We start from the raw sequence: 230,686 nt of genomic DNA, 5'->3' as shown, positions 1-230,686 counted from the left end.
GTGAACGAGGCGGCTCTGAATCGGACGCCAGGAAGCTTCAGACCGTTTAATTTTTCAGCGAGCTCCGTACTTTTCATGTAGGGCGCACCAATTAATTCAAATGGCTTTGTCGTGCCCCTTCCTTCTGACATATTGGTTCCTTCAATTAAACCTGTGCCCGGGTAGACGATGCCCGTATCCGGCGTCGGCATGTTCGGGGACGGCAGGACGAAAGGAAGACCCGTGTCTTCAAAGAACATCTGCCGCTTCCAGCCTTTCATCTTAATGACGGTTAAATCGGCGCCGATGTTAAATTCATCATTAAACAGCTTTGCCAGTTCTCCTGCGGTCATTCCGTGCTTTAAAGGAATTGGATACATTCCGACAAATGAAGAATAATCCGGATCAAGGACAGGTCCTTCAACTTTTAAGCCGTTTTGCGGGTTTGGCCGGTCAAGAACAATGAATGGAATGCCGTTTTCTTTTGCCGCCTCCATCGCATATGCCATTGTGTACATGTAAGTGTAAAACCGCGTTCCGACATCCTGGATGTCAAATAGCAGGACGTCAACGTTTTTCAACATCTCCGGTGTCGGTTTTCTCGTATCTCCGTAAAGGCTGTAGACGGGGAGACCGGTTTTTTCATCAACATAAGAGTCAACCTTATCGCCGGCTTGAGCGTCTCCCCTTACACCGTGCTCTGGACCATAGAGAGCGGTCAGCTCAATACCGGGGGCTTGGTGAAGCAAATCGATGCTGCTTATTAATGCTGAATTGACACCGGTTGGATTTGTGATGAGACCGACCCTTTTTCCTTTTAATATGCTTTGCTTTTTCATGATCACTTCAATACCCGGTGAGACCTTAGCTTTCTTTTCTTTGTCCGGAAAGGCCGCTGCTGCGGTTAATGTACTGAAGACAAACATTCCCGCAAGCAGCCAGATCGCTTTTTTTCTCATCATGACCCTCCTTTGTGAAGCGGCTTGCCGTTTTTAATATTCAACCCGTAGCCGAACGGGTAAAGGGTTTCTCCGGGGCGTGTGACCGAAGGAATGTCTACGGGCAATGTTCCTTTAGGCTTTGCCTTTCCGAAGATAACTTCCACTCCGGCCGGGATATTCGGCTGCCTGAAGCGCCCGTTTACATAGCCTTTAAAGCCGTATACTGCGATCACGGCAGAAGCTTCTTCAAAATTTGCCGTGTCATAAGGGTTTCGCAAGCTCATTAAGACAAATTTTTTCCCGTTTGCCTGAGCGTATTTCATGGCGGCGCGCGGAAAAGCAGTTGCCCACTTGCTTGAGTCTTGAATGCTGTCATCAATGACACCGTCATTCACAACAGGATCGTTTTTGATGACGTATGATCCTGTGATGACATAATCGGCTTCGTCAATTTTCTTTTGAATCTCTTCATCAAACGTTTTTTCTGCAAATCGATATTCGACCACCTTAATGTTTTTCTTTATTTTGCTGATGGTTTTGGCGATTGCTGCTGTTTGCTCTTCGTATGGGGCGAGAATGAGGACGGTGTCTCCTTTTTTCGGTTTGAATGGCAAGGTGCTTTTGTCGTTTTTAAGGATGGTGACGCTTTCTCTTGCCATTTTCCTTTCGGATTTCATGTGTTTGTTGCTGCCGACCGTTTTCAAGGCGTATTTGATTTTTTTCTGAAGCGGTTCGGAGCCGGTGTGATCGATGATACCACGGTTTATTTTTAATTGAAGGATTCGCTCCACCGACTGATCGATCTGTTCGATAGGGATCTCACCTTTTTTAACGGCTGTCAGAAGAGCTTCGAACACACGCGCCAGATTTTTTTCGGTCTCAAGCGATGTGACTTGCGCGGGCATGAGGGCGATGTCGACTCCTGCTTTAACAGCCATGACGACGGCTTCTTCCTGTCCGAAATTATCAGAAATGGCTTTCATATTTAAAGCGTCTGTTACGACAACGCCCTTAAAGCCGAGGTCTTTGCGGAGAAGGTCTGTCATGACTTTTTTGGAAAGTGTTGCAGGCACCATGATGTCCTCGCCGTCTTTTTTGCTTTTATAGGTTGTATTGTCAAAGGCGGGGAACTGGACATGCGCTGTCATGATCATGTCAATCCCTGCATCGATCGCTTTTTGAAATGGCGCAAGTTCAACACTTCTCAGCCTTTTTTCATCATGCGGAACAAGCGGCAATCCGTAATGACTGTCAACCGCTGTATCGCCGTGTCCGGGAAAGTGCTTTGCTGTAGCGATCATTTGCTCGTCCTGCAGGCCCTTCATCATCTGGATGCCGAGCTTTGAAGTCAGCTCAGGCTTGGAACTGAAAGAACGAACGCCGATGACGGGGTTGCCGGGATTGTTGTTAACATCAAGTACAGGACTGAAATTCACATTGATGCCCAGTGATGATAATTCTTTTCCGATGATTTTTCCTGATCTAAAGGCGTTTTTGCTGCTTCTCGATGCACCGACTGCCATATTGCCGGGCAGGTTTGTACCTGATTCGAGTCTGGTGACAATCCCGCCTTCTTGATCGATCGTGATAAAGAGCGGAATGTCAGGACTCGCTTTTTGCAGGCCGTCCGTTAACCGTACAGTCTGCTCTGTGCCTGTGACGTTTTCAGCAAAAAGAATGACGCCGCCGAGCCGGTATTTTTCAATGATTCCCGCAACTTCGTCATTCATTTTCGTTAATCCTTTGGCGTTCGATTCCCCTTTTTTCTTCCAGTTTCTAAAGTCAGGCATCAGCATTTGTCCGATTTTCTCTTCAAGCGACATACTGCTGACCATTTGTTTGAGGTGTTGTTCAGGCTGCTGTTTCGCTTCTGCTTTGCGAGTGGCGGGCTGCAAAGCGAGAGACGATAACAGCAATGCAATCAACGCGCATTGAAGAAATCTTTTCATATAAGGTAGCCTCCTATTGGTGATGTAACGCCTCGTAAATAGCTGTAATGACGCTGCCGTACTTTCCGGTTGCAAATGCATCACCTTTGAATTGATTCGGGTTTTCTTTAGGATCGATGACAGGAGAGTGTTTTTTATTGGTTAACAACACAATGCCGATTTGATACACGGGATCGATGATAGTAACGGTTCCCGTCCAGCCGGTATGGCCGTATGCCTTGTTGCTGGCGTGCTTGCCGAACATCCACTCCATATCGGTATTGCCGTTAAGCCGCCATCCTAGTCCATATGTGGGATTTGTTTTTGACTGCTCAGTAAATTGTGAAATGACCGAACGGCTGAATAGATGCTGTTTCCCGTAACCGCCGCCGTTCAGCATGACTTGAAGGAGCACTGCTGTGTCGTCAGCGGTGGAAAACAGGCCGGCATGCCCGGAGATGCCTTCCATTGAATAGAACGCCTTTTCATCGTGGACTTCCCCTTGAAGCGTGTAAGTTCTGATATTTGGAAACGAGATGATGCCGTCTCTGGTGTTTCCCATTCGTTCCGTAGCTGCAAAATGCGATGGTTTAAAGCCCTTTTGGAGCGGATTAAACAAAGTATGCCGCAACCCGAGAGGCTGGTAAAATTGATTTTCAACAAAGGTATCTAAACGCTCGTTTGTGACTTTTTCTATGATCAGCCCGAGGAGCATATAGTCGATGTCGCTGTAAATTTGTTTTGTGCCGGGTTCATATGACAAGGGGGTTTTGACAAGATATTCAAGCGTTTTGCTCCGTGATTGAGAGTAGAGGTGTCCGGCTGCTTTCGGGTCGTAATAGTTCCAGCTTGCAGGGAAGCCTGCGTTATGGTGGAGCAAATCAATGACGCGGAGCCGGTTTTTTCCCTTTACATCGTCTTCAGGGTGATCTTTGAAATCAGGAAGATAATGTGAAATGTTTTTGTTCAAGTCAAGCTTTCCGGTGCTCACTAAATGCTGTAAGGCAAAATTGACGGCATACATTTTTGTATTGGAGGCGAGGTCGAACATCGTGTTTGTTTTCATTTTTTTTGGATGTTTGAGCGTCGAGAGGCCGTTGTATTTCTGCTTGTAGCCGTATGCTTCTTTTTTGACAATTTTTCCGTCTTTTATCAAAATCAGGGCAGCCCCGGGAAAGCCCGCTTTGACATCCTGTTCGATCAGACGGTCCACAGCTTTAAGCTTTTCCGAAGAAAAACCGGCTTCTTCAGGCGTTTTCGCCTTCGTTAATACGGGATATGTCAGCCGCCCTGTTGTCTCGTTCGCAATGGCAGTCTGTGCTGATGACGGAAGCGGAAAAAAGCATGTCAGCAACAATAGGGACGATGCGGCAGCGCTGATCATAAACTTTTTCAGATTGCTTCACTCCTTTCTGTAAAAAAATGCATAGTGGGAATTTTAAACAAACGTTTAATCAAATTCAACTGCCATATCGTCTTTAAAACCAAAGAGATATGTTAAGGCAAAGCCGGCAGCATAGGAAATAAACAAACCGAGAATATACAAAAGCACCTGGTGGGTATGGACCAAAAACGACAAAGGAAGACCTGATACGCCTATCGATACGGTCGCGATTTTGAAATACGCTTGAAAGGCTCCGCCTACTCCGGCGCCGAGGCACGCGGTTAAAAACGGACGTCCGAGTGGAAGGGTCACACCGAATATGAGCGGTTCACCGATTCCGAGCAGGCCTGACGGCAGTCCGCCGGCAATGGCTCTTTTGAGCTTTGCTTTTTTCGTTTTGAAATAAATCGCAAAAGCGGCGCCTACTTGACCTGCGCCCCCCATGGCCAAAATCGGCAGCAGCGGGTCATCGCCGATTGAATGGATTAATTCCATATGAACCGGTGTCAATCCTTGGTGCAGTCCGGTTACGACGAGCGGAAGGAAGGTGGCCCCCAGTACAAAGCCGGCGATTATGCCGCCGAGATCTAAGATGGCGAGAAGTCCTGACGTAATGGCGTCGGATATCAAGCCGCCGACAGGCATGAAGACAACGTAAGTGACGATTCCTGTGATGAGAAGGGAGATTGTAGGTGTGATGATGATGTCGAGTGAATGAGGTACAAGGCGCCTGATCCGTTTTTCGAGAAAAGCGATAAATGCGGCCGCGAATAAAATGCCAATTAAACCGCCGCGTCCCGGCAAAAGCGCTTCACCGAAAAGCGAAATATCACCAACGGCCGGGTTAATGATTAAAATACCGGCTAATCCGCCGAGTGCGGGGGAGCCGCCGAATTCTTTCGCCGTATTGATCCCGACCAGGATGCCCAAATACGTAAATAAACCTGAACCTATTACCGTTAAAATAATGGCGGTTTGTGATGTTTCAGCGAGCCAGCCGGCTTGGATAACGGCTTTGGTGATTCCGGTAATCAAGCCTGAGGCAACCAAAGCGGGGATCAGCGGTATAAAAATGCTTGCGATCCGCCGAAGAAACAACTTAAAAGGCGTCGCGTTTTTCTTGGAAACCTCCGCTTTATGTTTGGCTGCGGATTGTTTTAAGTCAACATGTTCCGCGGATTGAAGCAGCTTCCCGAACTCGTCTGATACGTGCTGTACGACGCCAGTGCCGAGGATAATCTGAAGCGTTTCCTCCTCAACGACGCCAATCACGCCTTCAAGCGCTTTGATTGAGCCAATGTCGGCTTTTTGACTGTTGACAGGCGTGATGCGCAGGCGCGTCATACAATGGGTATAATCCGCGACGTTAGACGGGCCGCCGATGTGTTGTAAAATCAATTTTGCCAGGCCGGCATATTTTTTCTCATCGCTCATTTTATATCCCCCTTATTTACAATTCGCTCATTCCCATCATGCGGATAGCCGCTTTTGTTTGATCAATATATTGAATGATGTCCTCGTAGCGCTCCGCGGCTATGCCTAAAAACAGAATGTCAATCATGTAAAGCTGAGTTAAACGAGAGGAGGTGGCGGCGCTGCGAAACGGCGCTTCATTTGAGCATGACGTATACAGGGCGATATCGCTTAATGAAGAGACAGCAGACTGTCCAAACCGCGTCAGTCCAATGGTTTTAATGCCATGTTTTTTGGCGAGTCTGACTGCATTGGCGATTTCAAGCGTTTCTCCTGAATGGGATATGGCAAACAGAACGTCATTCTCGCCGGCATTGGCGATTAATGTCGCGACAAGATGCATATCACTAAAAGCGGTGGCTTTTTTATTGATGCGCAAAAATTTCTGCTGGGCATCTTGTGCGACGATTCCTGAAGCCCCGATCCCGCAAAAATGAACCGTTTCTGCGTTAATCAGTATTTGAATCGCTTTTTGAAGATCTTCGTGGTCAATGTTTTCAAAGGTATCGCGAATCGCCTGAATCGAATTGCTGGTCGTTTTTTGAACGATTGAATGGAGCGGCTCTTGTGGTTCGATATCCCGGTATCCCTGATCAGACGGTTTCATTAAATCGCCGGCGACCCTCATTTTTAAATCTTGAAAGCCTTTCAGGCCCAGAGATTTGCAGAGCCGTATTGCCGCCGCCCCGCTTGTCTTTGCCGAAGAGCTCACCTCTTGAATGGTGCCGTTTACGACCTCGTGTGGGTTTTTCAAAATGTATTCGGCAAGTTTTCGTTCAGATTGCGGCAATTTGTGAAGCATATTCTGAATGATTTCCAATCCTCCTGCAGCCATTGTTTCTTCCTTTCTTATTTAAGATTGTTTTTCATAAATGGATAGCGCCTTTTCGATATCGCCTTCTGATTTCTCCAGCAGTTTTTCGGCAGCGGCCGCATCTTCGTTTGTTTTCACCATGAGGATGGCGGTTTTGACCTGGTTATGGGATTTTTCTAACGCTAGTGCTGCCGTTTCTTTTGGAACATCTGTGACCGTTTGGATGATGCGAATCGCCCGCTCCTTTAATTTGTCATTGCTTACTTTTACGTCTACCATGAGGTTTTCATAGACTTTTCCCATTTTGATCATAGCCGCCGTTGAGATCATGTTTAAAATCATTTTATGAGCGGTTGCGGCTTTCATTCTCGTCGACCCGGCAATAACTTCAGGGCCGACGACCACTTCTATGCTGTGTTCTGACGCCTGGCTGATCGCCGAGTTTTCGTTGCATGTCAGTGAGACGGTCTTGGCGCCTGTTTCCCTGGCATACTTTAAAGCGCCGAGAACGTACGGAGTCCGGCCGCTGGCGGCGATTCCGATGACGGTATCATTGTTTGAGAGGTTAACGGCTTCTAAATCCCGTCTGCCGAATGCCTCGTGATCTTCAGCGCCTTCGACAGCTTTGTACAAAGCTTTTTCTCCTCCTGCAATGATGCCAATGACCGACTCGGGAGATATGCTGAACGTCGGCGGGCATTCAGCTGCATCAAGTACGCCGAGCCTCCCGCTTGTACCGGCACCGATGTAGATGATCCGTCCCCCTTTCTTTAACGACCCGACGGCAAAGTCAACGGCGGTCTTAACTTCTGGTAAGACGTCTTGTACAGCTTCGGCCACCGTTTTGTCTTCATCATTGATGATTTTCAAAATATCAATCGTCTTTGCCTGGTGAATGCGACTGGATCTTTCATTCCGGCGTTCGGTCGTTAAGGAACCTAAATGGCTGTTTTCCATCGACAACTCCTCCTGAATATGAAGTGCATATATTTCTTAATTTTCAGTATATTAAGGGTGGAATATTATTTCAATAAAAAAAGATAAATATTAAAATTTTATTTCAATGAAGTTCTAAACATCGGATTGCCGAAATAAAATAAAGCGCAGATGAACTGCGCTTATGTTCAGGTATTACAGCTCGTCTATTTGATGTTCGGAAATCACGCGGAAGCCTTCTTTTTTCAGAAGCGCCGCCGTCACACCGTTGCCGGCTATTTTTTGGCTTGAGAAACTTCCATCATATATATGGCCGCTGCCGCAAGACGGGCTGTTTTCCTTCAGCACGATCGTATCAGCCTTGATTTGCCTTGCCATCTCCAATGTATGATAAGCCCCTTTTATATACAGATCTGTTACGTCTTTTCCCGATTGTGTCTTGATCACCGCCCTGCTGTCTAAAACGTCCTCTCCCGTCCCGCCTATAACTTCGGCCGGTTCCCTTGGCGTTTGAAATCCGCCGAGCAGCTCGGGACAAGCAATCACCGCTTTTTTTTCTTCAACAAGCTTATTGATTTTCCCGACATAGCTGTGCGATCCGTTATAGCGGCATTCCACCCCGGCCAGACATGAACTCACCAGTATCATTTTTCGTGTCCCCTCTCTTGCACATCAGATAGCTCTATTTTAAACAAAATTTCCGCGTTTTTCGCAATGTCTATGAATAAAAAATTTGAAAATAAAAATTTTAATTTACCCCTTTACAAATGGGGAGGAACCTGTATATAATAACTTTTGTCAGCTTTACGAGAGCTGCTTGAAACACGCTGATGGCCCGTTGGTCAAGTGGTTAAGACACCGCCCTTTCACGGCGGTAACACGGGTTCGAATCCCGTACGGGTCACCATTATTTTTTTGGACAGCACGCTAAAAAGCATCAGGTTTACATCGAAGCTTTTTAAAGGAAGTCATGCTAAAAGCGCAACGTCCTGTTGCAACGCATGCACTTGTACGTCCTGTACTGCGGAGGATTAGCTCAGCTGGGAGAGCATCTGCCTTACAAGCAGAGGGTCGGCGGTTCGATCCCGTCATCCTCCACCATTTTTTTCGGATCGGTTTTTGTCACAACCGTGCCGGTAATTGCATAAGATACCATATCATGCCGGTCTAGCTCAATTGGTAGAGCAACTGACTTGTAATCAGTAGGTTGGGGGTTCAAGTCCTCTGGCCGGCACTGTTTGTGGAGGGGTAGCGAAGTGGCTAAACGCGGCGGACTGTAAATCCGCTCCCTCAGGGTTCGGCGGTTCGAATCCGTCCCCCTCCACCATTTTTGGGCTATAGCCAAGCGGTAAGGCAACGGACTTTGACTCCGTCATGCGCTGGTTCGAATCCAGCTAGCCCAGTTTTTGGACATCCTGTTCGGATGTCCTTTTTATTTTGTCTTTTTTGTATAACTATTCAAAAAAATGTCTTGTTGAGTCAATTCTGAATTGGAAGGTACAATGAAGGTCTGAAAGGGGGATATCATATGTTGAAACAGCAGATTTCTATGATCGGCGTACCGATGGATCTCGGTCAGCTGAGGCGGGGAGTCGATATGGGACCGAGCGCGCTTCGCTGTGCCGGTGTTAATGAACGGTTAGAATGCCTTTGTCAGGATATTGAAGATCTCGGCGATATGACGATCGGGCAAAGAGAGGATGAGAAAGAAGGCGGGGAGCCAGCAGCTGAAGAGCTGAGAAACTTGAAAGCGATTACAAAGGCGAGTGCAAAACTTGCTGAGACCGTTGATAAGATCGTGGCTTCAGGTGCTTTTCCGCTCGTGCTGGGCGGTGACCACAGCATTGCGATCGGAACGCTGGCCGGCCTTGTGAAGCATTATCAAAACCTGGGTGTGATCTGGTATGATGCCCATGCTGATTTAAATACGAAAGAAACGTCTCCTTCAGGCAATATTCACGGCATGCCGCTCGCCATCAGCCTGGGGATCGGCCATGAAGGGCTGACGGGCATCTATGGAAAAGAAACGAAAATTAAAGCGCAGAACATCGTCATCATCGGTGCGAGGTCACTTGATGACGGGGAAAAAGAATTGATTCGCGACAAAGGGATCAAAGTGTATACAATGCATGAAATCGACCGCCTCGGCATGACGAGGGTGATGGAAGAAACGATAGACTATTTGCGCGGCAGAACGGACGGTGTCCATCTGTCACTCGATTTAGACGCGCTTGATCCGAACGATGCGCCGGGTGTCGGCACCCCGGTAGCTGGAGGCATCAGCTACAGGGAAAGCCACCTGGCGATGGAAATGCTGGAGGAATCAAAGTTGATTACGTCCGCTGAGTTTGTCGAAGTCAACCCGATATTGGATGAGAAAAACAGGACGGCGGAAGCGGCTGTCGCCTTAATGGGATCGCTGTTTGGCGAAAAGCTGCTTTAAATAAGGTTGAAGAGCGGCCTCTGGCTGCTTTTTTTTTGCGAAGAAGTCTCAACTTCATAATATTTAGGTTGTATAATAATTTTAAGCTAATATTAAGCGCATGATTCCTGTCAAAGCATCTACACCCTGCCAAAAATTTGATAAACTATTTTTATGAATTTAATGAAACCTTATAAAAATCAATTCGTATACATAAAGACCGGTGAAGGCAGAGGTTAGATAAATATGGAAACAATGATTAAAAAAAGAATCAAACAGGTGAAAAAAGGCGATCGTAACGCATTTGCAGACATCGTGGATATTTACAAAGACAAAATTTATCAGCTTTGCTACCGTATGCTCGGCAATGCGCATGAGGCGGAAGATATTGCGCAGGAAGCGTTTATCAGAGCATACGTGAATATCGACAGTTTTGATATCAACCGGAAATTTTCCACATGGCTTTATCGAATCGCAACCAATTTGACCATCGATCGTATCCGTAAAAAAAAGCCGGACTATTACTTGGATGCAGAGGTGGCGGGGACTGAAGGACTGACGATGTATTCCCAGGTTGCGGCGGATGTTGCGCTTCCAGAGGATGAAGTGGTTTCTTTGGAGCTGCACAGCACCATCCAGGAAAAAATCTTAAGGCTTCCCGATAAATACAGGACGGTCATCGTATTAAAGTACATTGATGAGCTCTCACTCATTGAGATCAGTGAAATTCTCAATATTCCCGTAGGTACGGTGAAAACGAGGATACACAGGGGCAGAGAGGCTCTCAGAAAACAATTAAGGGATCTTTAAGTGGGGTGATGAAATGAGCTGTCCGGAGCATATTGTTCAGCTTATGCATAAATACCTTGACGGAGACATACTACCGGAAGATGAATCGCAATTAAAAGAGCACCTCCAATCATGCGAAGGCTGCAAAAAGCACCTTCATGAAATGGAAAAATCCATCGCTCTTGTCCAGAGCACGTCGCATCTTACAGCTCCGGCGAACTTTACAGCCGATGTGCTGGCGAATCTGCCTAAGGAAAAGCGGACGGTATCGATCAACAGGTGGCTTAAAGCCCATCCGTTTTTAGTGGCGGCAGCTTTATTTGCAATTTTGATGGGCGGCAGCTTTTTCTCCAGCTGGAAAAACGATCAGGATTTCAGCGTATCCAGCCAGCCCAATCTCGTGGTGAAAAACAACACGGTCATCGTACCTGAAGGCGAAGTTGTCAAAGGCGATGTGACCGTGAAAAACGGAAAGCTGATTATAGAGGGCAAAGTCGACGGCGATGTCACGATTGTTAATGGCGAAAAATATACGGCTTCAGCAGGACAAGTCACCGGTCAGATCCATGAGATCAACGAGATGTTTGACTGGATGTGGTATAAGATCAAATCGACCGGAAAATCGGTTTTTGGCGTGAAGGAGTCTAAAGAGTAGAGCAAAGCGGGCGAATGAGCTTTGCTCTTTTTTTATGAGGGGCCGCCATTTCACTTGGAAAATCAATTTGTGCTATAATAGCCTCTGTATATGTAAAAATAATAGATCATACCATTTTGAAACATATTAACCTTACTAATGACTGAATTCTTGGAGGACGAGGAAATGGCTTTTGAGGATATCCCTTTCTTGCAGTACCTCGGCGATGCCGTTGATATTCTCCTTGTTTGGTACGTAATATATAAATTAATGATGGTCATCCGCGGAACAAAAGCGGTTCAGCTTTTAAAGGGAATCGTGGTCATTGTTCTCGTCAGGCTGGCCAGTCAATATTTAGGATTAAGCACCCTGCAGTGGCTGGTTGACCAGGCGATCACATGGGGGTTCCTGGCGATCATTATCATCTTCCAGCCTGAATTGAGGAGAGCGCTGGAACAGCTGGGGCGGGGGCGCTTTTTTTCGAGGAGCGGAACACCTGAGGAAGAGCAGCAGCAGAAAACGATTGATGCGATTACAAAAGCGATTAAATATATGGCGAAACGCCGGATTGGCGCGCTTCTGACGATTGAACGGGAGACGGGAATGGGCGATTACATAGAAACGGGGATCCCTTTAAATGCAAAGGTCAGCTCTGAGCTATTGATCAACATCTTTATTCCGAATACACCGCTTCATGACGGTGCCGTAATTATGAAAAATGATGAGGTTGCTGCAGCCGCCTGCTACCTTCCGCTTTCTGAAAGCCCTTTTATATCAAAAGAGCTTGGGACGAGGCACAGAGCAGCAGTGGGAATCAGTGAAGTGACCGACAGTCTGACAGTTGTCGTATCCGAAGAAACAGGCGGCATCAGCGTCGCCAAAAACGGAGACCTTCACCGTGATTTATCGGAAGAGGCATTGAAAAACATGCTTGAAGCGGAATTCAAGAAAAATTCGCGAGAAACTTCCTCAAATCGCTGGTATTGGAGGGCGAAGAAAAATGGATAAGTTCTTAAACAATCCCTGGGCTGTCAAAGTAGTCGCATTATTGTTCGCGTTTCTTCTTTACTTTGCGGTCCACAGCGCTCAAGCGCCGACTCCGAAGAAACCAGGTGAATCGTTTTTCCCGACATCGACGACAGACGAAGCGACGCTCACCGATATACCGGTCAAATCGTTTTATGATGATGAAAACTACGTCGTAACAGGCGTGCCGCAGACGGTGAATGTCACGATTAAAGGCCCGACAGGAACCGTCAAGAAGGTCAGACAAGTGAAGGATTTTGAGATTTATGCCGATATGCAGCATCTGAAAACAGGCAGGCACAAAGTCGAGCTGAAGGCCAGAAATGTTGCCGAAGGCCTCACTCTGACCATCAATCCATCGGTGACAACCGTGACCATCGAAGAAAAAACGACGAAGGAATTCCCGGTCGAGGTTGATTTTTATAATAAAAACAAAATGAAAGACGGCTACACGCCGGAGCTGCCGATTATCAACCCGAAAAACGTCAGCGTCACCGGCTCAAAAGCCGTGATCGACAGAATCCAAAACATTAAGGCGACGATCAATTTAGAGGGCGTCGACCAGACGGTTGAAAAAGAAGCCAAGCTAACAGTGTACGACAGGGACGGAAATGTTCTTCCGGTTGAAATCAGTCCATCCGTCGTTAAAATCACCGTTCCCGTGACAAGCCCCAGCAAAAAGATTCCCGTCAAAGTTGACCGGAAAGGGAGCCTTCCTGACGGTATCAGCATTTCCAGCCTTGATATCAGTCCGGGAGAGGTAACCGTCTACGGGCCGCAAAATGTTCTTGATTCGTTAGAATTTGTCGAGGCCGATGAGGTTGATTTAAGTAAAATGAAAGATGACACTGAGTTGGAAGCCAACATTAAAGTGCCGGACGGCGCTAAAAAAGTGTCACCCGAAAAAGTGAAAATCAAGGTGAAAGTTGACAAGGAAGAAGAGAAAAAACTGCAGAACGTTCCAATTAAAACCGCGGGGCTGAATGACAGCCGAGATCTTGAATTTCTCGATCCGAAGTCAGGCAAGCTGGATATCACGGCAAAGGGCTCGACAGCCGCGATCGAAAAACTCCAGCCTTCCGACGTCGAGCTCTATGTCAATGTGGCGGATCTCGATGACGGCGAGCATAACGTGAAGCTGGAAGTAAACGGACCGCAGAACATGACTTGGTCGCTGCCGCGGCAGAGCATTCGAGTGAAAATCTCATCTCAAACAACCCAAAACGAAAAAAATAATGGTCAGGATGAAGAAGAAGAGAATCATTCTGAAAAGGATTCACAACCTTCATGAATCAAAAAGGAGCGATATTAATGGGCAAGTATTTTGGTACAGACGGTGTAAGAGGCGTGGCAAACAGTGAACTTACACCCGAGCTGGCCTTTAAAGTCGGACGCTTTGGCGGATATGTCTTAACAAAAGATAAGGAGCGCCCCAAGGTGCTGATCGGCCGTGATACGCGTATTTCCGGCCATATGCTGGAAGGTGCCCTAGTTGCAGGCCTTCTTTCGATAGGAGCAGAAGTCATGCGTCTCGGCGTGATTTCGACGCCCGGCGTCGCATATTTGACGAAGGCTATGGACGCGGAAGCGGGTGTGATGATTTCAGCTTCCCACAACCCTGTAGAGGACAATGGAATTAAGTTTTTCGGCGGCGACGGATTTAAGCTTTCCGATGAGCAGGAGCTTGAAATCGAGCGTCTGATGGATCAGCCTGAAGATCACCTGCCAAGGCCTGTAGGCGCTGATCTGGGTATGGTGAACGACTACTTTGAAGGCGGACAGAAATATTTGCAGTTTCTTAAGCAATCTGCTGATGAAGACTTCACAGGCATTCATGTCGCGCTTGACTGTGCGCACGGAGCGACATCTTCGCTGGCGACCCACCTGTTTGCCGATCTTGACGCAGATGTATCGACGATGGGGACTTCTCCGAACGGATTAAACATCAATGACGGAGTCGGCTCGACTCACCCTGAAGCCCTGGCCGAATTTGTGAAAGAAAAGGGAGCTGACGTCGGCATGGCGTTTGACGGGGATGGCGACCGCTTGATCGCTGTCGACGAAAAGGGGAATATCGTAGACGGCGATCAAATCATGTACATATGCGCGAAGTACTTGAAGAGCGAGGGGCGCCTGGCGGACAATACAGTTGTGTCCACGGTGATGAGCAACCTCGGCTTTTACAAAGCGCTTGAAGCGGAAGGCATTAAAAGCGTTCAGACAGCGGTCGGCGACCGCTATGTAGTGGAAGCGATGAAAAAGGACGGGTTTACTTTCGGCGGAGAACAGTCGGGACACCTGATTTTCCTTGATTACAATACGACAGGCGACGGCCTGCTTTCTGCGATCATGCTGATGAACACGATCAAAATGACAGGCAAGTCTTTGTCAGAGCTTGCAGCGGAGATGCAGAAGTTTCCGCAGCTCCTCTTGAATGTGAAAGTAACCGATAAACATAAAGTGACGGAGAACGAAAAGGTAAAAGCGGTCATCGAAGAAGTTGAGAAGGAAATGAACGGTGACGGCCGCATCCTTGTGCGCCCGTCCGGCACCGAGCCGCTTGTGCGTGTCATGGCTGAGGCGAAAACGAAGGAGCTTTGCGAGAAATACGTAGGCCGCATTGCAGATGTTGTGAAAGCTGAAATGGGAGCGGAGTGATTTTCCGCAGAAGACTGACGAACGAGACATGCTGATTTGACATAAGATAAAGTGAACCGTTCAATCTTGGAAAAAATGTGAACCATTTTGAAAAATGTTTGACGGTTCCTTTAGCGTATAGTAAAATCAGCTTGTCTTGTTTTAATTTTAAAGGAAAGGCAGGGCAGAAACATTTTTTATAGTTATAGCGCCCGGACTAAGCGTACGGATGAAACAGCTTAGTTGACGAGGATGGAGGTTTATCGAATTTTCGGCGGATGCCTCCCGGCTGACCACAAGATCACAGCCGCAAGGATTTCCTCAAACCAAAGAGGCGACTCTTTGAACAAAGGGAAATCGCATGATCTTCCATAAAAAACATGTAGGAGGGGACGAAGAATGTCCCCGCCTGATAAGCAGACTTTCTTCGTCTCCTGCCTGCGACTTTAGGAGGAAGAAAATTATGTGTGGTATTGTAGGTTATATTGGCCAGCTTGATGCAAAGGAAATTTTACTTAAAGGCTTGGAAAAGCTGGAGTATCGCGGCTACGATTCAGCTGGAATCGCTGTAGCGAACGAAGACGGCGTACACGTGTTTAAAGAAAAAGGACGGATCGCCGATCTTCGCTTAGCCGTTGATGCAAACGTGAAGTCACAAGCGGGAATCGGACACACACGCTGGGCGACTCACGGGGAACCGAGCCGTCTAAACGCTCACCCGCATCAAAGCGCATCAGGCCGATTTACACTTGTTCATAACGGCGTCATCGAAAACTATGTTCAGCTGACGCGCGAATATTTACAAGATGTAACCCTTAAAAGCGATACGGATACAGAGGTTGTCGTTCAAGTGATCGAGCAATTTGTCAATAACGGCCTTGACACGGAAGAAGCGTTCCGCCAAACGCTCATGCTGCTCAAAGGCTCTTATGCGATTGCATTATTCGATCATGAAAACAAAGAAACAATCTATGTTGCGAAAAATAAAAGCCCGCTTCTTGTCGGCCTTGGAGACAATTTCAATGTGATCGCGTCTGACGCGATGGCGATGCTTCAAGTGACAAACGAATACGTGGAGCTTATGGATAAAGAAATGGTGATTGTCACAGACAAAAAAGTCGTGATCAAAAACCTTGACGGAGAATTGATGTCACGTGCCTCATATATTGCAGAGCTTGATGCGAGCGATATCGAAAAAGGCACATACCCTCACTACATGTTAAAAGAAATCGATGAACAGCCGCTTGTCATGCGGAAAATCATTCAGACGTACCAAGACGAAAACGGCAAGCTTTCCATTCCTGGAGATATTGCAAATGCTGTTGGAGAAGCGGATCGCGTCTATATCATTGCCTGCGGAACGAGCTATCATGCCGGTCTTGTCGGCAAGCAATTTATCGAAACATGGGCGAAAGTTCCGGCTGAAGTCCATGTCGCAAGCGAATTCTCTTATAATATGCCATTGCTTTCTGAAAAGCCGCTGTTTATCTTTATTTCTCAAAGCGGAGAAACGGCTGACAGCCGCGCGGTTCTCGTACAGGTGAAAAAGCTCGGACACAAAGCGCTGACATTGACCAACGTACCGGGATCCACGCTTTCCCGTGAAGCGGACTATACGCTTTTACTGAATGCCGGCCCGGAAATCGCGGTAGCGTCAACAAAAGCATATACGGCGCAAATCGCTGTTCTCGCTATTTTGGCAGCTGTGACTGCGGAAACCCGCGGAAAAGCACTCGGCTTTGATCTTGTTAAAGAGCTCGGCATCATCGGAAACGCGATGGAAGCCCTTTGCGACCAGAAAGACGAAATGGAAATGATCGCACGTGAATACTTGACCGTAACACGCAATGCTTTCTTCATCGGCCGCGGTCTCGACTATTTCGTCTGCCTCGAAGGATCCCTGAAGCTGAAAGAGATTTCTTACATTCAAGCTGAAGGCTTCGCCGGCGGCGAATTGAAGCACGGTACAATCGCATTGATCGAAGACGGCACACCGGTCATTGCCCTTGCGACACAAGAGCACGTCAACTTAAGCATCCGCGGAAACGTCAAGGAAGTGACAGCGCGCGGCGCCAACCCTTGCGTGATCTCCCTGAAAGGCCTGGAAGAAGCAGACGACCGCTTTGTCCTGCCTGAAGTGCATCCGGAGCTTGCACCGCTCGTCTCCGTCATCCCGCTGCAGCTGATCGCATACTACGCTGCGCTGCACCGCGGCTGTGATGTTGATAAGCCGAGGAACTTGGCGAAGAGTGTGACGGTGGAGTAGGAGTCGTTTGAAATAAAAATTTGTACCCCTCTTGGATTGGATGATCTGGAGGGGTATTTTTGTGTTTGAAAGAGAAATAAGTCTTATCAAAAATCGAACTCTGGTAGTCTGAAAGTGCGCTAGATTATAAGTGAAGCCTCGTATACATACTTATTTTTTAAAGGAAGTGTAACCATGAACAACGAGACGTACATTGAAGTGAGGAGAACATCGCAGTACGCCAATAAAATGAAAAATATTAATGTGCTGATTGATAGTGTTGAGGCTGGGAAAATCAAAGATGGCGGGAGGCTGCGAATTGATTTGGAGCCTGGCGAACATGAGATCCAAGTGAAAATTGATTGGTGTGTAAGCCAAGCTTTGAGGTTTACGTTAGATGAAGGAGAAGCTTTAAAGTTTAGATGCGAAAGTCCGGTTCGTGGATGGAAGATGTTCTTCGGACTTTTTTATGTATTGGCCGATCCAGAAAAGTATTCGTTTATTGAGCAGGAATAGGCGGTTGCAAGCAGCTTTGGTCTGCATCATCGCCATCATACGCTGCACCGTAACAACCTGACGAAAAGTGTGACGGTGCAGTTTTTTATCCCCAGGTGAATATGAAGCGGTGTCGATGAAAGAAAAAGCCTAAAACACCTTATTTCTATAAATCCGAATCGACAGAAGCCATGAACACCCGTATAGCGTAATAATTGATATGGCAACGATCAGATACAGATAAGTATTTTGTAAGGTTAGAAGCATGTGAATGAACTTTCTAATTTGATCGTTCAAATTTTGGACAACAAAATTAACCGTTAGCATATACAAGCCAAATGCAACAATAGAAGCAATCAACAAATAGTTACTTTTGAATTTATAACAGAATGGCAGCATGAATGAAGCAGCTGTCATCACAATGGCGACCATTAGCAAAATGTCTTTCCAGATCGTAAGTTCCTGGTGAATAATAAAGTTTGCGATAAATATGGCCGCAGCCACCATACATGTAAAGAGAACGACGACAATATATTTTGAACTGACAATCTCCTTCCGTGTATAAGGCAAAGAATTGAGAAGCATATGTATAGAGGACTTTTCATCTATTGAAATGGTATTCATAAAAATAGCAATACTAAATGCAATTCCAACCCAGATGGGGGAAGCATCTAATGTTAAATAAACACATAACCCCAAAAATAAAACTGCCAATGTTTTTTTCTGCAAGACAATGTCCTTACGTATTAAGTTGAACATGCTCTTTAGCTCCTTTCTTCGTATAAAACATAATATCTTCCAGAGTCGGTTTTTCAATTAACACCATATCCCCAAAAATGTTTTCTGTTCGTGATTTATTCGCAGTCAATGCTTCAAATCCATGAGTTGATTTTCGAACCGCTATAAACTCCTGTTCGGTTTCCCGGTCCAACAACTCCATGCCGCCTTTTACAATTGCATATTGTTCTTCAATCTCGTAAAAGTCCTTTGTAAAGATATGCTCTCCTTTATGAATGAACGTGATATAATCTGCAATCTTATCTAAATCAGTTGTTATATGAGTTGAAAAAAAGATCGTCTTATCCCCATCTTGCATGAGCTGATGCAAGATTTCCAACAGCTCACGGCGGAAAATCGGGTCCAGTCCGGCCGTCGGTTCATCCATAATAATTAGTTCCGCATGATGGGACAAAGCGACGGCTAATGATGCTTTCATCATCATCCCTTTTGAGAACGTCTTGATTTTTTTAGTGAGCGGCAAGTTAAATGTGTTCACATAATCATTGAATACTTGTTCATCCCAATTGACATAGGATCTTTTCACAATATCTTTCATTTCAGTCAATGTTAAATGTTCATAAAATATGTTCGAATCAAATACAAAGCCAATTCGTTGTTTGATTTCTTTCTCATGCTCCTTGTAATTCAAGCCAAATACCGTAATCGTTCCGCTGTCAGGCTGCAATAAGTTCATGATCAGTTTAATCGTTGTCGATTTCCCCACGCCATTTCCGCCGATAAATCCGGTGACAAAACCTTTTTTTACATTCATTGAAAAGTCCTTTAGTTGAAAACCATCGAACGATTTATGAACATGCCGGAGTTCAATTACATTGTCCATCATTCTTCCTCCTGATATAAAATGGTAAGCAAATCTTTTAATTCTGTAAGGGGAACGCCAATGTCTTTGCTGTTTTTTATCGCTGCTGTCAACTGCTCTTCAATTGCTTTCATTTTTCCTTCTTTCATCATTTCGTTATTCTGATCTGATACAAAAGAGCCTTTCCCGACTACGGAATAAATGAAGGCATTCTTCTCAAGTTCTTCATAGGCGCGCTTTGACGTAATAAGGCTGACATTTAGATCTTTTGCCAATTGGCGCATAGAAGGCAGCGGCTGTCCAGGCTTCAATTCATCGGCAAGAATATGATCCTTAATTTGGGTGTAAATTTGTTCATAAATGGGTTGCTTTGAACGATTCGAAATTATAATTTTCATTTCAAAACCTCTTTTATTTATACACAATATATACAATATGTACAATATACACAAAGATTACCTGAATGGCAACGATTTTTTGTACTGAAATTTTCTTGATACTCTACTCACGTCACCTTTTACACTTATATTGAAGAATAGATAGGAAAGGTGATGAAAATGGATGAAGAGCCATCAAAAAAAGCAATCTTTTCAGTACAATTAATGCTTGGAATTTCACTTATTCTTGGTGTTATACCTCCCCTTATTATGTTTTTAATTTCAAGAAAGAAAGACTTATATTACGGTGAATCAAGTCGCAAAGCACTTAACTTTCATTTGACGATTTTCCCATTGTTTGTAATTGGTAGTTTTCTGCCTTCATGGGTTAAGTACGTTATATTGGCTATAGAAACATTAATAATCATGTATGCTATTATTCGAATAGCTTTTCAAAAACCATATTATTATCCAGCCATTCCTTACATTAAAAGTAAAGATGAAAATATAGAAAAGAGGTATTCGCATGTCAAATAATATGTTGACAATCGGACAATTGGCTAAACGAACAGGAGTTTCTATAAGAACACTTAGGTATTACGATAAAATTGGTTTGCTAATACCAACCGACTACAAAGAAGGAGGACACCGACTTTATAGCCTTGATGAACTCTCACGTTTACAACAAATACAATCTCTTAAATTCATAGGCTTTTCACTTAAAGACATCGCAGATTTATTAAAATCGCAATTTATAGAAGAACAGCAACTTAGCTATTCAATTTCATTCAAAAAAAGAGAACTTATTGCAGAACAAGAAAGAATTCGTCAAACGATTGATCAGTTGGATCATATGAAAACTATTATCTCAGGGTATGAAAAGGTAGATATAAAATTATTCAGCTTTATTATTCACTCTATTCTTTTTGAAGAGGAAAATTTTAATGAATATAGTCAAGCTAAAGGTTCTATTCACAATTTTAGAAGCAGTGAAAGAGCTAATTTAGATAAAGAGTACTTTTCATTGTTTATGGATTTGAAGGAACTTATAGCAAACGAAACAAATCCTGAATCCGATGAGGCATTAAAATTTATCAAACAGCTGGTAGATATTTCTAACCGAACGTTATTAAAGATTGATACAGCAGAAATAGAATCAACGGTTCAATATAATGAACCCAATATACTCAATCCCTTCACGGAAGAAGAAAGAGCCTTTCTTAAAAATGCTTTTGCTTATATGTCAAAGTTACAAGAATGATTAATTGAAAAAGAGTACACCCAATGGCTAAAGAAAAAAATTGGCGCTCCCACTTTCTGTGTATAAAGCTTATTTACGGAGGTTTTAATTTTGGTTCAAGAAATTTTCCAAAGAGTTGAAGAAGTCAATGTTATTTATCAATTTGTAGCAGTATTTATAATTGGATTTGTACCTTTCCTTGAGGCTTTCGTAGCTGTACCAATCGGAATACTTTTAGGCCTACCATTTATTCTCGTCGTTTTAGTGGGGGCTATCGCTAACTGGCTGTCTGTTATGGCTGTAATAGTATTTTCTTCTTTTATGAGAACTTCATTTTCCAAAAAAGAAAAGAATAACACTGATCATTACATTAACAGACGTTTTCAAAAAGCAAAGTCATATTTCAATAAGTACGGAGTTCCCGGGATTTCCCTTTTGGGTCCTATAATAGGAACAAATCATATTGGCGCATTGGTGTGTATAATAGCGAAAGCAAATAAAAAAAGGATCATCCTTTGGCAAACTGTCAGTATAGTGATGTGGGCTGTGGGGACTGGCGTTCTGTTAATTTTCGGAGTTGATATCTACAATAATATAAAGAAATGAAAAGGATGTTCCTAATTTTATCATTCTCGATTTAGAAGAGAGTGTCGCTTTTTCGATATGCAAAGCGTGTCGGTATTTATGTCAAACGGCAACGGTAAAAATGTAGGGAATGAGTCGTTCAAGAAGTCTTCCTCTTTCCACGTATCAGATTACCCGAAGAGAGAATAAAAGGGCACCATACATATTGACAATTTGCGATATGAAGATATAATGATTGGTATGGAACCTATTGAAGTTTTCAAAGCTTTATCAAATGAATCAAGGCTGCAAATTTTGCAATGGCTGAAGGAGCCTGATCGTCATTTTGAACCCCATGAAGGGATTGATATGAACACAATCGGGGTATGTGTCAGCCAAATCACAGACAAATTGAAAATGACGCAATCAACGGCTTCTCAATATCTTGCCATTCTTTTAAGAGCCGGCTTGATTAAGGCGGAACGAATCGGAAAGTATACGTACTACAAAAGAGACGAAGAGGCCATCAGAAAGCTTGCTGACTTTCTTAAAACAGAGATATGAGCATTCAAAAAATAAACATCTCTAGATGATGTTTATTTTTACACCATACATATCGACATATTCCGATGTGTTTATTTTTTGATTTACATATCGTTATTTCGTGATATGTAAATGTATAAAACGAAGAAGGAGCGAACGATTATGTTTAGTGCTTGGAAAATTTATATTTTAGCGATCATCAGTTTTTTGGTAGGAACCTCAGAGTACATTATTTCCGGGATTTTGGATCAGATCGCCCAAACACTCGGAATAACTTTAGCTGCCGCGGGCCAGCTGATTACGATCTTTTCACTTGTGTATGCAGTTTTCACACCGGTTCTCATGGCGTTGACGGCAAGTATGGATAGGCGCAAGTTAATGATGTATGCTCTCGCTTTGTTTGTGATCGGAAATATTCTGGCCTTTACCCTGCCTGGCTATGGCTGGTTTGTTGCAGCGCGGGTCATTATGGCATTGGGGGCAGGCATGGTTGTGGTCACGGCATTAACGATTGCCGCCAAAATCGCTCCGGCGGGTAAGCAGGGCAGTGCAATTGCTACAGTGGTCATGGGGTTTACTGCTTCTCTGATCATAGGTGTTCCACTCGGAAGAATGACGGCAGAAGCATTAGGCTGGAAGTCTGTATTTGGAGGAATTGCTTTACTGGGATTCATCGCAATGATTGTTATATTCTTAATCTTGCCGCATACCGAAGGCGATAAGCCTGTTCCTTTGCTTCAACAGCTTTCTCTTTTAAAGAACCGGAAAGTAGCAATGGGGTTATCAATCACTTTTTTCTGGCTCGGAGGGTATTCCGTTGCATATACTTATCTGTCTCCTTACCTTCTGACCGTTTCAGGGATAAGCGGCAATTTGCTTAGCGGCTTTTTGCTTATATTTGGAATCGCCAGCTTGGTTGGATCGAAGTTTGGCGGATATAGCACCGATAAATGGGGCGTTCCCTTTACACTTATTGGCGGGATGACACTGCATATCATCGCATTGATTTTGCTGTCGCTTGTCACCCATTCTTATGTCGGAGTATTGTTGATTCTCATCTTATGGTCGTTTGCCGCATGGTCTACCGGCCCGACACAGCAATATCACTTAGCGACGCTCGAACCGGAATTGTCAGGTGTATTGCTCGGCATCAATCAATCGATGATGCAATTCGCCATGGCCGCAGGTGCAGGAATCGGAGGGATTTTTGTAGAAAAAATATCGCTGGCTTCTATTACATGGTTTGGAGCACTGGAGGTTACGCTTGCGATTGTTGTTGTTTTGGTGACTTTCAGTTCGCATTACAAACGGAAAGCAGGATCTGTAAGAGAAATCAGCTCATAATACGTTGCCTTGATTGGTGTTGAAAATTCAATGGTTTCATTCCTCATATCTTACTTGTTTTTTTCGAAGTCTGGCAGGTAGTGTTGAGCCGAAAAATCTAACACCCGCCCGTTGTAAAACGAGCGGGTGTTTTTTATTTAGTCCGCTAAAATCCGCAAATAAGCCCTCCAGGGGCCGACATCAGCCTGATACCGTTTCGCCAGCACTCTTGCAATTTGCGAGATGTGAGTAAGGTCGTGGGCAACCCATGTCGAGATCTGTTCTCTCAGTTTGACGATTCCAAACTCAGGGTGCATCCCCGTTTGTTCGAAGTCGGTTTCAGGATCAATGATCTGCTGTAATGTTTCCAGGTTCGCCCGTCTGATGTCTGCAAACTCGTTAAGCAACTGTTCCATCGTTTTTCCGTCGTTTTGATTCAACTGGCTGAAGCGGTCGAACGGCGGAAAAGGTTCCGTTGCTCCTTTTGTCACGATCATTTTGATTCGCGGCAACCAATTGTTTTTTTCTCCTTCAATGAGATGGCCGACGACATCAAAGGCGTTCCACGTGTCGGCGCCTTCATTGCAGCTGATCCAGGGACTTGATAATCCGGTCAGCAGCTGACTCAGCGTTTGTGGTGTGCGCTCCAGGATTTCGATTGCTTCCTCGAGTTGAAAGTTCATGTGAATGACCTCCTCTTTCATAAAAGTTCACGTCAACTGCCGCTCCGCAAACTCCCGATACAGCGCATGCGAAGCAATCAGCTCGTGGTGCCGCCCCCGCCCTGTGATCTCGCCTTTTTCGATAAATATAATTTGGTCCGCGTTCACGATTGTCGATAGCCGGTGGGCGATGACGAAGGTGGTGCGGCCTTCCATGAGGCGGGCAAGCGCCTGCTGGACGATGGCTTCTGATTGGCTGTCGAGGCTGGCTGTCGCTTCGTCCATCATTAAAATTTTCGGGTCGCGCAGGAAGGCGCGGGCGATGGCGATCCGCTGTCTCTGGCCGCCGGACAGCTTGACGCCGCGTTCGCCCACTTCCGTATCAAGCTGCTCTGGAAATTGTTTAATAAATGTGTCGGCATACGCCATTTCCGCGACTTTCCACAGTTTTTGATCGTCAATGCTGTCGGCGTGATCCAAGCCGTAGCACAAGTTCTCACGGATAGTGCCGGACATCATCGGGCTGTCTTGAGACACGTAGCCAATCTGGCTGCGCCACGACTTCATCGACAGCTTGTTGATCGGTGTTTCCCCGATGTTAATGGCCCCTGAGTCCGGTTCGTAAAATCGTTCCAAGAGGCCGAACATCGTCGTTTTTCCGCCGCCGCTCGGACCGACAAATGCAATCATCTGCCCGGGATCGACGTCGAAAGATACCTCGCGCAAGACAGGCTCGTCATCGCCGTAAGAGAAAGATACATTCTCGACACGTATCGGCAGATTGGAGATATCCATTTCAAGCCCTTCCTGGCCCTCTTCCTCTTCAGTATGCAAAATCTCGATGATCCGCTCTGTTGCCCCTTTTGCTTTTTGCAGCTGAGTGAAAAACATTGTGAACGATGTGATCGGGAAGATGATTTGAAACAGATAAAGCAAAAAGGCGATCAGCGAGCCTGCCGACATCGTCCCCTCAGAGACGCGGATGCCGCCGTAGCCGATGATGGCGACGATCACAATCATAATGACAAGGTGCATAAACGGGGAGACGAGCGCAAATATACGGGCTTCCTTGAGACCGTATTGAAAGAGCTTCGAAATGCCTGATAACCCTTTCGTTTTTTCTGTATGCTCGGCGTTTGATGCTTTCATCAATCTGATTTCGCTCAATGTTTGCTGGACATGTCCGGTGAAAGAAGCTGTTTCATCCTGCAGCGTTTTGGAGATGCGCTGCATTTTCATGCCGAGGGGGATCATGATGAAGGTCGTGATCGGAACGGAGATCAGCATGAGCAGTGTCATTTTCCAATCCATGATCAGCAAAATGATTACCGATCCGACAATGGTGATGATGCCGGAAACAAACTGCGGAAAATGGTCGGAAATCAAGCTTTCAACAATGCCGGTGTCATTAACAACACGGCTGACGGTTTCACCGCTCGTCTTTTCGTCAAAGTAGCGGACAGGAAGGCGCAGCAGCTTGAACCACATACGCTCGCGCAGGGAAGCGACCACTTTTTGTCCGGCATAGGAAAGAAAATAGGTCGAAAACCCGTCGCAGACCGCTTGAACGATAAAAACGAGAGCAAGGATTCCCGCTAAGGCCAGATTGATCGAATGGGCAGAAAAGCCGTCAACCATTTCTCTTGTCAACAGCGGAATGGACAGGCCGACCAATGTCGTGACGAGGCTTGCGGTCAAACCGACGGTTAAAGCCAGCCTGGGTACGCCGGATGTGAGAATCATGGAGAAAAACGGTTTCATGCTATTGTTGTTTTCTGTTTTCATTTGATAAACTCCTTATCGATATTTGTCAAAGAAGTGGATGGCGCAAGCTGTAACTCATCATATTACGATATAAACAGCAGAAAGTTCCCGATCATTGCGGATTTTAACTTCATGCTAAAAAGATTGACAGGAGAGATAATTGTAACTATTATTGTTACATATAGTTGATTGAATGAAAAGAAAGGAAGAAAAAACATGACGATAAATATTAAAGTATATTCCGATTATGTCTGTCCATTCTGTTTCCTCGGAAAAGACCAATTCGAAAAAGCGATCGAAGGCAAAGATGTGGAAGTCGAGTGGCTGCCATTCGAACTGAGGCCGCGTCCATCTGAGCAGCTTGATCCGTTAAACGACCCGTCCAAATTGGCAATGTGGGACGGCGCCATTAAGCCGCGAATCGAGGCTTGGGACGTCAACATGAAGCTGCCAAACGTCTCACCGCATCCTTATACAGATTTGGCTCATGAAGGCTATCACTTTGCAAAAGAACACGGTAAAGCGAAAGCGTACAATGACCGGGTTTATCAAGCGTTTTTCCAGGAAGATCAAAATATTGGCGACATCGACGTATTAACAGCGCTGGCTAAAGAAGCCGGACTAGATGAGCAGGCTTTTAAAGAAGCTTTAAGCTCCAGAACATATCAGGACGTGCAGCGGAAGGCGCTCCAACACGCTTACGAAGAAGCAGGCATTACGGCCGTTCCGACATTTATCATTGGCAATGAACGGATCGCCGGGGCCGCTGCGAGGGAAGTGTTTGAACAGGTAATTGAGAAGGAAAGCAAACAAAAGCCTGCAGCCGGCTTGCAGTGCGGCCTTGACGGAAATAACTGCTGAGCAGGAAAAATGAGCGATTTGCAGAACCCTTTAATTGGGTTCTTTTTTATACCGAAAAGAAGAGGGAAGACAGTTGACACTCCATCATTTTATTGCAGCCGATCAGGAGCTTCCGCTGGGGAGTTTCCTGGATCAAACAGAAGAAGGTTTGATTAGCATCGCTGAGCTTGATCAAGGGTAGGAAATGATCAAAACAAAATTCAGCAAGCCGTTTGTGTATGAGGCAACCGGCTGCTTGCATAGACACGGAAATGGCATAAGATCGCTATTCAGCTATATCAATTCAAATATTGCCGATGGCGAAGATATTGAAGTTTACTCTTGCTGGGACGGTGAGGAAGACAGAGAAAAAGACGACCGTTTGGACTTTTTCATTGATATAAAAGCTCTTCAGCTGGGCAAGCATGTCAAACTGGATAAAAAGAAATACATCGATGAAATTGCCGGCATGTTTTATTTTGAGGAGCGGCAGCTGGTCAAGATTCGTAAATAAAACATGGTGGCACAGGTTTTTCACACCTTTTTTCGGCCGCCGGTTCATTTAGATGTCCAATCAGTGCACGCGCATTGTCATAGCTCACAGGCTAAGTACGATTAAGGATGCAGATCTCATATTAGTGCTAAAAGACGGAGAGATTCAAGAGATGGGCAACCATTTACAATTGATTCGCAACCAAGGGTTTTACACCAAATTGTACAATTCAAACAATGACCAAGCGATTGTGGGAGGAGGCTAAAACAGTGAATGATTTATTTGATGAAATAAGAGATGAGTCGATTAATATTGGGGGGATTGATGGTTACAAATTCGGCTCCTTAAAAGAGATATTGCGAAATAAAAGATTTGTATTTCTTGGTGAAAGCAGCCATTGCGTCAAAGAATATATTGAGGCGAAGGCAAGCTTGATCAAATATCTGCATCAGGAATTAGGATTTCGTATTCTTGCTTTCGAAAGTGAATTGGGAGATTGCAGCATAGGAAATTATCTTTCAGAAGAACTTAGTGCCAAAGAAAATATGTCCGGTTCCATCGGGAAAGTTTGGCAAAATGAATTTATGCTTGATTTGTTTGAGTATATGAAGGAAACTCAACAGCGGCAGCCTTTGCATTTAACAGGCGTTGATGTTCAGCAGAGCATGGATAAGCACTTTTCCTCCTACATGCGTTCGCATTTGACAGGGGATCTCAGGAAAACGTTTGTAACATTTGATACGCGCACAAATGAGATGCTCGATAAAGATTATATGTTAAAGCGGCGTTTTAGGAAAACAGTAGAAGAAATTGAAAGAATAGGCCAAGGACTGATAAGGGAGCTTGAAAAACAGACTTTCCCCTCTGCTATGCTTCGTGATGTCGTGTTACAGACGATGAAAAACAGACTCAATTATTTTAAGGCGAATTTTACAAAAGGTTTTTCAAAATTGTTTGAATATCGTGATGAATTAATGGCGAAGAATCTTGAATTTTTATCTCAGCATGTTTATCCTGATGAGAAATTTATCATTTGGGCTCACAACCTTCACATCAAAAAACAAAGCAGCGTCAATCGGTTTTCACCATATCGATCATTTGTAGAAAACCTTCCGCAATTTATGAAAGAGGACAGTTTTGTTATTGGTCTTTACGCGGGAGAAGGAAGAATGGGTGACAACCAAGGAGGCGATCATCCTATCAAAAAAGTTAACAAAAAGCACATGGAGTGGCTTCTCAGCAATTCACCCCATCCCAATTTTTTTATACCATGTGCTTCAAAGTGGGGGGAAAAAAAGTGGAAGGCTTTTGAGGGAGGAGGCTTGCGTATTTCTTTCAAGCCGGTTCAACAGTATGACGGAGTTTTATTCTTTAAAAAAGTAACCCCAGCAGTTGTTAATGTTGAATAGGATGTTGACGGGTTAAGCATAACCTCTAAGGTGAAGATCTCTGCTTATAGGAATTTTTTGTTTGGAAAAGAACTTTTTCGTTATATTAAATTGCTGGTGGCGGCCAAAGGGAGGAAAACTGAAAGCTGTTTTTTTGGTTTTCAATGGTGAATGGGATTATTGCATGGAGTGCACAAGTCAGACCTAGGGTAATTTCATGGACGTATAACTTTTGGTAAAGGCGTTTATCAGGACATCCATGAAAAGATATGTTCGGCAGATGAGGAAGGGAATCCTGTTCCCGAGATGCCGGAGATGGTGGTTGAGGAGAAATATGAAGGAACTCCAAAGGTAAACTGGTAACGCGTTCACAGTTTCTTGAGAGGAAGATCTTCAACAAATCATGATAAAGGGATGGCCGAAGGCTTTTCTTCACAGCTTGATCGCCTTGAAGACGATCTGAAAGCCATTCGTTAAAAGAGGGAGGGTATATTGATGACGACGTTTCCTGAGCATTTCATATAACCACGTAATCGCGGACCTCCTCATCAAGTTTTTCTATAACCATTAAAAAGAGGAGGTTGATATACATGCGTACAGAGCAGGAAATCATCGATTTGGTGCTGAAGGTCGCACGGGAGGACGACCGCGTTAGAGCGGTCGGTATGAACGGTTCGCGGACGAATCCGAATGTTCCGAAAGACCCTTTTCGCGATTATGATATGGTCTATGTTGTAACAGATATGCAGTCTTTTCTTGATGAGCCGGGCTGGGTTGACGTTTTTGGGGAGCGGATCATCATGCAGACGCCGGAAGCGATGGAGCTGTTTCCGAATGAGCTTGGCAACCGCTTTTCTTATTTGATGTTATTTACTGACGGCAGCCGCATTGATTTGATTCTTGTGCCTCTTGAAGAAAAGCTGGAATACTGCCGGGAAGACGGATTAACCGTGATCCTGCTCGATAAGGATCAGGACCTGCCCGCTATCCCGCCGCCGACGGATCGGGAATATTGGGTGCAAAAACCGTCCCCGCAATGCTTCGCCGACTGCTGCAATGAATTTTGGTGGACATCGACATATGTGGCCAAAGGGTTGTGGCGGCAGGAAATTCTTTATGCACTCGATCATTTAAACCTCGTCAGGGCCATGCTGCTGAAAATGCTCGAATGGAAGGTCGGTTTTGAAACGGTCTTTTCGCTGAGCATAGGCAAGAATGCAAAGTTTCTTGATCGCTATGTTGATCGAAATACGTGGGAAAGGCTTTTGGAGACGTATCCGCCAGCTGATTATGAGTGTGTATGGCACAGTTTGTTTAAGATGTGGGATCTGTTTGAAGAGACAGCCGCAGCAGTCGCTCAACATCTTGATGAACTATACCTTTTCAGAGAAGCCGAGAAAGTCAAACAGTACGTGAGACGCGTTCAGCAGCTGAAACCTGATGCAAAGGAAATTGACTAATCAGATGATGGCCGCACTCCCGGCAAGTGAGCCGGGAGTGTGTTTTTTGCGGAGGTGAACGCAATACTTTGCAAAAGAACCCGGTAAAGCGGAAGCGTATAATGATCGGGTTTATCAAGCCTTTTCCAGGAGGATCAAAATATTGGCGACATCGACGTATTAACAGCGCTGGCTTCATTTGTTAGCATATTAATATTAAATATTATTAACATAGGATATTCAATTCTAAGTTGAAGAAGGTGTCTAAATGACTAACCTTTTTTATAAATATATGGTGAAGTAAAAAATAATTATTTTTTATAACAAGACATACAATAAATTTTTTTAGCCTTTTTTGCGAGCGCGACACTAAATAAACCGTACGGCATATTAATCGCTCTAGGAACTTTTATAAACGCTACTAAATCTTCTCCTCCTTTGATTTCTTGGCCACATTCTGAACATATTATCTCTCTTTTTTTAAACATAAGCTCCTCACTACTCCTTAACCTTTTTTAATAAAAAAAGTATAACAAAATCCAGGAAGTTCGATTTTCTTAAATATTTAGTAGATAATCTAGATTATTAGATTGTGGTGTGTGTTTCCTTATCACATCCTAAAACAGGTATTTCCAAAAAACAAGCCGGGTGGATATTATCAAGAAATCGATGGTGAAGCAGCTTTCTTTTTAAAAGTGTATGATAAAAAAGGGCATCGACAGGGAAATGGTTAATTCTGATCGATTGGGAGGGCTTGAAATTGGCCCCTGTTGAAGCGGATCTGATGTTTTTTGCCGATCAGCCGTATGTACAAGAGTTTTTGCGGGTTTACCGCGAGATTCATAAAGGGTTCGAAATTGATCAGAACGCTTTGCGGTTTTATCAGATCAGGCGAAGACTGGAGGACATATGGGAGTTTACAGAGCAGCTGGCGTTTGACATTCAGACAGAAAAAGAAAAGGAAGAGACGATGAGCTTGCTGAAAAAGGAGCTTAAGGCATTAAAAAGCTAAATGGAGGAACATCTGTGAAAAATTATCGTACTTTATTTTTTGATGTGGATGACACACTATTAGACTTCGGTGCGGCGGAAAAGTCAGCACTGCGGAAGCTTTTTGAGGAGCAGCAAATTTCTTTAACAGCTGAAATAGAAGCGAATTATAAACGTATCAATCAAGGTTTATGGAGGGCGTTTGAAAAAGGGGAGATAGACCGCGGCCAAGTGGTAAATACGCGTTTTTCCCTTTTATTCAAAGAATATGGTCTAGAGGCTGACGGCGTTTTGCTTGAGGAGAAGTATCGCAGCTTCCTTGAAGAAGGGCATCAGCTGATGGACGGCGCTTTTGAATTAATTGAAAGCCTGCAGGATCAATATGATTTATATATCGTGACGAACGGTATTTCAAAAACGCAGTATAAGCGCCTGCATGCTTCAGGATTATACCCGATGTTTAAAGGGATTTTTGTTTCAGAGGACACCGGTTTTCAAAAGCCGATGAAAGAATACTTTGATTACGTTTTTGAACGGATTCCTCATTTTTCTGCCGATCAAGGGCTGATCATCGGGGATTCATTGACAGCAGACATAGAAGGGGGACGGCTGGCCGGATTGGATACATGCTGGATGAATCCGGGCGTGTTAGCGAATGATACGGACATTGAGCCGACTTATCAAATTCAAAAGCTTAATGAACTGCAACACATTTTAAATCATGGAAGAATACCTTCGGCCTGAGATGCCGATTCGAGTAAATCGGTTTGCGATCATTGCATTTGTATGCAAACTGTAACTGGAAGGATGCAGAAGCCGCACTTCCGACGGGTGAGCCGCGGTGCGTTTTTCCGGAAGCTAAATTAAAACCAAGCAGAGGAAGACTGGTGCAACATGAAACGAAAAAAAGTTTTGAAAACTGCGGTTTTTTCGTTAATCGCAGTTTTTGTTCTGTTATTCAGCGCGTTTTTTGTGTGGAGCCGTTTCACATATGAACCATCAAACAAACTCAAAAAGATGATTAACCTTGATCAAGTCGAAAGTAAAAACGGTGTTTACACATTTCAAGCGGATGGGGCAAATACGGGGATCATTTTATATCCAGGGGCAAAAGTTGAACCGCTTGCTTATGCTTACATCGGTGAAAAGCTTAAACAAAATGGTTACAGTGTCTTTATCCCGCGCATGCCTTTTTCTTTGGCCATTTTCAATCCGGATCAAGCAGAAAGGATTATAAAAGAAAACAGCAGTATTGATCATTGGTATCTCGGCGGTCATTCTTTAGGAGGGACGGCAGCAGCCATGTACGATAAAAAGCATCCAGATAAGATTGACGGGCTTTATTTTCTCGCCTCCTATCCTTCTGATTCGCAATCGATAAAAAGTGCGCCGTACCGTGTTCTTTCTATATCTGGTGAACGCGATGGCCTTTCAACTCAAGAAAAAACAGCAGCCTCCAGAAAGAACCTACCTGATACAACAGTGTTTAAGGAAATCAAAGGGGGAAATCACGCGCAATTTGGTATGTATGGCGAACAAAGGGGGGATCGCCCCGCGCAGATCCCAGCTGTTAAACAGCAGGAGGAGATCGTGAATGCGATGCTTGATTGGCTCAAGTCATAAAGAAAGCTCTCGCTTTTCGTGAGAGCTTTTTTTGGTTTATGTTCCTCTCCTTTAAAGCGCTTTAACCCGTTTCTTCATTTGCCGGCTAAGACCTATACGGAGCCGTTTTGATCATTTGAATAAAGTTGCTGGCGGAAGGAGCAAGGTGATCTTCTCTTCTGATACATAATGAGATAGGATTTTTTAAGTCGACTTGTTCGACATGAACCTGCGCCATATCTCCCCGGTCAATATATTCGTTTACTTCAAGAGAGGATGTGAAAGCGACTCCATACCCTTCCATAACCGTTCTGATCGTTTCATTTAATCCGTTTATTTGTATACCTATTCTGGGTTTGTCGACATGATGCAATGTGCATAAAGAAATTAATTTCTCCCGGGAAAGACTTCCTTCTTCACGAAAGATAAACGGTTCTTTCACCACTTCTTCCAATGTCGTGTACTGTGCTGCAAGCTTATGATTTTTATTGACGACAAACAGCATGTCATCTTCTAAAAGCAGCGTCCCTTTTATGAAAGGACCGAATTCCGTTGTGCCGCCGATCAGGCCAATGTCCGCTTCATAGTTGATCAGCTGTTCACAAGCTTTTTGAAAGTTCGTTGTCGTGATCTCAACTTCCGTTTTGGGGAATTGCTGTTTATAGCGGCTGAGCCACCTTGGCAACAAATAATTGGCGGGGAGGAAGGTGGCGGCAATACGCAGTTTTCCAATTGACCCTTCCCTTAACTGTTCCACGTACAATTCAATTTCTTTTTCAAGTGAAAACAGCCGCTTTGCCTGTTTTGCAAGCTCTGCGCCGGACTGTGTCAGCAGGATCCCCCTGCCTTTAGGAACGAATAAGGTGCAATCGATCTCGCGTTCTAATTTCTTAATTTGCGAGGTGACGGCGGGCTGGCTGATGTTTAACTGTTTGGCGGCTTGGGTGACGCTGCCTGTTTCAGCGACCGAATAAAACAATCGCAGTGCATGAAGATTCATATTTCACACCTCTATTTATAAATAAAAGTTATCAATATCAAATAAAGATATATTAGAGTTATCTAAATACTTTTACTATTATAAAGTTGAACAACATGTTTTACAAGAAAGGAGAAACGGTTATGAGTACGCTTATCCTAAATAAAACAGCTTATTGCAAGTCTCCGTATGATGTATGGCTTGAGGGACTGGACGAACCGGTAGCAATGCTGACTTCAACCGATCGTGCAGATGAGTGCAGAAATTATGATGTAATCGAAGCATTTGACGATTATCCGGTTAATGGATGCATCGAAATGCGCGCTTTAGAGCTGAATGAAACGTATCACTTTAAAACGATTATTGCATCATCAGAATTTGATATGCTGAGGGCGGGGAAGCTGAGGTCGCTTTTGGGGATAAAAGGGCAGTCTTACGAAAGCGCTCAGTTGTTTCGCAACAAAATATTAATGAAAGAGCATGTCAGAAAAGCCGGTGTAAAGGTTCCAGACTTTAAGAAAATCGACTCGGCAGCCGACTTATATACGTTTGTTCAAACTTTCGGTTTTCCTGTGGTCGTTAAGCCTATTTATGGCTCCGGGTCAGTTGATACAACCGTTTTAAGGGATCGGCAGGACGTGTGGAATTTTCTTTCGAAAGGTCTTCCTGATCATCTGGAGGTTGAGTCGTTTATCGAAGGGGATATGTATCATATAGACGGCCTCATCCTTGATGGAGAGACTGTCCTCAGCTGGCCGTCGCGTTATATCAACGGATGTCTGGCGTTTCAAGATCAACAGTTCTTAGGCAGCCTCCAGCTTGAACGGGAAAATCCGCTCACCCTGCGGTTGACTGATTTTGTTCAAAAAGCGCTTGCTGCCCTTCCTGTTCCGGATATTACAACATTCCATGCTGAAGTGTTTCATACACGGGATGATGAATTGGTGTTTTGTGAAGTGGCCAGCAGAACCGGCGGCGCTATGGTACGCGAAGCTACTGCGCAGACTTTCGGCTTTGATATCAATGAAGCTTGTGTTAAAGCGCAATGCGGCCTGGATTTTCATATTCCGGAGGTGAACTACAATCCGCACCACCTAAGCGGATGGCTGTTGATTCCACCAAAAGACGGCGTGCTGAAAGAAATCATGCCGGCACCAGCCGCAGACTGGATAGCGAAACAAAAGATTTCCGCTCAAGCCGGAGACAGGTTCCACGGTTCGTCTTCCAGTGTAGACGCAATTGCAGGCTGTTTGATTACCGGGCGCACAGAAGCCGAATTAAGCGGCCGCATCAACCGGCTTGCAACGTGGTTTCATGATCATACCGAATGGGAAAAGACTTCGGATGTTTGCGCGATTTAAAGCATTCAGCCGCCTTCACCCGTTGATCCGATTTTTGCTGATAGGCACGCTTGTCACAAAGGCGGCTAAGTCGATGACAACCCCGTTTTTGGCACTCTATCTTCATATGAAAACGGGAGCCGATTTTGGAACCATCGGGCTTGTGATCGGTTTAGGCTATTTTTCAAGCACTGTAGGAGGGGTAGCCGGAGGAGCGCTTTCAGATAAAATCGGCAGAAAAAAGGTAATGCTTTCATCCATTTTCATCTGGAGCTTTGTATTCATTCTTTTCGGACTTGTTCATGATTTCATGTGGTTTTTATTATTAAACATTTTAAGCGGGCTTTGCCATTCGTGTTTTGAACCTGTGTCAAAGGCTTTGATGGCTGAGTTATCGGAACGGGAAATGAGATTCCGCATTTTCTCTTTGCGGTATTTGGCCATCAATGTTGGAGCTGCTGTCGGCCCTTTATTGGGCACTTATTTCGGTCTTGCCAAAACCGGAACGCCGTTTATCATTACAGGGCTTGTCTATTTTGGCTATGCCGCACTTTTAAGCTTGATGATGATTCGGCTGATCACGGTGAAAGAGACAAAAACCGCTCCTGAAAAAATTCAGGCAGGTTCCGTTTTGAAAACGTTAAGGCATGACAAGGCTCTTCGATTTTACATAGCCGGCGGTATCCTTTTTTTGTTCAGCTATTCGCAAATGGAAAGTACTTTGCTGCAGTATTTAAATAACGACTTTGCAAACGGAGTTAAAATATTTTCGACTTTAATTACGTTAAACGCAGTGACGGTCATCCTTTTACAAGTGCCGCTCACCCGTTTATTTGAGAAGTATAAATCCTTAACAACAATATCAATTGGAACCGTTTTCTGCATGTTGGGGAATATCGGTTTTTCTGTCGCAAATGGCTGGATTGTTTTTATGCTTTCGATGTTTATTCTGACAATCGGCGAAATCTTATGTTTTCCTTCAATGAATGTCCTTTTGGACGAACTAGCTCCCGATCATATGAAGGGCGCGTATTACGGTATGCAAAACTTATATAACATCGGTGAATTTTTAGGGCCTTGGCTGGGGGGAATGATGCTTGCCTTGTACGGGGGAAAAGCCGTCTTTCTCATTGCTGCGTGTTCAGTCTTCTTCGCTTTAGGTGCCTACCATCTGGGAAGGAGAAAGTTTTTATCTGCACAGCATCATGGTGTATCGCCTTTTTCTTATTGAAAATTTGGCCCGCTCATGCATGAATCATCAAGAATTCACCCAACCTATAAGGTAAAAAAGGAGATTGAATCATGGACACAACATTGGGCTACCTCCGTGAGTCACTGTCGAATCACCTTGAACACGGCATAGGACAAAACATTTACAGAAAAATCGTTTCCGGGCGATATGCCAATGAGGAAGAGTTTGTCGAGCACTTGGAGGAGCGGGAAATGGAATTTCTGAATCAAGTGCTTGAACATGAGATGAAATATGCGCTGAATGAACAGGATCATAAACGAACAAGAGAATTAAACGAAGTGTATGAACTGTTGTTTTGAAAGGCGGGCATGATCAATGGGTGCAATAGAGCGGAACGGATACACGTTTGAACCGGAATACAGCGTGACCAGACAAAACGGCGCCATCCATGTATACCGGCGCGGCCGGTTTGTCGAGGAGATTCCCTTTGAGTTTCACGGAGAGTTTCCAGAACATGATTTAATTGAAGAGCTTGTCAATCATTATTGTTATGAAAATAAAATATAAGGTTTGAAGAGGCTGCCGACCGGGCGGCTTTTATTTTTGGATTTTTATATTTATAATCCGCTTACAGTTTTTAGAACGGCAGCAGAAAAGCTGCCATTAAGTATGACAGCTCATGCATCGCTATTTTTTCTTTTCATCGTAGTATTGAACAGGGTACATGGATCCTTCCGATACCATTTTGTTATCTTCGATATCTTGCGGAGACGGATGGCCTGCTTTTTCAACCGGGAATGAATCTACGTTGTGTTTTTCCGAAAAGTAAGGGATCTTTTCTTTCACGTTTTGCAAGTACGATTTCAGTTTTTGTCTGTTTGTTTCGTCTTTGAGCATATATGCGGTGACTCCGGCGACAACGGCGAGACCTGAGATCAGATTCTTTTGCTTCATGGTCATAACCCCTTTCTGATTAGGTGTTTGCAGATGTTATTCCCATGATGGCATCCGTTTAAACCAACTGATCGAGCGCTTCGTCTATATTCGTCGTCGGCTGTCTGCAGGCGAAGTTTTCACAAATATAGACAGTCGTTTTGTTATCGGCTGCTTTGTATTCGGCCGCAAAGTCGGCAATCCCTTTGAAATCGTCAGGCGATTCTGCGGCGAGGACGGCATAGTTCGGCTGGAAGGCCTGCTGCAAAGCGCTTACGATCTTCTGTCTGTCCGGGTCATGGCGCTCTCCGAGCACAACGATTTCTTTTTGCGGCATGACATGGCTCAGCAGGCCTTGGAGAAAGTTTGTATGGCCGCTCGGATAAGCGGAGACGTCTCCATGGAATGCCGAAAACATTTTTGCCGCTTGATCATGGAGCGATAAATCGCCGGTCAGCCGACCCAGCCGGGACAGCTGCACGGCCAGGACGCCGTTTCCGGACGGGAGGGCGCCGTCGTATACTTCTTTATCCCGCACGATCAAAGCCTCGGCATCGCTTCCCGTAAAATAAAAACCGCCGTGCTCTTCATCCCAGAACAGCCCGGTCATGTCCGCGGCGAGCTTTTTGGCTTTTCGCAAATCGGTTAAATCAAGTGATGCTTCATACAATTCGATATAGGCCCACAGCAGGAAGGCGTAGTCATCGATAAACCCTTTATGTTTCACCTCGCCGTCACGGTAGCGGACCATGACGCGTCCGTCTTGAATCAATTTATTCTCGATAAACTCGACTGCCGCCCGTGCCATCTCCAAGTATTCGGGCGCATTGTAGACTTTCGCCGCTTTGGCAAGACCCGCGATCATCAGAGCGTTCCAAGATGTCAGCACTTTGTCGTCGACATGCGGATACGTTCTTTCCTGCCGTTTTTCAAAAAGTTTTATTCTCGCTTCTTCAAGCTTGTTCTGAAGCTCTTCATCTGTCAGCGCGAATTCATCTTTAATGTCTTCCAGCCTAGTGTAGATCAAGTTTGGAATATTGCGGCCTTCAAAATTCCCTTCTTGCGTGATGTTGTAGGCAGCGCAATACAATTCGCCGAGTTCATCCCCGAGCGTTTCGAGGACTTCGTCTTTTGACCACACATAATATTTGCCTTCCACGCCTTCCGTGTCGGCATCAAGCGCTGAATAAAAAGCGCCTTTATCATCGGTCATTTCGCGGCGGACAAATGTGATGATCTGCTCGGAAATCTGTTTATACCGGTCGTTTTTCGTGATTTGATAGGCTTCAGTATATGCGATCAGCAACAAAGCATTATCGTAAAGCATTTTTTCAAAGTGGGGAACGAGCCATTCGTCGTCTGTCGAATAGCGGGCGAACCCGTAGCCGACATGGTCGTAAATGCCGCCGTTCGCCATGCTGTCCAACGTTTTCGTCACGCTGTACAGCGCGTTTTCCTCGCCGCTGTATTGATGATAGCGAAGCAGAAATGCCAGCATATGGGGGATCGGAAATTTCGGTGCGCTTCCGAAACCGCCGTATGCCGCATCGAAGCTGTTGATCAGCTGTTGATACGTCCGCCTCAACATGTCTTCGCCGAGCGCAGCGCCGGCATCGCTTTTCGCTTTGATTCTCAGGTTGTTGGCGGCTTTTTCGGCAATATCCTCAACATGTTCCCGGTTTTTCGCGAAGGTATCGGAAAGCTGCTTCACCACCTCAACAAACCCCGGCCGGTTAAACCGGCTCGTCTTCGGAAAATATGTACCCGCATAAAACGGCTTCTGATCAGGCGTTAAAAACACATTCAGCGGCCAGCCGCCCTGCCCCGTCATCATCTGGCAGATCGTCATATAAATCGAATCCACATCAGGTCGCTCCTCGCGGTCCACTTTAATAGAGACGAATTTCTCATTCAGAAGCTTCGCGACTTCTTCATCTTCGAAGCTTTCATGAGCCATGACATGGCACCAATGGCAAGTCGAATAGCCGATGCTGACAAGTACCGGCTTGTTTTCGCGTTTTGCTTTTTCGAAGGCTTCTTCGCCCCAGGGATACCAGTCGACGGGGTTGTGGGCGTGTTGAAGTAAATAAGGAGACTTCTCAGCGATTAATCTATTGGGTTTACTTTTGTTTGGCATGGGATCACCTTCTTCCTATGATTAGTTTATATTTAACTTAACACATTTTCTCAAAAATAATCCCTGTTTCTTTATACAGCTGACTGTTCTTTAGTAGTGTACTTAGGAATACGTATTACCCCCGAAGCAGTTAAAACGCCCAATATAACTAACACAGCCCCAATAACTTGAAATACCTTTATCGGTGTTCCAACAGCAAATGAAATAATCATCGTTACAACGGGAACAAGGTTGAAAAATAAAGATGTTTTACTTGCCCCAATCTCCTTAATCCCCTGATTCCACCATAGGTAACCCAAAACACTTGTAAAGAAAGCCATAAAGGCAATTGCTCCCCAAACTCCAATCGGGATGTTCGGTAAAGAAACAGGATTGGATGTAAATAAGGAAACTACTATTAAACTAACAGCACCGATAACCATCGTATAAGTGGTTGTAGATAGCGGAGTTCCATCCTTTACAAACCGACGTCCAAGTACACCATAAAGTGCCCAACAAACGTTACCTGTAAAGATTATTAAGTCTCCGCCTGAAATTGATAAGGTTTTAATGGTTTCGATAGAACCTTGTGTAATAACTAACAATACACCGATGAAAGCAAAGAATATACCGAGCACTTGTTTTTTTGTAATTTTGTCTTTTAAGATCATTCGAGCGAGAATGGCTGTTAATAAAGGATTCAGACCCATTATTAATGCTCCGTTAACGGGAGATGTATATTTTAAACCAACAAAAAACAATGCATTAAATCCAAAGATTCCTATAATTCCAAGAACAATGTATGAAACGGCGTTTTTCCGTAATTGACTCTTCTTTATACCTTCAGTAAAAATCAAAATGATGAGCATCACCGCAGCAGCTAAACCGAAACGCCATGCCGCAGAAGACGATGGAGAAAAATATCCAACTGTATATTTTGCAAGATTAAAAGTAGCTCCTGTAAAAATAGAGAAGCCAAGTAACATCAGGTATATATTTAAATGTTTCATTTGTTTTCCACTTCCTCTTTCGAAATTGAATAATATGTATCCAGTTTTCCTTTTGTAGTAGAAATCACTTCTTCCAGCTCCTTTTTTTTAATTTCCATTTTCTCTAAGTGCTTGGTTAAAATCTCAATACGTTTATTTATAGATGGGGAGAGTTGAGACGATTTAACATTCGAATTGATTTTTTCCAAAATGCAGCCGTCTTTGACAAACTCATGAATATCCTCCAAAGACATACCTGTTTCCTTTAAACTTTTAAGGAATGTCATGAACTGAATATCAGTCTCTGTATAAAAACGCCTTCCACTGTTTTTTCGTTTTGGTGGTGGAAGTAACCCGATCTTTTCGTAATATCTTAATGTATACGAGCTAATACTAGTCTTCTCAGCAGCTTTACTAATGGAATACAACAAACATCATTCCTCTCTTTTGATTAAAGTTAGTTTACAACTTAGAGTTAACTCTAAGTCAAGCAAATAAAAAAACCTGCTACCGCATGGTTACGGATTACAGGTTTTAAAAAATGAATGACATAAAAGGTAAACTGTATTATTTGAATAAATGGTATTAGTTTAAAATGGCTTCTGTTATCTTTTAATGGAGTTCTACATGAGTGGATTATCCTAGGTTATTAAAGATATATGGGTATAGATGCTGATCTAGATATACCCAATAGATACGAGAACAGGCTTGTTCTCGCGAAGGCAAAGGTACCAGTCGACGGGGTTGAGGGCGTGTTTATGTATGTATGGTGACTTCCAAGAAAACTAATTGCAATCGTGCCAAGAAGCTTTGCAACAAGCTTAATTCCAAACTTCCTCATATTTTATATCCCGATCCAGTTTTAATGTATATAGGGTGTTTGGGGTCTTCTTCTATTTTTTCTCTAATTTTTGTAATGTGCACCATCACATTATTGTCCGATTTCAAAAAGTCTTCCTTCGGCCTGGCAAACAGCAATCTCTCTAAAGCGGGATTCGGCAGCCAGGTATCGGATATGACAGAACCGGCTCTGGAAAGCCTTGAAACATTAGCCGGCAATCAAAAGCGATTCGATTTTTTCTTTATCGATGCAGACAAAGGAAATTATGAACATTACCTGGCGTATTGCATCAAATTGGCGGAACCTGGCGCTATAATCGTTGCCGATAACGTACTTGCAGGGGGAAGTGTAGCAGACGATGATGCTGCACCGAAGCGTCATACCGAATCCATGAAGAAATTCAATCAAGCGGTCGCCGCCCATCCTCAATTAGAATCCCTGTTGATGCCGATCGGCGATGGGATGACCGTTTCAAGAGCGAAAAAAGAACCGATTTGCGACTGAGTTTGATTGCTGTAATCTTGTTAAAGAGCAAATAATGGTGCTGAAACTGTATTTTAAAGGAAGACCAAACTATCCAATCATATAGGAGGGGACTTCCAGTAAGAAAATTGGTAGGACGTATAGCAAATGCACAAAGCACAATCTTGTTTTTTCACTTCGCTTCTTCCCTTAAAGGGGACCGCCAAAAGATTGTGGGTGTGTTAAGTATATCTTCGATAGGGCGGCTGTTGTCGCTGTGTTATCGTTTTTGATCTGGAATTTAAAGGTCTTTTAAACACATATTATTGGGGGGATTTTGAAGGTGCACAGTTTATGTGAATAGAATAATTTCTATGTTAAGAAGACATGTTGAAAGGTAAGTTATGTTAAAATAGGAAATACAGGTTTGCTATTTTAATTGCAACCGCTATTTATTATTGTTTATTATTGGACACATCATAAAACTTGATTTTTGGAAAGACGAAATACAAAAAAGTGGGGGAAATATTATGAACTTACTTTTAAAACAAAATAATAAAGCATATTGCAGCAGTCGCTTCGAGAATCATCGTTTTGCACTTCTTAGTTTGAAAGATATTTATTCGATTGAGGAATTAATAAATACCATATAGGCTCCAATTTTAATATAGTAGCTAGTATACGAATAAAGATAACGTTAAATTTGTTTGCTGTGATTACTTAAAATGTACAGGATAGAGGTTTTTAATATGACGGCTTCTTTTAAAGGTTTTTTTAAGGACGTAAAACTACAATGTTCTCGATGTGGAAAAGAAATAAATGAAAATGATGAGATGACTGTAGCTATTAGAATGCCAAATAAAAGGCGGATGCCTGTCGGTCCTTTAGACAGAGTGTTATCTAAATTTGCTCACGAAATTTTATGTACCAAGTGTAAATAGGAAGATTTAATAGTTGTCGCAAGCCAAGAATTAACAGAACATCATCTGACTAGTTACTGATTCGGTGACTAGTTTTTTTAATACCTGAAACCGAAATGCCACCACAATCTAAAATCGGAATATGGATAGATTCAGTTCATAAAATGTTGAAGGGGACATGCTCTTAACAAATTTACAAAAGGTGCTTTTGTAAAAATTCAACTATTCATAAACGAAAAATTGTGATGGTTGCGATTATGACCATGACGCCCGTTCATATGCAGTGCCACGGACACAGCTTAGGAGATGTCGGGATCGTGATAGGTTTTCATATCGGTTCAATGTATCTTCCATCACTTGTCACAGGGGTTCTTGTTGACAAAATTGGCCGGACAGCCATGAGCATCGCCTCAGGAGTAACCTTACTGCTCGCTGGTGCAGTGGTGGCGCTGGATCCCTTTATTGATCGTTGCCTTCAACACGTGCAAAAGGGCAAGGAATGCTTGATGTTTTGATCGCATTGGCGGGAGGGCTGTTATCCCTGGCTCTGATTCCATCCGTCATTTGGTCGCGAAGAAAAACAGACACTCAAAAAGGATAGGAAAAGAATCCATCGATATGAGGCCTATCGGACATCGCCGCTGGGCTTTCTTAATTTAAAAACAATAAAATCAGGACATCTGAAATCTTCTTCAAATGACGGATATTTTTTCAGGATTTCTTCTGATGGCTTTGGTTCTACTATGCCTTCCAGCATGAAGCCCGTTTTCATCAAAGTGTTAATATAGCTCGTTAAGGTTCTATGGAAGAACAGCATATTCTCCCGATCGCCAAGCTTTTGTTCGTATGTACCTTCATAAAAATACCGGTCTACATTCCAATGCAGTTTTTTTCCGTCTTTTGTTTTCTCCCAGCCGCTTTCCGGCGTAATGAAGCAGGGATGCAAAATCGAGAAAATAAAAAATCCGCAATCTGTCAGCAGCCGATGCATTTCTTGAAACGCTTTTTCATAATCCGCAAGGTCTTGCATGACCATATTCGATATAATCAAATCAAAGCTTTTGTCTTCGAACATATTCAGGTCTTCACAGTTGCCGTGCCGATACTTAATCGGCAAATCATCCGGCGTTCTTTCCTTGGCAATGTCGATCATTCTCGGGGAGTAATCGACAGCCGTTACACTCGCTCCGGCCTTGGACAGCAGCCTGCTGAAATACCCTTCACCGCACCCGGCATCGAGCACACATTTATTCTTTACCGTATCAATGAGAGAAAAAATAGCAGGATTTAAAAACACTTCTTTGTGGATGTCTCCAAGTTCGGTATGATTGGCGGCATATGCATCGGCAAATCGGTTCCATCTTTGAATGGCATCTTCTGTGCCAACTTTCCTTGTCATATTTCTCCTCCTTTTCAAATTCTGTTTATTCATCTAACACGATATCTCCTGATCATAAAACTGATCAATTTTTTCAAAAACCCTTTGAATAAGGGTATTTAAGAGAAAAGGATTTAACAAAACGGCACGGACCCAGCGGTTTCCCCTATATGCAGGCAATGAAAAGAAGACGTTTTCTTCATTCAACAAAAACTGCTGCAATTCGAGATTCCAGTTATCCCATTGAGCTTCATCAAGGTTATGCGGGATGCCCTAATACTCTGACCACTTGGATCGATAAAAATGGTACTGGGCAAAAAGGATAGTTTCATAGTTCACACGCTGCTTTCTTTCACATTTTTTCTCAATTATAGCATTTTGATTTTGGCGTATCATGGTTGATTGCTGAATAATACAAGGTTCGAAGAAAAAATAATGTGGTGACAGAAGCTGCTATGACGCCGGTGACAAGGCATTTGTGCATGTTTATCGACAGAAGCCCGACACCATGCCGGCGGTCTCTCCAAAACTGATGATTGTAACGCGTTCTCTTTGATTCATGTGAGCGTCGCTAAACAATAGGTAGCTTACCGCCGATCATATAAATAAGGATATTTAGGCAAAAGGATAGATGAATGGAGTTTTTTGAGAATGGAATTTAACGAGCTTATCGAAACGCGTCACTCTGAAAATAATTTTCTGGAAGATGTTCAAATTACGGTGAAAGATTTGGAGCCTATCTTTGAGGATATCAAGCTTGCACCTTCGGCGTTCAATTTGCAGCACGCAGAGTATAAAGTGGTATTGGAGAAGGATTTAAAAGAAAAAATCAGGGAAGCTGCGAGCGGCCAATATAAAGTGCATTCAGCCTCTGCCGTGATTTTAGTGACGGGAGACCGCTACGCCTACCGGCAAACGGAAAAAATCAACGAAGGCATGAGGGATTTAGGAATTATTAAGGACTTTGAGCTGCAGGAAATGGTTGAAAACAATACCCAATTTTACGAGTCGCGCGGGGAGCCATTCATGAAGGAAGAGGCGATTCGCAATGCTTCTCTTTCTGCGATGATGTTTATGCTTGCCGCCAAGAATCGGGGGTGGGACACATGCCCGATGATCGGATTTGACAGCGATCAGGTCCGTGAGTTGCTAGAGATCCCGGATACACATGAAATCGTCCTCATGATTACGATCGGCAAAGAAAAAGAAAGCAGCCGACGCTTGAGAGGATATCGCAAGCCGGTTAATGAATTTGTTTCTTTTTATTAAAAATGGGGGGCAGCCGTTAGAAAGGCTGCCCTTTTTATTGATGAGACAGCACTTCGACTAAGTGGTCAAGATCAAGCTTAAGGTGGCGAATCATCGCTTTTGATGCCTGCTCGTCGTCTCTTTGTTTCATATAGCGGAAAATTTCCCGATGCTGATCCAAAATGGCTTCAGCCCGTTTTTCTCCTTCAAAATTCAAAATGCGGAAATAATAAATTAATCCTTCCAAATCGTTGAGCTGCTTTCGCAATAGACTGTTTCGTGTATATTGGATAATTAAGTCGTGAAATGTATCATTTAATTCGATAATTGTGTTTTGATCCTTGGATTGAAGGATGGCTTCCTCCGTTTTTTGCAAAACGTCTTCAATCGTTTTCAGTTCCTCTGCCGTTGCAATTCTTGCCGTCAATCCCGCAGCGAATGATTCAAGCGCCGTCCTGCAAAAATAGATTTCTTCAACATCCTTTATTGTCGGCTGATAGACCTTCACTCTTGAGTCGATGACGATGAGCCCCTCTTTTTCCAGAACTCTGATCGCTTCTCTCAAAGGGCTTTTGCTGACGCCGAGCTCCTTGGCTAACTTCGCTTCGGCGATTCGTTCACCGGGCTTTAATTTCCCTTCAAATATCATTCGCTTAATCGCATGGTAGGATTGTTCATAAAACGGTTTTGGTTTTTCAATCACGCTTCTCATCCTCGTATTCGTTCTCATTTCGTATTTTACCACAGGTTCCTTCGTGATCTCCCGCTATAACCACTCCAAGTTCATCAAAATGCCCGGCCGCAAACCGGGCATTGAATTAAAATAAGAGAATAAACCCTGAAACGGCGGGAGTTAAAAATAAACCCGATTTCAAGACGACTTTCGGCAGGACATTGGTGAATTTGGCCCCGACATATGCGCCGCACATCGTACCGATCAAGATTTTGACTAACAGAACATAATCGACGAATCCTTCTGAAACATAGCCCGCCCCACCGCCTAACGAGAGCGGAATAATGACGAGCATCGTCGTTCCTACGGAATGGCGAATTGACAGGTTCAGCATCATCATCAACCCGATTTGGATAAAAGGCGCCGAGCCGATTCCGAACGTTCCGGACAGGATGCCGGCCACGATTCCCAATAAACTGGCCTTGATCCAAAAGGCAAGGTTCGTTTCCTGGTCAGCTTCTTTTTCTTGCAAAAAGAATAATCTGATTAAAATCAGAATGGCTGATAAGAATAACATTCCTGCGGTCATATAGTGCAATGAACTTGAAGGTATCAGAGAAGTCAGCTTAGCTCCTGCAAAGGATCCTATTGCAGCAAAACAGCCGACGGTTAAGCCGATTTTCAGCTTGATATTTCCTTCGCGAAAGTGGCTGTACGTTCCTGATAAGCTCGTAAAAGCCATACCGGCCAGAGACGTTCCCAATGCTGTATGAATCGGAATGTGAAACATTATCGTTAACAGAGCGATGACGAATCCGGCTCCGCCGGCCCCGACAAAGCCAAGCACAAGACCTAATAAAAACATAACCAACACAATCAACATGTTGCTTCTTCTCCTTTATGAATAACTGATTTCGCATTATCTTAGGGTCGACGGTATCTGGTCGACCAAAATCAATGATAACATCTTACTCTATTATTTCCATATTGACAAGACGGCCAGGAGGGCGTATGTCGTCTACTTTTATTTTTTTAGTCAAGTGAAAGACATTCCTGTTGACAATCAGTTTATTTGTAATTATGATAGTTACATCAAGTGTAACGTTTTTTGTTACAGTTCGACATTAAAACATCAGGAGGAATTTGAGTATGAAAATGTTAGTAACAGGAGCAACTGGAAAATTAGGTTCGAAAGTTGTGAAAAAACTGCTGGAAACTGTACCGGCTGATCAGCTGGCGGTCAGCGTGCGCAATCCGGAAAAAGCGGAAGCGCTGCGGGCGCGCGGAGTCGATGTGCGTCAAGGGGATTTTGACCGCCCGGAAACATTGGAAACCGCATTTCAAGGCATTGACCGACTGCTGATCATCTCAGCCGATGGAGACAATGAGACGAGAATCCGTCAGCACGGCAATGCGGTAGCCGCCGCAGAACGCGCGGGAGTTCGGTTTATCGCTTATACGAGTATTGCGAATGCCCGCGAAAGCAAAAACTTCCTTGCGCCGACTCACAAAGCAACTGAAGAAGCGATTTTGAAAACGGGGATTCCATACGCCTTCTTGCGCAATAACTGGTACTTGGAAAATGAAATGTCGAGTATTCAAGGTGTTTTGGCGGGAGCCCCTTGGGTGACATCAGCAGAGAACGGCAAGGTGGGCTGGGCGCTGCAGCAGGATTACGCGGATGCAGCGGCAGCGGTTCTGTCCGGCGAAGGCCATGAAAACACCGTCTACGAACTTTCAGGCAAACTATTAACTCAGGAAGAAATCGCTTCAGCCCTTGGAGAAGTATTGGGCAAAGAAGTACCCGTCCAGCATGTTGACGATGCTGCCTATCGCGAGATCATGAAAAATGCGGGTGTGCCGGATTTTCTGATTCCGATGGTTGTCGATATCCAAAAAGGCATTCGTGAAGGCACACTTGAAGTCGAAAGCGATGATTTTGAAAAAGTGCTCGGCCGTCCGCTGACTCCGATTAAAGAAGGATTGGCTCAAATCGTTGCAAAAATCTCAGAAGCGAAATAATTAACGGCATTCGAAAGAGTGATGAACAAGATTACAGTGTTCATCACTCTTTTTTCACCACAATTATTGCGCATACTGTATAGCCCAAGTTCCTTTTATTAAATAAGTAAAATATCGACTGGATTCCAGAGCTAATGATGAAGGCATAAAAAAGTGTTCAAATGTAAAGTGAAATCCGCGAAATATAAATTGCATGAAAAGGGTGATACCGGTCAGGTAAAACCAGCCATAATTATCTAACATTTTTTTGAATTCGGATTTAGCTTCGTCAGTGGTAGAAACAGACTCAGTTGACAGCTCCATTTTTAACGATAAAAAACCGGCTACGAGAACTGAGATCCCTAAAATCAATAGAATAATTGCTTCGAACATCGAATACCTCCGTTCCGACTATCAATATCCGTCGGGGCCGGCCATTTTGAACCTTCACAAATATGCACCTGAGAGTTATTTGATCTTTTTTTGCTGTATTAAACTTATAACCACCAGCATGACGGTGCCGAGTAAGGCAACCGGAAGAAACCATCCGCCAAATCCGCTTCCCCAGTCTAAAGCGATTGACACAGATTCCATTAATATGAGAGAAAAAATGATGAGGCATGCATTTTTTAAGCGGTTGATCATTTTTCTGCTGAGCAGATAGAAGTGTTCAGCATTTGATTCATTCAGGCGCTTTGGATGGTTGTGAATCTCAGGGTGCTTTTCTAAGAATTGCATGAACAGAAGGATAAGTATTCCGATCCCCGGCAATATGAAAAGCTCCCATTTTGACCCCCAGCGATCGACTTCACCGAGTGCGTTGTAATGTGCAGGCACCTTTTCGGGGAGCGCTCCCCAGACAGCGATCAACAAGATGATCGACCCCAAGAAAAATAAATAGCCAAATGCGTTCCACACCCGTTCCCCTTTTGTCTTTTCAATTTTGATGTGAGAACCGTCAGCTCTGTTTGGCATATATGATCCCTCCTTTAGTTTTAAATACGGTTTGACCCATGAAAAAGTTCGGAATTTTTGCCTGTTGGAATGGGGTATATTTGCGATGAGTCCAGGCAATGTTAAGGGAATGTAAATCATCAGGGCGGCAATGTTAAGTTATTGTAAATTTTCGATTTGAATCGTTTACATAGGTTTTAATCTCCATCATAATCATAGTGTTTGGTTTGTAGATTTATGTCGAATTAGGGGGGCAAGACTTTGGAAATAGATGTGCAGCAATTGCTTTTTGAATTCATTGGAGGTCTCGGGATCTTTCTTCTCGGTATTAAGTTTATGGGAGAAGGACTCCAAAAATCAGCCGGAGATAAGCTGAGAGACATTTTAGATCGTTTTACAAGCAACCCTCTGATGGGTGTTTTGGCTGGTATCATTGTCACGGTTTTAATTCAAAGCAGTTCCGGCACGACCGTTATCACTGTCGGTCTCGTCAGCGCCGGCTTTATGACCCTCCGCCAGGCGATCGGCGTCATTATGGGTGCGAACATCGGAACGACGGTCACGGCATTTATTATCGGCTTTGACGTTGGTGCATATGCGCTTCCGATCATCGCCATTGGTTCATTTTTGCTGTTTTTCTTAAAAAGCAAAAAATTTCAGAACCTCGGACAAGTTCTGTTTGGATTTGGTGCGCTTTTCTATGGTTTGGAATTGATGAGCAGCGGAATGAAGCCGCTCCGAACGGTTGAGGCTTTTCATGATTTAACCGTCAGCATGAGTACGAACCCTGTTCTCGGTGTGCTTGTCGGCACGCTTTTCACCGTTCTCGTCCAAAGTTCAAGTGCAACCATCGGGATCCTGCAAGGGCTGTTTGCCGATTCATTAATAGATCTTAACGGCGCTCTTCCTGTATTATTCGGTGACAATATCGGTACGACGATTACCGCCGTACTGGCATCTCTTGGCGCCTCCGTTGCAGCGAGACGGGCTGCGGCCGTTCACGTATTGTTTAACCTGATTGGAACAGCGATCTTCCTGATCTTGCTGAAGCCGTTCACAGCTTTGATTTTAATGCTTCAATCCGCTATAGGGCTGGATCCTAAGATGGTGATTGCGTTTGCCCACGGTATCTTTAATACGTCGAATACGCTGATTCAGCTTCCGTTTGTCGGGATATTGGCTTTGATCGTTACGAAGCTGATTCCGGGCAAAGATTCGGTTGTGGACTATAAAGCAACACATCTGGACCCGCTGTTCATTCAGCAGTCGCCTTCAATTGCCCTGGGACAGGCCAAAGAAGAAGTACTACGGATGGGTGAATTTGCGGTAAAGGGACTTGAGGAAACAAAAGAGTTTTTTAATACAAAACAGGCAAAACATGCGCAAAGCGCTTTTCAAATAGAAGATGCGATCAACAATTTGGACAGGAAGATTACCGATTACTTAATCGAACTGTCAGCCACTACGCTTTCTGAACAAGAATCTGAAGAACATCATATGTTAATGGACACAGTCAGAGACATTGAAAGAATCGGCGATCACTTTGAAAACTTGGTTGAGCTTGGCGAGTACCAGCAATCCAACAGGGTGAAAATTTCCGAAGCGGCAATGGCTGATTTAACGGAAATGCTTGATCTGACTATTTCTACTGTTAAGGAGTCCATTACAGCTCTTGGGGAAAATAACGAAGATGCCGCAAGACGTGTAGTCGAAAAAGAAAATCAAATCGATAAAATGGAACGCAAGCTTCGCAAAAAGCATATTCTTCGCTTAAACGACGGATTATGCAGCGGACAAGCCGGCGTGATCTTCGTCGATATCACCAGCAATCTGGAAAGGATCGGCGACCATGCCGTCAATATTGCAGAAGCTGTTTTAGGCGAAGAAAAACATTAAAAATCGGGAGTCAATCCCGGTTTTTTTATTTTGTGGGCCTTTTTTATCACGGTGTGACATATTTACTAAATTGTGAGCAAAAAGGAAGAACATTCTTCTTCTAGAGACGCAAATCAAGTATAATAGTTTTATTCTTTAGGAGGTATTAAGATGCAGAAATACAGAAGAAGAAACACAACGGCCTTTACGGTTATGTCATATTTCACATTTTTTGCGGGAGTCTTTTTGTTCGGTATCGGCCTTTACAATGCCGACAACCTGCAGCTCAATGAAAAAGGCTATTACATAGCTGTGATGATTTTAGTGGCGGTCGGCGCGATTTTGACGCAGAAAGTGACGAGAGACAACGCCGAGGACAATGAAATCATTGCGGAGCAGGAGAGAAGACAGAATTTGTCGAGTGGTGAGTAAGCTAAAAAAAGCATCTTTAGGGATGCCTTTTTTAATTTGAAATATTTTTATATTTGTTTTCCAAAACGAAGTCAATCATTCCAATAATTTTTGAATGGTTCGATTTTTTTCTAAAGTGTAAGAAGTTTTGGTCTTTGTTTCTTTGCGATTTAGTGATCGTGCCGAACACCCAGATGGAGCTGGCTAAAAGTAATATTGTTAATATCAAAGGGAAAAAATTATGCTCGATGTCATATGAAATGGAAACGACTTGACCAGAAAATATAGCAGTTATAATGCTGGCGGTGAAGGAGCTGTAAAGCGAAGCTTTGATCACATGGCTGATTTTTAGCGTTGGACCCGAAAAATAAACTTTCAACCGGTTTAACGTGGATAAATCTTGTTTTTCGAGGTATGCCATCAGCTCTTCATCGTTTTCAGCTTTTGATAACAATAGAGTTTCAGCCGTTTGTTTTGTTTCTTCGAATAATTGTTTGTCTGTTTGCATGTCTTTTGCCCTTCTTTATTATGAGATTGATAGAGAATCAAAGCGGAGGTGAATGTCCCTCTGCTTTCTAATTGAGTTCTTTCTTAAAACGTTCATCTAAAATAAAATCAATCATACCCGTGATTCTGGAATACTCCGCTCTTTTTTGGAAATGCAGGATTGTTTGCATTGGTCCTTTTCGCGAGGAGATCAGCATCTTGACGATCCAAAGCAAAGAGAAGATCAGATAGAACATGAAGCAGAATGAAAAAAAACTTGAAAGACCATGGGTGAAGGTGGAGACTTGACCAGATAAAAAGGCTGCCATAATGACAGCAGTCATACTGCTAAAAAAAATGCCCTTAATAAAATACGTTAATGTAAAACTTGGATTTGAAAAATAGATTTTTAGCTGATTTAATGTAACAGAATCTTGATTTGCAAGGTATGTAAGCAGCTCTTCGTCACTTTTGTGAGACTCAAGGAGCTTGGCTGTTTGTTCAGCTTTTTGAAATAATTGTTTTTCTTTTATCATTGGATTGTCACTCCTACTTCATAAAAAACATGAGAATTTTATTGGTGCGGTATATTTTTCAATGCCTTTTTGTATTTTTGTTGTAAAACATTATCAATCATTTTTACGTTACGTGCAAACTCGGCTTTCTTGGAAAAGTGTGTAATAAATTGAATCGGCTTTTTTTTCAAAGTGACAAGCTGTTTAAGCACCCAAAAAATACACCCCGCAAATATGACAGCTAATATTAGAATGGAGATCCCGGAAACGAAAGGGAATATCGAAGCTGCTTGACCAGAAAGAATTGCAGTTATGAAGGTAGCCAATATTATACTGAAAAATGCTGCACTGATGAAATAATGAAGCGCAAATGAAGGATCTGAGTAATAGACTTTCAGTTGATTTAAGGTTAATGAATCTTGTTTAGCGAGAAAGGCTAATAACTCTTCGTCACTCTTATCGCGGTAAGTTTTAAGGGTTTTGGCTGTTTTTTGCGTTTCAATAAATACTTGTTTGTCTGTGTTCAATGTTGATACCTCCACGATACTTTAATTTTGAAAAACTGAATAAATACATTATATTATGTATTTATTCAGCTTTCATTAAATAAGGAAATTAATGAGATATTAGTTATCTAAATATCACAGCAGACACCGCCGCGCCAATAGCGATTTCAGATGCTGAGTTCCAGCTAATTACACCAGCTTCTGTTATGATATTTCCGCCAACTGCAATCCCAATTGTTCCTCTTTTTACTATTGACATAAAAAAATACGGAAATTAACTTCACTAAATGAAGTGAAGTTTTCCGTATCTCGTTTATCTCAACAGCCCCAAGCTTCCTGTCAGTCGCGCCACTTTTTTCTTGTCGCCGCAAACGCCGATTCCAAAATAGCGGTAATCGGAAGCTGCGGTGCTTTGAAATGTTTCAATATATGCTTCATATGTATGAATGCCTTGCGCGACATCGGTGAAATCGACCGTCAGAATATCGTTGAATTCGTCGGTCAACAACTTTTGTCTTAATTGATGAAGCAGCTCGGCGTTGCCTTTTAAAATGGGGATTGGAAGTTTGACGATACCCAAATGGTCGATTCCCGAGCCGTCCGTTACATTTTCTCCGAGCAGGCCGGGTTTGTTTTTGCCGAGTGCAGCCCCCAGGATTGCAGCTGTATTGGCAATTAACCCGAGCGGCAGGCTTTCATCGATGATCAGTGCGCATTTTGTTTCTTCTATCAAATTTGTTCCTCCTTCAGCTGCGGTTTTGGTTTTGTTTCAGAAATATAAAGACCGGCCAATGTGAGCGCTCCTCCGCAAAAAGCAACCCATGTCAGTTTTTCTTGCAGAATGACGACGGATGCGGCAATGGTGATGACGGGTACCATATAGATATAAGCGCTCGTTTTTACCGCCCCAAGCACACCGACCGACCAGTTCCATGTCACAAAGCAAAGCGCAGATGCGCCCGCACCTAAGAACAGGATATTCAGCCAATTGGCGGGGGAGGCGAAAGGGCTTGCGTCGAAGCGGAAATCAAACAGAAACAGAGCGGGAACCATGAATAGCAAGCCGTACAGAAAGATCCGCTGTGTGCATTGGATTGTATGATAACCGAATGTGCTGATTTTTTTCATCAAAATCGCATATGCCGCCCAGACGAATGCGGAGGCAGCAGCAAGAATGTCGCCGAGCGGATTCAGCTTGAGCATGATTTGTCCGTTAAAGAAAATGAGCGCAAGTCCTGTAAAAGCGGCGGCGAATCCAATGAAGAAGCGGGGCTCCAGCCTTTCGCCCGAAAGGAAAAAATGCGCCAATACCGCGGTGATCATCGGAATAACCGCGACGATCATGCCGGCGTTTGAGGCGTAGGTAAGGGTAAGCGCGATGTTTTCCAACAGAAAATAAAGCGTCACCCCGCATAAGCCTGCTCCCGCAAACAGCGCTTCCTGCCTCCAGCTCCGGAATGTCAGCACATGTGGATGCACCATGATCAGCACAATCAATCCGATGAGAAACCGGTAAAACAATATATCTACGGGCGGGAAATCCTCGAGCAGCACCTTTGTCGAGACAAAAGTGGTACCCCAGATGATGATCGTGATGACAGCTGCGAGGTGTCCGGCGGTTTCGCGTCTTGTCTTCATCCTTTGATCTCCTGCCTGTCATATTCAAAGATTTTCATATATTGTTTCGGCGTCAGCCCGACCTGCCGCTTGAAAAATTTCGTCATATGGCTCTGATCGCTGAAGCCTGTTTGGAAAGCGGCATCGATTGGTTTTACGCCTTCTTCCAACAGCTTTTTCGCATGATTGATACGGACGGTTTCCAAGTAGCTGTAGGGAGAAATTCCTTTCTGCTTCGTAAACGACCGCAGGAGGTGATACTTGCTCCAGCCTGTCAGCTTGCTTAAATGTTCAAGCGTAATGTTTTCCTGGTAATGGGATTCCAAATAACCGCACACCGCTTTGACTTCGTCGGACGGTTCAGGCGCATTTTCGAGAAACGCGACATCAGAATACGTTCGAATCAACTCCTCGAGAAGGTTGAGGAAAAGCTCCTCTTTTTTCAAGGCTTTTTCTTTCTGCAATATTTGAATGTGAAGCTCCTTCAAGCTGGCGTTCAGCTCATGACGGAACAAGACATTCTCCGTGAAATAGGGGAGGCTGTCGGTCCCGGTGATCTCCTTCACAAATCTTCTCATAACATCAGGCATCACATTTATGCAGCGATAATCGAGCGCCTTTCCGTCAATCTGCTCGCAACTGTGCGTGTCATAAGGATTGAAAAGCACGAGATCGCCCTGATTAATGATGTATTCTTCTCCCTTGCAAAGTAAATAGCGCTGCCCCTTCTCGATAAAACCAATCACAAAATACTCGTGAAAGTGATTCGGAAACTTCTGCATAATCCCTTTAAAGCGGTAGGCTTCAACATTCAGATCAGGGTCCAGAAAAAGCGTGCGGGTTTCATTTCGCATGTCGGGCCTCCTTGGTGTGATGATGTTTAAGTTTATCATGTTTATGGGAGATTTCTTGTATGATGTTGCTTAATGAAAAAAAGGATACAATGGAAGAAAAAAAGAGGTACCCAAAGTGAAAAAGAAATGGATTGCATCAATTGCCTTCACGATGATACTGGGCATCGGCATCACGATTTACTGTCTGTTTTTTGAACATAACAAGCTGAGTGGAGTGACTTCAAACGGGGAATGGGAACTCTCTTATTCTAAAGAAAGGGAAGAGCAATATTGGAATGGCTATGTTTCGAAGAAAACGAGTGAAGATGCGGAGTTAAAGAGAGTCGTATTTTTTGTGAATGGAAAAGAGATGGTTCATTACGAACAGGATGAACAAGAGGAAAGCGCAGCGCATTCTGATACAGTCAATGTTGTCTGGCTGGGTGATGCCCCTGAAAAGAATGAGCAATTTGAAGGTGTCGTGGAATGGAATCAGAATGGTGAAGATCATAAGGAGAGGGTTAAACTGACAGCAACTACAGGGTCATAAAAATTGATCCATTGTAACTTTTAGTGTAATATTACACTAAAAAGAACGTCGGAGGTTCCTCCATGGATAAAGAGTACATAACCGAACTTATTTCTTCTAAATTAAGATTAATCCGTGCGGAAAGCGGCTATACACAGGAGAAAATGGCGAACGTGCTCGGGATGTCGAAGAAAACGCTCGTGCAAATTGAAAAGGGCAGGTCGGCAGCGGGGTGGGCGCATGTTGTCGCGGTATGCGCGCTTTTTCGGAACAGTGAAGTGCTGCAGGCCGTGCTCGGGGATGAGCCCCTTGAGGTGGTGGAGACTGTCGCTCATCGAAGCATCGACAGACCAAAAGGGAAGACGCTTGGCGGAAAAGTGTGGTGGCGGGACATTGAGAAAAAAGGCGAGTTCCGCCTTCAGCAAAACTTGATTTCTCACCATTACCGCATTTTGGATTCGTATGACGACCTATGGTTCAGCACATTTGAAAAACAGGATGCTGTGGCGCGTTTGGACGAGCTGTTAAATGAACAGGACGGGGTGGAATGAAGAAAAAGTTAAGTCCTCTGAATTTGCTGGTTTTCATTCCTCTAAGACAGACATAGTGAAAAACACTGCGTGTCGTGTCTGCAATCGGACGTGAGAACAGTTTTCCCCCCGCCTTATTTTCACTCCAGTACATCATCAAGCAGCTTCCACATCAGCTCCCTCCGGTTTCCTGCGCCCGTCTTCAAAAAAATCGATTTCAAGTGGTCTTGAACGGTGTAAGCCGATATATGCAATTCGTTTCCGATGGCTTTTGTTGAAAGTCCGCGGATGACCCGGTAAACGATGTCTTTTTCCCGGTCCGACAGGCTGTAGGCTTCTGCTATCAGCGGTATGGTTTCTGCCGGTGAGGCAGGCTCGAATGAAACGGCGATCTGGCCTGACGGGCCAAAGCCGTCTAAACGGCTCGCTTTAATGGATAGGTAGGAATGGCCCGGAATCGAGATGACCGTTTTTGCCGGATCGGCAGTTTCGGCCGCTGCCCGCGTGCAGACGGCCCGGACAGGTCTCGGCACGGCATCGCTGCCGATGCTTTCCCAGCCGCGCAAGATGTTCAGCCAATGGAGGGCCGCTCGGTTGCATGACAAGGGCTGCAGGTCTTCCGACAAAATCAGAATGCCTCCGACATGTTTCATGTGAAACACGTCTTTTTTTGACAGGTGGTGTCTGAATAGCTGAAGGTGCCGGCCGATAAGCGGTGCGAGAGAAGCAAGCAAGCTCTTATCCTTTTCTGTAAACAGCGGCTGTCCTCTTTTCCTCAACAGGGTAAGGTATCCCCAGCACTCCCCCTTGCTGAGGAGAACGGCGCGCAATTCATCTTCATAGCCTGCCGGCCCAAGAATGTTGCTGTAGCGTTTGCTTTGCCGGAAGTCTCCTTTGACCGATTCACTTAATATAGCCGCTGTCTGCCGTGTCTGAATTAAGGCTGCGAATCGATTCACATCCTCCTCCGTGTACTCAAGCTCGAATAATTGCGGATGGATCGCTTCAATTTGATCGTCTGTGACGGCTCCGATGGACAGTAAGGTCTTGGGGTCTACAGCTGTGCAGCATGATGCGTCAAACGGAATCGCCTGTTTTAATGCAGACAGCATGGCTTCGATATATTGGGGCGAAGAACGGGATGTGCGCTGCAGGTCGTTCAGTATGTCTTTTAACGGCCGGTTCATGTCGGTCCTCCTCTTTAAAAATTCCCAGGTTTAAGGGATGGTGGTTTGCTGAAACTCCTTTATAATTGAGAACGATTCTTAATTAATTTTACTAAAAGGAGAACGGCTTGTCATGAACATGGACTGGAATCATCCTGATGTCTATCAATACGAAAAAAAAATCCCTTTAAAAATCCCGTGCTATGAAATGCTTTACGATATGATGGATCGCTTGTTGACGGTCCGGCTTTCTGAAGATGCGGCTAATGTGATGGTCGTCGGGGCCGGAGGCGGGCAGGAGCTCGTGACGCTTGCAAAAAGGCACCCGAATTGGTCATTTACAGGAGTCGATCCGTCTGCCAGCATGCTCGGTTTGGCGAGAAAAAGGCTGGAGCTTGCGGGAATTCAGCTTCAAGCCGATCTGATTGAAGGAGAAGTACATCAGCTTGAGTGCGGATTTCATTATGATGCTGCGACATGCATGCTTGTGCTTCACTTTGTCCGCCATAAGCTCGAATTTTTGCAGCAGATCGCTTCAAGATTGGCGATGGCGCTCCGTTTTTCATTGCGGCCATTCAAGGCGACATGACGTCAGAGACATTCAAGTGGCAGATGTGTGCCTGGAAGGAGCATATGCTGGCAGGCGGGATTTCTGAACAGGAATGGGAGAGCTTTTCCGCTTCAATCGGCAGCCGCTCTCATCCGGTGCCGGCTTCAGAGGTGGAGGATCTGCTCGGCAAAGCAGGCTTTACAAACGTAACGAGATTTTTCAGCGCTTATGTAATCGACGGCTGGTTTGCTGTGAAGGGAGGCGGCAAACAGTGAAGAAACATATTGTCGTGATCGGCGGGTACGGTCATGTCGGCGCCCAAATCTGCCGGAGGCTCGGGGAAAAATATCCGGGCCGTGTGTATGCTGCCGGAAGAAACCTGGATCGCGCCGAGCGTTTTAGTCAGGAAACGGGCGGCCAAGTGAAGCCGATGCGTTTCAACAGAGATGCACCGGCTGACTGGGATTGGCTCAAGACGACAAAGCTGGTGATCGTGTGCATCGATCAGGAAAACACTGAGTTGGCAGAGGCTTGTCTGGCGAACGGCGCGGATTATATCGACATTACGGCGAACGGTTCATTTTTGGCTCAGCTTGAACAGCTGAATGACGAAGCATGCCGCGGCACAGGATTATTAAGCGTCGGCCTGGCTCCGGGGCTTACCAATTTACTTGCGCAGAAAGCCGCCCAGGCTCTCGATGAAACGAGCCGGATTGATATTGCGATCATGCTCGGTTTAGGTGACAGCCATGGAAAAGCGGCGATCGAGTGGACAGTTGACCATCTGAATACGGTGTATGATGTGAAAGAAAATGGACGCTCGATGAAAGTCAGCAGTTTTACAGACGGCCGGCGGACAAACTTCGGCGGACGATTGGGGCGCCGGACAGCGTACCGGTTTCCTTTTTCAGATCAGGTGACATTGCCAGGCACATTAGCCGTCCCTTCTGTTTCCACCCGGCTTTGCTTTGATTCAAAGGCTGCAACTGCACTGATTGCCGCCATGCAAAAAATCGGCGCAGTCAAGCTCTTAAACAATAAGGGAATTCGAAATCTGGCGGTCCGTATGCTGGGGATGCTCAACATCGGATCGGCGCAATACGCGGTAAAGGTGGATGCTGAAGGGGTGAAAAACGGCCGAAGCGCCGGAACAGGCATCGCGCTGTTCGGCGAAAATGAATCATTCATTACCGCACAGACAGCCGCTGCAGCCGCGTCCGCTCTGTATACCGGAAGCTTTCCGCACGGAATATTTCATTTGGAACAGCTGTTTGAGCTTGAATGGGAAGGAAGAGAGTCTTGCTTAAAGGAGAAAGAAACCGGTGAGCGGTTTGTGATATCGTTTGACATCTTGTTAGAAAGTGAGATGATAAATATTAGAAAATAATAGAAGGAGTGGGGAAATATGCAGCCTGAAGATATTGTCAGAAGCGGTCCGAACCAATACGTTTGCAGAGAGGGGATCGCGAAAGAACTGCCGTCATTTGCGAGTACATTCGAACATCCCGTCATCATCACTGGAGTCAAATCGTTTAAAGCTTTTACGAGTTATACGACGCCTCCAAACAATTGGAAAGTCATTCAGCATACGGGCTGCAGTTCCCTAAATAAGATTAAAAAAGCAGCAGAAGAAGCAGAATCGGCAGATGTCATCATTGGGATAGGCGGGGGTACCGTCTTAGATACGGCGAAGGCAGCCGCCGATTTGTTGGACATTGAAGTCATGACGATTCCGACGATCCCGGGAACATGCGCGGCAAGCACGCCGTTAAGCGTCATCTATGATGATGACGGCAACTTTTCGGGCGTTCAATATCATAAGCGCTCCAGCTATTTGACGCTGGTCGATCCGCTGCTTCTCCTCTCTTCGCCGGTTGCTTATGTGAAAAGCGGAATCGGTGATACGCTTGCGAAATGGTATGAGGCTGAAGCGATCATCAGAAATACGGCCGATTCGCTTTCCATCATGGTTCAGACAGGGCTGAGGCAGTCTGTCTATATTCGGGATATTTTGTTGACAGAAAGCCTGAAAGCGATAGAAAGTCTTGAAAAAGGCGAATCCTCCTCATCTTTCGCAAATGTCCTCGAAGCGGTCATCGCGCTGGCTGGCACAGTAGGCGGATATGCGGGACGCTACGGCAGAATGGCCGGAGCCCATGCCATTCACAACGGCTTAACGTTCATCCCCGAAACCCATCGTGTGCTGCACGGCCAAAAGGTAGCCTACGGAATACTCGTGCAGCTTGCTTTAGAAGGGCGGACAGATGAAATCGCCGAACTCGTTCCCTTTTATGAAGGGCTCGGTTTTCCGAGAAGACTTAGCGATTTAGGCATTTTAGAAAACGTTGAAGAGGCAAAACGGACCATCGCCGCCCATGCCGTGCGTCCGGATGAATCTTTATGTTTGATGGGATCTTTTCATGAAGCTGATGTGATGGCGGCGATAGAGTCGCTCGAATAAACCCGGGTTTATACGCCTTTGAACTATTCAAAGGCGTATTTTATTTTTTGTAAACAGGGTCTTTATCACTATATTTTTGTAAAAAAATTTCATCCGCGGCCGATATAAATAAAAAATACTTTGCTTGAAAGAAGGGGGAGCAATGTGAAAAGCCCGAGATGGAATAATATCACAATCGGCGGCAAATACGGCATTATTTTCTGTGTGATGTTAACAGCGTTTTTAACATCCGTTTTGATTACATATGGTCTGTTACATGATACGAGCCAGACGGTTCAGGATACGAAATCGAAAAATGAAACGGCCGTTCAGTCGGCAAAGCTGATGTCCCTATATCAAAATAAATATTTGCACATTCCGGAGTACATCATAAATGCCCAGGATGAAAAATTGACCGATTATATGAAGTACAGCCAGGAATTTGCCGATACGGCCAAAAAGCTGAAAAAAGAGCTGCATTCAGATGAGCAGCTTGACATGTTTGATCAAATCATTGAAAACAATCATTCACTGGATGAGTACTTTTTCAGCGAAATTGTCCCAAATGTGCAGCAAATCAACACTGAGAAATTTTTAACCCTTCAGAAAAAAGCGAACAAGCTCAAAGAGGAGACGATGACGTTAGGCGAAAACCTGAAAGAAAACGCTGTCAAATCCAATGTTGAGTCGATTGGACAAGCCCAATCCAATATGACGAAAACCATTTATATTTTAGGCGTCTCAATCCTGATTTCGGCGATTGTGTCAGCAGGACTTCTGATCATTGTCAGCCGGCAGATCAAGAAAAATCTGAAGCGAGTTGTGGCAGCAAGCGAAGAAATTGCAAAGGGTCATTTGAATTTTGAAGCCCTTGATTACAAAGGAAAAGATGAAATCGGGCAGCTTTCGCAAGCGGTGAATCATATGGGCGGAAGCCTGCGTGAGATGATCGTCGAAGTATCCGGGATCGCAGCCGAAGTCGATAAGCAATGTCTCACGTTTACGAGCGTCTCGGCTGATGTTAAAGAAGGAAGCGAACAGGTCGCTGTCACTGTTGAAGAATTGGCAAACGGCGCCACGAATCAGGCAAATGAAGCGGCCAATATTTCGGAGCAGACACAGGAGCTCACCGGGCAGATTCAGCACGCCCATGAAAGCGGCGAAACGCTGGCCCGGTTTTCAAAAGAAGTGCTTCACGTGTCTGTCGACGGCGACAAACAGATGGCTCAGTCATTGCAGCAAATGAATGTCATCAATCATGTAATGGAGGCATCCGTAGAAAAAGTCAGTGTTCTGGAGGAACAGACACAGTCGATCCACAAGCTTGTCGAAATGATAACAGGTATGGCCGAACAAACGAATTTGCTCGCCTTAAACGCGTCCATAGAAGCGGCAAGGGCCGGCGACGCCGGAAAAGGGTTTGCCGTAGTAGCCGGCGAGGTGAAAAGACTGGCCGAAGAAGTGAAAAGCTCTGTCAGCAGCATCACCGAAATCGTCACGGCGATTCAAACCGAAACATCTTCCATGGCCGGTGATTTAAAAACCGGTTTTTCCGAAGTTCATAAAGGCAAAACCCAGATTGAGACTTCCGGCCGGTATTTTTCAGAGATTAAAGATAAAGTGACGGATATGACTGACCGTGTGTCGGACATTTCGGAGGCATTATCGCATTTCAGACGTTCAAGTGAGGAGATTAACGGCTCGGTCGAGCATATTGCGGCGATTTCCGAAGAAAGCGCGGCCGGTTCTGAAGAAATTTCAGCGTCCGTGCATGAGCAAAGCGGTTCGATTGAAAAGATGGACGAAAGCGCAAGGCTTCTGGGAGAGATGGTTGAACGGATGAATGTGATGATCAAGCGGTTTAAACTCTAAACAGAATGGGGGGTTTTAATGTTGTCGATATATGTGAAAAGAGGGTTGTTGGCACTTGCGCTGTTTAGTCTCCTCGCAGCTGTTGCCGGGTGTTCATTCAATTCTGCTGAAAAAAGCTCCAACCGTGAAGAAAAAGTAAAGCTGATTGCCGACTCCGACAAATTTTACGTCGGTTTTGCCATCGATACGCTGAAGGAAGAGCGCTGGTACAAAGATAAAGAGGCGTTAGAGAAAGAAGTCAAAAACCTCGGCGGAGAAGTCAAGACGCTTGCCGCTAACGGAAATAAAGAAGTTCAGATTCAGCAGGCCGAGCTCTTGATCAGCGAAGGGGTCGACGTGCTTGTCGTTGTACCGGCAGATGCGGATGCTGCGGCGGAAATCGTGAAAAAGGCGCACAGCGCCGGTGTAAAAGTGATTTCGTATGACCGGCTGATTCGAAACGCGGATGTTGATTATTACGTTTCATTTGATAACGAAAAGGTCGGGGAACTGCAGGCTGAAGCGATTGTAAAAAAAGCGAAGAAAGGGAACTTCGTATATATCGGCGGGTCGTCTCTTGACAACAATGCGGTCTTATTCCGAAACGGCGCCATGAAAGTGCTCGAACCGTTGAAGCAGCAGGGGAAAGTCAAGGTCGTGCTTGACGAATATACGAAAGACTGGCTTCCTGAAGAAGCGAAAAAGAACATGAAAAAAGCATTGAACAAGACGAAGGATATCGACGCCGTCATCGCCGCCAATGACGGTACGGCTGGCGGGGTGATCGAGGCGCTGCAGGAGGCGGGCCTGGCCGGAAAAATTCCGGTGTCCGGACAGGATGCGGAACTTCAAGGCGTCCAAAGAATTGTGAACGGTACCCAGACGATGACCGTTTATAAACCGATTCCCGCGCTCGCCAAAAAAGGCGCTGAAATGGCTGTTCAAGCGGCGAAAGGCGAAGCGATTCAAACCGATACAACCGTAGAAAACGGCAAAGCCAAAGTACCGGCGATTTTACTTGAGCCGTATGCCGTTACAAAAGGCAATATCAATGAGACCGTGATCAAAGACGGCCATCTGTCCAAAAAAGATATTGATAAATAAAACGAAGTCAGCCATCCGTTACAGGATGGCTGACTTTGTTAAATTTCTACTTTCACATCGGCGCTTTTCTTCAGTTTTTCAACCTGCTGTCCGAGTTTTTCCTGTCTTTTTTGCTGTTTGAGCATGTCTTGGATTTGCTTCTTGACGTCGTCAAACGCAGGTGTGTTTTTCTGTCCGCTGTCTTTTTGCTGTGCGGCAAATTGATCATAGTAATCTTTGATTTCTTTGTCTGTGACCTGATCTGCCGGCAGTTCTTTGTCAATATATTTTTCTGTTTTGATACTGTCGGCAATGTCGCTTTTCAGCGTGTTCATGTTTAAGCCGGCTTTTTTGACCGCTTCCTCAAAATCTTGATCGTTTTTATACTGCTTTTTGCTTTCGTCCAGCTGTTTTTCAATTTCTTTCTCAGATGCTTTGTAGCCTTTTTTGTCCGCTTCTTGGGTAATTAAAGCCTGTCCGACGAGGCTGTCGATGGCCTGCTTTTTGATTTGCTGTGCCGCATCTTTTGAAGTCGGATCCTGTCCTGTTTGCTGATACTGCATTTGTGCGGTTGATAATACGCTGTTATAGTCCTTGCCTGTGATCTTTTCATCGTTAACGACAGCCACTGTTTTTGTTTCATCGACCTTTTGCTGATCAAGTTTTTTCTGCATGGCTTTCATTTGCTTTTCTTGATCCTGCTGCCCGCTTTGGGCTGTTTTCGCTTGATCTTTTGTCTGGGATTGCTGATCATCATGATTTGAAGCGCAGGCGCCCAACACGACAGCCAATAATCCGATCATGAGAGATGATATGCCTTTTTTCATAATATATCTCCTTTCTTCAAACAGAAGTGATTCTTAAAATGACCTTTAGTGGGCATTCTAAACGATCGTCTCTGAAAAAGAAACCATTTGGAATCAATTTTCCAAAATGTAATCGAATTGAAAGGAGATCGTAATGTGATGGCCGAGTTCCGGTTTACTTGATATGCTTCGGATCAAAGCCGTAGACTTGGAAGTCCTTCGCAAAAATCTCCTGCACCAACTCTTTTGTTTCGTCATTGTAAAAGCTCTCAAAAGTCGGTAACACCCAGTCGAAGGTTGACATGGTGAAAACGGTGTCCGCGAACTTTCCTTTTTTAAGCATAGTATCGGAAAGATGGTGCGGTGATTTCGACAGCTGGGTTATCGGAGATTTCAATAATTTGTATTTGTTTTCAATCTCTCTGATTTGCGCGCTGAATTGCTCGAGGTAAATATAATTGGTGACAAACTCTTCTTCTTCTTCGAGATACTGAGGACCAAGGTGCCGGTCAATGGCGCTGATATCCGGCCCCAAATCTTTTAAATGATGCAAGAATTGGGTGAAAGACAGCCCTGTATTCATGTCACTGTTGAACAGACAGATAAAATGCGGGGAGCAAATCGCCGTCAGAAAGGAACTGACTGCTCTCCGGAAAGGGTTGCGCACAAGCTTGTAAGTGTCCTTTTTTCCCTCTTTTAATTCTGCCAGAAGATCCTTCACATAATCCGGCTGCTGCATATAGATCGTATTTCTGTAGTGATGAACCTCCCCCGCGCATCTTCGGCTAACATCTTCAAGCAGCCCGTTTTGGAAAAAGAACCAGCGATTCAGCGTCGTGCAGCCGCTTTTTGGAATCCAGAACAGAATAATAGGAAAATCTTTCGCAAAAAGAGGGGTATAAAGGTAAATCAAGCGATTCAGTCTCTCATCTTCAAACATGCAGAACACATCCACTTCTTTCTTGGTTTTGGTCCGCCCTGAGACAGCGGTTGCCTTTATACACCAAAGTATGCCGTCACAAATGAATTGATAGGGCGATAATATGAATATATTTCAAAATGATAAGATACGGCAGATGATTCCTTATTGAACCATATATAGAAAAATAAGTTTACGCTTTGAAACAATCTTATGATATTAGAGCATGCCTGTACAGTTTATATATAATGGAACTTTCTGTTTCACTGCATGCTCCGCCTGAGGTAACATGAAAATGAGAAATGCCTGGGATCGTTCTGAAAGATCAGATGCTCAAGGAAAATGGAATAAAGGGAGGGTCGCTCATGCAGATTCGCATGTCTGAATATCACGTTCCCGACCCCGAATCGGGTCCGTACGGGATCGCCGTATGTGCAAACGGGCGTATTTGGTTTACTGAACAAAAGGGAAACAGGATCGGTATGTTCACAGAATCCGGGGGTTTCACCGAATATACGATTCCGACGAAGAGCGCAGGCGCCTCGATTATCACTTCCGGGATTGGCGGTGAGCTATGGTTTACGGAGTATAAAGCGGGGAAAATCGGAAAAATCACGCCTCAAGGGGAAATAACCGAGTATGCCCTTCCTCCAGGTACTGCCCCGTTTGGGATCGCCGTAGGCTGTGACGATGCCATATGGTATACCGATATGGCCGGACATCAAATCGGCAGGCTGTCATCTTCAGGCGAAATAACGGAATATAAACTGCCCAAACCGGGAGCCTTCCCGTCACTTATTACAAGGGGAGCAGACGATGCCCTCTGGTTTACACAAAATCAAAGCAGCTCCATCGGACGAATAACAGCAGATGGAGACATTAGCGAGTATCCGCTTCCTGGAAAACAATCCGGACCGGTTGGAATCACTGCTGGCCCGGACGGAGCTTTGTGGTTTACAGAAATAAACGAAAATCAAATTGGGCGAATAACGGTCTCAGGTAAGATCAGCGAATACCCGCTTCCGACAGCCAATGCCCGCCCGCACGCGATTACCCCCCGGCTGTGACGGTGCCCTGTGGTTTACGGAATGGGGTGCGGGTCAAATCGGCCGCATTACAGTCAACGGAGATATTACGGAATATCCAATCCCGACGGCCGATTCTGAACCGCACGGGATAGCGGCCGGACCAGCCCAATCGATCTGGTTTGCAGAAGAGTGCGGCCGTATTGGGAAAATTTCTATTCTTGATTAAAAAACGTCCAGTTTGCTGGACGCTTTTTTTATATATTATTCCGTTCTCGTTTCCATTCTGCGGTTGGGCGAGCCAAGGCCTTTATTCATCAAGTAAAAATGGAAAATGTATTCTCCGATTGCCATAGCGACTGCTGCAAAAAACGCGGCCAATGCAGCGGTGCTTGCAGCCGTTCCCATCGCAAGAGCCATCAGCCAAACGACAAGAAAAGCGACGCCTAAATCGGCTAAAGTGGCCGTGATGTTATTGGTCTTCGGCAAAATAAACAAATCACCCAGCAAATAGGATACCGCGCCAAGAACAATCGTGATGAAGAGGGTGTTTTCAAAACTGAAATTAAACCCGAGCCCGAGAATAAGATACAGAATCACAATCGTCATGATGCCTTTGATGGCAAGGGCTTTCACATGTTCCATAACAATTCGCTCCTTTATACGAGATTTTAGTTTTTCTTTTCCTCGTATTCAGAAAACGAAACATGCAAACTTGCTTTTTTAACGGGCTTAGACGGATTTCCGCTATTCTTTCGGTTTCTTGCATAGTAGATGATATAGCATAGCGCCATAAATGGCACGCCGCAAAAAAGGGCGATTCTTTGGTTCGGATCAAAGGCAATGCCAATGCAGGATGCCAGACATAGTAGAAAAGCGGCAATCGGTACTGCCGGATAAAGCGGTGTCCGGTATTTTAAGCCGTCTGCGGTGTTTCCTTCAGCCAAAAAGCGTCTGCGGAACATGAACTGCGAGGCTGCAATGCTCATCCAGACGGCAACAACGGCAAAGCCTGAAATCGACACAAGAACGATATAGACGGAATCAGGCGCAAAAACGCTGGAGAGCAGCGACAGAATGCCGCCGATCATACTGAAAATCAGCGCGTTCAACGGGATTCCCCGTGAAGACAGCTTTTGAAAAACGGGGTGTAACGTTTTTTCTTTTGACAGTGACCAGAGCATCCGGGAGCAAGCATACAAGCCTGAATTGGCCGCGGAGAGCAGAGCCGTCAAAATCACAAAATTCATAATGTCGGCCGCGTATGGAACACCGATACGGTCAAAAACGACGACGAACGGGCTTTTGATCACACCGGCTTCGTTGACAGGAATGAGGCATGAGAGCACGAAAATCGTTCCGATGAAGAAAAGCACCAGTCTCCAGAGTGTTGTCTTGATCGCTTTTGGAATGTTCTTTTCCGGTTCGGCGCTTTCTCCGGCGGCAATCCCGATCAGCTCCGTACCCGAAAACGCAAAATTCACGGAGAGCATCGCCATAAAAATTGGAAGGAAACCGTTCGGAAAGAGCCCGCCTTCTCCTGCAAAATTTGAAAGAAGCGGTGCAGAGTCTGTATTTTGTATCGGGATAATGCCGAATATCGCCGCTCCCCCTAAAATAATAAACAATATAATGGCAAGCACTTTAATGCTCGAAAACCAAAATTCGGATTCGGCAAAAAATCTTACTGAGACAGCGTTGAACACGAAAATCAGTGCAGCGAAAACCGCGCTCCACATCCACACCGAAGTATCGGGGAACCAGCGCTGCATTAATAACCCGGCAGCGGTAAATTCCGAACCCAGTGCGACAGCCCAGGTCAGCCAGTAAAGCCAGGCGACGGTGAATCCGGTGCCCGGCCCGATGAATTTGGAGGCGTACATATGAAACGATCCGGTGACAGGCATGGCGACCGATAGTTCGCCGAGGCAGAGCATGACAAGGTAGACGATCAGAGCCCCGACTAAGTAGGCTAAAATCGTTCCGGCAGGACCCGCCTGTGAGATCGTATAACCGGAACTTAAGAAAAGGCCCGTGCCGATAACGCCTCCCAAGGAGAGCATGATCAGGTGTCTCGTTTGCATTTTTCTTTGAAAGTTCTGACGATTGCTGTTTGACTGTTCCATCATACCTCCAGTTTTCTCGCCCAGTCGGCGACGGCTTTTATGTCTTCAGGTGTTGTTCTGCAGCAGCCGCCGATCAGCTGTGCCCCCTGGTTATACCAGCTGCGGGCGCTTTCTCCGAAGGAAGCTTTGCATGCCGCACCATGCCATGTTTTTGTCTCCGGATCATACTGTTCACCAAAATTCGGATAGACGATAATCGGTTTAGCTGTATGCTTTTTGATAACGCCGATGAGCGAAGAGACATGCTCCAGCCGCGTACAGTTTACGCCTACTGCCGCAACCTGGTCATGCTGATCGAGCCATTTCGCGCATTCGCCGGCTTTCGTGCCGTCGCTGATATGACGTCCGTCTTTAGCGCTGAAACTGATCCACGCATGTATATCAGGGAATTCTTTCAATAAACGAACGATTGCTTTTGCTTCTGAAAGGCACGGTATTGTTTCACAGGCCAAAATATCGGCGCCTGCATCGATTAAAGCGCCCATTCGCCGCCTGTGAAAATCGGCCAATTCGTCTTCTGTGACGCCATAATCCCCACGATATTCGGAACCATCCGCTAAAAAAGCGCCGTAAGGGCCTACTGAAGCGGCTACAAACGGTTTGGGCCGGCCTTCGCGGTTTTCCGGCACCGCCCAAAATTCATCGCGTGCTTCTACAGCAAGACGTACAGACTCCCGGATGAGGTGGAGCGCTTCTTGTTCACTGAGGCCGCGTTTTGTGAAACCCTCAACCGTCGACTGATAGCTGGCTGTAATCGCGCAATCGGCGCCCGCACGGAAATAATCGAGATGCACTTGTTTGATAAGCTCTGGGTTTTCGATGAGCATTTTCGCAGACCACAGGCTGTCATTCAAATCACAGCCGTATCGTTCAAGCTCGGTGGCCATCGCGCCGTCAAGTGTGATGATAGGAAATTGTTCTAAAATCGATTGGATCGGATTTGTCATCTCATTGTTGAGGATCTGTCGTTCGAGACCCCGGCCTCCTTTTTTAGAGTTTTTAAAAATATATGAAAAATAGTTTAAAAGACTTCAGTAGCTTTTGTCAATCTACCAAAAATTAATTTTTACTAGTCACTTTTGTCGTTTTCTATTTAGGGTAAAACGGTCCGTCTTCGCATATTTTTTAAAAAAGACTGATAAGGGGTATTGGCTGGATGAAAAAACTGATTATCAATGCTGATGATTTTGGATATTCAAGAGGCGTGAACTACGGAATTATTGATGCTTATAAGCTCGGGATTTTAACATCAGCGACGTTCATGACAAATATGCCTGGCGCAGGTCATGCGGCCCGGCTGGCTCGCGAATCGCCCGGACTCGGAATCGGCGTACATTTGGTGCTGACCTGCGGCAGGCCGCTTTTGTCTGACCACCGGACGATCGTCGATGCAAAGGGGAATTTTCGCAATCTCGCATTTTATCAAGGTGCTTTTACGATTGATGCTGATGAAGTATACCGCGAGTGGAAATCGCAGATTGAAACGTGCATCAACATGGGCTTGGAACCCGATCATTTGGACAGCCACCATCACATCAACGCTTCCCCGGGCATCTCAGACGCATTTTTGACGCTCGCCCAAGAGTATCGTCTGCCCGTCAGGCGCAATATGGAGAGTGCCGTGATCACGGAAAAAGGAGTGAAGACAACAGACTCTTTTTCACCTGTCCTCGAAGCGGCTTTAAAGGACGAAGAAGCCGTCTCTGAACTGTTTGAAGAGCATGATACCGTGGAGGTCATGACCCACCCGGCATACCTCGATAAGGAGCTTTTGACGAACTCTTCTTATACTTATCCGAGAGTCGATGAACTTGAATTTTTAACCGATCCGGACGTTGTCATCCGTTTGAATAAGCTTGCCGATGTTCAGCTCGTATCATTTAGGAATTTGACATAAGGAGAATGCCGGAATGAAACATATTCTTCAGCTGCTGGGAAAGTCTTTGCTGATTCCGATTACCGTTCTTCCGATCGCCGGCCTCCTGCTGCGGCTTTCTGCGGAAGATATGCTGAATATACCGCTTTTTCAAGCGTCAGGCGTAATATTGAACAATATGGATGTCCTGATCGCGATCGGCATCGCCATGGGCTTTGCCCGTTCAAAAGATAAAGGGATTCCTGCGCTGACAGGATATTTGGCGATTACCGTATTAAAAGAGGGGCTCGGCATCTTGAATCCCGACCTTGATATGAGCGTCTTTGGCGGGGTGCTCGCCGGCCTGATGGCGGCTTTCATTTATAACCGGTTTCAACATACGAAACTGCCAAGCATGTTTTCATTTTTTGGCGGAGAGAAGTTTCCGATTACAATGATCGTATTGGTGACGATTCCGGTGGCCGGCTTTTTTTCGATCGTCTGGCCTTATGCAGAAGCGGCGATCGACACTTTTAGCCAGTCGCTTGTAGATCTTGGCGCTTTCGGGGTGTTTGTGTTCGGATTTCTGAATCGGTTTTTGCTGCCGTTCGGCCTTCACCATGTCATGAATACGTATATTTATTTTGGGCTTGGGCGCTATGAGACGGCATCCGGAGAAGCGGTGACAGGGGAAATTACGCGGTTTTTGAATGGAGACCCGACAGCCGGCTACTTTCTCGGCGGCTTTTTTATCACGATGATGTTCGGCATTCCGGCGATCGCTTTGGCAATCGCGCATGCGTCCAGAACGAGAAAAAAGGAAACGAAAGCGCTCATGTCTTCCGGAGCAGCCACATCGCTGATCACCGGGATTACGGAACCGGTTGAATTCACGTTTTTATTTACTTCGCCTTTATTGTACTTTCTTCACTCGGTCTATACGGGACTTGCCGGAGCGGTGCTCTGTTTGCTGGGGATTCGTCACGGCTTCTCATGGGGAGCGGGCGCCATCGATTATTTGCTGAACCTTAATTTATCAGACGGCGGATTATGGATCATACCGGTCGGCCTTGCCTTTTTTGCTCTCTATTATGTTACGTTTTACTTTGTGATTATAAAGCGAAACATTCCGGTGATCGGAAGGGAACAGGAAACGCCTGAAGGAAACCGGCTGCATCAGTCGATGGCCGCAGGCATTCTTAAGCATATCGGCGGCCGTGAGAATGTCGTGACTTGCGAAAACTGTATAACCCGTTTGCGACTGAAATTAAAAGACACGTCCTTGGCGGATGAAGCGCAATTAAAGCAATTAGGAGCGCACGGTGTGATCAAAATTGACCGGCATCATATCCAGATTGTGATCGGAACGGATGCTGGGAATGTGAAAAAAGACTTGCAGAACTTGATCGAGGAGACTCCGCCGGATTAAAAACTGGAGTTGATTGTTCCGTACCTTTTGGGGGAAATCTCGAATCTGCGAAAAATAAGCTTGCACCTCCAGCAGCGTGAGGCTTTATGATGGATATAAATCGTCAGTTGGAGGGGATTTCATGGAGAAAGATGGGTATTATTCAATCGGTGTTTTTTCAGAAATGACAGGGACATCCGTTCGGACGCTCCATTATTACGATGAAATCGGCCTGTTAAAGCCTGAAAAACAGCCGGGAACAGGCCGTCGTTTCTACACAGACAGAGATGCGAGAGATTTGCAGAAAATCACATGTTTTAAGTTTCTGGGGTACAGTCTTGAACAAATTCGCGCTTTCATGAAGGATGCATGCTTCGGTGCCGGTCTGATTGAGGCGCTGCAGAAGCAGAAAAAGGCGCTGGAGGAGAAAAAGGAGCATATTGAAACAGGGCTGAAAGCGATAAACAGGACAATCGGTCTTCTGGAGGAGGAAGAGGAAATCGACAGTTCTGTTTTCATGAGCCTGCTGAACAGCATTCAGACTGAGAAGGAGCAGCGCATATGGCTTGAACAGCAGGTGTCCAAACGTTTTGCCGATGATGTATTCGGCAAATCAGAAGATGAGATGGCCAAATTGGATCAAGAGTATATTCGTTTATCTAAAGAAGCCAAGCGGCTCATGGGAAAACCGGTTGATGACCCCGAGGTGCAGGAAATGGCGGACCGGTATATGAAGACGAGTTTGGAATTTATCGGGGAGGACGTTCTGTCGGCTTTAGGACAGATGGAGACAATCGAATCACAGCAGCTGACAGAGAAGTTTTCTTCACCTTTTACAAAAGAAGAGGAAGCGTGGCTGCAGCAGGTGTTCGAATATTACATGATTCACAACGATTTCTGTCCCGAAGACGGCCGATGAAAAAAATCAGCCGGAGCTTTTAATGCAAAAGCTCCGGCTCAATTTTCGTCGTTTCATTATCGAGCGAAACATGCAGTTCATGGTTTTGATTAACCGAAGCGAAAAAGATTTCATCCATTCGTTCAAGCCCTTTCTTTTTCAGCTGGTTTTTGAGCCAGCTTTCCGTTACATTCAATTGGTGAAGGACAGATGTGTACACTTTCCCGTCAACGATGACCGGATATGAAAATTCGCCGCTGCTTTTTTGAATTCCCATATCTTCAGCCGTGACTTCCATTTTATTTGGCTTTTTATATACCGTTAAATTTCCATTCGCCTCTACAAACGCCATTTCTACATCGCTGACATTGAAAACGTCTTTTTCCCGAAGCATTTGCAGAATATTATCCACCGAATATCTGATTCGTTTCAAATTTCCGACGATAAACGTTCCGTTTTTGATGACGATGGTCGGTTCAAATGTAATCAGACGTCCGAGTGTACTGTTTTTGATCATGATTTTTGAAGCGAGTCTTTGCAATAGGGCAATCGCAGCCACCGCAGCGGCGGTATGCAAATGTTCAATCCTCGGATCGGCTATGTCCGCTCCGACGACAGCCCCCAATGTAATAATGATTAAAAAATCAAACACAGGCATTTCCCCGATTGAGCGTTTTCCCATAAACAGTGTGACAATTAATAAAAGCGGGAGGATGGTGAAGATTCGCCCGTAGACAACCAAAATTTCTTTCACAGTTTCCATTTTCTTTCTTCCTTTTTATAGCCTTTTGCCAATTCAAGGTTGACGGCCGTCATTTTCGAGTTGAGATCATGATATGGATAAGAATCGGTTATTTCAGGAAGCCGGTTGGCATCCTCCTGGTTTGAAATCACACGACCCGCCGGAACAAACCGTTTTGGGGGAATTGTAACACCGATTACTTTTGCTCCCGGTTCGATCACCGTATTCTCTTGGATATAGGCATCAAAAACAAGGCTCTGCATTCCGACAAAAACATTGTTGTCAATTCGTACGGGGCCGTGAATTTGACATTGCGGGGCGAGTGATACTTTCTCGCCTATGTAAATGGAGTACGATTCACGATCTTTAAAAACGGAATGTTCAGTAACAGGGTTGTTGTATTCATAGTTTTTCATACCGTGCAAAACAACACCGTCCTGGATATTGCAATCATGACTGATGAAGATTTTTAATCCTGTGTCTCCTCTGATCGAAGAGAAAGGCCCGATGAAGACGTTGCGCCCGATGACCACACTGCCGATGACCGAGGCGAAATGATGGATGTATGAGGACGCATCAATATCCGGAATATCTGCTTCTTGATTAAATGACGCGGTAATATTGGGGCTGACATTGTCTTGGATCAGCAGCTTTTCAAGAAACTTCCCGGCCAGTGACGAAACCGTTAATCCAAGGATGAGTTTGTTGCTTAATTTCATATGACCTGCCTCCTTTATTCAGGTAGTCTGTCTAAAAAACGGGATAATATTTATGGACGGCGGTCTGAAACTAAAAAAGAGGATAAGGGGAGATAACGGCTAATAAAGCAATGGAATAGGTTTTAGGAAGCGTTCAAGACGATTCCCATTTTCAGCTGTGAAGAAACAGAGGAAATGATTCATTTAGAGGAGGAAATTCATGGTCAGGTTGCCTTGGCTAGCTCTATTTTAAGGGAGGTTGAAACTTTGAATCTATCTCTGGCAGTTGCATTAGTTATATCTGTGTTTTTAAATATATTTCAGCTGGCACAGCTCAAATCCAATAACCGTAAAAACGTAAAGTGGAATGAGAGTACAACAAGGCCGCTCAACCCCTTTACTGCCATCCTTTGGACTTATTTCGCCATTATCATTCTTTTGATGTTGGCTGCATTAGTAACCGTTATCATACAGCTTAACGAATAATATTAGCGGCGCATCTGAAATGCTTCTCTTTTGCTGCCGGTTTTTTATTATTGCCACAGTCATAACGAAAAATTGCGCAGAAATTGTAAGGAGAAAACCCGATGAAAACGGGATCGCTCGCTTTGACAAACACACGGAAATGATTGCCCCGAAGTGATCTATTTTAAATGAAGAGACGTTCGAATTTGAAACTCAAAAAAGATGGGCAAATCGTAAAGCATGCGGTAGAAAATCATAAGGAAGAGACAAATACCGCAGCTCCTCCTGCCAAAAAGGATAGAGACATTGGACATGTCAAAAAAAACAGGAGGCAACCCGCTGCCGAATACAGGAAATAACGGCCTGTACCGTGCTTTACTCATTGGACCCATCCTTCTTATTATCGGACTTGCTATGTTTGTTTTAAACCGCAAAAAGACTCAAAATCAAAGTGCGTAAATATTCCCCTAAGACAGCGTTACGGCTGTCTTATTCGTTTACGGAACAGCATTTCGCCCGCGGCGCCTGCGGAAATGCCGAGCACATAAGCCAATAAATCGCTCCACAAAAATCCGTAACCGAGAATGAGTCCGCCGAGCGGAACGGCTCTGATAGCATCAATCCAAGGAGCGTGATACAGCTGGCTGCATTCGATTAAAAAACAAAACGCGAGCGCAATCAGCGCCACTGAAGCTGTCTTCGCGTTTTTGAACAGAAAGCCTGCGCCGAAGAAAATCATCAGCGCCCACAGCGCATCCCCTAAATAGGCATTCACGATGTCCGGCAGCATATCGGCCGTCTTTCTTGAAGCAAGCCCCGCCGCCATCGCTGCGAACGTCAGCGCAAGCCGGCGGATACGGCTTCTTTTCATATTCATGTCTGAACCCCGTTTCTGCCAAAGCAGGTTAAGTAAATCTTCGGAGACATGACGGATACAAGAGGAAAAACGTTTTATAAAATGAACGAACAAGCCGCCGTACCCGGCGGCTTGTGTTATATCGCATTTTTGCTTTCGGCTTTTTGTTCGGTGCCGGAGCGTTCCCAGCATTCGACGCCTTCATGGTTTTCAAGAACATCTTTATAAAAGACCGGATCTTTGCCCGCTTTTCGCTGTTTCACATAGTCTTTCAAGGCGGCAAATGCCACTTTTGACAGCAGGAAAATCGCGATTAAGTTGACGATGACCATCAAGCCCATGAACAAATCGGCGAGGTCCCACACAAGCTGGACTTTTGATACCGATCCGAAGATAACCATCGCAAGCACACAGATTCTGTAAATGAGGAGCCATGCTTTGTTCGTGTGCAGAAATTCGATATTCGTCTCTCCATAGTAGTAGTTTCCGATCAAGGTGCTGAAAGAAAACAGGAACACCATAATGGCGAGAAAGCCTGAGGCCCATGCTCCGATGTGCGTGCTGAGCGATGCTTGCGTCAACTCGATTCCGCTCAGTCCCGGTTCTTGATACGCATCGGAAAACAAAATGATAAAAGCCGTGCTTGAACAAATCACGAGAGTGCTCGTAAAGACCCCTAAAGCCTGGACAAGGCCCTGTTTGACAGGGTGGCTCGTTGTCGCTGCGGCTGCGGCATTCGGCGCGCTGCCCATCCCGGCTTCATTCGAGAAGAGGCCGCGTTTGATTCCGTTCATCAGCGCCGCGCCGATGGCTCCGCCTGCCGCTTGTTCAAGGCCAAACGCATGACCGACAATCAAAGAGATGACGTCCGGCAGTTTCGTAATGTTCATCAGCATGACAAAAACGGCGACGCCGATATATAAGACGGCGAGAAATACGACAATATATTCGGACAGCTTGGCGATCCGTTTGATACCGCCGAAGGTAATGATACCGAAAGCAATCGTAATGATAATTCCCAGTGTAAGACGGTCTGTGCCGAATGAGTTTTCAAAAGCGACCGTTATCGTATTGGACTGGACCGCGTTAAACACGATTCCGAAGGACAATGTGATCAAGACGGCAAACAGCGCACCCATCCAGCGTTTTTTCAAACCTTTTTCCATATAGTAAGCAGGGCCGCCGCGGAAGCCGTCTTTATCCTTTATTTTATAAATTTGCGCCAGCGTGCTTTCGACAAAGCTTGACGCCGAACCGATAATGGCGATGATCCACATCCAAAAGATAGCGCCGGGTCCGCCCAAGGCAATGGCGATCGCAATCCCCGTAATATTTCCTGTGCCTACTCTCGCGGCCATGCTGATGCAAAAAGCCTGAAAAGGCGAGATTCCGTTTTTGTCGGGCGCTCCTTCCTTTAAAACCCGGAACATGTCTTTCAGCAAGCGAACTTGAAAGAACTTCGATTTAAAAGTAAAAAACAGTCCCGAAGCCAGAAGCATAATAATCAATAGTTTTGACCAAAGAAAGTCATTTGTGACAACAATGACTTCTTGAAGGAATTGCTGCATGCTTTCACCTCTTTTTTTGTGATTTTAAAAAATACTGAGATCCCATTCACGGGCTATATGTTTTAACAGCATTCCGCCCGTCATGCTGTTGCCGTAATCATCAATCGCAGGACCGTAGATGCCGATGCCGCATCCATGCCGAAAAGGCTGTTCTCTTTTCATGCTGGCGGGCACCGCGCACATGATTCCGCCGGAGACGCCGCTTTTTGCCGGAATGCCGACAAAGGCCGCGAATTTTCCTGAAGCATTGTACATTCCGCATGTCAGCATTAAAGCTTTTGTCAGCCTGGCGACATCCTTCGGGATCACTTGCTCTTGGCGGAGAGGGTGATATCCGTCATTTGCGAGAATCATGCCGATCAAGGCGATGTCTTCAGTGCTTCCTTCCATGGAGCATTGCTTCAAATAGACTTCAAGCGTTTCTTCGACGTCTGCTTCGAGGAAGCCGGTTTCCTTTAAATAATGGGCTAATGCTCTGTTCCGATGGGCGGTTTGCCACTCTGACCGAAATACTTCCTCATTGATTTCAAGCCGTTTTCCAATCATTTTTTCAATGACTTCATGAAGCGACGCCATTTTTTCCAGTGCCGATTCACCTGGAAGGATCGACGCAACGGTCAGCGCTCCGGCGTTGATCATCGGGTTAAACGGCTTTCCCGGCTTGTGCATTTCAAGGCGGATGATTGAATTGAACGCGTCTCCCGTCGGTTCTACATCAACACGGTCTAATACGTAAGAAATCCCTTTCGTCAAACACGCTGCGATAAAGCTGATCACCTTTGAGATGCTCTGGAGTGTGAATGATACGTCCCAATTTCCTGCTTTGATCACCGTTTGATCAGAACCGATCACACAGATGCCGAGCTGGTTAGAGTCGATTTTTCCTAAAGCGGGAATGTATTCGGCGTTGCGTCCGCTTGCGGAAAAAGGACGGTAATGTTCGACCAAATCTTCAAGGCGGGATTGCCAGAAGCGGGCGTCATTGCGTTCTTCCAATACTTCATTCATCGAAATTCCTCCAATCTGACCTGTTAAAGCTTGCAGGTTTGCTGAAAAAATACGAGGCTCTAAAAAGCGGTGAATTGGGCATGGCGGCAGAAGGCAAAGGGGTATAAGCCTGCGCCGCACAAGTTGTTTTAAAGCCTGTTCTTTCCTGGGAAAAAGGGGTTTGGGTTGCACAAGGGAGTAAGTTGCGGGAAAATATAAGCGTTTTCAAATAGAGAAAATATACATTCAATTTATAATGGAACCTACATAAACCTACAAAAAGCGACAAAAATATTTAAAAAATAAGCCAATTGATTTAAAAATCAAATCGACTGTGGGTAAAATGGGAGTTGCGGAAAACGTGCGATTAAAGTCAAAATAAAGCAACACGTTTGTAATGGAGGATCAGCATGATGGGTGGAAATTGGGGAAGCGTGATGAAAAAGGCAGCCCGGCTTGTAAAGAAAGACGGCTATATCTTAACAGTGATGATGTTAACGGTGCCGCTCGCAGGAGAGCTGAAGTTTTATCCGTTGAACGAGACCTTCCGGGTCAGCTTCGGCGTTCCGACTTTTTTCTTTCTTTTGCTGCTGCTGCGGAATGTCCCGGCTGTGCTGTCCGGCTTTTTAACGGGAGCGGCCGTCGTCGGATTTCGGGTGCTGCTTGATGCATTCGGCCCAGGGCAGATCGATTGGTTGTCATCCTTTTATCACCATTATCCGACTTTTTTCTTTTATTTCACATATGCGTTTCTATTCTACTTGGCAAAAGTGAAGCGATTTCAATTTCGCCCGCTCTACATCGGGTTTATCGGCTTCGGAATCGAACTGATTGCCGATGGAGCCGAACTGGCCGTTCAATATATGATGTTCGAATCTACCGTCACTCCGGGAAAGATTCGCGACATGATGGCGATTGCTTTTTCCCACAGCTTTATTGTGCTGAGCTTTTTTAATGTCATGAAGCTGTATGAAACGCAATCGCGGGAAAAGCAAATCCGCGAACAAAATGAGCACATGCTGATGATCGTTTCAAACTTATATGAAGAAACCGTTCATTTGAAAAAGACGTTGAAGAATACTGAAGAGATTACGAACGAATCCTATCAGCTGTACAGGCTCTTAAATAGACAGAGCGATAACAATTCCTCCGTCCGGCAGATCAGCCAGAAGGTGCTGCGCCTCGCCGGTGAAATCCACGAGGTCAAAAAAGACAACCAGCGCATTTTCGCCGGACTTTCAAAACTAATTTCGAAAGAAAGCTTCAGAGACTACATGGCGGCGGAAGATCTGGTCCGGCTTGTGACCGGCATTAATCGAAAGTATGCCGAATCGCTCGAAAAAGACATTGACTTTCACTATTCGATAGGCGGAGAACATCCGAAATACCACGTGTATACCGTATTATCCGTGATTAATAATATTATGGCGAATGCGGTGGAAGCGATTCAAAAACAGGGTTCCATCCGCCTCAGCCTCTATAGGCGCGCCGATGATATGCTGGAATGCCGCGTGGAAGATGACGGCCCGGGCATTCCTGAGAAAGTCGGGGATGTGGTGTTTGAGCCGGGATACACATCAAAATATGATGAATTCGGAACCCCTTCAACCGGAATCGGTTTGTCTTATGTGAAGGAAACTGTCGAGGAGCTAGGGGGGAGCATTCGATTTCGGAGTGATGCAAGCGGTGTTGTGTTTGCGATCAGACTTCCGGTCCAACAATTGATTCAGAAAGGGTGAAGGCCTGTGCGTTTTTTTATTGCAGATGATGACCGTGCTGTGCGATCGATTTTAAAACAAATCATTGAAGACGAAGATTTGGGAGAAGTGGCCGGAGAAGCGGAAGACGGCTGCGATTTGGAAGGCCACGTCCTGAATTTGCAGCAAATTGATATTTTATTTGTCGATCTTTTAATGCCGCTCCGCGACGGAATTGAGACAGTTCGTCATTTGCATGGCGCTTTCTCAGGAAAGATCATCATGATTTCCCAGGTGGAATCGAAGGAAATGATCGGTGAAGCCTATTCTTTGGGGATTGAATATTATATACATAAACCGATTAACCGAATTGAAATCTTGAACGTCATTCAAAAAGTCAAGGAGCGTATCGAGCTGGAAAAGTCGATCCATGACATACAATCTTCGCTGAACCGGCTTGTGAGTCTCGGCGGCGGACGAAAAAACGGCTTTAGGGAAAAAAGCATTCAGGAAACGGGCGAATTTCTCCTTTCTGAACTCGGAATTGTCGGGGAGAGCGGGTCCCAGGATTTACTCGCCATCCTTCAGTATTTGTTTGATGATGAACAGACCTCATTATATGAAAAGGACTTTCCGCCGCTCAAACAGATTTTTCATCAGGTTGCCGAGCAAAAGCTCGGGCCGGCTGCTTCGCCCGTAGAGATCAACAGGGAGATTAAAGCGTCCGAGCAGCGGATACGGCGGGCGGTCAGCCATTCGCTAAACCATTTTGCATCACTCGGTTTAACAGACTTTTCAAATCCGCGGTTTGAAAGCTATGCGTCCCGTTTTTTTGACTTTACCGTCATCAGCAAAAAAATGAAAGAGCTGCAGAAAGACTCTGCCGCCGCCTTGCCGTCCGCCCGCGTCAACACGAAGAAATTCATTCAGGTTTTCTTTTTGGAAGCCAAGCGGTTGAGCGAAAGTGCCGGAAAAAGGGGCTGAAAAGAGCTTCCTCACCTTAGAGGAAGCTCTTCTGCATGCCGGTTACCCAGCGTATTCTCTTTTCAGCAGCGAAAACATGTATACGTCAATCAGTCTTCCTTTCGCTTTCTCGTAATCTCTTAACAGTCCTTCCTTTTGAAAAGATAACGAGTTGAGGAGCTTGATTGAAGGCGTGTTTTCGGGCTCTACCTTCGCTTCGATCCGGTTGAGGTTCAAGCTTGTAAAGCCGTAATCGATCAGCTTTTGAACAGCTTCGGAAGCAAAGCCTTTTCCCCAATGATTTCTCCCTAAGTCATAGCCGATTTCAGCTCTGCCGTTTTCCTGGTCGATCATATTAAAGCCGCACGTCCCGATGACTTCATTCGATTCTTTCACAATGATCGAAAAGCGGTTTGCCTGCCCTTCAAGGCTTAAATCATTGATCATTTGGATCATGTCCCGCGCTTGTGAGACATCTGTAAAAGGTGTGATATTCATATATTTTGTGACTTCCGGATCTGACCAGTATTGACAGAGGACATCTGCATCCTCCAATTCCATTTTTCTCAAAGTCAATCTTTCTGTATAAAGGGTTTCCATGTTCTTGCCTCCAAGTTCCGTTTTATTTAGGAAGGTGAAAGGACCATTTATCGACCTGCGCATCATTTATGTTCATAGAATAAAATGTATACTGTTATCGGGAAACGGAGGGGTAAATTCCTTTTTGATCTAAAATGGAAAGTGCAATTTCGGCGGCAGAGCTTCCGGCAGCCTGTTTTTCACCTTGAATATGAACAGCAAAGAAAAAAGTATTATCGGCAGCTTCTACATACCCGATAAACCAACCGGCATGGAGTTCCCCGTTGATAACCGAGGTTCCGGTTTTACCGGATAAAACCCTGCCATTTGATTCTTCTAAACGTATCGAATCTTTCACAGTTTGTATATTAGACTGTTTAAAATCAAATTCGTTATCATAAAACTTTTTTAATATATTGACCTGTTCAAGTGGAGAAATTTGAAGAGAGCCATCCAGCCAATAATCAGCCGGGTCTGAAAAATCCTCATTTCCATAATGTACAGATTTGAGATAATGACGTAAATGATCCTCCCCAATTTGCCGGTCCAGTTTTTGAAAATACCATGTTGCGGAGCTGCTCATCGCAGAGAATAAATCCTGATCTTGATTCCATTCTTTATACGGATATTGAGTCCCGTCCCAAGTCATGTGAGAATTGTTCTTCGTGATGATTCCGGATTCCAGTGCGAGCAATGCGCTAAACACCTTGTAGGTGGAAGCAGGTGCGAATCTGGAGGTGCTTTCTTTCCTATTGTATATTGTATACTTTTTCCTATTAGAATCCAACAGGACAAAGCCCCCTGAGGCTGAAAATTTATCAAAAAAGGTGCTGTAATCTTCGTATTCTACATTGGTGCCGGGTAAAAAGCGCGTTTCTTTTTGCATGGCCAATATAGACACAGAAGGAGTACCGGCTAATATGGCTCCAAGAACAAGAGTGAACACTAAGGCGCTTTTCGCCTTTAGCAAAGGTGATGCCGTCTGGAAGTTGACAACTGTAACAATCCGTCTTTTGATATGTTTGTATGAGCTGCTGAATTCAGAAGCGGCTAACAAAGACGATGTTCTTTGCTTAAGTGAAGTAAATTTTAAAATCACCTCGCCATATTTGATGTGCAATTTTTTATCAAGCGTTTTTAATACGGCAAAGTCGCAAGAAATCTCCATCTCCGTTTTCGCTTCCTTTGATAAATACCACACAAGAGGATTAAACCAATAGACGATTTTCAACAGGCAAAGAAAATAGTTGATGAGCATATCTTTTCGTTTGCAATGGTACAGTTCATGAAGCAAAACACATTTCATTTCGTCGGCAGAAAACATTGAAATATCTTTTGGCAAGATAATATATGGACGAATGACCCCAAATGTAATGGGGGATTTTATCAATGGGGAACGAGCCAAAATGACTTTTTGGTGAAAGCGCATTTCCTTTTTACATGTGTGAAAAAGGGTTAATAGCTCTTTGCTGTTAACAATTTGCAGGCTCTTTTTTATTTTGCCGATTTTTAGATTGCTATAAAGAGTAGCTGTAAGCATAACAGCAATACCCAATATCCAAACCGCGAAAAAGGCTGAATCTATCATTTTGAAAGACGATTGTTCAATCGACATCGAAAAGTCCTGCACCCAGTTTACATGTTGGCCGATTGCTTCTGTCGTCTTATCTGTGGAGTGGGTTTGGGACAATGCCGATTGGGCTCCTCCTAAATTCAGAATCCAGGCAAAATGATGGCTTTTTAGAAAATGAAAGGGGATAAAAGGAGCGATCAATGCCAAAAGAGAAATCACGCTAATATAATAGTGGGTGCCTACAGTGATTTGAGCTGTGAGCAGTTTTTTAATGAGTATGATGATAGAAAAAAACAGAGACAATAGAATTTGACTAACCAAAAAGGGAATAAAGAAAGAACTGCTCATTTCATTCCTTCTTTCTGTTCTTATGTTCTTCTAATATTTGATACAACTCATTAATTTCTTCACCTGACAGCTGATCATTCTCCAAAAAGTTTAATACCATCGAATTGAGAGTGCCATTGTAAAACCGGTTTAAAAAACTGTGACTCTTAACCTCTATATAATCACTTTTGTCTATATTTGGTGTGTAAACGAAAACCCGTCCTTCTTTATGGTGGTTTAATGCTCCTTTTTTAATGAGGCGCAGCAGCATAGTTTGGATGGTTTTAGGGCTCCATTCACTGGTTTTGGATAACTCTTTAATCACCTCATTGGTATTGATCGAAGAATGCTTCCAGATGACTTTCATCACTTCTAATTCCGCATCAGAGATTTGAGGTATTTTTTTCATTTTAATCATCCTATACTTACAAATGTAATACTCTCATTATAGGTTTGCCATTTTAAGAAGTCAATTGAGCTGGAGTGAACATGCTGTTTCTGCATTTTTCATTTCATCACTTCCCGTCCGTTCATTTGTCACCGGTGGAAATGAAGTCATCATTCCGCGACCTTTTCGATTTTTATTCCTTCCGAAAAAACGGTTGCATTTAAATCTTACATGTGTAATACTTTCAAAGACTACATTTGTAAGATTTGATGTTTGAGTCGGCTGAAAGATCGTACGTACCAATGATTCTTTCGTGTTCATTCAAGCCATCACACAGCAGGCATGGCGGAAAGACTGCTTCATTTGTCTATGTTTTAGGTGTAATGGGCACCGCTGGTTACGATCAATCAAATATTCAATCGAAGGGAGACGATTTTGATGAAATTATCGTTCAGTACTTTAAAACTGAAAAAGGCTGCAGCAGTGTTGCTTTTCTCTTGCGTCGCGCTTGCAGGATGCGCTAACAATCAATCGAATGCCTCGCAATCTGCCGAGAAGAATGAAAAGACGGAGATGAAAGATGATTTTGCAAAACTTGAGGAACAATTTGATGCAAAACTCGGGATCTTTGCATTAGATACAGGTACCAACCGGACGGTAGCGTATCAGCCGGATGAGCGTTTTGCTTTTGCTTCGACGATTAAGGCTTTAACTGTAGGGGTGCTTTTACAACAGAAATCAATAGAAGATCTGAACCAGAGAATAACATATACACGTGATGATCTTGTAAACTACAACCCGATTACCGAAAAGCACGTTGATACGGGAATGACGCTTAAAGAGCTTGCGGATGCTTCGCTTCGATACAGTGACAATACCGCACAGAATCTGATTCTAAAACAAATTGGCGGACCTGAAAGTTTGAAAAAGGAACTGAGGAAGATTGGTGATGAGGTTACAAATCCCGAACGATTCGAACCAGCGTTAAATGAAGTGAATCCGGGTGAAACTCAGGATACCAGTACAGCAAGAGCACTTGCCATAAGCCTTCGAGCTTTTGCTCTTGAAGATAAACTTCCAAGTGAAAAACGCGAGCTTTTAATCGATTGGATGAAACGAAATACCACTGGAGATGCCTTAATCCGCGCCGGTGTGCCGGACGGTTGGGAAGTGGCTGATAAAACTGGAGCGGGATCATATGGAACCCGGAATGACATTGCCATCATTTGGCCGCCAAAAGGAGATCCTGTCGTTCTTGCGGTATTATCCAGCAGGGATAAAAAGGATGCCAAGTATGATGATAAGCTTATTGCAGAAGCAACAAAGGTGGTAATCAAAGCCTTAAACAAGAACGGCAAATAAAACATTGCGATGAATTCCGTCAAAACATCATCTTACATAAAGTCACTTGGTGAACAAGCCCATATCATTGTCCGGCAATGGTGTGGGCTTTTTTTGTTTTCTCTCTTTAAAGATCATGTGAAGAAAAACGGGAAAATCGGTCTGCGGGAAAGGACCGGGTTTTTGTCGAAATCATAGGCGAATGGGTTGGATTGTGACAAAATTCGACACATCTACTGGCGGTGCGACTTGATGGACCATCAACCGCGTCCCTCCTCCTGTTTACAATACTTTACAGTTCATTAATAAACTCTGCCTATAATAGAACCCGATCAATCATTTGTATAGAGAGGGGTAATACGAATGACACATGAAGGACCGCTGGAGGAATGGATGAAAAAGCTGAGCGAGGAAAGCCTCAAGGACAATACGTTTGACCGCCGCCGCTTTATTCAAGGGGCCGGCAAAATAGCCGGGCTTTCGCTCGGACTTGCAATCGCGCAATCGATGGGGGCAATGGAAGTCAATGCAGCACCGACATTCTCCGAATATCCGTTTACACTTGGCGTTGCATCGGGAGATCCGCTTTCTGACAGCGTCGTGTTGTGGACAAGGTTGGCGCCCGATCCGCTAAACGGGGGCGGGATGCCGAATGAAGCTGTATCCGTGAAATGGGAGGTCGCGGAAGACGAACGCTTCCGCCGTATCGTCAAACGGGGAACCGAAAAAGCGACACCGCATCTTGCACATTCAGTACATGCCGAGGTATCCGGACTGAAACCGAATCATGTGTACTATTACCGTTTTAAATGCGGCAACCAGCTGAGTCCTGTCGGCAAGACAAAGACGCTTCCGGCGGCAGGGGCAGATGTTGCTACATTCACATTTGCTTTTGCTTCATGCCAGCAGTACGAACACGGCTATTATACCGCCTATCAGCATATGGCGAAGGAAAAGCTCGATCTTGTGTTTCATCTCGGCGACTATATTTATGAGTACGGTCCGAATGAATATGTTTCAAAAACAGGCAATGTCAGAACACACAGCGGTCCTGAAATCATGTCGCTGCTTGATTACCGAAACCGCCATGCCCAATACCGTTCAGATGCAAACTTGAAAGCCGCGCATGCCGCCTTCCCGTGGGTTGTCACATGGGACGACCATGAAGTGGAGAACAACTACGCGAATGTCATCCCTGAAAAAGGCCAGTCAGTAGAAGCGTTTATTAAACGGCGCGCCGCCGCATACCAAGCTTATTACGAGCATATGCCGCTCCGCCGCAAATCCCTGCCGAACGGTCCTGATATGCAATTGTACCGGAATTTTTCCTACGGCAATCTGGCGGACATTAGCGTGCTTGATACCCGTCAGTATCGCGATGACCAAGCCAATGGAGATGGCAATAAGCCTCCTTCTGATGAATCGAATGATCCGAAGCGGACGCTGCTTGGAGCCGAACAGGAGGCTTGGCTGTTTGACAATCTTAGTCGTTCCGGGGCGCACTGGAACATCATCGCACAGCAGATTTTCTTTGCGCAATGGAACTTTGGGACAAGCGCGGCGCCGATTTACAGCATGGATTCGTGGGACGGATACCCCGCTCAGCGCAAGCGGGTGATCGACTTCATCAAATCTCAAAAACTGAACAACATCGTCGTCCTCACCGGTGATGTGCATGCCAGCTGGGCAAATAACCTGCTCGTTGACTTTGACAATCCAAAATCGGACATCTTCGGTGTGGAATTCGTCGGGACGTCGATTACATCTGGAGGAAACGGCGCTGATAAAAGAGCGGATACGGATAAGATTTTATCGAACAATCCTCATATCAAGTTTTTCAATGATTACCGCGGCTATGTGCGCTGTACGGTCACACCGGAAGAATGGCGGACAGATTACCGCGTGGTCCCATATGTGACAGAACCGGGTGCCGCGATTTCGACAAGAGCTTCCTATGTTTATCATAAAGACTACACAGGGCTGAAACGGACCGCTTCCAACATTGTGCCTGGAGGCGTGAAGAAATCAAACGAAGTCGAAGAAGACCGTTTCCTTGCACATACAAGAGCCCATCAGAAGCAAGAGAAGCAAAAGGGGAAAAAAGTAACCCAGTAATCAATGAAAGGATGACAGCAAAATGCTTTCAAATATCGGTATTCCGGGTCTCATCCTGGTTCTGGTGATTGCGCTGATCATTTTCGGGCCTTCAAAACTTCCGGAAATCGGCCGGGCTTTTGGAAAAACGCTGACCGAATTCAAAAGCGCGACAAAGTCTTTAGTATCTGCCGATGACAATGAGATCGGACAAGAGACTAATGTGAAAAAGCAAAGCGATCCATCGGCAAAATAGATGATCAATAGAGCGGGCGGGTGAACCCGTCTGTTCTTTTTTCTGTTTAGCATGTGAAGGGGAGGAAGGCGAAGGTGAAAAAAAGGGAAACACATTTGATTGCCCATCTTGAAGAGCTGCGCCAGCGAATCATTAAAACGCTTCTTACGTTTATTCTGTTTCTCATCACCGGCTTTTTGTTTGTTCAGGACATCTATGACTGGCTGATCAGAGACCTCGATGAAAAGCTTGCTGTACTGGGGCCGGGGGATATTCTTTGGGTTTATATGATGATTGCGGGGGTGCTGGCGGTCGCAGCCACCATACCGGTGGCCGCTTTTCAGACATGGCGGTTTGTGGCGCCTGCGCTGACCGACCGCGAACGGAGGACGGCATTATTTTATATTCCGGGGCTGTTCACTTTTTTTATTTTGGGGATTGTATTCGGTTATGTTGTGCTCTTTCCGCTCGTTCTTCAGTTTTTGATCGGATTATCCGCCGGCCATTTTCAAACGATGTTTACCGCGGAGCATTATTTTCGCTTTATGATAAACCTGACACTGCCATTCGGGTTTTTGTTTGAAATGCCCCTCATCGTAATGTTTTTAACGAGCCTCGGGATTTTAAATCCGGCCAAGCTCAGTAAAATGAGAAAAATTTCTTATTTTGCGCTGATCGTCGTATCAGTTGTGATCACGCCGCCCGATTTTATCTCGGATGTGTTGGTGATCGTCCCGCTGCTTGTATTATACGAATTAAGCATCTCTTTATCGGCATTTATTTACCGAAAAAAAACCGCTGCGCAACAAGGGGCTGAGGCCCAAGGCTGAAGACGGACCGTGTCTTCAGTCTCTTTTTTTTGCTTGAAATAAAAAAATCAGAAAATAATGATATTGACAATTTGTTTATTTGTCTTACAATTAAACAAAAAGATGAATGGAGGGATTTTCTAAAAAAAGAGACATCGCATTTCAGTCAAATGACAACGCTTTCTCAGGAAATGAACGACAGGGGGATGACGGAGATGAGTCAATTACGGAAGGCGCCGGAAGGCATATTAGGTTTTCCGGTGGCACCCTTCAACAGGGAAGGAAAACTGGAGGAAGAAGCACTTTACGAAAACATCCGCTTTTTATTGGATGAAGGGCTGGAGGCGGTTTTTATCGCTTGCGGCTCAGGAGAATTTCAGTCTCTCAGCGCAAAGGAATATGAACAAATGGTCGAAATTGCCGTCTCGGCGGCGGGCGGGAAGGTGCCTGTTTACACAGGAGTGGGCGGCAACTTGAGCACCGCTTTGGAATGGGCGCGGATTTCCGAGGAAAAAGGGGCCGACGGCTATCTGATTCTCCCGCCGTACTTGATACACGGAGAGCAGGAAGGCCTCTATCAGTATACGAAAACAATCATTGAAAGCACGGATTTAAACGCCATCATTTATCAGCGAGACAATGCGGTTTTGACGCTTGAACAGATTCAGCGGCTGACCGATCTCGAGCAGCTTGTCGGACTCAAAGACGGCATAGGGGATATGGCGTTGAATATCAGCTTGTCGTATACGATAGGAGACAGGCTGGGCTGGCTCAACGGAATGCCGATGGCTGAAGTCACGATGCCGGCCTATGCTCCGATTGGCTTTACATCGTATTCGTCGGCGATATCCAATTATATTCCCCATATTTCAAGGATGTTTTATGAGGCATTATTAAACGGCAACGACCAGCTTGTCAAAGAAATTTATGAGCATGTCATCATGCCGATTAACGAGATCCGCAAACTTCGGAAGGGCTATGCCGTGTCTTTGATCAAAGCCGGTATGGAAATCATGGGCCTTCATGTGAAAAACACGGCGAGACCGCCGATCGTTCCGGTTGAAAAAGAACATTGCCGGCAGCTCGAAAACATTCTGAAAAACGCGATGGCGCGTTATCCGAAAACGACCGCTGCCCTATAAACAAAAGGAGGAATTTGAAGATGTCTGTTGCAGCTGAAAATAAAACGTATTTTAACTTTATCAACGGCCGCTGGGTGAAGGCTGAATCGGGCGGGATGGAACAGAGCTTGAACCCGGCAGATACGCGGGATATCGTCGGGCTTGTGCAAAAATCTTCGATTGCGGATGTAGACCGGGCGGTTGAAGCGGCCATGCAGGCCAAAAAGGCGTGGAAAAAGCTGTCGGGAGCGGAGCGCGGTCAATTTCTTTACAAGGCTGCTGATATCATGGAACAGCGCCTCGATGAAATTGCCGAGTGTGCGACGCGCGAAATGGGGAAAACACTGCCTGAAGCAAAAGGAGAAACAGCGCGGGGAATCGCGATTCTCAGATACTATGCCGGAGAGGGGATGCGGAAAACGGGCGATGTGATTCCCTCGACCGACACATCCGCTTTCATGTACACCGACAGGGTGCCGCTCGGCGTCGTCGGCGTCATCTCGCCGTGGAATTTTCCCGTTGCCATCCCGATTTGGAAAATGGCGCCTGCCCTCATCTATGGAAACACGGTCGTCATCAAGCCGGCTACGGAAACCGCAGTCACCTGCCTTAAAATTATCTCGTGCTTTGAAGAAGCAGGGATTCCGTCAGGCGTGGTCAATGCGGTGACAGGACCGGGATCATCGGCCGGCCAAAGGCTTGCCGAACACCCGGATGTGAACGGAATTACATTTACAGGGTCGAACCAAACCGGAAAAATCATCGGCCGGACGGCGTTTGAAAGAGGGGCGAAGTACCAGCTTGAGATGGGAGGCAAAAACCCGGTGATCATTGCAGATGACGCCGACCTTGATAGTGCGGTTGAAGCGGTCATCAGCGGCGCGTTCCGGTCGACGGGTCAAAAGTGTACGGCGACAAGCCGCGTCATCGTCTTAACCGGTGTTTATAACCGGTTTAAAGAAAAGCTGCTTCAACAAACAAAAGAAATTACAATCGGCGACAGCTTAAAAGAAGATGTCTGGATGGGACCGATTGCGAACAAACAGCAGCTTGACAACTGCCTCTCCTATATTGAAAAAGGAAAGCAAGAAGGCGCGGACCTCATTTTCGGCGGCGAGAGGCTGGCAGATGGAAAATACGAAAACGGCTATTATATCAGGCCGGCCATTTTTGATAACGTCACTTCCGCCATGACGATTGCCCAAGAAGAAATTTTCGGACCGGTCATCGCTTTAATCAAGGCGGATACACTTGAGGAAGCTTTGGAGACGGCCAATGACGTTAAATTTGGCCTGAGCGCCTCGATTTTTACGCGAAACATCGGTCGAATGCTGTCATTCATAGATGAAATCGAAGCGGGGCTCATTCGAGTCAACGCCGAAAGCGCCGGTGTCGAACTGCAGGCGCCATTCGGAGGCGTTAAACAATCGAGCTCGCATTCACGGGAACAGGGGGAGGCAGCAAAAGAATTTTTTACAGCCGTGAAAACCGTATTTGTCAAACCGTAAATCAATCGTTTCGGTACAAATGAATAAAGGAGAAGATGCTATGAAAAAAAATCGTGCAGCCTCCCCTCATTCCGCGGGGAAAAGAAGTTCTGTCCGCTGGTTTGTCGTGTCTATGCTGTTTCTCGTCACATCCATTAATTATGCCGACCGTGCGACACTTTCGATCGTCGGCGATTCTGTGCAGCATGAGCTTGGGCTGAGTTCGGTGGCGATGGGGTATGTCTTTTCCGCATTTGGCTGGGCGTATGTTGTCGGCCAAATTCCCGGAGGCTGGCTGCTCGACCGCTTTGGGTCGAAAATTATCATCGCCGCCAGCATCTTCTTTTGGTCATTGTTTACCCTTTTGCAGGGTACGCTTGGCTTTTTCGCCGCGGGAACGGCCGTTATCCTTTTATTTGCGCTCCGGTTTCTCGTCGGTCTGTCAGAAGCGCCGTCCTTTCCGGGCAATGGCCGGGTGGTGGCTTCCTGGTTTCCAAGCTCTGAACGCGGAACAGCATCGGCAATCTTCAACTCAGCGCAGTACTTTGCACTTGTCATTTTTTCACCGCTGATGGGGTGGCTCGCCCACTCATTCAGCTGGCATACGGTTTTTGTCATTATGGGTGCTCTGGGGATCGCGATGTCGTTTATTTGGCTGAAAACGATTTACGAACCAAAAAAACACCCGAGAATCAATGCCGCCGAACTGGCGTACATCGAAGAAGGCGGCGCGCTTGTCTCGATTGATGAGGGAAAGAACGCGGAAAAGAAGGAAAAGGAGTCGCAATGGCCTTACATTAAGCAGCTTTTAAGAAGCCGGATGCTGCTCGGGGTGTATATCGCCCAATACTGCATCACAACGTTGACCTATTTCTTTCTGACCTGGTTTCCGGTCTATCTCGTTCAGGCACGCGGCATGTCGATCCTTGAAGCGGGTTTTGTCGCATCGCTTCCTGCAATCTGCGGATTTTTAGGAGGATTGCTGGGCGGGTTCGTGTCAGACTTCCTTTTGAAAAAGGGCTGCTCGATAACGGTTGCCAGAAAAACGCCGATCATCTTCGGCATGCTGATGTCCTGCTCGATGATCATATGCAACTATGCAGATTCCTCCTGGCTAGTCGTTTCCATCATGTCGCTTGCCTTTTTCGGAAAAGGATTCGGCGCGCTGGGCTGGGCGGTTGTGTCAGATACCTCGCCAAAGGAGTGTGCCGGCTTGAGCGGCGGCATCTTCAACACCTTTGGAAATATTGCGTCCATCACGACGCCGATTATCATCGGATATATTGTGAATGCGACAGGCTCATTTAACGGAGCGCTTGTGTTTGTCGGAGCCAACGCGATTGCCGCGGTATTAAGCTATCTGTTTCTCGTCGGGCCGATCAAGCGAATCGAACTGCAGAAAGAGGATGATCCTGCGGACACCACTTTATCCATATGAAATGTAAGCGCTTTAATAAAAGGGAGGAGGCTCAATCGATATGAATACAAACATCCATCAGCATGAAAAAGAGGAGAAAGCATCGCAAACGCCTTCCATTGCCGACATGCGGGTTATACCCGTGGCAGGGTGCGACAGCATGCTTTTGAATTTGAGCGGAGCTCACGGCCCCTTTTTCACACGGAATATCGTGATTTTAAAAGATTCATCAGGCGCTCTCGGTGTTGGCGAAGTCCCGGGCGGCGAACGGATCCGCCAGACGCTGGAGCAGGCGAAGCCGCTTGTCATCGGTCAGCCGCTTGGCGCTGTTCAATCGATTTTGCAGTCTGTAAGGCGTCGTTTTAAAGACCGGGATGCCGGAGGGCGCGGGGTGCAGACCTTTGACCAGCGGACGATGATACACGCAGTGACAGCATTGGAAGCGTCTTTGCTCGATTTGCTCGGAAAATTTCTCGGCGTCCCCGTGGCGGCGCTCTTGGGGGAAGGCCAGCAGCGGGAAAAAGTAAAGATGCTCGGCTATTTGTTTTACATCGGCGACCGAAAGCGCACAACGCTTCCCTATATGAGTGAGCAAGAGGCAAGTGACGACTGGTTCCGCCTCCGCCGCGAAGAAGCGTTGACACCCGGGGCGATCGTCCGTCTTGCTGAAGCAGCTCAAGAACGATACGGTTTTCACGATTTTAAATTAAAAGGCGGCGTCCTTTCGGGAGAAGAAGAAATCGAGGCGGCATCCGCTTTGGCAAAGCGGTTTCCCGAGGCGAGAATCACCCTTGACCCGAATGGCGCGTGGTCATTGGAAGAAGCGATTGCACTTTGTAAGGGAAAACGGGATGTGCTCGCCTACGCGGAAGACCCTTGCGGAGCGGAAGCCGGATACTCGGGTCGGGAAATCATGGCCGAATTCCGCCGTGCGACAGGTATTCCGACAGCGACGAATATGATTGCGGCAGACTGGCGGCAAATGGGGCACGCGATACAACTGCACGCAGTTGATATACCGCTGGCAGATCCGCATTTCTGGACGATGCAGGGATCTGTCCGCGTTGCTCAAATGTGCCATGAATGGGGGCTGACGTGGGGTTCTCACTCCAATAACCATTTTGACGTCTCACTGGCCATGTTCACCCACGTTGCCGCAGCAGCTCCCGGCGACATCACGGCGATTGATACGCATTGGATATGGCAGGATGGACAGCGCCTCACAAAACAGCCTTTTTCAATCGCTGACGGCTATGTCCAAGTTCCTGATCAGCCGGGGCTCGGCATTGAAATCGACATGGAACAGGTGGAAAAAGCAAATGAACTGTATGAGAAAATGACAGCAGGCGAGCGGAATGATGCCGTTGCCATGCAGTTTTTAATTGAAAATTGGCGTTTCGACCCTAAACGCCCTTGTCTTGTTCGATAATTGCGGAAACAGCGGTTTGAGAGGCCCCTAGCCGACATTGTCATACGCGTTATTTTGTCTTACAATATGAACAACTGAAAGGGGGCCCACAGTCGTGGAAGAAGATATGGAAACATTGCAGGTTGAATCAGTCAATCGCAAGACATTGGCAAAACAGGTTGTAGAACGAATCGTCCATTTATTATCAAGCGGCCAATTGAAACCGGGGGACAAACTGCCGACGGAGATCGAGCTCATGGAAAAGCTGAATGTCAGCAGACCCGTTCTCCGCGAAGCTTTAATATCACTCGAAACGCTCGGAATTATTAAAAGAAAAACCCGGGACGGCACGTATTTTAATGATAAAATCGGCATCCAGCCGTTTTCTGTCATGCTGGCTTTGGCGGTCGATAATTTGCCGGCCATTATTGAAGCGAGGATGGCGCTGGAACTCGGGCTTGTCACGATCGCTGCAGAAAAGATCAATGACAGTCAGCTCGAAAGGCTGCAGGAAACGATCGATATCATTGCAAACAGCACGGATAATCATTATGGAGAAGCGGATAAAGAATTTCACCGGATCATCGCTTTGAGTGCGAACAACCCGGTGCTTGAAGGCATGATTCAATCACTCTTGATCACACATGCGAAAATCGACAGCCAGATTCCATACAGGGAAAGGGATCGGACTGTCGAATATCATACGAATATTTTGAAAGCCCTTCAACAAAGGGACCCATACCAAGCCTATCACCATATGTATGAGCATTTAAAATTTGTACGTGACAAAATACTGAATGGTCTTCGTGATGAAAAAAACAATCATTAAATTGTTTGACAGCGCTTTCTAACATGTACCGCGGCGGGAGAAGGGCTGCGGAAAGGCGCTGATCGAAAAGGGGAGTTGATCAATCCTTATGCTTGTCAATCAAACTGAAACCCCGTTGTACATTAAGGTGAACGAAAAAGACAATGCCGCCATCATCGCAAATGCCGGCGGACTGCCGAAAGGGACGGTGTTTCCTTGCGGGCTTAAACTGCAGGAGCGAATTCCTCAAGGTCATAAAGTGGCTTTAACGAACATTACACAGGGCGGAGCCGTTATTCGCTACGGTGAAGTTATCGGCTATGCCGTCAAACCAATCGAAAAAGGCGGGTGGATTTCCGAGTCGCATATCATGCTTCCGGAAGCTCCGCCGCTCGATGAACTGCCCATCGCCAACAAAGTTCCAAAACCCGCTCCCCCTCTTGAAGGGTACACATTTGAAGGGTACCGGAATGAAGACGGGAGCGTCGGCACGAGAAACGTGCTGGGCATCATGACAAGCGTGCAATGCGTCGCAGGCGTTCTCAATTACGCAGTTAAACGAATTAAAGAGGAACTGCTCCCAAAATATCCGAACGTTGACGGTGTCGCTGCATTAAATCATCAGTACGGCTGCGGTGTGGCGATTAATGCGCCGGAAGCCAAAATCCCGATCCGAACGATTCAAAATATCGCCAGGCACCCTAATTTCGGCGGAGAAGCGATGGTGATCGGACTCGGCTGCGAGAAGCTCCTTCCGACGAGGATAGAGCCGGAAGGAGACGCTGAAAACATTCTTTCATTGCAGGAACGGCAAGGGTTTCAGCAAATGATACAATCGATTATGGAAATGGCCGAAGAGCGCTTAAAAAGGCTGAATGAACGGAAGCGGACGACATGTCCCGCTTCAGACCTGGTGATCGGCCTTCAGTGCGGTGGCAGCGACGCTTTCTCAGGGGTGACCGCAAACCCCGCGGCGGGATATGCGGCTGACTTACTCGTCCGGGCAGGGGCGACGGTTTTATTTTCGGAAGTCACCGAAGTTCGCGATGCCGTTCATCTCCTAACACCGCGCGCTGTCAATGAAGAAGTCGGCCGCGCCCTGATTCGGGAAATGGCTTGGTATGACCGCTATCTGGAAAGAGGCGAATCAGACCGAAGCGCCAATCCGTCGCCAGGGAACAAAAAGGGCGGGCTGGCAAACGTTGTCGAGAAATCGCTCGGATCAATCGCGAAATCGGGAAGCAGCCCGATCAATGCCGTACTCGCGCCTGGTGAAAGGGCTGTACAAAAGGGACTCACTTTTGCAGCGACACCTGCAAGCGATTTCGTATGCGGCACCCTGCAATTGGCTTCGGGCATGCATTTGCAAGTATTTACAACCGGAAGGGGAACGCCGTACGGCCTTGAAATGGCTCCGGTTATGAAAGTGGCAACCCGGCAGTCGTTATCAGAAGATTGGCGCGATTTAATCGACGTTAATGCCGGACGGATCGCAACAGGTGAAGCTTCAATAGAAGAAGTCGGTTGGGAAATTTTCAAGACGATCCTTGCCGTCGCAAGCGGAAGGAAAACATGGGCGGAACATTGGGGACTCTCCAATGACTTGTGTTTATTCAACCCCGCGCCTGTGACTTGATCGAAAAGCACCTTGATATAGGTGCTTTTTTAATTGAAACAAGAAGTAAGAAGTGGTTCTTTTTTCATATTTCCTCTTTGGTAAACTAAACCGCAGTACCTTTCGGAATCTTGGCGCATCAACCATACTGCCTGTTTTTTCAGAGGGATGGCATACGATTTGTAGGGTAGGTGATTCTTATTTCCTATTTATCTAATTTATTCCATGATGTAACATAAAAAAGTATCATTTTCAAGCATGTCATTCGCATTAAAATGAAGTGCTTGCAGCTTAACTTAAAAGCCCTTGGAGGTTTAATAAAATGAAAAAGATGATGATATTGTGTTTTTCTATAATACTAATCTTTACAGGAGGATGCAGTATGAACGACAGCCAAAACGGCAAGAACGGCAATCAAGAAGAAGCGGTGAAGCCGAAAGATATGAACCCGAAAGACCTCCCGCAGGTTCCGGCGTTCCAGGATGAGAAAACAAGAGAATACATGGCATCAACAAAGGAAGTCGAGCCCGGCTATTATTTGCTTGAGTCTAAACTGAAAGGGTTTACGATGATGTTTCCGGAGGATGGGAAATATGATGACAATTTATCCTCTCTCGGAAAAAATGAAGAGATAATCTCTTTTTATAGCTACAATGAAAAAACGAATGTTTCTCTTAATGCTTCTGTAGAATATTACCTAAATCAATCATTCATCAATAATCCAAATGAAATGTTAGAACAAGTGAGGGAGGAAAATGGATATAAAGGACAATTTGAAAAGTTCGAGGAAAAAGATAAGGATATTTATTTTGCGTATATGAAAACTGTTCACGACGATACAAATCAAAAAAATAATGAGACTCATTCCTATATTGGTTATGTAAATAAACAGAATTATGTTGGTATACAATTTACATTTGACTTTACTTGCCTAAAGAGTTCTAAACCTTGTTCACTTGATGTTGATTCTGCTGAAAAGAAAGCTAAGAAGTTAGTCAAATCCATCGTATTTTTAGCTGATAAGGAGAAATAGGATGGCAACTAAAAATATATTTGAAAATGAAAATGTGAAACTTCGTATAATAAACCTGGAATACAGCTATAAAAATAGGTTTGCTTCAAATAATCCAAATGAAGTGAAAAAAGCTAAAGACAATTTCGAGGCAGATGTTCGCAGAATTTATAAAGAGGAAACAAATCATGAACTTCCAGAAAATATTGAGATTTTTACGTCAAAAGAAATTCTAGAACATAGTAAGGATAAAACAATCAGTCAATCAGGCTATGATGGAACGGCTATTCATATAAAGGATAAGACAAAACATATCGATCAGCTCCACATTATTTCCGAGGGCAGCGCCGATAATGAAGATTGGAAATATAATTTCTTTGGATTGTTTTTGGGAATGGATAACAGACAATATAAGGCTACAAGGGAATTTTCAAGGGCCTCCAAGAGAAAAGCCAGTAACTCTAAAGAGTTAAAAACCTATGCTATGGGCCATTCTCTCGCAAACAATAACCAAGTTTTAGTGCAGTTAGTAAATGGTGAATTTGATGAGGTTTATGGTGTAAATGGGGCCCAAATAAGTGTAGATCATTTATTGTTGATTGATAAGAAAATGGCAAGGGAACTAAGAAAGAAGTATCAAGTAAACGATTTATCAACAATCCCAAAAGACAAACTCAAAAAAGCCATCATCAAATACTACAACGACAAAGGCGTTACAGCCAACATCACCCAGCGCATTTCCAGTGATGATCCGCTCTACGGTGTCAGCGGGAAGGCTGATTTTATTACATTCGGCGATGTGAAGATGACGAACACACACCCGGATATAAAAGGATTCCGAAGTGTCATTGATCATATTCCTGATGAAGATGTGAGCAAACTGAAAGGGTACTTTCAAAAATATGCGGCTGATTATCGAAAGGGCGGCATTCAGGGTTTTGCTATGGAAGCAATCGGCGTAGATATGGATTTTTTAAACGGAATCATGAATGAAGAGGGTACAGCTCAGCAAATAGCATATTGCTTGAAACATCCGGCCCGCCTCTTGAATATGGTGGGTGCACTTGATAAAAAGCTGCCAGAGTTCAAAGAATTTTTTGCGAAAGTTAAGGCCTGCAGCGGCCCTGTTCTCAATCAGCTTGAAGCAAACGGTTATATTGATGAAGCGAAAAAGAAGACTATCCAAAAAGACATTGCAGAAGTAGAGCGACTGACTGGCAGGCTGGACGTTTTATATGAAAAGATCAAATTTCTTGTCGACTGGAAGACTGTCATATTTACTCTAAATAATAGACAACTCTCTCAATCATTAATGAAAAATTTAATCGAATTTTATTCAACTTATAAAGCATTGGAAGAAGCCTTGGGCAAACTGGATCAAGATACAAAAGACCTTCTCAATCTTATTGGCGAAGGCCACAGCATCACCCCGCTTCTAAACGCCCTATCCAAAAAGAAAGGCATCAGCTACAAAGGAGGAGACATCTATTTTTCTAAGAAAGGCAAGGACGGAAAAGAGATAAAGGTAAACCTGTCATCTGCCATCAGGATTTACCAGGCGGGTATGGCCGCCATTTCAAAGATTGAGGCTGAAATTGAACGCTACCAACGTGTTTTCCACCATGAAATCCACGATCATTTCGCAACTAAAAAATCTGAGTTGACAAAAGCCATTCATGACATGGAAGCCAATCCTTCCCGCTACCAATTCGACATTCAGTTCAAGCTTGCCTCAGGCTTCGCCGGATCAAACGGAAAGCTGAATAAAATCGTCGTCCACGACTCGTACCACACGGCCCCGCTTCCTCAGTGCGACGGCGTCATCAGCGAATTAAAAAAGCAAACCTCCAGCAAAAAGAAATTTGTAAAAAGCATTCGCACCAGCATTGAAAAATTGTTCGATGAAGATGAGCAAATTTCGGCGTTGTTTGATTTTAAGGCATAGGGGAGGGAGATTAAGATGGTAAAACCGTTATTGGAGGAAACTGAAACAGTTTCAGCGACATATATGTTTTTAAGCAGTATTTCAGCAAAGAATACAGCGGCCCGGCTGAACGCTCCGCTGAAAAGCGTTTTAAAAGAACTGAAAGAATTTGATAAAATGCTAAAAAGCGAAATCGAAGGGCAAAAAGGCATGATGATCACGAAAATTAAAGAAGAATTAGATCACAAAAGTGAAAGCCGAAAAACCGTCATCACCCGGATGAAATCAGACAACGAGCAGTTTGCAAACAGTTATCATGACATTATTGAAACTTTGCGGAAGCAAAACGTAACGCTTCACTATAAAAAGAATAAGCCCCTTGATCAATAAAAGATGACATGTGTTTGTTCAACCCCGCGCCTGTGACTTGATCCGTGTTAGTGAGAAAGTAGATTGGTATCGGTCAAAAGAACTGATACAAGAGGATTCAATTAAAAATATCAATTAATTTTTGTAAAAAACACACGTTTTTCAATTACAATGAGTGTAATTGTACGTGTGTTTTTATGTTGAAAAGGATGGGTGAACAAGATGCAGCGCATATTGCTTATTGAAGATGATCATTCGATCAGTGAAATGGTCGATCATTATTTAACAAAAGAAGGATTTGAGGTCGTGCTTGCTTTTGACGGAGAAGAGGGCGTTTGCTTGTTTCAGCAGGGCAATTATGATGTGATTCTGCTCGACATCATGCTTCCTAAACTGAACGGGATGGATTTTCTGAAATTGATCCGTGAACAGAGCAAGGTTCCGGTTTTAATGATTTCTGCAAAAGACGGGGATGTCGATAAAGCGCTGGGGCTGGGCTTTGGTGCGGATGATTATATTGCCAAGCCGTTTTCGATGATCGAACTGACCGCAAGAATAAAAGCCGCCATTCGGCGCGCAACGCAGTATTCCGCCAGTGAGCCGGCAAATCAAAAACTAGTACGTGTTCACGAGCTTACGATTGATATAGAAAATGTATCCGTACAAAAAAATGATGAACCGCTTCAGCTGACATCGACGGAATGGAAGATGCTGACCTTGTTTGTGACAAACCCTAAAAAAGTATTCACAAAAGAACAAATCTATCGTTCGGTTTGGAATGAGGATTATTTTGGCGATCAAAATATTATTAACGTCCATATGAGGCGCTTGAGGGAAAAGATAGAGGATGATCCTTCCTCTCCGCAATATATTAAAACGCTTTGGGGCATCGGTTATAAATTAGGAGAGTTTTAGGATGATAATGTTATGGATTGGCATGCTGATGATTTTGGCGTCTCTCAATATCGTTCAATATAAAATGAAAAAACAGCGGGACCAAAACTTGAAGTACATTACGGAAAAGCTCAGTGTGATGCTAAATGAGCAGGCGGCTGAGCAAATTTTATTAGGAACGGATGATAAAGTACTGCGGGATCTGCTCGTGCAAATGAACCTGTTTGTTGAGGAGCGTCAGCGCATAACTGCCCGTTTTGCAAAAACGGAGCAGTCAATGAAACGAATGCTGACCAATATGTCTCATGATCTGAAAACCCCGCTGACCGTTGTGCTCGGATATATCGAGGCGATTCAAAATGACTCGGACATGGCGGAAAAAGAGCGTGAAAGGCTGCTGGAAAAGCTTTATCAAAAAACAGGCGAAATCATTCAGCTGATGAATTCTTTCTTCGACTTGGCCAAACTTGAGTCAGAAGATAAGCAAATACTGCTCACGAAAATACATATCAACGAAATATGCAGAAAAAACATTCTCCAACACTATGACGCCGTTCAGGCAAAAGGTTTTAAAGCTGTCATCGACATCCCGGATACCCCGGTTTATGCACATGGAAATGAAGAAGCGCTTGACCGGGTTCTGCAAAACCTTTTATCAAACGCGATTCAATATGGTGCAGATGGAAAGCTGATCGGATTGTCCCTTACATATGATGACACGCAGATTGTCATTACGGTATGGGACCGTGGGAAAGGGATTGGCGAGTATGATCAGCAGCGGGTGTTCGAAAGGCTGTACACCCTTGAGGAATCGAGAAATAAAGCGTTCCAGGGAAGCGGGCTCGGCTTAACAATTACAAAAAGGCTCATTGAGAAAATGGGAGGGGACATCTCTCTCCAAAGCAAGCCGTATGAACGGACGGCGTTTTCCATTACGCTAAAACGAATGACCTATTAGCAAACGTAAGAATTTCTTAAGAAACAAGAAATAAAAAAGACAGCGTCTATCGCTACAATAGACACATAGCAGAGACAGGAAAGGGGAGACAGAGTTGACTTACATCGTACAAACAAGCGGGCTTACCAAGACATTCAAAGGTCAGGAGGTTGTGTCAAATGTAAGCATGCATATACGAAAGGGAGAAATATACGGTTTTCTCGGCCCGAACGGAGCCGGGAAAACGACCGTCATGAAGATGCTGACGAGCCTCGTAAAACCGACAAGCGGGGAAATCAATATTCTCGGGCATAAGCTGACAAATCAATCATACGAGATTCTCGGCAAAATAGGCAGCATGATCGAATACCCGATTTTTTATGAAAATCTGACAGCCAATGAAAATTTAAATCTGCACTGTGAGTATATGGGATATCACAATAAAGCCAAGATTCAGGAAGTGCTGGACATGGTGAATTTAAAAAATATCGACAGCAAACCTGTCAAAACATTCTCGCTTGGTATGAAGCAGCGTCTTGGAATCGCGCGTGCCATTCTCACCAAACCTGACTTGCTCATCTTAGATGAACCGATTAATGGCCTTGATCCCATCGGGATTAAAGAAATCAGAAACTTATTTCAAGTATTGAGCAAAGAATATGGAATGACATTGCTCATCTCTAGCCACATCCTGAACGAAGTAGAGCAGATTGCAGATACAATCGGAGTGATTCGGGACGGCAGGCTTGTTGAAGAAGTATCAATGGAAAGCGTAAGAGGCCGGAACACAGAGTACATTGAACTCGTGACGCCGAATCAATTGCGGGCTTGCTTTGTGCTTGAACATGAGCTTCAAATTGCTAATTTTAAAATACTAAATGAGCAAACGATCCGAATTTATGATGCGGAAGCTTCTCAAGCAGCTATTTCTAAAGCTTTGATCTTGAGTGATGTAGAAATTGAGTCCATGAATAAAAAGCATACTTCGCTTGAGGACTACTTCCTAAGCTTAATCAACGGCAATGCGGCCAGCGCGTAAGGAGGCGGAGAAACTTGCTGAATTTAATAAGAATCGAAATGAGAAAGATGAAGCTTGGCTGGTATGTACGCGGAGCCGTCTTTGCCAATTTGATCATTCTCGGTTTTCTGTGGATGGTGACCTTCACAGAAGGCAAGGATACGTTCCAAACGATTGATGAAACATTTCTTGTGATCGGCACTTTCGTCAGAGCGGTTTTTATTGTTTTCGGCGCTGTATTGATCTCAAAATTGGTGATTTCAGAGTTTAAAAACAAGACAATACTTGTGATGTTTACGTACCCGATCAACCGAAAACAACTGCTGGCCGCTAAACTGCTGATCGCAGGCGGGCTGACTTTCATTACGATATTGATATCAAATGCATGCGTTGCCGCTGGTTTTTTTCTGCTGAACTCAATCTATGGGGTCATCCCCGGCGAATTAACAGCTCATATGGTTTCTCAGCAGGCTCTGAAAATGATTGTTTTTGCTTTTGGCGCCGCAGGGACGAGTTTAGTACCCATCTTTTTCGGAATGCGGAAGCACTCCACTGCGGCAACGATCATTTCGTCTGTCGTGATCAGCATGCTGATCAGTTCCACAAGCCCGGGCTTTTCCATTTCTTCAATTGTTTATATTCCTTTATCTTTGGCCGCTGTCGGTCTGTTTTTTTCCTTTTTGGCAGTAAGGCGGATCGAAAAAATAGATGTATTCTAACGGAGTTGAAGTTCAATGCTGAATTTAATTAAATTGGAGTTTAAAAAAACAAAACTGGGGTGGTATTACAAAGGTGCAGTGATCGCAAATCTATGCATACTCGGTTTTTTATGCCTGATCGGGTCGGAGGAAAAAAACCTTACTCAAGGCCAAATGGCGATGGCTGACGCGGGATCCACGCTGCTGCTTCTTGGAACTTTTGTGAGGTCTGTGTTTATTGTCTTTGCAGGCGTGCTGATTGCCAAACTGATCATCGGGGAGTATAAAAACAGAACCATCACGGTCATGTTTACATATCCGGTCAGCCGAAAAAAACTGATCGCGGCAAAACTGCTGCTCACCGGCGGATTGACCTTTTTGACAATGATCGTGTCCGAATTGATTGTTGCAGTTATTTTCTCGCAGCTCAATGATGTCTATCAATTCAGCCCGGAAAAACTGACGATGCAAGCTATAGGAAATGAGATTGGCAGTATGCTCATTTATGCTGCTTCCTCGACAGGACTGAGTTTTATTCCATTATACTTTGGAATGCGCAAACAATCAGTTCCTGCCACCATTGTGACATCCTGTATTTTGACCTCGCTGATCGGTCAGCAAAGTCCTGGATTCTCAATTGCTTCTATTATTTACATTCCTGTTTCATTGGCTGTAATCGGGATTGTTATTGCGTTTTGGTCGATCCGAAAAATTGACCGGGAAGATGTATTATAATTGATCAAGTATATCGTAAAGGTGCAAATTGACGGATTCCAGGCATTTACCTATACTTGAAGAACTGAAACAACAAGGAAAACGGGTGAACATGTCATGGAATTTGAAATTCGCTATATTTCTTTTTACGTCATTCAGGTCGACGGCAAGGATGAGCAGGCCAACAAGCAATATAAACATTTTCAGACGCTGGATAAAGAGGAATTTGAAACCAGCGAGCTGAAGGATTTCTTAGACGGGGAATTGAAAAAAATCGTGAAGCGGAAAGCCGAACGCCACCCGAAATCAGAGCAGGTGCCGACGAAAATCGGCCGCTTCATCACAGAGCCGGGGCATGAGCTTGATTCTAATCCGAACTACAATCTGTTTCACAAAACAAAACTGGCGGAGACAAAGGAAGAATTCAATGAACTGAGCGAACAGTTCGTCCGCACATACCTCGACACGAGCGCCGTCAGGGGAGGCGTTTTTTTAGTGGCGACAGCCGTACCGCGCAAATACTTCGATGATACATTTGTCTTTGTCATGAAGTGCGACTTTGAACCGAAGGTCGCTTCGATCGCCGATGAATCATCGTTGATCCGCAAGGTCGAAATGGCGATCACGACGAAAAACATGAAATCGATTCAGTATCCGCACATGCCTGAAGAGGGCATGACAGAGGAAAGCGAAGTGAAAATCCACCAGGCCTCACACGCCCGCTACTTTGAAGACTTCTTAAAATTCGTCGAGTACGGCGAGTCGATGCCGGAAATCATGAAGTCCCAAGTGATGAACATGGTGCAGGAGCATGTGTACGAAGCATTTGAAGACAAAAGCGAAGAACTCCAGCAGTTTGAACACGACCTCGAAATCTGGGAAGCGAGCGAAAAGCGGGAGATTCAGGAACGTCTCGACACCCATCAAGTCATCGAAGCATCCGCCCAGATCGTTGAGCACATGCCTGAGGCAGAGCTGAAAATGAAGCTGGGAGAAACCGAGATTAAAGGACTGCTGGCCGAATTCGGCGACTCGATCCACCTTGCCAAGGTAAACGGCCGCTACGTCGCGCTGATAGAAGCCGAGACGATTTCCTTTGAGAAGGGCAGTTCTCCGGTGGAATTTTATAAACCTGAGGGGCTGCATGAGGTGATTGAGCGGATACGGAATAAAAGTGACAGGGAAGATGAGAAATAAGGAAAGGCATCCGTTTTTTCGGATGCCTTTTGATTTTTCATCCAAATTGATGAGGCTGCTATGTAAATTACTGTTTAATAAGGTTAATATAAACATAATTAAGCCGATATAGGGATTATAGAAAGAATTGAGGAGAGGTACCCAATGCGTCTCAATAGTCAATACATCCGTACACAGCTGCTGGTCCAGAATATGTTGAAAAGGAATCCGGCTGATACAACTGTAAAAAATGTCTCTTCCGATATCACTGCCCTTGTGAAGAAGGCCGGCAGTCAAGCAGGAAGACCATTGAAGGAAAGTTTGAGTAAGCTGAACTACTCAAAGGACAGTATTGTGAATCATGCCGAAGCTTTCAGGCGCGCATACGAAGCAGCAAATGATCAAACTGTGGCAGAAACGAAGATCAATGCCCAAAACCCCTATGAGTCAGAAAGTGATATCAGGAAAAAAATCTTAGATGAAAAATACAGCAAAATAAATGCACTGAACAAAACGAAACCTGACCCTTTAGGCTATATTAAGGATAAATACAAAAATTCCAATTCCCCTTATTTCAGAAATGACCTGTCGGCAGCAGAAAGACAAGCTGCATATGACAATGAAACGGAGTGGCTGTTCAAAGGAAAAGCGCAAAACTATAATATGCAGGATGCCGCGTTTCGAAATGTGAATTTTAATGGGGAAGTAGAGGCGGAGAATGAGAAAATATATCAGCGCAGCCAAGTCAACAAACAGCTTCAAGCGCTGCTGGATCAATATCATATTGCCATTCCTGCGGATACGGCGCTCACCTTTACAATTTCACCGATTGATTATCAAGTAAAGGTGAGCGGAACAGATGATGAGCAGCTTATCCATCAACTTGAACATATTTTGCAATCAGGAGAAAACGGCAAACAGTTATTTCTGCATATCATGAAAAGCTTGAGCAGCGATTCAGCCCAATATTCCAAAGAAGCGCAGCAAAAATATCAGACGGTTCGCGAGATATATGAGGTGACAGGCTATCACCTGAAGGACTTGGAAGTGGTTGATGGCCGATATGTAACTCCTGACGGTCGTGATTTGTTAGATGTGTATAAAGAAGAGCTGGAGAAGGACCCTGTCCAAAAGAAAACGGCTCATTTCGCAATCGCTCATTATGGAGCAGAGCTGAACAGACTTGCGGAAGCCGGATATGATTCTGTTCCGGATTTTATCTTATCTATTGACTACAGCAACGGATCTTTGCGGGATACAGGGCAAAAGAAAAGCTATGGAACCGGGGATACGGCTTGGCTAAGAGAATTAAAGCGGCGAACGGGTGTGAATCATTAATTTAAAAGGCAGGAACGCGCCCCTTTTTCCGCTTCGATAGCAAATTTTCCTTTATCAGGATCATTTTCTGAATAATTGAATTTTGCGTTGCGGGTCATTCCAAAACCTGTTAAAATAAGGCTAACTTTGATGAACGGAGGGATTTCCCAAATGGCATACATCAGATTCCGATTGAACTTTGTCCTCGCTAACTAAATCGTGAACAAAGTCTCTGCCTGTGTGCAGGGTAATCGGGATCAGTCTGCCTGTTTTTAGGGGACCCTTATGCAATAACAGAGGGAGAGGCGCGGATTCCAGCGCCTCTTTTTTTGCCTTTAAAAATAGCTGATCTGAAGCTTGCCTTCAGTTTATTTGTCATATCTTTTTTCCGTTTACTTTCCAGCGCAGGCAGACGACCTGTGCTTTTTTTTATTAATAACCTTCAGTAAAGGGGAAAATCGTATATGACAACTGTAAATGAGCAAATTGAACATACATTAAAACTTGCGGAAAAACACGGCCTTCGGCTGAAACGAAAGGATGCGGAAATCAACGAGTCCGGCATGGATTTTCAAGTCGTCTTTGCCGAAGATGAAGCAGGTAAGAGATGGGTGTTGAGAAAACCGCGGCGCGACGATGTGATTGAAAGAGCGATGTATGAAGGGAAAGTGCTGAAGCTGCTGCAAAACCGCCTTCCTGCCGGAGTTCCGGATTGGCGCATTCATACCCCCGAACTGATCGCATATCCGGAGCTTCCGGGGGTTCCTGCCGCAGTCATTGACATGGAGATGAAGAATTACGTTTGGAACATGGATCATGAGCCCCCGGCTGAAGCCTTTGTCAAATCATTGGCGAAAACGCTCGCGCTATTGCACGGCATCGATCATAAGGCAGCAGAAGAAGCGGGCATGCATGTGATGAATCCGGATGGCGTCAGGCAGTCAAAAGCAGAGCAGATGGAACAGATTAAAAGAGAGCTCGGGGTCAGCGGCGAGCTCTGGGAAAGATGGCAAAAGTGGCTGTCCGACGACTCGTATTGGCCTGAACATACCGCGTTTATCCACGGCGATTTGCATCCCCCGCATATTTTGATTGACCAGCATCAGAGCATAACTGGGCTGTTGGATTGGACGGAAGCAAAAATCGCCGACCCGGCAAAAGACTTTCTTTTATACATGACGATTTTAGGAGAAGCCGAAACCGCCCGGCTCATCTCTTATTATGAAAAAGAAGGGGGCCGGGTCTGGCCGCGGATGAAAGAGCATATTACGGAATTGCAGGCCGCCTACGGCATTGAAATCGGCATGTTCGCCCTGCAGACAAAGCAAGAAGAGCACTTGAAGATGGCGCTGGACGCGCTTGGGGTCAGACAATAAAAAAGGGCTGTCGATTTCGGTCGACGGCCCGTTTCACATTATAATTTTTTCAATCATAGCAAAAAAAACCTTTTTTTCTTCTTCTGACAACTTGTCGAAGAGCTTGTCGATCAAGGCCTGGCGGTTTTCCACCATTTGTGCGGCGATCCTTGTTCCTTCTTGTGACAGTTCGATCCAGACGGTGCGCCGGTCATCGTTATTTCTCGACCTGATCACAAGGCCCTCTTTCTCCAAATGGTTCAGAGCTGTTGTCGTTGCTGATGGAGACAGGGCAACCTCCTGTAAAATCTCTTTTATCGTACATGTTTCGTGTCTGTAAATGATACGCAAAATAAACCCTTTGCCGCTCGTGATACTTTTCGGAATCGTTTCTTCGTCCAATTTCTTTGAAGACCGCAAATATTTCGTGAAAGCATGATCCAATAGATTCGCTTCAATCCGATGGTGATTCATGAAGGTTTCCTCATTTCCGACATCGTGTAGTAGATCAGCCATTTCAAGCTGACCAAACAAACATAGGTCTATTTTATCATAAGCGAATGCTCCGCAAAAAACGATTTTATGAATTTTAACATGAGTCATTTAATTTCTTTTGTTATCAATTCATAAAGATAATAATTCTATTATGAAATAGTTTTACAATGGATATATTTTGTTTTAGAATGAATTTGTGCGTCACATAATCTCACCAGGTTTTGTGAGAAACAATGAAAATTTGGAGATGAAAATTTTGAGTACACTTCAGCAATTAATCAATCATCATATGGAAACGTCAGATGGGTTGGAAGCATTGTCCGGAGGAGATCGAACGTTTACGTTCAAAGCGTATCATCAACGGGTGAACCAGCTGGCTCATTATCTGCTGGAGGAGGGTGTTCAAAAAGGAGACCACATCGCGGTTTTATGTAAAAATAATCATCATTTTCCCGTCATTTTGCTGGCGTCTCTTAAAATCGGGGCGACAGTCGTGCCGTTAAGCTGGCAGCTGACATCGTATGAATTAAAAGGAATCTTGAACAACTGCCGGCCGAAGGTGATGTTTTATGACTTGGAATTTGCCGATATACTAACGCCGCTCCGCGAACAGCTTCAGTTCTGCCTGATGATTGAAGCGGGTGCGGGAATGAACACGACTGAACAGTTTGAGAGCTTATTTAAAAACAGGCCGCTGGGGGTGGAGGCCGACCAGGTGACCGAGCATGATTTGGCTTTAATGCTGTTCACCTCGGGCACGACCGGAAATCCGAAAGGCTGCATGGTCAACCACGGCAGTCTGGCCGCATACTTGACAGAGGTGAACGTGAAATCGAAACAGCTGAAAGGCATGCGCTTTTTAGCGAGCCATCCGCTTTATCATATGAGCTCGCTCAACCATGTTTTTCAGGCGGCTTTTGAAGGAATTGGCCTTCATTTCTTATGGGATCCCGAACCGTTTGAAATCCTGCAGGAGATTGAGAAGAAACGGATTCATATGATGATGGCGTTTCCTTCCGTCTACACTTACATGCTGGAGGAAATGAAAAGACATTCATTCGACCTGTCATCAGTGAAAATGCTTGTCTCCGGCGGCACCAAGGTGCCGGCGCGGCTGATTAAGGAGTACAATGACATGGGAATCCTGATGGTGCAGGGGTATGGCAGTACAGAAGCATGGACGGTCAGCGTATGGCGGCCTGACATGGGCTGGGATAAAGTCAATTCAGCCGGCAAGCCGATTCCGCAAGTCAGTATAAAAATCGAAGACCCTGATACACATGAAGAGCTGCCAAGAGGCGAAGTCGGAGAAGTCGTCGTCAAAAGCCCGTATGTTTTTGAAGGGTATTACCAAAATCCTTCCGCCACGCAAAAGGTGCTGAAAGACGGCTGGTTTTATATGGGGGACTCCGGCAAACTTGATGAAGACGGATTTTTATATATTACCGGCCGGTATAAAGACGTCATTGTCTACGGAGGCGACAATATTTATCCTGACCAGGTGGAGGAGATCATCGATCAAGTGCCCGGAGTCGTTGAATCGGCCGTCATCGGCGTCCCGGATGAAATGTACGGGGAAGTTCCGAGAGCGTATGTAGTGAAAAACGAAAGCTCCGGCCTCAAGCAGGAGGACATTATCGCGTATTGCAAAGAGCGCCTGTCCGACTATAAAATTCCTGAGATCGTCTTTACCGACAGCCTTCCGAAAAACAGGCTCGGCAAAATCGTCAAAAAGGATTTGCGCGAACTGGCTGTTAAAGGACAGTGAGCGCAGTAACAGAAAGCTTATCCAGCAGTGGATAAGCTTTTTTTGCGGATTTCTTGCACCGGCTGCCGTTTTTTGTAACGTTTTCCAATGCTAAACCCACTACAACAGTAGGAGGTGTTGACAATTGAAATCGAAATGGAGTGCGATGGTGATATGGACCGGTCTTTTATTGCTGGCCGGATGCGGAGTGCACAAGGAGGCTGATCCCCCGCCCGTCAGATCCGCGCAAAAAACGGACGCCTCGTTATCTGAAGCTGAACAGAGGTTTGCGCTCGCATTGTTTCAAGACATGATAAAAGAGAAAGGGAGCCGGAAAAACATCTTCCTCTCGCCTTACAGTATTCACCAGGTACTTGTAATGACGGCAAACGGTGCAGCGGGAGACAGCAGAAAGGAGCTGCTCGGCACTTTAAACCTCAACCAGACGGATATGGCATCGATCAACAAGATGTCACAATCTGTGAATCGTTCGCTTGAAACGCTGCCTCACGGCGAATTTTCGTCGGCCAATTCGATATGGTCCAAAAGGGAGCTGAAAGAAAGCTTTCAAGACGCGATCAAAGGCCTTGGTGAAGCCTATCAGCTTCATGATGATCCAAACCGGGCAGCAGAAGAAATCAACGGCTGGGTCAAAAAGAAAACGAAAGACCGCATCGATCAGATCGTTGACAAAGTCTCGTCGAATACGATTGCCTACATCATCAATACCGTCTATTTTAAAGAAAGCTGGAAGCATCCATTTGATCCTCACATGACAGCGGAACAGCCATTTTATTCAGCGGACGGCTCCGCAAAAAAACACCCCATGATGACGCAGACAAACCGCTTTCCTTATCTGGAAAATGAACATTTTCAAGCCGTCAAGCTTCCCTTTCAAGACGAAGGTCTGTCATTAGCTGTTTTTCTGCCGAAAAAAGCGGCAAGTCTTGAACAGCTTATGGCTGGCATGACGTATGATCAATGGCGCGCCCTGCAAAAGGACTGGACGGTGAAACAGGTTGAGCTCAAGCTGCCGCGTTTCTCATTTCAAACAGACTACATGTTAAATGAACCGCTTAAACGGCTTGGAATGAAAACCGTGTTTAGCAGCGCGGATTTTTCAAATATGTTTACCGGACATGGCGCCGCTCAAATTAATAAAGTCAGACATAAAACATTTATCAAAGTGGATGAAGCGGGTACCGAAGCATCCGCGGCAACAGCGGTTGAGATCATCGAATCAGCTCCCGTCCCTGAAGTGACGATGACTGCAGACCATCCGTTTTATTTTGCGATTGTTGATGAAACATCCGGAATGATTCTTTTTGTCGGCAGTGTAGCAGAGCCGACGGATGATTAAACCTGTTAAAAATTCTATAATTTTATAAAATATTCATTAAAATTCCAGTTTTATTACCGATATTAGGAAGGGAGTTCCTTTATGGTGATGAATAAACGGGAGGCAAGGACAAATGAAAAAAAGTTTGTTTCTGTTCGTGTTCAGTGTGTTTTTGATGGCGATTCCAGCATTTTCGGCTTCGGCAAATGTTTACGAAGATGAGTATGAACCCAACAATTCTTTCACTGAGGCTTATGATTTAGGATTGTGGAAATACAAGACGATTTCAGCGACGATTCACAGCGAAAGCGATAAAGATTATTACAAATTTTACGCGACAAAGGGAGAACAGCTTGCCATTCACCTAAAGAACATCCCGGCAAATACAGACTATGATCTTTACTTATTTAAAGATACTTACGGCTATCCTGCAGTAGGATCTTCTGAAAGAACGGGAAACCAAAATGAAATCATCCGCTTGGATGTTCCGGAGACAGGCCGATACATTGCGGTCGTTATGTCTAAAGACGGTTCATATGACGGATGGGGATTTTACAGACTTGAATTTATCGACAGAATGAAGAGCGGTGCTTATACGGCGAATTTGTCTCCATCAGCCATCTCAAGCCCTGGACAGGGAGTCGTTTCTCCGGTTGCCGCCGTCAATCTTGCCAATGTCCCGGCCATTCCCGAAGGAGCGACTGTGAAAAGCGTTTCCGCTGAGGGAACCATTTCTCCGAGCCTCGGACACACTTACAGGGAAGTTCTGAATAAGGAAGAAGGCGTTTGGCACACATCGGTTTCAGGCGGCACACTGTTTCCGGATCTAAAGCCTGAACTTGCGCTTCCGGTCAAAACGACATGGAATGTGAGATACTATTCGCTCGCTTGGAGCAGTTCAACATGGAGATCGCCGCAGCTGAAGATCAATTATCAATACGATTCAACATACGGCTGGTAAACAGATCCAAATTCCGGCCGATATAAAAAGTAATAGAATGTAATTGGCATGAAAGGAGCTCCCATGAATATTAGAGACAGGGTAAAACTTTCGCTTTATTCCGAGCAGCTGATGAAGCCTGCCGCCGCAGAGATGCCGGCCAAGACCAAAGGCTCCAAGAGGATGGCCGTCAGCCAAACAGACACCCTCTCCATCAGCAAACAGGCTGAAGCGGCTCAAAAAAATGCACCGTCATTACGATCACAAATGAACGGCGTTCAATTTGAGATCTATAATCTTTATGTGGACAGGCAGCGTTTGAACAGCCAGATCGATGAGACGCTGCGCGAGAGCGGAATTTCTCTTTCCGAGAGTGAACATCTGACATTGCATGTTGACGGACATAACCGGATTACAGTTGAAGGCATCGAAGACGAACAAAAAAGAACCCGGATCGAAGCCGTTTTAAATGACAGCGATAAACGGTTTGGCGCGCGTCTGTTGAGCCATGCGGAACTGATCAGTGAACAAAATGGAACGCCGTTGGATAAAGAGGCTTATGAAAAATGGCATGTGAATGAGTTTTTGAAAACAATTGCCGGGCTGTCCTTGGCTGATGTCAGTTTGGATGAAAATGGAGAGCTTGAAGGCGGAAATGAGAGGCTCATCAGAGTGATTGAATCTGCCAAAGACCCGAAAAGCGACTTGGAGAAGAGCTTTCAAAATATGCTGAAGAAGCTGAAGAATGTCCTGGCGAAAGGGCCGGACACCATTCCGGACAGATCGGCATCTTTCGGATATGCCGGCGGAACGCTCATCGATCTCAATGTATCAAAAGGATTCTCCGCGGTGCAGCTGAACGAGTGGCTGGACGATCCGTTTCTAAAAGAAGTCTTGCTTAACAATTCTTAAAAGACCTGGCAAAGCGATTTTGCCGGGTCTTTTGTTTGTATAAAAAATGGTGCAAAAAAATTTAAAATTTCGCATTGACCCTTACGTTGCGGGATACTTTATAGTCAATATCGAAGGGAGGTCAGATAGATGAAAATGAAAGTAAAGGAAGTGGCCGACTTAGTCGGCATCAGTGTGCGCACACTGCATCATTATGATGAAATCGGATTATTAGCTCCGTCGGAGACGACCGAAGCCGGGTATCGGCTGTATTCAGATGACGATCTGGAAAAGCTGCAGCAAATCCTGTTTTTCAGAGAGCTTGACTTCCCTTTAAAAAAGATTAAAAGCATTCTTGAGAACCCTTCATTTGACAGGAATGAGGCGCTTCAGCTCCATCGCAAAGCGCTGCTGGAGAAAAGAAGCCGGCTTGACCAAATGATTGCGACAATCGATAAAACGATCCAATTCGCGAAAGGAGAAATCAACATGACAAACGAGGAAAAATTCGCGGGATTTGATTTCAGTCAAAACCCGTATGAGGAAGAAGCGAGGGAACGCTGGGGCGATGAAGCCGTCGATAAATCGAAGGCCTTTATCGAATCAATGTCCGAAGATGAACGAAAAATGATGGAACAGCAATATGATGCCATTTACAGAAAAATCGCCGCCCTCAGAGAAGGCGCCCCTGACTCAGAAGAAGCGCAGGCGGCTATAAAGGATTGGTACGATTTTCTGAACAATAACACCGGCCACAGCTATTCGCTTGAAGCTTTCAAAGGTCTGGGACAAATGTATGTCGCTGACGAGCGCTTTACGAAAAACATCGATCAATACGGCGCCGGCTTGGCGAAGTTCATGTGCGACGCCATGACGGTGTTTGCTGACAGGAATAAGGAATAATCGCTGGAAACCGCCTGATAAGGTTGTGAAATGACCTTTTAGGCGGTTTTTTTAGTTGATGTGCAATTTGAGTCTGCAAAAGCAACTTATAATGTCATGTTCATTAAGCCAGGATGGGCCGCTGATTGACACCCGTTAATTTTCAGAGTAATATATTTTTTACAAATCATGTACGGTTAAACGATATTGAGGAAGAGCAAGTACGTGTCAGAGTATGGGTTTAAGAGAGTCGGTGGCTGGTGTGAACCGATACCCTTCTGATACCGAATGGGCTTCTGAATCGCTTCGCTGAAACGGACAGTAGGCGGAGCCGGGATTGTTCTCTCCGTTATCAAGAGAAGCGTATCGAAAGGGCTGACTGTTCCCTTTCCGTATGTTCCAAGCGAATCGTTGATGCGATTAATAAAGGTGGTACCGCGAGACCCTCGTCCTTTTGTGACGGGGTTTTTTCTATTTTTAAGGAGGTGGTGGCCATGGAGGAAGGCTGGCCGGAGTGGCCGCATCATGTTAAATGGAAACGGAGGTGTGATGGTAAATGGTGATTGCAACGGACGATTTGGAAACGACATGTCCAAATTGCAATGGAAGCGGAAGAGAAGAGCCGGAGCCTTGTCCAAAATGTTCGGGAAAAGGTGTGATTTTGACGGCGCAGGGCAGCACATTGCTCCATTTTATAAAAAAACATATCAACGAATAAAAAGGACGGGTGTTTAGAGTTGAGTCGAGCAGAGAAGAGTACAGCTGAGCAGAGCGGCCATCTTCAAGGCGGTGTTGGAAAAGCGGCCGGGGGCGTTTTTATGGTCTTTGGAACGATGTGTTTTGCTTCAAAATCCATTTTTGTCAAATGGGCTTATGAACAAGGTGCACAGCCGGAAGCGGTGCTGTTGTACCGGCAATTATTTGCGGCGCCACTGTTTTGGCTGATTTTTATTGTGTATCGTTCAAAGCTTCCGGCTAAACCAGAAAAAGCGGAGATTTTTAAAGCTTATGCGGCCGGATTGCTTTGTTTTTTTCTGTCGCCATTGCTTGATTTTATCGGCCTTCATGATGTTTCGGCAATCGTTGAACGGATGATTGTGATGAGCTATCCCATGTTCGTATTGATCATAACGGCTTTTGTAAATAAAAAAATGATCTCGGGTAAAACGTTTGCCGCCATCTTGCTTGTGAATGCCGGGCTGTTCTTGGCTGTCGGCGGATGGGATGTGCAAGCATTTGAAGCGAACCTGTCAGGAGCTTTTTTGATCTTATTGTCCGCTGTCGCCTATGCGGTTTATCTTGTTGCGGCGGGAAGCCTTGTCCGTCAAATCGGCGGGATTCGGATGAATGCTTATGGAATGTCGGCGGCAAGTCTTGCGATGGCCGGTTATGCGCTGCTTCGCGCAACGGGAGAACAACCGGGAATCCTGCTTTCTTATCCTCCCGCAATGTATGGTTTTTTCATGATCATTGCGGTGGTGACGACGGTCATTCCTTTTTTATTTATGCTGGAAGGCATGAAGCGGATAGGAGCGGAGCGGGGAGCCGTCATTTCCATGATCGGCCCCGTTCTCACGATCTTCGGAGGTGTTTTGTTTTTAAACGAACGTTTAACTCCCGTTCAGTGGCTGGGGTGCTTCCTTGTGCTCCTGACCATCAGTCTGCTGGAATACCGGAAATAGAAAAAGGGATTCATATCCCTTTTTCATTTCTGTTTTTTGACAGCATGCCCGACCGTTTGAACGCCGCTTGGTGCTATGTAAAACGTTACTTCCTCGACGGTTTCGGGAGGATTGTGAGGGCCTGTATACGTCCTGTATTGAACCTTTGCAATAAATTCGAATGACCCGTTGTTAAATTGCTTTTCAACGGCTGATCTTCCGTGATTCATTCTCTCAACAGACACGATTTTTGCATCGTATAATCCGTAATCTTTTTTTATGACCTTTTGTGCATAAGGATCCAATAATGTAAGAATGAAATCATACACATCCCTCTCGTTTGCCGTAAAGGCTGTGGTTTTTTCGGAGCTTATCCATAAAAAGGCGCTGCAAAAACACATTGTGATCAGCAGTTTTTTCAGGGAGCTTGCCTCCTTTCTACGCTTCATTGAATAAAGGTAGTTTACTCCGTGTCGCTCGTTTTCATGACATATGTTCTAGCCGCAAAATCGTGGCCGGCTTGTTTCGTTCCTGAAAAAACGACGGTTAAATACAGCAGACCGAAAGCGATATGCGCCTATGAGACGATGCAGCGCACGAAAGTCTGCCAAAGCTTCATCCGTCGGCCTGTATCATCAGAAACGATGCGAATTCTAAAAATTGCTTTTTCAATTGTGCCCCGGAGCTTTGTCAGCGGCATCAAAGCGGATACAAAACGTATATCAGCAGTGCTGCTGCAGCGACCTCAGGAGACCCGTCTCCGAATATCAATGCGGATGAAAAGTGTAATCTGACCATTTTATAGTCTCTTTTTCTATTTTTAAATCAATCTTTTATTCTCTTTTATAAAATTTTACTTTTCAGCTAAATCATACTGATTTTCATTATCGGATTTCCCCCTCCTGAAAGTTTTGATAAAATAAATAAGTTGTAGTATAAGATACGGAGGTTTAAACGTGGGAAAAGTAAAGAGAAATATGCCTTGCCCCTGCGGCAGCGGGCTGAAATATAAAAAGTGCTGCGGCAAAGCGGAGGGAGCGTTTCCGGCTGTCGCGGTGCAGGAATTGAAACAAATCCAGAAAGACGTCATGGAATTCGCTTTTACGGAACATAAAGACACAATCGATCAGTTTCTTAATCAGTATTCTTTTCTGTCAGACTTGGATCAGTCTGCACAAAAGATATGTGTTTTTAATCTGGGCGTGTGGGGAGTATTTTCCCGGCCGTTGGCAGACGGAGGACTGACGATTTTCGAAGACTTTTTACAGAAAAAGGGTTCTTCGATTCTCAGATCGCAGACTAAGGAAGCTGTTCAATCGTGGAAAGACCTCTCCCCTGCGCTGCTGCGTGTGAAACATATAACAGATGGCGGCATTCGCTTTGAGGATGCTGTAACAAATGAAGAGCTCACCATAAGGATGAATGTGAAGCGGGAAGGGCCTTTTGTAGGCGAGTATGTGCTCGGCTTTCCGATCAAGATCGGAAGCCATACCGAGTTCTTCTTACAATTCACCATCTATCCTGCAAAAATGGCGGATGCTCTCAAAGACAGGTTAAACGAGGCTTTAAGCCGTTTCACAGAAGAAGGCGGGACAAAAGAACAGCTGATGCGAGAGGATTTTCATCATGTATTAATGCAGCTTTGCCGGCAGGAAGAGAGTGCACCGTCTGAACAAGGGTCGGAAGACATCGAATGGGCCAATGAGATGGAAAAAGAAACAGCGCTTGTCTTTGAGAAAGGTATGCTTGACGAAGGATATTCTGAATCATTTGTCTCCTGGGCGGTCGGCCTTTGGAAATCGTATTGTGCCAAAAAAGCGCCGGTCATCAAGAAAACAGAAGCCTTTGCAGCTGCTTTGGAGTATTTTATCAATTCGATCTCCAAATCGGAAAAATCGATATCCCAGGCGAAGCTTGCAAAAAAATACGGTGTCAGCGCTTCGACTGTATCGAATCGTTTTAAAGATATTGAAGCCGTCCTGCAGGACGAACTTGACCATCATCTTGAGCTTATGCCTTCTTAAGGCAAAGGCCGCTAAACCTTTCGGGGAACCGGAAGGTTTTTTGCGTTTGATTCTGATTAAATCTTGAGAAAGGTATTTTAAGATAGCGGTACCGATCAGATCAAACAAGGAGAGATTAAGATGAGTACAATTCTATTGGAAACAAGGCATCTTCAAAAAAAGTTTGGAAGGTCGCAAGCGGTCTCAGACGTCTCACTGTCAGTTAAAAAGAACAGTATTTACGGTCTGCTTGGACCGAATGGAGCAGGAAAATCAACGACTTTAAAACTTTTAATCGGAATCTTAAACCCGACGGCCGGGGACATTTTGGTTGAGGGGCGGAAATGGAAAAGGTCTGTATTAAAAGACATCGGTTCTTTAATAGAATCCCCGCCTCTGTATGATAATTTAACAGCCTACGAGAATGCCAAGGTGCATGCCACATTATTGGGTCTTCCGGATGCGAGAATAAAAGAGGTGCTTCAAACCGTTGATATGCATCATGCCGGAAAGAAAAAGGCGGGGCAGTTTTCTATGGGGATGAGGCAGAGGCTGGGGATCGCCATCGCCCTTTTAAATCGCCCTAAATTACTCATACTTGATGAGCCTACGAACGGTCTTGACCCGATCGGTATACAAGAGTTGAGGGAACTGATCAGGTCATTTCCCAAGCAAGGGATGACGGTCATCTTATCAAGCCACATTCTGTCGGAAGTCGAGCAGATCGCAGACCATATCGGGATTATCAGCGGAGGATACCTCGGATATCAGGGGGAAATCAATAAGGGGGACGATCTCGAGCGGCTTTTTATGGATGTCGTCAAATCAACGCGGGGGAAAGAAGGCGGAGAACAATGATCGGATATTATGTAAAAGCGGAAAACCTGAAGTTTAAAAGAACATTTTCGAGAAAGATGATCTTCATTGTTCCTTTGATTAATATTTGCTTCGCCTTTTTAATGAATCCGGGATTCTTTGTAGCAGGTACGTATAATTGGTGGTCAGTCATCTTGATGCCGGTTATGATCGCATTGCTTTGTGCATTATCACACCAGAAAGAAACGAAAGCGTCGAATTATAACGGCATTTTTTCTTCTCCCGTACATTTACATATGATCTGGTCTGCAAAAATAAGCGTCATTGCGCTTTATTCTTTAGCGTCTCAAGCTGTTTTTTTAGGGTTCATGGTTGTGATGCAGTTTGTCATTCCTCAATTTTCGAGCATTCATTTGACAGTCATTGCCGCGAACCTGCTGCTTTGGCTCACGACACTGTGGGAGATCCCCATCTGTTTATGGATAGCGCGAAAATTTGGGTTTATATCTGCCGTTTTGTTCAATATGCTGGGCAGTATCGTGTTGGGCATCATCTCGGCAACAAGTCCTTTGTGGTGGTTGAATCCGTGGAGCTGGCCGATCAGGGTCATGTGCCCGACAATTGGCATCCATCCAAACGGTGTGCCTCTTGAAAATGGCGATCCATTAACAAGCTGGGCAGTCGTTCCTCAGGCTGTTGTTCTATCTGTTGTTTTATTTGCTATTTTGGCGCGTCTGACCAGGCGGTCTTTTTCCCCTGCCGTTGATCGCAAATCGATAAAACGGGAGGCGGTTTGATTTGTTGCTATTTTTCAGATGCCTGGCGGCTGATTTTCAAAAAACAAAGCGCACATCTTTTATTTGGCTTCACTTGACCGTTCCGGTTATCTGTGCGGGTGTTTTTCTGCTTTATTTCTATAACAGGGAACATGATCCATATCAATTATATCGCACGTATTTTGAGGCGATTGCGATTGCCCTGCCGCTTCTGATTGGAATGGTGTGCGGAATGACGGCTTCATTAGAGGAGCAGGCAGGCCGTTTTCAAGTGCTGTTGGGCGGCACGGCGCCCAAATTAACGGCTTATTTAAGCAAAGTCACACTGCTTCTGTTCATGAACTTGTGTGCGGTGTTTTTGGCTATTGGACTCTATGTATTGGGGCTCAAAGTTCTTTTTCATGTGCCGAACCTGACAATCGCCCTTTTTTTAGAGGCTGGGGCATGGCTGGCAGCCGGAAGTGTCACACTTTATTTCATTTATTTTTTGATCAGCTGCATATTTGGAATGGGGGCTTCGATTTTAATAGGCGGGGCTGGCCTTTTAATGACAGCACTGATGAATACGGGATTGGGCGATGTCATTTGGAAATATAATCCCTGGGCATGGGGAATCAGGCTGACAGGGTATAAGGGGATTGACCGATTTGTCCAAATTGATCCGTCTCTGCGTTCTGTTCTAGACGGGGAAATCAAGCAGGGGGCTTTCATCATGGTGTTTGCTATAATAGCTGTATTCGCTCTAAGCATCGTTTGGTTTATCCGCTGGGAAGGAAGAAAAGCTTATGAATAATGAAAAAGGGTGGTCAGCAAGTGGCGAACATTTTGGCAGTAGATGATGAGAAAGATATTCTTGTACTCATACAAAATATTTTGCGCCGCGATCAGCATCAAGTTCATACATTGAGTCAAGTTAGCGCCGAATCTCTCGACGTGTTTTCAGGGTATGATTTAATTTTGCTTGATGTGATGATGCCGGGGATGGACGGATTTGAATTATGCGAGAAAATCCGGCCGCTGGTAGATTGTCCGATCCTGTTTCTCACCGCTAAGACTGAGGAAGAGGCCGTCGTTAAGGGCCTCCTGACTGGAGGAGACGACTATATTTCAAAACCCTTTGGCGTTCTTGAGCTCAGTGCGAGAGTAAATGCACACTTGAGAAGGGAAAGGAGAGAGAAACACGAAACTAAACGAGTGATTTCCGGCTTTTTATTTCACTTTGACAGCAAAGAAGTATTTATACATGATCAAAAGCTGAATTTAACAAAAAATGAATTTAAAATATGTGAGCTTTTGGCTCAGCATAAAGGACGAACTTTTACACGAGAGGAAATTTATGATCATGTATACGGGCTGGAAGGCAATGCTTTATACTCCACGATAACCGAATTTATCCGCACGATTCGGAAAAAATGCAAAGAACACGATAGAGATCCGATCAAAACGGTATGGGGCGTAGGGTACAGATGGGAATAATCCGTAAAAAAAAGACGCTGCGCAGAGAACTGATCAAATATATGCTCACTTTGAGTTTCTGCCTGATCGCCATCACGGGATTATTTGTTTTGATCAATATGATCGGAATGAATGCAGGGCTGTTTTATCCTGCCAACTACAATGAAATCGAAGCTGAAAAACTTAAGCCCAAGCTTCAATCGGCTGAACGGATAACGGAAGACATGATACCCGATACGATGCTGTACGCCATACTGGATAAAAAGTCGAAACAAAAGACAGCGGGAAACATGAAAGAAACGAATCTTTCAATTGTACGGAAAAAAATAGAGAACAGGCCGTATGTCACCTTAAGTCAAAAAGGCTATATGATCATCGAGCGCAAAGACGAGTATTGTGTGTTGGAGTATCCTTTGCGCGCCGAGTTTCGGTCTCCCATGCTGAGACGGCTTCTCCCGAACTATGAGCTGACAAGCTTATGCATCATCATTCTGCTTCTAATTACGGTCGTTTTTGCGGTGACAACCCGATTTGCAAACAGGTTAAAAGGCCATTTTCAAACATTGAACACTATCGCTGAGCAAATTAAAAAACAGAATTTAAATTTCACTCCGGAGTTTTCGAATATTAAGGAATTTGATCATGTGATCTGTTCCCTGATAGACATGAGGAATGCCCTTCAAGCCTCCCTCCGCGCACAGTGGCATTTAGAGAAAACGAAAAAAGAACAGATCGGCGCATTGGCTCATGACATTAAAATTCCAATGACCATTATTAAAGGTAATGCGGAATTGCTGAGCTTATCACCGCAAAATCAAGAGCAGTCGGAATATGTCAGATACATACTTGATGCGGGGCAAAAAATCGATCAGTACATTGACCAATTAATCCATTTATCAAAAACGGAGGAAGCATTACATATCGAATATAGAGAAAGTGCTGTGAAACCGTTAGTCGAAAGTGTTCTCAATGACACTGAAGCATACATAGGGAATAAATCGATTGACATTGTGTTGAAAGAACAAAACCTTGAAGGAAAAAAAGCACTGTTTGACAAACAGCTGCTTCACCGGGCGTTGATGAACATCATGACGAACGCCGCAGATCACACACCGGAAGGCGGGAGAATCGATTTTGAAGCTGTGTGTACGGTTGATCAATTGATTTTTACCATCACTGACAGCGGAAAAGGATTTTCTCAAGAAGGCCTGCAGAAAGCTGCCGAGCTTTTCTATATGGAAGATAAAAGCCGGACATCGAATGGACATTACGGTATGGGACTTACCTTTGCACTTCGTGTTGTCAAGCTTCATCAAGGCGATTTAGCGATTCAAAACGGTGAAGCGGGGGGCGGACAGGTACAAGTGACCATCCCCCTCTGAGACCAGATCATCATCATTCCATATCTCGTCATTCTCATAATCACAAACCTTCCGGCATCATCCGGAAGGTTTTTTCGGTTCTCCCAGTTCCTGTTTCAAAAATTGGTACAGCTTTGCATCCGCTTGTTTCAGCGGGAAAGACGCGGTTTTGCAAAGGATGCCGAAGGTTACGCTGATCGGGTCATCGCCGATGAACCGGACAATCGTTCCGGGAGGAGGAGGGGAGACGATGCTTTTCGGAATCAGGGCGACGCCGAGTCCAGCGGCAACATAGTTTTTCAAAGCGGTCATGCTTCCGATCTCCATCGTGTTCATTTGGCTCCCCGGCAGCTCCTGAAACGCGATTTCGACTTTCTTCCGGTAGGTGCAATTGTTGGCCGTGATCAGCAGGCGGTGCTCCCTGAGATCCTTCAGATGGATGCGTTCATTGTTTCCGGCGGGGTGTCCTTCAGGTAGCAGCACTACGAGCTCTTCAGCATATAGCGGTTCAAAATAAAGATCAGTTCCCATTGCCGGAGTCGAACAGACGGCAAGATCCAGGCTGCCTTGAACAAGCCGTTCCCCCAATGCCGACGAGTTGGCGATATCTACGGAAACCCGGATCTTCGGATAATCCGCTAAAAATCTTCCCAAAATCCGCGGCAATTCACAGCTCGCGATCGGTTCGACCGCTCCCAAACGGATATTTCCCGCTTCGCCAAGCAATAAGTCGGCCATATGATGTTGAAGGTGATCCATATTTTTGACAATATGGCTGCTTTCTTCAAAAAAAAGCCTGCCGGCTTCAGTCAGTCGGAATGTTTTTCCCCGCTCGAGCAATCGGATGCCGAGGTCTTCTTCGAGCTTTTTGATTTGCATTGTGACTGTGGACTGCGCATAATTCAGTTCTTCAGCCGCGCGGTTAAAGCTTCCGCAAGCCACGATTTTATGAAACGTTTTTAATGTTTTAAAATCCATCCCGTCACCTCAAGTTCAATAAAATTGAATGAATCCTTCAAATGATTCAATTATACAAAATGATATAACCGTTATACACTATTAAACAATACAAAGGAGGAATGAATATATGCCATTTGTCAGGATGGATCTTTTGAAAGGAAGATCAAAAGAAGAGCTTCGCCGGATCAGCAGATCGGTTCACCAGGCGATGACGGAGACGATCGATGTTCCGGAAGACGATTATTTTCAGGTCATCACCCAGCACGATGAGGAAGAGTTCTTTTTCGATCCCGGCTATTTGAATATCAAACGGACGAAAGACTTGATCTATATTCACATCACAATGAAAGAGAGACCGGTCGAAAAAAAGCTGGCTCTGTATCAACGCATTGCAGAATGTTTACAAAAAAACGCCGGCATCCGCCAAGAGGACGTCATGATCATTGCGGCCGAAAACGTGAAAGAGAACTGGTCGTTTGGGAATGGAACAGCACAGCTTGCATCAGTTGAAAAGGGAGTGATGAAAAATGGAAATGAAAAATAAAACAGCCCTTGTCACAGGAGGAGGCACTGGGATCGGCAGAGCGGTATCGCTCGCTTTGGCAAACCGAGGCGCGGCGGTTATTGTCAACTATTCGCGTTCCGAAGCGGAGGCTGAAGAGACGGTTGGGATGATTGAAAGCCAAGGCGGCCGCGCGGTCGCGGTGAAAGCCGATGTTTCTAAGATCAGTGAAGTTCAAGACATGTTTGATCGGGCTGTGCACGAGTTCGGCACCGTCGATCTGCTCGTCAACAATGCAAGCATCACCAGGCATATCGAGCTTGATGACTTGGATGGAGCTTCTGAAGAAGTCTGGGATGAACTGTATGCGGTAAATGTCAAAGGGATGTTTTATTGCGCGAGAGCGGCGGCATCTTTAATGAAACAAAATAAACAAGGTGCGATCGTAAATGTCGGCAGCATCGCCGGGCTGACGGGCTCAGGTTCTTCGCTCCCCTATGCCGTGTCAAAAGCGGCGGTCCACGGTTTGACGAAATCATTGGCGCATGCGCTCGCTCCTGATATCAGGGTCAGCTGTGTGGCACCTGGCGCTGTATCGACGAGATGGTGGGAGGGGAATGAAGAGAAAATGAAGCGGCTCAGCCAAAAGCTCCCGCTTGAACGGATCGCAGAGCCGGAAGATATCGCCTTGCTCATTTGCGCGCTGCTCGAACAAGAAACGGTTACGGGTCAAATCTTAACGGCGGACTGCGGCCAAACATTATAGCGATTATAAGCCGATTGTCCTATTTCTATATGAAACCATTTACCTTATGATGAGTCATATCGAAATAGAAAAAAGAGGGAAGAACGGATGAGACGTTTACAATCGTTAGAAGCCATTGAAAAAGTAAAAAGCGGAGATTATCATGTTTTGCGGGATGCCGAATGGCTCAAGTATCTCGTTTTAACTGAAGAACAAAATGTCAATCTGGAGCGGATATCTTCGCTGGAGCAAATGCCTCAGAATCCCGTGTTTCTTTATGTGGAACAAACGCTCTCCATCTTGGAGAAAGCGGACATCCCTGAGCGGGAAAAAGAAATCATTGAAGAGGTTCTCATATGGAGTGAAACGGCTAAGTGCGGCCAGCCTCATAAAAGAAAGGAATGGCGTGAGAAAGGCTTTCAGCTCGCGATCCATAATATCGGGTCGGCGCAGATTTATGCTGATCGAAGACAGGCGTATATGCCGACGCGGCAGGATATTGAAGAACTCATCTATATTTTGATTTTGACGCATGGACTCGTCGGACAGTATATCCGCGGGGAAACAAGGTATCGCCAATTCACTCCACTTATCGATTGGATTGAAGCATCCGACCTTCAGCACATCGACATCAGGCGGGTTCTGTACGTTCTGAACAAATGTATCATTGAAGGGGTGTCGCCGGCGCTTTGGGAATCGATTGAACGTGACGTGAAGCGGATAATCGGCCAAATCTGCACAGGAGAAAGAAACAAAGATTGGCCGTTTGCGGAAAGGATCAGAAAACTGCGGGGACAGGCGCTCGATTCCGGCGAAGACAGCAGCCGGTACGAGCGGTTTTTGAGGGAACATGCGGCGGAAGATGCGCTGAGACGCTTCTTTCAGCGGGTCGATTTATGGTATGTGGAATCCGCCTTGTCATCGTTCAGTTTTGAAGAGTTTGTCAAAATCTTTCTGCTCGTGCTTCGTTCTGTCAATCCTTTATCAGTCAAGCATATCAGCTTTGAGCCGCTGATGAAGGACATGTACCGCGATTACCAGGGTGTGCGGCATACGAATGTTTATAAAAAACGGATTATCGAAGCGTGCTTAAAAGAGATGTCGATCAGCGATTTGCTTTACGGCGGGGTGCCTGTAAATGAACACGTTTCGCTTGCTGTGCAGCCGTTTGATCAGGCTTCCGAGATTGTCGGCGTCACGTTTTCGTTTTCGCAGGCCGGACTGAAGCTGATTGAATTTTGCCAGGAAGCGGAGAAATCGCCTTTATATGAACGGGCGATCGTGCTGCTTTATGATTTTTTTGAGTTTCGCAAGGATTCGTTTGACCGGCTGCAAAATGAAGCGGCTTATCTGTCTGATATGAACGGTGCCGAAGATTATAAAAAGAAGATTGCCGATTATGCTGTTGGAGAAAGAATGCTCGACATCGGAGCCGGAGGCGGCGTGATGCTCGATTTGCTGACAGACCAGCATCCTGAAGCAGAGGTCATCGGCATCGACCTTTCCGTCAATGTCATTGAGGAGCTCCAAAAAAGAAAAGTGCGCGAACATAAGCCGTGGCATGTGAAACAGGCTGATGCGTTGGATCTTCCTGAGTACTTCGAACAGGAAAGCGTCGACACGATCGTATTTTCATCGATATTGCACGAATTGTTTTCATACATTCCGTATGAAGGAAAACAATTTAATCATCTCGTCATTGCACAAGCGTTAAAAAGCTCCTTTGATATTCTGAAGCGGGGAGGCAGAATCATCATCAGGGACGGAATCATGACCGAAAACAAAGAGGAAACGCGGCGGATTCGTTTTAAAGACCCGGATGGAATGAATTTCTTGAAACGGTATGTCCATGATTTTAAAGGGAGAAAGGTGCACATTCTTGAGGCTGAAAAGGATGCGGCCGTACTGTTTGTGAATGACGCGATGGAATTCCTCTATACATACACTTGGGGAGAAGAAGCCTATCCGCACGAAGTGCAGGAGCAATTCGGCTATTTTACGCCGTCTGAGTTCCGGCGCTGTATTGAGAAAGAGTTGGGGGAACGTGCGAACATTCTTGTGTTCGAACACTATGTGCAGGAAGGGTATGAAGAACACCTTAACCCTAAAATCGAGCTGACAGACCGACTCGGCCGGCGCGTGCCGCTGCCGGACAGCACTTGTTTTATTGTAATTGAAAAAAAGCACCACTAGGGTGCTTTTTTCAGCGTGTCGACAAACCCTCGCATTCGTTGTCAGGCCTGCGCGTCGGTGCTCACGAATAGGAGAAGGATCAGCGGCTAACCGCCCAGGCGTCCTGCCTGAACGCCGCCGTCATCACATCCTGTGAAAGTCAGCTTCCGATGCTCGGCCTTCCTAGACTGCAAGGGTTTTCAATCACGCTGAAAGGATGATAAAATTCCAAAACTAAGAGCCGTTTTGGGATTTTGTCAACAACTAAAAAAAGCACCACTAGGGTGCTTTTTTTAGTTGTTGCTTTTAAGGAAGCTTGAGAAGTATTGTTCGGTCTTGTAATTATCAGCATCCATTTTCCATTTGTCATTTTTTGATTTTTCAAGTTTAACTTCAACGGTTTTCTCACTTGAAGTCGCCTCTGCTTTTTTGATTTCTTCACTCATGATGTCAATCGCAGGATTGATCAATTCATCTCGGGACATGAAGTTTTTGCCGCTGTCTTTCACATAGTCTTCCAGTCTTTTCTTCACTCTCTTTTGGACATCTGAATTATCGATTGGTGTAACGGTTGCTTCGACAGTTGCTTCATCGCCTGAAATTGATTTTGTAACTGCTTTGACTTTGGATTTTTCTTGATAAGCGTTTTGGATGGCGCTGATCAGTTTATTCAATTTCTTTTTATCGACATCTTCTTCATCATAATATCCTAAAGAGCGAACGATTGATTTTTGAGCGCCTTCAAGGTAATCAGTGACGACTTCACGCTTGTTTTCGTCGATTAGTTTATCAAAGTTATTATTGTCTTTGCCGAAAATCGTTACGTCTGTGTAAGCCAGCAAAGCTTTTGCCGGATCTTCAAGTTTTTTGGCCGTTTTCAGCAAATCATCGCTGCCGCCGTCGATCTCGAATTTGACAGGATCGGCTTTGTTTTCACCGTACATGTCAGGTGTGTATTCAAGCTGAAACTTTTTGCCCTTTTCAACGATGTAATAGATATTTCCGTCGACTTCCTTGTCAGAATTCAGCGTGGAAGAGCTAAGTCTCTTGTTTCTTTCATCATATACGCTGACGTCCGACATTTTTGAGTCGCCTTCGTAAAGGCTGAATTGGCTTTTATCAACCATCAATGGTTCTTTTCCTGTATTTTTAACGGAAACATTGATCTTTAGTATAAGTTCATTTTCGTGCAGGTTTGTTGACGAATCATCCGGAAGCGTATATTCGGAGCTTAAGATTTTAACTTCTGCATTATCTGCTTTTTTCGTATCTTCTTTCTCTCCGCTCGCACTTTTGCTGCCTCCGCAGGCTGTTGACACGACTGCTACAATCATCAAAAGCATCATTAGAAAAAACTTTTTACTTCGCATGGTCTGTCTCCTTTTTTATTGATTTTTTTCAATGTTATGTAAATGAAAAGAATGAGATGGTCAGGGTAAAAAGGCCCTTCAACGGGACAAATCTTACTCAAGTCCCGGTCATTTCATTTATCTAACAGTGAAAATTTGATTATAATTCTTTCTTTTTCCTTACTTTCTTTAAAAAAACAGAAACAACATCACTCATTTTAAGGTTTGAAGAATCAATAATAAATAGGTGTTAAATACTAATTTTGGTCAATGTTTTGCAAGATTAGGCATGTTTTCAAACTTTGGATAGTATGAAGAGACTAAAACTAATGACTTACAAAACGGTGCATTTTATTGAGATTTACCCATTTTTCACTTTGGCCAAGACAAGTCAGAACAGGTGAAAAATATAATTGTTTTGTTTGGAATCCGCCATTTTGTTGATGAATTTTGAAATTGGACTACGTGGATAAAAAGTCCCGTTTTCGGGTTTCCTTAACCTGAGCTTAAAATTTAGTAGATCAATCGTCGCAGAAACGCCGGTTTTGATGGTTTAAGGCTTTTCTATGGTCAGGGAGATGGAGGTTTTTATGGGGAATGCAGCCGGGGGCTCCGGCTGCATATTGGAGACCCGGATTTTTACTTAATCCCGATTATCATGGCGATAACAATTGCGGCAGCGCCGATAATGATCCAGCCTGCGATCAGCTTCCAGACAAACTTGACCCAGCGTTCATAAGGGACGCCTGCGATTGACAGCGAAGCCATCAATACACCGGAGGTCGGGATGATGGAGTTGGTGATTCCGTCTCCGTATTGATACGCGAATACGGCAATCTGGCGTTCGAATCCCAATAAATCGGCCAGCGGAGACATAAGCGGCATCGTTGTGGCTGCCTGTCCGCTTCCGGATGGAATAAATGTGTTAATCACGATTTGCACGGCGAACATGCCGATGGCGCTGATTTCGTTCGGAAGTGAGCTGATGGCTGAAGCAAGGCTGTTGATGATCGGATCGATAATATGTCCGTTTTCCAATACGATGACGATGGCACGGGCGAAGCCGACAATCAGCGCTCCGTATACAACCTGTTTCATACCGTCGACAAATGAATGGAAGGTATTGTTGATGCCGAGTCCTCCCGCAAGGCCGGCGGCAAAGCCGATGATGAGAAACCCGGCCGACAGCTCACTTAAAAACCACCCCCATTGAAATACACCGAACATATTGATGGCGAATCCCGATGCTGTAATCAGCAGGACGAGGCCGTGTCTGCCGGTGAAAGAAAGGTCGGCGTGTCCTGCGGCAGTCTCTTCATTCATCTCTGTTTCACTTCCATACATCAAACCGGTATTTGGGTGCGCTTTGACTTTTCCGGCGTACCGCATCACATAAAAAATGGAGAAACCGAGCATGGCGGCATAAACGGCCAATCTATAACCGAGGGCGCTAAACACAGGGACTTCCGCAATTGTCTGTGCGATTCCGACTGTGAACGGGTTCAGCATGCCGCCGGTGAATCCTGCTGCCGCGCCAAGGGAAATCATCGCAAGCCCGGTCATTGAATCATAGCCAAGCGCTCTTGCAACAGCGATGCCGATCGGAATAAAAATAATCGTCTCTTCAGACAAACCGATCGTTGCGCCTCCGATGGAAAAGACGAACATGGTGACGGGAATCAGGAGGAAGCCGCGTTTCTTCAAGCGCTGCACCAGCACATGGACACCGGCGCGAATCATGCCGGTCTGATGAATGATGCCGAAAGCTCCGCCTATTAAAAAGATGTAAAAAATAATATCCGCCGATTGAATCATGCCTTCCGGTATGGCTTTAAACATCTCGAAAAAACCGACCGGACCGGTGTCAGTCTGTGTGTAGCTCCCTTGCACGATAACCGTTCGGCCGTCTTCTTCAACCCGCTCAAATTCTCCTGATGGAATGAAGTATGAAGCCAGTGCAGCTAAAATGATAATGAAAAAAATCAAAGCATAAGTATGAGGGAAGTGCAGTTTTGTTTTCTGGGGGGTGCCATTGCTCATTCCGTTCGTCTCCTTTATAATGTATTAATATTCATAGAATTATATATTTAAACATTTTGAGGATATGAACTTTACTTTGTCAACCCTGGAAAAGAACTTTCGGTAATAGAGAAGGGAGAACCGTTGTGAAAAAACAAATTGAGAAAGAGATTGAACATATTCGTGACGAGCTGCTGCATATCAGCCAGTATCTAGGCAATCATCCTGAACTGGGGCATGAAGAATTCAAAGCTGCGAAGATTCTGTCCGAGGAGCTGAAAAAACACGGTTTTCAGGTGGAATTAGGAACATGCGGCCTTGCGACGGCGTTTACGGCCGAATTTGACAGCGGCCGTCCCGGCCCTGCCATCGGGTTTATGGCTGAATATGATGCATTACCTGACCTTGGCCATGCCTGCGGGCACAATTTGATCGGCACGATGGCGGTCGGCGCCGCAATCGGCGTCAGCAAAGTCATCGCATCGTGCGGAGGGAAAGTGTATGTTTACGGAACGCCTGCTGAAGAGACGAAAGGCGGAAAAGTAACCATGGCCGAACAAGGGGTTTTTGATCACTTGGATGCCGCTATGATGGTTCATCCGTATTGCAGGCATGAAAAAAGCGGGACATCGCTGGCGATGGATGCGATTCAATTCGAATTCTTCGGAAAGGCCTCGCATGCGGCGGGAGCGCCTCACGAAGGAATCAATGCGCTCGATGCCGTCATTCAGACATTCAACGGCATTAATGCGCTCAGACAGCACATTCTCCCTGATGCCCGGATTCACGGGGTTATTCCGGAGGGAGGGAAAGCGGCAAATGTTGTACCGGATTATGCGGTTGCTCAGTTTTATGTCAGAGGAACGGAACGGGCTTATGTCAATGAACTGCTCGATAAAGTGAAAAATTGTGCGAAAGCAGCCGCACTTGCGACTGGAGCCCGGCTTGAGAGCTCTTTTTACGAGCTGTCTTACGATGATTTGAAAACAAATGAAACGCTGTCAGACGCTTTTACACAAAACATGATCGAGTTGGGCGTCGATCCCGATTCGATTCATGAAAAAGCGGACGGAGGAGGTTCGGTTGATATGGGGAATGTCAGCCAGGTCGCACCTTCCATTCATCCTTATGTACAAATTTGCGATGAGCCGTACGCGTGCCACACACCCGAGTTTCGGGAGGCAGCCATGAGCAGCCAAGGGTTCGAAGGCTTAATGCTCGGCGCAAAATCTATGGCATTCACCGCCTATGATGTGCTCACAAATGAAGAGCTGCTGAAAAAAGTAAAGGAAGAGTTCAACCTATTAAAACAATAGAAGGTCCAAAGAGGGAAACGAGGTTTCCCTCTTTTTAATGCAAAAAACAGAGAAGAAAATCTAACACATGAATAGACAGCAGATGGTTGCACTTTAAACTGGTATGAAAGAGAAAATACATATATATCAGCGGATTTCGCAGCAGGGAGAGATCAAACATGACGAAAAAACGAATGTTGTTTATTGTGTTAGGCTTATTGCTTTTAATCAATGCCGGGTGCTCCGGTTCAAGCGAATCTCAAAATGAAACAAAGGTCCGGGCGAAAACTGAAACTGCGTCAGTTAAGACTGCCCAAGGAAATGAGCGTCTGCCCAACATAAGAATTTTGGCTACAGGGGGGACGATTGCCGGAGAGAATCAGTCCAAAACGTCGACGACCAATTATAAAGCGGGCGCAGTCGGGATTGATACGCTCATTGAAGCCGTTCCGGAAATGAAGGATATCGCGAATATCAGCGGAGAACAAGTGGCAAACATCGGCAGCCAGAATATGACCAACAAAACGCTCCTGAAATTGAGCAAGCGCGCAGCGAAGCTTTTAGCTTCCGATGATGTCGATGGAATTGTCGTCACTCACGGAACGGACACCTTGGAGGAAACGGCTTATTTTTTAAACCTTGTCCTCAAAAGCGATAAACCCGTCGTTGTGGTCGGATCCATGCGGCCTTCCACAGCGATCGGAGCCGACGGACCTGCCAACCTGTACAATGCCGTAAAGGTCGCTGCGAGCAAGGAAGCTCACGGGAAAGGAACCATGGTGGTGCTGAATGACCGGATTGCTGCTGCAAGATATGTGACGAAAACCCATACGACAGCTCCTGACACTTTCAAGTCGGAAGAAATGGGTTACCTCGGCAATATTGCCGACGACATCTATTTTCATAATGACATCACGAAAAAGCATACGGAAGATACCGATTTTAATATTTCCAAGATCAATCAGCTTCCTCAAGTCGACATCATATACGGGTATCAAAACGACGGCCGCTATCTGTTTGACGCTGCAATCAAGGCGGGAGCGAAAGGCATTATCTATGCGGGAAGCGGAAACGGTTCAGTCTCCGACGAGGCGAAAAAAGGGGCAATGGCCGCGGTGAAAAAAGGGGCGGCAGTCGTGCGTTCCACACGCACCGGCAGCGGGGTCGTCACGCCCAACCCTGATCTTGAAAAGGAAAACATATTGGCTTCCAACTCTTTGAACCCGCAGAAAGCCCGGATTTTGCTGATGCTGGCGCTGACCAAAACAGATGATCCTAAAAAGATCCAGTCCTATTTTGATGAATATTGACGAGAAGCCGCCGGAGAACCCGGCGGCTTAAGCATGTCGACAAACCCTCGGATTCGTTGTCAGGTCTGCAAGGGTCGCGGGTCACGCTGAAAAGGTGACAAAATCACAAAACTATAAGTCGGTTTGGGATTTTTACAGGTCGAGCGCTAAACGGATCATATCGATGCAGCGCATGCCGTTTTCGTATATCGGTTTCTCGTAATGTCGCAGGAAAAAGTCGCGGTCGATGCCGGTCATTCTAAATCCGCATTTTTGATAGAGCGCCAGCTGGCCGATGCTTGAATTCCCGGTTCCGATTTCAATCGTCTTAAATCCTTGTGATTTTGCCGTTTCAATCGCATGCATAACCAATTGTCTGCCGATTCCTTTTCCCTGCAGATCTTCTTTGACGGCGATATTGACGAGCTCGGCTGTTTCAGGTCTCGTCGGCAGCAGCACATAGACACCGGCAATCCGGCGGTCGATTTCTGCTGTATAGCATTGTCCCCGTTTGAGATAATCGATAACCAGTTTTTCGGAAGGGTCTGCCGTCAACAGTAAATCAAGCGGCGGTTCATGTTCCGGATGCAACCTCCGAATATTCATTTCACTCATCTCCTTTTTGATCTAAACTGAAAACATTGAAATCCCTAAAAGGCTCATGCACAATAGTAAACACAAGCGAACAGTAAAGTGAGGTACTGATATGAATATATCTGACTATATGAAGCATGACGCAGTTGCTTTATCTAAGCTTATCAAACATGGGGAAGTAACGGTGAACGAATTAATCGACGCTGCTTTTTCCCGCCTTGAAGAAGTCAATCCAGAACTGAATGCGGTCGTTCGGACGAGAAAAGAGCAAGTCAAACATGAATGCAAACAGCTCGATATCAGACAGCAGCCGTTTGCCGGGGTGCCGATCCTTTTAAAGGACATCTCCCAAGCGTTGAAAGGGGAACCTCTTACAGCCGGCGCCAAGCTGCTTTCATCTTATCAACCAAAGCGCGATTCGAATTTCGTCGCTAAATTGCGCGGCGCCGGTTTTTTATTTCTCGGCCAAACGAATACGCCCGAATACGGATTGAAAAATATTTCTGAGCCTGAATTATACGGGCCGTCTCGAAATCCCTGGAACACCGATTATTCACCCGGCGGTTCAAGCGGCGGTTCCGCTGCTGCGGTGGCGGCCGGAATCGTTCCCCTTGCAGGGGCCAGTGACGGGGGAGGCTCCATCAGGATTCCCGCTTCCTTTACCGGGCTATTCGGTTTGAAGCCGACCCGGGGCAGAACGCCTGTAGGACCGGGCGTCGGGCGGCAATGGCAGGGGGCATCGATCGATTTTGTATTGTCACGTACGGTCAGGGACAGCGCTGCGCTCCTTGATATTCTGCAAACCGTTCAGCCTGAAGCCGCTTTTCAAACGCCTTTATTCCCGGGCCATTATGAAGAGGATATGAAAAAAGGGCTGGAGCGCCCTTTGAACATCGCATTTTCTGTAGAATCACCCGTCGGAACACCTGTCAGTGATGAAGCCAAACAAGCCGTCCGCCGCACCGTTCAATGGCTGGAAGCGCAGGGACACCACATTGAAGAGCAGACGAACGGCGTTGACGGACTCCGGTTAATGGAGAACTATTATTTAATGAACAGCGGCGAAATTTCCGCGATGATTCTGGGAATGGAAAAAACGCTTGGAAGAGCGATCACTGTTCAGGATGTTGAAATTGTCACATGGGTGCTTAATGAAGCAGGCAAAAAAGTGTCGGCAGCCGAATTTACGGCAAGCCTTGCTTCCTGGGATCGAGCAGCTGCACAAATGGCGGCGTTTCATGAGACCTATGATCTGTATGTAACCCCGGCAACGGCTTATCCTGCTCCAAAGGTCGGCGAGCTTACGCATACCGAAAAAGAAGCCGAAGCGCTCCTGAAAGTGAGTGAGCTGGAAAAAAACGAGCAGCAGTCGCTGATTTATCAAATGTTTTTGAAAAGCTTGACATATACACCATTTACACAGCTTGCCAACTTAACCGGACAGCCTGCAATGAGCGTCCCGGTCCACCTCACAAATGAAGGTTTGCCGCTGGGCGTTCAAGTGACGGCTCCGAAAGGAAAGGAACATTGGCTGCTTCGCACCGCACATCTATTAGAGCAATCAGACTTATGGATCGGAATGAAAGGCAATCCGATGTTTGGCAGTCTGTAACCGTATAAAAGAAGACCGGCCGTTAATCAGGCCGGTCTTCTTTTGTGTCGTACAGTTTTTCAAGCTCGTCAACCAATGTTCCGACATACGCAACTGCCCGGCGGATCGGTTGATCCGTCGACATGTCAACACCGGCGCGTTTCAACAGGTCCAGCGGCTTCATTGTACCGCCTGCTTTTAAAACGTTCAGCCATCTCTCGACGGCAGGGCGGCCTTCTTCTTTGATCTGCTGCGAGACGATCGTCGATGCTGTCAGCCCGGCTGAATAGGTGTAAGGGTATAACCCCATGTAATAGTGCGGCTGACGCATCCATGTTAAACCTGCTCCTTCATCAAGCTTCACTCCGCTGCCCCAGAATTCGGACAGCACGGCAGTGGTTTGTTCAGACAGTACGGAGGCGGTAAGTGCGCATCCCTGTTCGGCGAGTTCGTAGACTCTCCGCTGATATTCCCCCTCAAGCAGATGGGTGACGAAATTGTGGTAATACGTGCCCATCAGCTGGTTGATGACCCAGCGCTTCATTTTCGGGTCATTTGTTTTGGAAAACAAATGCTGGGCGAGAAGCATTTCGTTCATTGTAGAAGGCGCTTCAATGAAATATAAAGACGGTCTGACGTTCATGATGCGCTGCTTGCGGTTTGCCAAGTAGAAATGCCCGGCATGACCGAGTTCATGGGCAAGGGTAAAGGCGTCCCGCATCGTATCCGTCCATGTCATCAAAATGAAGGGGTGCACTCCGTACGGACTTGAACAAAACGCACCCGTGGATTTGCCGATGTTGTCAGCGAGATCAACCCACCGCTCAGTCAAGGCGGTTTCCATGACTTCCGCGTACTCCGGCCCCATCACTTGTAAAGCGTCTAAGATCATGCGGCTAGCCTGTTCGTAAGTCGTCTTTGGACTGAAGTCGTGATCGAGCGGAGCCTGCAAATCGCAGAAGCGCAAGTCGTCAATGTCTAATACGCGTTTTTTCAAAGCGGCATATTTGCGCATATGAGGTGCAAGTTCGTTTTTAATCACATCAAGCTGGTTGTTGTACATTTCGAGCGTGACGTTTTGCGGCTGAAGAAGCATGTGGGTGACGGATTGATATCCGCGCAGCCTTGACATGCCGACCTGTTTTTTGACTTCTGTTTCATAAACGGCGGCAATCGTATTTTTGTATGTTTGCAGGGTATTTGTAAAGGAGTCAAATGCGGTTCTGCGAATATGGGCATCAGGAGAGAACATGTATTTTCCTTCATATAACGCGAACGAATTGGCCAGCTCATTGCCGTTCCGGTCCTGAATCGGTGAAAATTGCATATCCGCAAGCTTCGCCATCCCGAAAATTTTGTACGGTGCATCATGCACTTCGCCTAAAACGGCTAACGCTTCCTCTGTTTCCGGAGCAAGCTTATACGGCTTGCGCTCCATGATCTCGGTCAGCATTTTGCTGAAAGGCTCCAGTCCTTTCTCACTTTTTATGTACGTCTCCACTTGATTTTCGGGGAATTCGAGAATTTCCGATTGGATAAATGAAAGCCCGGCGTTTAGTTTTGCTTGAAGCGCGGCCATCCTTGAAGCGTCGGCTTGGTTGACGGGGTTTGTCAAATCTTCGGATTTTCTGAGGTGAGTATAGGCGGCGGCCCGAACCAGGCGCTCTAGCAGTTTCTCCTGCAGCATTAAACAATCGAGCAACACGTCAGCTCCTTCGTGTAGCCTTCCTTTAAATGAGCCGATGGATACGAGATCTTCATCAATTTTCACAAGTGCGTCTTCCCAATCTTCATAAGAAGAAAATAAATCAGTAAGATTCCAAGTCAGTTCCTGCGGCACCTCAGAGCGCTTCGGTCTTTTTTCTGCCATTTTTTCCAATGTACAGCCTCCCCTTGAAAATATTTCGTGTTTCTAATTAATTATATAAAAGACGCCAGCAGAATGAAATAAAAAACGACGGCTTCTAATGAAACCGTCGTAAATCGCCCGCTTATTGAGCATTGCGGTTTCGTCCGCCCATGCTTCTCATGACAAGGCTGACGATGAAAATCAAAATGATCGCACCGATCAGGGCCGGAATGATATTAAATCCGCCGATCGTCGGACCCCAGCGTCCCAAAATCATGGAGCCGAGCCATGAACCGATAAATCCCGCGATAATATTTCCAATGATTCCTCCTGGTACATCACGTCTGATAATGAGGCCGGCCAGCCAGCCTAAAATTCCGCCGATGATCAATGACCAAATAAATCCAAACATTGAACAATACCTCCTTGTTTTTTAGACATTTTCAGCCTTATACCTATCTTTTGGAATGCGAGAATAAATATACAATTTTTTTCTAAATGAAACCATTAGGGCGAACAAACGTATGGAATACGGACACCTGGAACAGGCATAAGACGCTTAAATCAAGAGAGGAGAGTAAAATGAGACAGCCTATAAAGGAATTAAAAGACTTTCGGGCATTTGCCATGGAAAAGATGAATGAGTGGAACGTTCCCGGAGCCGCTGTTGCGGTCATTAAGGAAGACGAGATCATCATGGCGGAAGGATTTGGATTCAGGGATAAAGAACGGAAATTAAAAGTAAACCCGGAAACGGTATTTGCGATCGGTTCCGCTTCCAAGGCATTTACAACGGCGGCGATGGCGGTTTTGGCTGATGAAGGGAAAATGGAATGGGACAAGCCGGTAAGGGAATATCTCCCGGAGTTTAAGATGTATGATCCGGTGGCAACTGAACGGATGACGCCCCGTGATCTGGCGTGCCATCGTTCGGGCCTCCCAAGACACGAAATGATGTGGTACAATTCTTCCTTTTCAAGGGAAGAGCTTTTCAAACGGATCCGCTACCTTGAGCCGAATCTGGATTTTCGATCAAAATGGCAGTATCAGAACCTGATGTACATGACGGCCGGTTATCTTGCAGGAAGAATAGCGGGAACGACATGGGAGGAGTTTGTTCATGAGCGGATTTTCAAACCTTTGCATATGACATCGAGCAGCTTTTCGGTCGAAGATATGCAAAAGCTTTCCGATTTTGCTTTTCCATATCAAGAGAAAAACGGAACAGTTGAAAAAATTCCTTTTCGCAATATCGATGTGATCGGGCCGGCTGGATCGATCAATTCCAATGCCTTGGATATGGCAAATTGGGTGCTGCTTCAGCTTGGCAGCGACAAATTCAGCGGTGTTCTATCAGAGGGAAGCCTTCATGAGCTGCATACGCCTTGCATTTCCTGCGACTCCATTCTTAAAGCGAAGGAACTTCCTGTCTGCAGCTATGGGCTCGGCTGGTTTGTTGAACCGTACCGGGGCCGTCATATGATTCATCATGGCGGAAATATTGACGGTTTTTCATCGCTTGTCGCTTTCATGCCTTATGAAAAAATCGGGATTGCCATTTTGACAAATATGAACGGCAGCTTTCTCCCAAATGTTCTGGCGTACAATATTTTTGACCGTTTGCTTGGATTGGAAGAGATCGATTGGAACGGCCGGCTGAAAGGCGAGGCGGAAAAAATAATGAAAGCGGCTTTAGGGGTGGATCGAAACGCGGATCTTACCAAAATTGAAGGAACGAATCCTTCTCATGCCCTGAAGGACTACACAGGTGTATACGAACACCCCGGCTACGGAGAAATCAAAATAGAGCTTAAAGACGGTATGTTACAGGCGCTCTTCAATTCGTTTGCGATGCCTTTGAAGCATTATCATTACAATATATTCGAGATGAAAATGCCGCTCACGGAGATGGCGATGCTCTCATCTTTCAGCGCTGATATACACGGGCATATCAGCCGCCTTTCCGTACCGTTTGAAATGGCGGAAGGCGCTGGAGAAATCGAATTTGTCAGGAAGCCGGATCAGCAGTTGTACGATCCTGAATTTCTTGCTTCTTTAACGGGCGAATATGCATTGGAAGACGGAACAGATGTCGTTGTGTCATTCAGAAACAACCGGACGCTCTGGGTTTCATTGCCCGGTCAGCCTGATTACGAACTTGAGCCTTACCGTGAGTTGACATTTCAAATCAAAAATCTGCCGGGTTTCAGCGTCCGGTTCGAAGCCGGCGATTCCGGACAGGTAACAGGTTTGCGCTTCATCCAGCCGAATGGAGAATTTCCTGCTGTCCGGAAATAGCAGCAGAAGACATATTTCGATTTATTTCCCGAGAAATATACAGGTGTGAGCCAGCCTGGTCACTCCAGGACGGCTTCCAGTAATAAATCCGCCAGATGAACGGCTCTCACTCGGTTTGTAAGCCCCGCTCGTTCAATGCCGAGCTTCATTTGCAGCAGACATCCGGGATTAGCTGTAACAATCGTAGCGGCCCGGGTCGCTGCTGCTGCTTCCATTTTTGTATCAAGAATTTTCATCGACATTTCGGATTCGACAATGTTATAAATACCGGCTGATCCACAGCAGCTTTCGGCATTTTTCATTTCCTTGAATTCAATGCCGTTGATGCTGCGGATAAGGTGTCTCGGCTCGGCGGAGGTGTTCATGACATTTCGCAAATGGCATGAATCTTGGTAGGTGACGATTTGCTGCGGCAGTTCAAGGGATCGCTGATCAAAGTTCAGCTCCAACAGGACGGAAGAAAAGTCTTTCAGTTTCCCTGTAAAAGCCGCTGCCCGTTCCCGCCATTCAGAGTCATCTTTCAGGAGATGATCATATTCCTTTAAAAATGCTCCGCATCCCCCTGCATTTGTCACGATAAAGTCCGCGTGTGAATCCTCGAATGCCTGAATATTTCGTTTTGCGAGCAGGGTGGCCTCAGACTTTTCGCCGCTGTGTCCGTGGAGGGCGCCGCAGCAGGTCTGCTGTTCGGGAATGATGATCTCGCAGCCGGCCAGCCGCAGCAGCTCGATGGTTGCCATATTCGTATCTAAAAACAACGTATCCATGAGGCAGCCCGAGAAAAAGGCTGCCCGTTTTTTTCTCTCTCCGATCGCAGGGAGCAGGTGTGGCCGTTTTTTCAGCTGTTTCATATCGGGAACCTTCGGCAAAACCGCCTCCATTTTCGCGAGATGGTCCGGCAAAAGACGAAGTAAGCCCGATTTGCGAATCACGTTTTGCATGCCGGAACGCTGATACACGCCGAGTATTCCGGTCAGCGCCCTGATTCTGTTTTGATGGGGGAAAAGCCCTTTGAATACCGCGCGGCGGAGCACTTTAACCGGAAGGGTGTGTTTTTTGTTCTGCTGAATAATATCTCTCGCTTCTTCAAGCAAGCGCCCGTAGTTTACGCCTGACGGACATACAGGTTCACACGCCCGGCAGCCGAGGCAAAGCTCGAGTGACCGTTCGACATCCTCATCAGGCTCGATCGTCCCGTCGACGACCGCTTTCATGAGCGCGATCCGTCCGCGCGGTGAATGGCTTTCCTGAAAACCGGATTCGATATAGGTGGGGCATGACGGCAGACAAAAGCCGCAGCGCATGCAATTCAGCAGCTCTTCCTCGTCCATTCTTTGTTTAAACTGCTGTTCAATGACCTTTCTTTCGTTAGCTGTTGTCATTTTGTCACCACCACCCGCTTGCGGGAGTCTTTCGCAAATATTTTCCCGGGATTCATAATGCTGTTTGGATCCAGCGCCTGTTTTACTGCCTTCATGGCAGCGATTCCCGCTTTGCCCAGCTTCAGTTCCAAATAGGGGGCTTTCATTTCGCCGACCCCATGTTCTCCGGTGATTGTTCCTCCCAGTTCAACCGCTTTTTTAAAGATGTCTTCAAAAGCCTGTTCGACCCGTTTCATTTCTTCGCTGTTTCTGACATCTGTCGTACAGGTCGGATGAAGGTTGCCGTCGCCTGCGTGCCCGAATGTGCAAATCGATATTTGGTGCTTTTCGGCGATCGTATTAATCGCTTTTACCATTTCGGCAATTTCAGAGCGCGGGACCGTGGCATCCTCCAGAATGGTCGTCGGCTTTAAACGGGCTAAAGCGGAAAGTGCGGTGCGGCGGGCCTCCCGAAGATTTTCCGCTTCAGATTCTGTTTGCGCGGTTTGAACGGACACAGCATTTCCTTTTTTGCAAATCTCTTCAATCACGGCAATGTCACGGCGGACTGCTTCCTCGGTGCCGTCCTGTTCGATTAGGAGAACCGCTTTGGCATGGACGGGAAGGCCGATTTTCGCGAAGTCTTCGATCACCTGAATCGTGGGCTGATCGAGAAATTCGAGCGTCGTTGGAATGATTTTGTGTGCGATGATATTTGAAACCGTTTGGGCTGCAGAGTCGATATCTTGATAGAGGGCGAGGACGGTTTTTTTTGTTTCGGGTGCCGGGATCAGTTTTAATGTCGCTTCAGTAATGATGCCGAGCGTTCCTTCCGAACCGACGAAAAGACGCGTCAAATCATAGCCGGCAACGTCTTTGGCGAGCTTGCCGCCGGTGCGGATGATGTCCCCGTTTGCGAGAACGATTTCAAGCGCCATGACATAATCGCGGGTCACTCCGTATTTCAGTCCGCGGAGGCCGCCCGAGTTTTCATTGATGTTGCCGCCGATTGTCGAGATCTTCATCGAGCTCGGATCGGGCGGATAAAATAATCCCTTTTCTTCAGCGGCGTGAATTAAATCAAGCGTGATCACGCCGGGCTGAACGGTTATTGTTAAATTTTCTTCATCAATTTCTAAAATTCGATTCATATGCTTAAACAGGAGGACAATTCCTCCTTCAGTCGGGCATGTGCCGGCGCAAAGGTTTGTACCTGAACCTCTCGGCACAATCGGAATGCGGTGCGTGTTGCAGATTTTCACGATTTGCGATACTTCTTCTGTGCTGCGCGGGGCTATGACCGCGTCAGGCATCGATTGAAACTGGGGTGTCGCATCATAAGAATAGACGAGCCGTCCGGCGTTCGAATCGTCATAATTGGCAGAGCCGACAATTTCAATCAACTGGGATTTCACTTGTGAGGAAATCATGTATGATCACATCCTTTACCAATAATTATACAAAAACAAACGCTTTCAAAAAATCATTCTTTTAAACTTCAAAAAAAAGAACCCGTTTTCAAAGAAAACGCGGTTCTTTGCAGGAGGCATCAGGTTGCAAGGCTGATTGCCTGATTCAGCACTTTTGCTCCGTCCATCATTCCATAAGCCATTTGATCAATGACGGCCACGGGCGTATGATACGGCTCAGCACGTTCTGTCACTTGCCCTTTTAAATACCTGACTTGCGGACCAATCAGTATCACATCAATTTCATCCAGATGGCTTGGCAAATTCTGCCTCTGCATACGCATTAATTTCGGCCGTCAATGAACGGTTTTTCGCTTCTTCCCGCATTTTTTTCACCAATATACTCGTAGACATTCCGGCTGAACATACAAGTGCGATCTTCATTTTTCTCTTCCTTTCTGAAGCTCTTGATATAAATGAATCATTTCTTTCGCCAAATCTTTTACAGTCATGGCTGTCATTAAATGGTCCTGCGCATGGATTAATAATAGATTGGGTGAAAGGCCTTCGCCTTGTGCTTCTTTTTGCAGAAGGCGGGTTTGAGCCTGATGCGCTTGGCTCAGCTCCGATTCTGCTTCTTGTATTTTTTGATATCCGGCTTCGCATTCGTGTTGTTTCACAAGCTGCAATGCTTCCATTGCAGAAGAACGCGCATTTCCGGCGTGAAGGATGATTTTAAATGAGACCTGTTCCAATTGAAGTGTATCTGCCATAACATTCATTCCTTACTTATTCGTTTTCTGTCTGGTGCAAGGCGGAACGTTCTGCCGCTTTTATAAACGGGAGGTAGAGCAGGGTGGCCAGCACCAGGTTGAAGATTTGCAAAAAGACTCCCCGGACTGATCCTCCGGTGACAAGATAACCGCTGACAATCGGCGGCGTCGTCCACGGAAGGATCGCGACAGTTTTCGGGACGAGACCGGAAGCCAAAGCGACATATGACGTAATCGTTAAAATCAACGGAATCAAGATAAACGGAATGAACATGATCGGGTTTAATACAATAGGAAGGCCGAACAGAACGGGCTCATTGATGTTAAAAAGGCCGGGTGCGAGAGACACCTTTCCGATCGTTTTGTAGTGCTTCGATTTCACGGCAATTAAAATGCCGGCAAGCAGAGCCAATGTCGTTCCCGATCCCCCCATAAATACGTAAGAATCGAAGAAAGGCTTTGTCACAATATACGGCACTTCAAAAGCGCTCATTCCTTGCGAGAATAAGTGTTGATTTTCCTGAATGAGCGGGAGGTAGACGGATTCCATGATCGGCCCGAGGATGTTTGTTCCATGCAATCCAAAGAACCAGAGCAAATGATTCAAGAAAGTGAAAATCAAGGCTGACCCAACCGTGTTGGAAAGACCTTGAAGCGGCTCTTGAATCGTGCTGAAAACAAGCTCATGGATGCTTTGTCCCGAATAATGAACAATCAGAGCATTACATAGCCCGGCAGTGGATAAGATGACGGCAGCCGGCAATAGAGCATTCAAGGATTTTGTGACGCCGTCAGGCACCCCTTCAGGCATTTTGATTTTCAATTTCTCATTTTGGGAAAACAGCCGGAAGACTTCCGTCGACAGCAAAGCCACGATTAAGCCGACGAACAGGCCTTGTGCTCCCAGCCAAGTCATTGAGAAGCCAAAGTCTTCAGTGGTCGGCGTAAGCACGGCGAATGCGCCAATCCCGATTAATGCGGCAGACAGGCCATCTGTGTGATAGGACTCGGCCAGCTTGAAGCTGACAGCCGCAACGGCTAAAAGGCTCAACAGAGCAAAAGAGCCATTCCATATCGCCCCGCCGACAGCGGTCCATCCCTCGCCGAAAAGGCCGGTCATAAAGTTTTGAAACGCCGGTATTGGAAAATTATTAACCAGGATGGCGAGGGAACCGATGATGATAAGCGGCATAATGGCGATGAATCCGTCGCGTATTGCAATCAGGTGTCTTTGGGAACCGATCCTTCCGGCGATCGGCATGATGTTTGCTTCGATGAATGCCATCATTTTATTTTGTTTCATGTGCACGGACCTCCTCAAAAAATTGCGGGAGGTAACGTTTATGCGCCTCGAGCATTTCATCCAGTACCTTTTGCGCTATGTGATCGGAAGAGACCAACGGATTGGTGATCATGGCTGAATATGCCGTATTGTAGTCGCCGGTGACCGCAGCTTCAATCACTAATTGTTCAAATTTTTTCATCAGGCAGATCGGCCCGCTGATGGCAGCAGGCAGTTTTCCGACGGTCAGAGGAATCGGTCCGCTTTTTGTAATGACACTGTTGACTTCGATCACCGCATCATCGGGAAGGTCTGGTATGCTTCCTTTATTCAGTGTGTTCACGGTCTGAATATCCATTGAATGATGATAAAGCGAGTTCATTAATGAGCAGGCTGATTCACTATAGTAAGCCCCGCCGCGGCCTTCAAGTTCTTTAGGCTTCTCATGGATCTTGGCGTCTTTGTATTTCTCAAACAGCTGCCGTTCCACTTCCATGACGGTTTCCGCTCGCGTTCCGTTGTTATTGTACGCTTCGATATCTTTTGCGAGCGCATCTTCATGTTGATAATAGTACTGATGGTACGGGCTCGGAAGCATACGTAAAGACCGTAGAAATTGGCGATTCCACGGCAGCGCCGCAATATTGGAGGGCGAATAGCCGAAGTGATCATTCAACAGATGCTCAATCGTCTCTTCCGTCCGGTCGATGCCGTCGATCCATACCCTTTTTCCGAAAACAAAATGGTTGAGGCCCGCGAATTCAATCATGACGCGGTTCACATCCACACCGAATATTTCTGCGATGCTATTTTTCATGTTGTAAGGAATATTGCATACCCCGACGACCTTTTGATGAGGTCCGTGCTTCAGCAAAGCTTCCGTCACGATGCCAGCCGGATTGGTAAAATTGATCAGCCATGCTTCGGGACAAATCTCTTGGATATCGCGAGCGATATCCAGCATGACGGGGATTGTGCGGAAAGCTTTAAATATGCCGCCGGCTCCGTTTGTTTCCTGCCCGATCAGGCCGTGGCTGAGCGGAATGTTTTCGTCTAAAGCTCTCGCCTTCAGTCCGCCGACTCTGATTTGAACCGTGACGAAATCGGCACCTTTCAACGCTTCCGCCCGATCTATTGTATGGTTCAGTTCGATGGGAACCCCCGCATGCCTGATCATTCGCTTCGCGAGTTCTGAGACGATGCGAAGTTTTTCTTTGCCCTCCTCGATATCAACAAGTACAATCTCATTCACCGGAAATTGATGTTGCCGCTTGATAATGCCTTCAATGATTTCCGGTGTGTAGCTGGATCCTCCGCCTATAACAACTACTTTCAGCGCCATAATCCCCCTCCTAATTGTCTTTTTATGAAAGCGCTTCATACAATTGAAACTTAACATGTCATAACAAATTTGTCCATACATATTTGTTATGACAAATTGTTTTTTTGGGGAACCTTTTGTGTTATTCTATAATTACGAAATCACCCCAAAGGAGAACATGTATGGCGAAACAACCACAGCTCCACAGTCAAATTAAACAAAATATTGTAGATAAGATTGAAAGCGGTTACTATCCGCCGGGCAGCCTGTTGCCGACGGAGTCCGAGTTTTGCAAACTGTATGATGTCAGCCGGACGACGCTGCGGACCGCGCTGAATCATTTGCTTATGGAAGGGGCCATTTACAGAAAGCAGGGAAAAGGGACATTTGTCGCCAAAGGAAAAGTAAAGCAGATCTTGAGCTCCAGCAGCCTCCGCTATGCAGAGCAATTGAAGGCGCAAGGCTTTAAACCGAAAATCAAAGTTGTTGATTTGCAAAAAATAAAGCCGGCTGAAAAAATCCAAACCCGCCTCGGAATCGACGCTGAACAAATGGTCTATCAAATCAAAAGAATCCGCTTTGCGGACGATGAAGAAATCCAGTTTGAAACAGCCTATATCAGAACGGATCTCGTCCCCGAAGTGACGGAAGAAATGGCGAATATTTCACTTTACCAGTGCATCAGCAGGCAAGGAAACAACATAAAAAGAACAGAGGAACAAATTAAAATTGTGATTTCTGATGAGGAGATTGCACAACATTTAAATATTACACAAGGCACACCTTGCTTCCAGATATCAACGCAAACATTTTTGACGTCTGAAGAAGTCGTCGAGTACTCTATGGCCTATTTTCGCGGTGACCGTGTTGAGTTCTTCATTGAACGTGATTATGGACAAAGGGGGAAATGAAAGATGAAATCTCTAATCATAAATGCCGATGATTTTGGATTTTCAAGGGGAGTCAACCTTGGAATTATTGAAGCTTTTCAGCACGGGGTGCTCACTTCGACTACGCTTATGGTCAATATGCAAGAAGCGGAGCATGCCGTCGAACTCGCACGGCAAAATCGTGAACTCGGCGTCGGCGTCCACTTGACATTGACGGCCGGGCGCCCGATTCTCGGCGGACTGCATACGATAACGGATGAAAAAGGGAATTTTCGCAAGCTTTTGTACTACCAGGGGTTCTTCGACATTGACCTTGAGGAAGTATACCGAGAGTGGAAAGCGCAAATAGAGAAAGCTTTGTCTTTTGGTTTAAATCCGACACATATCGACAGCCATCATCATATTCATACATACGGAAATCTCCCTGAGGTGTTTGTAAAGCTTGCGAAAGAGTATGACCTGCCATGCAGAAAGGTTAATCATGATCATCCTTCACTGTGGAAGGGCGTAAGGTCGAACGATGCTTTTGAGCTGAAAGTCGACCGTTTGAAGGATCTATCGAGCTTCTTTCATGATTATCAAGACGCAGCAGTGATTGAAGTGATGTGCCATCCGGCTTACGTCGATAAATGTCTGCTTGAAAAATCGTCCTTCCATTATCCACGGGCATATGAACTCTCACTGCTGACGGAACCTTCTCTCAAAGCGGCTTTGCGACAATGTCCGGATATTCGCCTCGCATCTTACGCTTGTTTATGAAAGAGGCGCCGCTTCTATTCCTTAAGGGGTAGAAAGCGGCGGTTGTGTAGTCAATATCTTTAGGTTGACAGTTCAGAAAATTCTGATTAATATAAATTTGTTATGACAAATTTAGCGAGCCTTTCACCATGAATAAGTCTTCTTTTATATGTAAATGTATAGACATCTATACGTGTTTCACCCTCTCAGCTCTTCTAAACGAACACGCCGAACGATATCAAACCCATTTTTGTAAGCGTTTTCCCTTGTTGGCTTCTGCGCAGCTGCAGCTATGATGACAAGGAAAAATATAAAACAAGCAAAAAAGGCGGTGAGGAATAGGAGATTTCTAGTTTCATGGCTTGTCAAAAAAATTCGATGAAAAGGAGATGAACATCGTGTTGGTCAACAAACACAAAAAGTTTTTCGTTTTTTCTTTCATTTTTGTCATGTTGCTGAGCTTGTCATTTGTAAATGGGGAAGTTGCAAAAGCCGATTCCGGAAAAAACTATAAAATTATCGGCTACTATCCATCATGGGGTGCTTACGGAAGGAATTTTCAAGTTTGGGATATGGACGTTTCGAAAGTCAGCCACATTAATTATGCTTTTGCTGATATTTGCTGGGAGGGAAGGCATGGGAACCCCGATCCGACAGGCCCCAATCCCCAAACATGGTCATGTCAGGATGAAAACGGAGTGATCGACGCGCCAAATGGAACAATCGTGATGGGCGATCCCTGGATTGACGCGCAAAAGTCAAATCCAGGGGATGTCTGGGATGAACCGATCCGCGGCAACTTTAAACAATTGCTGAAGCTGAAAAAGAGCCACCCTCATTTGAAAACGTTCATCTCGGTCGGCGGATGGACTTGGTCTAACCGCTTTTCAGATGTCGCGGCAGATCCTGTGGCAAGGGGAAATTTCGCCGCTTCGGCCGTTGAATTTTTAAGGAAATACGGGTTTGACGGGGTCGATCTTGACTGGGAATATCCGGTCAGCGGAGGATTGCCGGGGAACAGCACACGGCCGGAAGATAAAAGAAATTACACGCTGCTCCTGCAAGAGGTGCGTAAAAAGCTTGACGCTGCAGAAGCAAAAGACGGCAAGGAATACTTGCTGACGATCGCATCCGGTGCAAGTCCGGAGTATGTGAGCAACACTGAGCTCGATAAAATCGCTCAAACCGTGGATTGGATTAACATCATGACCTATGACTTTAATGGCGGATGGCAAAGCATAAGCGCCCATAATGCACCGCTGTTCTATGATTCAAAAGCGAAAGAAGCAGGCGTTCCAAATGCTGAGACCTACAACATTGAAAACACTGTGAAACGCTATAAGGAAGCCGGTGTCAAAGGGGACAAATTAGTGCTTGGAACACCGTTCTACGGAAGGGGCTGGAGCGGTTGTGAATCCGGCGGCCACGGAGAATATCAGAAGTGCGGACCGGCGAAAGAAGGGACATGGGAAAATGGAGTATTCGACTTTTCAGATCTTGAAAAGAACTATGTGAATAAAAACGGCTATAAAAGGTATTGGAACGATCAAGCGAAAGTGCCGTTTTTGTATAACGCGGAAAATGGCAATTTCATCACTTATGATGATGAACAATCATTCGGCCACAAAACGGATTTTATTAAAGCAAACGGATTAAGCGGAGCGATGTTCTGGGATTTCAGCGGCGATTCCAATCGGACGCTTCTCAATAAATTGGCAGCCGATTTAGATTTTGCACCGGACGGAGGCAATCCGGAGCCGCCTTCATCGGCACCTGTGAATGTGCGTGTAACCGGAAAAACGGCTACAAGTGTCAGCCTGGCGTGGGATGCGCCGAGCAGCGGAGCAAACATTACGGAATATGTCGTGTCATTTGCAAGCCAGTCGATATCTGTAAAAGAAACATCAGCGGAAATCGGCAACTTGAAGCCGGGTACGGCCTACTCATTTACAGTTTCAGCAAAGGACTCGGATGGAGTGCTCCATACCGGACCAACGGTAGAGGTCACGACAAATTCTGACCAGGCATGTTCATATGACGAATGGAAAGAGACGAACGCATACACGGGCGGAGAGCGGGTTGTATTTAACGGAAAAGTGTATGAAGCGAAATGGTGGACGAAAGGCGACCGGCCGGATCAATCCGGTGAATGGGGCGTATGGCGGCTGGTCGGAGGCTGCGAATAAGAGAAAGTCAAATGGATAGAAAACGATAAAGAGAGATTTGGGAAACAGCCTCTCACATCTCTCTTTATGGACAAAGGAGTCTGAATAAACATGAAGATAGCCGCTTCATCTATTTTATCCTGTGTGCTGCTCCTTGCGCTTTTTATCCCGAACCGGCACATTTCCGCAGAGACTTCAAACGAACAACCGGACTGCCGTCCTGAAGGGCTTTTGGACTCAGGCGTTGAACATGTGCCGTATTGCGATGTATACGACCGGGACGGCCGTGAAAAGCTTGCCAATCAGTTAGACCGGAGAATCATCGGGTACTTTACAAGCTGGCGTACTGGAAAAGGCAATCAAGATCGTTATTTAGTAAATGATATCCCCTGGAAGTACTTGAGCCACATTAATTATGCGTTTGCCCACATCGGGGAAGATCATCGGATTTCAGTCGGAGATGAGACAGATGAGAACAACCCGTCCATCGGGATGACCTGGCCGGAGCATCCCGATGTAAAAATGGATCAAACATTGCCGTATAAGGGGCATTTTAACCTTATTCATCAATATAAAGAGAAATATCCGAATGTGAAAGTGTTGGCGGCTGTCGGCGGTTGGGCCGAAACCGGCGGTTATGTTGACAAGGACGGGAAGCGAATTCCAAGCGGCGGCTTTTATTCGATGACAACGAATGGAGACGGATCTGTTAACCACAAGGGTATTCACACCTTTGCGGAATCGGTCGTTGCGTTTCTCAGAAAATACGAGATCGATGGAATCGATATTGACTATGAGTACCCTACATCGATGCAGGGTGCAGGGAATCCGGCAGATTGGAACATCGCCAATCCGCGGCGCAACGGGTTAAATAAAAGCTTTGAGGTATTGATGAAAATATTAAGAGAAAAGCTTGATCAAGCGTCCGCTGAAGATGGAAAGTACTACATGCTGACCATTGCAGCGCCATCATCGGCATATTTACTAAGGGGGATGGAAACGTTTAAGCCGCTTCGATATGTCGATTATGTCAATATCATGTCTTACGATCTTCATGGAGCCTGGAATGAGTTTGTCGGACCAAACGCTTCTTTATTCGATAACGGCGAAGATGCCGAACTCAAGCATTCCAACATATATACTGCGCCGGAATACGAAGGGATCGGATATTTAAACACGGACTGGGCTTACCATTATTTTAGAGGAGCTATGGAATCGGGGCGAATCAATATCGGTGTTCCTTATTATACGAGAGGCTGGAAGAATGTGAACGGCGGAGTAAACGGGCTGTGGGGAACATCCAAAAGCGCAGATTGTCCTCAAGGACTCAGGCAATGCGGTGACGGAGCAACCGGAATCGATAATATTTGGCATGATAAAGATGAGCAGGGGAATGAAATTGGAGCAGGGGCAAACCCGATGTGGCACGCCAAAAACCTTGAAAAGGGCATTGCCGGTTCTTATCTGGAAAGGTATGGATTGAGCAAAGCTGATTTGACAGGCGCTTATCAAAGGCATTATGACGCGGGGCTGGCAGCGCCTTGGCTTTGGAATTCAGAAAAGAAAGTGTTTCTATCGACAGAGGATGAGGAATCGATCAAAACAAAGGCGGATTATGTCGTTGATAAAGGAATCGGGGGTGTCATGTTTTGGGATTTGAGCGGTGACTATGACTGGTATCCGGAACGAAACGGCAATAAAGGAGAATACGATATCGGCAATACTTTAACGAGCACGCTGTATCACAAATTCTCGGATACAACACCATACGATAACCGGCTCAGCACATCGCCTTTACCTGATGAATCACTGGATGCAGACATAGAGCTGACGAACTTTCCATTAGGAGATCAAAATTACCCGATCCACCCGGTCATGAAGCTGATCAATAACAGCGATGTCACGATTACGGGAGGTTCTGTTATCGAATTTGATGTGCCGACATCCACTTCCCCTCGGTTTGGAAGCTGGAGCGGCGATCAAGTTGAAGTGATTGCTAAAGGACATACGGGACCGAACATTGGAGGACTGACGGGAGATTTCCACCGCATCAGAGTGACTCTATCAAGCTGGAAAACGATTAAACCAGGTGAGGCGGCGGAGTTTCAGCTTGTCTATTATTTGCCGATCAGCGGTCCTTCAAATTTCACGATATCAATAGATGGCAAAAAGTACAGGCTTAAAGGGAAATAAGTTTTCAGCCGTAAGATATAACAGCCCGTTCCAAAAGGAAGCGGGCTGTCTTCGTGTGTTATTGGGCGCTGTTTTTCCAGTTGGTCAAATTGTCGAACACCTCTTTTGTAATCCGGGTGCCCCTGTTGTACGAAGAGCCGCCGTATACGCCATTTGTGTGGACGGCAAGCGAGCATGGACCGCTGCAGTTCGTTCTTGAACTGCTTTGTTCGAATACTGGTGAACCGCTTTGTCCTCCGTACGTGTCCATTGCATACTGCAATTTATACGTTTCGGAGATGGTAATCGGTCCTGAATGCTGCCATTGTGTGCCTGTTGTTTTATCGCCTGGATAACCGCTGATGGTAACAGTTGTCCCGACAAGTGATGAAGTGGTGTACGAGTATCCGAAGTATCCGACAGTATTGCCGATCGGTTCGCTTAGTTCAATTGCACCGTAATCGTAGTTGGTGTTCCCGCTTCTCCATCCTGACGGAATAAAGTAGCGCGTTGATTTAACAGAGCCGTAAGGATAGCTTGTCCCGTTCCGTCCCGGCGAAACAGTAGCTGTCCCGGCAAATGAACCGCTTGATGTGTCATAGATGCAATGTCCGGCTGTTGCTACGGTTTTCGGACCGATCATCCATCCGGTGCACGAACCGATGCTGCTTGAAATATGAACGATCGCTCTGTACGGATATGCGGTTGTGTTGGTGACCCTTGTCCGATCATCAGGGCCAATCACCGATTTAATGCTGTAAGGAGCTTTTGCGGAGGACTCTTTTGCCGTTTTTTCCTTTGTTTCATTCACTTTGCCGGTGCCTGTAAATGCCTTTGAATACGAGCCGTATTGATCGCTTTTCATGTTTGGATCATAGGTAACCGATGTTTCCGCTTTGTATGAAGGATCGCTTGAAACAGGAGAATGAGGCGATGGTGCGGCTTGGGCCGGGTGGATACCTAGAGAATAAATAGAAATACCAATGAGACCTGTGATCAAACCTCGTTTAACACTCTTTTTACTGACCAAATTGTATCACTTCCTTATTTTGTTGTAAGTACAAGTTAGATATTAACAAAATAATTCTGAATTTTCCATATAATTAAAAAAGATCATACTAAAGGTGTGAATTAGCATTTTGTTTGATCATATTGATACCGGGTAATGGACATGAAGAAAAGAAATTGAGGGGGATTTAGGTTGTATAGTGATTTAAAAGGAAAAACAGCAATTGTGACCGGTTCTTCAAAAGGTATAGGCAAGGCGATTGCAGAACGATTTGGAAAAGAAAAAATGAATGTGGTTGTCAATTATCACAGCGATCGCGAAGGCGCACGGGAAGCCGTCGACTATATTCAAGCAGCGGGCGGAAACGCCCTTGCGGTAGAAGCTGACGTGTCTTCTGAAGAGGATATAAAAAAGCTGATTACATCAGCAGTTGAACACTTCGGTTCACTTGATGTTATGGTCAATAATTCAGGATTTAACGGTGCAGGCGCCTTCCCGCACGATCTTGAACTTGATGAATGGCAGAAAGTGATCGACGTTAATTTAACCGGTGCGTTTCTCGGCGCACGGGAAGCTTTAAGATATATGGCGGACCGCCGCATGGAAGGGAGCATACTCAATATATCAAGCGTTCATCAGCAAATTCCGAGGCCGAAAAATGTTCATTACTCCGCTTCAAAAGGCGGAATGAAGCTTTTGACAGAAACGCTTGCCCTTGATTATGCGGACAAAGGAATCCGCGTCAACTCGATCGCGCCGGGAACGATCGCGACCGAAAGCAATGAAGACTTGGAGGGAAGCCGCAAGTCGGCACAGTTGAAAAAGATACCGATGAACGAATTTGGCGAGCCTGAACAAGTGGCTTCCGCAGCGGCATGGCTTGTGTCGAAAGAAGCCGCCTATGTAACGGGCGCGACTTTGTTCGTTGACGGCGGCATGACACTGTACCCGTCACAGCTGGAATAGCAAGCGCGTTTTTCAGCTCCCGTTTTGTCCGAATGGCAGAATGGGGGCTTTTTCATTGTGTCACCTTTTATATCCTGTTTTTGTATATAATAGTTAAAAAACGAGTTTAATAGCTTTAATGCTATAACTTTCAATAAAAGGAGATTAAGATGCAAAACCATGTCGTTCACATTGCTTTCGGCGAGTCTGCCGGCGGCAGTATAAACATGATGCTCAAACAGTCGGGAGGAATCCAGGAAAAGAGTCTGATCGTTCTTCCTGAATTATTTTCCATCGGGCCGCTTCAAAACCTGGAAGTCAAAGAAGGCAGGGTCAATCGTTATGAATGGCTGAAAACATATCTCAAGGACCGATTTCACGAGCTTGGAGAGATATACAGCCGTTTTGAAGATGCGGTTTCTGCATTGAGTCGTATTCAGGAGCAAGCCTCTGTCTTTATGTGGACGGGCGATCATGTACATGAACAAACGGGCCTGAGATTTGTACATCATATCCTTCGGCAAATGAACCTGGCTGTTTACCATCTGAATACGTCGAAGTACTTTCCTCATACCCGAAGTTCTGGTGAGTTGAATGATGAAAACCTGAGATTCATTTATGAACAAGGGGATCAGGCGGCTCTGACAGCCGCTGAAAGACGGGGCCTTGCGGAGGAATGGACAGCGCTGTCTCAGCAGACAAGCGTGTTGCGAGTATGGGAAGACGGCAGAATCAAAAGCGTGAAAGAGGACTTTTATGATTCGTTCATCATCGGCAAGCTCGCACAGCTTCAAAAAAACCGTTCTACCAACATCTTTATCAACTGTCCCCGCCTGATCGGCGAAGTCATTGGCCATCTGGAAGAGAATATCGGAGATGAATTCATCGAGTACCGCATTTTAGAGCTGATCCGCAAAGGTATTTTTGAGATGGAAGGCGTACCAAAAGGAATGAGGTATTTTAGCGTCAGGTTAAAATCGCCATGTAAGTTCACCAGTTAAATCCAATTATCTCAATTTTCATGAAACGATTAACGGTATATTTCGTATACATAAGGAGATGAAAATGAAAGAGAGGTAGACAGGATTTGGTTCGTGACCAGTTAAAGCAAAAAGCGCAATCCATTAGTAAGGTTCCCACGCATTATCAGCTCATGATCGAAGATTACGGAGAAAAGGACGAAAAAGAGAGACGGGCTTTTTTCGCCTGGCAGGACGTTGAAGTGCCGGAGCGGGACATTTCGGTGGAGTTAGATCATCACGGCCGCTTAATCAATTTGACAAAAGAATATGAACCGGCGGTCGAGGAATCTCTTTCGGAGGAAAGGCTGCTGCAAATCGCCCTTCAGTTTACAGAACAGCATTACCCGAATGCGTCTTATGAATTTGTTTTCCATGAAAAGAAGGAAACAGAACAATTCGTCCGTTTTACGTATGTTCAGACTGTCCTTGATCTTCCGCTGCCGCAAACAGGCTTTTACGTCAAGGTCGCCAAGAACGGAGAGGTGATGGAGTTTCGCTATAACGGCGGAACAAGCTCTTTCTCCATTCCAAAGCAGATCGCTGATAAGGAATCGGTGACAGCCGATTATCTTAAACATATTCAATTCGAATTGGCGGTCGAAAAAGTCCGCAGTGAGCTTTATGAAGGGGGAGATGATCGCCCGCATCTCATTTACGAGGCAGACTTGCCGTTTTTCAGCTATCCCGCCGATATCACTGAAAAACGTCATATGAAGCCTGCGCAGGAAGACGAGGATGAGGAGGAAACATTGCCGCTCCCTGTGCTGCCTGAGGCTGACCGTCAGGCTGATATCGATGACATGATCGGCTTTGCTCCCTCGATGCGGAAAATCCGTGAAACCGATATGGGAGAGTCAATTGGAACGGTATGGCGCCTGGGAAACGATCCTGAGCCGAGAGACCGGAGTATAGCGGGCTACTTTGAAATAAGGAACCAAAATACGTTGAAAATCGTGAAAGACAAAAAGTCAGGGAAGCTCAAAGGGGTCGCTTCTTTCATCAAATCAGAAGGACATCTTTCCTTGAGCGAGGAAGACTGCTTGAGACGGGCGCTGCAATTTTTGTACAAGCTTTATCCCGGCGCTGATCAGCTTTTTCGAATGCATCCGGCGGAAAATGACGGGGGCAGGCAAAACGCTTTTTTTCAATTTGATCTTCAATACAAAGAGGTGCCGTTAAGGCTTGGCTCTGCCAATATCAGTATCAGCCGGACAACCGGCAGGGTCATCGGTTATCACGGTCCGGAGATCGAGCCGGAAGCGCTGGCCGATCTGAGTCCTTCGCCATCCATTTCAGAGGCAGAAGCGAAAGCCGTTTTTGCAGCGGCATTTGATGTGAAGCTGCAATGGGAAAGGGATTACAGTCGGGAAAAGGATGACTTCTACAGGCTTGTCTACCGGCCGGTCTACCCGTACTTTATCGATGCCCATGACGGAAAGGCGTTTATGAGCAAAAACATGTGATAAACGGCGGCTGGCTGAGGCGCAAAGGTCCCCGGCCGCCGCCGTCTCTTGTAAAATCAAATGTCGTCCTCTGTTCCAGTGGAAATCGGATGGTCGGGGTAGCTGATCCAATCGCTCCAGCTGCCGGCATACAGCTTCACATTTTCAAATCCGGCTTCTTTCAGGCCGAGCACATTTGGGCAGGCTGATACGCCCGATCCGCAATAGACGACAATTTCACTGTCCGGGTCTAAAACAGCATAGTGCTGTCTGAGTTGTTCTTTGCTTTTCCATAATCCGCTTTCGGTCAGATTGCCTTTCCAAAAAAAGTTTTTGGCCCCGGGAATATGGCCGGCCCGGTGATCGAGAGGCTCGGTTTCCCCGGTGTATCTGGAAGGATCGCGCGCATCGATCAGGATGGAGTCTTTTCTGCCGATTCGCTTCAGCACCTCTCCGGCGTCAAGGAGTTCGTTTTCTCTGAGCGCCGGCTTAAACTCGCGCTGGATAGGACGGGGAACCTCGGCGGTCATCGCATAGCCCGCTTTGATCCAGTTAGACAGCCCCCCATCCATAATATAGACGCTGTCATGCCCGAGATAGTGAAGCTGCCACCAAAAGCGCGCTGCAAACATACCGCCGCGGTCATCATAGACAATGACATCTGTTTTCCGGTCAATGCCGATTTTCCCAAGCTTTGCGGCCAGAAGGTCAGGGCCTTGAAGCGGATGTCTGCCGCCGTGCACTTCCGCATTGCGCGACAGATCCTCTTTTAAATCAATGTAAACGGCTCCCGGCACATGGCCTTTCGTATACGCTTTCCGGCCTTCGTCCGGTTTTGTCAAATGAAACCTCACATCGACAATAACCGTTTGGTCCGGATTTTCCATTAGTCGTTTGTGTACCCATTCAGGGCTTTTCAATACTGACAATTCGCGATCCCTCCGCTCCCCTTTGTTTTTTCTCGGGTTCTGATAATAGAAGAATAGCTTTCTTTCATGGGGAATGTCAAAGATAAATTCCGAAATCGTCATCACCTAAATGAAACAGAATATGATAAAGGTGACGACATCATGGGGGTGACTAAAATGGCAGTAGTTCAGGCTTCTTCTAAAGATATCAATCTTTTGGCCAGACTTTTGAGAGCGGAGGCTGAAGGCGAAGGCGTGCAAGGAATGCTGATGGTTGGAAATGTCGGAATCAACCGCATCAGGGCAAACTGTTCCGACTTTGTGGGACTTCGCACCATTCCGCAGATGATCCATCAGCCGCATGCATTTGAAGCCGTGACGCACGGTTATTTCTATCAAAGGGCGCGGGAAAGCGAAAGGCGCTTGGCGCGCAGGGCGATCAACGGAGAGCGGCTTTGGCCGGCAAAGTTCAGTTTGTGGTATTTCAGACCGGCGGGGGCGTGTCCCGCACAGTGGTATAATCAGCCGCATGTCGGCCGCTTTAAAGCGCATTGTTTTTATGAGCCGACAGCGGAAGAGTGTGAGAATGTCTATAATACGTTTTAATAAAAACATCCCTTTTCAACGGATTGTGAAAAGGGATGTTTTTTTGATCAAAATAACTCTGCCAGTCGTTTGTAAGACTGCTTTTTATCTTCAAACCGGTAAACGTTAGTCAAAACCATAAACTCATCTGTTTGATACCGTTCAGAGAGCTCGAGCAGTTTTCTTTTGACTGTTCGAGGAGACCCGATCACCATACGGCTGCGGTTGTGGGCAAGCTTTTTTTTATCGGCAGCTGTGTAAGCGGCAGATTTCGCCTCCTCAATGCTTGGGACAAGACTGTCCAGTCCTTTTTCAACCCTGAGAAGCCATAAATCCTGGCTCAAGCAAAGCTCCTCAGCTTTTTCATCGGATTCCGCACAAACGACGAAAACGGCTGCCAAAGATTGGGGGCGTTTAAAGAAAGGAGAAGGCCGAAAGCTTTCACGGTATGATTGAAAGGCGTTCTTCCCTCTTGCGGAATTGATGAAATGCCCGAATACATATCCCGCTCCCATGTCACCGGCCAATTTTGCGCTGTTTTCTCCAAGCCCTAAAAGCCACACCTCCGGTGGCGAATCCGTCAAAGGGGCTGCTTTGATTCCGAAATAATCATGTCCGGAAGGGACGGAATCAGTCAGAAAGGCCAACAAGTCTTGAAGCTGTCTCGGGAATTCGTGCAGACTTTTATGAACCCCGTCTGTCAGCGCCAGCCTCGTTTTCGCTGTGCCTCCCGGAGAGCGGCCGATCCCCAGGTCAATCCTCCCGGGATAAAGGGCTTCAAGCTGCCGAAAGCTTTCAGCCACTTTAAAGGGACTGTATTGAGGCAGCAGAACGCCGCCCGAACCGACGCGAATGTTTGCAGTTTTTGCCGCAATGTGTGCGATCATGATTTCGGGAGCAGTGCTGGCAAGTCCGCGTGTGCTGTGATGCTCGGCAAACCAATACCTTTTGTACCCCCATTGATCCGCGAGCTCCGCCAGCTCTGCAGAATGCTTCAAAGCTGAATATGCATCTGAGCCTTTTGATATTGGAACCTGGTCAAGAACACTGAGCTGCATCATTTGTCACCGGCCTTTCTTTTCAGTAAGACAAGCATATGAAAAACAGCAGAGAGGGTCAAATCGAAGAGAATGCGAGAGTTAAAACAAGATGAGTCAAAACATGACACTGCTGAAACAAAAACGAAATATAAATGTAATATAAATTGGCGCCTATTGTCGAAAATAGATGGTATAATAACGTCTGTACATCAGTAACGGATATATAAATCATAGGTCATAAGATTCATTTTTTAATAATGTTCAATTGAATTTACATAATGAAAAAACAAGAATACATAAAGGAAAGAGGAGTAGAAAGTGAAAAAAAAGGTTTATACTTTTGGTTTAGCGTCGATTCTCGGAACAGCTAGTCTATTTACCCCCTTTATGAACAACACGGCATCGGCAGAAACCTCTCACCAAAAACAAGAAATTCAGCAAAAGCGTTCTGAAGTGAATTCAGGCATCGAGGGCAAACGGAAAGAAATCGCCAAGCTGCAAGACGAGCAGAAAAAGCTTGAAGCCAAAATCCAAGAGCTTGATAAAAAAGCGCTTGAAACAAGCAACAAAATCGAAGACAAAGAAAAAGAAAACAAAAAAACGAAAAAAGAAGTGGAAGCTCTGAAAAAAGAAATCAAAGAAACCGAAAAGCGGATTGAAGAGCGTTCAAAAGTGATTAAAAATCGCGTGCGCAGCCTGCAGGAAAACGGCGGATCCCAAAACTATCTGAATGTCCTTCTGGGCGCACAAAGCTTCGGAGATTTTATCACTCGTGCAACTGCTGTTTCAACAATTGTTGATGCGGACAAAGACCTGCTTGACGAGCAGGAGAAAGATAAAAACAAGCTTGAAAAAGCAATGTCTGATTTAAATACAAAACTGGACGAAATCCAGAAAACACTAGCTGATTTAAAAACGCTTAAATCGGATCTTGATAAACAGCTGAAAGAACAGGCGAACCTTTCTAAGCAGCTGCAAACGAAGCAGGCGGCAGCAGAATCAGAGCTGAGCGATTTGAAAAAAGAAGCGGGCTCACTGACAAAAGAAGAAGCCGCTCTTGAACAAAAACTTAAAGAAGAAAGAGCTGCAGCAGCTGCAGCAGCAAAAGCGAAAGAAGAATCTGCTACGGCTGAAAAGTCTGATTCAGGATCTTCATCAACCTCAGGTTCAGTCAGCAAATCCAACGGATCGTCCAACAGCGGTTCTTCAAGCAGCAAGAAAAGCAGCAGCCCGTCAAGAAACTACTCTTCCGGTTCTGTTGTAAGCAGCAATGGAAATGCGATTGAAGTTGCCATCAGCACAGGTTCAAGCATCGTCGGCAGATCTCCGTACCATTGGGGAGGCGGACGCACACAAGCTGATATCGACAACCGTCGTTTCGACTGCTCATCATTCGTGCGCTGGGCTTACGCATCAGCGGGCGTAGAGCTTGGATTCGGTGCGACAACAAGCACGCTTGTCGGCAAAGGACGAGCTGTAAGCGCGTCTGAAATGAAGCGCGGAGACTTGGTCTTCTTTGACACATACAAAACGAACGGCCACGTGGGTATCTATCTTGGAAATGGAACATTCTTGAACGATAACAGCTCACGCGGGGTATCCGTCGATTCTATGAGCAACCCGTACTGGAGAGCGCATTTCAGCGGAGTTGTCAGACGGGTCGTTGAATAAAATATTATACAGAAATAAACGCCGTTCCTTACCGGAGCGGCGTTTTTATATTACAGCGGCAAGTCGCGCTTTTTAAAAATGAGAATGCTGAGTGCGAAGGCGGCAAAACCGACGGCGGCGAGAACAAGAGACACTTGAGCGATATCAGCGCTTCCGTTCACAATATCGCTCGGCCTGAATAAAGAGAAAACCGACAGGCTCCTCAGCCATTCCGTCTTTTCGCTTAGTTTGCCGAGCAAGTCGAAGCTGAAGAATAAAAACGTGATGCCTCCGGAAAGTCCGAGGGCTCTTTTTTCGTCATTTGAAATGGCCGAAAAGAGGAACGAAATGCCGCCGACGGCAAAGAAGAGCAGAAAACCGAGCATGTTCAGCATGAGAAACCTTGGCACATTAAAATCGTAATCACCGCCCAGCATCAAATGGTAGCCCGCCAGCCCGGCCGCTGTCGTCACGGCCATAATGATTAAAAGACCCGTCGTTAAAACGGCTGCTTGGGTAAAAGCCACTTTGCCGCGCGTTGTCGGCGCCGACAGAATATAGGCCATTGACCCTTGATCCACGAGCTTTGCCAAAAGCTTAGTCGACAGCATGACAGAGAAGATCGACAAAATCACGATAAAGATTAAACCGTAATACTCTCCAGACATAAAATCTTCAAGATTCCCCAGTCCGTTTTCAAACCCAAAAGCATTGAGAAAGCCTTCCGGCATCGATTTGATCATTTTCTCAACATCCTCCGCATTGCCCGCGATGCTTGGATAAATGCCCAGTATCAAAAGGATATAAAAAGCGGAGCCTGCCCCGTAGCTTATGATTCCTTTCATGTTTGTTCTCATCATTTGTTTGTACAGGGAGAAGTTCATTTCACTGTCCCCTTTCTGTCATAGTAGTTCATGAAAATCTCTTCCAGGCTTTGTGAAGAAGCATCAATGTGCCGAATGTGATATTTGGCGGTTTCTTTAATAAATTGATCATGGTTCCCTAAAACGGCCACTTTGACACGATTGTCCGTCCGGGATTCGATTTGCAGACCTGAATTCATGAAGGCGGGAATATCGCCCGTGTTTTCAAATGTAACTTCAAATACCTTTCGCTGCAGCGACTGCAGTTCATGAATATCTTTGACGGCAATGATGATGCCGTCTTTTATAATGGCGGCTCTGTCACAGGTTCGTTCGATTTCAGGAAAGCTGTGGGAAGACATTAAAAACGTCGTTCCTTTCGCTTTTTCTTCGAGCACGATTTCAATAAACACTTTTTGCATCAGCGGATCGAGGCCTGATGTCGGTTCATCAAGAATGATGACTTCGGGGCTGTGCATAAAGGCGGCGACAATCCCGACCTTCTGCTTCATTCCTTTCGACATTTTTCTGATCGGCGTATGAACATCGAATTGGAGCCGTTCGATGAGTTCATTGCGCTTAGCTGTATCTTTTAAACTGTGCATGCCTGCCATGAAATCGAGAAATTGTTTTCCCGTCATGCCTTCGATAAATGCAATCTCTCCGGGAAGATAGCCGATATGCCGCTGAATGTCGCCTTGATGATTCCGGACATTCATTCCGTTTACTTTGATATCGCCTTGATCAGGATTCATAAACCCCATGATATGTCGAATGGTTGTCGATTTTCCGGCTCCGTTCGGCCCTAAAAACCCAAAAACTTCACCTTTTTGAACATGAAATGAAACATCAAATATACCTTTGCCGTTGGAAAACTTTTTCGTAAGCCGTTCAACTGTCAGCATGTGACACCTCCGGAAATGAAAATTATGAAATATAAGTGATTTAAAATTACATAATTAATTTTACGTTCTTATGAACTTTTTTGTCAACGGAAATTAATGAAATATTGTTATGTTATAATTTCATTAAGAAAGATACGTAAGGATGGTTATATGAACGGATTTGAAAAAAGGGCTTTGCTGATTAAAGAGAAGATCAAAAAGACGGCTTTGGATATGCTCAAAACATGGGAGCCAAAGCGCATCCGGATAACCGATATCGCAAAAGAGGCAAATGTTTCGCAGGTGACGATCTATAATTACTTTGGAAGCAAAGAAGCGCTCCTGAAAGAGGTTTTCAAAGACTATATCGATCAGTCCATCAGCGATTTTGAAGAATATATGAACAAAGATATTTCCGTTAAAGAAAAGATTGAATTGATGATTTTGCAGAAAAGGGAAGCCAATAATCAAAAATTTGCTTTAACGGTCGTCAAAGAGGTGATGATCGAAGACAGTGAAATCATGGATTATGTAAAGCGGCAATACGATGAAAAAATCATTCCCCTTATGCTCCAAATGATTGAAGAAGGTCATCGGACAGGCGAAATCTCTCCCAAGATCACCGCGGAAAGCTTTCTCATCTTTATGAATATGATCATTGAACATTCAAAAACTCTGGGTGAAGCCTTTGAAAAAAACAGACAGTTTACAGAGGAAATGATGCATATTTTCTTTTACGGCTTGTGCGGCAGACCGTAGATGTGCTTTTAGAATAAAATTGTCATCTCTGTCATTTCTGTGAACCGCTGAAACAATTTCCTTGCTTTTCCGTATATAAGGCAGATACAAAAAACGAAAGGATTTACTAAACGATGAAGCACTCCTTTTTCTTTTTTATGTTCATTGCCTTTTTTCTCGTCACAGGTTTTTCTGAAGCAGGCAAATCCTTTTCGATCGAGCGGGCTGATATACGCGCGACAGTAAAAGAAAACGGTGATTTAAGCGTAGAGGAAGTTTACACATACGATTTTAAAGGCTCTTTCGAAGGGGCGACAAGATCGTTCAGCGAAGAAACCGTGAGCCGCTTGAAGAATTTTAAAGCCTATCTCCTTCCCGACCACCAGAAAAAAGGCGATCAAGCCATCCCGTTGAAGACAAAGAAAGAAGACGGGACTTATTATGCATATTCGGCATCAAAGGATGAAACAAAACATGTGATGTTTCGCTATGTGATCGAAGATGCCGCCCAAAAGTTTGAAGACACGTCGATTTTGATTCATTCATTTTACCAAAAGGCAAATACGGATTTCGGCCGGGTAAAGATTGAAGTGCATCTGCCTGATTCGGTAAAGGCGCGGGATATTCATGCGTTTTTGCGTGAAAAAGGAAACGGAAAGATTACGAAGGTGGACGATTCATCAGTCATCTACGAGACAGGACTCTATCGCGCAGGCACGGGCTCGGAACTGAGGATATATTTTCCGCAAAGCGCCTTGAAAGAGGCGGTCCGGCATCCTTCTTACCAGACAAAGGATGAGCTGCTGAAGGAGGAAAGAGACGAGGCGAAACGCTACGCCGATCGGGATGAACGGATTGCCGGCGCGGACAGGATGATTTGGATATTTTCGGGGATTGTCGGGTTCATGGTCATCATGGCTGTCATGCTTTCGTTTTTGAAGAAGAGACGCCGCGCCATGCTTTCGTTTGAAGAACTCGAGTCCTTTGATCCTGTGCTTGTCGCTTTTCTTTACAAAAAAGGCCGTTTTACAGACCGTGATCTTCTGGCCGGCATGCTTTCGCTTTATCAGCGGGGATTGGTCACTATGCGGAAGGTGCAGGCGGAAGAGAGGTTTCTTGACGATCCTGAGGCGCCTGATGACACATACCAATTCGAATTTTCCGGGAGCAAGGCGGATTTGCCAAAGCCTGATCAGCTCTTAATCGAAAAACTTTTTGAGCAAACCGGCAGTGATTCCTATATGTTCAGGCTGGATTCCCTCAGCGGGCCGACTGAGGAGGAATGCAAACATAAGGAACAGCTCGGCAAATATGAACGAAAGAGGATCATTCTTCAAAATGTGGTTCAAAAATGGACGGAAAGCGTCAGACAAGCGCCTGAATTCAGGGAGCTGTTTCAAGAAAACCGTTGGCTGAGAATGCTGTCGCTTTCACTGCTTTCTGTCCATACCGGACTCCTGCTCTTTATCCTGTATGCAGACGTGGTGCATCAGGCCGGATTCATGGCGGCTTGCGTCATATTTGGCTTTGCGCTGTCGGCGGGCATTGTTCTTGCGAAATCAAAGCTGTATACGATTCTGTTTTTAGCCGGCTTGTTTTTAGCATCTTTGTTTACCGACAGCATTCATACCATTTTGTATTACGGCATATGCGTCGGGCTGTCTATTTTATTGATTACCTTCATTCCGGCCGTAAAAGAGAGCTGGTACGCTTCCATCTGCCGAAGATCGATTCTTTCTTGGAGAAACCATCTGAGAAAAGAAGATTTGTTCTCAGGGAGAAGCCTGTCTGAAAACGAAAAGACGATGATCTATGCAATTGTGCTTGAAGTTGAGGATGAATCTGCAGGATGGTTCAATCAATCAGCAAACAGGCTTGATTACGCTTCCCCTGTCCTGGGTATGGCCGCAGCAGGCTGTTTGCATTATCCGTTTTACAGCTGGCAGCTGCCGTCTTCGCAGGAGCACGCCGGGGCATATGATGCGGGCGGTCCCGGAGCGGGCGGAGGCGACGGGGCAGGAGCTTTTTAAGCAGAAAAGGGGCTATCGATTGCGATAGCCCCTTTTAGCTTATTTCAGATCCCCGCATTCGTTGTTCAGCTGTCTTGGTTCTGCGGGTGACAGGTCGATGTCCGTACGCTTTTGCCAAGCCGAACAACGGCATGTTATGGTAAAAAGCCTCATAGCGCCCTTTTGGAACCGTATAAGTTTCATGGTAGATGCCGACGACTCCAGATGCGGCTGTTTTCTGATAAAAACGGCGCCAAGCCGCCATATGTTTATCAGCCTTTGCATATGCTGTCAAATCTTCGAAAGAACGCCAATATTGAATGAGAAAAATCGTCCTGAAATTGATGAATGATTCCATTGCCAGAAAGCCGAGGTCTTTGTTTTGATAAAGCTCCTTTATCATAGGAGGCATGGCGGTAAAAACCGGCCACCATTTATGAACAGCATGCCACTTGTTTATTCTCATCCCGATCACAAATACAACGACTTCATCTTCAGGGGCGGCCGTAAAGGGCTTGTTGATGATCGTTTTACCCATTGTTCCCTTCCTTTCCATTCAGCCGGTTGATTGTGGCTTCACACCATTCAATTCCGGCCGAGGTGGTGCGTTTTCCATAATCCAAAGTGAAAAGCCAGTAGTCTCTGTCCTTTGAATCGGTTCTGCACGAAAGAATGGACTGCTCGATTGCTTGATATGCCTCAAGCCGTTCTTCAAGCTTTTGTTGGTACTCCTTGACTTTCAATGCGGTTTTCTCCCGCTTTTCTTCCTTGCTGAAAAACAGCTTCAGCAAAAACTCGTTTTTTTCTGAGGCGATGTCACTGATCGGTTCTTCAAGCCAGCTCTGCAGCGCTTTTTGACCTTCGTCGGTAATCAGGTACTCTTTTCTGTCCGGCTTTTTGTCCGAGAGCGCCGGAGATGCAGCGGCCCAGCCCGCTTCTGTTAATTGGCGCAGCGCGGGATAAATTTGGCCGTAGCTGATTTTCCAAAAATGATTCAAACTTTGATCGATCATTCGTTTCATTTCGTAACCCGTTCGGTAGCCGGCCGTAATCAATCCAAGGAGAGCGTATGTCGTGTGATTTCTTTTTGTCATACATACCGCCTTTCTATATCTTTTTGATATATATCTTTTAGATATACTATATCAAACACGATGATTTCATGCAATCGCTATTATTGTCGTCTCTATTTTGACCAGTATAAAAAGATGATAAAAAAATATCGAAAACTGCGAAACTTTCCCCTGAATCTTTCCGTATATATAGTTAAGCAGGTTAAATAATGATTCATTGGTCTTGTAGTTGTGAAGATATGAATCACGCTGGCGTGATAATTGGATCTATCAAACTCTTATTCTCATCCAGCACTGTGATCTTGAAAGTCATGATTCAACGGAGGAGTGAACAGTTTGGCTATTTCTTTAGAGAAAGGTCAGCGGATTGATTTAACAAAAGGGAAAGCGGGGCTTTCGAAGATTTTGGTCGGTCTCGGCTGGGACCCGGTTGCGTCCGGAAGCGGCGGTTTTTTTGGAAAGCTGTTTGGAGGAGGAGCCCCGAATATTGACTGTGACGCATCCGTGCTGATGCTGGAAAACGGAAGAGTCACGGAGAACAAGAACGTCATTTATTTCGGAAACTTGAAGAGCAGATGCGGCAGCATCGAACATACCGGAGATAATCTGACAGGTGAAGGCAGCGGAGATGATGAACAAATCATCGTAGATTTGCAAAAAGTTCCTTCGCATATTCATAAGCTTGTCTTTGTCGTGAATATATACGATTGCGTGAAACGAAGCCAGCATTTCGGAATGATCGAAAATGCCTTCATACGCATCGTCAATATGAACGATCGCGTGGAGATGGTCAAATACAATCTGCGGGACGATTATTCTGGACGGACAAGCCTGATCGCGGGCGAGATCTACCGTGACGGCGCCGAGTGGAAATTCACCGCTGTCGGAGAAGGCACAAACGATACGAGCATAACGGAAATCGTCAAACGCTACGCCTGACATTCATAAAAGAAATGGGGAGATAACATGGCAATTTCATTAGCGAAAGGACAAAAGATCGATTTAACAAAAACAAATCCCGGATTGTCGAAAGTCGTCGTCGGCCTTGGCTGGGACGTCAATCAATATGACGGCGGCGCTGATTTTGACCTGGATGCGAGCGTGTTTCTGCTCAATGCAGAAGGCAAATGCGCTTCTGAAAAGGACTTTATTTTCTATAATCAGACCGAAGGCGCAGGCGGAGCTGTCATACATACAGGCGATAATCGGACAGGGGAAGGCGAAGGAGACGATGAGCAGGTAAAAATCAATTTGAATGCAGTGCCTGCCGACATTCAAAAGATTTCTTTTGTGATTACGATTCATGAAGCGGAAGCGCGTCGCCAAAACTTTGGACAGGTGTCAAATGCTTATGTTCGCGTGATCAATGAAGACTCGAATGAAGAGTTAATCCGCTATGATCTTGGTGAAGATTTCTCAATTGAAACAGCGCTGATCACGGGAGAGCTGTACCGCCACGGAGAAGAATGGAAATTCTCAGCGATCGGCTCAGGCTATCAAGGCGGGCTGGCGAGGATCGCCACCGATTTCGGCCTGCAGGTCGGCTGATTTTGACGATCCGGACAGCAGCCGCCGCCCCGGCGTCCGCTTGTCCGGTGCCTGACATTTCTTAAAGGAGGTCATATCGATGGCGATTCAATTATCTAAAGGACAAAGGATCGATTTAACGAAAACGAACCCCGGTTTGACGAAAGCGCTGATCGGTTTAGGCTGGGATACAAACAAATATACCGGCGGCGCCGATTTTGATTTGGATGCGTCGGCTTTTCTTGTCGATCAGAACGATCGATGCATCAATGAACGCGACTTCGTCTTTTACAACAACCTCGAGCATCCGAGCGGCGCCGTGATTCATACGGGTGACAACCGGACAGGAGAAGGTGAAGGCGATGACGAGCAAATCATCGTCGATTTCTCAAAAATACCCGCCCATGTTGAAAAGATCGGCATCACAGTGACGATTCACGAGGCGGAAAGCCGCAGCCAAAACTTTGGACAAGTCTCAAATGCGTTTGTCCGGCTCGTTGATGAATCGACAAATGAGGAGCTGCTTCGCTTTGACTTGGGAGAGGATTTTTCGATTGAGACAGCGGTTGTTGTTTGCGAATTGTACCGTCACGGAGCCGATTGGAAATTCAATGCCATCGGCAGCGGATTTTCCGGCGGATTGGCATCGCTTTGCCGCAACTACGGCCTGCAAGTCTAGTTTTGCCGGCTGAATCACGTTTGCGTGATTCAGTCTTGCTTTTTCATCATTAGGAGGTAACGAAAGTGGATTTATTTCATCATATTATGTCAATTTACGCCTCATTTTTCGATTGGGAAATGTGGGTGGAAGTATTAACGGACCCCGTTTCCTGGGGGCTGATCGGCTCGCTGGTCGTGCTGGAGGGGCTTTTATCGGCGGATAACGCTCTCGTTCTCGCCGTCATGGTAAAGCACCTGCCGGAAAAACAGCGCAAAAAAGCGTTGACGTACGGTTTAATCGGAGCCTACTTCTTTAGGTTTCTATTCATTGGACTTGGTATGATCCTGATTAAATTCTGGTGGATCAAACTGCTCGGAGCCGCATATCTGGCATGGCTCGTCATTAAGCACTTCTTCATCGGTGAGGGCGATGATGAAGCAAACGCCATCAAAAAAGACAGCTGGATGGTACGTGTTTTCGGTGTCTTCTGGGCGACTGTCATTTCGGTAGAACTCATGGACCTCGCATTTTCGGTGGACAGCATCCTGGCGGCATTTGCCGTATCTGAAAAGGTATGGGTGCTTCTGATCGGCGGCATGCTCGGCATCTTAATGATGAGAACCGTTGCGAAATTCTTTCTGACGCTGATTGACAAAGTGCCTGAACTTGAAGCGACGGCCTTTGTTTTAATCGGGATCATCGCACTGAAAATGGCTGCGAGTGTATGGCATATTGAAATGCCGCACAGCGTCTTCTTTATCATTCTGATCATCGCTTTTGCCGTGACATTCATCATTCACTATATGAACAAGCAAAAAGCTGTGAAAGAGCAAACGGCGGCGTCAAAGGAAGAATAACAAACTGCAAAACATAAAGGGGGGAGTATATCTGCTCCGCCCTTTTTTACATCAAAGGGGTGTATGATTCTTATTCAAAGAAGGTGACCCATATGCAATACTTTGATTTTTTATCCGCCTCTCAAAAAGAAGATGTCTTTTTCAAACTGCCGGGTTCGGTTACAAAAGACTCTCCGAAGCACATTCTGGAGCATGCGCTTGGAGCTGCGCTTTATGTTCCGGGGAACCGAAAAGATATAGCAGATGTCATGATCAATAACAAGTATCCTGAGCTGTGCTCGGTCGTTTTTTGCCTTGAAGATTCGATCGGCGATTGTGAGGTTCTCCAGGCTGAAAACAATCTTGTCAGTCAGGCCGACATGATTTACCAGGCGCAAAAACTGCAGAACATCAGCGGCGATAGGCTGCCGCTGATGTTTATCCGAGTGCGGGAACCGGAGCAAATGCTCGAATTGGGCAACAAGCTCGGCCGCGCGCTTCACTTGTTTACCGGATTCGTATTTCCGAAGTTTTCGATGTTGAATGCGGAGCACTATCTTGATACTTTAACGAAACTGTCGCAAGAATCCGGCATCGTGCTGTACGGAATGCCGATCTTTGAGACACCTGACCTGCTGGCAATGGAAACGAGGGCAAAGGCGCTGCAGGAATTAAAATCAACGCTCGGTTTCTATCAAGATATCGTTCTGAATATCAGGATCGGCGCGACTGATTTGTGCGGTCTGTACGGGATAAGAAGAAAACCGGAAACGCCGATTTATGACGTTTTGGTCATCTCTGATTTCATCAAAGATATCGTCAATTATTTCGGCTTGCAATTCGTGATTTCGGGGCCTGTCTGGGAGTACTTTGAAGATGCTTCGCGAACGGTTCAGACTTTTGGGCCGAATTGGGCTGATGCGGGAGAATCTTCGCTTGTGATCAATCGGTATATAGACGGATTGATCAATGAAACGCTTCTTGATCTGGCCAACGGCATTCACGGCAAGAGCGTGATTCATCCGTCACAAATAAAAGCGGTCCAAAGCCTGCACGTTATATCAATGGAAGATTATCTGGATGCCCTGAGCATCGTCGAAAGTGCCGACGGCACCCGAGGCGTTGTGAAAAGCTCTTTTTCAAATAAAATGATCGAAATCAAGCCGTACCTCAGCTGGGCCAAAAAAATATTATTAAAGGCTGAAATCTACGGTGTATATCATGAAAACCGCAGCTATACAGACATACTGAGAGCGTCCAAACCGCTTTCAAATCTTGGATCGTTCGGAAGTTAGGCCGGGCCGGCACTCCGGTCTCAAAAATAAGAGCCGCAGACGGCATCATATATTGTGAATATTCTCAGGAGAAAACAAATGAATGTTTAGGATGAACAGCCATGATGAAAATAGTCGATCTCACGAGCAGCGAGATTCTCAGTTCTCAGCAGGCTTGTGAAGAGTGGGGGATTGAATCGTCTACGCTCCGAAAGAGAGCGCATGACTTTCCTGCAGGAACAATCAGAAAGTTCGGGACAACCTATGCCGTGACAAGAGCGGGCATGTGTGCCGTATTTGGACGGAAAAGTGACACTGACTCAGAAGAAAGGGGAGACGGCTGAGCGCTATGAATCAAGAAATTAATATTCAAAACGCCCTGGTCAATGATGATGAATGGAAGCAGATCATCAAGAAGCCGCTGCCGGAGAGAACCCCGTATGAAAAAAACGGACATCTGACGATAAGCCGTCTGGCGGGACGGATTCTCGGAACGCCGCACGATGAAACGGATTACTACATATATCTCCATGAGCTGTATGAGTCCGGTGATGTGCATGTGTTAAGCGAGACGCTTGATAAGACCATTTCTCCGGAAAGGTTTCAGGCCATACAGCGCATCCATATGGTGAATCAGAAAGAAAAAGGGCTTTCCGTCAATCGGTTTGCCGCTTTTCTCGACGGGGAGCAGCTCATTCCTAAGCACCCTGACGCCGCTATGCACCGCCATTTAAGGAAGGCGCTTATCGAAGTGCTGCAGATGTTTCAGTCCTTTCATGAAAAAGGATTGAACGATCCGGATTTTCGCCGGGTCCTCCTCGACCTTGTCAAATGGATGGGCAATCATTTGGAGAAGTGGCTGAAAGAAGCCGACTGCGAAAAGGCGATGCCGAAAGTGATTTGGTACGGGGACACCACAAAAAGCCAACGGTATTTTTTATACTATTTGATGCTTGTCGGGTGTGATGTGCTGCTGTTTCATCCGGAGGGAAAAGACGAATTTCGCCAGCTTGATCCCGAGCAAAAGCTTTCTTTTGTCTTCACATACCCGGGCACGTCTGCATTAGAGCCGTTCCCGACAGAAAAGCCTCAGCGCAAATCAACGGTGGCGTACCGTTCCGCGAAGGAGCTGGATACTGTTCTGCACAATGAGGATTCGCTCATGTACAAACCTTGGCAGTTCAGGGAGCATACGCCGGTCTCCGTGACGTTGAAGACCACGTATGATGAACTGTTTTTAATTGCGAAGGAACGCGCCTTTATCAGACCCGATTTTCAAGCGTCTCAATCAACGGTCAACATTCCGAACTTATTCGCGATGGTTATGGGCGTCTCCAGCAATGAAAAAGAGTACTGGGACCGTCTGCAGACGCTGACGGAGTATAAGGAGTCGCATACGATCCGGCGCTTCCCGTTTACAAACGAAGAGACGTCGAATTATCAATTCCATTACAGCCATGCGCTTGATCAAACGGGGATGATCGATCCGGACCGTTTGATGGAGAGCAATATATGGCGCTACAAGCATTTGCCTGAGGGAGTGCAGCGCGGCATTGCCCAAGCGGTTTCCAGGCTGTGCAAAAGCCCGAAGATGCTGGCTTTGAACAATGAAAAAACAGCCGATGTGCAGCTGTATTTGTTTACCCAGGCGGTACAGCTTCCGGCAGCGCTTTTGAATATGATTCAGACATTTGACTATTCACAGACAGTGCCGAAGCTGATCTTGTACCACACTGAACAGACGGGAACACTTACCCGTTCAGACGCGGCCGCCTTGCTTTTGTTAAATGAAATCGGCATCGACATCATCATCTATAATCCGCCGGGCTATAAGTGTATTGACCGCTATATCGATGGACAGCATTTTGATACCCATTGGCTTGATGACATGTCCTTCAACCAGGAGTTTAAAGAGCCGTCAATCGTCCGGAAGTTCATCAATAAAATCTTTTAAGGAGGGAGCCACTCTGATGGCAAATCCAAATGAAACAAGCATCATCAATATCAGCAAAGAGGAAGAGATCACGATTGAAAAAGCGGAAGACATCCGTGCCAAACTCCGCCGGGAGCCCGATGTGCAAGCTCTGACTCGGCAAATTGACGTAAAAAACCAAGTGGAGCTTTTAGAATTCGGAAAAGAGCCCGCTCTTGAAATATCCAAGTTCTCAGACCGCATTCTCTCTATGATGAGAACGAACAGTGTGACAGATTCAGGTGCGATGTTGACGCAGCTCGGAAAAATCATGGACCGCTTTGACAAGAATGACTTTGAAGAACAGAAAGGCCTGCTTTCCAAGTTATTTAAGCGCGGCAACAGCATGATCGAGAAAATATTCAAAAAATATCAAACGCTCGGCGGTGAAATCGAAAAAATCAACGTCGAAATTTCGAAATATAAAGATGAAATGACAAAATCGACCGTGACGCTTGATGAAATGTATGAAAGCAACCTCAATTACTATGTGGAGCTGGAGAAATACGTCGTAGCCGGCCAGATGAAAATAGAAGAATTGCAGCAGCTCATCCCTGAATATGAAGCGAAAGCGGCCAGCGGTAACCAAATGGCGCAGATGGAGCTTGATACGCTTCGAAACGGCATTCAAGCGCTGGAAGAACGGGTGTATGATCTCGATATGGCGCGGATGGTCGCGATTCAAACCGCGCCGCAAATCCGCCTGCTCCAGCGCGGAAACACAAAGCTGATCGGAAAAATCAACTCGGCATTCATCATTACGATTCCGATTTTCAAAAATGGCATCATCCAGGCCGTTACCGCCAAGCGCCAAAAGCTTGTCGCTGATTCAATGAGCGAACTCGACCGCCGCACTAACGAAATGCTGAAGCGGAACGCGGAAAATATTTCGAGCCAGTCCGTTGAAATCGCGAGAATGTCCGGAAGGCCGAGCATCGATATTGAAACGATCGAACAGTCTTGGAATACGATTGTCAAAGGCATGCAGGAGACGAAGCAGATTGAAGATGAGAACAAACGCCTGCGCGAAGAAGGGGCAAAACGCATATTGGAACTTCAGGACAATATGAAAAAAGCCGCTTTAAACGGTTAAAAAGGATAGTGAAGAAGCCGTCCGCCAGATAAGCTGGCGACGGCTTCAAATATACAAAAAATCACCGCCATGATAGGCGGTTTTTTATGTTATGCTAGAGAAAGAGAATTGCATGGTAAAAATTATATAAACATGAAGGGGATGGAAGTGTATGACCGCTTTATGGCTGGCATTCGGCGGCGGTTTCCTGTCGTTTATTTCTCCGTGCTGCCTGCCTTTGTATCCATCATTTATTTCCTACATCACCGGGATTTCGGTCAGCGATTTGAAAGACCGAAATGCAAAGCGCATCAAACAATCGGTGATGATTCACGCGGCGGCTTTTTTGGCCGGTTTTTCTGTGATTTTTTACATATTGGGTTTCTCCGCCAGCTCGTTTGGCCTGCTGTTTTTGCAATACCATAACTTGATCCGCATGCTGGGCGGAATATTTGTCGTCGTCATGGGCCTGTTCCTCCTCGGCGTTTTCCGGCCGGCTTTCATGATGATGGAGCGGCGCTTTTCGTTTAGAAAAGGAAAAATAGGCTTGTTGAACTCAATGCTGGTCGGAATGATTTTTGCGGCGGGCTGGACGCCATGCATCGGACCTATATTCGGAACGATCGCATATGCAAATTTTCAGAACCCTGATTTTGGGAGCGCATTCATGATGATCACCGCATATTCTCTAGGTTTTGCCATTCCTTTTTTACTCATGGCGTTTTTTATCGGAAACATCAGGCCGCTTATGAAATATTCGAATATGCTCATGAAATTCGGCGGCGCGCTGATGATCGTCATCGGCATCCTGCTTTATACGGACAACATGATATGGGTGAATATCTGGTATTCGAATTTGACGAATCTTTTTTGAACAATATTATGTGAGTAAAATTGTGAAAAACAGCAAAATCGCGTTAAATAAACTATGGATGAGCATCGCAGGTATAATCGATTGTGTTTTTTCGTATGTCCAGGCAAACACAAGCCCTGTTGCAAAGTTAACGGCCAGGGTGTTATATGTGGGGATGTGAGCGATCATAAAGAGAGCGCTGCTTGCAACAAGTGCCCATACAACCCCGAATTCAGCCCGGAACCAGCGGTAAAGAAAGCCGCGGTAAAACATTTCTTCATAGATGGGAGAAACGATGCAGGCAGAAGCGAAAGACATGGCAATATTTAACCATGAAAGATCGGCAGTGATCGTTTTTGTTTTTGTATTTTCGTAGCCTGCGCCGAACCAAGTCAGGATTTCCATAATGGCAGACGTCATCACAATTAAAAAAACCGTCCATCCCGCTATTTGAATCCAGTATGCAGGGGCGAACCGGGAGATTCCGATTTCCCGCCAGGACAGGCGGTCAGGCTTTAAGGCGATATCGTACAGGCTTAAAATAAAAGCGGCCGCCATTGCAATACCCATCAACATGGCTGAAGGCATGCCTTCGCCCAAAAGCAAATCCAAAGCGTTTTTTAATAGATACTCAATGAAAATCGGAACAGCTGCAAATGCGATTAAAAGCAAGCAGACCAGCTGCTTTTTGTTCCAAGGATTTTTCCATTCCATCACAAAACCCTCCTGTTTTTAAGATAAAATCATTTTAAATCGTGACGTAACGTAATCTTCAAGCGATATTTTGGGAGGGAGATATGGTGAAAGAAGAACTGACAACCGGGCGGGTGGCGAAGATGATGGGGATATCCGTAAGGACGCTCCGCTACTACGATCAAATCGGTTTATTAAAACCGAGCACGACACTGTCAAATGGGCGAAGGCAATATTCGAAGGAAGATATGTTAGAACTCGAAAAAATTTTGATCTTGAAATCTGCTCAATTTTCATTGGAGCATATCAAGACGTTAAGGTATCAATTGGATACCATCAATATCATTAAAATGCATAAAAGGCGCCTGAACTCGGAGATTGAACAGCTGACGAAGAGCATGCAGCATACAAATACTTTGCTGAACATGTATCAAATCGAAGGAAGCTTGAGCTGGGAAGACCTTCTCAAGCTCGTCAGGCAGCCCCGGGATAAACCATGGAAGGAATCGTTCTCTGAAGAGGAGGCTGAGATTTTAGCAGAGAGGCTTCCGAAGGCGGAAAATGACGATTTTATCACAAAGCAATGGCTCTCCATCATCAAGCGGATTAAGCTGTGCTTAAAAGAAGAGGTGCCGCCTGAGTCTGAATGGGGAAAGCAAATTGCGGAGGATATCATGTGCCTGTCTGATTATTCATTTAAGGGACATGAGGATTTAGCCGATCGATTTTGGGAGGTTCGCAAATCTGAAGAGCCAAACGGGCTTTATCCGCTCGATAGCGGGATACTGGAATTCGCGGAAAAAGCGCTTGAATCTGCATTTCATCACTCAGGAGGATCAGGGTGACTTTTCACATGAGTCACGGTCCAGGCAGGATAACCAAAGGATCAAACAAATTTTGCCGAATAGAAAACCGCCCGAAAAGAATCGAGCGGCTCCCTTTATATTCGAATTGATTTCTCCTCGGCTTTCCACTGTTTTTTCCATCCGGCCTGAGCAAACAAAAGCAGTCCGAGTGCCAAAAATGCGATAACGGTAAAGGTGAGGAATCCGCTTGAATACGTACCCGTGACTTGCTTCAGCGTTCCGAGAATATTCGGGAGGAAGAATCCGCCGATTCCCCCCGCAGCGCCGACGATCCCCGTCACCATCCCGATCTCTTGCTGGAATCGCTGCGGTACAAGCTGGAATATCGCGCCGTTCCCCATCCCGAGGCAGCCCATGCCGATAAATAATGCGGCCGTGACAACGCCAAGAGACGGGAGCATGCTGACCGAGAACATGCACAGAGCCACCCCGATAAAGAGGAACTGCAGCAGACGCACACCGCCGATTTTATCGGCAATCAACCCGCCGACAGGGCGGAGGCAGCTTCCCGATGCAACGACGAGCGTGACAAATTCGCCGGCTCTTACCGCCGGAACGGCATACTGGGATGCAAAAAAGTAGCTTAAAAAGTTGGACAAGCCGACAAAACCTCCGAATGTCACGCTGTAGAGCAGGCAAAAATACCAAGTGTCCCTTTCTTTGAAAACGGCAAAATAGTCTTTGAGCGGTTTAGGCGCCGGCTGATTCGGAGGTTCTTTTGCCATAAGGAAATAGCTGAATAATACGAGGGTTAGAGGAATCAGCGCCACTCCCATGACGCCGTTCCACCCCACTTGCTCCGCAAGGCGAGGGCCGAATAGCGTAGCGAGCAGTGTCCCGCTGTTTCCCGCTCCGGCGATCCCCATGGCAAGGCCTTGCAAGTGCGGCGGATACCAGCGGCTCGCCATCGGAAGGGATGCGGAAAAGCTTGCGCCTGCCACACCGAGTAAAATTCCGATGACATACAGCTCGGCGACCGATGAACCGAACTGCCACCCCCATATCAGCGGAATCATCGTCACCAGCATTCCGCCAATAGCCGTTTTTTTCGGTCCGAAACGGTCGGTTAAAATGCCGAGCACAATCCGGAAAAACGATCCGGCCAAAGTAGGTATGGCGACAATCAATCCGACCTGTGAAGGCGATAGATCAAAATCAGCCGTAATATAAACACCAAGCGCCCCCAGCAACACCCAAATCATAAAGCTGACATCGAAATATAAAAAAGATGACAACAAGGAAGGCGCGTGTCCGCTCTTCCTCAAATCCGCCAATTTCAATTGCAACACTCCCCATCCGATAGATTCTAGAATTTATCATGACAAAATAGAATAGGATTGGCAGTATTTTTGTCAGCTTTACTAACAAACTAAAAGATTGAATATTTAAAATGTTAATTTGAATGGCATCATACCCGGCGATGATTGAATGTTGCTGAAGATTAGAGGTGTTATGACTGTTGAAAAGGGGAAACTTATATTGGAATGGGCCTGATGCACTTGCAGATAAAGCAGTCTTTTGCAGCACGTTTACCAATTTTTCTTTAGCTGCAAGGCATATTTTTACCAGAAAATGTACAAATTTAAGGAAGAAATATGTAGAGACACAAAATAGACATAAATAAAAATGTATATCACTTGAAAAAGTATGTGAAGTATTGCACAATATGAATGTGAAGAAATTCACAAACAGCTTAGATTTAAAACAAACGGCAAAGGAATGATGAGTCATGAGAAACCAAAAAGTCAACCGTACAGTTTTGATCGGTGCGGGTTTTGTTGGAAGCAGTTATGCATTTACGTTAATTAACCAAGGTATCACAGACGAACTTGTGATCATTGATTTAAATAAAGACAAAGCAATGGGCGATGTCATGGATTTAAACCACGGTAAAGCATTTGCCCCGCATCCTGTGAAAACATGGTACGGCACATATGAGGACTGCAAAGACGCCGACATTGTCTGCGTATGCGCCGGAGCAAACCAAAAGCCGGGTGAAACCCGTCTGGATCTTGTCGAAAAAAACTTGAGAATTTTCAAAGGAATTATCGGAGAAGTCATGGCCAGCGGTTTTGACGGCATCTTCCTTGTCGCTACAAACCCGGTCGACATCTTGACTTACGCGACTTGGAAATTCAGCGGACTTCCGAAAGAACGCGTTATCGGAAGCGGTACAACACTTGATACAGCCCGTTTCCGTTACTTGCTCAGCGAGTATTTCGGTGTCGCTGCCCACAATGCGCACGGCTACATCATTGGTGAACATGGAGATACAGAGCTGCCTGTCTGGAGCCACGCGAATATCGGCGGAGTTCCCGTCAGCGACTTGCTGAAAAGAAATGGGAAATACAAAGCGGAAGATCTTGATAAACTGTTTGACAATGTTAAAAACGCCGCTTACCACATTATCGAGAAAAAAGGTGCGACATACTATGGAGTTGCCATGAGCCTTGCGCGTATCACGAAAGCGATTTACCGCAATGAAGAAGCGATTTTGACCGTGAGCGCACATCTTGAAGGCGAATTTGGGGAAAATGATGTTTATATCGGAGTTCCGGCGGTTGTCGGCCGATGCGGAGCGCGGGAAATTGTTGAGCTTGATCTGAATGAAAAGGAAAAACAGCAATTTAAGCATAGTGCAGGTGTGTTAAAAGCAATTTTAAAACCGCATTTTGAACTGCAGGCGTAACTGAACATCTGAAGATACTAACATCATGAAGATTGCGAGATGATGAAAATGTGGCAGCAGATATACGATCCGTTTGGGAACCTGTTTATCAGCGCTTTTGCCGCCATTCTGCCGATTCTTTTCTTTCTCCTTGCATTGACCGTGCTGAAGATGAAAGGAATCATCGCGTCATTTTTAACGCTGGCGGTCAGCTTTATTGTAGCGGTGTTCTTTTTTCACATGCCGGCTGCTAAAGCTGTCTCCGCCGTTTTACTTGGAATTGCAAACGGCCTTTGGCCGATCGGTTATATCGTCCTGATGGCTGTATGGCTTTACAAAATTTCTGTCAAAACCGGAAAGTTTAAAGTGATCAGAGCGAGCATTGCCGGGATTTCGTCTGACCAGCGGCTTCAGTTATTGCTGATCGGGTTCAGTTTTAACGCCTTTTTGGAAGGCGCGGCAGGCTTCGGCGTGCCGATTGCGATCAGCGCCGTTCTTCTTGTCGAGCTTGGTTTTAAACCTTTGAAAGCGGCATCCCTATGTTTAATTGCGAATGCGGCATCCGGCGCCTTTGGAGCGATCGGAATTCCGGTCATCACAGGAGCGCAGATGGGAGGCTTGACACCTGTTGAGCTTTCCAGAACGCTCGCTTTGATGCTGCCGTTCATCACTTTCTTTGTCCCGTTCCTGCTCGTTTTCATACTGGACGGGTTTAAAGGAATAAGGGAAACGCTGCCGGCTCTCCTTGTATTAAGCGGAAGCTATACGGCGGTGCAGACTTTAACGATGATTGCATTGGGGCCGGAGCTTGCAGACATTTTGGCCGCTTTAATCAGCATGGGAGCGCTGGCGCTGTTTTTGAAAAAATGGCAGCCGCGTCACATATACAGGGAAACCGGGAATGAACATGAACCCGCTGAAAAATATCATGCAGCAGAGATTATGAAAGCCTGGTCTCCGTTTTATATCTTGACCGCCGTCATTGCGGTGTGGAGTCTGCCCGGTTTCAAAGGGCTTTTTCAGGAAGGCGGATGGCTGAAACAATCGACGCTTTTATTCAACATGCCTTTTCTTCACCGGGAAGTGCTGAAAACGCCGCCGATAGCCCCGGAACCGGCACCGCTTGATGCCGTGATGAAGCTTGACTTTATTTCAGCGACGGGTACGGCGATACTGATCGCCGTGATCATCACGATTGTGCTGAGCCGAAACATCAGTTTCCGCGGAGGACTTTCCAGTTTGAAAGACACGGTCAAGGAACTGTGGCTTCCCATTCTGACCATTTGCTTTGTGATGGGCTTTGCAAATCTGGCCAATTATGCCGGATTGAGTTCAACCATCGGACTGGCGCTCGCCAAAGCAGGGGATATTTTTCCGTTCGTCAGTCCCGTATTGGGCTGGATCGGCGTGTTTATCACAGGTTCAGTCGTCAGCAACAATGCATTATTCGGCCACCTGCAAGCTGTCACCGGAGCGCAAATCGGGACAAGTTCATCGTTGCTGCTTGCCGCCAATACCGCGGGTGGCGTGATGGCCAAGCTGATCTCACCGCAGTCGATTGCGATCGCAACAGCTGCGGTCCAAGAGACAGGGCAGGAATCAAAGCTTTTCAGCCAAACCGTTAAATACAGCTTGGTCCTGCTTTTCATCATTTGCATTTGGACATTTGCGCTTTCGAAGTTTGGTATATAAAGAAGAGCCTTTTCCCATATTGGGAAAAGGCTTTTTTAGCTGTTTGTTCTATCATGTCCTCTTTTTGAATACATTGTACAAGTTATCCGCGGAAGGGGGACACGATATGTTAAACATCTTCCTGAGTTATGTGTTTTTGGGCTTGTCATTGGCGGCACCTGTCGGCCCTGTGAATGCGGCGCAGATCGACAGGGGGATGAAAGGCGGCTTCTTTCATGCCTGGCTGTTTGGACTTGGCGCTGTGACGGCGGATGTCTTATATATGGCTTTGATCTATTTTGGAGTCGCTCAATTTTTGACAGCGCCATTTTTAAAAACATTTTTATGGCTGTTTGGTTTTTTTGTTTTAACCTATACGGGGATCGAAAGCCTGATCAAGGCGAAGGAAGTATCGCTGATGAGAGACGCGGGAGAGAAAGGATCATACCGCAAATCATTTTTTTCGGGGCTGGTGATCTCCCTTTCAAACCCGCTGAGCATCATGTTCTGGCTCGGCATTTACGGAAGCATTTTGGCGAAAACGGTAGAGACATACGAATCATACCAGCTGCTGATATGCAGTTCAGGCATTTTAATCGGACTTTTTTTGTGGGACTTGGCCATGTCTTTTCTTGCAGGGACATTCAGAACATTTTTAAGCCCGCGGATGATCCAGGCAACGACTTGGCTCGCGGGCGTCAGCCTGATTGTTTTCGGATGTTACTTCGGCTATCAAGGGATGCTTGAACTGCTGCAGGCGGGAGGCTGATCAGGTCTGCCCGTTTTTCTGTTCCTGATGGGCCCACCTTTTTTTCATCAGCATCGTCACAACAGCAATAACGGCAAGAAACAGAAGGCTCACAAAAAAACCGGGCCTGCTGTTTTTTTCAAATAACGTACCCGAAACGGCAAATAAAATCAGGACAAGCGCTGTGACAATCTGGACATTCTCTTTCATTTTCGGCTTTGTGAGCTTTTTGCTGGAAAGCAGGATAAACATCCAGTTGTAGAGCAGCATTAAGCTGGCAGCCGTCGTCATATGTTCATAAAGCTGCTTCGGCAAAAGCAGCGACAGTACGATGGAAGCAGCGAGAACGAGCAACGTCAGGCCAAGTGCCGGCCACGATACTTTCGCCTTTTCTTTTTTCGCAAAGCAGGCCGGTGCATCTCCGTTTTTCGCCATTGTTCCCATCAGTGTGGTGACGGCGAACAGGGAAGCGGTCAGCGTTGAAAAACCGGCGATAATAAAAATGCCGTTGAAAATATCCATGATCAAATCGAGATGAAAGTCTTTTAATGACGTAATAAACGGGCTGTTCTGTTCGGTAAATGCCCCGCGGGGGACAAGGAGCATGGCCAGCCCAATCGATGCGACGTAAATCACAGCAAGGGTTATGAGCATCAGGCTCCCTGATTTTGATGAATCTTTCGGGTCTTTTAAGTGAATCGCCATCAGACCCATGACTTCGATTCCACCATAGGCGTAAAATGTGTAAATCAACCCCGTCCACAATCCCATAAAGCCGAAAGGGAACAATTCGTGAACCCGGTCAGGGAACTGCGCGTCAGGCGTTTTTCCGGGCAGCAGCCCGCATAATGCCAAGACAGCGATGATGATAAACATTAAAATGGCCGCCGTTTTCAACACGGCCAGTATGTTTTCCGTTTTTTCAAAACTGCTGCGCCCTGTGAAAATGACGATCAGTCCGAGAACCGCATAAATGGAGGCGAACACCCACAGCGGAACTTGGTTAAACCAATGGCGTGTAAACAGGGAGATCGCTGTCAACTGACTCCCGATAATCAGCATTTCCGATGACCAGTAGACCCAGCCATTGCTAAACCCCGCCCAATTGCCGAAGGCCTCCCTGGCGTAAGAACAAAAAGACCCTTCAACAGGATGATCCGCTGTTAATTTCGCCAGCTGCTGAAAGACGAGAAAAGTGCCGAGGGCAGCAAGAAGAAAGGCGGCTAATACGGAAAAGCCGCTTTTCTTAATGGCGATGCTTGACCCGAGAAAAAATCCCGTTCCAATTGTGCAGCCGACTCCGATCATGGAGAGCTGCCACCATTTCAAATCTCCTTTTTTCGCTTGACGTTTCATCGTTTCAACCCCTCTAATCTTCTTGTTATTTTGCCAGGGGGCGCCTTTTTTATTCACGAAGACAAGAGGGAGAAAAGCCTCTCTGCGCACCTCAATATTCACTTTGAAATAAGACATATGCTATAGTTAAAGACATAAACATTACGGTTCATTCAGTCAAAAGGAGGAATGACGGATGACTATACAAGAAAAAATCATGCAGGAACTGAATGTAAAGCCTTCTATCGAACCGAAACAGGAAATTGAAAAAAGGGTCGGTTTTTTAAAAAGCTATTTGAAAAAAACGGGTGCCAAAGGTTTTGTTTTAGGCATCAGCGGAGGACAGGACTCCACATTGGCGGGCAGGCTTGCCCAGCTGGCTGTTGAAGAATTGAGAGAAGAAGGCGTTCAGGCGGAATTTATTGCGGTTCGCTTGCCTTACGGCGTTCAGCAGGATGAAGATGACGCCCAGCTGGCGCTGAAATTTATCCAGCCGGACAAGTCTTTTGCTTTTGACATTGCTTCAACTGTAGGCTCATTTGCTGCTCAATATCAGTTAGTCACAGGAGAGGCGCTTGCCGATTTTCATAAAGGCAATGTAAAAGCAAGAGTCCGGATGATTGCCCAATATGCGATCGGGGGTCAAAATCAGCTGCTGGTAATCGGAACAGATCATGCTGCAGAAGCTGTTACCGGATTCTTCACAAAATACGGAGACGGAGGCGCAGACCTTTTGCCGCTGACAGGATTGACAAAGCGCCAAGGCAGAAGCCTGCTGGAAGAGCTGGGAGCACCGGAGCGGCTTTATACGAAGTCTCCGACCGCCGATTTGCTTGATGAAAAACCTCAGCAATCCGATGAAGCAGAGCTCGGCCTGACGTATGACAACATCGACGACTACCTTGAAGGAAAAGCCGTCTCCAGCGAAGTGGCCGAGGCGATCGAAAAACGCTATAAGGCATCCGAGCACAAACGCCAAGTCCCTGCTTCAATGTTTGACGACTGGTGGAAATAGCAATAAAAGAGGCTGACTTCAGCCTCTTTTTTATTAACAGGCACACTATACCATTCCAGCTGGATTTGTCATATACTTAAGATATTTGATTCCTTTATGCAAGGAGGAGGAGAAGCTGGAAATGAATGCCGCAATGAGAGATAAGAATATCGTGCTGATCGGGTTTATGGGCGTCGGGAAAACAACCATCGGTCAGCTTCTGTCAAAGAAATTAGGCCGCGACTTTATCGATATCGACCAGCAGATCGAAAAAGATTTTCAAATGACCATTCCGGAGATGTTTCAGCAAAAAGGGGAAGCGTTTTTCAGACAGACTGAAAAAGAATATATTGTTCAGATGTGCGAACATACAATGGGCAGCATCGTATCTTTAGGGGGCGGCGCTTTCCAACAGGAAGACATCAGAAAGAAGTGCCTCGAACACTGCTTCGTCATCTTTCTTGATTTAACATGGGAGAGTTGGCAGCAGCGAATGGATCTCCTGATTGAGAACAGGCCGGTTCTTCATAACCGTTCAATCGAAGAAATGAAACAGCTTTTCAACGAGAGAAAGAGCATCTATGCATTTCACAACTTGAAAGTGGAAACAGATAACCGGTCTGCCGAGGAAACGGCCGACTACATTGTGGAGATGCTGGGGCTTGGCCGGTCTTAAACAAACGTTTAATTAAGGTATTCTGTCGCTGTGTTAATATATTGGAATAAGCAAAGAGCCAATGATTTGTCTGATCATTGGCTCTTTCGGTCTTGTTTGACCATTTGTCCATTTGATACGGTATAGGGGATCGGGATGGGCATCACGTTATCCGCCCCGCGGTCACTTCCATGGATAAAGACTTTTTCTGCCCTTGCGGCCGCAAAAAAGTCGCTTATTGCAGGATCGCGCACTATAATGTAAATAATAGAAACGATTAGACTGGCGGTGCACTTATCATGAAACAGCGAATTCAAGAAGAACTAAAAAACATTGAAGCGACATATGGCGTTAAAATCCTCTATGCGGTTGAATCGGGCAGCAGAGCCTGGGGCTTTCCCTCACAGGACAGTGATTACGACGTCAGATTTATTTATGTCCATCAAAAAGACTGGTATCTGTCAATTGATGCAAAGCGCGATGTAATTGAACTGCCGATTGACGATTCCCTCGATATCAGTGGCTGGGAGTTGACAAAAGCGTTAAGACTGTTTAGGAAATCAAACCCTCCGCTTCTCGAATGGCTTTCCTCGGGAATGGTTTATTATGAAGCCTATTCGCTGGCGGAAAAAATGAGGCAGCTGAAAAGCCGCGCCTTTTCTCCAGTCTCCTGCATGTACCATTATCTCAATATGGCATCAGGGAATTTCCGCCACTATCTGCAGCGGGAAGAAGTGAAAATCAAAAAATATTTTTATGTGCTCCGCCCGATTCTGGCTTGCCAGTGGATTGAAAGCCGCCGGACGGTTCCTCCGATTGAATTTCAGGTTTTGCTTGACGAACTTATGGAAGACGGACCGCTGAAAACGGAAATCCATCAGCTGCTTGAGAGGAAAAAGAAAGGGGAGGAATTCAATCTTGAACCTCAAAACCCCATCCTCCACGCATTTATTGATCATGAATTGGAGCGGCTTCAGACGGTAGCAAAAGCCTATAAAACGGATCATGAAGATCTGACGCAGGAGCTTGACCGGCTGTTTAGAGAAACGCTAGACGAGGTGTGGGCATAACATAATATTCCCTTTAAGTATTCTTAAAGGGTTTTTTCTTTGCATTCATAGGGAAATGGTTGAGTATAACAGAAAGCGTTTTCAAATAAAGCGGAGCGGAACGGCAAACAGGGCATACGCAAAAACGGGTTCGCCGAAAACGCATCCTGTTCTTTACCGAAGTTTCTTCCTGATTCTATTGTCGTATACCATCCAAGTTTTAGGAAGAAAGTTTCTGAAAAAATCCCAGCAGATGTAAAACATTGTGGAAAAACCACAAAAATCGTCAGCTTTTTTGTTTTTTCGAAATATTGTGAATCGGCCCTTAGCTCTTATAAAATTAAGAATATAAAGAAATATTTCATGAGATGGCGGGGTGTGAGTAATGGAAGTGATAACAAGAGACTTTTTCCTATTCTTATCTAAAAGCAGCATCCTGAATCGCCTGGCGAGAAATTGGGGGAGTTCCGTCGCGACCGGAAAAATTATCGGAGGAAAAGATTTTGAAGCTTCAATTCCGATTATTAAGGAGCTGAATGAACAAGGGTTAACTGTCACAGTTGATCACTTGGGCGAATTTGTAGACAGCAGGGAAGTCGCAAGAGAACGCACGCAGGAATGCATTCGGGCCATTCAGCTGATTGCTCAGGAACAGCTTAATTCACATGTTTCATTAAAGATGACGTCACTGGGACTTGATATTGACCTTGACCTTGTCAGGGATAATATGACCAGCATTCTGGAATGTGCCGAACAGCATAAAGTGATGGTCACAATCGATATGGAAGATGAAGTGCGCTGCCAAAAGACGCTCGACCTCTTTAAGGAGTTCAGGCAGAAATACGAGTATGTCAGCACGGTCCTGCAGGCCTACTTGTACCGGACTGAACAGGATTTGGAGGAGCTCAATCCGTATAATCCGTTTTTCCGTCTTGTGAAGGGAGCTTATAAAGAATCGCCGCAAGTGGCGTTTCCTGACAAAAAAGATGTGGATGAGAATTACAAAAAGCTCATTAAAAAGCAGCTGCTGAGCGGCCATTACACAGCCATCGCAACTCATGACGACAAGATGATTGATTACACCAAAGAAATTGCGAAAGAGCATCAAGTCGGCAAAGACCGCTTCGAGTTTCAAATGCTGTACGGGATGCGCAACAAAACTCAGCTGGAACTGGTGAAGGAAGGCTACAATATGCGCGTTTATCTTCCTTACGGAGACGACTGGTACGGATACTTTATGAGAAGGCTTGCCGAGCGGCCTGCCAACATCGCTTTTGCATTTAAAGGCATGACGAAGAAATAAAACGATAAAAAGGGGAGATTAGCATGACAACACCTTACAAACACGAACCATTTACAAATTTCGGGATCGAAGAAAACCGGAAGGCATTCGAAAAAGCTCTGGAAACGGTAAATAACGAATGGCTGGGTCAGTCCTATCCTCTTGTTATCGATGGAGAAAGGTATGAAACGGAAGACAAGATCGTATCGATCAATCCTGCAAACAAAGAAGAAGTTGTAGGCACGGTATCCAAGGCTACTCAGGATCATGCGGAAAAGGCCATTCAGGCGGCTGCGACAGCGTTTGAAACTTGGAGGTACACAGATCCTGAAGAAAGAGCGGCTGTTTTATTCCGCGCGGCTGCCAATGTGCGCCGCAAAAAGCATGAGTTTTCTGCGCTTTTAGTCAAAGAAGCAGGGAAACCTTGGAATGAAGCAGATGCGGATACAGCAGAAGCGATCGATTTTATGGAATACTATGCGCGGCAAATGATTGAGCTTGCGAAAGGAAAGCCGGTTAACAGCCGTGAAGGCGAACGCAATCAATATGTGTACACACCGACTGGTGTAACGGTTGTTATTCCGCCTTGGAACTTCCTCTTCGCGATCATGGCCGGAACGACGGTTGCGCCGATCGTGACAGGAAACACGGTTGTTCTGAAGCCTGCAAGCGCAGCGCCTGTGATTGCTGCCAAGTTCGTTGAAGTGCTTGAAGAAAGCGGACTTCCAAAAGGAGTAGTCAACTTCGTCCCTGGAAGCGGAGCTGAAGTCGGGGATTACCTGGTGGATCATCCGAAAACAAGCATCATTACATTTACAGGTTCAAGGGAAGTCGGAACGCGCATTTTTGAGCGCGCAGCGAAGGTTCAGCCTGGTCAGACACACTTAAAACAAGTGATTGCTGAAATGGGCGGAAAAGATACGGTCGTAGTTGATGAAGACTGTGACATTGAATTGGCTGCACAATCAATTTTCACATCTGCCTTCGGCTTTGCAGGCCAAAAATGTTCAGCAGGTTCACGGGCTGTCGTGCATGAAAAGGTATATGACGAAGTATTGAAGCGCGTGATCGAAATTACGGAATCCAAGAAAGTCGGAGAGCCTGACAGCGCGGACGTTTACATGGGACCTGTCATCGACCAGGCATCGTTTAATAAAATTATGGACTATATTGAAATCGGAAAAGAAGAAGGCCGCTTAGTCAGCGGAGGAAAAGGCGATGATTCAAAAGGCTACTTCATCGATCCGACGATCTTTGCCGATCTGGATCCGAAAGCCCGGTTAATGCAGGAAGAAATTTTCGGACCTGTTGTTGCTTTCTCAAAAGTCAGCAGCTTTGATGAGGCGCTGGAGGTTGCCAACAACACCGAATACGGCCTGACAGGCGCTGTCATTACTAAAAACCGCGACCATATCAACAGGGCAAAACAAGAATTCCATGTCGGAAATCTGTATTTCAACCGCAACTGTACAGGGGCGATCGTCGGCTACCATCCGTTTGGCGGTTTCAAAATGTCGGGAACCGATTCTAAAGCGGGCGGACCTGATTATCTTGCGCTTCACATGCAGGCGAAAACGATCAGCGAAACGTTTTAAGGTGTAAGAAAAGGGGTTAAACAGGGGGACGAAGGCAGCCTTTCATAGGCTGCCTTCAAAAAAAGAGAAATTAGTCTAAAAATTTAGATAAACGGCATCTTGGGGGGAGATTCTTATTCAAAACGTACAATTGATCATGTCCATCGTAATTTACATGGTAGGGATGCTTTATATTGGGTATTACGCTTACAAACGGACAGCAAACCTCTCAGACTATATGCTTGGCGGACGGACGCTCGGGCCTGCTGTCACGGCGCTCAGCGCCGGCGCATCAGACATGAGCGGCTGGCTTTTGATGGGGCTGCCGGGCGCCATGTTTGCAACAGGCCTGAGCGGTTCATGGATTGTTATCGGCCTTGTGCTCGGCGCATGGGCGAACTGGATTTTTGTGGCGCCGCGCTTGAGGTCATACACCGAGGTAGCAGGCAATTCGATCACTATCCCTGCATTTTTAGAAAACCGCTTTCATGACAAATCAAAGATCCTGCGAATATTTTCCGGAGTCGTCATTATTACCTTTTTTACGTTTTATGTATCATCAGGAATGGTTTCCGGCGGCGTTTTATTTAACAGCATGTTTCAATTGGAATATCATACAGGGCTGTGGATCATTTCGGGTGTCGTCGTGGCCTACACGCTTTTCGGCGGGTTTTTGGCAGTCAGTTGGACGGACTTTGTCCAGGGCATCATTATGTTTGTTGCGTTAATTCTTGTTCCGATTGTAACGGTCATTCAGACGGGCGGACCTGGAGAAGCTTTCAGCGAAATCCAGTCGATCGATCCTAACCTCCTCAATATTTTTAAAGGAACGAGTGTCCTCGGCATCATCTCCTTGTTCGCATGGGGCCTCGGTTACTTTGGACAGCCTCACATTATCGTGCGCTTTATGGCGATATCCTCTGTCAAGGAAACGAAAAAAGCACGCCGGATCGGCATGGGTTGGATGATCTTTTCAAGTGCGGGCGCACTGCTGACCGGATTGCTCGGTATTGCGTATTACTCGAAGAACGGGCTTCACTTGGATGATCCGGAAACGATCTTCATTCAATTGGGGAACATTCTGTTTCACCCTCTGATCACAGGATTTTTAATCTCGGCGATCTTAGCAGCGGTTATGAGTACAATTTCCTCCCAGCTGCTTGTTACATCAAGTTCTCTAACTGAAGATTTATACAAAACGCTATTTAAACGCTCTGCATCTGACAAAGAACTCGTCTTTTTCGGACGGCTTTCGGTTTTGGCTGTTTCCATTGTCGGACTCTGTCTCGCCTGGACAAAAAACAATACGATTCTCGGTCTTGTCAGCTATGCTTGGGCAGGTTTTGGCGCGTCGTTCGGCCCTGTGATCATCTTAAGTTTGTTTTGGAAGAGGATGACAAAATGGGGGGCGCTTGCCGGAATGGTTGCCGGAGCAGTTACCGTCATCATTTGGGCGGAAGCCGGGCTTTCCGATGTTCTTTATGAAATTATTCCGGGCTTTGCCGCCAGCTTGCTGTTTGTGTTTGTCGTCAGTCTGTTGACATCAAAACCGGAGCAGCAGGTGCTTGATGAATTCGAGCAATACAAACAAACACTGTAACGATGATGGAGATGGGGAACCATTCTCCGTCTCTCTTTTTATAGGCCTTCTCCCCCCTTCTAACAGGGGATTGATCCCATTTTTTTAAAAGTCGCATATAAGTCTATACAAGAGTGTAAAGGAGAAGTATGATTAAGTTAAAAACGAGTAGGAGAAAGGATATGGAAGAGCTATTAGAACAAGTTGTTTCTCTTTCAAACATTAATGAGATCATTGACTTTATCAGCGGCGAGCTGAAAAAGCCGGTCATACTGGAAAGCGCAGATTTTTTCTTATTAGCTTACAACTCCTATTATATTAACCATTTTGATGCAGCAAACCAGCAAACGATTTTCTCCAAAAAATGTCCGCTGCCGATCTTTGAAAAGTTCGTCGAAGAAGGCATTATTGATCAATTGAAAACGATTCCGACTCCTTTTCGGGTAAAACAGATTGAAGAAATCGGCTTAAACCAGCGGGTTGTCGTCAGCGCCAAGTATAAAGACGAAATTATGGGCTATATCTGGGTGCAGGAGATTGAAGACAACCTGTCTGATGAAGAGCTTGATTTCTTATACAAAGCTTCTTTTCATGTCGGGAAGATCATTTATAAGAAAAAACGCCTCAAACAAGAAAAAGAAGAACAGGCGGAAGAGCTTTACAAAAAGGCAATTAACGATCAGTTTCAAACGGAAAAAGAGCTGAAAGCCGCCGCCGATAAGGCAAGCGTTGTCCTGCCGGCCGTGTTTACCGTCATGGTGCTTCAAGTCGTTGACGGGGAGGATGAACTGCTCGAAGATCTGAAGGAAACGATCCGGTCTTATTTAAACCTGAAAGACAACATCAGTCACGTATTGGAGGATCATTCGAATATCGCCATCATTGTCGGCAGTGTGTCGCGCAAGCGTTCCGCGCTGGCCGCAGCCTCAGAACTGATCAACCGTCTGTTGACCCATTTGCGCTCGCAAATGCTGCCCCTTATTTTGATCGGGGTCGGCAATGAGTACAGCAGCCTGCTGTCTCTTGGCAGAAGCTACAGAGAGGCGCTCCAAGTGACGAAAGCAGCGGAAATCACGGGAAGCCAGGAACACATTCCCTATGAATATCAAAAGCTCGGGCTTTTCAAATATCTTGACCAAATCGCCGCAAAAAACGATCATCTGCAATATGTAAACCCGGACCTTCAGCTGCTGAAAGAAAAAGATAAAGAAAGCCACACCGAATTTTTGAGAACACTTGAAATTTATCTCGTCAACAACTGCAAGGTCAAGCCATCCGCAGAACAGCTGTTTATCCACCAAAACACGCTCAACTACCGCATCAAACAAATATTGGAAATGACATCAATCGATCTCAATGATTTTAATACTAGATGTCAATTGTTTATCGATTTAATGCTGATGAAGAAAGCAGGCTACAAATCGTAAACAGAAAAAGCAAAGCCGGTGCAGTTCAAAGTGCCGGCTTTTAATATGTCCGATAAACGTAAGGATCTTTCGGCTCTTTTATTGTAGACCAATCCTTCACTTTCACCACGGGAATCGTAGATTTGAAAGGCTGATAGTATTCGGAAGACAGCGTTCCTTTTACATGGAGCCACTGATCGTCTTTAATATTCGTATGTTCAGGGAACTCGACCAGCATGCCGTAGACTCCCGAGTCGGCGATGCAATGAATGATTCCGAAGCGGAGGACAAACAGCTGTTTATCACTAATCGCTTCCCCTTTAAAAGCAAAACCGTCGAATTCGATCGTTCGGTCAAGGAATTCTCCCGGATATTGATAGATTGTTTCCATGCCCTTCAAAAAATCATCGTCTTTTAATGTAATATGCTGTTTGCCTTTATAATTTTTCAGCGCTTTATTCATCAATTCATCGTACCCTTCCTCGCCGTAGTAGATGCTTGTATCAGGGCGCAGGTACTGGGTTTGGGCATAATGCTCCGGCTGTTCGATCGCTTTGAACGAGAAGCCCTTCGACTTAACAATATTGGAATCAAGCGTCGCTGCCGGCAGAAACAGTCCGGTGCATAAAGGGAAGATGAACACGAAATAAATGAACATTCTTTTCAGAAAAGGCTTGTCTTTTTCATGATCGTGATCATGGCCGCATCCGCAGTCGCGGTCACACCCTTTTTCATCCGAGCCTTTCATATAAATGTAGAATTGCACCGCTGTCAAAATGGCGAGAAGAAAAATAGCGATGTATGAAAGGTAAGCATATTTCATATTAATATATTTTGTCAGATTGCCGGATGCATGAAGATGAAAAAAGAAAAACGTAAACAGCATTAAAATGAATGTGCGAAACATGTTCTCACCCCTTTACCAACAGTGATCCGGCTAAGACAATAACGGCGATGTAGGCGATTAAGACAAACACAAAGCGCTTTTTGAAGATGCCGAGCATCATCAGCAGATTTTTAATGTCCACCATCGCTCCGAATACGAGAAAGGCGATAAGTGAGCCGAGTGAAAACGTGCTGCTGAAAGAAGAAGCAATAAAAGCGTCGACCTCTGAACAAAGGGAGAGCACAAATGACAGCCCCATCATAACGAGGGAGGAAGATACATCATTCTGGCCGATCGCCAAAAGGGTCGATGTTTTAATATACGTCTGCATCGCCGCTGCGACAAATGCGCCGATGATCAAATATTTCCCGACCGAGAAAAACTCGTCAACTGCATGGCGAAGCGTCCCGCCGAGCTTTTGCAGGAAAGACTGGCTCGCATGGCCATGGTGGTGATGGCTGTGCGTCCCGTTTTCGATCAGCTGATTCCCTTTAAATTGATAAGAGATGATCAGCCCGGCAATAAGAGACACCGCAATCGCCAACCCGCCGCGGTAGAACACAACATCCCATTTGTTCCCGAAAGCGATGAATGTCGAGAATAAAACAATCGGATTGATGATCGGGGCCGTCAGCATGAAGGCGACCGCCGCGTGAAGCGGCACTCCCTTTAAAAGCAGCCTGCGGGCAATCGGAACGATGCCGCACTCACAAGCCGGAAACAATACCCCGGCAAATGTACCTGACAAAACGGCGAGAAATCGGTTTTTCGGGATGATTTTCGCCATCATCTCCTCAGTCACAAACATTTGAATCAAACCTGATATAAAAACCCCGATCAAAACGAACGGAATCGCTTCTATTAATATACTGATAAATATTGAGTTCAGCTGCAGAAAGGATTGTGAAGCCACAAAAAAACCTCCGCGCAAATGCATATTTTTAGTTTCAATCTAGCATTATAACATAAATTGAAAAAACGGTTTTGTGCGGCGGGGGCAGATAATGGGAGGCGCAGATGTGACAGAATCAATACACAGCCTTGAAGGGGAATGTTATGATAAGAATATTCAAAAAATGAAAAGAAGAGGGGAAAGACAAGATGCAGCAGCCTTATGATATGCCGCTAGAACAGCTTTATCAGTATAAACCGGAACGGACGGCAAAGGCCGATTTTAAAGAGTTCTGGAAGGATTCATTGGATGAATTGGCAAATGAAAAAGCGGAGCCTGAGCTTGAACCGTATGAATATCCGGCTGACGGGGTAAAAGTCTACTGGCTTACATACAAAAGCACCGGGGGAGCGCGAATTAAAGGCTGGTACGCAGTGCCCGACCGCCAAGGGCCGCATCCTGCGATCGTCAAATATCACGGCTATAACGCCAGCTATGATGGAGACATTCATGATATTGTCAATTGGGCTCTTCACGGCTATGCGGCATTCGGTATGCTGGTCCGCGGGCAGAACAGCAGTGAAGATACAGAGACCTCTCAACACGGACATGTACCCGGCTGGATGACAAAAGGAATCCTCGATCCGAAAACATATTACTACAGAGGTGTCTATTTAGATGCCGTACGAGCAGTCGAAGTGGTCAGCGGTTTTGCTGAAGTCGATGAAAAGCGGATCGGAGTGATCGGGGCAAGCCAAGGAGGCGGGCTGTCCGTCGCGGTTTCGGCGCTGTCCGATATTCCAAAAGCAACCGTGTCCGAATACCCTTATTTAAGCCATTTTCAACGAGCGATCGATACAGCGATCGACCAGCCTTATCTCGAAATCAACTCCTTTTTCAGAAGAAACACCAGCCCGGATATTGAACAGGCGGCCATGCGGACCCTGTCTTATTTCGATATCATGAACCTTGCCCAAGCAGTCAAAGCGCCCGTTCTCATGTCGATCGGACTGGTTGACACCATCACACCGCCATCCACCGTCTTTGCGGCTTACAATCACTTGGAAACGGATAAAGAAATAAAAGTGTACCGCTATTTTGGACACGAATACATCCCGCCGTTCCAAACCGAAAAGCTGGCGTTTTTGAGAAAGCACCTGAAATGAATAAAAGCGAAACCCGGTGAAGCCGGGTTTTTTATGTCTTGATTTAAGAATATATCGTATTATAAGATATAATTAGAGAGGATGATGAAAGTGACTACGGAACAAATCATAGAAGTGATGAATCAGGACTGGACGGATATTTACTACCATCTGCACACAAAACATGATGATCATTTGTCTCACCAAGCGGTTCGAATGATTCAGCATATCGAAAAAAACCGCTTTGTGACCATTGGCCATTTAGCAGAATTATTGGATGTCTCTCATAATACGGCATCAGAACATGTGAAAAGACTTATACAAAAAGGACTTGTACAGAAAAACAGGGACAGCAGCGATGAACGCAAAGTCTACGTCACACTAACGCCTGAAGGTGAAGAAGCAGTGAAACGGCATACGAGACTTCATCCGAAAAAACTGCAAAAGGTGCTGGAGCAATTAAATGAGGAAGAAGTCGAAATGATTAAAACGGCATTTTCCTTGTTGAGCCGGGAGGCAAAATCATGTTTTTAATAGTGAAAATCGGGGTTTCTGCAATATTGATCGCCATTATAACCGAAATTGCACGAAAATCGCCTGAAATGGGCGGAATGATTGCGGCATTGCCGCTTGTCAGTCTGCTCAGTTTATTTTGGCTTAGTGTACAAGGGGAATCTTTAAAGCATTTAAGCCAATTCGCGAAAGGCGTGCTATGGGGGTTTCCCGCCACGGCGGTTCTCCTTTTGATCGTGGTTTTGAGTTTAAAAGCATCATTTCCGGTTGTCATTTCTGTTGTATTTGGAATATGCGGATGGGGCGGGTGTTTAATGCTGCAAAAGGCTCTTATCCATGCGATATTCGGGTGAAGGGCGGAATGTCCTTTCGAATGGAATAAGAAGCCGCTTGTGCTGCCGCATAAGCGGCTGAAACGATCAGGGAGCGGCATAACCATCCCTTTGAGAGACTACCATGTATAAAGTCTGGAGTAATAAATCATCCTCGCCGGAAAAGGAGCGTCGCGGTATGGCCCCTCGGGCGGGATGGATGTAGACAGAAATCGGAAATAATGGCTCCCGAGTATTTTTAAGTTTATCGGATAAGTCTGGACGGTTTCAGGAGCGAGTTCGTAGGAGAATGCTTGAGCTTTAGATTGACTGATCATGAACTGTTGATATTCTCCGTTTTGAAAGCAATATAAATAGCCCTTTAAACGATGCGCTTCCTGATTGACCAAAGAGATATACAGGTCTTCTCGGACAGTTTTTTCAACCGGGTTTCCTGCTTTGTCAGACAGGTAAATCAATCTTGTTTGAGATGCGCTGCCGCTGTTCGTTTGATAGTTAACAGGTTCAATGTAAGCAGGATGCGCCGAAAGCCGGTCAGAATGCGGAGCATGTGATATCAATTCAATATAGTAGGGCGCTACATCGTCGGCATCCCGATTCCATTTGCAATCGCGCTCAGCCTTTGGGTCGAACATGAAGGACTGGGTGATGATATAAACGATGTGTCTGCCCGCAGGAACATGCTGGAGCCTGATTTTGATTTCCTGGGACGAATGAGCGGGAACGATGGATGGAAAGGTTTGCGAGGGCCGGTCATTTCCTTCAAAGAAAACGGATATATGGATGCGGTCTTCGGCATTCGTATGGTTGCAGCAGACGTATGATGCTTGGAAATGGCCTGATGGATCGGTTTGATAGCTTACTTTGTTTCTGTCGATCGTATAAAGGTTATCTGTGTGAAGTCGATCTGAGGATATGGATAATACCGCCTCCGTTTCACAGTATGGAAAGCCGCCGGAGCATCCGGCAGCTTCTTGCTATTTTTTGATATAAACCTCTGTCCGCTTTTCCAGGAAATCCTGGAGCAAAGCAATCGCCGAGCAAACGGCCCAATAAATTAAGGCAACTAAAATATACATCGTCATATAGTCGAATTCCCGTCCGCCGACGATTTTTGCCTGTTGAAACAATTCAGGCACGGTGATCATGGCGGCCAGGGAAGACGCTTTAACGAGATCAAGCATTACGTTTGCAAGAGGCGGGAGTGCAATTCTAACCGATTGAGGGACAATCACGTGACGCATCGTCTGCCAGTATGAAAAACCGATCGATTTTGCAGCGTCCCACTGCCCTCTGTCAACGGACGACAGGGCCGAGCGGATAATCTCGGCAATGTATGCAGCACTGTTAATGCTGAAGCCGATTAGGGCAGCAGTCAAAGCTGTAAATTGGATTCCGATATAAGGAAAACCAAAATAAAGAATAAATAGAATGACAAGAATCGGAACGCCTCTCATAAACGAGATATAGATTCTTGCCGGCCAACGAAGCAAAGAGATCCCGGACATGCGCCCAAGCGCGAGGAAGAAACCGAGAATTAAACCGGCAAACATGCTCGTGAATGAAATAAAAAGCGTATTCCATATGCCTTGCATCACATAAGGAAACGATTTCGCGGCCAATTCCGCATTAAAAATATACTCCCATTGAATAGAGCCCAATTGACATCCCTCTATTTATTCACATCGACATCGACAAAGTCGATATCCTGCTTTTTCGAAACATCGGCACCGCCGAAAAACTTTTTCGAAATCTTTTTGATTGTGCCGTCCTTCAGCATTTCGTCAATCGTTTTGTCGAATTGTTTTTTTAGTTCTGCGTTTCCTTTTTTCATGATCATGCCTTGCTGATGCGGATAGTATTTAAGATCGGGATGAATCGTCAGATCCAGATCAGGCATTGCGGCGAGCGCGAGCTTTTGAAGGTAGTAGTCGTTTAAGATGACATCGGTTCTTCCATTCGCTACATCCTTTAAAAATTGGTCATTTGTTGCGTTGTCGTAAATGACTTCCTCGGCTCCGTATTGGCGTGCGATATCCATGTAAACTGTCGTAGCTGCGCCAGCGGCTTTCTTTCCCTTTAAGTCCTCAAGCGTGTGGATGCCTGATAGGTCTTTCTTGCGGACGATAGCTGTTCCGAATGAATATTTATAAGGCGTAGAGAACAAAAACTTTTCTTTGCGGTCGTCTGTCATTGTAATATCGTTGGCAGCAGCGTCCACTTGTCCGCTCCCCACCGCCGTCAGCATGCCATCAAAGCCCATTTCTTTAAATTCAACATTCAGGTCGAGCCGTTTAGCCGCTTCACGGATGACTTCAACTTCGTAGCCGGTCAGCTTGTCTTTGCCGGAATCAGTGTCATGATATGAAGTGGGGTAAAGGGTTCCCGAAGTTGCCACAACGATCTTCCCTTTTTCCTTTATCTCATCCCAGGCTGTTTTTTGATTTTCAGCCTTATTTTGAGCGGTGCTGCATGCAGCTGTTATAAGAGCGAGCGCTAACACCGTTATCAACAATGTAATGCGCTTATACGTATGCAATTTATTCACTTAAAACAATCCTCCTATTCCTTTAGTCAAGTAAACCATAGCACTGAAGTAGGGATTAGGCAATAAGATAATTAGTATTGGGAAAAAATAAAATAATTGATTGTGCAACCTGCTTTACTTTTTAAGGTGAAAGATGGAATCATAAAGGTATTGGTAAATTGAAACACAAGGAGGATAAGAAAAGATGAAAAATATTTTAATCATCAACGGACATGAGGCCTATCCCCATGCAAGAGGACAGCTTAATCACACTATTTTTACAGCGATGGCGGAAAAGCTCGGTAAAAAATATGAAGTGAAAAAAACAGTGGTGGCGGACGGATATCAAATCCCGGAGGAGCACGAGAAATTCAAGTGGGCTGATGCTGTTATTTATCAGACACCTGTGTACTGGTTCAGTGTTCCTGCTTTATTTAAAAAATATATTGATGAAATTTATGAGTACGGGCTTTTTTATCAAGGATCTGAAGACTACGGCAGAGGCGGGCTGTTTAACGACAAAAAGTATATGTTTTCAACCACATGGAACGCGCCGAAGGATGTATTCTCCAAAGAGGGGACATTCTTCGAAGGTAAAAGCCTTGATGAAGCGCTCTTTCATTTGCACAAAATGCAGGAATTCGTCGGCATGCAGCCTTTAAAAACATTCTCTGTCCATGATGTCATCAGCAATCCGCAAGTGGATCAATATTTAGCTGATTTGGACGCCCATTTAAAAGAAGTATTTTCGATTTAAGTCAAGAGGTTTGTGCTCAGGCGCAACCCTCTTTTTTTCGTTATCCTCTAAGAAAACGTGATACAGTTGAGTAAAAGTAAAGCAGGGGGTGTTCGCATGTTTTTAAAAAAGCTGACTTTACTTCGGGAAGAAGTTCCTTCTTATGCAAAATATCCATTTTCAATTCCTGCTATTCAACAGTTAAAAGAACTGACGTTTCAAAAAAACGTAACATTTTTTGTCGGGGAAAACGGATCAGGCAAATCGACGCTGCTTGAGGCAATCGCAGATAAATGCGAATTTAACACGGCTGGCGGGGGAAGAAATAATACATATCAAGTGTACGGTTCCGGTTCTGATCTAGCAGACTATATCAGATTGTCATGGCTTCCTAAAGTAACAAACGGTTTTTTTCTGCGCGCCGAATCTTTTTATCATTTTGCCACTCATATTGATGAAGTGGATATCACCGGTTTTCGCAGCTACGGAGGCAGATCTCTTCACGAGCAATCACACGGAGAATCTTTTTTATCGCTTTTTAAGCATCGTTTTAAAGAGAAGGGGATCTATCTTCTTGATGAGCCTGAAGCTGCTTTATCCCCGGCAAGACAGCTGGCATTCTTGAAAATCCTTCATGATTTGACGAAATCAAACCAAGCTCAGTTTATCATCGCCTCTCACTCCCCCATTTTATTAGGGTATCCGGAAGCCGACATCTTCAGTTTTGATGGTGAACAAATCGCTGAAGTGAACTATGAGGATACGGATCATTACACCTTAACCAAGTATTTTCTTCAGCACCGGGAAAAGCTTTTGGCGGAGCTGTTTTTAGATGATGTTTGATCTGAAACGCGTTTCATAGGATATGATAAGGTGCATCCGGATCAAAATACGAAACAGGAGTTGAGCCATATGATTCATCAGCGATTACGATCATTTCCAAACCATTTCCTATGGGGATCAGCTTCAGCGGCCTATCAGATCGAAGGAGCCTGGAAGGAAGACGGCAAAGGCCTCTCGGTTTGGGATGTGTTCACAAAGGTTCCCGGAAAAACGTTTAAAGGAAGCAATGGAGACATTGCGGTCGACCATTACCACCGTTTTAAAGAAGATGTTGCTTTAATGGCTGAGATGGGGTTAAAAGCATACCGTTTTTCAGTCAGCTGGCCGAGGATTTTTCCGCAGGGCAGGGGAGAAGTCAATGAAGCGGGCTTGAAATTTTACGATGACTTGATTAATGAGCTCCTTGCTCATGATATTGAACCTGTTTTGACGCTTTATCACTGGGATCTTCCCCAAGCTTTAATGGATGAATACGGCGGCTTTGAATCCAGAAGGATTATAGAGGATTTCAATGCGTATTGCGTTACGCTCTATAAGCGGTATGGGGACAGGGTCAAATATTGGGTATCCCTTAACGAGCAAAATTACAATTTTAATCACGGCTTTATCACAGCGATGCATCCTCCGGGTGTGAAGGATAGGAAACGCTTCTATGAGGCTAACCATATTGCATTTCTTGCGAATGCAAAGGCAATCGATTCTTTTCGCCGGTATGTTCCCGATGGAAAAATAGGACCGAGTTTTGCTTATTCGCCTGCATATCCGCTCTCCAGCCGTCCGGATGATATCCTCGCTTTCGAAAATGCCGAGGAATTTACAAATTATTGGTGGCTTGATGTGTATTGCCGGGGAACATATCCGGGCATTCCTTTGAAATATTTGAAAGAAAAAGGCTGGGCGCCGACAATTGAGGATGGGGATATGGAGCTTTTAGTAAAAGGAAAACCCGATTTTGTCGGTGTGAATTACTATCAAACCATCACATATGAAATGAATCCTCTAGACGGGGTATCGGAAGGAAAGATGAATACGACCGGCCAAAAGGGCAGCAACCAGGAAACAGGTATGCCCGGTTTATACAAAACAAAGAGGAATCCTCATCTTGAGACATCGAATTGGGATTGGGCCATTGACCCGATCGGTCTAAGAATCGGGCTTCGCAGGATTTCCAGCCGCTATGGGCTTCCGCTTTTCATAACGGAAAACGGGCTGGGGGAATTCGATAAGGTTGAAAATGACGGCGCGATTCATGATGATTACAGAATTGCCTACTTGCGTGCGCATCTTGAACAGTGCAGACAGGCTTTAAACGACGGAGTCGATTTAATCGGCTACTGCAGCTGGTCATTTACAGATTTATTGAGCTGGCTGAACGGCTACCAGAAAAGATACGGTTTCGTTTATATTAATCGTGATGAAGAGAATGTAAAGGACTTGAAGAGGATTAAAAAAGACAGCTTTTACTGGTACCAAAATGTCATTCAGACAAACGGGGAAGAGCTGTAGGAGAAGGGCGCCGGATGAAACCGGCGCCTTTATTCTTTGTTCAGGCCTGTTTAAAATCGAGAATATAGGTGATCTTTGCAGTGCCGTTTTGATCAGGCATAATCGTATAGCATGTCAGCTGATAGACGCCTTGCGGGATGTCGCATGACAATTTCTTGGATAGGACGCTTGCAATTTCGACCCCGTCATGAAGCACGTCGAAAGAAACGGTGACGCGCCTGTTAAAGGAGGGAACCTGTTCCTGGACATTCAAACGGACTTCTACTAAAGATGAGGTATTATCGAGAGCTTCAAACGAGACCGCGTGTTCTCCCGTTGTGTAGCCTCTTTTAATATCCTCGTCTGTCCAATCCATAACGGGCGGCTTTCCGCCTTTTTGATAAACGGTAAACTGATGGTATGACATCGTCATTTCTTGTGCTTCCCACTTTTTGATCAAAGAACGTACCTCCAGTGTTATTTAATCTTGAAAAGTATTTTCGTACCGTCCGGATAATCGCTTACCTGATTGCCCACCCAAGACCCTGCTCCGCGGTTATCAGATGGACTGATATACTCGACGGAAGCACCTGTTCCGCCTTCTTCGCACATGGCCATCGGCCACTCGTCGCGGTCATAGCCAGATTTGGAAGGAACATCTTTTAACGATTCCTTTCGGCGTTCGTCGGCTCCGTCCCTGTCGATCGTGCAGATTTTGGAATGCCCTTTTTTGATGGCCTTTCGAATGTGTGCGCCTGTTTCAGGATAGCGGTCCGACGGAAAAATCAGCACTTCATCATAGTTTGAGCCGTTTTGCCGGCCTGAAGGCTGGTGTTCTGAAGTGAAAAAGTCGCCGGATATAATGCCGATGATCACGACGGCGACGGCGAGCAAGGTGATCAGCAAAGATTTAATCTTGTCCATTCTTGTTGTCCTGCTTTCTTCTAAGTTAAATCATTCGGCCGCAGCGGGCCGGAAGTAAATACAACTTTATTATCGTAAAAATGATTTGAGAAATAAAGGGGAGATTAATAGGTTTTTCCTCTTGAAAAGCTGAGCTTCCGTCTATCATATCGATTTTTTAACTGTTTTGACGGCAGTTTAGAAGGTTTTAAATGTTCAAAATCTAATTTTCTTATGTGAAAGAAAAACTTTCGAGCCCCCTTTATCAAGCTTTCTTGCGCGAATGATATGAAATATAAGACAGAAAAGGAGCTGATCGAGTTGCTTCGCAAGCTGTTGAAGGCACTTCAAAACGGTAAAAACCGGCGATACAGCAGCAGTGATTACGGACGGAAATCATACAAAAAATACAGCAGCAGTGATTATAAAAGAAAAGGGTACGGTCATCACCATTACAAAAGAAAGCATAAGAAATTTACCGGCAGCAGCTAAATCGGTGAAAACATTGATGAGATGGCTGTTTGACCGCCCGCTCAAAAAAGGAACCGTCTTGGAGGGGAGATATCGAATCAACCGTGTTCTCGGGATGGGCAGCTACGGCATCACATATCTTGCCGAAGAACTCGGGAGAGCCGGTTTCCGCGTCATCAAGCAGCAGAGAAAGACAAAAGCATGGACATCAGCCGGCCGGCGGTCTTTCGAGCGCGAGGCTGAAATTTTGCGGGAATTGGATCTGCCTGCCGCGCCCCGTATATATGAGGTGCTTCAAACGGACGGCGAGCGGTTTATCGTAATGGAGTATATCGAAGGAAAAACGTTTGAAGATTTGCTCTTTTATGATGGGCATGTCTTTGATGAACAGCAAACGATCAGCATATTGAAGGAAGTGCTTCACAGCGTTTCACTTCTTCACAGGAGAGGGATTATTCACCGCGATTTGAGAATCCCCAATTTGATTGTGAGTGAAGGAACGATCCGCATTATAGATTTCGGACTGGCATGCCATCTGACTGAAAGAGAACGTGTTGATGACCGGCACCCGGAAAAAAGGCTGATGCGTGCTGTTTCAGTCAAAAGTGACTTTTATGCGCTGGGGCATTTCGCATTGTTTCTCCTGTACTCCGGGTTTACTCCGTCCGGCCAGGAAGAAAAATGCTGGGAAGAAGAGCTCAGCCTATCGCCTTGGCTTAAATCTGTTCTGCGGAAAATGCTGCAGATTGATCTCCCATATGAGCGTGCAGAAGAGATTATCGGCGATTTGACTTCCTGTACGCCGGAAAAGAAGAAGCTGCCGTTTTAACGGCAGCCTTTATTCCCTGCTATTTCATTTTGACTTCCCCGATGAGCTGATGCAAATCTTCAGCCAGTTTGGAGAGTTCATTTGCAGAGGCGGTGACTTCTTGCATAGCCGCAAACTGCTCTTCTGTCAGACCTGCGACTTGTTGTGAATGATCTGATGTTTCCTGGACTTCTTTTGAGATTGCTGCAAATGACGCTGTGATGTTTTGAATGCTTTGCGATATATGCTGGGCAGCGGAAGATAAGTCGGAATTTCTTACGCTGGACTCTTCCATTAAGCCGACAATAGATTCAAACGTTCTTTTGTTCTGTTCGATCATTTTGACGCCGTTGACCGCTTCCGTTTTCACTGCCATGATTGAATCGGTTGTGGTTGCGATTTCTGATTGAATCCCTGAAATGAGATGGGAGATTTGATTGGCTGATTGCTGCGACTGTTCAGCAAGACTGCGTACTTCTTCCGCAACGACGGCGAAACCTTTTCCGTGTTCTCCTGCTCTTGCAGCTTCTATTGAAGCGTTTAAGGCGAGCAGGTTGGTTTGATCGGCAATCTCCGTGATCGCTTTTGAAATGCTGCCGATTTCATGTGATCTTGTATTAAGCATTTCAATGATTTCTCCGCTTTCATGGACCGATTGATGCATTGTGTGAATTTGCTGCATCGTTTCGGAGATATCTTTTGCCCCCTGTTTTGCTTTTTCGCGGGCGTATTGGCTTTTCTCAGAAAGGACCGCAGCGTTTTCGGATATGTTTTGAATATCGGCGGAAGCTTGCTCAATTGCTTGTTTGCTGCCTGCTATCCCTGATGTCTGCATTTCGGACGAGCTTGCAACATGCTGGACGGCTTCGGTGATTTTTTCAGAAGCAAGGCTTGTTTCTTCAGCGCCAGATGTCAATTGATCAGAAGCGGCAGCTACACTGTGCGACGACTGTGAAATTTTTTGCATCAGACGGTTTAAGTTGTCATTCATTTGATTGAAATGATGTGACAAGTCGCCGAGTTCATCTGTCGAATCATCCTGGATCTCGGTCGTCAAGTTGCCGCTGCCCGCCTGTTCAAAAGCATGAGTCAGCTTCCTGAGCCTTCTGTTGATCCTTTTGGTGAATATGAGGACAAGCAAAATGGAGATGATGATTGAAGCAGTCAGAACGATAGCAAAAATTTTCAGGAACGATTGAAGAGTGCTTGTGATCATATCCTGGTTGGCCCCTGTATAAAAGATGCCGATAACTTCACCGCTTTTGTCCTTGATCGGCATATATGCCGTTTGATATGTTTTTCCCGCTACATCAGCTTTTCCATAAAAGTTTTTTCCTTCTTTTAAAACCGCATTTGCTACCTCCGAAGACACTTTCGTTCCAACAGCGCGTTTTCCGTCTACAGTCACATTTGTAGATACGCGAGTGTCATATTGAAAGATGGTAACCGTGTCTTTCGTATCATTGCCGATTTGATCGACGAGTTCTTCATTTCCGTTGATCAGGGTCGAACCTTTGTAGAGCCTGTCTTCTTTCACTTCCCAATCCCCTTCGAGAGACTCATTCAAATAACGGTAGCTCAATTTCAAATCGCTTTTGGCTTTTTCTGTCGCCATCTGTTCTAACTCTTTTGAAAGCTGTTTGATAATGAAAATCCCGAGTGCTGACGAAAAGATCAAAATAACGGCCAACACGAGAAGATTGATTTTTGTCCCCAATTTCAGCTTAAATCGCTTTTTCTTCACTGCTTTTCCCCCTTTTGTTTCACCTGTATATACAATATCGGTTAAAACGGGGGCGTTTTGACAAGATGAAAAAGAAAACCCCGTTTGTGAAAACGGAGTTTTGGACGATCTGAAAGCCTAATGTTCCTCTGCTTTTTCGGCTTTTCCTGTTTCATACTGTTTTTGTTTATTTGCGATGTAGCTTCTGGCCTCTTGATGCATCCGATGTTTCAGTTTGTAGACTTCGCTGTTTTGATAGATATGTGAATTGTAGTTTAGCGGAGATGCATTTTTCCCTTTTCCTGTTGCGTCGATCAAGGCGGAGTAGTCGGTCTGGATCATTTGCTGAATTTGCTCAGAGGCCGAGTATTCTCTTTTGAGCAGCCCGTCAAGATCCTCGACAGCTTTAATTGTGTCTTTTCTGTTTTGGTTTGCAGCATCGAGCTGCTGTTTGATTTCATCGGATGAGAACGGCTGTAACGATATTAAATCATCAATCTGTCCTAAAATATTCGACAGTTCTTGTTGCTGTGCGGAGACCATGTTTTGAGAGTGAATGTGGACATTTGCAAGCTCCTGTTCAAGAAATTGAACATCAACGAATGTGTTCTCTGAAAGTCCGGCATTTTCGGCAGCAGCAGATACACCGTTCAGAAACTGAATCTGCATATCAGCTAAATCCAGCCAGCCGTCTACGATCCCTGATTGGTCTCTGTAAAACGCTTTAATGGCATCGGCGCCTTTTCCTTGGAACTCATCAAGTTCTGCGACGCTGTTTAACGATTTTTTTAAGCTGACGAGCTGTTCTCTCAAGTTTTTATATTCATCAGATCTTTGCTTCATAGCTGATAATAGGGTTTCCGCTTCGTAGACTTTCATTGGAAATCTGCCCTTCCTGCGACTTATTTAGTACAGAGTGTACCACTTTGTCACAGGGGATTGGGCAATAAATCCTGAATATCCATGAAAATGAATCTTTGTGATCAAATTTTCAAGCTCTTTAGGCTTTTTGTCGTAATGGGAGACTTTTGTTTTAGTGGTTAATTAGTCCTTTATATGGCGGGGTTGTGTCGTCGGACCGAAGAAAAGCAGAACACCAAAAATATGAAATACTGTGAACAACACAATTAAAAATGTGATTTTATGGTATCTTAAAATAAAATATTAAATAAAAAAGACTCGGAATATTGTAATTAAACATAATTGACTACTTTCTCATGCTTGATTAGTATGATAGTAAAATATTTAAAAAAAAGGATATTTTTAAAAGGGGGGGATCGGGATTGAATGAAGAAGGTTACCGGCTTGGAATTGATATTGGAGGAACTTTTACCGATCTTACATTGTTAAACCAGGCGGACGGGAGCATGACCGCAGTTAAAACGCCGACCGTTCCCGAAGATCCGGCTCAAGGGATCATCAACGGCTTGGCTCTCTTGAAGACCCAGGGTGTTCACCCTTCAGAAATTCATCACTTCGTACACGGCATGACAATCGGTTTGAACACATTATTACAACGCAAAGGGGCTGATATTGCTTTATTCGTAACCGAAGGTTTCCGTGATATTCTTTCGCTTCAACGCCTCCGGCTTCCGATACCGTACGATTTTAGATCGAGAATGCCGGAGCCCCTTATTCCCCGGAAAAACGTATTTCCCATTCAAGAAAGAATGCTTTATGACGGCTCTGAAAAGCTGCCGCTCCATATGGAACAGATCGATGAGGCGGTTGGACAAGTTTTAAGAAAAGGCTTGAAAGGAATCGTTGTTTCTTTTTTGCACAGCTATCGGAATCCGCTTCATGAACGCCAGGCTGCAGAACGGATCAGACAAATAGCACCTGAGCTTGAGGTGGCAACGTCTGCGGAGCTTTGGCCGCAAATGAGGGAATACGAACGGACGGTTATGGCCGTCGCGAACCTATACATCAAACCGAATGTCCATCACTACTTTCGAACGTTGAAAGAGAGGCTTGCCCTGGAAGGAATTTCAGCGCAGCCGTTTATCACCCAGTCTAACGGAGGACTGATGGACATTGAATCGGCTGCCGAGGCACCTGTCAAAACGCTTTTTTCCGGACCGGCTGCAGGGGTCATCGGAGCCATCAGAACGGCGGAAGCCGCCGGAGAGGCGAACATCATCACATTTGATGTCGGAGGAACTAGCGCGGATATTTCGATTGTTGAAGAAGGGGAGCCGACTTTTACACAGTCAAATCAAATCTCTGGATTTCCGATTCCGATTCCGTCTGTAGCGATGTATTCGATCGGTGCCGGCGGAGGATCGGTGGCATGGATTGACAGCGGCGGTCTCCTGAAAGTAGGACCGGAGTCAGTTGGATCTGATCCGGGGCCGGCTTGTTACGGAAAAGGAACAAAGGCCGCACTTACAGATGCGTTTCTTATATGTCATTATTTAAATCCAAACCGATTTGCATCAGGAAATATGAAACTGTACCGGGAAAGATCCGAAGAAGCGCTCCTCCCGGTTGCCGAGTATTTAGGCACAGATGTGGAGCGGGCCGCAGATAAGATGATTCAGGTTGCGCTTGCCAATATGTATACGGAACTAAGCAATGTTATGGAGCAAAACGGGTTTGACCCGCGTGAATTCAGCCTCATGGCCTTTGGAGGCGCAGGACCGGTCACGGCTAATTTTTTGGCTGAGGAAATTCAGGCCAAAAATGTGCTGATCCCACCGCATCCGGGAACCTTGTCCGCTTTAGGCGCACTGACGGCGGATTTTATTTATGATGCTGTATGTTCAAGACAGGTGTTGCTTGAACAAATAAAAACGGCCGAGTTAAAAGCAGAGTTTGTGAGGCTGCAAGAGCAAGCGGAAACATGGCTGCGGAAACAACAGGCGGAGTTGCTGACGGAAACCTCTCTTCTTTACTTGCTTGATGCCCGTTATAAAGGTCAGGCATACGAAATTGAGCTCCTTGTTTCACCGGAATACCTGGAAGGCAAAAGCACGCGTGAAATCGCGGACTCCTTTCACCTCTTACATGAAAAGCAATATGGACACAGCGATGAGAAAGCAAGCATTGAGTTGATGAATATGCGCGTCCGCATCATAGGCAAGACACCGAAGCCGCCAGGCGGAAAAGGAGGCCGAAGTGAGCTGCCCGAAGCTGAACCGGTCAGCCAAAGAAAGATCATCATAAAAGGCGGTATATATCAAGCCGCTGTATACCGACGTTCAGATTTAAGGTGCGGACAGAGATTAAATGGGCCGGCCATTGTTGAGCAGGATGATACAACGACGCTGATTTTGCCAAATTGGAGCGGAAAAACCGATCATGCCGGAAATTTGATCATTGAACGGAAGGAGAGCTGACCATGCGCACAGATCCTGCCCGGCTGGAAATGATGAGAAGCTACTTTAACGCGATAGCCGCGGGAATGGGACACGTTATTGAACGGACGTCCTTTACCACATTTGTAAAAGAATCGGCCGATTTCGCTACTGCGCTTGCGACGCCGGAAGGGGAGTTTTTTGTTTATCCGAAAACGGTCGGCGTCACGATTTTTTTAGGGCTTTCATTAAAACGGATCATCGAAGAAAGCGGCCCGTTTGAACCGGGAGACATTATCCTCACAAACGATCCCTATACAACGGACGGATTGGCGACCCACTTGCCTGATATACATGTGGTGAAGCCGATTTTCATGGAGGGCGAGGTCATCAGTTATGCGTGGTGTTTTGTCCATTGCAGCGATGTCGGCGGCCTTGTTCCGGCAAGCATTTCGCCGACAGCGACAGACATCCATCAGGAAGGCCTGAGAATACCGCCGGTAAGAATTTACAAAGCGGGAAGAGAAAATCGCGATATATTGAATGTGCTGCGGGCAAACAGCAGGGTTCCCGACTTAAATGAAGGGGATATTCATGCGATGGTGGCCGCGGTCAATACGGCGGAGAACCGATTGACAGAGATGGTCGGCAAGTTTGGAAAAGAAGCGGTCCAACAAGGAATGGATGATTTGCTCGAACAAGCAGCGATGAGAGCCGGCCGGGTGATCAGCGGGATTCCGGAAGGCACATATAGTTTTTCAGATTATCTTGATGACGATATGATTTCTGACGTTCCGATCCGCTTGGCTGTTACGGCAAACGTCACGGGAGGGGAAATCACATTGGACTTTTCAGACTGTGATCCCCAGGTGAAAACCGCATTTAACCTTGTCACTAATGGAAGCAAACATTCTTTTCTATTTCAGGGCCTGATCAACTTTATCATAAGTGAAGACCCGTATATTCCGGTTAACGGGGGACTGACAAGGCCGATCAAAGTTATCGCTCCGAAAGGTACGCTCGTTCATCCGGAATATCCAGCGGCCGTCGGCATTCGTCATTCGATTACGATGAGACTTTATAATGCCGTACTGGGCGCTTTGGGCAAGGCGCTTCCGAAAGCTGTGCCTGCAGCAGGTGCCGGTCAGTCAGCGATTGTCGTACTGTCGGTTCCCGACGAATCAACGGGCGGCCGGAAGATGTCGGTGGTCGAACCGATGGGAGGCGGAGGCGGCGGCCAGCATGACATGGACGGAGCAGACGGTATTGATCATGCATCCGGATTTTTGAAAAATACGCCGATTGAAAGCCTTGAACAGCACATTGACATCCATGTCCGCCGCTATGAACTGATTAAAGATACCGCCGGAGCCGGTTTTCACAGGGGCGGCCATGCAATCGGGCTGGAGTTTGAAGCGGCGGCGCCAGAATCAATTGTGACCGCAAGAGGGATGGAGAGAATGCGATTTCATCCGTGGGGGCTCGCCGGGGGAACGGCAGGAGCGCTCGGACGGGTGCGTCTTTATCCGGAGCAGCCTCAGGAGAAAACGATTTCGAAGATCGACGTTCTAAAGCTCAACAAAGGGGATGTTATCAGCATTCATTCGCCTGGCGGCGGAGGCTGGGGAGATCCATACAGCCGGGAAGCTGAATCGATTTTGAGAGAAGTTGAAGCGGGCTTGCTGAGCCCGGAAGCGGCCTATCACCAATACGGCGCGGCTGTAAAAGAAAACGAGGCAGGCTCCTTCATTATTGATCTGCAAGAAACAGCTGAAATCAGAAAAAAGAAAGCAGGCGAACCTCGGAAACATTGGGATTTCGGGCTTGCCAGAGAAGAATACGAACGGTGCTGGACAGAGGAAGCCAGCAGCACATTGGCCCGGCTTCTGCGCCAGCTTCCGGCTCATCAAAGATCACATGTTAAACATTTAGTCCACCGTTATTTTTCAAAAGAACATAACGGTCCGATCAGCAAAGGCGACGTTGCGGCCGCTGTGGAAAAACTGGCCGGCAAAAATAACACGGGAATGGTGAGATGACAATGAAAAGTAAAATTTCTGCTTTATTTATTCTGTCTCTTGTAGCGGTGCTCCTTCTTTCGGGCTGCGGCGGAAACGGAAGTCAGAAAAGCAAACAATCAGATACAGTCGTGATCGGCGTCTATGGAGGCGATTGGGAAAAACATATTAAGCCTAGCCTTGAATCTTTTGAAAAAGAAACAGGGCTGAAGGTCAAAGTCGTCGCAGGGACAGACTCTGAGTGGTTTACAAAGCTCAAAGCTGCAAATGGCAGAAATGCTCCGTATGATCTCTTAATCCTGCAGCCGGATACAATTCACAGGGCACAGTCGGCGGGATTGCTGGCGCCGATCGATCAGGAAAAGGTTCCAAATGTCCGCGATCTGTATCATTCCGTTCAGAAACGCTTCACTGATGATGGAAAGCAGTATGCGGCCGGTTTCAGTATGGGGCAGCTCGGAATTGTCTACCGAAAGGACCTTGTACCGCAGGAGCCTAAACGCTGGACGGATCTTTGGAACAGCAGCTATAAAGGTCATGTGGCCATATCATCGCCGGCTTATTCGGCGGGACTTCAGTTTTTTGTAGGATTAATCAATGCCCAGGGCGGCCTGGAGTCAAATGGGAAAGACGTCGATAAAGCGTTTAACAGTTTGGCGGATTTAAAGAACAACATAACGGCCTATCCCGATAATCCGGGCTCGATACAAACGCTTTTGGAACGCGGGGATGCATGGGTTGTCCCGTTTTGGGACGGACGCGCTTTTTCTTTGCAGGATGCCGGTCTTGACCTGGGATTTGCATACCCCGAGGAAGGTGCCGTCGCAGCCGTTGCAAGCTGGGCTTTGATGAAAGGAAGCCCTAATCAGGATAACGCATACAAGCTGTTAAATCACCTGCTCAGTCCAAAAGTGCAAGGAGATTTTGCCGATAGAACATTTTACGGCATGGCCAATAAAAAAGTGAAATACAGCGATAAATTAAAAGGAAAGATTAAAGTGGGGGAGGACTATTACAGGAATTTAAAATGGGTTGACTATGAAGTAGCGGCAAAAGATCTGGGCGATTGGACAAATCGCTGGAATCAAGTACTTGGCGGAAAATAGGTGACAAACATGAGCGCAATTCAGATTCAGCATGTCAGCCGGCATTTCGGAAACACCATCGCATTGGAAGACGTACAGCTTGAAGTCAAAGAAGGGGAATTTTTCTCTCTCCTCGGTCCGAGCGGCTGCGGAAAGTCAACGCTCCTTCATATCATTGCCGGGTTCCTTGAACCGACGTCAGGGTTTGTATATATAGGAGGACGAGATGTAACTGATTTGCCGCCATACGACCGACATATCGGAATGGTTTTTCAGGATTATGCTTTATTCCCGCATCTCAGCGTATTTGACAATGTTGCATACGGATTGAAAGTTCGAAAATGGCCCCGCCGCAAGATTGAAGAACGGGTGATGGAAAGTCTCGCTCTTGTCAGGCTTGAAGCGTTTGCTAATCGCATGCCCCGTCAGCTGAGCGGGGGCCAGCAGCAGCGGGTGGCGATTGCCCGGGCATTGGCGATTCAGCCGTCTGTGCTATTGCTAGACGAGCCGCTGAGCAACCTGGATGCGAAACTTCGAAAAGAAATGCAGACGGAGCTGCGCAGCATCCAAAAACGCGTCGGCATTACAACGATTTTAGTGACGCACGATCAGGAGGAGGCTTTAAGCTTATCGGACAGAATTGGAATCCTCGGCTGCGGCAGGCTTCAGCAGCTCGGCGTTCCGTTGGACGTGTACCGCACGCCTGCTAATCAATTTGTCGCCGAATTTATCGGACAGGTCAATTTGCTGAAAGCGCGTGCGTCGGAGATACAGCCTTCATCAGGCGGTTATGGCTATGAAGCGGTCGATTTCGAAATATATGAAGGTGTTCCGCTGACTTTTGAGATCAGCCGGAATCTATTGAAAAAATCCTCTGTATTGTTTATGGTACGGCCCGAGAGAATCTCAGTCTCTTTCAAGAAGCTGAAGAACAGGCTGATTGAAATGCCTGCAACGATAACAGAAGTCAGTTATGCCGGACATGCTCTCAGGCTGAAAGCCGCTGTTTTCAAAGGAGAATGGATCATTCAGGCGCCCGATCCTCAATTTCCAAGATTGCCGAAGGCGGGAGATCAAGTGTATCTTTCTTTGGAGCCGGACGATTTTGTTCCGCTGGATGTAAAGGAGGATGCAGATGGGTGCTCTTGAACAAAAACGGTTTTATTGGGTTTTGCTTGTTCCCGTCCTTTTATTTCTCGGCGTTTTTCTCGTGTTGCCGCTTGTTCTGCTGCTGTTATTAAGTTTCAGAGACGTGGACGCTATGATGAATACGCTCGATACGTACAGTTTTTCTCAATATGTCGAAGTGTTCTCTTCGGACATTTATTTGAAAACAATCGGTATAACGCTTTGGACGGCGTTGAAGACCACTGTATTATGCCTTGTGATGGCGTATCCGGCGGCATATTTACTCGTAAAGGCGCCAACCGGCAGGCTGCGGGCTTTGTTTTATATATTGCTTGTTTCCCCTTTATTGACCAGTGTTGTCATTCGGACGTTTTCCTGGATTGTGCTGCTTTCGCAAAACGGGATCGTCAATGAGGCGCTAATCAGCATGAAGCTGATTGAAAAGCCCGTGCCGCTTTTATGGAATATGAACGCCGTCATCATCGCATATGTCCAGGTTATGCTGCCGTTTGCTGTGCTGCCGCTCGCCGGTTCTTTAAGCGAAATGAAACGGGATCTTAAATTTGCTTCGATGAGCCTTGGAGCGGGGAGGCTGCGGACATTTTTTTTCGTGACCTTGCCGATGACGGTACCAGGATTGCTGACAGGAGCAATGATCGTGTTTTCCCTTTCGGCCGGAAGCTATATTACGCCTCTTCTCGTCGGCGGAAGGATGCAGCCGCTGCTGCCGTTATCAATCTATCAGCAGGTCATGCAAGTCTTTCATCTTCCTCTTGCAGCGGCCATGTCGATTACTTTATTAGCCGTTGTCAGCGTGGTTATTGGAATCCTTGGCTTTTTCCAAAAGCGTTGGGAGGCGAGAATAAATGGGTAGACGATTGCGCTGTTTGTCTGGGGGAAAGTGGATTGATGCGTGTGTTTGGGCGGCGGGTTTATTGGTATACCTTTTTTTGGCGCTGCCTGTTTTTGTGATTATATTGTCGGCTTTCAGCCCTGACGAATATCCGAAGTTCCCGCCATCAGGCGTCTCGCTGCGCTGGTTTGCCGGAGTTTTCAGCAGCAGCGGCTGGATGGAATCGATTTGGGTCAGCGGTATGCTGCTCCTCGTTGTAACGCCTCTTGCGGTGATCCTTGGAACAGTTGCAGCCTATGCATTGGCGCGGCTGAACTTTCCTGGAAAACAGGCGATTCAGGCTTTTATTTTATCGCCGTTGATGATTCCCCAAATCGCATTAGGCGTGTCATTTCTCTATTTATTGACAATGTTTGGGATAAACGGCACATTTGCCGGGCTGGCCGCCGGGCATATGCTGATCAGCCTTCCGTATGTCTTACGGACGGTCGGCGTCAGCATGGCGAACGTGGATCCGAAGCTTGAACTGGCGTCCATGAATCTCGGCGCAGGTCCCTGGTATACCTTTTTTCATGTTACCTTGCCGCTCATTAAACCGGGAATCATTGCGGGAGCCGTGTTTGCCGCTGTGACGTCATTCGGGGAAGTATCCATCAGTCTGTTTGTTTCTTCACCTGCTGTCACGCCTGTACCGGTGCGCACGTTCAGCTATATTGACCAGACGTTTGATCCGAGCGTTAATGCGATTTCGGTTATTTTTATCACAGTTTCAGTGATCGCGCTGATCATCATCGAGCGGACGATCGGGCTTTCAAAAACCGTGTAGCAGGCGAAACTCAGCCTGCTTTTTTGTATGGAACACCGGAAGTATTTCAAGATACCGTTTAGGATGAGACAGTTCAGCGATTTTTCGTTCTGCTTCAAAGTTTTTGCAAGCTGTTTGTCTTTTCTCGTCAGTTTAAACGGCCGGGTAAAAGAAACGTTTTATTTGAATGAACATTGTAAAAGGAAATGCCTGAGCCTTAACGGATTTTCATGATTTAAGGCTGTTTTTTTAATATTTTAATATACTCTTTATCTAGGATTTGGAATTTTTTGCGGAATTAAGCGATTTTTTTCGTTTTCCCGCATATTTTTTTATTGATTTCGGGATCGCGCATTAACATTCATGGATGACATTCGGCATCCCGCATGAAACTTTTCACCTATTTTTCGGTGAAAAAAACAAAATTTTCATTTAAAGTGAACTGTGAGCAGAAAATGAATTTATATCAATAAAAGCAGATAAAGGCAAACCTGCGGAAACGCAGGGACGCAAAGCCATGGCCTAAGGTACTGACGGTGCTACGGTTGACAGGTTGCCGAATAAACAGGGAGTTCGCCCGTTTTTATTCGGGTGGGCTCTTTTCTTTTTATTTCCAATATAATGTTTTATTGGAAATGACAAATCTGTGACAGCGTTTTTCGCTCATCGCAATACCGCAACATTGCATTGCGGCTTGGCTGTTCGCATCGTCATACATAGCAAGAGATAAAGGAGGAATAAAGAATGGGAAACACATTTTACCCGCTGACACATGCTCAAAGGAGAATTTGGTACACGGAAAAGTTCTATCCCGGCACAAGTGTTTCAAATTTGAGCGGCTTTGGAAAATTAAAATCTGCCTCGGGAATCGATTCCGGGTTATTGACTGAAGCCATTCGCCAGTTTGTTCGTACGAATGAAACCATGCGATTCAGGCTGATGTTTGAAGGAGAAGATGAGCCGAAGCAATATATAGCGGAAGACGAACCTTTCCAGATTGAATATTTTGACACTTCAGAAAGCGGAGGAGCAGACGGCGTTCTTAAATGGGGACAAGCTGAAGCGCGCCGGCCCCTGCCTTTGTATGAAAGTCCGCTGTTTAAATTTGCCGTCGTTCGCATCAGTGAAGAAGAAAGCTGGTTTTTTGCAAAAGTTCATCATATCATTTCTGACGGTATTTCCATGACGATCTTGGGCAACCGCATTACAGACATTTATTTGAAGCTTGCCAAAGGGGAAACCGGCCTCGAACCTGTTCAGTCATCGTTTACGGAACATATTCAAAGTGAGTTGGAGTATGAAAATTCGAAGCGGTTCCAGAAGGATAAAGCATATTGGAACGCACAATATGAAGTGATCCCGGAGCCCGTATCGTTAAAGTCGAGCGATACGTATCAGATCCAATTGGATGCAGCCCGCTTTTCAAAAGAGGTTTCCCCCGCCCTGTATAAAAAAATTCAAACGTATTGTAAGGAACACAACATAAGTGTCCTCTCCCTGTTCTTATCGATTTTGCACATCTATATGCATCGGGTAACCGGACAAAAAGACGTCGTTCTCGGCACATTTATGGGTAACCGGACAAATGCAAAAGAAAAACAGATGCTCGGGATGTTTGTGTCGACGATTCCGATGAAAGCCTCCATTGATGTACACCAGGACTTTAGTGCATTTGTGCAGGAAAGAATGAAAGATCAGCTGAAGATCATTCGGCATCAAAAGTATCCGTACAATCTGCTGATTAATGATTTGCGGGAAAGACAGCCGCATGTCAGCAAATTGTTCTCCGTCTCACTGGAATATCAAGTTATGCAATGGCAGCGGAAAGAAACCTTGTCATTTCTTACCGAGCCGATTTTCAGCGGTAGTGAAATCAACGATATTTCTATTCACGTGAAAGAGAGATGGGACACCGGGGCGCTTGCGATTGATTTTGATTACAGGGAGGAGCTTTTTACCTGTGAAGAAATGGCCGTTTTATATGAACGGCTGATGACGCTGCTTGAAGATGCCCTGTTGTTTCCGCAAAAAACAATTGCCGAATTGGAGCTTGTTCCCGCTTTTGAAAAAGAGCGGCTGTTAAAGCGTGCATCAAGCCAAACCATCGCATATGACAAGAACATGACCCTGCACGGTTTATTCGAACAAAAAGCAGCCGATCATCCCGAAAAAACAGCGGTTGTATATGAAGGACAAAAACTTTCGTACCGCGAGCTGAATGAACAATCAAATCGTCTGGCAAGGGCGCTTCGGAGAAGAGGCATCGGACCTGACGCTCCGGCTGCGATAGTGATGGAGCGGTCAGAGCGGGTTATCACGGCGATGCTGGGCATTTTGAAAGCTGGCGGAGCTTATGTACCGATCGATCCCGGATTTCCGGAAGAAAGAATTCGCTTCATGCTGGAGGATTCAAAGGTCAAAGCGGTTATCACAGACAGCGGGCTGACTTTTGAAACGGCCGAAACGGTGCGGTTCAGCGAAGCGCTTTCTGAATCGCGGGAAAACGGTCATCCGTCTTCAGAGGCAGGCGCCGGGCACCTTGCATATATCATTTATACTTCCGGGACAACGGGCCGTCCAAAAGGCGTCATGATTGAACACAGGCAGGTTCACCACCTTGTAAGAGGGCTTCAGCAGGCCGTTGGTACATATGATCAGGATGATTTGAAACTGGCCCTTCTGGCTCCGTTTCATTTTGATGCTTCCGTTCAGCAGATTTTTACGTCTCTATTGCTCGGCCAGACGTTGTACATCGTGCCGAAAAAGACGGTTTCCGACGGACGCGCTTTATCGGATTATTACCGCCGTCATCAAATCGATGTGACAGACGGTACGCCGGCTCATTTGCAGCTTTTGTCTGCGGCCGATGATCTTACAGGCGTCAAACTGAGGCATATGCTTGTTGGAGGAGAGGCTTTATCAAGGGTCGCAACGGAAAGGCTGCTTCAATTATTTGCAGAAACAGCTGAATCCGTGCCTGCTGTTACGAATGTTTACGGCCCGACTGAAACTTGTGTGGATGCTTCTTCTTTTACGGTTACAAACCGCGCAGACCTTCAAGGCGATACGGCCTATGTCCCGATCGGCCGGCCGATTGGAAACAACCGTTTTTATATTTTGGATGAAAACGGTGCACTCCTTCCTGATGGGGTCGAAGGGGAATTGTATATTGCAGGAGACGGGGTCGGCCGAGGCTACTTGAACTTGCCTGACATGACCAGAGACAAGTTCTTGGAAGACCCGTTTGTCCCCGGAGGTTTCATGTATCGAACAGGGGATGCTGTACGTTGGCTTCCTGACGGTACGGTTGATTTTATCGGCCGAAAAGACGATCAAGTGAAAATCCGCGGCTACCGGATCGAGCTTGGCGAGATAGAGTCGGTGCTGCAAGGATCCCCTGCTGTCGGAAGAGCAGTTGTCCTCGCGCGGCCTGAAACAGGCGGCAGCCTTGAGGTTTGCGCTTATGTCGTTCCGAAACAAGGCGGAGAGATTCATATTCAGAGGCTGAGGGAGTATTTATCCAAGCATCTGCCTGACTATATGATACCTTCCCGCTTTGTCGAGCTTGATGAAATACCGCTGACGGGAAGCGGCAAAGTCGACCGGAAAGCGCTGCTTCGCCATGAAGTCTCTGTCAGCGGGACTGCAGAGTATGCGGCGCCGAGAAATGAATGTGAAGAAAAAATGGTGGGTATATGGCAGGAAGTGCTCGGAGCTGAACAAGTCGGAATCAACGACCAGTTTTTTGAACTGGGCGGCCATTCTCTCAAAGCGATGGCCATTCTGGCAAAAATTCACAAATCTTTCGGTGTCGAGGTTCCGTTGCAAGTCCTATTTGAAAAACCGACAGTGGCGGCGTTAAGCGGCTTTGTTTCTGAAGCGGAGAAAGACGGATACACGGTAATTGAACCGGCGCCGGAAAGTGACGATTATCCTCTCTCATTGGCGCAGCAGCGAATCTATATCGTCAGCCAGCTGGAGGATGCCGGAGTCGGCTATAATATGCCGGCCGCGGCGATGCTTGAGGGCACCCTCGATGTTCAGCGCCTTGAAGCTGCTTTTCAAAAACTGATTGATAGGCATGAGGCGCTGCGGACTTCGTTTACAGTTGTCGATGGCGAGCCGAGACAGAACATTCATCAAAGGGTTCAATTCAAGATTGAGAAGGTTGAAGCAGATGGGAAGCCGATCGAACAAATGGCAAAATCTTTTGTCCGCCGCTTTGATCTCGCCAAAGCTCCGCTGATGAGAGCCGGTCTCGTCCGTCTCGCAGACGGCAGACATTTGTTGTTGTTCGATATGCATCATCTTGTGTCTGACGGCGTGTCGATTTCGATCATATTGAATGAGCTGGCGGCGCTGTATAAAGGGGAAGAACTGCCGGAGCCGAATTTGCATTACAAAGATTATGCCTTCTGGCAAAGGACACAGGCACAAGAAGGTTTTCAAAAAGAAGAAGCTTATTGGCAAAGCGTGTTTGCCGGCGAGCTTCCCGTACTGCAGCTGATAACGGATGAGCCGAGGCCGTCTGTTCAAAGCTTTGAAGGAGACAGGGTATCCGCAGTCCTGCCAAAAGACATGAAAGAAAAATTAGCCGTGCTGGCAGAGCAAAACGGCGCGACATTGTACATGGTCATGCTGGCCGCATACAACATGCTGCTAGCAAAGTACTCCGGGCAGGAAGATGTGATCGTCGGGACGCCGGCGGCCGGCCGCAGACATTCCGATCTGGAAGGGATCATCGGCATGTTTGTCAATACGCTGGCGATCCGTTCAAAAGTGGAGCCGGGCAGAACGTTAAGAGACTTCCTGCACGATGTAAAGAAAACGGTAATCGACGCTTTTGAGCATCAGGATTATCCGTTTGAGCGGCTAGCGGAAAAGGTTGGTGCATCGCGCGATTTAAGCCGTCATCCCGTCTTTGACACGATGTTTATTTTGCAAAATGCATGGGAAGACATTCCGATGCTCGGCGATTTGCACCTCTCGATTTATGAAACGAACTTCAATATTGCAAAGTTCGACCTGACGCTGCAGGCAAAAGAAGAGCAGGGACAATTGATTCTTGATTTGGATTACAGTACGAAGCTGTTTAAAAAAGATACGGCTGAAAGGATGCTGAAAGCGTATTTGCACCTTCTGGACGGCATGACGGCTGATCCGCTCCGCAGGATCGGCGAGTACAGCCTTTTGACAGAAGAGGAAACGAATCGTCAGCTCGTCGAGTTCAACCCCGCGGCAAGCGATTATCCGCGGGAGAAAACGATCGTTCAGCTATTTGAGGAACAGGCGGCAGAAAGAGGCGGACATCCCGCCCTGCAATTTGAAGACAAAGTATGGTCCTACGGTGAGCTCAATCGGAAAGCGAACCAATTGGCGAGGTGCCTCCGCGAAAGAGGTGTGCAGGCCGGCACGACAGCAGCCATTCTTACCGCCAGGTCGGCTAAAATGGTTATCGGCATTCTCGCTGTGCTGAAAGCCGGCGGGGCTTATGTGCCGATCGATCCGGATCATCCGGAAAAACGCATGCAACATTTCTTCAAGGACAGCGGAGCGGCGGTTCTTTTAACGCAAAAGGTGATGAAGCCGCTCGCTGAGGCGGCCGAATTTAGCGGCGACATCCTATTTCTTGAGGATGAACACCTTTATCTGGGAGATGCGTCTGATTTGCGGCTTCGGATTTCACCGGAAGCAATGGCAAATCTAACGTATACATCCGGAACGACAGGGACGCCTAAAGGCAATATGGTCTCTCACCGGAATATATTGCGTACGGTAAAAAACACGAATTACTTGGATGTGATGACATCCGATATCGTTCTTTCGATTTCAAATTATGTGTTTGACGCCTTTATGTTTGATGTGTTCGGTTCATTGCTGAACGGCGCCAAGCTGGTGATAGCTCCAAAAGACACGATTCTTGATATGAGCCGGCTCGCACATGTACTGGAAAAAGAAAAGGTTACCGTCTTAATGATCACGACCGCATTATTCAATCTGTTGACAGACATGCGGCCGGACAGTTTGAAGGGACTCCGCAGGGTTCTGTTCGGCGGCGAACGTGCGTCTGTCGATCATGTCAGAAGAGCTCTGAACACAGTTGGCAAAGGACGGCTGCTTCATATGTACGGCCCGTCTGAGAGCACTGTTTTTACAACCTATCACCCAGTCAACGAAGTACCGGACGACGCGCAGGCTATACCAATCGGGAAGCCAGTCAGCAATACGGAGGTTCTGATTCTTGATTCATTCGGCAATGTACAGCCGACAGGGGTTGCGGGAGAATTATGCGTCGGCGGAGGCGGCCTCGTCCGCGGTTATTTTAACCGCCCGGAACTTACGGCTGAAAAGTTTACGGAACATCCGTTCAAAACCGGTGAGAAGATTTACCGGACGGGTGATATGGCGAGATGGCTTGCCGATGGATGCCTTGAATTTATCGGCCGGATTGATCATCAGGTCAAAATTCGCGGACAGAGGATCGAGCTCGGTGAAATCGAGCACCATCTCCTGACGCATGACATGATTCAGGAAGCCGCTGTTCTTGCTGTTGACACCGGGGTGGGAGATCAAATGATCTGTGCTTACTTTACGGCCGATCAGGAGCTTTCGAGTGAAGAGCTTCGCCGACATGCGGCAGAAGGTCTGCCGGGCTACATGATTCCGTCCGTGTTTATGCAGCTGCAGGAGCTTCCGCTCACAGGCAATGGAAAGGTCGACAGAAGGGCGCTGCCTGAGCCGGATGTCGCGCAGGCAGCGCAAAAGGAATATACGGCGCCAAGGAGCCGAACAGAAGCACAGCTTGCCGATCTTTGGCAGGAAGTGCTCAATGTACCGAAAATCGGTGTGCATGACAATTTCTTTGAACTTGGCGGACACTCTTTAATCGGGATGACGCTCATTGCCCGCATCCAGCAAGAGATGAATGTTGATCTGCAGCTGAAAGATTTGTTCCAGGCGCCGACAATCGAAACACTGGCGCAGGCTGCGGCAAAAGCTGAGAAAAAATCAGCCGTTTATATTGAAGCGGTGCCGGACCGGGAAACGTACCCGGTATCTTCGGCGCAAAAACGGCTGTACGTCCTTCAGCAGATTGAAGGCGCAGAGAAAAGCTATCACATGCCGGCCGTTCTCCAGCTTGAAGGGAAGCTTGACCTGAAGCGCCTCGAGTCTGCCGCGCAAATGCTGATCAAGCGCCATGAAGCATTCCGCACCACGTTTGAAATCAGGGACGACGAACCTGTTCAGCGGATTTCGGATGCTGCGGAATTGACCATTGATGTCATCGATGCAGATGAGCAAGAAGCGGAAAAGCTGATTGAAGAGTTCATCAGGCCGTTTGATTTAACAAAGGCTCCGTTATTTAGAATGAGCATTATACGTTTCACAGGAGAAAAACATCTTTTGCTTGTGGATATGCATCATATCATTTCAGACGGCGCTTCCGTCAGCGTCCTAATCGACGAGATGACAAGGCTTTATGCGGGAGAGGCGCTTGAACCGCTGAGGATTCAGTATAAAGACTTTTCTGTATGGCAGCAGCACCTGCTGACAGAACGGCACAAAATGCAGGAGGAATACTGGCTCAAAGAGCTGGACGGCGAACTGCCTGTTTTGACGCTTCCGACAGATTATCCGCGTCCTTCTGTTCAAACGTTTGAAGGAAGCCGTCTCAGCTTTGCGCTGAAACCGGAGCTTGTCCAGCAGCTGAGAAAACTGGCCAAGGAAACGGAAAGCACTTTATACATGGTGCTCGCTGCCTCATACAGTGCGCTTTTATCGAAACTGAGCGGACAGAGCGAGGTCATTGTCGGCTCTCCGGCTGCCGGGCGGCCGCATGCTGATTTGAGCCGTATCATCGGCATGTTTGTCAATACGCTTGCGATAAGAACGCGTCCTGAAGGAGACAAGCCGTTTTCTGCGTTCCTTGAGGAAGTGAAAGAAACGACGCTCGGCGCGTTTGAGCATCAAGATTACCCGTTTGAAGAACTCATTGAGAAGCTGAACATCCAGCGCGACATGAGCCGAAACCCGTTATTTGATGCCGTCTTTTCAATGCGAAATGCCGATTTGAAAGACTTGTCAATGGAAGGGATCACACTCAAGCCGTATGATTTTGCCCATCAGACCGCGAAGTTTGATCTGACGCTGACAGCGGCGGAAGAGGACGGACTTCTCGTTTTTGAAATGGAATACAATACAGCTCTCTTTAAGCATGAATCGATCGAGCGCTGGAGCGGGTACTGGGTCAATCTGCTCGAAGCGGTTGCCGAAAATCCGGATGCCCGCCTTTCAGAGCTTTCGCTTCTGGATGAAGCGGAAAAACGGCGGATCGTCCAAAAATGGAATGAGACGAAGCTTGCTGTGCCGCAGGACAAAACAGTCCATGAGCTGTTCGAAGCACAAGTCCTCCGCACGCCAGACCGCGGGGCAGCGGTTTACAGCGGCGTGGCGTGGACGTACAAAGAGCTGAACGCGCGTGCGAACCGTCTGGCCCGGCTGCTGATCGAAAAAGGGGCCCGTCCTGAACAGCGGGTCGGGATCATGGTCAAGCCTTCGATTGAAATGGCCGCTGGCGTGCTCGCAATTTTAAAAGCGGGAGCGGCCTATGTGCCGATCGATCCTAGCTATCCGGCCGAGCGGATCGGATACGTGCTGAAAGACAGCGGCGCAGAGCTGCTTTTGACGCAAACAAACTTAGCCGCACCTGAAGAATTCAGCGGTGAAACACTTTTTCTCGATTCGATGCTGAGCGAAGAAATCACAAAAGAAGATGAAGTGAACCCGCAGGCAGGTACACAGCCTGCCAACCTAGCATACTTAATCTACACATCGGGCACGACCGGCCAGCCGAAAGGCGTCATGGTCGAACACCAGTCGCTCGTGAACTTGTGTTATTGGCATCATGATGTATTTGCGGTCACTGAAGAGGACAAAAGCGCGAAATACGCCGGCTTTGGCTTTGATGCTTCCGTCTGGGAAATGTTCCCGTACTGGATCGCCGGAGCGGAGCTTCACATCATCGATGAAGCGATCCGGATGGATATGACGCGCTTGAACGAATACTTCGAAGAGAACAAGATTACGATCACGTTCCTGCCGACACAGCTGTGCGAACAGTTCATGGAGCTCGACAACCAGTCGCTGCGCGTGCTGCTTACGGGCGGAGACAAGCTGAAACGGATCGCAAAACGCTCCTACACGCTCGTCAACAACTATGGGCCGACGGAGAACACGGTCGTTGCGACGAGCGCGGCGATTGCCCCTGATGAAGAAATGCTTTCGATCGGAAAGCCGATCGCCAATACGCGGGCGTATGTGCTTGGACAAAACAACGAAGTTCAGCCTGTCGGCGTCGCGGGCGAGCTGTGCATCGCCGGCCGCGGGCTTGCGCGCGGCTACTTGAACAAGCCGGAGGAAACGGCGAAGCGTTTTACGGAAGACCCGTTTGTGCCGGGCGAGCGAATGTACCGGACGGGGGATGCGGTCAAATGGCTGGAAGACGGGCGGCTTGAGTACATCGGCCGGATCGACCAGCAGGTGAAAATCCGCGGCTTCCGGATCGAGCTTTCTGAAATCGAAGTCCAGCTCGCGCGCCTCTCTGAAGTGCAGGAAGCCGTCGTCACCGACATCGAAGACGCCTGCGGCAACAAAGCGCTGTGCGGCTATGTCGTTGCGAATCAACAACTTGATCCGGAAAGCCTCGCCCGCAAGCTGGCACAGACGCTCCCGGATTATATGGTACCGGCATTCTGGGTGCAGCTTGATGAGCTTCCGGTTACGGCGAACGGAAAAGTCGACCGAAGGGCGCTGCCTCAACCTGACGTCGAAGCGCAGACAGCCGAATACAAAGCGCCGGGCACGGAAACGGAACAGCTGTTGGCCGATATTTGGCAGGAGGTTCTCGGTCTGGACCGAATCGGGATCACAGACAATTTCTTCGCGCTCGGCGGAGATTCGATCAAAGGAATTCAAATGGCAAGCCGCCTTCAGCAGCACGGGTGGAAGCTGGAGATGAAAGACTTGTTTCAGCATCCGACGATCGGAGAGATCAGTGCTTATGTTCAAGCGGCTGACGATCAGCCGATCGATCAGAACCCTGTCGAAGGCGAAGTCACACTGACGCCGATCCAGCGCTGGTTCTTTGAGCGCCGATTTACGAACGAGCATCACTGGAATCAGTCGGTCATGCTTCACGCTTTAACAGGATTCGATCCGGAAACGGCAGGTAAGGCTTTAAGCAAGCTGATCGAACATCATGACGCACTTCGCATGATTTATCAGCGAAATGGAGACGGGATTGTTCAGTACAACAGAGGGCTAGAAGAAACAGCGGTTCGCCCTGAAGTCATCCGCTTCAATGAATCTGGCGCTGAACTTGAAGCTGCCGTGTTGAAGGCATCAAACCGGATTCAAAGCAGTATCGATTTAACCGATGGCCCGCTTTTGAAAGCGGCGATCTTTAAAACGGATCAAGGCGATCATCTTCTCATCGTCATTCATCATCTCGTTGTGGACGGAATCTCATGGAGAATCCTCCTTGAGGATTTCGCTGCCGGGTACGCCCAGGCTGAAAAAGGGGAGCCGATCATTCTTCAAGACAAGACGCACTCTTTCGCTGAATATGCGGCTCGCCTAAAAGAATACGCAGGGTCAAAAGCTTTCGCAAAAGAAATCGGCTATTGGCAGGAAATCGAACAGGCGGAGACGGCAGCGCTCCCGAAAGACGATGAAGCAGAGGACAAGCGGATGCGTCATACGAAAACGGCTGAGTTTTCTCTTTCAAAAGAAGAAACGGAACAGTTGATGACAAAAGTTCATGAAGCATATAACACGGAAATGAACGACATTTTGCTTACGGCGTTGGGCTTGGCAATGAAAGAGTGGACGGGGCAGGAAGACTTTATCATCTGCTTAGAGGGACACGGCCGGGAGGACATCATAGACGGCTTGAATGTTTCCCGGACGGTCGGCTGGTTTACAAGCCAGTTCCCGGCGCTGATTCAAATGCGCCATTCCGGGGATATCGGCTATCAAATCAAACAGACCAAAGAAGAATTGCGTCACATTCCGAATAAAGGAATCGGCTATGGCATTTATCGTTATTTGACCGAAGAAGGCAAAAAGGCGCAGCCGATCAAGCATGATATCAGCTTCAACTATTTGGGCCAGTTTACAGAGATGGCGGATTCGGGCCTGTTCACGAGATCAGCTTTGCCGTCCGGCGATCCGCTCAGCCCGGAAACGGAAAAACCGAATGCGCTAGACATCGTCGGCTATATCGAAAACGGCATTTTGACAATGTCAATCGCCTATCATTCACTCGAATATAAAGAAAGCACCGTCACCGCTGTCGCCGCAAGCTTTAAAACTTATTTGCTGCAATTGATCGATCATTGCTTAGAGCGGGATGGAGGCGAACTGACCCCGAGCGATCTTGGAGATGACGAACTAACGCTTGAAGAATTAGATAAACTGATGGAAATTTTCTAACAAAAAAACGAGGTGCCTTATGGGGAAACAAAAGATTCAAAAGGTGTATCCTTTGACACCGATGCAGGAAGGGATGCTGTATCACGCAATGCTTGATCCGGAATCTTCCTCTTACTTCACACAGCTGGAGCTATTCATAGACGGGGAATTTGATTTGGGGATCTTTGAAAAAAGCGTGAATCAGCTCGTGCGTTCATACGATATTCTCAGAACGGTTTTTGTTCACCAGCAATTGCAAAAACCGCGCCAGGTTGTCCTGGCTGAACGGCAGGCAATCGTGGAATTTGAGGATCTTGCGGAATTGGATAAGGAAAAGCAAACAAACCGGATAGACCGGTATAAACAAGAGGTGCAGGCTGCCGGGTTTAATTTGGCGAAAGACATGCTGTTTAAAACAGCGGTCTTTCGACTTGACCTGAACAAGTACCGTCTCGTCTGGAGCAACCATCATATCGTGATGGACGGCTGGAGCATGGGGATATTAATGAAACGCCTTTTTCAAAACTATGAAGCGTTTCGAGCAAACCGGACGGTTCCGCTTGATCAGGGAAAACCGTATGCGGACTATATTAAATGGCTCGGCCGGCAGGATAAGGATGAAGCGGCATCCTACTGGGAACACCGCCTTTCGGGTTTAGAAAGTTCGAGCGTCATTCCCGGCGGCAAACCGCGGCCGGATTCAGAATCGTACCGGAACGAGGAGTTTACGTTTGTTTGGGACAAGAATATGGTGGATGCCCTTCAACAGGCGGCAAACCGCTATCATGTCACAGCTCCCAACCTTTTTCAGGCGATTTGGGGAGCGGTGCTTGCCAAATATAACAGAACCGATGATGTGGTGTTCGGCACGGTTGTGTCCGGGCGCCCGGCGGAAATTGACGGAATCGAGCATATGGCAGGGCTGTTCATCAACACGATCCCTGTCCGTTTAAAGGTCGATCAAAACGCATCGTTTGCCGAGCTGTTCAAACAAGCGCAGCAGCATGCGATTGACGCGGAGCGGTACGACTATCTCCCGCTCTATGAGATTCAAAAGCAATCGGCATTGGACGGCGGCTTGATCAGCCATCTTGTCGCGTTTGAGAACTATCCGCTTGATAAGGAGCTTGAAAACGGAACGATCCATGAGCGGCTCGGCTTTTCCATCAAGGCTGCCGAAGCTTTTGAACAAACGAATTACGACTTTAATTTGATCGTTTATCCGGGAGCGGAGTGGACGATCAAATTGAAATACAACGGCGCGGCTTTTGACGCGGCTTTCATTGAGCAGGCCGCCGGGCATTTAACGAGACTTGCAGAAGAGGCGATTGCAAATCCCGAATCAAAAGCAGCCAGCGCCGCCATGTTATCAAAACAGGAGCAACAAACGCTGCTCACTTTTAATCAAACAAAATCCGATTATCCAAGAGAAAAAACGATCCCGGTGCTGTTTGAAGAACAGGTTGAAGCGTCTCCTGACAAAACGGCTGTTGCCGCTGACGGAAGAAGCCTGACTTACCGCAGGCTGAATGAGAAAGCCAATCAGCTCGCGAGAAGGCTGAAAGCTAAAGGCTTGATGCACGGAAATGCCGCCGCCATTATGATGGAGCGGTCGCTTGAAGCAGCAGTCAGCATACTGGCGGTGCTGAAAGCAGGCGGCGTGTACGTGCCGATCGATCCCGAATATCCTGAAGAGCGGATTCGCTTTTTGCTCGAAGACAGCGGGGCAAAGATCGTCCTTACAAAAGACAGTACGCAGATGTCGCTGGAAGGGTATGAGGTGCTCGCCGTAAATGCGGTGGATGCAGAAAAAGAAGATGCCGCCAACCTTGAACATGTCAACAAGCCCGAAGACCTTGCCTATTACATTTATACATCCGGATCGACGGGCAAGCCGAAGGGCGTGATGGTCGAACACCGCAATATCGTCCGCCTTGTCAAAAATGCGGGCTACATCCCGCTGAAGATCGGCGTGAAGATGGCGCAGACGGGGGCCGTCAGCTTTGATGCCAGTACATTTGAAGTATTCGGTGCGCTGCTAAACGGAGGAACCCTTTATCCCGTCCCGAAAGAGACGCTCCTTGATGGAAAGCGGTTCAAAATGTTCCTGAAGGAAACTGGAATCACAACAATGTGGCTGACTTCGCCTCTTTTCAATCAGCTTGCTCAGCAGGACCCGGGAATGTTTGCAACCTTGAACGATCTGATTATCGGCGGAGATGCCCTTGTTCCTGGAATCGTCAACAGAGTCAAACGCGAATCACCGGAACTCTCGCTTTGGAACGGATACGGGCCTACCGAAAATACCACATTTTCGACCTGTTTTTTCATCGATCAAGCATATGAGAGAACGATCCCGATTGGAAAGCCGATCGGAAATTCAACCGCCTATATCGTTGATGAATACGGGTCGCTTCAGCCGATCGGCGTGCCCGGGGAGCTGTGTGTCGGCGGAGACGGGGTGGCGCGCGGCTACTTGAACCAGCCTGAGCTGACAGATGAAAAGTTTGTCGGCGATCCTTTTGCCGAAGGGAAGCGGATGTACCGCACGGGCGACTTGGCAAAATGGCTTCCCGACGGGAATATCGAATTCCTCGGCCGGATCGATCATCAAGTGAAGGTTCGCGGCTTCCGGATCGAATTAGGCGAGGTTGAAGCGGCTTTAGCCCGCCTTGAGGGGATTTCAGAAGCGGCCGCTGTCATTCGGGAAAACAACGCCGGAGAAAATGAGATTTGCGCCTATTACACTGCAGTTGGCGCGAGGCCGGCCGCACAGCTGCGGACAGAGCTGTCCCGGTTGCTTCCGGAATATATGATTCCGGCTCATTTGATCGAACTCGACAGCATGCCACTGACAGCAAACGGAAAGGTTGACAAACGTCAGCTTCCGGCTCCTATCGCTGAAGAGACTCGCAGATTCGAAGCGCCAAAAAATGAAACGGAGGAAATTCTGGCGGCAATTTGGGAAGAGATTCTCGGCATCAAGCAGCCGGGAATCGATGACAACTTCTTTTCCATCGGCGGACACTCGCTGAAGGCGATGATGCTGACAGCCAAAATACAAGAGCAGCTCCAAAAAGAGGTGCCGATCAAAGTATTGTTTGAAAAACCGACGATCAGAGAGCTGGCCGAATTTCTTCAGGGGGAAACAAAAGAGGAAACCGCTTCGATTACGCCGGCACCGTCCCGTCCGAATTATCCGGTGTCGTCGGCCCAACGGCGCATGTACATTCTCAATCAGCTCGAAGAAGCAAGCACGAGCTACAATGTGCCGGCGGTTCTGCTTTTGGAAGGCGAATTGGATAAGGAGCATTTGGAAGCCGCGTTTCGGGCCTTGATCGTCCGCCATGAAACATTGCGGACATCGTTCGAATTAATCGATGGAGAAATCGTTCAAATCATCCATCAAGACGCGGTTTTTCACCTGACGGAATCAGTGGCGGAAGAAGCGGAAGCCGAAGCGGCGATCAGAGAATTTATCCGGCCGTTTCAGCTGAATAAGGCGCCGCTCGTCCGGGCGGAGCTCGTTAAGCTTGAAGAAAAGCGCCATCTGCTGATGATCGATATGCACCATATTATTACGGACGGAAGCTCCACCGGCATATTGATTCGCGACCTGGCCGGCTTTTACCACGGAGAAGAGGCGCCTGCCCCTAAGCTCCACTATAAAGATTTCGCTGTGTGGCAAAACGGGCCGGAGCATCAAGAGAAATTGAAAGAACAAGAACAGTATTGGCTCGACATTTTCAAAGGCGATCTGCCTGTTCTCGATCTGCCGCACGATTTTCCGCGGCCGTCAAAACGCAGCTTTGAAGGCGACCGTGTCGTCTTCGGAATCGATCAAAAACTGACGGCAGACATTCAAAAGCTGCTTTCTGAAGCTGATGCGACACTTTATATGTTCCTGTTGGCTGCGTTTAATATCCTGCTTTCCAAGTATGCGTCACAGGATGATTTGATCGTCGGATCGCCTGTGGCAGGCAGAACCCATCCGGATTTGCACAGTATTCCGGGCATGTTTGTCAATACGCTGGCGCTTCGCAATCGTCCCGAAGGGGAAAAAACGTTTAAGCAGTTTTTGCAGGAAGTCAAAGAGACAAGTCTTCAAAGCTTTGCCAAGCAGGACTATCCGCTTGAAGAACTGATTGAAAAACTGCCATTGCCGCGGGATACAAGCCGAAATCCGCTGTTCAGCGTCTTTTTCAACATGCAGAACATGGAGGTTCCGACGCTGAAACTCGGAGATTTACAGATTTCGTCTTACTCGGTGCGCCACCGCACGGCGAAGTTCGATCTGTCGCTTGAGGCTGTGGAGCATGATGGCGAAATCGGTTTGAGCTTTGACTATGCCGTATCCTTATTTAAAGAAGAAACGATCCGACGCTGGAGCGGTCACTTCTTAAATGTGATTAAAAAAATCTGTGAAAATCCCGGCATTAAGCTCCGGGACATCGAACTGCTTTCAGTCAAAGAGCGCGCACTTTTGCTGGAAGAAGGGAGGCACAGTCGGGCAGAAAGCCTTGAGGAGCAGCCGTTTCATGTACGGTTTGAAGAAAAGGCGGACGAAATGCCTGATCAGCCGGCCGTTGTCTGCGGGAAAACGATCCTCACATACCGCATGCTCGACGAAAAAGCAAATCAGATCGCAAATGTGCTGCGCAGTGAAGGGGTCGGAAAAGACGATGTTGTCGGCATTATGCTGGAGCGCTCTGCAGAGGTCGCCGCAGCGATTCTCGGCGTGATGAAATCAGGAGGCGCTTTTTTGCCGATTGATCCGGAAATGCCGACGAGCAGGGTGCAATATATGCTGGAAGACAGTGGAGCCCGCTGGCTCTTAACAGAACATTCCCATCAAGCAGAGCTCGCGGATTGGTATACCGGGAGATTGATAGATGTCAGAAACGACACGCTGATGGCTAGTAATAAACGGCCGCATCTAATCATAGACGGATCGAGTCTGGCGTACATCATCTACACATCCGGAACGACGGGACGGCCGAAAGGCGTTCAGCTCGAACATCGGAATCTGGAAAACTATGTTTCCTGGTTTATCAGTGAGGCGCGCCTGTCAGCTTCGGATAAAACGATGCTTTTGTCTTCCTATGCGTTCGATCTCGGATACACGAGCTTCTTCCCGGTGCTGCTTGCCGGGGGAGAGCTGCATATCGTCCCGAAAGAAACGTATACAGAACCGGAGGCATTTACTCATTATATCGGTGAACAAGGGATCACATATATTAAGCTGACGCCGTCGCTGTTTCATACGGTCGTTCAGCCGCAAAGCTTCGCTTTGGCAAAGGGGCTTCAGTCATTGAGACTGATTGTACTAGGGGGAGAAAAAATCAATCCGAAAGATGTGGCGCGGTTCCATTCCCGCTATCCGGACACCAGATTCATCAATCACTACGGTCCGACGGAAACGACGATCGGTGCCATCGCTAAACCGGTCGAACCCGGCATGATCGGGCAATTCGCCGAGCGTCCGACGATTGGACGGCCGATTTCGGGCGCCGGGGCACTGGTATTGGACGCTTCTCGCCGTCTTGTGCCAGCCGGAGCGACTGGCGAGCTGTATATAACGGGAAGCGGGCTTGCAAGAGGATATGTGAACAACCGGGAACTCACGGCTGCGAAGTTTATCGAAAATCCTTACACACCGGGCACATTCATGTACCGGACGGGGGATCTCGTCCGCCGTCTTCCGGATGGAGAGATTGAATTTCTGGGGCGGACGGATGATCAGGTGAAAATCCGCGGCTACAGAATCGAATTGAAAGAAATCGAAGAAGCCTTTATCGGAATTGATGATATAGAGCGAGCGGTTGTTCTTTCCTTTACGACTGACTCGGGGTTAGACGAACTGTGCGCTTATATTCAAGCGAAACGACAGCTGCCGGTTTCCGAGCTGAGAGAGCGTCTTTCCGAGCGGCTGCCGTCGTACATGATCCCGTCATACTTCGTAGCGGTGGATAAAATGCCGCTTTCGGCAAACGGAAAAGTGGACCGCCGCGCGCTCCCGGAGCCGCAAAGTCTAAACGGACGAAGCGATTCGTATAGAGCGCCGTCAACCGAAATTGAAAAAGCCCTCTGCAGCATTTGGGAAGAGGTGCTTGGCGTTCGGAAGGTCGGACTTGACGACAATTTCTTCGATCTTGGCGGACATTCATTAAAAGGAATGATGCTGACAGCGGAAATCCAATCCAGGCTCGGAAAAAAAGTACCGTTAAAGACGTTGTTCGATTGTCCGACCGCCGGCTTGCTCGCCCGCAGTATCGAAGCATCCGAAGGACATTCACAACAAAGCGGGATTCAGCCTGCCGAAAAACGCGACTGGTATCCGGTTTCATCCGCTCAGCAACGGATGTATGCCCTCCATCATTTTGAAAAGAACGGAACGGGCTACAACATGCCGTCTGTCCTCATGATGGAAGGCGTGCTTGATACGGATCGTTTAAGACGGGCGTTCGCCGACTTGGTGAACCGCCATGAATCATTGCGAACCGCATTTGTTGAAATCGATGGCCGTACCGTTCAAATTGTCCATGAAAAAGCGGACATTGACTTAAAGGTTATTCATATTCGTGAAGAGGACGCAGAAGCGGAAATCAACCGCTTTATCAGACCGTTTGATCTCAGCACCGCCCCGCTGATCAGAGCCGAGCTGCTTTCTATCAGCTCTATGCGCCATCTGCTTTTGATTGATACACATCATATTATTGCGGACGGCGTTTCCAGAAGCCTTTTCGTCAAAGAAATCGCACAGCTTTATAAAGGCGTTTCGCTCCCTGTGCTGAAGCTGCACTACAAGGATTATGCGGTGTGGCAGCAAGAACCTGACCAGCAAGAAAACATTCGGAAACAGGAAGATTTCTGGCTCCGTCAGTTTAAGGAAAGCGTTCCGGAACTCAGCCTTCCGCTCGACTTCCCGCGTCCTCCTGTCCAAAGCTTTGCCGGTGACCGTGTTCACTTTAAAGCATCAAAAGACGTTGCCCTTAAAATCCGCCGCTTGACGGCGGAAACGAACACGACGCTGAATATTGTGATGCTCGCCGTTTTTAACCTGTTTTTAAGCCGTCTATCCGGTCAAAACGATATTGTCACCGGTACAGCGGCTGCGGGCAGAACGAATGCTGATTTGAAAGACATGCCGGGAATGTTCGTCAATTCGTTGGCGCTGAAAAATCATGTGCCTGATCAAGCGTCATTTAGCGAGTTTTTGGAAGAGGTGAAAAACAACAGCCTCGCAGCCCTCGACCATCAGGACTATCCGTTTGAAGAGCTGATCGCCAAGCTTGATTTGCCGCGCGATATGAGCCGGAATCCGCTGTTCAATGTCATGCTGACAACGGAAGATCCTGATAAAGAGACGCTCGATTTAGACGGTCTGACAATCAAGCCGTACGAGATTTCACATGCGGCTGCCAAGTTCGACCTGACACTTGGGGCTTTTGAAAAAGATCATGAAATTGGTCTTCAGTTCGAATATGCAACAGATTTGTTTACGAAACAAACGATTGAGCGCTGGAGCGGATATTTGCTTAATCTGCTCGAAGCGGTTGCCGAAAATCCGAATGCCCGCCTTTCAGAGCTTTCGCTTCTGGATGAAGCGGAAAAACGGCGGATCGTCCAAAATTGGAATGAGACAAAGCTCGCTGTGCCGCAGGACAAAACGGTCCATGAACTGTTCGAAGCGCAAGCCCTCCGCACGCCAGACCGAGGGGCAGCGGTTTACAACGGTGTGAAGTGGACGTACAAAGAGCTGAACGCGCGCGCGAACCGCCTGGCCCGGCTGCTGATCGAAAAAGGGGCCCGCCCTGAACAGCGGGTCGGAATCATGGTCAAGCCTTCGCTCGAAATGGCCGCTGGCGTGCTCGCAATTTTAAAAGCGGGAGCGGCCTATGTGCCGATCGATCCTAGTTATCCGGCCGAGCGGATCGGTTACGTGCTGAAAGACAGCGGCGCAGAGCTGCTTCTGACGCAAAGCGGATTAACGGTGCCCGACACATTTACCGGAGACGTGATCGATTTAAATGGAGAAGCTTCCATTCTGGACGGTGAGCTTTATCCAGAGGATGACATTAATCCAAACGCGGAAGCTCAGCCTGACAACCTGGCCTACTTGATCTACACCTCGGGTACGACCGGCCAGCCGAAAGGCGTCATGGTC

Annotated in this window: 204 protein-coding genes, 5 tRNA genes, 9 pseudogenes, 1 riboswitch and 1 other annotated feature (2 of these 220 only partly in view); of the genes and pseudogenes, 141 read left to right on the top strand and 77 right to left on the bottom strand. The window is 46.2% G+C overall.

Going from position 1 to position 230,686, the window contains the following annotated elements; translation table 11 throughout:
* The 7 genes from MST20_RS17720 to MST20_RS17690 all read right to left on the bottom strand — a co-directional run.
* On the bottom strand, positions 1 to 938 hold the 5' portion of the coding sequence (locus MST20_RS17720) for an exo-beta-N-acetylmuramidase NamZ family protein (protein ID WP_243943858.1). Its footprint begins 292 nt before the window's first position; 938 of the gene's 1,230 nt are visible here — the first part of the coding sequence; it begins with the start codon at positions 936 to 938; its stop codon lies off the left edge, out of view.
* Positions 938 to 2,869 (bottom strand): glycoside hydrolase family 3 protein, encoded by a 1,932-nt coding sequence (locus MST20_RS17715; protein WP_243943856.1) that lies wholly within the window; start codon positions 2,867 to 2,869, stop codon positions 938 to 940. The genes MST20_RS17720 and MST20_RS17715 overlap by 1 nt, the downstream gene beginning before the upstream one ends.
* A gap of 13 nt (positions 2,870 to 2,882) precedes the next feature.
* Positions 2,883 to 4,232: a penicillin binding protein PBP4B gene (gene pbp4b, locus MST20_RS17710; RefSeq protein ID WP_243943855.1), complete on the bottom strand. Its 1,350-nt coding sequence runs from the start codon at positions 4,230 to 4,232 to the stop codon at positions 2,883 to 2,885.
* A gap of 66 nt (positions 4,233 to 4,298) precedes the next feature.
* Complete coding sequence (locus MST20_RS17705; RefSeq protein ID WP_243943853.1) at positions 4,299 to 5,666, bottom strand: PTS transporter subunit EIIC; 1,368 nt, start codon at positions 5,664 to 5,666, stop codon at positions 4,299 to 4,301.
* Between the two features lie 16 nt (positions 5,667 to 5,682).
* A complete protein-coding gene (locus tag MST20_RS17700; RefSeq protein ID WP_243943851.1) occupies positions 5,683 to 6,540 on the bottom strand; it encodes a MurR/RpiR family transcriptional regulator in 858 nt (285 codons plus the stop codon).
* 18 nt (positions 6,541 to 6,558) lie between these two features.
* Positions 6,559 to 7,476, bottom strand: coding sequence for an N-acetylmuramic acid 6-phosphate etherase (murQ, locus tag MST20_RS17695; protein WP_243943849.1), 918 nt, complete (start codon positions 7,474 to 7,476; stop codon positions 6,559 to 6,561).
* A gap of 174 nt (positions 7,477 to 7,650) precedes the next feature.
* Entirely contained in the window at positions 7,651 to 8,103 is a 453-nt protein-coding gene (locus MST20_RS17690) for a 2-thiouracil desulfurase family protein (RefSeq protein ID WP_243943847.1), read from the bottom strand.
* A gap of 184 nt (positions 8,104 to 8,287) precedes the next feature.
* Between MST20_RS17690 and MST20_RS17685 the strand changes: the two genes are divergently transcribed.
* From MST20_RS17685 to MST20_RS17625, 13 genes are all read left to right on the top strand, one after another.
* Positions 8,288 to 8,362, top strand: a tRNA-Glu gene (locus tag MST20_RS17685).
* Between the two features lie 118 nt (positions 8,363 to 8,480).
* A tRNA-Val gene (locus MST20_RS17680) sits at positions 8,481 to 8,556 on the top strand.
* A gap of 60 nt (positions 8,557 to 8,616) precedes the next feature.
* Positions 8,617 to 8,689: transfer RNA gene (locus tag MST20_RS17675), tRNA-Thr, on the top strand.
* 8 nt (positions 8,690 to 8,697) lie between these two features.
* Positions 8,698 to 8,782 (top strand) — tRNA-Tyr (locus MST20_RS17670).
* A gap of 4 nt (positions 8,783 to 8,786) precedes the next feature.
* Positions 8,787 to 8,858: transfer RNA gene (locus tag MST20_RS17665), tRNA-Gln, on the top strand.
* Between the two features lie 125 nt (positions 8,859 to 8,983).
* Complete coding sequence (rocF, locus tag MST20_RS17660; protein WP_243943845.1) at positions 8,984 to 9,898, top strand: arginase; 915 nt, start codon at positions 8,984 to 8,986, stop codon at positions 9,896 to 9,898.
* A gap of 225 nt (positions 9,899 to 10,123) precedes the next feature.
* Complete coding sequence (sigW, locus tag MST20_RS17655; protein WP_003178438.1) at positions 10,124 to 10,687, top strand: RNA polymerase sigma factor SigW; 564 nt, start codon at positions 10,124 to 10,126, stop codon at positions 10,685 to 10,687.
* A 13-nt stretch (positions 10,688 to 10,700) separates the two neighbouring features.
* Positions 10,701 to 11,321, top strand: coding sequence for an anti-sigma-W factor RsiW (rsiW, locus tag MST20_RS17650; protein WP_243943843.1), 621 nt, complete (start codon positions 10,701 to 10,703; stop codon positions 11,319 to 11,321).
* A 165-nt stretch (positions 11,322 to 11,486) separates the two neighbouring features.
* A complete protein-coding gene (gene cdaA, locus MST20_RS17645) occupies positions 11,487 to 12,308 on the top strand; it encodes a diadenylate cyclase CdaA (RefSeq protein WP_003178443.1) in 822 nt (273 codons plus the stop codon).
* Complete coding sequence (locus tag MST20_RS17640; RefSeq protein ID WP_243943841.1) at positions 12,301 to 13,617, top strand: CdaR family protein; 1,317 nt, start codon at positions 12,301 to 12,303, stop codon at positions 13,615 to 13,617. Before cdaA ends, MST20_RS17640 begins: the two co-directional genes overlap by 8 nt.
* 20 nt (positions 13,618 to 13,637) lie before the next feature.
* Complete coding sequence (gene glmM, locus MST20_RS17635; protein ID WP_243943899.1) at positions 13,638 to 14,984, top strand: phosphoglucosamine mutase; 1,347 nt, start codon at positions 13,638 to 13,640, stop codon at positions 14,982 to 14,984.
* A gap of 442 nt (positions 14,985 to 15,426) precedes the next feature.
* On the top strand, positions 15,427 to 17,229 hold the full coding sequence (gene glmS / locus MST20_RS17630; RefSeq protein ID WP_243943839.1) for a glutamine--fructose-6-phosphate transaminase (isomerizing): 1,803 nt from the start codon (positions 15,427 to 15,429) through the stop codon (positions 17,227 to 17,229).
* Between the two features lie 174 nt (positions 17,230 to 17,403).
* Positions 17,404 to 17,724, top strand: a complete 321-nt coding sequence (locus tag MST20_RS17625; protein ID WP_243943838.1) for a hypothetical protein — start codon at positions 17,404 to 17,406, stop codon at positions 17,722 to 17,724.
* 129 nt (positions 17,725 to 17,853) lie between these two features.
* On the opposite strand, the gene MST20_RS17620 is transcribed toward MST20_RS17625, so the two are convergent.
* Genes MST20_RS17620 through MST20_RS17610 form a run of 3 tightly spaced genes read right to left on the bottom strand, consistent with a single transcriptional unit; the run spans position 17,854 to position 19,701 of the window.
* Entirely contained in the window at positions 17,854 to 18,462 is a 609-nt protein-coding gene (locus MST20_RS17620; protein WP_243943836.1) for an ABC-2 transporter permease, read from the bottom strand.
* Complete coding sequence (locus MST20_RS17615; protein ID WP_023857689.1) at positions 18,443 to 19,324, bottom strand: ABC transporter ATP-binding protein; 882 nt, start codon at positions 19,322 to 19,324, stop codon at positions 18,443 to 18,445. Before MST20_RS17615 ends, MST20_RS17620 begins: the two co-directional genes overlap by 20 nt.
* A complete protein-coding gene (locus tag MST20_RS17610) occupies positions 19,324 to 19,701 on the bottom strand; it encodes a GntR family transcriptional regulator (RefSeq protein WP_023857690.1) in 378 nt (125 codons plus the stop codon). The genes MST20_RS17615 and MST20_RS17610 overlap by 1 nt, the downstream gene beginning before the upstream one ends.
* 159 nt (positions 19,702 to 19,860) lie before the next feature.
* Here MST20_RS17610 and MST20_RS17605 point away from each other — a divergent pair, with 159 nt between their 5' ends.
* The 5 genes from MST20_RS17605 to MST20_RS17585 all read left to right on the top strand — a co-directional run bounded on the left by MST20_RS17605 (position 19,861) and on the right by MST20_RS17585 (position 23,371).
* Complete coding sequence (locus tag MST20_RS17605) at positions 19,861 to 20,217, top strand: DUF4870 domain-containing protein (RefSeq protein WP_025810874.1); 357 nt, start codon at positions 19,861 to 19,863, stop codon at positions 20,215 to 20,217.
* Positions 20,207 to 20,941, top strand: a complete 735-nt coding sequence (locus MST20_RS17600) for a MerR family transcriptional regulator (protein WP_023857692.1) — start codon at positions 20,207 to 20,209, stop codon at positions 20,939 to 20,941. The genes MST20_RS17605 and MST20_RS17600 overlap by 11 nt, the downstream gene beginning before the upstream one ends.
* Before the next feature lie 90 nt (positions 20,942 to 21,031).
* Positions 21,032 to 21,526 (top strand): small multi-drug export protein, encoded by a 495-nt coding sequence (locus MST20_RS17595; protein WP_243943834.1) that lies wholly within the window; start codon positions 21,032 to 21,034, stop codon positions 21,524 to 21,526.
* A gap of 219 nt (positions 21,527 to 21,745) precedes the next feature.
* Entirely contained in the window at positions 21,746 to 22,048 is a 303-nt protein-coding gene (locus MST20_RS17590) for an ArsR/SmtB family transcription factor (protein WP_025810872.1), read from the top strand.
* Between the two features lie 141 nt (positions 22,049 to 22,189).
* Positions 22,190 to 23,371 (top strand): MFS transporter, encoded by a 1,182-nt coding sequence (locus MST20_RS17585; protein ID WP_243943832.1) that lies wholly within the window; start codon positions 22,190 to 22,192, stop codon positions 23,369 to 23,371.
* A gap of 137 nt (positions 23,372 to 23,508) precedes the next feature.
* Here the strand turns inward: MST20_RS17585 and MST20_RS17580 are convergent, their stop codons facing one another.
* A complete protein-coding gene (locus MST20_RS17580) occupies positions 23,509 to 24,033 on the bottom strand; it encodes a DinB family protein (protein WP_243943830.1) in 525 nt (174 codons plus the stop codon).
* Positions 24,034 to 24,060: 27 nt separating this feature from the next.
* Positions 24,061 to 25,797, bottom strand: a complete 1,737-nt coding sequence (locus tag MST20_RS17575; RefSeq protein WP_243943828.1) for an ABC transporter ATP-binding protein — start codon at positions 25,795 to 25,797, stop codon at positions 24,061 to 24,063.
* A 195-nt stretch (positions 25,798 to 25,992) separates the two neighbouring features.
* Here MST20_RS17575 and MST20_RS17570 point away from each other — a divergent pair, with 195 nt between their 5' ends.
* The 9 genes and pseudogenes from MST20_RS17570 to MST20_RS17535 all read left to right on the top strand — a co-directional run bounded on the left by MST20_RS17570 (position 25,993) and on the right by MST20_RS17535 (position 32,549).
* Positions 25,993 to 26,637, top strand: coding sequence for a DsbA family oxidoreductase (locus MST20_RS17570; protein ID WP_243943826.1), 645 nt, complete (start codon positions 25,993 to 25,995; stop codon positions 26,635 to 26,637).
* A 184-nt stretch (positions 26,638 to 26,821) separates the two neighbouring features.
* Entirely contained in the window at positions 26,822 to 27,130 is a 309-nt protein-coding gene (locus MST20_RS17565) for a hypothetical protein (RefSeq protein ID WP_243943824.1), read from the top strand.
* Positions 27,131 to 27,197: 67 nt separating this feature from the next.
* A pseudogene (locus tag MST20_RS21435) lies at positions 27,198 to 27,374 on the top strand (hypothetical protein); the annotation flags it as partial.
* A 4-nt stretch (positions 27,375 to 27,378) separates the two neighbouring features.
* On the top strand, positions 27,379 to 28,518 hold the full coding sequence (locus tag MST20_RS17560) for an erythromycin esterase family protein (protein WP_243943822.1): 1,140 nt from the start codon (positions 27,379 to 27,381) through the stop codon (positions 28,516 to 28,518).
* Positions 28,519 to 29,087: 569 nt separating this feature from the next.
* Positions 29,088 to 29,957 carry an aminoglycoside 6-adenylyltransferase gene (locus tag MST20_RS17555; protein ID WP_243943820.1) on the top strand — a complete coding sequence of 290 codons (870 nt, stop codon included), beginning with the start codon at positions 29,088 to 29,090 and terminating at the stop codon, positions 29,955 to 29,957.
* A gap of 64 nt (positions 29,958 to 30,021) precedes the next feature.
* Positions 30,022 to 30,146 (top strand): annotated as a pseudogene (locus MST20_RS17550) (DsbA family oxidoreductase); the annotation flags it as partial.
* Between the two features lie 550 nt (positions 30,147 to 30,696).
* Entirely contained in the window at positions 30,697 to 30,948 is a 252-nt protein-coding gene (locus tag MST20_RS17545) for a hypothetical protein (protein WP_243943818.1), read from the top strand.
* A 14-nt stretch (positions 30,949 to 30,962) separates the two neighbouring features.
* Complete coding sequence (locus MST20_RS17540; RefSeq protein ID WP_243943817.1) at positions 30,963 to 31,670, top strand: YjjG family noncanonical pyrimidine nucleotidase; 708 nt, start codon at positions 30,963 to 30,965, stop codon at positions 31,668 to 31,670.
* Between the two features lie 150 nt (positions 31,671 to 31,820).
* Positions 31,821 to 32,549: an alpha/beta fold hydrolase gene (locus tag MST20_RS17535; RefSeq protein WP_243943815.1), complete on the top strand. Its 729-nt coding sequence runs from the start codon at positions 31,821 to 31,823 to the stop codon at positions 32,547 to 32,549.
* An 85-nt stretch (positions 32,550 to 32,634) separates the two neighbouring features.
* On the opposite strand, the gene MST20_RS17530 is transcribed toward MST20_RS17535, so the two are convergent.
* The gene (locus MST20_RS17530; RefSeq protein ID WP_243943814.1) at positions 32,635 to 33,528 is read right to left on the bottom strand and encodes a LysR family transcriptional regulator; all 894 of its coding nucleotides are present in this window, start codon (positions 33,526 to 33,528) and stop codon (positions 32,635 to 32,637) included.
* Between the two features lie 122 nt (positions 33,529 to 33,650).
* Between MST20_RS17530 and MST20_RS17525 the strand changes: the two genes are divergently transcribed.
* The 4 genes from MST20_RS17525 (at position 33,651) to MST20_RS17510 (ending at position 36,606) form a co-directional block, all read left to right on the top strand.
* Complete coding sequence (locus tag MST20_RS17525; protein ID WP_243943812.1) at positions 33,651 to 34,868, top strand: ATP-grasp domain-containing protein; 1,218 nt, start codon at positions 33,651 to 33,653, stop codon at positions 34,866 to 34,868.
* Positions 34,852 to 36,078, top strand: a complete 1,227-nt coding sequence (locus tag MST20_RS17520) for an MDR family MFS transporter (protein WP_243943810.1) — start codon at positions 34,852 to 34,854, stop codon at positions 36,076 to 36,078. Before MST20_RS17525 ends, MST20_RS17520 begins: the two co-directional genes overlap by 17 nt.
* A 71-nt stretch (positions 36,079 to 36,149) precedes the next feature.
* On the top strand, positions 36,150 to 36,398 hold the full coding sequence (locus tag MST20_RS17515) for a sigma-G-dependent sporulation-specific acid-soluble spore protein CsgA (protein WP_003178498.1): 249 nt from the start codon (positions 36,150 to 36,152) through the stop codon (positions 36,396 to 36,398).
* Between the two features lie 16 nt (positions 36,399 to 36,414).
* Complete coding sequence (locus tag MST20_RS17510) at positions 36,415 to 36,606, top strand: YbxH family protein (RefSeq protein WP_003178500.1); 192 nt, start codon at positions 36,415 to 36,417, stop codon at positions 36,604 to 36,606.
* Between the two features lie 120 nt (positions 36,607 to 36,726).
* Here the strand turns inward: MST20_RS17510 and MST20_RS17505 are convergent, their stop codons facing one another.
* The 6 genes and pseudogenes from MST20_RS17505 to MST20_RS17480 all read right to left on the bottom strand — a co-directional run.
* The gene (locus MST20_RS17505; RefSeq protein ID WP_243943808.1) at positions 36,727 to 36,993 is read right to left on the bottom strand and encodes a hypothetical protein; all 267 of its coding nucleotides are present in this window, start codon (positions 36,991 to 36,993) and stop codon (positions 36,727 to 36,729) included.
* Between the two features lie 58 nt (positions 36,994 to 37,051).
* Entirely contained in the window at positions 37,052 to 39,109 is a 2,058-nt protein-coding gene (locus tag MST20_RS17500; RefSeq protein WP_243943806.1) for a thioredoxin domain-containing protein, read from the bottom strand.
* A 71-nt stretch (positions 39,110 to 39,180) separates the two neighbouring features.
* The gene (locus MST20_RS17495) at positions 39,181 to 40,098 is read right to left on the bottom strand and encodes a DMT family transporter (protein ID WP_243943804.1); all 918 of its coding nucleotides are present in this window, start codon (positions 40,096 to 40,098) and stop codon (positions 39,181 to 39,183) included.
* A complete protein-coding gene (locus MST20_RS17490; RefSeq protein WP_243943802.1) occupies positions 40,095 to 40,508 on the bottom strand; it encodes a MerR family transcriptional regulator in 414 nt (137 codons plus the stop codon). Before MST20_RS17490 ends, MST20_RS17495 begins: the two co-directional genes overlap by 4 nt.
* Before the next feature lie 252 nt (positions 40,509 to 40,760).
* Positions 40,761 to 40,841 (bottom strand): annotated as a pseudogene (locus MST20_RS21430) (DUF255 domain-containing protein); the annotation flags it as partial.
* Between the two features lie 73 nt (positions 40,842 to 40,914).
* Positions 40,915 to 41,037, bottom strand: a pseudogene (locus MST20_RS17480) (winged helix-turn-helix domain-containing protein); the annotation flags it as partial.
* Between the two features lie 4 nt (positions 41,038 to 41,041).
* Between MST20_RS17480 and MST20_RS17475 the strand changes: the two are divergent.
* Together MST20_RS17475 and MST20_RS17470 are read left to right on the top strand one after the other, a co-directional pair.
* A pseudogene (locus tag MST20_RS17475) lies at positions 41,042 to 41,422 on the top strand (O-methyltransferase); the annotation flags it as partial.
* Between the two features lie 1,114 nt (positions 41,423 to 42,536).
* Positions 42,537 to 42,901 (top strand): annotated as a pseudogene (locus MST20_RS17470) (MFS transporter); the annotation flags it as partial.
* Positions 42,902 to 42,925: 24 nt separating this feature from the next.
* On the opposite strand, the gene MST20_RS17465 reads toward MST20_RS17470, so the two are convergent.
* The gene (locus MST20_RS17465; protein ID WP_243943800.1) at positions 42,926 to 43,699 is read right to left on the bottom strand and encodes a class I SAM-dependent methyltransferase; all 774 of its coding nucleotides are present in this window, start codon (positions 43,697 to 43,699) and stop codon (positions 42,926 to 42,928) included.
* A 630-nt stretch (positions 43,700 to 44,329) separates the two neighbouring features.
* Between MST20_RS17465 and MST20_RS17460 the strand changes: the two genes are divergently transcribed.
* Entirely contained in the window at positions 44,330 to 44,947 is a 618-nt protein-coding gene (locus tag MST20_RS17460) for a nitroreductase family protein (RefSeq protein WP_243943798.1), read from the top strand.
* Between the two features lie 34 nt (positions 44,948 to 44,981).
* Here MST20_RS17460 and MST20_RS17455 read toward each other — a convergent pair whose 3' ends face one another.
* Together MST20_RS17455 and MST20_RS17450 are read right to left on the bottom strand one after the other, a co-directional pair.
* Positions 44,982 to 45,638, bottom strand: coding sequence for a GntR family transcriptional regulator (locus MST20_RS17455; protein WP_243943895.1), 657 nt, complete (start codon positions 45,636 to 45,638; stop codon positions 44,982 to 44,984).
* 106 nt (positions 45,639 to 45,744) lie between these two features.
* A complete protein-coding gene (locus tag MST20_RS17450) occupies positions 45,745 to 46,482 on the bottom strand; it encodes a sulfite exporter TauE/SafE family protein (protein WP_243943796.1) in 738 nt (245 codons plus the stop codon).
* Between the two features lie 266 nt (positions 46,483 to 46,748).
* Between MST20_RS17450 and MST20_RS17445 the strand changes: the two genes are divergently transcribed.
* A complete protein-coding gene (locus MST20_RS17445; RefSeq protein WP_243943795.1) occupies positions 46,749 to 47,621 on the top strand; it encodes an SDR family oxidoreductase in 873 nt (290 codons plus the stop codon).
* Positions 47,622 to 47,684: 63 nt separating this feature from the next.
* Here the strand turns inward: MST20_RS17445 and MST20_RS17440 are convergent, their stop codons facing one another.
* Both MST20_RS17440 and MST20_RS17435 read right to left on the bottom strand, forming a co-directional pair.
* Positions 47,685 to 47,993 (bottom strand): hypothetical protein, encoded by a 309-nt coding sequence (locus MST20_RS17440; RefSeq protein ID WP_243943794.1) that lies wholly within the window; start codon positions 47,991 to 47,993, stop codon positions 47,685 to 47,687.
* 75 nt (positions 47,994 to 48,068) lie between these two features.
* Entirely contained in the window at positions 48,069 to 48,575 is a 507-nt protein-coding gene (locus MST20_RS17435) for a DUF1648 domain-containing protein (RefSeq protein WP_243943793.1), read from the bottom strand.
* A gap of 240 nt (positions 48,576 to 48,815) precedes the next feature.
* On the opposite strand from MST20_RS17435, the gene MST20_RS17430 reads away from it, so the two are divergent.
* Together MST20_RS17430 and MST20_RS17425 are read left to right on the top strand one after the other, a co-directional pair.
* Entirely contained in the window at positions 48,816 to 50,450 is a 1,635-nt protein-coding gene (locus tag MST20_RS17430; RefSeq protein ID WP_243943792.1) for a Na/Pi cotransporter family protein, read from the top strand.
* A gap of 150 nt (positions 50,451 to 50,600) precedes the next feature.
* Positions 50,601 to 50,861, top strand: coding sequence for a YiaA/YiaB family inner membrane protein (locus MST20_RS17425; protein WP_043926066.1), 261 nt, complete (start codon positions 50,601 to 50,603; stop codon positions 50,859 to 50,861).
* A 31-nt stretch (positions 50,862 to 50,892) separates the two neighbouring features.
* Here MST20_RS17425 and MST20_RS17420 read toward each other — a convergent pair whose 3' ends face one another.
* The 6 genes from MST20_RS17420 to MST20_RS17395 all read right to left on the bottom strand — a co-directional run bounded on the left by MST20_RS17420 (position 50,893) and on the right by MST20_RS17395 (position 54,818).
* Positions 50,893 to 51,348 (bottom strand): hypothetical protein, encoded by a 456-nt coding sequence (locus MST20_RS17420; protein WP_243943791.1) that lies wholly within the window; start codon positions 51,346 to 51,348, stop codon positions 50,893 to 50,895.
* A 67-nt stretch (positions 51,349 to 51,415) separates the two neighbouring features.
* Positions 51,416 to 51,862: a hypothetical protein gene (locus tag MST20_RS17415; protein WP_243943790.1), complete on the bottom strand. Its 447-nt coding sequence runs from the start codon at positions 51,860 to 51,862 to the stop codon at positions 51,416 to 51,418.
* Positions 51,863 to 51,900: 38 nt separating this feature from the next.
* The gene (locus tag MST20_RS17410) at positions 51,901 to 52,368 is read right to left on the bottom strand and encodes a hypothetical protein (RefSeq protein ID WP_243943789.1); all 468 of its coding nucleotides are present in this window, start codon (positions 52,366 to 52,368) and stop codon (positions 51,901 to 51,903) included.
* A gap of 292 nt (positions 52,369 to 52,660) precedes the next feature.
* Positions 52,661 to 53,080 (bottom strand): DUF2000 domain-containing protein, encoded by a 420-nt coding sequence (locus MST20_RS17405; protein ID WP_243943787.1) that lies wholly within the window; start codon positions 53,078 to 53,080, stop codon positions 52,661 to 52,663.
* Positions 53,077 to 53,985, bottom strand: coding sequence for a DMT family transporter (locus MST20_RS17400; protein ID WP_243943784.1), 909 nt, complete (start codon positions 53,983 to 53,985; stop codon positions 53,077 to 53,079). Before MST20_RS17400 ends, MST20_RS17405 begins: the two co-directional genes overlap by 4 nt.
* The gene (locus MST20_RS17395) at positions 53,982 to 54,818 is read right to left on the bottom strand and encodes an AraC family ligand binding domain-containing protein (RefSeq protein WP_243943783.1); all 837 of its coding nucleotides are present in this window, start codon (positions 54,816 to 54,818) and stop codon (positions 53,982 to 53,984) included. The genes MST20_RS17400 and MST20_RS17395 overlap by 4 nt, the downstream gene beginning before the upstream one ends.
* 115 nt (positions 54,819 to 54,933) lie before the next feature.
* Between MST20_RS17395 and MST20_RS17390 the strand changes: the two genes are divergently transcribed.
* Both MST20_RS17390 and MST20_RS17385 read left to right on the top strand, forming a co-directional pair.
* On the top strand, positions 54,934 to 55,347 hold the full coding sequence (locus MST20_RS17390; protein ID WP_243943780.1) for a hypothetical protein: 414 nt from the start codon (positions 54,934 to 54,936) through the stop codon (positions 55,345 to 55,347).
* Positions 55,348 to 55,409: 62 nt separating this feature from the next.
* A complete protein-coding gene (locus MST20_RS17385; protein ID WP_003178531.1) occupies positions 55,410 to 55,877 on the top strand; it encodes a helix-turn-helix transcriptional regulator in 468 nt (155 codons plus the stop codon).
* A gap of 119 nt (positions 55,878 to 55,996) precedes the next feature.
* Here the strand turns inward: MST20_RS17385 and MST20_RS17380 are convergent, their stop codons facing one another.
* A complete protein-coding gene (locus MST20_RS17380; protein WP_243943779.1) occupies positions 55,997 to 57,043 on the bottom strand; it encodes a helix-turn-helix transcriptional regulator in 1,047 nt (348 codons plus the stop codon).
* Positions 57,044 to 57,155: 112 nt separating this feature from the next.
* On the opposite strand from MST20_RS17380, the gene MST20_RS17375 reads away from it, so the two are divergent.
* From MST20_RS17375 to MST20_RS17350, 6 genes are all read left to right on the top strand, one after another.
* Positions 57,156 to 57,611 (top strand): class I SAM-dependent methyltransferase, encoded by a 456-nt coding sequence (locus MST20_RS17375; protein WP_243943778.1) that lies wholly within the window; start codon positions 57,156 to 57,158, stop codon positions 57,609 to 57,611.
* On the top strand, positions 57,608 to 57,847 hold the full coding sequence (locus MST20_RS17370; RefSeq protein ID WP_243943777.1) for a hypothetical protein: 240 nt from the start codon (positions 57,608 to 57,610) through the stop codon (positions 57,845 to 57,847). Before MST20_RS17375 ends, MST20_RS17370 begins: the two co-directional genes overlap by 4 nt.
* A complete protein-coding gene (locus tag MST20_RS17365; protein ID WP_243943776.1) occupies positions 57,844 to 58,959 on the top strand; it encodes a saccharopine dehydrogenase family protein in 1,116 nt (371 codons plus the stop codon). Before MST20_RS17370 ends, MST20_RS17365 begins: the two co-directional genes overlap by 4 nt.
* Before the next feature lie 18 nt (positions 58,960 to 58,977).
* Complete coding sequence (locus MST20_RS17360; RefSeq protein ID WP_243943775.1) at positions 58,978 to 60,033, top strand: iron-containing alcohol dehydrogenase family protein; 1,056 nt, start codon at positions 58,978 to 58,980, stop codon at positions 60,031 to 60,033.
* A 144-nt stretch (positions 60,034 to 60,177) separates the two neighbouring features.
* Entirely contained in the window at positions 60,178 to 61,884 is a 1,707-nt protein-coding gene (locus tag MST20_RS17355; protein WP_243943774.1) for a methyl-accepting chemotaxis protein, read from the top strand.
* 18 nt (positions 61,885 to 61,902) lie between these two features.
* Positions 61,903 to 62,967, top strand: a complete 1,065-nt coding sequence (locus tag MST20_RS17350; RefSeq protein ID WP_243943772.1) for a sugar ABC transporter substrate-binding protein — start codon at positions 61,903 to 61,905, stop codon at positions 62,965 to 62,967.
* Between the two features lie 38 nt (positions 62,968 to 63,005).
* Here MST20_RS17350 and MST20_RS17345 read toward each other — a convergent pair whose 3' ends face one another.
* Positions 63,006 to 63,773 (bottom strand): SurA N-terminal domain-containing protein, encoded by a 768-nt coding sequence (locus MST20_RS17345; protein ID WP_243943770.1) that lies wholly within the window; start codon positions 63,771 to 63,773, stop codon positions 63,006 to 63,008.
* A gap of 154 nt (positions 63,774 to 63,927) precedes the next feature.
* Positions 63,928 to 64,692: a sulfotransferase family 2 domain-containing protein gene (locus tag MST20_RS17340; protein ID WP_243943769.1), complete on the bottom strand. Its 765-nt coding sequence runs from the start codon at positions 64,690 to 64,692 to the stop codon at positions 63,928 to 63,930.
* Between the two features lie 344 nt (positions 64,693 to 65,036).
* Between MST20_RS17340 and MST20_RS17335 the strand changes: the two are divergent.
* Positions 65,037 to 65,925: pseudogene (locus MST20_RS17335) on the top strand (Vgb family protein).
* Between the two features lie 35 nt (positions 65,926 to 65,960).
* Here the strand turns inward: MST20_RS17335 and MST20_RS17330 are convergent.
* From MST20_RS17330 to mmuM, 3 genes are read right to left on the bottom strand one after another with little or no spacing between them, the layout of a single operon-like run.
* A complete protein-coding gene (locus MST20_RS17330; RefSeq protein ID WP_243943768.1) occupies positions 65,961 to 66,341 on the bottom strand; it encodes a DUF2512 family protein in 381 nt (126 codons plus the stop codon).
* Positions 66,342 to 66,367: 26 nt separating this feature from the next.
* Positions 66,368 to 67,822 carry an S-methylmethionine permease gene (gene mmuP, locus MST20_RS17325; RefSeq protein WP_243943767.1) on the bottom strand — a complete coding sequence of 485 codons (1,455 nt, stop codon included), beginning with the start codon at positions 67,820 to 67,822 and terminating at the stop codon, positions 66,368 to 66,370.
* Positions 67,822 to 68,769 carry a homocysteine S-methyltransferase gene (gene mmuM / locus MST20_RS17320; protein WP_243943766.1) on the bottom strand — a complete coding sequence of 316 codons (948 nt, stop codon included), beginning with the start codon at positions 68,767 to 68,769 and terminating at the stop codon, positions 67,822 to 67,824. The genes mmuP and mmuM overlap by 1 nt, the downstream gene beginning before the upstream one ends.
* 209 nt (positions 68,770 to 68,978) lie before the next feature.
* Between mmuM and chbG (MST20_RS17315) the strand changes: the two genes are divergently transcribed.
* From chbG (MST20_RS17315) to MST20_RS17305, 3 genes are all read left to right on the top strand, one after another.
* Entirely contained in the window at positions 68,979 to 69,719 is a 741-nt protein-coding gene (gene chbG, locus MST20_RS17315; RefSeq protein ID WP_243943765.1) for a chitin disaccharide deacetylase, read from the top strand.
* Between the two features lie 13 nt (positions 69,720 to 69,732).
* Positions 69,733 to 71,106 carry a PTS transporter subunit EIIC gene (locus MST20_RS17310; protein WP_243943764.1) on the top strand — a complete coding sequence of 458 codons (1,374 nt, stop codon included), beginning with the start codon at positions 69,733 to 69,735 and terminating at the stop codon, positions 71,104 to 71,106.
* Positions 71,107 to 71,227: 121 nt separating this feature from the next.
* Positions 71,228 to 72,004 (top strand): MerR family transcriptional regulator, encoded by a 777-nt coding sequence (locus MST20_RS17305; RefSeq protein WP_243943763.1) that lies wholly within the window; start codon positions 71,228 to 71,230, stop codon positions 72,002 to 72,004.
* A 19-nt stretch (positions 72,005 to 72,023) separates the two neighbouring features.
* On the opposite strand, the gene MST20_RS17300 is transcribed toward MST20_RS17305, so the two are convergent.
* Together MST20_RS17300 and MST20_RS17295 are read right to left on the bottom strand one after the other, a co-directional pair.
* Positions 72,024 to 72,746 (bottom strand): DUF421 domain-containing protein, encoded by a 723-nt coding sequence (locus MST20_RS17300; RefSeq protein ID WP_243943762.1) that lies wholly within the window; start codon positions 72,744 to 72,746, stop codon positions 72,024 to 72,026.
* Positions 72,734 to 73,444, bottom strand: coding sequence for a gamma carbonic anhydrase family protein (locus MST20_RS17295; RefSeq protein ID WP_243943760.1), 711 nt, complete (start codon positions 73,442 to 73,444; stop codon positions 72,734 to 72,736). Before MST20_RS17295 ends, MST20_RS17300 begins: the two co-directional genes overlap by 13 nt.
* Before the next feature lie 174 nt (positions 73,445 to 73,618).
* On the opposite strand from MST20_RS17295, the gene MST20_RS17290 reads away from it, so the two are divergent.
* Together MST20_RS17290 and MST20_RS17285 are read left to right on the top strand one after the other, a co-directional pair.
* Positions 73,619 to 73,909 carry a hypothetical protein gene (locus MST20_RS17290; RefSeq protein ID WP_243943759.1) on the top strand — a complete coding sequence of 97 codons (291 nt, stop codon included), beginning with the start codon at positions 73,619 to 73,621 and terminating at the stop codon, positions 73,907 to 73,909.
* A gap of 291 nt (positions 73,910 to 74,200) precedes the next feature.
* A complete protein-coding gene (locus tag MST20_RS17285; RefSeq protein WP_243943757.1) occupies positions 74,201 to 74,347 on the top strand; it encodes an LPXTG cell wall anchor domain-containing protein in 147 nt (48 codons plus the stop codon).
* A 19-nt stretch (positions 74,348 to 74,366) separates the two neighbouring features.
* Here MST20_RS17285 and MST20_RS17280 read toward each other — a convergent pair whose 3' ends face one another.
* The 3 genes from MST20_RS17280 to MST20_RS17270 form a co-directional block, all read right to left on the bottom strand.
* Entirely contained in the window at positions 74,367 to 74,765 is a 399-nt protein-coding gene (locus MST20_RS17280; RefSeq protein ID WP_243943755.1) for a ribosomal maturation YjgA family protein, read from the bottom strand.
* A gap of 116 nt (positions 74,766 to 74,881) precedes the next feature.
* Positions 74,882 to 76,312 (bottom strand): alanine/glycine:cation symporter family protein, encoded by a 1,431-nt coding sequence (locus MST20_RS17275; protein WP_243943753.1) that lies wholly within the window; start codon positions 76,310 to 76,312, stop codon positions 74,882 to 74,884.
* Between the two features lie 24 nt (positions 76,313 to 76,336).
* Positions 76,337 to 77,320, bottom strand: coding sequence for a glutaminase (locus MST20_RS17270; RefSeq protein WP_243943751.1), 984 nt, complete (start codon positions 77,318 to 77,320; stop codon positions 76,337 to 76,339).
* A gap of 389 nt (positions 77,321 to 77,709) precedes the next feature.
* Between MST20_RS17270 and MST20_RS17265 the strand changes: the two genes are divergently transcribed.
* Positions 77,710 to 79,038, top strand: coding sequence for a sensor histidine kinase (locus tag MST20_RS17265; protein WP_279600134.1), 1,329 nt, complete (start codon positions 77,710 to 77,712; stop codon positions 79,036 to 79,038).
* A 6-nt stretch (positions 79,039 to 79,044) separates the two neighbouring features.
* Complete coding sequence (locus tag MST20_RS17260; RefSeq protein WP_243943749.1) at positions 79,045 to 79,980, top strand: response regulator; 936 nt, start codon at positions 79,045 to 79,047, stop codon at positions 79,978 to 79,980.
* Positions 79,981 to 80,022: 42 nt separating this feature from the next.
* Here the strand turns inward: MST20_RS17260 and MST20_RS17255 are convergent, their stop codons facing one another.
* The 3 genes from MST20_RS17255 to MST20_RS17245 all read right to left on the bottom strand — a co-directional run bounded on the left by MST20_RS17255 (position 80,023) and on the right by MST20_RS17245 (position 82,847).
* Positions 80,023 to 80,559, bottom strand: a complete 537-nt coding sequence (locus MST20_RS17255; protein WP_243943747.1) for a GNAT family N-acetyltransferase — start codon at positions 80,557 to 80,559, stop codon at positions 80,023 to 80,025.
* Between the two features lie 94 nt (positions 80,560 to 80,653).
* The gene (locus MST20_RS17250) at positions 80,654 to 82,459 is read right to left on the bottom strand and encodes a BlaR1 family beta-lactam sensor/signal transducer (RefSeq protein WP_243943746.1); all 1,806 of its coding nucleotides are present in this window, start codon (positions 82,457 to 82,459) and stop codon (positions 80,654 to 80,656) included.
* Between the two features lies 1 nt (position 82,460).
* Positions 82,461 to 82,847 (bottom strand): BlaI/MecI/CopY family transcriptional regulator, encoded by a 387-nt coding sequence (locus MST20_RS17245; protein WP_243943745.1) that lies wholly within the window; start codon positions 82,845 to 82,847, stop codon positions 82,461 to 82,463.
* Between the two features lie 417 nt (positions 82,848 to 83,264).
* On the opposite strand from MST20_RS17245, the gene blaP reads away from it, so the two are divergent.
* The 21 genes from blaP to MST20_RS17140 all read left to right on the top strand — a co-directional run bounded on the left by blaP (position 83,265) and on the right by MST20_RS17140 (position 106,596).
* Positions 83,265 to 84,188, top strand: coding sequence for a class A beta-lactamase BlaP (gene blaP / locus MST20_RS17240; protein WP_243943744.1), 924 nt, complete (start codon positions 83,265 to 83,267; stop codon positions 84,186 to 84,188).
* Between the two features lie 342 nt (positions 84,189 to 84,530).
* A complete protein-coding gene (locus tag MST20_RS17235; protein ID WP_243943743.1) occupies positions 84,531 to 86,282 on the top strand; it encodes an alkaline phosphatase D family protein in 1,752 nt (583 codons plus the stop codon).
* Positions 86,283 to 86,304: 22 nt separating this feature from the next.
* On the top strand, positions 86,305 to 86,517 hold the full coding sequence (locus MST20_RS17230) for a twin-arginine translocase TatA/TatE family subunit (protein ID WP_020449994.1): 213 nt from the start codon (positions 86,305 to 86,307) through the stop codon (positions 86,515 to 86,517).
* 74 nt (positions 86,518 to 86,591) lie between these two features.
* Entirely contained in the window at positions 86,592 to 87,326 is a 735-nt protein-coding gene (gene tatC / locus MST20_RS17225) for a twin-arginine translocase subunit TatC (protein ID WP_243943742.1), read from the top strand.
* Positions 87,327 to 87,520: 194 nt separating this feature from the next.
* Positions 87,521 to 88,447 (top strand): 5-dehydro-4-deoxyglucarate dehydratase, encoded by a 927-nt coding sequence (gene kdgD, locus MST20_RS17220; protein WP_075753657.1) that lies wholly within the window; start codon positions 87,521 to 87,523, stop codon positions 88,445 to 88,447.
* A gap of 20 nt (positions 88,448 to 88,467) precedes the next feature.
* On the top strand, positions 88,468 to 89,934 hold the full coding sequence (gucD, locus tag MST20_RS17215; RefSeq protein ID WP_243943741.1) for an alpha-ketoglutaric semialdehyde dehydrogenase GucD: 1,467 nt from the start codon (positions 88,468 to 88,470) through the stop codon (positions 89,932 to 89,934).
* A gap of 40 nt (positions 89,935 to 89,974) precedes the next feature.
* Positions 89,975 to 91,351, top strand: a complete 1,377-nt coding sequence (locus MST20_RS17210) for an MFS transporter (protein WP_243943740.1) — start codon at positions 89,975 to 89,977, stop codon at positions 91,349 to 91,351.
* A 40-nt stretch (positions 91,352 to 91,391) separates the two neighbouring features.
* Entirely contained in the window at positions 91,392 to 92,759 is a 1,368-nt protein-coding gene (gene gudD / locus MST20_RS17205) for a glucarate dehydratase (protein WP_243943739.1), read from the top strand.
* A 106-nt stretch (positions 92,760 to 92,865) separates the two neighbouring features.
* Positions 92,866 to 93,567, top strand: coding sequence for a FadR/GntR family transcriptional regulator (locus tag MST20_RS17200; protein ID WP_154495802.1), 702 nt, complete (start codon positions 92,866 to 92,868; stop codon positions 93,565 to 93,567).
* Positions 93,568 to 93,655: 88 nt separating this feature from the next.
* The gene (garD, locus tag MST20_RS17195; protein WP_279600133.1) at positions 93,656 to 95,182 is read left to right on the top strand and encodes a galactarate dehydratase; all 1,527 of its coding nucleotides are present in this window, start codon (positions 93,656 to 93,658) and stop codon (positions 95,180 to 95,182) included.
* Positions 95,183 to 95,483: 301 nt separating this feature from the next.
* Complete coding sequence (locus MST20_RS17190; RefSeq protein ID WP_243943738.1) at positions 95,484 to 96,194, top strand: lipoprotein YvcA; 711 nt, start codon at positions 95,484 to 95,486, stop codon at positions 96,192 to 96,194.
* A gap of 1 nt (position 96,195) precedes the next feature.
* Positions 96,196 to 98,118: a DUF6792 domain-containing protein gene (locus tag MST20_RS17185; protein ID WP_243943736.1), complete on the top strand. Its 1,923-nt coding sequence runs from the start codon at positions 96,196 to 96,198 to the stop codon at positions 98,116 to 98,118.
* 15 nt (positions 98,119 to 98,133) lie between these two features.
* The gene (locus MST20_RS17180) at positions 98,134 to 98,487 is read left to right on the top strand and encodes a hypothetical protein (RefSeq protein WP_243943734.1); all 354 of its coding nucleotides are present in this window, start codon (positions 98,134 to 98,136) and stop codon (positions 98,485 to 98,487) included.
* 213 nt (positions 98,488 to 98,700) lie between these two features.
* Entirely contained in the window at positions 98,701 to 99,381 is a 681-nt protein-coding gene (locus tag MST20_RS17175) for a response regulator transcription factor (protein WP_243943889.1), read from the top strand.
* 1 nt (position 99,382) lies between these two features.
* Positions 99,383 to 100,318 carry a sensor histidine kinase gene (locus tag MST20_RS17170; RefSeq protein ID WP_243943732.1) on the top strand — a complete coding sequence of 312 codons (936 nt, stop codon included), beginning with the start codon at positions 99,383 to 99,385 and terminating at the stop codon, positions 100,316 to 100,318.
* Positions 100,319 to 100,412: 94 nt separating this feature from the next.
* Positions 100,413 to 101,336: an ABC transporter ATP-binding protein gene (locus MST20_RS17165; protein ID WP_243943730.1), complete on the top strand. Its 924-nt coding sequence runs from the start codon at positions 100,413 to 100,415 to the stop codon at positions 101,334 to 101,336.
* A gap of 17 nt (positions 101,337 to 101,353) precedes the next feature.
* Entirely contained in the window at positions 101,354 to 102,034 is a 681-nt protein-coding gene (locus MST20_RS17160; RefSeq protein ID WP_243943887.1) for an ABC transporter permease, read from the top strand.
* 15 nt (positions 102,035 to 102,049) lie between these two features.
* Complete coding sequence (locus MST20_RS17155) at positions 102,050 to 102,748, top strand: ABC transporter permease (RefSeq protein WP_243943727.1); 699 nt, start codon at positions 102,050 to 102,052, stop codon at positions 102,746 to 102,748.
* Positions 102,749 to 102,844: 96 nt separating this feature from the next.
* Entirely contained in the window at positions 102,845 to 103,924 is a 1,080-nt protein-coding gene (locus MST20_RS17150) for a DUF3900 domain-containing protein (RefSeq protein ID WP_243943725.1), read from the top strand.
* 144 nt (positions 103,925 to 104,068) lie between these two features.
* Positions 104,069 to 105,241, top strand: a complete 1,173-nt coding sequence (locus MST20_RS17145; RefSeq protein WP_243943724.1) for a DUF4885 domain-containing protein — start codon at positions 104,069 to 104,071, stop codon at positions 105,239 to 105,241.
* Between the two features lie 443 nt (positions 105,242 to 105,684).
* Positions 105,685 to 106,596: a macrolide 2'-phosphotransferase gene (locus MST20_RS17140; RefSeq protein ID WP_243943722.1), complete on the top strand. Its 912-nt coding sequence runs from the start codon at positions 105,685 to 105,687 to the stop codon at positions 106,594 to 106,596.
* Positions 106,597 to 106,629: 33 nt separating this feature from the next.
* On the opposite strand, the gene MST20_RS17135 is transcribed toward MST20_RS17140, so the two are convergent.
* Entirely contained in the window at positions 106,630 to 107,049 is a 420-nt protein-coding gene (locus tag MST20_RS17135) for a MarR family winged helix-turn-helix transcriptional regulator (RefSeq protein WP_243943720.1), read from the bottom strand.
* Between the two features lie 277 nt (positions 107,050 to 107,326).
* Here MST20_RS17135 and MST20_RS17130 point away from each other — a divergent pair, with 277 nt between their 5' ends.
* The 7 genes from MST20_RS17130 to MST20_RS17100 all read left to right on the top strand — a co-directional run bounded on the left by MST20_RS17130 (position 107,327) and on the right by MST20_RS17100 (position 114,551).
* On the top strand, positions 107,327 to 108,838 hold the full coding sequence (locus MST20_RS17130) for a class I adenylate-forming enzyme family protein (protein ID WP_243943718.1): 1,512 nt from the start codon (positions 107,327 to 107,329) through the stop codon (positions 108,836 to 108,838).
* A gap of 124 nt (positions 108,839 to 108,962) precedes the next feature.
* Positions 108,963 to 110,177: a serpin family protein gene (locus tag MST20_RS17125; protein ID WP_243943716.1), complete on the top strand. Its 1,215-nt coding sequence runs from the start codon at positions 108,963 to 108,965 to the stop codon at positions 110,175 to 110,177.
* 112 nt (positions 110,178 to 110,289) lie between these two features.
* Complete coding sequence (locus MST20_RS17120) at positions 110,290 to 111,117, top strand: PPC domain-containing protein (RefSeq protein WP_243943714.1); 828 nt, start codon at positions 110,290 to 110,292, stop codon at positions 111,115 to 111,117.
* Between the two features lie 63 nt (positions 111,118 to 111,180).
* The gene (locus MST20_RS17115; RefSeq protein ID WP_243943713.1) at positions 111,181 to 112,008 is read left to right on the top strand and encodes a DUF4885 family protein; all 828 of its coding nucleotides are present in this window, start codon (positions 111,181 to 111,183) and stop codon (positions 112,006 to 112,008) included.
* Positions 112,009 to 112,137: 129 nt separating this feature from the next.
* Positions 112,138 to 112,890: a MerR family transcriptional regulator gene (locus MST20_RS17110; protein WP_243943712.1), complete on the top strand. Its 753-nt coding sequence runs from the start codon at positions 112,138 to 112,140 to the stop codon at positions 112,888 to 112,890.
* Positions 112,891 to 113,067: 177 nt separating this feature from the next.
* Positions 113,068 to 113,326 (top strand) — a binding site (T-box leader).
* A 99-nt stretch (positions 113,327 to 113,425) separates the two neighbouring features.
* Positions 113,426 to 113,587 carry a tryptophan RNA-binding attenuator protein inhibitory protein gene (locus MST20_RS17105; protein WP_043926115.1) on the top strand — a complete coding sequence of 54 codons (162 nt, stop codon included), beginning with the start codon at positions 113,426 to 113,428 and terminating at the stop codon, positions 113,585 to 113,587.
* A gap of 19 nt (positions 113,588 to 113,606) precedes the next feature.
* Positions 113,607 to 114,551: a DMT family transporter gene (locus MST20_RS17100; RefSeq protein ID WP_243943711.1), complete on the top strand. Its 945-nt coding sequence runs from the start codon at positions 113,607 to 113,609 to the stop codon at positions 114,549 to 114,551.
* Positions 114,552 to 114,574: 23 nt separating this feature from the next.
* Here MST20_RS17100 and MST20_RS17095 read toward each other — a convergent pair whose 3' ends face one another.
* Positions 114,575 to 114,859 carry a DUF3888 domain-containing protein gene (locus MST20_RS17095; RefSeq protein ID WP_243943710.1) on the bottom strand — a complete coding sequence of 95 codons (285 nt, stop codon included), beginning with the start codon at positions 114,857 to 114,859 and terminating at the stop codon, positions 114,575 to 114,577.
* A 627-nt stretch (positions 114,860 to 115,486) separates the two neighbouring features.
* On the opposite strand from MST20_RS17095, the gene MST20_RS17085 reads away from it, so the two are divergent.
* From MST20_RS17085 to MST20_RS17060, 6 genes are all read left to right on the top strand, one after another.
* Positions 115,487 to 116,554 carry a YecA family protein gene (locus tag MST20_RS17085; protein ID WP_243943708.1) on the top strand — a complete coding sequence of 356 codons (1,068 nt, stop codon included), beginning with the start codon at positions 115,487 to 115,489 and terminating at the stop codon, positions 116,552 to 116,554.
* 120 nt (positions 116,555 to 116,674) lie between these two features.
* The gene (locus tag MST20_RS17080; protein ID WP_243943707.1) at positions 116,675 to 117,391 is read left to right on the top strand and encodes a lantibiotic protection ABC transporter ATP-binding protein; all 717 of its coding nucleotides are present in this window, start codon (positions 116,675 to 116,677) and stop codon (positions 117,389 to 117,391) included.
* Positions 117,388 to 118,146 (top strand): lantibiotic immunity ABC transporter MutE/EpiE family permease subunit, encoded by a 759-nt coding sequence (locus MST20_RS17075; RefSeq protein WP_243943705.1) that lies wholly within the window; start codon positions 117,388 to 117,390, stop codon positions 118,144 to 118,146. The genes MST20_RS17080 and MST20_RS17075 overlap by 4 nt, the downstream gene beginning before the upstream one ends.
* A gap of 1 nt (position 118,147) precedes the next feature.
* A complete protein-coding gene (locus MST20_RS17070) occupies positions 118,148 to 118,918 on the top strand; it encodes a lantibiotic immunity ABC transporter MutG family permease subunit (RefSeq protein ID WP_243943704.1) in 771 nt (256 codons plus the stop codon).
* A 20-nt stretch (positions 118,919 to 118,938) separates the two neighbouring features.
* The gene (locus tag MST20_RS17065; RefSeq protein ID WP_243943703.1) at positions 118,939 to 119,601 is read left to right on the top strand and encodes a response regulator transcription factor; all 663 of its coding nucleotides are present in this window, start codon (positions 118,939 to 118,941) and stop codon (positions 119,599 to 119,601) included.
* Positions 119,592 to 120,962 (top strand): sensor histidine kinase, encoded by a 1,371-nt coding sequence (locus tag MST20_RS17060; protein WP_243943702.1) that lies wholly within the window; start codon positions 119,592 to 119,594, stop codon positions 120,960 to 120,962. Before MST20_RS17065 ends, MST20_RS17060 begins: the two co-directional genes overlap by 10 nt.
* Before the next feature lie 57 nt (positions 120,963 to 121,019).
* On the opposite strand, the gene MST20_RS17055 is transcribed toward MST20_RS17060, so the two are convergent.
* Entirely contained in the window at positions 121,020 to 121,919 is a 900-nt protein-coding gene (locus MST20_RS17055; RefSeq protein WP_243943701.1) for a LysR family transcriptional regulator, read from the bottom strand.
* A 109-nt stretch (positions 121,920 to 122,028) separates the two neighbouring features.
* Here MST20_RS17055 and MST20_RS17050 point away from each other — a divergent pair, with 109 nt between their 5' ends.
* From MST20_RS17050 to MST20_RS17040, 3 genes are all read left to right on the top strand, one after another.
* Complete coding sequence (locus MST20_RS17050; protein WP_243943700.1) at positions 122,029 to 122,445, top strand: tautomerase family protein; 417 nt, start codon at positions 122,029 to 122,031, stop codon at positions 122,443 to 122,445.
* The gene (locus MST20_RS17045) at positions 122,429 to 123,169 is read left to right on the top strand and encodes an SDR family NAD(P)-dependent oxidoreductase (RefSeq protein ID WP_243943698.1); all 741 of its coding nucleotides are present in this window, start codon (positions 122,429 to 122,431) and stop codon (positions 123,167 to 123,169) included. The genes MST20_RS17050 and MST20_RS17045 overlap by 17 nt, the downstream gene beginning before the upstream one ends.
* A gap of 87 nt (positions 123,170 to 123,256) precedes the next feature.
* Positions 123,257 to 125,341: a class I SAM-dependent methyltransferase gene (locus tag MST20_RS17040; protein ID WP_243943696.1), complete on the top strand. Its 2,085-nt coding sequence runs from the start codon at positions 123,257 to 123,259 to the stop codon at positions 125,339 to 125,341.
* Between the two features lie 272 nt (positions 125,342 to 125,613).
* Here MST20_RS17040 and MST20_RS17035 read toward each other — a convergent pair whose 3' ends face one another.
* Together MST20_RS17035 and MST20_RS17030 are read right to left on the bottom strand one after the other, a co-directional pair.
* Positions 125,614 to 126,690 carry a DUF4352 domain-containing protein gene (locus tag MST20_RS17035; RefSeq protein ID WP_243943695.1) on the bottom strand — a complete coding sequence of 359 codons (1,077 nt, stop codon included), beginning with the start codon at positions 126,688 to 126,690 and terminating at the stop codon, positions 125,614 to 125,616.
* 618 nt (positions 126,691 to 127,308) lie between these two features.
* Complete coding sequence (locus MST20_RS17030; protein WP_243943694.1) at positions 127,309 to 128,709, bottom strand: YfcC family protein; 1,401 nt, start codon at positions 128,707 to 128,709, stop codon at positions 127,309 to 127,311.
* A gap of 125 nt (positions 128,710 to 128,834) precedes the next feature.
* On the opposite strand from MST20_RS17030, the gene MST20_RS17025 reads away from it, so the two are divergent.
* Positions 128,835 to 130,004, top strand: a complete 1,170-nt coding sequence (locus MST20_RS17025) for a M20 family metallopeptidase (RefSeq protein ID WP_243943693.1) — start codon at positions 128,835 to 128,837, stop codon at positions 130,002 to 130,004.
* 158 nt (positions 130,005 to 130,162) lie between these two features.
* Positions 130,163 to 131,293 carry a type II asparaginase gene (locus MST20_RS17020; protein WP_243943692.1) on the top strand — a complete coding sequence of 377 codons (1,131 nt, stop codon included), beginning with the start codon at positions 130,163 to 130,165 and terminating at the stop codon, positions 131,291 to 131,293.
* Between the two features lie 132 nt (positions 131,294 to 131,425).
* Here MST20_RS17020 and MST20_RS17015 read toward each other — a convergent pair whose 3' ends face one another.
* Positions 131,426 to 131,878: a GNAT family N-acetyltransferase gene (locus MST20_RS17015; protein ID WP_243943691.1), complete on the bottom strand. Its 453-nt coding sequence runs from the start codon at positions 131,876 to 131,878 to the stop codon at positions 131,426 to 131,428.
* 100 nt (positions 131,879 to 131,978) lie between these two features.
* On the opposite strand from MST20_RS17015, the gene MST20_RS17010 reads away from it, so the two are divergent.
* Entirely contained in the window at positions 131,979 to 133,478 is a 1,500-nt protein-coding gene (locus tag MST20_RS17010; RefSeq protein WP_243943690.1) for an amidase, read from the top strand.
* A 22-nt stretch (positions 133,479 to 133,500) separates the two neighbouring features.
* On the opposite strand, the gene pepF is transcribed toward MST20_RS17010, so the two are convergent.
* Together pepF and MST20_RS17000 are read right to left on the bottom strand one after the other, a co-directional pair.
* Positions 133,501 to 135,336 (bottom strand): oligoendopeptidase F, encoded by a 1,836-nt coding sequence (pepF, locus tag MST20_RS17005; protein WP_243943688.1) that lies wholly within the window; start codon positions 135,334 to 135,336, stop codon positions 133,501 to 133,503.
* A 112-nt stretch (positions 135,337 to 135,448) separates the two neighbouring features.
* A complete protein-coding gene (locus tag MST20_RS17000) occupies positions 135,449 to 135,718 on the bottom strand; it encodes a GlsB/YeaQ/YmgE family stress response membrane protein (protein WP_165425953.1) in 270 nt (89 codons plus the stop codon).
* 170 nt (positions 135,719 to 135,888) lie between these two features.
* Here MST20_RS17000 and MST20_RS16995 point away from each other — a divergent pair, with 170 nt between their 5' ends.
* The gene (locus tag MST20_RS16995; RefSeq protein WP_243943686.1) at positions 135,889 to 137,604 is read left to right on the top strand and encodes a serine hydrolase; all 1,716 of its coding nucleotides are present in this window, start codon (positions 135,889 to 135,891) and stop codon (positions 137,602 to 137,604) included.
* 59 nt (positions 137,605 to 137,663) lie between these two features.
* On the opposite strand, the gene MST20_RS16990 is transcribed toward MST20_RS16995, so the two are convergent.
* The 6 genes and pseudogenes from MST20_RS16990 to MST20_RS16965 form a co-directional block, all read right to left on the bottom strand.
* Positions 137,664 to 138,986, bottom strand: a complete 1,323-nt coding sequence (locus tag MST20_RS16990) for a (Fe-S)-binding protein (protein WP_243943684.1) — start codon at positions 138,984 to 138,986, stop codon at positions 137,664 to 137,666.
* Entirely contained in the window at positions 138,983 to 140,395 is a 1,413-nt protein-coding gene (gene glcD / locus MST20_RS16985; RefSeq protein ID WP_243943682.1) for a glycolate oxidase subunit GlcD, read from the bottom strand. The genes MST20_RS16990 and glcD overlap by 4 nt, the downstream gene beginning before the upstream one ends.
* Positions 140,396 to 140,514: 119 nt before the next feature.
* Positions 140,515 to 140,818 (bottom strand): annotated as a pseudogene (locus MST20_RS16980) (PTS sugar transporter subunit IIB).
* On the bottom strand, positions 140,815 to 141,147 hold the full coding sequence (locus tag MST20_RS16975; RefSeq protein ID WP_243943680.1) for a PTS sugar transporter subunit IIA: 333 nt from the start codon (positions 141,145 to 141,147) through the stop codon (positions 140,815 to 140,817). The pseudogene MST20_RS16980 and the gene MST20_RS16975 overlap by 4 nt, the downstream one beginning before the upstream one ends.
* Positions 141,148 to 141,163: 16 nt before the next feature.
* Positions 141,164 to 142,450 carry a PTS cellobiose transporter subunit IIC gene (celB, locus tag MST20_RS16970; protein ID WP_243943679.1) on the bottom strand — a complete coding sequence of 429 codons (1,287 nt, stop codon included), beginning with the start codon at positions 142,448 to 142,450 and terminating at the stop codon, positions 141,164 to 141,166.
* On the bottom strand, positions 142,437 to 143,771 hold the full coding sequence (locus tag MST20_RS16965) for a 6-phospho-beta-glucosidase (RefSeq protein ID WP_243943677.1): 1,335 nt from the start codon (positions 143,769 to 143,771) through the stop codon (positions 142,437 to 142,439). The genes celB and MST20_RS16965 overlap by 14 nt, the downstream gene beginning before the upstream one ends.
* Positions 143,772 to 143,932: 161 nt before the next feature.
* On the opposite strand from MST20_RS16965, the gene MST20_RS16960 reads away from it, so the two are divergent.
* The 4 genes from MST20_RS16960 to MST20_RS16945 all read left to right on the top strand — a co-directional run bounded on the left by MST20_RS16960 (position 143,933) and on the right by MST20_RS16945 (position 149,736).
* A complete protein-coding gene (locus MST20_RS16960) occupies positions 143,933 to 144,661 on the top strand; it encodes a GntR family transcriptional regulator (protein WP_243943675.1) in 729 nt (242 codons plus the stop codon).
* 3 nt (positions 144,662 to 144,664) lie between these two features.
* Complete coding sequence (chbG, locus tag MST20_RS16955) at positions 144,665 to 145,399, top strand: chitin disaccharide deacetylase (protein WP_243943673.1); 735 nt, start codon at positions 144,665 to 144,667, stop codon at positions 145,397 to 145,399.
* A gap of 377 nt (positions 145,400 to 145,776) precedes the next feature.
* Positions 145,777 to 147,564 (top strand): glycosyl hydrolase family 18 protein, encoded by a 1,788-nt coding sequence (locus MST20_RS16950; RefSeq protein WP_243943671.1) that lies wholly within the window; start codon positions 145,777 to 145,779, stop codon positions 147,562 to 147,564.
* 90 nt (positions 147,565 to 147,654) lie between these two features.
* The gene (locus MST20_RS16945; RefSeq protein WP_243943669.1) at positions 147,655 to 149,736 is read left to right on the top strand and encodes a glycosyl hydrolase family 18 protein; all 2,082 of its coding nucleotides are present in this window, start codon (positions 147,655 to 147,657) and stop codon (positions 149,734 to 149,736) included.
* A gap of 58 nt (positions 149,737 to 149,794) precedes the next feature.
* On the opposite strand, the gene MST20_RS16940 is transcribed toward MST20_RS16945, so the two are convergent.
* Positions 149,795 to 150,745 (bottom strand): trypsin-like serine peptidase, encoded by a 951-nt coding sequence (locus MST20_RS16940; protein WP_243943668.1) that lies wholly within the window; start codon positions 150,743 to 150,745, stop codon positions 149,795 to 149,797.
* Positions 150,746 to 150,916: 171 nt separating this feature from the next.
* Between MST20_RS16940 and MST20_RS16935 the strand changes: the two genes are divergently transcribed.
* From MST20_RS16935 to MST20_RS16925, 3 genes are all read left to right on the top strand, one after another.
* Positions 150,917 to 151,690, top strand: coding sequence for a glucose 1-dehydrogenase (locus MST20_RS16935; protein WP_243943667.1), 774 nt, complete (start codon positions 150,917 to 150,919; stop codon positions 151,688 to 151,690).
* A 149-nt stretch (positions 151,691 to 151,839) separates the two neighbouring features.
* Positions 151,840 to 152,670 (top strand): DUF1835 domain-containing protein, encoded by an 831-nt coding sequence (locus MST20_RS16930; RefSeq protein ID WP_243943666.1) that lies wholly within the window; start codon positions 151,840 to 151,842, stop codon positions 152,668 to 152,670.
* A gap of 86 nt (positions 152,671 to 152,756) precedes the next feature.
* Positions 152,757 to 154,154, top strand: a complete 1,398-nt coding sequence (locus MST20_RS16925) for a YcdB/YcdC domain-containing protein (RefSeq protein ID WP_243943664.1) — start codon at positions 152,757 to 152,759, stop codon at positions 154,152 to 154,154.
* A gap of 56 nt (positions 154,155 to 154,210) precedes the next feature.
* Here the strand turns inward: MST20_RS16925 and MST20_RS16920 are convergent, their stop codons facing one another.
* Positions 154,211 to 155,164, bottom strand: a complete 954-nt coding sequence (locus tag MST20_RS16920; protein ID WP_243943885.1) for a sulfurtransferase — start codon at positions 155,162 to 155,164, stop codon at positions 154,211 to 154,213.
* A 54-nt stretch (positions 155,165 to 155,218) separates the two neighbouring features.
* Here MST20_RS16920 and MST20_RS16915 point away from each other — a divergent pair, with 54 nt between their 5' ends.
* Positions 155,219 to 155,647 (top strand): cell wall hydrolase, encoded by a 429-nt coding sequence (locus MST20_RS16915; RefSeq protein WP_041817143.1) that lies wholly within the window; start codon positions 155,219 to 155,221, stop codon positions 155,645 to 155,647.
* A 47-nt stretch (positions 155,648 to 155,694) separates the two neighbouring features.
* On the opposite strand, the gene MST20_RS16910 is transcribed toward MST20_RS16915, so the two are convergent.
* Positions 155,695 to 156,687: an LLM class flavin-dependent oxidoreductase gene (locus MST20_RS16910; protein WP_243943662.1), complete on the bottom strand. Its 993-nt coding sequence runs from the start codon at positions 156,685 to 156,687 to the stop codon at positions 155,695 to 155,697.
* Positions 156,688 to 156,984: 297 nt separating this feature from the next.
* On the opposite strand from MST20_RS16910, the gene MST20_RS16905 reads away from it, so the two are divergent.
* Complete coding sequence (locus MST20_RS16905) at positions 156,985 to 158,337, top strand: C40 family peptidase (RefSeq protein ID WP_243943660.1); 1,353 nt, start codon at positions 156,985 to 156,987, stop codon at positions 158,335 to 158,337.
* A gap of 50 nt (positions 158,338 to 158,387) precedes the next feature.
* On the opposite strand, the gene MST20_RS16900 is transcribed toward MST20_RS16905, so the two are convergent.
* Together MST20_RS16900 and MST20_RS16895 are read right to left on the bottom strand one after the other, a co-directional pair.
* Entirely contained in the window at positions 158,388 to 159,200 is an 813-nt protein-coding gene (locus tag MST20_RS16900; RefSeq protein WP_347880872.1) for an ABC transporter permease subunit, read from the bottom strand.
* Positions 159,197 to 160,084: an ABC transporter ATP-binding protein gene (locus MST20_RS16895; RefSeq protein ID WP_243943656.1), complete on the bottom strand. Its 888-nt coding sequence runs from the start codon at positions 160,082 to 160,084 to the stop codon at positions 159,197 to 159,199. The genes MST20_RS16900 and MST20_RS16895 overlap by 4 nt, the downstream gene beginning before the upstream one ends.
* A gap of 150 nt (positions 160,085 to 160,234) precedes the next feature.
* Between MST20_RS16895 and MST20_RS16890 the strand changes: the two genes are divergently transcribed.
* Both MST20_RS16890 and MST20_RS16885 read left to right on the top strand, forming a co-directional pair.
* Positions 160,235 to 160,822: a TetR/AcrR family transcriptional regulator gene (locus MST20_RS16890; RefSeq protein ID WP_075753767.1), complete on the top strand. Its 588-nt coding sequence runs from the start codon at positions 160,235 to 160,237 to the stop codon at positions 160,820 to 160,822.
* A gap of 113 nt (positions 160,823 to 160,935) precedes the next feature.
* Complete coding sequence (locus tag MST20_RS16885; protein WP_243943654.1) at positions 160,936 to 162,831, top strand: DUF2207 domain-containing protein; 1,896 nt, start codon at positions 160,936 to 160,938, stop codon at positions 162,829 to 162,831.
* A gap of 34 nt (positions 162,832 to 162,865) precedes the next feature.
* Here the strand turns inward: MST20_RS16885 and MST20_RS16880 are convergent, their stop codons facing one another.
* Together MST20_RS16880 and MST20_RS16875 are read right to left on the bottom strand one after the other, a co-directional pair.
* Positions 162,866 to 163,348, bottom strand: a complete 483-nt coding sequence (locus tag MST20_RS16880; protein WP_243943652.1) for a DUF4188 domain-containing protein — start codon at positions 163,346 to 163,348, stop codon at positions 162,866 to 162,868.
* Positions 163,341 to 163,904, bottom strand: a complete 564-nt coding sequence (locus tag MST20_RS16875) for a PadR family transcriptional regulator (RefSeq protein ID WP_243943650.1) — start codon at positions 163,902 to 163,904, stop codon at positions 163,341 to 163,343. Before MST20_RS16875 ends, MST20_RS16880 begins: the two co-directional genes overlap by 8 nt.
* Positions 163,905 to 164,219: 315 nt before the next feature.
* Between MST20_RS16875 and MST20_RS16870 the strand changes: the two genes are divergently transcribed.
* The 9 genes and pseudogenes from MST20_RS16870 to MST20_RS16830 all read left to right on the top strand — a co-directional run bounded on the left by MST20_RS16870 (position 164,220) and on the right by MST20_RS16830 (position 172,099).
* Positions 164,220 to 164,822 (top strand): TerD family protein, encoded by a 603-nt coding sequence (locus tag MST20_RS16870; RefSeq protein WP_020450063.1) that lies wholly within the window; start codon positions 164,220 to 164,222, stop codon positions 164,820 to 164,822.
* Positions 164,823 to 164,849: 27 nt separating this feature from the next.
* Entirely contained in the window at positions 164,850 to 165,431 is a 582-nt protein-coding gene (locus MST20_RS16865) for a TerD family protein (RefSeq protein WP_020450064.1), read from the top strand.
* Positions 165,432 to 165,510: 79 nt separating this feature from the next.
* Positions 165,511 to 166,089, top strand: coding sequence for a TerD family protein (locus MST20_RS16860; protein WP_043925471.1), 579 nt, complete (start codon positions 165,511 to 165,513; stop codon positions 166,087 to 166,089).
* A gap of 65 nt (positions 166,090 to 166,154) precedes the next feature.
* Positions 166,155 to 166,928 carry a TerC family protein gene (locus MST20_RS16855; protein WP_048350140.1) on the top strand — a complete coding sequence of 258 codons (774 nt, stop codon included), beginning with the start codon at positions 166,155 to 166,157 and terminating at the stop codon, positions 166,926 to 166,928.
* A 92-nt stretch (positions 166,929 to 167,020) separates the two neighbouring features.
* A complete protein-coding gene (locus MST20_RS16850) occupies positions 167,021 to 168,202 on the top strand; it encodes an HpcH/HpaI aldolase/citrate lyase family protein (protein ID WP_048350141.1) in 1,182 nt (393 codons plus the stop codon).
* Positions 168,203 to 168,318: 116 nt separating this feature from the next.
* Positions 168,319 to 168,525, top strand: a pseudogene (locus tag MST20_RS16845) (helix-turn-helix domain-containing protein); the annotation flags it as partial.
* A gap of 5 nt (positions 168,526 to 168,530) precedes the next feature.
* Entirely contained in the window at positions 168,531 to 170,135 is a 1,605-nt protein-coding gene (locus tag MST20_RS16840; protein WP_243943648.1) for a YceG family protein, read from the top strand.
* A gap of 16 nt (positions 170,136 to 170,151) precedes the next feature.
* Positions 170,152 to 171,246 carry a toxic anion resistance protein gene (locus MST20_RS16835; RefSeq protein WP_048350465.1) on the top strand — a complete coding sequence of 365 codons (1,095 nt, stop codon included), beginning with the start codon at positions 170,152 to 170,154 and terminating at the stop codon, positions 171,244 to 171,246.
* 151 nt (positions 171,247 to 171,397) lie between these two features.
* Positions 171,398 to 172,099: a cytochrome c biogenesis CcdA family protein gene (locus MST20_RS16830; RefSeq protein ID WP_243943645.1), complete on the top strand. Its 702-nt coding sequence runs from the start codon at positions 171,398 to 171,400 to the stop codon at positions 172,097 to 172,099.
* A gap of 6 nt (positions 172,100 to 172,105) precedes the next feature.
* Here the strand turns inward: MST20_RS16830 and MST20_RS16825 are convergent, their stop codons facing one another.
* Positions 172,106 to 172,792 (bottom strand): CPBP family intramembrane glutamic endopeptidase, encoded by a 687-nt coding sequence (locus MST20_RS16825; protein ID WP_048350466.1) that lies wholly within the window; start codon positions 172,790 to 172,792, stop codon positions 172,106 to 172,108.
* Between the two features lie 83 nt (positions 172,793 to 172,875).
* Here MST20_RS16825 and MST20_RS16820 point away from each other — a divergent pair, with 83 nt between their 5' ends.
* Positions 172,876 to 173,616 carry a MerR family transcriptional regulator gene (locus MST20_RS16820; protein ID WP_243943643.1) on the top strand — a complete coding sequence of 247 codons (741 nt, stop codon included), beginning with the start codon at positions 172,876 to 172,878 and terminating at the stop codon, positions 173,614 to 173,616.
* Between the two features lie 95 nt (positions 173,617 to 173,711).
* Here the strand turns inward: MST20_RS16820 and MST20_RS16815 are convergent, their stop codons facing one another.
* Entirely contained in the window at positions 173,712 to 174,917 is a 1,206-nt protein-coding gene (locus tag MST20_RS16815; protein WP_243943642.1) for a nitrate/nitrite transporter, read from the bottom strand.
* A 449-nt stretch (positions 174,918 to 175,366) separates the two neighbouring features.
* On the opposite strand from MST20_RS16815, the gene MST20_RS16810 reads away from it, so the two are divergent.
* The 3 genes from MST20_RS16810 (at position 175,367) to MST20_RS16800 (ending at position 178,745) form a co-directional block, all read left to right on the top strand.
* Positions 175,367 to 176,326: an L-lactate dehydrogenase gene (locus MST20_RS16810; protein ID WP_243943640.1), complete on the top strand. Its 960-nt coding sequence runs from the start codon at positions 175,367 to 175,369 to the stop codon at positions 176,324 to 176,326.
* Between the two features lie 48 nt (positions 176,327 to 176,374).
* Complete coding sequence (locus tag MST20_RS16805; protein WP_243943883.1) at positions 176,375 to 177,997, top strand: L-lactate permease; 1,623 nt, start codon at positions 176,375 to 176,377, stop codon at positions 177,995 to 177,997.
* A 106-nt stretch (positions 177,998 to 178,103) separates the two neighbouring features.
* Positions 178,104 to 178,745, top strand: a complete 642-nt coding sequence (locus tag MST20_RS16800; protein ID WP_243943638.1) for a LysE family translocator — start codon at positions 178,104 to 178,106, stop codon at positions 178,743 to 178,745.
* On the opposite strand, the gene MST20_RS16795 is transcribed toward MST20_RS16800, so the two are convergent.
* Positions 178,746 to 180,080, bottom strand: coding sequence for an amino acid permease (locus MST20_RS16795; RefSeq protein WP_243943636.1), 1,335 nt, complete (start codon positions 180,078 to 180,080; stop codon positions 178,746 to 178,748).
* A 175-nt stretch (positions 180,081 to 180,255) separates the two neighbouring features.
* On the opposite strand from MST20_RS16795, the gene nadE reads away from it, so the two are divergent.
* The 7 genes from nadE to MST20_RS16760 all read left to right on the top strand — a co-directional run bounded on the left by nadE (position 180,256) and on the right by MST20_RS16760 (position 188,619).
* Positions 180,256 to 181,074 carry an ammonia-dependent NAD(+) synthetase gene (gene nadE / locus MST20_RS16790; RefSeq protein ID WP_243943634.1) on the top strand — a complete coding sequence of 273 codons (819 nt, stop codon included), beginning with the start codon at positions 180,256 to 180,258 and terminating at the stop codon, positions 181,072 to 181,074.
* A 121-nt stretch (positions 181,075 to 181,195) separates the two neighbouring features.
* On the top strand, positions 181,196 to 181,729 hold the full coding sequence (locus MST20_RS16785; RefSeq protein WP_243943632.1) for a shikimate kinase: 534 nt from the start codon (positions 181,196 to 181,198) through the stop codon (positions 181,727 to 181,729).
* A 278-nt stretch (positions 181,730 to 182,007) separates the two neighbouring features.
* Positions 182,008 to 182,778: a nucleotidyltransferase domain-containing protein gene (locus MST20_RS16780; RefSeq protein WP_243943630.1), complete on the top strand. Its 771-nt coding sequence runs from the start codon at positions 182,008 to 182,010 to the stop codon at positions 182,776 to 182,778.
* A gap of 370 nt (positions 182,779 to 183,148) precedes the next feature.
* Positions 183,149 to 184,060, top strand: a complete 912-nt coding sequence (locus tag MST20_RS16775; RefSeq protein WP_243943881.1) for a proline dehydrogenase family protein — start codon at positions 183,149 to 183,151, stop codon at positions 184,058 to 184,060.
* 23 nt (positions 184,061 to 184,083) lie between these two features.
* Complete coding sequence (pruA, locus tag MST20_RS16770; protein WP_165425986.1) at positions 184,084 to 185,634, top strand: L-glutamate gamma-semialdehyde dehydrogenase; 1,551 nt, start codon at positions 184,084 to 184,086, stop codon at positions 185,632 to 185,634.
* 136 nt (positions 185,635 to 185,770) lie between these two features.
* Positions 185,771 to 187,213: a sodium/proline symporter PutP gene (gene putP, locus MST20_RS16765; RefSeq protein ID WP_279600129.1), complete on the top strand. Its 1,443-nt coding sequence runs from the start codon at positions 185,771 to 185,773 to the stop codon at positions 187,211 to 187,213.
* Positions 187,214 to 187,374: 161 nt separating this feature from the next.
* On the top strand, positions 187,375 to 188,619 hold the full coding sequence (locus MST20_RS16760; protein WP_243943628.1) for a PucR family transcriptional regulator: 1,245 nt from the start codon (positions 187,375 to 187,377) through the stop codon (positions 188,617 to 188,619).
* A 40-nt stretch (positions 188,620 to 188,659) separates the two neighbouring features.
* Here MST20_RS16760 and MST20_RS16755 read toward each other — a convergent pair whose 3' ends face one another.
* Positions 188,660 to 189,505 carry a TIGR03943 family putative permease subunit gene (locus tag MST20_RS16755; RefSeq protein ID WP_080131213.1) on the bottom strand — a complete coding sequence of 282 codons (846 nt, stop codon included), beginning with the start codon at positions 189,503 to 189,505 and terminating at the stop codon, positions 188,660 to 188,662.
* 4 nt (positions 189,506 to 189,509) lie between these two features.
* Positions 189,510 to 190,421: a permease gene (locus MST20_RS16750; protein WP_243943626.1), complete on the bottom strand. Its 912-nt coding sequence runs from the start codon at positions 190,419 to 190,421 to the stop codon at positions 189,510 to 189,512.
* Positions 190,422 to 190,585: 164 nt separating this feature from the next.
* Between MST20_RS16750 and MST20_RS16745 the strand changes: the two genes are divergently transcribed.
* The 3 genes from MST20_RS16745 to MST20_RS16735 all read left to right on the top strand — a co-directional run bounded on the left by MST20_RS16745 (position 190,586) and on the right by MST20_RS16735 (position 192,387).
* The gene (locus MST20_RS16745; protein ID WP_243943624.1) at positions 190,586 to 191,542 is read left to right on the top strand and encodes an acetylxylan esterase; all 957 of its coding nucleotides are present in this window, start codon (positions 190,586 to 190,588) and stop codon (positions 191,540 to 191,542) included.
* 84 nt (positions 191,543 to 191,626) lie between these two features.
* A complete protein-coding gene (locus tag MST20_RS16740; RefSeq protein ID WP_243943622.1) occupies positions 191,627 to 192,055 on the top strand; it encodes a MarR family winged helix-turn-helix transcriptional regulator in 429 nt (142 codons plus the stop codon).
* The gene (locus tag MST20_RS16735) at positions 192,046 to 192,387 is read left to right on the top strand and encodes a DUF3147 family protein (RefSeq protein ID WP_243943621.1); all 342 of its coding nucleotides are present in this window, start codon (positions 192,046 to 192,048) and stop codon (positions 192,385 to 192,387) included. The genes MST20_RS16740 and MST20_RS16735 overlap by 10 nt, the downstream gene beginning before the upstream one ends.
* Positions 192,388 to 192,485: 98 nt before the next feature.
* Here MST20_RS16735 and MST20_RS16730 read toward each other — a convergent pair whose 3' ends face one another.
* The 3 genes from MST20_RS16730 to MST20_RS16720 all read right to left on the bottom strand — a co-directional run bounded on the left by MST20_RS16730 (position 192,486) and on the right by MST20_RS16720 (position 194,914).
* Positions 192,486 to 193,001, bottom strand: a complete 516-nt coding sequence (locus MST20_RS16730) for a hypothetical protein (RefSeq protein WP_243943619.1) — start codon at positions 192,999 to 193,001, stop codon at positions 192,486 to 192,488.
* A 342-nt stretch (positions 193,002 to 193,343) separates the two neighbouring features.
* Entirely contained in the window at positions 193,344 to 194,027 is a 684-nt protein-coding gene (locus MST20_RS16725) for an amino acid ABC transporter permease (protein WP_243943616.1), read from the bottom strand.
* A gap of 11 nt (positions 194,028 to 194,038) precedes the next feature.
* Positions 194,039 to 194,914, bottom strand: a complete 876-nt coding sequence (locus MST20_RS16720) for a transporter substrate-binding domain-containing protein (RefSeq protein WP_243943614.1) — start codon at positions 194,912 to 194,914, stop codon at positions 194,039 to 194,041.
* A 184-nt stretch (positions 194,915 to 195,098) separates the two neighbouring features.
* On the opposite strand from MST20_RS16720, the gene MST20_RS16715 reads away from it, so the two are divergent.
* The 3 genes from MST20_RS16715 to MST20_RS16705 all read left to right on the top strand — a co-directional run bounded on the left by MST20_RS16715 (position 195,099) and on the right by MST20_RS16705 (position 197,978).
* Positions 195,099 to 195,650 (top strand): NAD(P)H-dependent oxidoreductase, encoded by a 552-nt coding sequence (locus MST20_RS16715; RefSeq protein WP_243943612.1) that lies wholly within the window; start codon positions 195,099 to 195,101, stop codon positions 195,648 to 195,650.
* Positions 195,651 to 195,746: 96 nt separating this feature from the next.
* Positions 195,747 to 196,472 (top strand): AAA family ATPase, encoded by a 726-nt coding sequence (locus MST20_RS16710; RefSeq protein WP_243943611.1) that lies wholly within the window; start codon positions 195,747 to 195,749, stop codon positions 196,470 to 196,472.
* 69 nt (positions 196,473 to 196,541) lie between these two features.
* Entirely contained in the window at positions 196,542 to 197,978 is a 1,437-nt protein-coding gene (locus MST20_RS16705; RefSeq protein WP_243943609.1) for a glycoside hydrolase family 1 protein, read from the top strand.
* A 40-nt stretch (positions 197,979 to 198,018) separates the two neighbouring features.
* On the opposite strand, the gene MST20_RS16700 is transcribed toward MST20_RS16705, so the two are convergent.
* Together MST20_RS16700 and MST20_RS16695 are read right to left on the bottom strand one after the other, a co-directional pair.
* Positions 198,019 to 198,417, bottom strand: coding sequence for a competence protein ComJ (locus MST20_RS16700; protein ID WP_243943607.1), 399 nt, complete (start codon positions 198,415 to 198,417; stop codon positions 198,019 to 198,021).
* Between the two features lie 17 nt (positions 198,418 to 198,434).
* Positions 198,435 to 198,881 carry a NucA/NucB deoxyribonuclease domain-containing protein gene (locus MST20_RS16695; protein WP_243943606.1) on the bottom strand — a complete coding sequence of 149 codons (447 nt, stop codon included), beginning with the start codon at positions 198,879 to 198,881 and terminating at the stop codon, positions 198,435 to 198,437.
* Between the two features lie 267 nt (positions 198,882 to 199,148).
* Between MST20_RS16695 and MST20_RS16690 the strand changes: the two genes are divergently transcribed.
* Together MST20_RS16690 and MST20_RS16685 are read left to right on the top strand one after the other, a co-directional pair.
* Positions 199,149 to 199,352 carry a hypothetical protein gene (locus tag MST20_RS16690; RefSeq protein ID WP_125897646.1) on the top strand — a complete coding sequence of 68 codons (204 nt, stop codon included), beginning with the start codon at positions 199,149 to 199,151 and terminating at the stop codon, positions 199,350 to 199,352.
* A gap of 4 nt (positions 199,353 to 199,356) precedes the next feature.
* A complete protein-coding gene (locus MST20_RS16685; RefSeq protein WP_243943605.1) occupies positions 199,357 to 200,160 on the top strand; it encodes a serine/threonine protein kinase in 804 nt (267 codons plus the stop codon).
* A 19-nt stretch (positions 200,161 to 200,179) separates the two neighbouring features.
* Here MST20_RS16685 and MST20_RS16680 read toward each other — a convergent pair whose 3' ends face one another.
* Both MST20_RS16680 and MST20_RS16675 read right to left on the bottom strand, forming a co-directional pair.
* Positions 200,180 to 201,883 carry a methyl-accepting chemotaxis protein gene (locus MST20_RS16680; protein WP_243943604.1) on the bottom strand — a complete coding sequence of 568 codons (1,704 nt, stop codon included), beginning with the start codon at positions 201,881 to 201,883 and terminating at the stop codon, positions 200,180 to 200,182.
* Positions 201,884 to 202,000: 117 nt separating this feature from the next.
* Positions 202,001 to 202,741, bottom strand: a complete 741-nt coding sequence (locus MST20_RS16675; RefSeq protein WP_243943603.1) for a ribonuclease YeeF family protein — start codon at positions 202,739 to 202,741, stop codon at positions 202,001 to 202,003.
* 404 nt (positions 202,742 to 203,145) lie between these two features.
* On the opposite strand from MST20_RS16675, the gene MST20_RS16670 reads away from it, so the two are divergent.
* The 8 genes from MST20_RS16670 to licB form a co-directional block, all read left to right on the top strand.
* Positions 203,146 to 205,200, top strand: a complete 2,055-nt coding sequence (locus MST20_RS16670; RefSeq protein WP_243943602.1) for a hydantoinase/oxoprolinase family protein — start codon at positions 203,146 to 203,148, stop codon at positions 205,198 to 205,200.
* Between the two features lie 2 nt (positions 205,201 to 205,202).
* Entirely contained in the window at positions 205,203 to 207,197 is a 1,995-nt protein-coding gene (locus tag MST20_RS16665) for a hydantoinase B/oxoprolinase family protein (RefSeq protein WP_243943601.1), read from the top strand.
* Positions 207,194 to 208,282, top strand: coding sequence for an ABC transporter substrate-binding protein (locus MST20_RS16660; protein ID WP_409365373.1), 1,089 nt, complete (start codon positions 207,194 to 207,196; stop codon positions 208,280 to 208,282). Before MST20_RS16665 ends, MST20_RS16660 begins: the two co-directional genes overlap by 4 nt.
* A 9-nt stretch (positions 208,283 to 208,291) precedes the next feature.
* The gene (locus MST20_RS16655) at positions 208,292 to 209,410 is read left to right on the top strand and encodes an ABC transporter ATP-binding protein (protein ID WP_243943597.1); all 1,119 of its coding nucleotides are present in this window, start codon (positions 208,292 to 208,294) and stop codon (positions 209,408 to 209,410) included.
* A complete protein-coding gene (locus tag MST20_RS16650) occupies positions 209,397 to 210,263 on the top strand; it encodes an ABC transporter permease (protein WP_243943595.1) in 867 nt (288 codons plus the stop codon). Before MST20_RS16655 ends, MST20_RS16650 begins: the two co-directional genes overlap by 14 nt.
* Entirely contained in the window at positions 210,256 to 211,068 is an 813-nt protein-coding gene (locus MST20_RS16645) for an ABC transporter permease (protein ID WP_243943593.1), read from the top strand. Before MST20_RS16650 ends, MST20_RS16645 begins: the two co-directional genes overlap by 8 nt.
* Positions 211,069 to 211,521: 453 nt before the next feature.
* Positions 211,522 to 211,608, top strand: a riboswitch (cyclic di-GMP riboswitch).
* A 183-nt stretch (positions 211,609 to 211,791) separates the two neighbouring features.
* Entirely contained in the window at positions 211,792 to 222,540 is a 10,749-nt protein-coding gene (licA, locus tag MST20_RS16640) for a lichenysin non-ribosomal peptide synthetase LicA (RefSeq protein WP_243943591.1), read from the top strand.
* A gap of 19 nt (positions 222,541 to 222,559) precedes the next feature.
* On the top strand, positions 222,560 to 230,686 hold the 5' portion of the coding sequence (gene licB / locus MST20_RS16635; protein WP_243943590.1) for a lichenysin non-ribosomal peptide synthetase LicB. The gene runs 2,643 nt beyond the window's last position; only the first 8,127 of its 10,770 coding nucleotides appear in the window; its start codon is at positions 222,560 to 222,562; its stop codon lies off the right edge, out of view.

Origin of the sequence: Bacillus sp. B19-2 (genome assembly GCF_022832475.1) — a bacterium.
GTDB lineage: Bacteria > Bacillota > Bacilli > Bacillales > Bacillaceae > Bacillus > Bacillus paralicheniformis.
This window is presented reverse-complemented; position numbering and strand designations above follow the sequence as displayed.

What these genes read in the sequence shown, in the direction of transcription:
- blaP (WP_243943744.1), top strand. Translation starts at nt 83,265, where the DNA reads ATGAAATTATCGTTCAGTACTTTAAAACTGAAAAAGGCTGCAGCAGTG.
- MST20_RS17555 (WP_243943820.1), top strand. Translation starts at nt 29,088, where the DNA reads ATGCGTACAGAGCAGGAAATCATCGATTTGGTGCTGAAGGTCGCACGG.
- MST20_RS16945 (WP_243943669.1), top strand. Translation starts at nt 147,655, where the DNA reads ATGAAGATAGCCGCTTCATCTATTTTATCCTGTGTGCTGCTCCTTGCG.
- MST20_RS16830 (WP_243943645.1), top strand. Translation starts at nt 171,398, where the DNA reads ATGACCGCTTTATGGCTGGCATTCGGCGGCGGTTTCCTGTCGTTTATT.
- MST20_RS17055 (WP_243943701.1), bottom strand. Translation starts at nt 121,919, where the DNA reads ATGGATTTTAAAACATTAAAAACGTTTCATAAAATCGTGGCTTGCGGA.
- MST20_RS16710 (WP_243943611.1), top strand. Translation starts at nt 195,747, where the DNA reads ATGTTTTTAAAAAAGCTGACTTTACTTCGGGAAGAAGTTCCTTCTTAT.
- MST20_RS17565 (WP_243943824.1), top strand. Translation starts at nt 26,822, where the DNA reads ATGATCAAAACAAAATTCAGCAAGCCGTTTGTGTATGAGGCAACCGGC.
- murQ (WP_243943849.1), bottom strand. Translation starts at nt 7,476, where the DNA reads ATGGAAAACAGCCATTTAGGTTCCTTAACGACCGAACGCCGGAATGAA.
- rsiW (WP_243943843.1), top strand. Translation starts at nt 10,701, where the DNA reads ATGAGCTGTCCGGAGCATATTGTTCAGCTTATGCATAAATACCTTGAC.
- MST20_RS16900 (WP_347880872.1), bottom strand. Translation starts at nt 159,200, where the DNA reads ATGAACTTCTCCCTGTACAAACAAATGATGAGAACAAACATGAAAGGA.
- MST20_RS16915 (WP_041817143.1), top strand. Translation starts at nt 155,219, where the DNA reads ATGGCAGTAGTTCAGGCTTCTTCTAAAGATATCAATCTTTTGGCCAGA.
- mmuP (WP_243943767.1), bottom strand. Translation starts at nt 67,822, where the DNA reads ATGGAACAGTCAAACAGCAATCGTCAGAACTTTCAAAGAAAAATGCAA.
- MST20_RS17570 (WP_243943826.1), top strand. Translation starts at nt 25,993, where the DNA reads ATGACGATAAATATTAAAGTATATTCCGATTATGTCTGTCCATTCTGT.
- sigW (WP_003178438.1), top strand. Translation starts at nt 10,124, where the DNA reads ATGGAAACAATGATTAAAAAAAGAATCAAACAGGTGAAAAAAGGCGAT.
- MST20_RS16755 (WP_080131213.1), bottom strand. Translation starts at nt 189,505, where the DNA reads ATGTTTCGCACATTCATTTTAATGCTGTTTACGTTTTTCTTTTTTCAT.
- MST20_RS16785 (WP_243943632.1), top strand. Translation starts at nt 181,196, where the DNA reads ATGAATGCCGCAATGAGAGATAAGAATATCGTGCTGATCGGGTTTATG.
- gucD (WP_243943741.1), top strand. Translation starts at nt 88,468, where the DNA reads ATGTCTGTTGCAGCTGAAAATAAAACGTATTTTAACTTTATCAACGGC.
- MST20_RS17115 (WP_243943713.1), top strand. Translation starts at nt 111,181, where the DNA reads ATGAATATTAGAGACAGGGTAAAACTTTCGCTTTATTCCGAGCAGCTG.
- MST20_RS16875 (WP_243943650.1), bottom strand. Translation starts at nt 163,904, where the DNA reads ATGACAAAAAGAAATCACACGACATACGCTCTCCTTGGATTGATTACG.
- rocF (WP_243943845.1), top strand. Translation starts at nt 8,984, where the DNA reads ATGTTGAAACAGCAGATTTCTATGATCGGCGTACCGATGGATCTCGGT.
- MST20_RS17015 (WP_243943691.1), bottom strand. Translation starts at nt 131,878, where the DNA reads ATGAATATTCGGAGGTTGCATCCGGAACATGAACCGCCGCTTGATTTA.
- MST20_RS17375 (WP_243943778.1), top strand. Translation starts at nt 57,156, where the DNA reads ATGAACATGGACTGGAATCATCCTGATGTCTATCAATACGAAAAAAAA.
- MST20_RS17350 (WP_243943772.1), top strand. Translation starts at nt 61,903, where the DNA reads ATGTTGTCGATATATGTGAAAAGAGGGTTGTTGGCACTTGCGCTGTTT.
- mmuM (WP_243943766.1), bottom strand. Translation starts at nt 68,769, where the DNA reads ATGACAAATCCGATCCAATCGATTTTAGAACAATTTCCTATCATCACA.
- MST20_RS17395 (WP_243943783.1), bottom strand. Translation starts at nt 54,818, where the DNA reads ATGCGAAATGAAACCCGCACGCTTTTTCTGGACCCTGATCTGAATGTT.
- MST20_RS17255 (WP_243943747.1), bottom strand. Translation starts at nt 80,559, where the DNA reads ATGGAAACCCTTTATACAGAAAGATTGACTTTGAGAAAAATGGAATTG.
- MST20_RS17580 (WP_243943830.1), bottom strand. Translation starts at nt 24,033, where the DNA reads ATGAACTTTCAACTCGAGGAAGCAATCGAAATCCTGGAGCGCACACCA.
- MST20_RS17010 (WP_243943690.1), top strand. Translation starts at nt 131,979, where the DNA reads ATGAATATATCTGACTATATGAAGCATGACGCAGTTGCTTTATCTAAG.
- MST20_RS17190 (WP_243943738.1), top strand. Translation starts at nt 95,484, where the DNA reads ATGAAAAAGATGATGATATTGTGTTTTTCTATAATACTAATCTTTACA.
- MST20_RS17285 (WP_243943757.1), top strand. Translation starts at nt 74,201, where the DNA reads ATGTCAAAAAAAACAGGAGGCAACCCGCTGCCGAATACAGGAAATAAC.
- MST20_RS17040 (WP_243943696.1), top strand. Translation starts at nt 123,257, where the DNA reads ATGAGACGTTTACAATCGTTAGAAGCCATTGAAAAAGTAAAAAGCGGA.
- MST20_RS17385 (WP_003178531.1), top strand. Translation starts at nt 55,410, where the DNA reads ATGGATAAAGAGTACATAACCGAACTTATTTCTTCTAAATTAAGATTA.
- MST20_RS17520 (WP_243943810.1), top strand. Translation starts at nt 34,852, where the DNA reads ATGTTTGCGCGATTTAAAGCATTCAGCCGCCTTCACCCGTTGATCCGA.
- nadE (WP_243943634.1), top strand. Translation starts at nt 180,256, where the DNA reads ATGACTATACAAGAAAAAATCATGCAGGAACTGAATGTAAAGCCTTCT.
- MST20_RS16650 (WP_243943595.1), top strand. Translation starts at nt 209,397, where the DNA reads ATGGGTGCTCTTGAACAAAAACGGTTTTATTGGGTTTTGCTTGTTCCC.
- MST20_RS17455 (WP_243943895.1), bottom strand. Translation starts at nt 45,638, where the DNA reads ATGAGAAGCGTGATTGAAAAACCAAAACCGTTTTATGAACAATCCTAC.
- MST20_RS17620 (WP_243943836.1), bottom strand. Translation starts at nt 18,462, where the DNA reads ATGTTCAACTTAATACGTAAGGACATTGTCTTGCAGAAAAAAACATTG.
- MST20_RS17200 (WP_154495802.1), top strand. Translation starts at nt 92,866, where the DNA reads ATGGAAACATTGCAGGTTGAATCAGTCAATCGCAAGACATTGGCAAAA.
- kdgD (WP_075753657.1), top strand. Translation starts at nt 87,521, where the DNA reads ATGAGTCAATTACGGAAGGCGCCGGAAGGCATATTAGGTTTTCCGGTG.
- celB (WP_243943679.1), bottom strand. Translation starts at nt 142,450, where the DNA reads ATGAAACAAAATAAAATGATGGCATTCATCGAAGCAAACATCATGCCG.
- MST20_RS17305 (WP_243943763.1), top strand. Translation starts at nt 71,228, where the DNA reads ATGGAGAAAGATGGGTATTATTCAATCGGTGTTTTTTCAGAAATGACA.
- MST20_RS17530 (WP_243943814.1), bottom strand. Translation starts at nt 33,528, where the DNA reads ATGAATCTTCATGCACTGCGATTGTTTTATTCGGTCGCTGAAACAGGC.
- MST20_RS16920 (WP_243943885.1), bottom strand. Translation starts at nt 155,164, where the DNA reads ATGACGATTTCGGAATTTATCTTTGACATTCCCCATGAAAGAAAGCTA.
- MST20_RS17535 (WP_243943815.1), top strand. Translation starts at nt 31,821, where the DNA reads ATGAAACGAAAAAAAGTTTTGAAAACTGCGGTTTTTTCGTTAATCGCA.
- MST20_RS16890 (WP_075753767.1), top strand. Translation starts at nt 160,235, where the DNA reads ATGAACGGATTTGAAAAAAGGGCTTTGCTGATTAAAGAGAAGATCAAA.
- MST20_RS16795 (WP_243943636.1), bottom strand. Translation starts at nt 180,080, where the DNA reads ATGAAACGTCAAGCGAAAAAAGGAGATTTGAAATGGTGGCAGCTCTCC.
- MST20_RS17425 (WP_043926066.1), top strand. Translation starts at nt 50,601, where the DNA reads ATGCAGAAATACAGAAGAAGAAACACAACGGCCTTTACGGTTATGTCA.
- MST20_RS17445 (WP_243943795.1), top strand. Translation starts at nt 46,749, where the DNA reads ATGAAAATGTTAGTAACAGGAGCAACTGGAAAATTAGGTTCGAAAGTT.
- garD (WP_279600133.1), top strand. Translation starts at nt 93,656, where the DNA reads ATGCTTGTCAATCAAACTGAAACCCCGTTGTACATTAAGGTGAACGAA.
- MST20_RS17500 (WP_243943806.1), bottom strand. Translation starts at nt 39,109, where the DNA reads ATGCCAAACAAAAGTAAACCCAATAGATTAATCGCTGAGAAGTCTCCT.
- MST20_RS17280 (WP_243943755.1), bottom strand. Translation starts at nt 74,765, where the DNA reads ATGAATATGAAAAGAAGCCGTATCCGCCGGCTTGCGCTGACGTTCGCA.
- MST20_RS16960 (WP_243943675.1), top strand. Translation starts at nt 143,933, where the DNA reads ATGGCGAAACAACCACAGCTCCACAGTCAAATTAAACAAAATATTGTA.
- MST20_RS17135 (WP_243943720.1), bottom strand. Translation starts at nt 107,049, where the DNA reads ATGAATCACCATCGGATTGAAGCGAATCTATTGGATCATGCTTTCACG.
- MST20_RS17050 (WP_243943700.1), top strand. Translation starts at nt 122,029, where the DNA reads ATGCCATTTGTCAGGATGGATCTTTTGAAAGGAAGATCAAAAGAAGAG.
- MST20_RS16895 (WP_243943656.1), bottom strand. Translation starts at nt 160,084, where the DNA reads ATGCTGACAGTTGAACGGCTTACGAAAAAGTTTTCCAACGGCAAAGGT.
- MST20_RS17435 (WP_243943793.1), bottom strand. Translation starts at nt 48,575, where the DNA reads ATGCCAAACAGAGCTGACGGTTCTCACATCAAAATTGAAAAGACAAAA.
- MST20_RS17585 (WP_243943832.1), top strand. Translation starts at nt 22,190, where the DNA reads ATGTTTAGTGCTTGGAAAATTTATATTTTAGCGATCATCAGTTTTTTG.
- MST20_RS16820 (WP_243943643.1), top strand. Translation starts at nt 172,876, where the DNA reads ATGGTGAAAGAAGAACTGACAACCGGGCGGGTGGCGAAGATGATGGGG.
- MST20_RS17275 (WP_243943753.1), bottom strand. Translation starts at nt 76,312, where the DNA reads ATGCAGCAATTCCTTCAAGAAGTCATTGTTGTCACAAATGACTTTCTT.
- MST20_RS17465 (WP_243943800.1), bottom strand. Translation starts at nt 43,699, where the DNA reads ATGACAAGGAAAGTTGGCACAGAAGATGCCATTCAAAGATGGAACCGA.
- MST20_RS17270 (WP_243943751.1), bottom strand. Translation starts at nt 77,320, where the DNA reads ATGAATGAAGTATTGGAAGAACGCAATGACGCCCGCTTCTGGCAATCC.
- cdaA (WP_003178443.1), top strand. Translation starts at nt 11,487, where the DNA reads ATGGCTTTTGAGGATATCCCTTTCTTGCAGTACCTCGGCGATGCCGTT.
- MST20_RS16745 (WP_243943624.1), top strand. Translation starts at nt 190,586, where the DNA reads ATGCAGCAGCCTTATGATATGCCGCTAGAACAGCTTTATCAGTATAAA.
- MST20_RS16850 (WP_048350141.1), top strand. Translation starts at nt 167,021, where the DNA reads ATGCAATACTTTGATTTTTTATCCGCCTCTCAAAAAGAAGATGTCTTT.
- MST20_RS17230 (WP_020449994.1), top strand. Translation starts at nt 86,305, where the DNA reads ATGCTTTCAAATATCGGTATTCCGGGTCTCATCCTGGTTCTGGTGATT.
- MST20_RS17170 (WP_243943732.1), top strand. Translation starts at nt 99,383, where the DNA reads ATGATAATGTTATGGATTGGCATGCTGATGATTTTGGCGTCTCTCAAT.
- MST20_RS16995 (WP_243943686.1), top strand. Translation starts at nt 135,889, where the DNA reads ATGAGACAGCCTATAAAGGAATTAAAAGACTTTCGGGCATTTGCCATG.
- MST20_RS17600 (WP_023857692.1), top strand. Translation starts at nt 20,207, where the DNA reads ATGTCAAATAATATGTTGACAATCGGACAATTGGCTAAACGAACAGGA.
- glcD (WP_243943682.1), bottom strand. Translation starts at nt 140,395, where the DNA reads ATGATTTCCTCACAAGTGAAATCCCAGTTGATTGAAATTGTCGGCTCT.
- MST20_RS17145 (WP_243943724.1), top strand. Translation starts at nt 104,069, where the DNA reads ATGCGTCTCAATAGTCAATACATCCGTACACAGCTGCTGGTCCAGAAT.
- MST20_RS16930 (WP_243943666.1), top strand. Translation starts at nt 151,840, where the DNA reads ATGCAAAACCATGTCGTTCACATTGCTTTCGGCGAGTCTGCCGGCGGC.
- MST20_RS17180 (WP_243943734.1), top strand. Translation starts at nt 98,134, where the DNA reads ATGGTAAAACCGTTATTGGAGGAAACTGAAACAGTTTCAGCGACATAT.
- MST20_RS16880 (WP_243943652.1), bottom strand. Translation starts at nt 163,348, where the DNA reads ATGGGTAAAACGATCATCAACAAGCCCTTTACGGCCGCCCCTGAAGAT.
- MST20_RS17210 (WP_243943740.1), top strand. Translation starts at nt 89,975, where the DNA reads ATGAAAAAAAATCGTGCAGCCTCCCCTCATTCCGCGGGGAAAAGAAGT.
- licA (WP_243943591.1), top strand. Translation starts at nt 211,792, where the DNA reads ATGGGAAACACATTTTACCCGCTGACACATGCTCAAAGGAGAATTTGG.
- MST20_RS17265 (WP_279600134.1), top strand. Translation starts at nt 77,710, where the DNA reads ATGATGGGTGGAAATTGGGGAAGCGTGATGAAAAAGGCAGCCCGGCTT.
- MST20_RS16810 (WP_243943640.1), top strand. Translation starts at nt 175,367, where the DNA reads ATGAGAAACCAAAAAGTCAACCGTACAGTTTTGATCGGTGCGGGTTTT.
- MST20_RS16800 (WP_243943638.1), top strand. Translation starts at nt 178,104, where the DNA reads ATGTTAAACATCTTCCTGAGTTATGTGTTTTTGGGCTTGTCATTGGCG.
- MST20_RS17690 (WP_243943847.1), bottom strand. Translation starts at nt 8,103, where the DNA reads ATGATACTGGTGAGTTCATGTCTGGCCGGGGTGGAATGCCGCTATAAC.
- MST20_RS16825 (WP_048350466.1), bottom strand. Translation starts at nt 172,792, where the DNA reads ATGGAATGGAAAAATCCTTGGAACAAAAAGCAGCTGGTCTGCTTGCTT.
- MST20_RS16965 (WP_243943677.1), bottom strand. Translation starts at nt 143,771, where the DNA reads ATGGCGCTGAAAGTAGTTGTTATAGGCGGAGGATCCAGCTACACACCG.
- MST20_RS17000 (WP_165425953.1), bottom strand. Translation starts at nt 135,718, where the DNA reads ATGTTTGGATTTATTTGGTCATTGATCATCGGCGGAATTTTAGGCTGG.
- MST20_RS17020 (WP_243943692.1), top strand. Translation starts at nt 130,163, where the DNA reads ATGACGAAAAAACGAATGTTGTTTATTGTGTTAGGCTTATTGCTTTTA.
- MST20_RS17715 (WP_243943856.1), bottom strand. Translation starts at nt 2,869, where the DNA reads ATGAAAAGATTTCTTCAATGCGCGTTGATTGCATTGCTGTTATCGTCT.
- MST20_RS16760 (WP_243943628.1), top strand. Translation starts at nt 187,375, where the DNA reads ATGGAAGAGCTATTAGAACAAGTTGTTTCTCTTTCAAACATTAATGAG.
- MST20_RS16990 (WP_243943684.1), bottom strand. Translation starts at nt 138,986, where the DNA reads ATGACAACAGCTAACGAAAGAAAGGTCATTGAACAGCAGTTTAAACAA.
- MST20_RS17300 (WP_243943762.1), bottom strand. Translation starts at nt 72,746, where the DNA reads ATGGAAACTGTGAAAGAAATTTTGGTTGTCTACGGGCGAATCTTCACC.
- MST20_RS17035 (WP_243943695.1), bottom strand. Translation starts at nt 126,690, where the DNA reads ATGCGAAGTAAAAAGTTTTTTCTAATGATGCTTTTGATGATTGTAGCA.
- MST20_RS17330 (WP_243943768.1), bottom strand. Translation starts at nt 66,341, where the DNA reads ATGGAACATGTGAAAGCCCTTGCCATCAAAGGCATCATGACGATTGTG.
- MST20_RS17590 (WP_025810872.1), top strand. Translation starts at nt 21,746, where the DNA reads ATGGAACCTATTGAAGTTTTCAAAGCTTTATCAAATGAATCAAGGCTG.
- MST20_RS17310 (WP_243943764.1), top strand. Translation starts at nt 69,733, where the DNA reads ATGAAACATATTCTTCAGCTGCTGGGAAAGTCTTTGCTGATTCCGATT.
- MST20_RS16740 (WP_243943622.1), top strand. Translation starts at nt 191,627, where the DNA reads ATGAAAGTGACTACGGAACAAATCATAGAAGTGATGAATCAGGACTGG.
- MST20_RS17185 (WP_243943736.1), top strand. Translation starts at nt 96,196, where the DNA reads ATGGCAACTAAAAATATATTTGAAAATGAAAATGTGAAACTTCGTATA.
- MST20_RS16730 (WP_243943619.1), bottom strand. Translation starts at nt 193,001, where the DNA reads ATGTTCGACCCAAAGGCTGAGCGCGATTGCAAATGGAATCGGGATGCC.
- MST20_RS16780 (WP_243943630.1), top strand. Translation starts at nt 182,008, where the DNA reads ATGAAACAGCGAATTCAAGAAGAACTAAAAAACATTGAAGCGACATAT.
- MST20_RS17420 (WP_243943791.1), bottom strand. Translation starts at nt 51,348, where the DNA reads ATGCAAACAGACAAACAATTATTCGAAGAAACAAAACAAACGGCTGAA.
- MST20_RS17120 (WP_243943714.1), top strand. Translation starts at nt 110,290, where the DNA reads ATGAAAAAAAGTTTGTTTCTGTTCGTGTTCAGTGTGTTTTTGATGGCG.
- MST20_RS16840 (WP_243943648.1), top strand. Translation starts at nt 168,531, where the DNA reads ATGAATCAAGAAATTAATATTCAAAACGCCCTGGTCAATGATGATGAA.
- MST20_RS17510 (WP_003178500.1), top strand. Translation starts at nt 36,415, where the DNA reads ATGGGTGCAATAGAGCGGAACGGATACACGTTTGAACCGGAATACAGC.
- MST20_RS17605 (WP_025810874.1), top strand. Translation starts at nt 19,861, where the DNA reads ATGGATGAAGAGCCATCAAAAAAAGCAATCTTTTCAGTACAATTAATG.
- MST20_RS17250 (WP_243943746.1), bottom strand. Translation starts at nt 82,459, where the DNA reads ATGAGCAGTTCTTTCTTTATTCCCTTTTTGGTTAGTCAAATTCTATTG.
- pbp4b (WP_243943855.1), bottom strand. Translation starts at nt 4,232, where the DNA reads ATGATCAGCGCTGCCGCATCGTCCCTATTGTTGCTGACATGCTTTTTT.
- chbG (WP_243943673.1), top strand. Translation starts at nt 144,665, where the DNA reads ATGAAATCTCTAATCATAAATGCCGATGATTTTGGATTTTCAAGGGGA.
- MST20_RS17495 (WP_243943804.1), bottom strand. Translation starts at nt 40,098, where the DNA reads ATGAAACATTTAAATATATACCTGATGTTACTTGGCTTCTCTATTTTT.
- MST20_RS16660 (WP_409365373.1), top strand. Translation starts at nt 207,194, where the DNA reads ATGACAATGAAAAGTAAAATTTCTGCTTTATTTATTCTGTCTCTTGTA.
- MST20_RS17575 (WP_243943828.1), bottom strand. Translation starts at nt 25,797, where the DNA reads ATGAAAACAGAAAACAACAATAGCATGAAACCGTTTTTCTCCATGATT.
- MST20_RS17450 (WP_243943796.1), bottom strand. Translation starts at nt 46,482, where the DNA reads ATGTTGATTGTGTTGGTTATGTTTTTATTAGGTCTTGTGCTTGGCTTT.
- MST20_RS17140 (WP_243943722.1), top strand. Translation starts at nt 105,685, where the DNA reads ATGACAACTGTAAATGAGCAAATTGAACATACATTAAAACTTGCGGAA.
- MST20_RS16655 (WP_243943597.1), top strand. Translation starts at nt 208,292, where the DNA reads ATGAGCGCAATTCAGATTCAGCATGTCAGCCGGCATTTCGGAAACACC.
- MST20_RS17290 (WP_243943759.1), top strand. Translation starts at nt 73,619, where the DNA reads ATGATTCATTTAGAGGAGGAAATTCATGGTCAGGTTGCCTTGGCTAGC.
- pruA (WP_165425986.1), top strand. Translation starts at nt 184,084, where the DNA reads ATGACAACACCTTACAAACACGAACCATTTACAAATTTCGGGATCGAA.
- MST20_RS17150 (WP_243943725.1), top strand. Translation starts at nt 102,845, where the DNA reads ATGGAATTTGAAATTCGCTATATTTCTTTTTACGTCATTCAGGTCGAC.
- MST20_RS16705 (WP_243943609.1), top strand. Translation starts at nt 196,542, where the DNA reads ATGATTCATCAGCGATTACGATCATTTCCAAACCATTTCCTATGGGGA.
- MST20_RS17460 (WP_243943798.1), top strand. Translation starts at nt 44,330, where the DNA reads ATGGAATTTAACGAGCTTATCGAAACGCGTCACTCTGAAAATAATTTT.
- MST20_RS16865 (WP_020450064.1), top strand. Translation starts at nt 164,850, where the DNA reads ATGGCAATTTCATTAGCGAAAGGACAAAAGATCGATTTAACAAAAACA.
- MST20_RS17705 (WP_243943853.1), bottom strand. Translation starts at nt 5,666, where the DNA reads ATGAGCGATGAGAAAAAATATGCCGGCCTGGCAAAATTGATTTTACAA.
- MST20_RS16835 (WP_048350465.1), top strand. Translation starts at nt 170,152, where the DNA reads ATGGCAAATCCAAATGAAACAAGCATCATCAATATCAGCAAAGAGGAA.
- glmS (WP_243943839.1), top strand. Translation starts at nt 15,427, where the DNA reads ATGTGTGGTATTGTAGGTTATATTGGCCAGCTTGATGCAAAGGAAATT.
- MST20_RS17370 (WP_243943777.1), top strand. Translation starts at nt 57,608, where the DNA reads ATGACGTCAGAGACATTCAAGTGGCAGATGTGTGCCTGGAAGGAGCAT.
- MST20_RS17155 (WP_243943727.1), top strand. Translation starts at nt 102,050, where the DNA reads ATGCTGAATTTAATTAAATTGGAGTTTAAAAAAACAAAACTGGGGTGG.
- MST20_RS17640 (WP_243943841.1), top strand. Translation starts at nt 12,301, where the DNA reads ATGGATAAGTTCTTAAACAATCCCTGGGCTGTCAAAGTAGTCGCATTA.
- MST20_RS17380 (WP_243943779.1), bottom strand. Translation starts at nt 57,043, where the DNA reads ATGAACCGGCCGTTAAAAGACATACTGAACGACCTGCAGCGCACATCC.
- MST20_RS17340 (WP_243943769.1), bottom strand. Translation starts at nt 64,692, where the DNA reads ATGTTTGAAGATGAGAGACTGAATCGCTTGATTTACCTTTATACCCCT.
- MST20_RS17610 (WP_023857690.1), bottom strand. Translation starts at nt 19,701, where the DNA reads ATGAAAATTATAATTTCGAATCGTTCAAAGCAACCCATTTATGAACAA.
- MST20_RS17400 (WP_243943784.1), bottom strand. Translation starts at nt 53,985, where the DNA reads ATGAAGACAAGACGCGAAACCGCCGGACACCTCGCAGCTGTCATCACG.
- MST20_RS17295 (WP_243943760.1), bottom strand. Translation starts at nt 73,444, where the DNA reads ATGAAATTAAGCAACAAACTCATCCTTGGATTAACGGTTTCGTCACTG.
- MST20_RS17235 (WP_243943743.1), top strand. Translation starts at nt 84,531, where the DNA reads ATGACACATGAAGGACCGCTGGAGGAATGGATGAAAAAGCTGAGCGAG.
- chbG (WP_243943765.1), top strand. Translation starts at nt 68,979, where the DNA reads ATGAAAAAACTGATTATCAATGCTGATGATTTTGGATATTCAAGAGGC.
- MST20_RS16860 (WP_043925471.1), top strand. Translation starts at nt 165,511, where the DNA reads ATGGCGATTCAATTATCTAAAGGACAAAGGATCGATTTAACGAAAACG.
- MST20_RS16885 (WP_243943654.1), top strand. Translation starts at nt 160,936, where the DNA reads ATGAAGCACTCCTTTTTCTTTTTTATGTTCATTGCCTTTTTTCTCGTC.
- MST20_RS17060 (WP_243943702.1), top strand. Translation starts at nt 119,592, where the DNA reads ATGGGAATAATCCGTAAAAAAAAGACGCTGCGCAGAGAACTGATCAAA.
- MST20_RS16690 (WP_125897646.1), top strand. Translation starts at nt 199,149, where the DNA reads ATGAAATATAAGACAGAAAAGGAGCTGATCGAGTTGCTTCGCAAGCTG.
- MST20_RS17415 (WP_243943790.1), bottom strand. Translation starts at nt 51,862, where the DNA reads ATGATAAAAGAAAAACAATTATTTCAAAAAGCTGAACAAACAGCCAAG.
- MST20_RS17505 (WP_243943808.1), bottom strand. Translation starts at nt 36,993, where the DNA reads ATGAAGCAAAAGAATCTGATCTCAGGTCTCGCCGTTGTCGCCGGAGTC.
- MST20_RS16805 (WP_243943883.1), top strand. Translation starts at nt 176,375, where the DNA reads ATGTGGCAGCAGATATACGATCCGTTTGGGAACCTGTTTATCAGCGCT.
- gudD (WP_243943739.1), top strand. Translation starts at nt 91,392, where the DNA reads ATGAATACAAACATCCATCAGCATGAAAAAGAGGAGAAAGCATCGCAA.
- MST20_RS17245 (WP_243943745.1), bottom strand. Translation starts at nt 82,847, where the DNA reads ATGAAAAAAATACCTCAAATCTCTGATGCGGAATTAGAAGTGATGAAA.
- MST20_RS17360 (WP_243943775.1), top strand. Translation starts at nt 58,978, where the DNA reads ATGCAGCCTGAAGATATTGTCAGAAGCGGTCCGAACCAATACGTTTGC.
- putP (WP_279600129.1), top strand. Translation starts at nt 185,771, where the DNA reads ATGTCCATCGTAATTTACATGGTAGGGATGCTTTATATTGGGTATTAC.
- MST20_RS16750 (WP_243943626.1), bottom strand. Translation starts at nt 190,421, where the DNA reads ATGCATTTGCGCGGAGGTTTTTTTGTGGCTTCACAATCCTTTCTGCAG.
- MST20_RS16695 (WP_243943606.1), bottom strand. Translation starts at nt 198,881, where the DNA reads ATGGACAAGATTAAATCTTTGCTGATCACCTTGCTCGCCGTCGCCGTC.
- MST20_RS17110 (WP_243943712.1), top strand. Translation starts at nt 112,138, where the DNA reads ATGAAAATGAAAGTAAAGGAAGTGGCCGACTTAGTCGGCATCAGTGTG.
- MST20_RS17515 (WP_003178498.1), top strand. Translation starts at nt 36,150, where the DNA reads ATGGACACAACATTGGGCTACCTCCGTGAGTCACTGTCGAATCACCTT.
- MST20_RS17345 (WP_243943770.1), bottom strand. Translation starts at nt 63,773, where the DNA reads ATGAAAAAAGGCATATCATCTCTCATGATCGGATTATTGGCTGTCGTG.
- MST20_RS17045 (WP_243943698.1), top strand. Translation starts at nt 122,429, where the DNA reads ATGGAAATGAAAAATAAAACAGCCCTTGTCACAGGAGGAGGCACTGGG.
- MST20_RS17525 (WP_243943812.1), top strand. Translation starts at nt 33,651, where the DNA reads ATGAGTACGCTTATCCTAAATAAAACAGCTTATTGCAAGTCTCCGTAT.
- MST20_RS17440 (WP_243943794.1), bottom strand. Translation starts at nt 47,993, where the DNA reads ATGTTCGAAGCAATTATTCTATTGATTTTAGGGATCTCAGTTCTCGTA.
- MST20_RS17080 (WP_243943707.1), top strand. Translation starts at nt 116,675, where the DNA reads ATGAGTACAATTCTATTGGAAACAAGGCATCTTCAAAAAAAGTTTGGA.
- MST20_RS16735 (WP_243943621.1), top strand. Translation starts at nt 192,046, where the DNA reads ATGTTTTTAATAGTGAAAATCGGGGTTTCTGCAATATTGATCGCCATT.
- MST20_RS17075 (WP_243943705.1), top strand. Translation starts at nt 117,388, where the DNA reads ATGATCGGATATTATGTAAAAGCGGAAAACCTGAAGTTTAAAAGAACA.
- MST20_RS17700 (WP_243943851.1), bottom strand. Translation starts at nt 6,540, where the DNA reads ATGGCTGCAGGAGGATTGGAAATCATTCAGAATATGCTTCACAAATTG.
- MST20_RS17625 (WP_243943838.1), top strand. Translation starts at nt 17,404, where the DNA reads ATGAACAACGAGACGTACATTGAAGTGAGGAGAACATCGCAGTACGCC.
- glmM (WP_243943899.1), top strand. Translation starts at nt 13,638, where the DNA reads ATGGGCAAGTATTTTGGTACAGACGGTGTAAGAGGCGTGGCAAACAGT.
- MST20_RS16975 (WP_243943680.1), bottom strand. Translation starts at nt 141,147, where the DNA reads ATGGCAGATACACTTCAATTGGAACAGGTCTCATTTAAAATCATCCTT.
- MST20_RS17615 (WP_023857689.1), bottom strand. Translation starts at nt 19,324, where the DNA reads ATGGACAATGTAATTGAACTCCGGCATGTTCATAAATCGTTCGATGGT.
- MST20_RS17030 (WP_243943694.1), bottom strand. Translation starts at nt 128,709, where the DNA reads ATGAGCAATGGCACCCCCCAGAAAACAAAACTGCACTTCCCTCATACT.
- MST20_RS16645 (WP_243943593.1), top strand. Translation starts at nt 210,256, where the DNA reads ATGGGTAGACGATTGCGCTGTTTGTCTGGGGGAAAGTGGATTGATGCG.
- MST20_RS16715 (WP_243943612.1), top strand. Translation starts at nt 195,099, where the DNA reads ATGAAAAATATTTTAATCATCAACGGACATGAGGCCTATCCCCATGCA.
- MST20_RS16675 (WP_243943603.1), bottom strand. Translation starts at nt 202,741, where the DNA reads ATGAAAGTCTACGAAGCGGAAACCCTATTATCAGCTATGAAGCAAAGA.
- MST20_RS16910 (WP_243943662.1), bottom strand. Translation starts at nt 156,687, where the DNA reads ATGATGCAGCTCAGTGTTCTTGACCAGGTTCCAATATCAAAAGGCTCA.
- MST20_RS16665 (WP_243943601.1), top strand. Translation starts at nt 205,203, where the DNA reads ATGCGCACAGATCCTGCCCGGCTGGAAATGATGAGAAGCTACTTTAAC.
- MST20_RS17105 (WP_043926115.1), top strand. Translation starts at nt 113,426, where the DNA reads ATGGTGATTGCAACGGACGATTTGGAAACGACATGTCCAAATTGCAAT.